This is a genomic window from Pseudomonas sp. 18173, assembly GCF_050432945.1.
Classification (GTDB): domain Bacteria; phylum Pseudomonadota; class Gammaproteobacteria; order Pseudomonadales; family Pseudomonadaceae; genus Aquipseudomonas.
Window position 1 is genome coordinate 56,153 of record NZ_JBKFTN010000003.1, and the last position, 230,686, is coordinate 286,838.

Here is a 230,686-nt window from a genome sequence, read left to right on the forward strand (position 1 = left end):
CTCGATTGCCGACCAGACCAACCTGCTGGCCTTGAACGCGGCCATCGAAGCGGCCCGGGCCGGAGAGATGGGCCGGGGCTTTGCCGTGGTGGCCGAAGAGGTGCGCTCACTGGCGCAACGCACCGCCGGGGCCACGGCAGAAATCCAGACGCTGATCGCCGGGCTGCAAACCGCCGCAAGGCAATCGGTGGAAGGCATGCGCGCCCAGGTCGAACACGCCGAAGCCACGGCCAGCCAGGCCCAGGCCGCCGATGGTGCGCTGGACAAGATAGTCGGGGCAATCCAGACCATTTCCGACACGGCAGTGCGCATCGCCGATGTCACCGCCCAGCAAAGCGGCGCTGTCAGCGAGATCCGTGACCACAGTGAGCGGATTCACCAGTTGGGCGGGGATAACCTGCTGCGTATCGGTGAAGGGCGTGAGCAGGGGGAAAACCTTTTGGTGCTCGGTGGGCGGCTGCATACAGCCGTTCAGGCTTTCCGCGTCTGATAGATTGCTTTCGCGAGCAAGCCCGCTCCCACATTTGATCTCTGGTGTTCACAAATGATGTGCACACAACAGAACCAATGTGGGAGCGGGCTTGCTCGCGAAGGCGTCAGAACAATCACCACAACACTCCCGCCCTGCACGCCCCGCAACTGTCCGCTATCATCCCCCCAATTCCGATACGCGAGACCGTCATGCGCCGTTTGCTCTGCCTGCTGTTTTTAGTGTTTTTCCTGCCAGCCAGCGCCACTGGCTTGCTGGAGAATCGCCCCAGTTCGACCCTGGGTTCGATCAACAACAGCGCCGACTTCCTGCCGGTGCGTGAAGCCTTCCGGCTGAGCCTGGTAGAAAGCACGCCGCAATCGATCAAGCTGCGCTTCGTCGCCACCGAAGGTTATTACCTTTACCGCCACCGCTTTCAGTTTCGCGCCGATCCGGCCGAAGTCGTCCTCGGTGCGGCGAAACTGCCAGACGGTCAAAAAAAGCACGATGAATACTTCGGCGATGTCGAGGTCTACCACGGCATTCTCGACGTGGAGTTACCGCGCACCGACCCGCGCGCCTTCACCCTGGCCGTGACCTATCAGGGTTGTGCCGACAAAGGCCTGTGCTATCCCCCGGAAACCGAGCGATTGAGCATCGACGGCAGCGGTGCTCCGGCGACGGCTTATCAATGGAGCTGGCGCGAACTGGCATTGTTTTTCCTCGCCGGCCTGGGCCTGACGTTCACGCCCTGCGTGCTGCCCATGCTGCCAATCCTGTCCGGCGTGGTACTGCGCGGCCAGGTCGGCGGCTGGCGCGGTTTCAATCTGTCACTGGCCTATGTGCTGCCGATGGCCGCCTGCTTTGCCCTGCTCGGTGCGCTGATGGGCCTGTTCGGCGCCCAGCTCAATCTGCAGGCGCGGCTGCAATCGGCCTGGGTGCTGGTGCCTTTCGCGATGTTTTTTGCGCTGTTCGCGCTGGCGATGTTCGGCGTCTTCGAACTGAAACTGCCGCACGCCATCAGCAGTCGCCTGGACCGCATCGCCGGTCGTACCGAGGGCGGTTCACTGTGGGGCGCCGCGGTGTTGGGCGTGGTCTCCAGCTTGCTGGTTTCACCCTGCGTTTCGGCGCCACTGGCCGGCGCGCTGCTGTACATCAGCGCCAGTGGCGATGCGCTGGGCGGTGGCTTGAAGTTGTTCATGCTCGGGCTCGGCATGGGCGCACCGCTGTTGCTGGTGGCCACTGGTGGCGCGGCCTGGTTGCCGAAAAGCGGCCCGTGGCTGGTCTATGTGAAAAACGCCATTGGTGTGTTGTTGCTCGGGTTGGCCGTCGGCCTGCTCAGCCGCGTCCTGCCGGGCCAGGTCACTTTGCTGCTGATCGGCTTGCTGGCGGGCGGCGTCGGTTTGTTCATGGGGGCGCTGGAGTTCGTCTACAAACCACCGCGCAAACGCCTGGGCCAATTGCTCGGCATGTTCCTGCTGTTTTACGCCTTGGCCTGCTGGTATGGCGCCTTCAGCGGCCAGACCGACCCGTTCAACCCGATTGGCCAACCCCGTATCGCTGACAATAGCGGAGCTGCGCAAAACACCAGCAGCTGGCAAACCGTCAGCACGCCGGCCGAACTGGATCGCGCGCTCGCCGACGCACGCTCGTCCGGCACACCGTTACTGCTCGACTGGTACGCCGATTGGTGCATCAGCTGCAAAGTCATCGAACATGAGGTGCTGAACGACCCGATCGTCGTCGAACGCCTCAAGGGTTACCGACTGATTCGCTTCGACATCACCGCCAGCAACGCCGAGCAACGTACCCTGCTCGATCGCTACCAGTTGTTCGGTCCCCCAGCCCTGATGTTTTTCGGCAAGGACGGCGTCGAACGCGCCGATGTGCGAGTGATCGGCGAGATCGACGCCAAAGCCTTCGCCGAACGAATTGCCAGGGCCAATGACCACATTTAATCAAGCAGTCATATATTTCGCGCAAACATCGGCCATCGTGCTGGCTATTGCATAGAACTGGACAGTCACAAAGGCTTTGCGGCATAGTCGCCGGGTTCTGACAATTGCACACCGATCACATAGGAACAGCCGATGGCGACGCTACTCGTATTGCACGGACCCAACCTGAACCTGCTTGGCACTCGTGAACCGGGCACCTACGGCGCCACGACGCTGGCGCAGATCAACCAGGACCTGGAACGCCGTGCCCGCGAAGCCGGTCACCATCTGCTGCACCTGCAAAGCAATGCCGAATACGAATTGATCGACCGTATTCACGCTGCCCGCAGCGAAGGCGTGGACTTCATTTTGATCAACCCGGCAGCTTTTACACATACAAGTGTCGCATTACGTGACGCGCTGCTGGCGGTGAGCATCCCATTCATCGAAGTGCATTTGTCTAACGTGCACAAACGCGAACCTTTCCGCCATCACTCTTACTTCTCCGACGTAGCGGTGGGAGTGATCTGCGGCCTTGGCGCCAGCGGTTATCGACTGGCCCTGGAGGCCGCCCTGGAACAGCTTGAACAACAAGTTAACCGCCCCTGACCGACCCTTGGGAGTTGATGATTCATGGATATCCGTAAAGTTAAGAAACTGATCGAATTGCTGGAAGAGTCCGGCATCGACGAGCTCGAGATCAAGGAAGGCGAAGAGTCCGTACGCATCAGCCGTCATAGCAAGACCCCGGCTCAGCAGTACTACGCACCGGCTCCAATGCCTGCTCCGGTTGCCGCGCCTGCCGCTGCCGCCGCTCCGGCTGCCGCTGCTGCACCTACTGCTGCCGCCGCTCCGGCACTGAACGGCACCGTTGCCCGTTCGCCGATGGTCGGTACTTTCTATCGCAAGTCTTCGCCAACCTCGCCGTCCTTCGTGGAAGTCGGCCAGACCGTGAAGAAAGGCGACACCCTGTGCATCGTTGAAGCCATGAAGATGATGAACCACATCGAAGCTGAAACCAGCGGTGTGATCGAATCCATCCTCGTCGAAGACGGCCAGCCGGTTGAGTACGACCAACCGCTGTTCACCATCGTTTGAACCGCGGAGAGCCTTTGATGACTGCGAAGTTGGAAAAAGTTCTGATCGCCAACCGCGGTGAGATCGCCCTGCGGATCCTGCGCGCCTGCAAAGAAATGGGCATCAAGACCGTCGCCGTTTACTCCAAGGCTGACAAGGAACTGATGCACTTGGGCCTGGCAGACGAATCCGTCTGCATCGGTCCGGCATCGGCCGCCCACTCCTACCTGCACATTCCGGCAATCATTGCCGCAGCCGAAGTGACAGGCGCCACCGCCATTCACCCGGGCTACGGCTTCCTTGCGGAAAACGCCGACTTCGCCGAGCAGGTCGAGAAATCCGGCTTCGCGTTCATTGGCCCGAAAGCCGAAACCATTCGCCTGATGGGCGACAAGGTATCGGCCAAGCACGCCATGATCGCCGCTGGCGTACCGACTGTTCCGGGCTCTGACGGCCCGCTGCCGGAAGACGAAGAAACCGCTCTGCGCATCGGTCGCGAAGTGGGTTACCCGGTGATCATCAAGGCCGCTGGCGGCGGCGGTGGTCGCGGCATGCGCGTTGTGCACAAGGAAGAGGACCTGATTTCCTCGGCCAAACTGACCCGCTCCGAAGCTGGCGCGGCGTTCGGCAACCCGATGGTCTATCTGGAAAAATTCCTGACCAACCCACGCCACGTGGAAGTCCAGGTGCTTTCCGATGGCCAGGGCCATGCCATCCATCTGGGTGACCGCGATTGCTCGCTGCAACGTCGCCACCAGAAGGTTCTCGAAGAAGCGCCGGCACCGGGCATCGACGAGAACGCGCGTGAGGAAGTCCTCGCCCGCTGCGTCAAGGCGTGCATCGACATCGGTTACCGTGGCGCAGGTACTTTCGAGTTCCTGTACGAGAACGGCCGCTTCTACTTCATCGAGATGAACACTCGCGTCCAGGTAGAGCATCCGGTATCGGAAATGGTCACCGGCATCGACATCGTCAAGGAGATGCTCAGCATCGCCGCCGGCAACAAGCTGTCGTTCACCCAGGATGACGTCGTCATCCGCGGTCACGCACTGGAATGCCGGATCAACGCCGAAGACCCGAAAACCTTCATGCCGAGCCCGGGCACGGTCAAGCATTTCCACGCTCCAGGCGGCAACGGCGTTCGCGTCGATTCGCACCTGTACAGCGGTTATGCCGTTCCGCCGAACTACGATTCGTTGATCGGCAAGCTGATCACCTACGGCGCAACCCGTGACGAAGCCATGGCGCGCATGCGCAATGCGCTGGACGAAATCGTGGTCGACGGGATCAAGACCAACATCCCGCTGCACCGCGACCTGACCCGCGATGAAGGCTTCTGCAAAGGGGGCGTGAACATTCACTACCTCGAGCACAAGCTCGCTGGCGAGAAGCACTAAGCTTCGAACCCATCAACAAAGCCGCCCTTGGGCGGCTTTGTTGTATCTGGACGTCCCCCCCTTGTGGGAGCGGGCTTGCTCGCGAAGAGGGTGTGTCAGGCAAGCATTTATTGACTGGCACACCGCTTTCGCGAGCAAGCCCGCTCCCACAGGTTATGGGTCATCCAACTCCCACAAAAGCCCCGCGCTCGCGTAAACTTGCGCGCTTCTCGCAGCCCGCTAGGCTGCAATCAACATTTTTCAAAGGTGCCCGCCATGCCTTGGCTGCAAGTACGTCTCGCCATCAGCCCAGAACAAGCCGAAACCTATGAAGACGCTTTCCTTGAAGTGGGCGCCGTTTCGGTGACCTTCATGGACGCCGAAGACCAGCCGATCTTCGAGCCGGAACTCAACACCACGCCACTGTGGTCGCACACGCACCTGCTGGCCCTGTTCGAAGGCGGTACCGAGCCCGGCCCGGTACTGGCCCATCTGGAACTGTTGACCGGCAGCCCGCTGCCTGAACACCACAGCGAAGTGATCGAAGACCAGGACTGGGAACGCAGCTGGATGGACAACTTCCAGCCGATGCGTTTCGGCCAGCGCCTGTGGATCGTGCCAAGCTGGCACGCCGCGCCGGAGCCTGATGCAGTGAATCTGCTGCTGGACCCGGGCCTGGCATTCGGCACCGGCACCCACCCGACCACCGCGCTGTGCCTGGAATGGCTCGACGGCCAGGACCTGAAGGGCTGCAACGTGCTGGACTTCGGCTGTGGCTCGGGGATCCTGGCGATTGCCGCCCTGTTGCTGGGCGCCAAACAGGCCGTGGGTACCGATATCGACGTGCAGGCACTGGAAGCCTCCCGCGACAACGCCGGACGCAACAACATTGCCGAAGAGCTGTTCCCGCTGTACCTGCCGCAAGACCTTCCACAGGTTCAAGCCGACGTGCTGGTGGCCAACATTCTCGCCGGCCCGCTGGTTTCCCTGGCGCCGCAGCTGTCCGGCCTGGTCAAGCCGGGTGGTCGCCTGGCGCTGTCGGGCATCCTCGCTGAACAAGGCGACGAAGTCGCTGCCGCCTACGCCAGGGACTTCGATCTGGATCCGATCGCCAATCGCGATGGCTGGGTGCGCATCACTGGCCGTCGGCGCTAGAATGACCGCCTGCATAATCCGGATCGCCGCATGACCGATAGCTTCGTCACCCAGTGCCCGCATTGCCAAACCAGCTTCCGCGTCAGCCATGCCCAGTTGAGCGTGGCGCGTGGCGTGGTTCGCTGCGGCTCTTGCCTGCAGGTGTTCAATGCCGCCAAGCAACTGCTCGAGCAGGCTGGCAAAGAAGCACCGGCAGCACCACCGAAGCCTGAAGAGACCGCCGAGCCATCGCAGCCTCGCACCATCAGCCAAAAGCAGTGGAGCGCTGCCGAACTGGATCTGGACAGCCTCGATCTGGACGAAGAACTGGCCCGGCTCGAACAACGGAAAATCCAGCCGATCACCGAATTCGGTCGTCATCGCGATGATTCACTGAGTGCCCGGCGCGACAGCCTCGAGCAGGACGAAGAACCGTGGCCCGACAGCCTGTTCAGTGAGCCGGCCGTCGATCGTGAGCAAGTCGACGAACCGCTCGACAGCCTTGAAACGCCAGAGCCGACGGTCGAACCGGGCAAAAACTCGCGCACCGAACCTTCGCTATCCCTGGAACCGGTTGATCTCGACGACGAAACACAGCCACCCCAGTTGAAATTGCACGACCCTCTCGATGCACCGCTGAATCACGAACGCCTGTCAGCCACCGACCAGAATGAAATCGACGACGACCTGCCCTCGATCGAACCGCTGCGCAAGCGACGCGAACGCAGTGAGCCGGGCGTGCGCGCCGAAGTGCTGCAAGACCTGACCGATGATCCGTTGCAACTGGACTGGCAAAAACGTCGCTCTCCGTGGGGGCGCCGGCTGCTCTGGCTACTGCTGATCCTGATTGCCGCTGGCGCCCTTGCCGGCCAGTACATCGCATACCATTTCGACGAACTGGCGCGACAGGATCAATATCGCCCGTGGTTCCAGCAATTTTGCCCGCAAATCGGCTGCACCGTGCCTTCCAAGGTCGACATTGCGAAAATCAAGAGCAGCAACCTGGTGGTACGCAGCCACCCCGAGTTCAACGGCGCCCTGGTGGTCGATGCGATCATCTATAACCGTGCGCCCTTCTCCCAGCCCTTCCCGTTGCTGGAACTGCGCTTCGCCGACCTCAATGGCCATCTGATAGCCAGTCGCCGCTTCAAACCCGGCGAATACCTCAATGGCGATCTCGAAGGCATGGCGGAGATGCCTCCGCAAACGCCAATTCACATCGCCCTGGACATTCTCGACCCCGGCGCCAAGGCCGTGAACTACAGTCTGAGCTTTCACTCTCCGGAGTGAAACGCTTCATCGCCCCCTGATTGGCGCCGGCATTTTGAGCCCACCCGGCATACCAAACCACGGGTAATAACAGAATAACTGTTCAGATTTTGTTCAATTCAGCCTTTATCCAGTCATCGAGAGCGGGTATCATGCCCACCCTTTTTCGAACTCTCATGATCCGGCCCCACAACAGGGAAGTCCTATGTCGGCGGTACGCATCGGTCCATACACGTTAAACAACAGCTTGATTCTCGCCCCTATGGCGGGCGTCACCGACCAGCCCTTTCGTCAGCTGTGCAAGCGCTTGGGCGCGGGGCTAGTAGTCTCGGAAATGGTCACCAGCGACATGAGCCTGTGGAACACCCGCAAGTCGCGCATGCGCATGATCCACGAAGGTGATCCCGAGCCACGCTCGGTACAGATCGCCGGTGGCGATGCGCAGATGCTGGCGGACGCCGCCCGGGCCAACGTTGAAATGGGTGCGCAGATTATTGATATCAACATGGGCTGTCCGGCAAAAAAAGTCTGCAACAAGGCTGCCGGGTCCGCACTGTTGAAAGATGAACCCCTGGTAACCGAGATCCTGCAGGCCGTCGTGGCCGCGGTTGATGTGCCGGTTACCCTGAAGATCCGGACCGGTTGGGACCGGGACAACAAGAACGGCCTGACGGTGGCGAAGATCGCCGAGCAGGCAGGCATTACGGCGCTGGCGGTACATGGCCGCACCCGTGCCGACCTGTACACCGGTGAAGCCGAGTACGACACCATTGCCGCGATCAAGCAGGCGGTGTCGATTCCGGTCTTTGCCAACGGCGATATCGACTCGCCGGAAAAAGCCCGGTACGTGCTCGACGCGACCGGTGCCGATGGCCTGCTGATTGGCCGGGCCGCCCAGGGGCGGCCGTGGATTTTTCGCGAGATCGAGCATTTCCTGCGTACCGGCGAGAAGCTCCCGGCGCTGGAACTGATCGAGGTGGAACGCATTCTGCTAGAGCATCTGGCCGCCCTCCACGCCTTCTATGGCGATGTCATGGGTGTGCGCATTGCTCGAAAGCATGTGGGCTGGTATCTCGCAACCCTGCCGGGCGCCAGGGAGTTTCGCGCCCACTTCAATCGTTTGGATGGTACGGATACACAATGCGCCAACGTTCAGGCGTTTTTCGCCGAACGTTACAAGAGCCTGACAGGGGACGGAGAGTGGGTGGCCGCATGACGATGATGACCGAGACTTTAGTGAGTGGAACAACACCCGTGAGCGACAACGTGAATTTGAAACAGCACCTCAATACTCCGAGCGAAGAGGGCCAGACCCTTCGCGGGAGTGTCGAGAAGGCGCTGCACAATTATTTCGCCCACCTTGAGGGCGCTGCCGTCACGGATGTGTACAACCTGGTGCTCTCCGAAGTCGAGGCCCCCCTGCTCGAGTGCGTGATGAATTACGTCAAGGGCAACCAGACCAAGGCCAGCGAGCTGCTCGGGCTGAACCGGGGCACGCTGCGCAAGAAACTCAAGCAGTACGATTTGCTGTAAGCATTCAATCAAACCAGAAAGGCGCCCGCGTAAAACCGGTCGCCTTTTTTGCTGACTTCCTTTGCTTTTGATGGAAATTGAGATGACCGACCAGACTACCCGCCTGCCGATCCGCCGCGCCTTGATCAGTGTTTCCGACAAGACCGGGATCCTCGAATTCGCCAAGGAGCTCGAAGCCCTGGGCGTCGAGATCCTCTCCACCGGCGGGACGTTCAAGCTGCTGCAGGACAACGGCGTTGCCGCAGTGGAAGTCGCTGATTACACCGGTTTTGCCGAGATGATGGACGGCCGGGTGAAGACCCTGCACCCGAAAATCCACGGCGGGATCCTCGGTCGTCGCGGTATCGACGACGCCATCATGAACGAGCACGGCATCAAGCCGATCGACCTGGTAGCGGTCAACCTGTACCCGTTCGAAGCCACCATCAACAAGCCTGGCTGCGACCTGCCGACCGCCATCGAGAACATCGACATCGGCGGCCCGACCATGGTCCGTTCCGCGGCCAAGAACCACAAGGACGTGGCCATCGTGGTCAATGCCAGCGATTACGCCAGCGTCCTGGAAAACCTCAAGGCCGGCGGCCTGACCTACGCTCAGCGTTTCGACCTGATGCTCAAGGCCTTCGAGCACACCGCCGCCTACGACGGCATGATCGCCAACTACATGGGCACTGTTAACCAGGCGGCTGAAACGCTCAGCACCGAAGGTCGCAGCGAATTCCCGCGCACCTTCAACAGCCAGTTCATCAAGGCCCAGGAAATGCGCTACGGCGAGAACCCGCACCAGAGCGCGGCGTTCTACGTTGAAGCCAAGCCTGCCGAAGTCGGCATCGCCACCGCGACCCAGCTGCAAGGCAAGGAACTGTCGTACAACAACGTGGCCGACACCGACGCCGCGCTGGAATGCGTGAAGAGCTTCGTCAAGCCGGCTTGCGTGATCGTCAAGCACGCCAACCCGTGCGGCGTGGCGGTCAGCCCGGACGCCGAAGGCGGCATCCGCAAGGCCTACGACCTGGCCTACGCCACCGACACCGAATCGGCCTTCGGCGGCATCATCGCCTTCAACCGTGAGCTGGATGCCGAGACCGCCAAGGCGATCGTCGAGCGTCAGTTCGTCGAGGTGATCATCGCCCCATCGGTCAGCGAAGAAGCCCGCGCCATTGTCGCCGCCAAAGCCAACGTACGCCTGCTGGCCTGCGGCGAGTGGTCGGCTGACCGCGCGGCAGCGTGGGACTACAAGCGCGTCAACGGTGGCCTGCTGGTACAAAGCCGCGACATCGGCATGATCGGCGCCGATGACCTCAAGGTCGTGACCAAACGCGCACCGAGCGAGCAGGAAATCAACGACCTGATCTTCGCCTGGAAAGTCGCCAAGTACGTGAAATCCAACGCCATCGTCTACGCCAAGAACCGCCAGACCATCGGTGTCGGCGCCGGCCAGATGAGCCGCGTGAACTCTGCGCGTATTGCTGCGATCAAGGCTGAACATGCTGGCTTGCAGGTAGCGGGCTCGGTGATGGCTTCCGATGCATTCTTCCCGTTCCGCGATGGCTTGGACAATGCGGCCAAGGCGGGCGTGACTGCTGTGATCCAGCCAGGCGGCTCGATGCGTGATGCTGAAGTGATTGCAGCCGCAGACGAAGCTGGTATCGCCATGGTGTTCACCGGCATGCGCCACTTCCGTCACTAACAAGACGACGGCCGCACTGAACCCGGCATCTGCTGCGTTGGATCCGACCTCGATGATGCTCATTGCCAGAAGGCAACTCCGCTCATCGAGGCCGACCCCGCCTTGCATCTACCGGTTTCATTGCGACCTCCTACAGCGTGAAGCGCTATAGGTTCTAAAACAGAATTTGCGTCATCCGAGGTTTTTGAAATGAATGTTTTGATCATTGGCAGCGGTGGCCGTGAACACGCCCTGGCCTGGAAAGTGGCTCAGGATCCGCGCGTGCAGAAGGTGTTCGTGGCGCCGGGCAATGCCGGTACCGCCATCGAAGCCAAGTGCGAGAACGTCGCCATCGACGTACTGGCGCTCGAGCAGCTGGCAGACTTTGCCGAGAAAAACGTTTCCCTGACCATCGTCGGCCCTGAAGTGCCGCTGGTTGCCGGTGTCGTGGATCTGTTCCGCAGCCGCGGCCTCGATTGCTTCGGCCCGACCGCTGGCGCTGCACAGCTGGAAGGTTCGAAAGCCTTCACCAAGGATTTCCTGGCTCGCCACAAGATCCCGACTGCCGACTACCAGAACTTCACCGAAATCGAACCGGCCCTCGCCTACTTGCGGGAAAAAGGCGCTCCGATCGTGATCAAGGCCGACGGCCTGGCCGCCGGTAAAGGCGTAATCGTCGCCATGACCCTGGCCGAAGCCGAAGACGCCGTGCGCGACATGCTGGCGGGCAATGCCTTTGGCGATGCAGGTTCGCGCGTGGTCATCGAAGAGTTCCTGGACGGCGAAGAAGCCAGCTTCATCGTCATGGTCGACGGCAAGAACGTGCTGCCGATGGCCACCAGCCAGGACCACAAACGCGTCGGCGACGGCGACACCGGCCCGAACACCGGCGGCATGGGCGCTTACTCCCCGGCGCCGGTGGTCACCGCCGACGTGCACAAGCGCGTCATGGACCTGGTGATCTGGCCGACGGTGCGCGGCATGGCCGAGGAAGGCAACGTCTATACTGGCTTCCTGTACGCCGGCCTGATGATCGACAAGGCTGGCAACCCGAAAGTCATCGAGTTCAACTGCCGTTTCGGCGACCCTGAGACCCAACCGGTGATGCTGCGTCTGCAGTCGAGCCTGGTACTGCTGGTCGAAGCCGCCCTGGCCCAGGCGCTGGATAAAGTTGAAGCGCAATGGGATCCACGCCCGAGTGTCGGCATCGTCCTGGCCGCTGGCGGCTATCCTGGTGACTACGCCAAGGGCGCTGCCATCAAGGGGCTGGAGGCAGCCGCCACACAGGAAGGCAAGGTTTTCCACGCCGGCACTGCGCTCAAGGATGGCCAGGTAGTGACCGCCGGTGGTCGTGTATTGTGCGCCACAGCCATGGGTGCCAGCGTCGATGCTGCACAACAGCAGGCCTACAAGCTGGCGGCAACGATTGACTGGGAAGGCTGTTTCTATCGCAAGGACATTGGCTACCGCGCCATTGCCCGCGAGCGTGGCGAGAGCCAGGAATAAGGTAAACACCACGCCAGGCAATGAACACGGTTCATTGCCTGGCTATTCCGGCGCCGCGCATCGTTATATTCTGGCATCAACCTAACGAAGGGATTTCGCCGTGCGCTGGCTCAGGATTGCCATAAGCTTGACCGTCACTTTGCTGACCTTGCTCTGCATGCTACCGGCCCAGGCCGCGCAAGGCAGTGGCTGGGCAGTATTGCTCGACGAACAGGGCGACCTGCAACTGAGCGACATCCGCTCCGCACGCTACACCAATCAATTCAGCCCTATCGAACTCGAGCGCATTACCGCGGCCGAACCCGATGGCGCGTTATGGTTGCGATTCAGGCTGGCACCGGGCAAACACGAACAGTTGCTGCGGGTGTTCGCGCCTGACCTGCGCCAGTTCAACATGTACGTCCTGGACGGCGACAAGCTGATCGATCAATCCAGCACAGGCAACGAACACCCCCAATCCGAGCGGCCATTGCCCAGCAGTGATTTCATGCTGGCCCTGCCGCAAAGCGACAACCCCCTCGATGTCTACCTGCGACTGGCCTCTGACCATCAGTTACGGCCTTATATCACCTTGCAATCGGCGATCATCGCCGCTGCCGACCAGAACCAGACGCTGATCTATGGCCTGCTGTTCGGTTGCATCGCCATGCTGATCCTGCACAATCTCATCCGGTACGCCTACACCCGCTCACACAGTGCCCTCTGGCTGGCGGCATGCGAAGGGCTGTTGATGCTCAGCCTGCTGCTGTTGCTGAACCTCGCCGGCCCCTGGCTACCGGACTGGCATGCCCTGCAAACGCCGGGGGCTTACCTGGCACTGCTACTGACTGCACCTTGCGGCCTGATGCTTGCCTATCGCTTTTTCGCCCCCCTGGGACCGCACCCGCTGAATCGGTTGCTGCTCGGCGAGGTCCTGCTCATCACCGCCTGCGGCCTGATGCTGCTGTTCGTCAATACCTTGCCGCTGAACTTCATCACCTACGGCCTGGTTGCCCTTGCAGGCCTGAGCATGCTGTTCATCAGCGCCTATTACTGGCAAAAAGGCTATCGCCCGGCTCGCCTCTTCGTGGCGGCCATGGTGGTGTTCAACCTTGGGACACTGGTCATCCTCCCGGCGCTGTTGGGGCTGACCCTGATCGAACCCCACGGCTTGATCACCACATTGCTGGTGTTCATCTGCATCAGCGGCCTGCTGATGAGCATCGCGTTGAGCGAGCGCCAGCGTCGCATCACCGAAGACCGTTTCAGCATCAGTCGCGACCTGGCGGCCAGCAATGCCGAGATCAATGCCAAGGCCGAGTTCCTGGCGAAGATCAGCCATGAAATCCGCACCCCGATGAACGGCGTCCTCGGCATGACCGAGCTGCTGCTGGGTACGCCGCTTTCGGTCAAGCAGCGCGACTATGTGCAGACAATCCACAGCGCCGGCAACGAACTGCTGACACTGATCAACGAAATTCTCGACATTTCCAAACTCGAGTCCGGGCAGATCGAACTGGACGATGTGCAGTTCGACCTCAACGCACTGATCGAAGATTGCCTGAGCATCTTCCGCGCCAAGGCCGAGCAGCAAAACGTCGAGTTGATCAGTTTCATCCAGCCGCAAGTGCCGCGGGTGATCAGCGGTGACCCGACACGCCTGCGCCAGACCCTGCTGAGCCTGCTGGAAAACGCCCTGAAAAAAACCGACGAAGGCGAAATCCTGATCGTCGTGGCGCTCGACGAGCGCAGCGCCAAACCGCGCCTGCGCATTGCCGTACAGGACAGCGGCGAGCCCATGGACGCCGAAGAGCGCGACGCCCTGATGCACGCCGAACTGCACAGCCGGCATTTCCTTTCGGCCACCCACCTGGGTGGCAACCTGGGCCTGGTGATTGCCCGGCAGCTGATTCGCCTGATGCACGGGGAGTTCGGGATCAAGAGTGGCAGCAACCAGGGCAGCACCCTGTGGCTGACCTTGCCGCTGGACCCGGATCGCCTCGAACATCCGACTTCCGACCTCGATGGCCCGCTGCAAGGCGCGCGGGTATTGGTGGTGGACGACAACGACACCTGTCGCAAGGTGCTGGTGCAGCAATGCAGCGCCTGGGGCCTGAACGTCAGCGCCGCACCTTCCGGCAAGGAAGCGCTGGCACTGTTGCGCACCAAGGCTCATTTGCGCGATTACTTCGATGTGGTCCTGCTGGACCAGAACATGCCCGGCATGACCGGCATGCAACTGGCGGCCAAGATCAAGGAAGACCCGAGCCTGAACCATGACATCCTGCTGATCATGCTCACCGGCATCAGCAATGCGCCGAGCAAGATCATTGCGCGCAACTCCGGGATCAAGCGCATCCTTGCCAAACCGGTGGCCGGCTACACCCTCAAGACCACCCTGGCCGACGAGTTGACCCAACGCAACAAAGGTCAGGTCGTCACGCAACCACCGCCAGGCGGCCCGGCCCTGCCGGTCAAGGTCCCCAGCGATTTCCGCATTCTGGTGGCCGAAGACAACAGCATCTCGACCAAGGTGATCCGCGGCATGCTGAGCAAGCTCAACCTGCAACCGGATACCGCCTGCAACGGTGAAGAAGCCTTGCAAGCGATGAAAGCCCAGCGTTACGACCTGGTCCTGATGGACTGTGAAATGCCGATCCTCGATGGCTTCTCCGCCACCCAGCAATTGCGTGCCTGGGAAGTCGGCAACCAGCGTGTCCGTACTCCCGTGGTGGCCTTGACCGCCCACATCCTGGCCGAACACAAGGAGCGTGCGCGCCAGGCCGGCATGGACGGCCACATGGCCAAACCGGTCGAACTGTCGCAGCTGCGCGAACTGATCGAACACTGGGTCGCCCAGCGTGATCAGCAAAATCGCGCAACGACCCAAACGTCCTGAGCCGACAGACTGCACAACCCCTGATAGACTCCCCCTCGACTTCCCTCGCCAGTGAGCCCGGCACCATGCTCCATGTGTTGTTCAGCGTTTACCTGAAGATGCTGGTGCTCTACAGCCCATTCTTCGTATTGTCCTGCTTCATCAGCCTGACCCGTGGTTATTCGCGCAAGGAGCAGCGTCGGCTGGCCTGGAAAGTGGCGGTCGCCACACTGGTCTCCAGCGTGTTGCTGTACTTGTTCGGTCGAGTGATTTTCAGTGTTTTCGGCATTACCGTGGATGCATTCCGCATCGGCGCCGGCAGCGTCCTGTTCATCTCGGCACTCGGGATGGCACAAGGCAAATCGGCGGTGCAGACCGACAACGTGCAGCAGGATGTGACCATCGTCCCGCTGACCATTCCGCTGACCGTCGGCCCCGGCACCATCGGTGCCTTGCTGGTGATGGGCGTGAGCCAGCCGCACTGGGACGACAAGCTCACCGCCATTGTCAGTATTGCGCTGGCCAGTTTCACCGTGGGGGTGGTGCTGTTTTTGTCCGGCCGTATCGAGCGCATTCTTGGCGACCAGGGGCTACAGATCGTCAGCCGCTTGATGGGGTTGTTCGTGTGCGCATTGGCGGCGCAGATCATCTTCACTGGTGTGAAGGGATACCTGGTGCCGTGACGGGCCGGCAAGTACACATCAATAAAGTCTTTCGACCTCCTTTTCACGCCGCCCACCGAGGGTGTCGAGTACCCACTTCCTTTTGTGCTCTGCATAGTCCTCGTCCAGTTGAGCGACAATGCATTGCGTTTCAACATCTCCGACAATCTCGCTCAACATGAATCTCTGATTGAAAAAAACCGGGGCAATGGATACACGAGTAGCCAGGTTGATAGTCAACAGTCTAAGGGTTGCAGACTCGTCCACCACGCCGGCATGGAACCTGATACGGTTGACAACCGGGGCGCTACCGCTCTCCGCTCCCAAGGCGTATCGCGTCAACAAATCGAGACCTGGGCTCTGCACTTCAAGACTCAAGCTGTGTTGCAGCAAAAGATCCAGCGACCTGCACTCATCTGGCGCCAACAAAGGCGCCAGCCGATTCCTGACAAGGCTCTCGAAGGTGACGAAATCATCCACAGAGGAGGAAAAGACCCCATCCCCGACCCGGCCCGGCACTTTATAGAGAAGAAACTTCAATGCCTCGATACACCTAGTGTTCCAAGCGTTGAAATTCTTGAACTCCGGGTAGCTCTTGATCGAGGTCAACTGAGCCAAGAGAAATGAAGAAAGGATGTCTTCGCGCACCGACGCCGACAGCGATGACGAAATAGCCAGCAAGCTACCCGCATTAACATAAGCACTACTACTCATATTGCACCCCCAAAAGGTCAGGTGCATTGCACCTGACCAGACCGGAAATCAGATACCAAAGTCCATTTCCAGAGACTTGTCGACAGCCTCATAGAACCTGTTGGCTGCGTCCTCTTTATTTTGGGTGTAGTCATCGGCATGGATGCTGAAAACACCCTTGGACTGAAACAACTCGCCAGTCGAAGTGGTTTTGTCAAAGAAAGCGATCTTGGTATTTCCAGAGACGGTGTAATAACTGATAGCGCTCAACACCAGACTGACTTCGCCATCGCTGTCCTGCGCACAGCTTGCGAGACCGAAGTTTGCACCATCGCCTTTCTTACCGTTACGCTCATAAACCTTCAAGGCTTCTTTATTGGCCTGCAGACCTTCGATCGCTTTTTCCACCCCTAGCTTCAGGACAGGTCCGAGACCGCCGGCAACACCGCCGATCATCGACTTGGCAATGTCCAGCACCAAATTGGACATTAGCAGGCCGCTTGATGACTCTTGATAATTGATAGTCGGATTGCCGAACATGCTCCAGCCCATGGCCTTCATCCCTTTGAGCATGTGTTCCCAGCGTTTATTTTGATCTTGCTCGCGAGGGAACCTGATCTGTGCAGTCAGGTCGGCAAACAAAAAGGTTCGCTTCACGATTGTTTTGTTGCGGCGACTCACGCCCTCGGGAAAGGAAATCATCGTGGAATTGAGAATCGCCGCGTTCAACTTATCGCGATCAATGGGTAGATCGGCAGCACGGCGAACTCGAGCACCCGCACCCTGTTGCTGAATAGCAGGCAAGACTTCTTTCAGACTTTCCTCGATAAATTCCAGGCACTGTGCTTCGTTCATCTCTACAGCAGCAATATCAGTCATTATTAATATCCATATAGTTTGTAAAAAGGGCAGATTCCAGCCCAGGAGCAAAAATTAATTTTTTAAACCACGCATTAATACTGGCCAGATCATGTAAACCACACACAACCAAGCAGTAAAACCATTACTTGCAAGACTATATTCAATACACTTTCAAAGCCTTAGCTCGATTTCAGCCATATCGCTCGCCTCGAGGATATCTTCCAGTTCCTGTTTCGTTTGAGCGTAAGCATTTCTGTCGAGATAAAAGCTTCTGTAATTATGTCGCAACTCAGCCTCCCCCGCCATCCAACTTACAAACAGGAAAGTCTCGGTTTCTTTCTTGGCATTCAACCGTGCGTGATTGAGTGCCACTGTCAGTATCCCTTTACTATCACGGCCTGCTGGTGCAATTTGAAAGGATTTTCCGTACAGCGTCGCACCAGCATATGTCGTCAGCCCACGAGAGTCAGACTCTAGCGCCTTGAAAGCCGCCATAGTGTTAGCCAGCATGGGCTCATTACCCAATTGCCGAACCGCTTCAATCATTTTCCCGGAAACCGTACCGGACAGATCCCTATAAACCTTTTCACCCGGATGTCGATCCGAATACCATCCAAAATGATTAAGCGTTCTTGCGTACAGATTCAGCCAAGCGTCAAGGCCAAGCGCTTCATCTTCGTATCTATCACACATCAAACTGGCAATCTTGATGCTGTTATTGATTTCTTTCTTTTCCTCCCTGCTCACGCCTGCCATACAGCCCAGCAGCGTCCCGCCAATCAGCATCGCACTTTGCGCACGGTCATCATATATCCTGACATCATCGCCAACAGCAAATCTCCTGACCCTACCTGAACGCTGGGCTCGAGGAAAGTCCATATTCCGGATAAACTCAAGGCGTTGTTCAAGCCTGGGGATAACTGAAAAATCAAAGTCCATTTTGAATACTCTCCATTAACACAAACCGCACACCCTATCGAAACAAAGAAACTCCAGAGTTACAAAGCATACACAACAAGGGACTGCTACCAACAGGTATATCACACAGTATCAAAACAGCTCACTACGTATACTTTAGATATTTAAACGTATATTTCCAGCACAAACCCCACAAACCAGAAACTTGCTTATGCCGGATATTTCACAAAAAAAAACGCCTCCAAAGAGGCGTCTTGATTCAGGAAGCGGGTTTGTCGCCGTACCAGCGCGGCGTGTAGACCCATAAGCCTCCCTCAGGACGAGGGAAGGAGCAGGTGGTGGACGAGCCGATCAGCACCATGGTGCGCATGTCGACCTGATCCGCGGTCAACTGCCCCAGAGTCGTGACGTGCAAGGTCTGGCCTGGACGACCAATGTCCCGCCCCAGGACCACTGGTGTTTCCGGCGCACGGTGCCCGGCGACTATCTCCAATGCCCTTCCCAACTGCCACGGCCGTGAACGGGAGATCGGATTGTAGAAGGCCAGTGCCAGATCAGCGTCGGCGGCCAGATCCAGACGTTTCTCGATGATCGACCAGGGCTTGAGGTTGTCGGACAGCGACATCACGCAGAAGTCATGCCCCAGCGGCGCACCGGCCTGGGCGGCGGTGGCCAGCGAAGCGGAGACCCCGGGGAGGACCTCCAGATCGACGTTGTGCCAGGCCGGGTCGCACGACTCGTGCAACGCTTCCAGCACGGCGGCGGCCATGGCGAACACACCCGGATCGCCAGAGGATACGACTATGACCGAACGGCCCTGGGCGGCGAGCTCAAAGGCATGACGCGCGCGCTGCATTTCTTCCCGGTTGTCTGTGCAATGTTGCACCTGGTCTTCACGAAACGGCCCGGCCATGCGTACGTAGGTCTCATAACCGAGCACATCGGTCGCCCGCGCCAACTCGGCTTTCACCGCCGGCACCATTAGTTCGGCGGCGCCCGGGCCGAGGCCGATCACTGCCAGGCGGCCGCGCGGACGACCGATCCGGGTCACATCCAATGGCTGTTCGGCCACGGCAATGGCGAGGCAACCAGCCGTCGTAATTACCGTCGCCTCCGGCACCGCGCTACGCGCCAGCGCCACCATGTCGGCGGCAGTCGCAACATAACGTAGAGGCACACCCAGTTCAAGCGCGGCTTCGCGCAATGCCGGACTGGCCATCTCGGTATCCGCCGCGACCAGACAGGCCAACGCCTGAACGGCGATTTTCGCTTGCTGCAGCGCCGCGCGAACGATGTCTGACAACCCCGCCACCCCGGCGTTCACCACCACCGCGACACTGCGCGGATAAATCAGCAGTTCGTTGGCGCTCACCTCACGCTCGGCAGTACCGACAAGGATCGAATGCCGCGCCTGCGGATCTTCGGGCAGTTGCGCCTGAACCAGCCATGGCGCGACGCCCTCGATGCGCACACTGTGGCCGGCGAGCAGGTCGGAGACAAACCGCTTGCCCGACTCCAGATCACCCAGCGTGTAGCCGCTGGGCGGATTGAGCAGGCAGGTGCCGAAGCGCAGTTCGCCGCTGGTGGTGATCGCTGCCGCGACTTCAAGCGCCGAGGCGATCTCCCGTGCCAGCACATTCACTCCACCCAGGCCGCCGAGCAACGGCACCACGGCACTGCCGTCCTCGGCCACGGCCAGCACTGGCGGCTCGGCGCCTTTTTCCAGTAGCAGTGGCGCCAGGGTGCGAATGACAATACCTGCGGCGCAAAGGGCAATGATCGGCACGGCCTGATGATATAGCTCACGCAGGTTCGTACCGAACTCCTGATACGTGCGGTCGGCACCTTCGACCCGTCCGGCCAGGCCATGGATCAGCGCGGCGGGATACACTTGCTGAATGCGGCGGGCAGTGGCCAGGCTACCCTGGCCAAGAATGACGATGGCTGGCGTTGATTGAGTCATCAGCCTTGCCACCTTTCACCGGGAACGATGATCAACGAGAAATACGGCGAGGACATCGGCTCGACCTGGTCCAGCGGCACGATCTTTTGGTTGGCCATGGTCGCGCGTTCGACGTAAAGCGCACGCTCGGCCAGGCCGAGTTCTTCCAGTACCTGGCGGACCTTGGGAAAGTTGCGTCCCAGCTTCATGATCACCGCGGCATCGGCATCGGCCAGGCGGCGCTTGAGTTCGTCGTGCGGCAACACACCGGACAACACCGACAGACTCTGATTGCGATACACCAGTGGTGCACCGAGCACCGAGGCACCGCCGAGCATCGAGCATACACCGGGCACGACTTCAGCCTGATAACGCTGGGCGAGCCGGTCGTGCAAGTACATGTAGGAGCCGTAGAAGAACGGATCACCCTCGCAGATCACCGCCACGTCACGACCCGCGTCGAGATGCGTGGCCAGTTCTGTGGCAGCGTCATCGTAGAAGTCACTGATCACTTGCTCGTAGGACAATGGCGCCGGCAAGGCTTCGGTGGTCACCGGGTACACCAGTGGCAACAGGTTCTGTGCGTCTTGCAGGTGTGCTTCGATGATGCCGAAGGCATTGCCCTTCTTGCCCTTGGCGACGAAGTACGCCACTACAGGCGACTCGCGCAGCAAACGCAGAGCCTTGACGGTAATCAGTTCCGGATCACCGGGACCGACGCCGAGGCCGATCAAACGTCCAGGTTGCTGCATCATTCGATCTCCGTGGCGAGGGCATTGACGGCGGCGGCGGCCATGGCGCTACCGCCCAGGCGACCCTGCATGATGACAAAAGGCACGCCACGGCTGTCGGCCGCCAGCGCTGCCTTGGATTCGGCGGCGCCGACAAAGCCTACTGGAAAACCGAGGATCAACGCCGGTTTCGGCGCACCGGCATCGAGCATTTCCAGCAAGTAAAACAGTGCCGTCGGCGCGTTGCCGATGACCACCACGCTGCCTTCGAGGTGCGGGCGCCACAGTTCCAGCGCAGCAGCTGAGCGGGTATTGCCCAATTCACGGGCCAGTTCCGGAACGCTCTCATCGCGCAAGGTGCAGATCACCGGATTGTTCGCCGGCAACCGTGCGCGGGTAACGCCCTCGGAGACCATTCGCGCATCGCACAAGATTGGCGCACCGGCTGCCAGTGCATCACGCCCGGCCTGGCCCGCCCCTTCGGAAAACTGCAAACCGTCGATGGCCTCGACCATGCCGCAGGCGTGAATCACACGGACCGCGAGTTTCTCCAGATCGGCCGGGATTCGGTCGAGGTTGGCCTCGGCGCGAATGATCGCGAAGGAGTTGCGATAGATCTCCTGACCGTCGCGGATGTAATCAAGCATCAAGGGGGCTCCGTGAGCGGGCGTCGAGCAGGGCCGCGACCGCTTCTATAGTAAGGTTGTGTGCGTGCAGTGCGCCGAAACCCGGCTGCACTGCATCGCGAAAATAGAGATCGTAGTGACCGGGGGCGACGGCCAGCAAGGTGACGGGCGCCGTATGCGCGGCGGCACAGGAACGCGCACACCCGCTCAAATGCACGCTCGGCGTTTGACCGTGACGCTGCAGCAAGGTGGCCAATTGCAGGGCATCGCCCTTGGTCTCGGCCAGGCCTTTACCGCAGCCATTTGAACCGGCGCAGGCGATCAACCGGGACAAGGGCTGATCGGCTTCGCACTGCAAGCCCAGACATTGCAATTGCCGAATGACCTCAGCGGCGTTTTCTGCGCGGACATTGGGCAGCAGCAGGCTTTGCCAGGGTGTGAAGCGCAGACTGGCATCACCGAATTCACGTGCCAGTTGTGCCACGCCCCGCAGCATCGCCGGATCAAGTCGCCCCAAGGGCGGGACAGCCCCCACATAGACAACACCGGGCTCGGACTGGGGATGGGCGCCGATGTGCAAATCACTGGCGCCCGAAACCCGCTGCCAGCCGAAAACGGCTTGCATCGGTACTCGCTCAGCCAGCCGAAGCAGTAAGGCCTCGACCGAATGCTCGGCCAGCAAATGGCGCATCCGCGTCTGCTCGGGCCGCGCCAGTTCAAGGAACAACTCAAGGACCGCGACCACCAGCGCATGCCCGTCATCGAGTGCAATCGAACCGGCAGGACTGTCCGTCGGGCATCCCGCCAGGCCGAACGCCAGCCGTTGCTCACCGTCTCGCGCAAACGCCGAGAGCCACAGGTCATGGGGATGTTCGAGCATCGCCAGGCCTTCACCGCCATCAAGCAGCACGGCGAACTTGGCACTGAGGTCGTGAAAAACCTCATGGCCCTGCAATGTGGCGAGGATCTGCCCGGCCAGCGGGCGAGTGTCGAACAGCCTATGCCGGTCGATCCCGGCACCCGGACTGAGCATCAGGTTGCGCACATCGTCGCCGGCCGCCGTGCGCGGTCCCAGATCGGCGGCCAGCAGGCTGTCGATCAACTCTGATTGCTCGTTACCGATGCCGCGGATCTGCAGGTTGGACCGGTTGGTCGCCTCGATCGCTCCGCTGGCGAAACGCTCGGCCGCAGCCGCCACGGCCTCGGCCTGGACGCTGCTGATCGAACCGCCGTTCAACTTGATCCGGCAGATTCCGCCATCCAGCGCGGGCACGATACGCAGCAACCCCGGACAAGCCGAGGGGCGTAAGGCAGCGGACAGCGGACGTTCGTTCAAGGCGGACCCGTTCAGGTGGCGAGGCGATTCACGGCGAAAGTGCGCGGTATTATGCCTGCTTTACTTCGCTGCATGAAAAGACTCCGGTCGGGAAGAGAAGGCAGTCAGCCCATGGAACCCGCGCTATCATGCCGCCCAACAACGTTGAACGCGTGATTGAGGAACAGCATGACACCCTGGCTGACGGTACTAGGCATCGGCGAAGACGGTTTCAAGGGCCTGGGCAAGAACGCCCGGCATGCGCTGTTGCGCGCCTCGAAAATCTTCGGGGGCCAGCGACACCTGGATTTGCTCCCGCCGTGCATACGCGGCGAGCGCCAGCCGTGGCCGAGTCCTTTCTCCCTTGAGTCACTGCTGTCGCACCGTGGCGAACCCGTGTGCGTCCTGGCCAGCGGCGATCCGATGTTCTTCGGTGTCGGCGCCAGCCTTGCCCGGCAACTTCCCGCAGCCGAGATGCTGACGCTTCCCGCGCCCTCCTCCTGCTCACTGGCCGCAGCGCGAATGGGTTGGCCGTTACAGGAGGTGGTGACACTTTCGGTGGTGGCCCGGCCTGTCGCCGCACTCAACGCCCACCTGTCCAGCGGCGTGCGCTTGCTGGTATTGAGCAACGACGGCCGTAGCCCCGCCGCCATCGCTGCACTGATGCGCGAACGCGGCTTCGGCCCCAGCCGTCTCACCGTGCTGGAACATCTGGGAGGCGACGCTGAACGACGCATCGAAGGTATCGCCAGCGACTGGAACCATTCGCCGATCGCCGACCTGAACCTGATCGCCATCGAGTGCGTCGCCGAGCCCAACACATTGCGGCTGTCGCGACTGGCCGGCCTGCCGGACGCGGCGTTCCGGCACGACGGCCAACTGACCAAGCGCGATGTGCGCGCCATCACCCTCGCGCGCCTGGCTCCGACTCCCGGCGAACTAATGTGGGACGTCGGCGCCGGCTGCGGCTCGATCGGCATCGAATGGATGCGCGCTCACCCCAGTTGTCGCGCACTGGCCATCGAGGCAGATGCGGGCCGACAAACGTTGATCGAACACAACCGCGATGCCCTCGGCGTCCCCGGCCTGCAACTGGTTCGCGGCAGCGCCCCCCAGGCCTTGGCCGGGCTGGAGCGGCCGGATGCGATTTTCATCGGCGGCGGCGTCACCCGCGAAGGCGTGCTTGATGCCTGCTGGGCCGGACTCAAACCCGGGGGCCGGTTGATTGCCAACGCGGTCACCCTGCAAAGTGAAATGACCCTGATGGCCTGGCGCGAGCAACACGGCGGGGAACTGACCCGCATTCATATCGCCCAGGCACAACCGCTGGGCGACTTCGACACCTGGCGCCAGGCCTTGCCCATTACCCTGCTGGACGTGACGAAGCCCTTCGATGCGTGATGAAACCGCCGAACAACCCGCCCCCCTGCGCAGCGGCCTGACCACCGGCAGTTGCGCCACGGCTACCAGCCTCGCCGCCGCGCGCCTGCTGCTGGATGGCACAGCGGCCGATGCCGTGGAAATCGTGTTGCCCAAGGGCAAACAGGTGCAGATGCGCCTTGAGTTCTGCCGGCTGATCGAGGACGGCGCCGAAGCGGGAACTATCAAGGATGCCGGTGACGATCCGGACGTGACCCACGGTGCCCTGCTCTATTCCCAGGTACGCCTGAGCGCCGAACCGGGGACTCGCTTCAAGGCCGGACGCGGCGTCGGCACCGTGACCCGGCCCGGACTGGTGCTGGGAGTCGGCGAGCCCGCGATCAATCCGGTGCCACGCAAAATGATCAGTGAGCACCTGGCCCGACTGGCCGACGAACTCGGCTACAGCGGTGGTTTCGACGTCACGGTCAATGTCGAGAACGGCGAGGCCCTGGCACTGAAAACCATGAACCCGCGCCTGGGCATTCTTGGTGGCCTGTCGATACTCGGTACCAGCGGCATCGTCCGGCCGTTTTCCTGCGCGGCCTACATCGCCTCGATCCACCAGGGCATCGACGTGGCGAAAACCAACGGTTACCTGCACATCGCCGCCTGCACCGGCAACGCCAGCGAAGACACCATGCGCCGGGTCTACAACCTGCCGGAAATCGCCCTGATCGAAATGGGCGACTTCGTTGGCGCCGTGCTCAAGCATCTGCGCAAAGTGCCTGTGGATAAACTCAGCCTGTGCGGTGGATTCGGCAAGATCAGCAAACTGGCGGCCGGGCATATGGACCTGCACAGTCGCCATTCGAGCATTGACCTGCCGCAACTGGCGTCATGGGCGGCGCAGATCGGCGCCGATGCGGCCTTGCAGCAGCGCATCCGCGAGGCCAACACCAGCCAGCAGGCACTGGCCATGGCCGCCGCAGCCGGGGTCGCCCTGGGTGATGCAGTCTGTCAGCACGCCCTGGATTTTGCCCGCAGCGTGGTGCCGGCGCAGGTACAGGTGGAAGTCTTTGCCATCGATCGCCAGGGTGGGATTGTTGGCCATGCGGGAGCCTTTCAATGAAGCGCATCCTGTTGCTCGGCGGCGTGACCGAAGCCATGGCCATTGCCCGCACACTGGGACCGCAGCATATCTACAGTCTGGCCGGCGTCGGTCGGATACCGACGGATCTGCAATGCCAGGTTCGCGTCGGTGGCTACGGCGGTGCCGAGGGGTTGGCGCAATTCATCCACGATGAAGGCATCGATCTGCTGCTCGATGCCACTCACCCCTACGCCGCCCAAATCAGCCAGAACGCCGCGACCGCCGCGCGCTTGAGCGGCATTCCCTGCTGGGCACTACGGCGTCCGGCCTGGCAAGCACAGGCGGGTGATGACTGGCGGGAAGTCCGCGATTGGGCCGAACTGATCGAAGCCCTGAAGCCCTTCCGCCGACCGCTGTTCACCCTCGGTCGCGAGCCCCTGCAACACCTTGATGAAATTCCTGCGCAACAATTCTGGACCCTGCGTGCGCTGGACGAGTATCCGGGCAACGAGCGCTGCGAAGTGATCGGAGCCCGTGGGCCATTCCTGATCGACGATGAACGTGAGTTGTTCGAGCGGCGAAACATCGACGTGCTGATCAGCAAGAACAGCGGCAGCACGGCAACCGAGCCGAAACTGGAAGTCGCGCGTGAGCTAGGGGTGCCTGTGATCGTCTTGAAGCGGCCGGTGTTGCCCGACATGGATCGGGAATTCCTGACGCCTGAGGAAACACTTGGCGCGTTGTCGGTCTTCGTTCATTAGGTCAGGATCATTGGCTTGCATGATAAGTAACCTATTTGTTACCGTCAGGGCCGCCTGTGATCACACTCGAAGAATACGTACAGGACAACGAAACCAGCCCCTTTGGTTGCTGGTTTTCCAACTTGAATGCACAGGCAGCGCTTAAGGTATCCACCGCGCTGCTGCGCCTTGAGTTAGGAAACACATCAAACATCAAGTGGTTCGATGGGCTCGGCGAGTACCGTATAAATTGGGGGCCGGGCTATAGGATCTATCTCGTTCAAGAAGGTAAACACCTGATCATCCTTTTTGGTGGTGGTGACAAGTCCACACAAAAAGCTGACATCAAACAAGCGAAAGTACTGATAGCCGAGTTTCGATCCCGAAAAAAGACTGAACGGCACCGGAGATAACGTCATGGCGCTCACCCGAAGCTACAAACACACCATCGCCGAGCGTGCCCAACGTGATCCCGAGTTCGCCCAGGCACTGTTGGATGAGGCTGCTACTCTGTTTCTTAACGGCGAACCCGAAATGGCCCGGATCATCCTGCGCGACCTCATCAATGCCACCGTTGGTTTTGAAGAACTGGCAAAGGAAACGGCAAAGCCCAGCAAAAGCCTCCATCGAATGTTGTCCGCCAAAGGCAACCCAAGCATGGACAACCTGGCTGCAATATTCGCCGTAATTCGCGCTACGCTTGGAGTAGAAATACAAGTACATGCGGTGCGTGCGCACTGAGCTAATGTATTTTGCTGCGACACCACACCGCACGCAGCCTTTTTACTTATCGGCCCTGATCAGGCTAAATAGCCCGCGCCTGATCGCCCACCCAAACGGATTTGTCCCATGTCCCGACAACGGCTCGCAATTGCCTGGATAGCCTGCTTCGCAGTGCTGTTCAACATGCTCGCCATGCCGATGTCCGCAGCGATGGCACAAACGGTGAAGTCACCGGCCGAACAGTTGTTGTGGGGCAGTTTCTGCAGCTCCGGCGGCACCAGGATGGTGGCGGTTTCCATCGGGGACCTGGAACAGAAAGCCCCGCAAAGCGACGATCACTCCAACATGCAGCATTGCTGGTGCTGCTCGGGCTCTGCGCCATTGGTGGCGTTGCCGGGGCATACGCCACAGCTGTATTTCGCGCACTTCGAGTCCAACCGAAGCCTGCCTGCGACCTTTCTCGAAAGCCCGTCACCGCGCCAGCAATGGCCGAGTCTCAACCCCCGCGCATCCCCTCTGGTGTGATTTTTTTCGCAATTGACTGCGTTTCAAATCATTCCGGAGAACTGCCATGTTGAACAAACTCATCGTTCTGGCCGCGTTGCTGCTGCCTGCCTGCTTTGCCAATGCCCACGAATACAAGGTCGGCGAGCTGGAAATCGCTCATCCGTGGTCCCAGGAGTTGCCGCCCAATGCGCCCACCGTTGCGGCGTATTTCGTGATCAACAATGAAGGCAAGACCGCCGACCGCCTGCTCAGCGTCGACACCCCCATTGCGGGCGAAGCGCAATTGCATGAACACCTGATGCAAGGCGACGTGATGAAAATGCAGCACGTGCCGAACGTGGATGTGCCCGCCGGTGGCGAGGTCACGTTCGCACCGATGGCCTATCACGTGATGTTGCTGGGCCTCAAGGACCGCAGCCTGCTGGTTGACGGCAAGCGCTTCCCGATGACGCTGCACTTCGAGAAGTCCGGTGACGTGACGGTCGAAGTCGCGGTGCAGAAGCAGGCGCCGGACAGCCTGCAAGCGCACGTGCACACGCCGTAATCGCCTGAGCTGACAACGCCCATGCGCTCGCTCAGCGCCAGGTCATCCAGGTCGCACAATCAGGCAATGAGCCTGACACGCGGCAGCTGGATCAGCCTGTTCGCCATGCTGATGATCTTTATCGGTCCGCTGATTTCTCAGTCGATGCCGATGGATTCGCGCGCCATGTCGATGAGCATGCCCGTGGGTATGAGCATGGGCATGAGCATGGGCATGTCGGCGATGGAGCATGCCGACCATGGCACGCAAGCCACCGCCGAGCACTGCCCGCCTGCCCCGGGGCATCATGTGCTGTGGGAAAAGTGCGGTTATTGCAGCCTGCTGTTCAATTGCCCGGCGCTGACCGGCGGCGTGTCCTTCGCCAACTTCGTCATTCCACCCGTCAACACCTTCACCACGCCCTCTGCGCGCCAGGGCCATGCCCGGCAAACCACCTTTCCCGGCGCCCGCACCCGCGCTCCTCCCGTCGTCGCGTAAACACTCACTTCTGATTTCACACGGTCCGCAAGACAGCCAAAGCAACCTGTGGGAGCAAGCTTGCTCCCACAGGGACAGCTTCAGGCTGCCGGCCGTGTCGTTTACGACTGTTCGATGGAAATTGTCATGTCCAGGTTTTCTGCTGTCCCGTGCTTGAGCCCTGCCCGAGCCTCTTTTGCCCTGAACGAATCGGCTGTTCGTTTCAGGCACGCCACCGCCCTTCTGTGCGGTGCCTTGCTGGCCCCTTCCGCGCTGGCCGATGAACATGCCGGTCACAGTGAAGAACTGAGCCCGACGGTGATTACCGCCATTGCGCCCAGTTCGCCATTGACCATCGTCACCAATCCCAAAGACCCGCGCCAACCGGTGCCGGCCAGTGACGGCGCCGATTACCTGAAAACCATCCCGGGCTTCGCCCAGGTGCGCAATGGCGGCACCAATGGCGACCCGGTGCTGCGTGGCATGTTCGGTTCGCGACTGAACATCCTCACCAACGGCAGCATGATGCTCGGTGCCTGCCCGGGCCGGATGGACGCCCCGACTTCCTACATCTCGCCGCAAACCTACGACAAGCTCACGGTGATCAAAGGCCCGCAAACCGTGCTGTGGGGGCCGGGTTCTTCGGCCGGGACCATCCTGTTCGACCGCGAACCGGAACACTTCGGCGAGCTCGGCACCCGGGTCAATGCCAGCGTGCTGGCCGGCTCCTGGGGCCGCTTCGACAAACTGGTGGACGCTGCAGCCGGTGGCCAGTCGGGTTACGTACGGGTCATCGGCAACACCGCGCACTCCGACGACTACCAGGACGGCAATAACGACACCGTGCCGTCGCGCTATGAGAAATGGAACGGCGATGTGGCAGTGGGCTGGACGCCAAACGCCGACACCTTGCTGGAGCTGACCGCCGGCCGTGGCGATGGTGAGGCCCGGTACGCCGGGCGCGGCATGGACGGTTCGCAGTTCCTGCGCGAAAGCCTCGGCCTGCGTTTCGAGCAGTCCAACATCGGCGACGTACTGGATAAGGTCGAAGCGCAGGTCTACTACAACTACGCCGATCACGTGATGGACAACTACACCCTGCGCACGCCCTCCGGCACCGGGATGATGGCCGGCCCCATGGCCTCCAACGTCGACCGTCGCACCCTCGGCGCACGGGTCAAGGCCACCTGGCGCTGGGCCGATGTTCAATTGATCAGCGGCATCGACGCACAGACCAACGAGCATCGCCAGCGCAGCGCCATGGGCATCGACACCTACAAGGACCTGCCGTACACCAAGGACGCCGACTTCCATAATTACGGCGTGTTCGGCGAATTGACCTGGTACGCCGCCGACCGTGATCGCCTGATCAGCGGCGCACGCCTGGACCGTGCCTCGGCCAAGGACTATCGGCAGACCACCGGCTCGGGAATGATGACCCGCCCGAATCCAACCGCCGACGACACCCGCGCCGATACCCTGCCGAGCGGTTTCATCCGCTACGAGCACGACCTGGCCGACAGCCCCACCACCCTGTATGCCGGCCTCGGTCACTCCCAGCGGTTCCCGGATTACTGGGAGCTGTTTTCACCCAAGTCCGGCCCCGCCGGCTCGGTGAATGCCTTCGATTCGATCAAACCGGAAAAAACCACCCAGCTCGATTTCGGCCTGCAATACAAGACCGAAGTACTTGAGGCCTGGGCCTCGGCTTACGTCGGGCAGGTGCGCGATTACATCCTGTTCAACTACACCCCGACAATGATGGGTACAACCTCGCAAGCCGAGAACATCGACGCGCGAATCATGGGCGGTGAACTGGGTGCCGCCTACAACTTCACCGACAACTGGAAAGCCGACGCGACCCTGGCCTACGCCTGGGGCAAGAACAGCAGCGATGGCACGGCGTTGCCGCAGATGCCGCCGCTGGATGCGCGTTTCAGCCTGACCTACAGCGAAGACAACTGGAGCGCCGGCGCACTGTGGAGAGTGGTTGCCGCGCAAAACCGCGTCGACCTGAACAAAGGCAACGTGGTCGGCAAGGACTTCGACAAGACGCCGGGTTTCGGCGTGTTTTCCCTCAACGGTGCCTATCGGATCAACAGCAACTGGAAGGTCAGCAGCGGCATCGACAACCTGTTCGGCAAGGCTTACGCCGAGCACTTGAACCTGGCCGGCAACGCCGGTTTCGGCTTCCCCGCCAATGACCCGCAAGCCATCAAGGAACCGGGGCGCACGCTCTGGACCAAGGTGGACATGAGTTTCTGACAACAACGCAGGCAGGCCGCTCTTTTGTGGGAGCGAGCCTGCTCGCGATCGGTTGCGCAGCAACCGCCAAACAAACAACTAAAAGATCCAGCCAAGCGGAGCACACGTGATGAAACAGCCTAAAGTGAATTTCTACAACCTGGCCTGGAGCTGGCATTTCTATGCCGGATTGTTCGTGGCGCCTTTCATGGTGATGCTGGCCCTGACCGGCACCATTTACCTGTTCAAACCGCAACTCGACTCGCTGATGTACAGCAGCCTGCTCAACGTTCCGGCCGGTCATCACACTGTCCCGGCCGACGATTTGCTCAACCGGGTGAAAGGCGCTTATCCACAAGGCACGATCAAGCAATACCTGCCACCGGTGAACGCCGAACGCAGTGCCCAGTTTGTCGTGCTCGACAGCGGTAAGGAGCTGAATGTTTTCGTCGACCCGTACCACGGCGACATCCTCGGCGAGCAAGACGCCAAGAAGAACCTGCAAGCCATCGCGCGGGCGATTCACGGCGAATTGATGATCGGCACCGTTGGCGATCGACTGATCGAACTGGCCGCCGGTTGGGGCGTGGTGCTGGTGGTGTCCGGCATTTTCCTGTGGTGGCCGCGCGGTCAGGCGGCGGGCATTTTGTGGCCGCGCCTGAACAGCCGTGGGCGCGTATTGTGGCGTGACCTGCACGCGGTCACCGGGTTCTGGGGCGCGTCCCTGTTGCTGGTGATGCTGCTCAGCGGCATGACCTGGACCGGCTTCTGGGGCAAGCAATACGCCGAAGTGTGGAACGTGTTCCCTGCCGCGATGTGGGATGACGTGCCGAAGTCCGACATCGAGGCACGCAGCCTCAACAGCGCCACGCGTCAGACCGTGCCATGGGCCATGGAAAACACGCCGATGCCAATGTCCGGTGACCACGCCGAGCACATGGCCCACGACGGTGCGCTCGCCGGCCCGGCAGCGCCAACCATCAGCCTGCAAGACGTGCAGAACATCGCCACTCAGAGCAAGGTCGAACCGGGTTACAGCATCACCCTGCCGACCACCGCGACCGGCGTGTTCACCATCGCCGTGTTCGCCGATGACCCGCGCAACGACGCCACCCTGCATGTCGATCAGTACAGCGGCAAGGTCCTGGCCGATGTGCGTTTCGAGCACTACGGCAGCGTTGCCCGCGCCACGGAAATCGGCGTGATGCTGCACGAAGGCAAAATGTTCGGTCTGTTCAACCAGATCATCGTGCTGCTGATCTGCCTGATGATTCTGCTCAGTGCCGTCAGCGGTGTGGTGATCTGGTGGAAGCGTCGCCCGCAAGGAAAACTCGGCGTGCCGCCGCTGCGTCACGACCTGCCGAAATGGAAAACCGCGATGGTGATCATGTTCGCCCTGGCAGTGGCCTTTCCGTTGGTGGGTGCTTCGCTGGTGGTCGTGTGGTTGCTTGATCGCCTGCTGCTGTCGCGTTTTACCCGGCAGACTGAAAGCGCTTCATCTTCATCATGAAACAGGCGAGATGCGCGGGGCTCAATGGGCTGTAAACTCCCCCGCGCGTCTCCCCCTAACATTCAGGGTGTCCTTTCGGGCCCCTTCGCGGGCAAGCCCGCTCCCACAGGAATTGCGTAAATCCTGTGGGAGCGGGCTTGCCCGCGAAGGGGCCATCAGCATCACCTCAAGAGTTACTGCATGACCTCGCTGAACCTCGCAAACATTTCCTGGACACCTCTGGGCCACGGCCATTGCCATCACCAGTTCCAGCTGCGCAATGCTTCCGTGCACGTAGCCGCCGGAGAGTTCGTCGGGCTGATCGGGCCCAACGGCAGCGGCAAGACCAGCCTGTTGCGTTGTGCCTGGCGCTTCAGCAAACCGGAGCACGGCGAAGTCAGGCTCGATCACCGGAATGTCTGGAAGCAATCCTCGCGCTGGTGCGCGCAACGCATCGCCGTGGTGTTGCAGGAGTTCCCCGATGCCTTCGGCCTGACCGTCTTTGAGGTGGTCGCCATGGGCCGCACACCGCACAAAGGCTTGTTCGATGGCGACACGCTGGAAGACTCGAACCTCATCAACCAGGCCTTGGCATCGGTCGGTCTCGAGGGCTTCGAAGACCACGGATTCGCCACCCTTTCCGGTGGCGAAAAACAGCGGGTCATCCTCGCCCGCGCCCTGGTCCAGCAACCACAGTTGCTGATCCTCGACGAACCGACCAACCACCTCGACCCGCGATATCAGCTTGAGCTCTTGCAGTTGGTCAAGCGCTTGAACATCGGCACCCTGGCGAGCATCCATGACCTCAATCTGGCTGCGGCTTTTTGTGATCGGCTGTACGTGATCAACCATGGTCGTATCGTCGCCAGCGGCACGCCCAAAGACGTCCTGACAGTTGCGCTGCTGCGCAATGTGTTTGGTGTCGAAGCGCTGCTCGATGAACATCCGCTGCACGGCTACCCACGAATCACCTGGATAACCCAACCATGACTTTGCGTTCCCTGCTGCGCTCCTGCCTCTCTCTCACGATGCTGCTGGGCAGCGCCCAGGCATTGGCCGAAGCCACCCATTACCCGCTGACGATCAAAAGCTGCAACCGCGAAGTGACCTTCAAGCAGGCGCCGCAACACGCCCTCAGCCACGACATCAACATGACCCAAATGATGCTCGCCCTCGACCTCAAGCCACGGATGGCCGGTTACAGCGGCATCAGTGGCTGGAAGGCCGTGACGCCCCGGATGCAGAGCATTCTCGAAGGTCTGCCGGAGCTGGCGGCCAAGTACCCGTCGGTGGAAACCCTGCTCGATGCCAACGTCGATTTCCTCTTCGCCGGTTGGGACTACGGCATGCGCGTCGGCGGCGATCTTACGCCGCAAACCCTGCAACCGCTGGGCATCAATGTGTATGAGCTGACCGAGTCCTGCGCCTTCGTGATGAAGCGTCCTGCCGCGACCCTGGAAGACACTTACAACGACCTGCGCAACCTCGGCAAGATCTTCGACGTGCAGGATCGCGCCAACGCGCTCATCGCCGACATGCAGAATCAGGTCGCCGAGATCGGCAAGGACCTGCCGGCGGAAAAGCCCCGGGTCTTCCTCTATGACAGCGGCGAAGACCGCGCCATGACGTCCGGTCGCCTTGGCATGCCGCAAGCGCTGATCGACGCCGCTGGCGGGCGCAACGTGCTTGATGACGTCGATGCGAGCTGGACCCGGGTCAACTGGGAGACCGTGGTCGAGCGCAATCCACAGGTCATCGTGATCGTCGACTACAGCGAAATCACCGCCGAGCAGAAGATCCGGTTCCTGCTCAATAACAAGGCGCTGCAATCGGTGGATGCGATCAGGAACCAGCGCTTCATCGTCATCCCTTACGTGCAGGCCACGCCGGGTATCGACAATGTGCTGGCAGTGGCAACCCTCGCCAAAGGTTTCCACGGCGAATGATCAATCGTCGTTTTGCGCTGCTGCTGATCGCCCTGGGCATCGTGCTGCTGGTGTCGTGCGTAGTATCGCTGGGCTTCGGTCCGGCCCGGGTGCCGGTGGACGTGGTTTGGCGGATCCTGCTGCACAAGCTGTTCGGCATCGGCGTGCAGGACTGGAGCGCCGGTCAGGAACACATCGTCTGGCTGATCCGCGTGCCGCGCATGTTACTGGGTGCGCTGGTGGGCGCCGGGCTGGCACTGATCGGTGCGGTGCTGCAAGCGGTGACACGCAACCCGTTGGCGGATCCGCACCTGCTCGGCGTCACCTCCGGCGCCACCCTCGGCGCGGTGATCGTGGTGTTGCATGTCGGCGAAATCGTCGGCCTGCTGACATTGCCGATCGCCGCGTTCATCGGTGCGCTGCTGAGCATGCTGGTGGTGCTGATGATCGCCAACCGTCATGGCCGCCTGGACAGTGACCGACTATTGCTCTGCGGCGTGGCAGTGTCCTTCGTGATGATGGCGATCGCCAATCTGCTGCTGTTCATGGGCGACCATCGCGCCAGTTCCGCCGTGATGTTCTGGATGCTCGGCGGCCTCGGCCTGGCGCGCTGGGAGTTGCTCGCGGTGCCGGCACTGAGTGTGTTGCTCGGCCTGGTTCTGTTGCTCGGCATGGCACGACCGCTGAACGCATTGATGGCCGGAGAACAGACCGCCGTCACCCTCGGCCTGAATCCCCGGTCGGTGCGCCTGCGCGTGTTCGTGATCGCTTCGCTGATGACCGGAGTGCTGGTGTCGATCAGCGGCTCCATCGGTTTTGTCGGGCTGATGGTGCCGCACATTGCGCGGCGTCTGGTCGGGGCCGAACACCGACGTCTGCTGCCAGTGTGCGTCCTGCTCGGCAGCGTGTTTCTGGTGTGGGTCGATGTCGCGGCGCGGACGCTGATCGCGCCTGAAGACTTGCCTATCGGTGTTGCCACAGCCGCACTTGGCGGATTGTTCTTCATCGGTCTGATGCGCCGCCGCTGATCCCACAGGAACACCACTGAACCCTGTGGGAGCGGGCTTGCTCGCGAAGACGGCGGCACATCCAGCATCAATGTGCCGGACATACCGCTTTCGCGAGCAAGCCCGCTCCCACATTTGATCTGCGGTACCGCCCTAATGTGGCGCACCTCCTCGCACCAACGCGCCTGGCGCGGTCCTTCATGGTGCATCACCCCAACCGCGCGACCGCTCTAATACGACATTTCCCTGCCTTTTTCCGACTGGGCACAGCCCTTGCAAAACACCCTTCAGTCGTCCGCATCTGCCAACCATAAAAACTCAATGTTCATGGAGATCGCACAATGAAGCGTCGCAGTTTGATCAAGGCTTTCACACTCTCGGCATCCATTGCCGCGATGGGCATGACCTGGACTGTCCAGGCCGCCGAGACCATCAAGGTCGGGATTCTGCATTCGTTGTCCGGGACCATGGCGATTTCTGAAACGTCGCTCAAAGACATGGCGTTGATGACCATCGACGAGATCAACGCCAAGGGTGGCGTGAACGGCAAGATGCTCGAGCCTGTGGTGGTCGACCCTGCTTCGAACTGGCCGCTGTTCGCCGAGAAGGGGCGCCAGCTGCTGACTCAGGACAAGGTCGCCGTGGTGTTCGGTTGCTGGACCTCGGTGTCGCGCAAATCGGTGCTGCCGGTGTTCGAAGAACTCAACGGCCTGTTGTTCTACCCGGTGCAATACGAAGGCGAAGAGATGTCGCCGAACGTGTTCTACACTGGCGCCGCGCCGAACCAGCAGGCGATCCCGGCGGTGGAATACCTGATGAGCGAAGAAGGCGGCAGCGCCAAGCGCTACTTCCTGCTCGGCACCGACTACGTCTACCCGCGCACCACCAACAAGATCCTGCGTTCGTTCCTGCACTCCAAAGGCGTGGCCGACAAGGACATCGAGGAGGTCTACACCCCGTTCGGTCACAGCGACTACCAGACCATCGTTGCCAACATCAAAAAGTTTTCGGCGGGTGGCAAGACGGCCGTTATCTCCACCGTCAACGGCGACTCCAACGTGCCGTTCTACAAAGAGCTGGCCAACCAGGGCCTGAAGGCCACCGACGTACCGGTGGTGGCGTTCTCGGTCGGTGAAGAGGAACTGCGCGGCATCGACACCAAGCCACTGGTAGGCAACCTCGCGGCGTGGAACTACTTCGAATCGGTCGAGAACCCTGTGAACAAGAAGTTCGTCGATGACTGGAAGGCCTACGCGAAGAAACACAACCTGCCAGGCGCCGACAAGGCCGTGACCAACGACCCGATGGAAGCCACTTATGTCGGCATCCACATGTGGGCGCAAGCGGCGGAAAAAGCCAAGTCCACCGACGTCGACAAAGTCCGCGAAGCCCTGGCCGGCCAGACCTTTGCCGCGCCGTCCGGTTACACGCTGACCATGGACAAGACCAATCACCACCTGCACAAGCCGGTGATGATCGGCGAGATCCAGTCTGACGGTCAGTTCAACGTGGTGTGGCAGACCGAAGGGCCGATCCGCGCCCAGCCGTGGAGCCCGTTCATCCCGGGCAACGACAAGAAGCCGGAGTATGCGGTGAAGAGCAACTGAGCCATTGGGCCTGACGACGATTCAGGCCCAACACCACTCCCTGTGGGAGCGGGCTTGCTCGTGAAGACGGCGGCACATCCAACATTTATGTGACTGACTCACCGCTTTCGCGAGCAAGCCCGCTCCCACATTTAGTCCGAGCAAGGCGACTCTTTATGCCCACTGCCATCTACCGATTGTTCCTCGCAATCGCCCTGCTGTTGCCGATGGCCGTCCACGCCGGCGACGCCGAAGACTTCTTCGCCGCCAATCCCGTGCAGCAAGCCAGGCTGCTGGAAACCTGGGCTGCGCAGCCCGATCCGGCGCGTATCGAGTTGATCAACGCCCTGCAACAAGGCGAGTTGACCATCGACGGGCAGCCGAAAACCCTGCGCCTGAACAACCGCCTGCGGGGTCTCATCGACACGGCCCTGGCCAGTCATCAGTTGCTCGCCGCCGACGCTAAAATCCGTCTGGCCGCCGCACAGCAATTGCAGAAAAGCGCCAAACCCGCGCAGCTTGCATTCCTCGACCAGCAACTGACGGGCGAGAAAGACGAGAGCGTTCATGCCGCTCTCAGCCTGGCCCTGGCCAATCTGCAACTGGTCGACGCCGATCCGGCCGTGCGCCTCGCCGCCGTGCGTCTGCTCGGCGAAACCGGTGACCCACTGGCCCATACCCGCCTCGAAAGCCTGCTCGAACCCGCTGTGGAAACCGATACGACTGTGCGAACTGCCGCCGAAACCAGCCTCGCGCAAGTCAAACGCAAACTGCTCATCGGCGAAGTGCTCGGCCAGGCCTTTAGCGGCATGTCCCTGGGTTCGATACTGCTGCTCGCCGCCCTCGGCCTGGCGATCACCTTCGGCCTGCTTGGCGTGATCAACATGGCCCACGGCGAGATGCTGATGCTCGGCGCCTACTCGACCTACGTGGTGCAGCTGATGCTCCAGCGCTTCGCCCCGCAGGCCATCGAGTTCTATCCGCTGATCGCGCTGCCCGTAGCGTTTTTCGTCACCGCGGCCATCGGCATGGCGCTGGAGCGCACGGTGATTCGCCACCTCTACGGCCGTCCGCTGGAAACCCTGCTCGCCACCTGGGGCATCAGCCTCATGCTGATTCAGCTGGTTCGCCTGGTGTTCGGCGCGCAGAACGTCGAAGTCGCCAACCCCGCGTGGCTGTCGGGCGGGATCCAGGTGCTGCCCAATCTCGTGCTGCCGTACAACCGCATCGTCATCATTGCCTTTGCGCTGTTCGTGGTGGTGCTCACATGGCTGCTGCTGAACAAGACACGCCTGGGTCTCAACGTGCGCGCCGTTACCCAGAACCGCAACATGGCCGCCTGTTGCGGCGTGCCCACCGGGCGCGTGGACATGCTCGCCTTCGGCCTCGGCTCGGGCATCGCCGGTCTCGGCGGCGTAGCCCTGAGCCAGATCGGCAATGTCGGCCCGGACCTCGGCCAGAGCTACATCATCGACTCGTTCCTGGTGGTGGTGCTCGGCGGTGTCGGGCAGTTGGCCGGCAGCGTGCTGGCCGCATTCGGCCTGGGGGTTGCCAACAAGATTCTCGAACCGCAGATCGGTGCCGTGCTCGGCAAGATCCTCATCCTCGCGCTGATCATTCTGTTCATCCAGAAACGTCCGCAAGGTCTCTTCGCACTCAAAGGACGGGTGATCGACTGATGAACCAGCCCCTGATGCTCAAGGCCACACAAAAGGCCGGCCCGAAAATCACGATTGCCGTCGGTGCGGTGATTCTCGTTCTGCTACTGGCGTTACCGCTGCTGTCGCTGTTATCGCCGGACAACACGCTGCACGTTTCGGCCTACACGCTGACGCTGGTGGGCAAGATTCTTTGCTACGCCATCGTCGCACTGGCACTCGATCTGGTGTGGGGTTATGCCGGCCTGCTGTCCCTCGGCCACGGCCTGTTCTTCGCCCTCGGCGGCTATGCCATGGGCATGTACCTGATGCGCCAGGCTTCGGGCGATGGATTGCCGGCGTTCATGACGTTCCTGTCGTGGACCGAAATGCCATGGTTCTGGACCGGCACCAGCAGCTTCCTCTGGACCTTGTGCCTGGTGGTAGTGGCGCCGGGGTTGCTGGCATTGGTGTTCGGTTTTTTCGCCTTCCGTTCACGGATCAAGGGCGTGTACTTCTCGATCATGACCCAGGCCCTGACATTCGCCGGCATGTTGCTGTTCTTTCGCAACGAAACCGGCTTTGGCGGCAACAACGGCTTCACCAACTTCCGCACGATTCTTGGCTTTGGCATCACGGAGCCGGGCACTCGCGCGGTGCTGTTTTTCGCCACGGTGCTGCTGCTGGTGGCGAGCCTGTACATCGGCTGGCGCCTGGCGCAGAGCAAGTTCGGTCGGGTGCTGACCGCGCTGCGCGATGCGGAGAACCGCCTGATGTTCTGCGGCTACGATCCACGTGGGTTCAAGTTGTTCGTCTGGGTGTTGAGTGCGGTGCTGTGTGGCCTGGCCGGTGCGCTGTATGTGCCGCAAGTGGGGATCATCAACCCGAGTGAAATGTCGCCGACCAACTCCATCGAAGCCGCGGTGTGGGTGGCTCTGGGCGGACGCGGCACGTTGATCGGTCCGTTGCTCGGCGCCGGCGTGGTCAACGGCATGAAGAGCTGGTTCACCGTGGCCTTCCCCGAATACTGGCTGTTCTTCCTTGGCGCGCTGTTCATCGTCGTGACCCTGTACCTGCCCAAGGGTGTGATCGGTCTGCTGAAAAAAAGAGGTGAATCATGAGGGTCACTGCAACGGCTGAATTCATGCTCGAACCGGCGTTTTTTCCGCCACTGGAACCCAACCGTGACGCCGGCAGCAGCCGCGATGCCATCGGTCTCGGCCAACGTGCCGGCAAAGGCCTGAATACGCGCCACGGCACCATCCTGACCCTGGAAGACATCAGCGTCAGCTTCGATGGCTTCAAGGCGCTGAACAATCTGAACCTGTACATCGGCGTTGGTGAACTGCGCTGCATCATCGGCCCCAACGGCGCGGGCAAGACCACGCTGATGGACGTGATCACCGGCAAGACCCGTCCCAGTCACGGCAAGGCCTGGTTCGGCGAAACCCTGGACCTTGCTTCGATGAGCGAAGTGCAGATCGCCCAGGCCGGTATCGGCCGCAAGTTCCAGAAGCCGACGGTGTTCGAAGCCTTGAGCGTGTTTGAAAACCTTGAGCTGGCGCAGAACACCGACAAGTCGGTGTGGGCCAGCCTGCGGGCGCGCTTGAGCGGCGAACAGAAAGACCGCATCGCCGACGTGCTGGAGACCATTCGCCTGACCAGCTCGGTCAATCGCCCGGCCGGCTTGTTGTCCCACGGCCAGAAGCAGTTCCTGGAAATCGGCATGTTGCTGATGCAGGACCCGCAATTGCTGCTGCTCGACGAACCGGTCGCGGGCATGACCGACGCCGAAACCGAATTCACCGCCGAGCTGTTCAAGCGCCTGGCCGGCAAGCACTCGCTGATGGTGGTGGAACACGACATGGGCTTCGTCGGCTCGATCGCCGACCACGTCACCGTGTTGCACCAGGGCAGCGTGCTGGCCGAAGGGTCGCTGGAGCAGGTGCAGGACAACGAGCGGGTGATCGAGGTGTATCTCGGTCGTTGAAGCTGCGAACACCGTCACTGTGGGAGCTGGCTTGCCAGCGATGACGGTGGGTCAATCAACATCAATGCTGGATGTGCCGGCCCTATCGCTGGCAAGCCAGCTCCCACAGGGATTTGTGTGGAACAGAAGGAATTTGAACATGCTGCAAGTCGACAAACTGCACCAGTACTACGGCGGGAGCCACATCCTGCGCGGCCTGACGTTTGACGTAAAGGTCGGTGAAGTCACCTGCCTGCTCGGGCGCAACGGTGTGGGCAAGACCACGCTGCTCAAATGCCTGATGGGCTTGCTGCCGGCCAAAGAAGGGGCGGTGAACTGGGAAGGCAAGCCGATTACCACTTTCAAGCCGCACCAGCGGGTGCATGCCGGTATCGCCTACGTGCCGCAGGGCCGGGAGATCTTCGGCCGCCTCACCGTGGAAGAAAACCTGCTGATGGGGCTGTCGCGGTTTCCCGGCAGCGAAGCCAGGGAAGTTCCGGCGTTTATCTACGAGCTATTCCCGGTGTTGCTGCAAATGAAGCAACGGCGCGGCGGTGACCTGTCCGGTGGTCAGCAACAGCAATTGGCCATTGGTCGTGCGCTGGCCAGCCGCCCTCGCCTGCTGATCCTCGACGAGCCCACTGAAGGCATCCAGCCGTCGGTGATCAAGGAGATCGGTGCCGTGATCAAAAAACTCGCGGCTCGGGGCGACATGGCGATATTGCTGGTGGAGCAGTTCTACGATTTCGCTGCTGAACTGGCCGATCAATACCTGGTGATGTCCCGGGGCGAAATCGTGCAACAGGGACGCGGAGAAAACATGGAAGCAGAAGGTGTACGCGGGCTCGTCACCATCTGAGCCGTAACGCTCCGCACTCGCCTGGCCGGAACCACCCGAAGCGGACCGCCTCGGGAGGCAAGGCACCAAATTGTCGCGCCGAAGCTCCGGTCGCGCACACTATTGGTGCGCCACAACATTCAATTGCCTCCTCCTGCCTGCAATATCTTGCGGCACAACCTTTGCAACATCCTGATGACCTCTCGATAAGCACTGACCATGACTCTTCCCGCTTCCGGTGCATTGTTTACCCCCAGTTGGCACGCCGAACTGGAACTGGGCTACGCCCGGTTCGGCAACACCACTCGCCCGATCCAGCGCCGACACAAAGGTCCGTTGCGGGTGCAAAAGCACCTGTATGCCGAAGGGCCGCAAGTCTGTCAGCACATCATCGTCCATCCCCCCGGCGGAATTGCCGGCGGTGATCGGCTGGACATCTCGGCCAGCGTCGAGGGCGATGCCTGGGCACAAATCACCAGCCCCGGCGCGGCCAAGTGGTATCGCGCCGCCAGCCCCGCTTATCAGCAGCTGAAATTGCAGGTGGCGGCCGGTGCGACACTGGAATGGCTGCCCCAGGAGACGATCATCTTCAGTGCCGCCCAGGCTGAACTCAGCACGTCCATCGACCTTCAAGGCGATGCGCGGCTGTTCTACTGGGACGTCGTGGCGCTGGGCCGCCCGGCCAGTGGCGAGCGCTTCGAACTTGGGCACTTCCAGGCACATCTGGATATCCGCCGCGACGGCCAGTTGCTCTGGCATGAACGCCAGCGCATTGTCGGCGCGGACGGTCTGCTGGATTCGCCCATCGGGCTGGATGGGCAACCGGTGTTTGCGACGTTGCTGGTAACGGGTGAGATTGATAGCGAGTTGCTGGAAAAGTGCCGTTCGCTGGCCAACGACGTGCGCGGGGATTTGACCCAATTGCCGGGGTTGCTGATTGCCCGGTGCCTGGCCAGTGAGGCGCTGTTGGCGCGGGGGTGGCTGATTGAGCTTTGGAAGTTGTTACGCCCCGCCCTGCTGGATCGCGAGGCCGTACCACCCAGAATATGGAACACCTGAATTGCATTTCTGTGGGAGCAGATCCCACTCTTTTTTATCTGCCCGGATGGATTCTCAACGATGGACCTGACCCCACGCGAAAAAGACAAGCTGCTGATCTTCACTGCCGGCCTGGTGGCCGAGCGGCGTTTGGCTCGCGGTGTGAAGCTCAATTACCCGGAGGCCATCGCCTACATTTGCGCCGCGCTGCTTGAAGGCGCCCGTGACGGCCAGACCGTGGCCGACCTGATGCACTTCGGCACCACCTTGTTGACCCGCGAGCAAGTGATGGAAGGCATCCCGGAAATGATCCCGGAAATCCAGGTCGAGGCCACGTTCCCCGACGGCACCAAACTGGTCACCGTCCACCAACCTATCGCCTGAGGCTGCGCCATGACTTACCACATCCGCGATGCCGTGCATGCCGATCTGCCGGCGATCCGCGACATTTACAACGACGCAGTGCTCAACACCACGGCAATCTGGAACGAGCAGGCAGTCGACCTCGAAAACCGCCAGGCCTGGTTCAGCACCCGGCAATCCCAGGCTTATCCGGTTCTGGTGATCGTCGATGCCGACAACACCGTGCTCGGGTACGCCTCGTTCGGCGACTGGCGCCCCTTCGACGGTTTCCGCCACACCGTCGAGCACTCGGTCTACGTGCGCAGCGACCAGCGCGGCAACGGCCTCGGCCCGCAACTGATGGAAGTGCTGATCGAGCGCGCCAAAGGCTGCGGCAAGCACGTGATGGTCGCAGCCATCGAAAGCGGCAATGCGGCCTCCATTCGCTTGCATGAACGCATCGGCTTTATCACCACCGGGCAAATGCCTCAGGTCGGCACCAAGTTCGGCCGCTGGCTGGACCTGACCTTCATGCAATTGACCCTCAACCCCGGCGCGCAGCCGCCAGGCATCGACCAGGAGTAATGCCCGATGAACGCCGCCCAACTGCGACGCGTCAACGTTGAAAGTTTTGCGCATTATCGCCAGGGCCTGATCGACCTGCTGCTCGATGCCGTCGGCTACGGCGCCAGTGTCGGCTTCATGGCTGGCCTCGACGCGACACAGGCCCACGACTATTTCGATGAGGTCCAGGACAACCTGAACAAGGGCAGTGTGTTGCTATGGGTGGTGGTCAAGGATGAGCAGGTGCAAGCCAGCGTACAACTGAGCCTGTGCCAGAAAGCCAACGGCCTGAACCGTGCCGAAGTGCAGAAGTTGCTGGTGCGCGAACATGCGCGGCGCCGCGGGCTGGGCCAGCAACTGATGAGCGCTCTGGAGGCCGCCGCCTTGCAGCATAAGCGCGGCATGCTTTACCTCGATACCGAGGCCGGTTCACCCGCCGAAGCCTTCTACCAATCGCTGGGCTATACCCGCGCCGGAGAGATTCCCGATTACGCCTGCGACCCGAGCGGCCGCTACAAGCCGACCGCCCTCTACTACAAGATTCTCCAGGGAGCCCACTGATGATTCCCGGTGAATACCAGATCCAGCCCGGCGAGATCGAGCTCAATGTTGGCCGGCGCACCCTCAGCCTGACGGTGGCCAACAGCGGCGACCGGCCGATCCAGGTCGGCTCGCATTACCATTTTTTCGAAGCCAACGACGCCCTGGCTTTCGACCGCGCCGCCAGTCGCGGCATGCGCTTGAACATCCCGGCCGGCACGGCGGTCCGTTTCGAGCCTGGGCAGAGTCGCGAGGTCGAGCTGGTGGACCTGGCCGGGCATCGTCGGGTGTTCGGGTTTGCCGGGCGGGTCATGGGTGACCTCTAAGTAATGCGATGTCCCCACTGACGCCTTCGCGAGCAAGCCCGCTCCCACAGGGGAACGCGATCGAATGTGGGAGCGGGCTTGCTCGCGAATCTGTGAGCGAAGCGAACAGTCTCAAACTCAATTGAATTCCAGGGCGAACGAATGAAGATTTCCCGTCAAGCCTACGCCGACATGTTCGGTCCCACCGTCGGCGACAAGGTGCGCCTGGCCGATACCGGGTTGTGGATCGAAGTGGAACAGGACTTCACCACCTACGGCGAAGAAGTGAAATTCGGTGGCGGTAAAGTCATCCGTGACGGCCAGGGTCAGAGCCAGTTGCTGGCCGCCGAGGTGGTCGACACCCTGATCACCAACGCACTGATCATCGATCACTGGGGCATCGTCAAGGCCGATGTCGGTCTCAAGGACGGGCGCATCGCGGCGATCGGCAAGGCCGGCAACCCGGACATCCAGCCCAACGTCAACATCGCCATTGGCGCCAGCACCGAAGTCATCGCTGGCGAAGGCATGATCCTCACCGCCGGCGGCATCGATACCCATATCCACTTCATCTGCCCGCAGCAGATCGAAGAGGCATTGATGAGCGGCGTCACCACCATGATCGGTGGCGGTACCGGACCGGCCACCGGCACCAATGCGACCACCTGTACCTCCGGGCCGTGGCACCTGGCGCGCATGCTCCAGGCCGCCGATGCGTTCCCGATGAACATCGGCCTGACCGGCAAGGGTAATGCCAGCCTGCCGGAACCATTGATCGAACAGGTCAAGGCCGGCGCCATCGGCCTCAAGTTGCATGAGGACTGGGGCACCACGCCTGCGAGTATCGACAACTGCCTGAGCGTGGCCGACCGGTTCGACGTGCAGGTGGCGATCCACACCGACACCCTCAACGAATCCGGTTTCGTCGAGACCACCATTGCCGCCTTCAAGGGCCGCACCATTCACACCTATCACACCGAAGGTGCCGGTGGCGGTCACGCGCCGGACATCATCAAGGCCTGCGGGCTTGCCAACGTGCTGCCGAGCTCCACCAACCCGACCCGTCCGTTCACCCGCAACACCATCGATGAACACCTCGACATGCTGATGGTCTGCCATCACCTTGACCCGAGCATTGCCGAGGATGTGGCCTTCGCCGAAAGCCGCATCCGCCGCGAGACGATTGCCGCCGAAGACATCCTCCACGACCTCGGTGCGTTCTCGATGATCAGTTCCGATAGCCAGGCCATGGGGCGAGTCGGTGAAGTCATCACCCGCACCTGGCAAACCGCCGACAAGATGAAAAAACAACGCGGGCCGCTACCCGGCGATGGTCAAGGCAACGACAACTTCCGCGCCAAACGCTACATCGCCAAGTACACCATCAACCCGGCGATCACCCACGGCATCAGCCATGAAGTGGGTTCGGTGGAAGTGGGGAAATGGGCGGACCTGGTGCTCTGGCGCCCGGCGTTCTTCGGCGTGAAACCGACGCTGATTCTCAAGGGCGGTGCCATCGCGGCCAGCCTGATGGGCGACGCCAATGCCTCGATCCCGACGCCGCAACCGGTGCATTACCGCCCGATGTTCGCCAGCTTCGGCGGTTCGCTGCACGCCACCAGCCTGACCTTCATCAGCCAGGCGGCGCAGGATGCAGGCTTGCCTGAGGCGTTGGGTTTGAAGAAGAAAATCGCCGTGGTCAAAGGCTGCCGCGATGTGCAGAAAACCGACCTGATCCACAACGACTACCTGCCGAACATCGACGTCGATCCGCAGACCTATCAGGTCAAGGCCGACGGCGTGTTGCTGTGGTGCGAACCGGCGCAAACCTTGCCGATGGCCCAGCGGTATTTCCTGTTCTGAGCCTGTCCGCTGCGAAGCGAAAAAGCCTCGACGCCAAGGCTCACTTCCTTGGCTCGAGGCTTCATGCGCACCTAAACCGAGTAGTTCGGATCAATCGTGAACGGGATATCCACCCGTTGCAGGCCCGCCCGATCTATCGCGTACTGGGTGAGCATGCGCATCTGTTCTTTCATTTGAGTGTCGATTTCATTCAAGGCTTGGGTGTACTGCACTTCGGTCATGACACGGCCATGAGCGAATTCGTTTTCCGATCTTCCGGCCTTTACCGCCAGCGCCTTGATTTTCACCTCCAGCTCAGCCTTCTGGGTTACTGAAAGGCCTGTCCCTTCAGCCCGTCTCTGCAAGGCATCGTATAAGTCTGTAATGGCGTCGATACGACGTTGGAACCAGTTCAGGATTTCCACGTTCTCGCTCTCCAGCCAGTTTCTCCAGAGCGGTTGATCGAGGATCCTGGCGCACAGTAGGTCGCCCTCCTCCAGGGCGGTGATTCGCTGGAATGCCGCCTCGATCATTTCCTTTGTCACCCCGGCAATATTGCGAAATTGCATGCCCCGTGCCTGCCACGGCAAATCCAGACGCTCGGCAAGTTCCGTCATGTACGCCAGGTGAACTTCGACTTCGTCGATGGTGCCACTGACGTTCCCTTGAGCGTCGAGTCGTGTGAAACGCTCGCCCGCCGCCAACCGTTCAGCCACTCGCTTGCGCGCGATAGCACCCAGCTCATCGAGCCGGGATTTGCCCCGCGCCAGTTCGAGCAGTCGAGGCTCGACCAGATCCGGGCGGATCAAGTCGCAGGCTTCTTTAACGAGAACCTCGACCCCCATGGCATTGAATAGCTGCGTACCGCCATCCACACACTGCGTGGGCGCAGTAGCCTCGCTGAAGAGCTTCGTTCTCAGCTCACTGTCCTCAGCCATCGCCTCCAGCATTCGCCAGACTTTAGCGGTCAGTTCCTGCCGATAAATCCCACCAGCCCTGAAGTCGGCGGATTGGGTGAGCCGGTTGATTTCGTTGAAAAAGGACTCCGAGTGAAACTCATCTTCAACCGCATTCCAGATCTGTTGATTGGCCCGCCACTGCGCCTCTGAAATCCCCTCTCCCCATTCGGAACTGTCCAACGTGCCCATCGGCGGATACGGCCGCTCAGGGTCCATGCCAACCGACTCGATATACAGCTTCAGTGTCTTCAGGTTTTCCTCGGAGAGCCATCGAGGTTCGCGGCTGATGAATGTGCGCGCCAGCAATTCGGCGCGGAAAGAACCCGGTGCGACTTCAGGTATTTGACTGATCGGATTACTGCGCAAATCCAGAAAAATACTGCGCGGACGTGGCTGGGAAAACAGGCCGACCGGCCAACTGTTCAACCCCGTTCCGTTGAGTCGCACTACATGCAGATGCGGCATCTGGCTAATGTCGGGGGCGAGCCTCAACGGGTTGCCTTGCAACGCCAGCCATCTGAGTTGAGTCATCTTTCTCAGGCGCGCTACCGCCAGCGCATCCAGTTCAATCATGTTGTCGTTGAGGAAGAGGTGAGTGAGATGGCGCATATCGCCTATTCCCTGCGGTAACCGGGTCAAGCGATTGCCTTCCAGGTTCAGTTGACGTACCTGGCGAAATGGCTGCAGGAAATGCTCCTCGCCCGGACCGATACCGGCATTGCGCAGGCTCAGGTCGGTGACGTGATCGAAATTGGCCTCCAGCCTCGGCATTGTCGCCAGATGGCGCCCCAAGGGCATGCCATCGAGCACCAGCGCTTGAGGCGCAATGATGCCCGGCACCTCCACCCCTCGGGGTCCGGTTCTCTGCCAGCATTGCCTGAGCGCCTTATAGATCTCATTGCGCGAGTTCCACTCTGCCACGCCTGCCGGGCTGAAACGAAAAAACTCGGTTGGCGCGTTCATCCAGCGTTGCATGGTTGCGTTGAAGCGGTTGAATTCGGTTTCCAGGGCTGTCAGTCGTTGTGTCGCGGATCCGCCATTCTGTTCGAATCGCTCCAGCAGCGTTTCGACCTGCTCGTCGTTCAAGCCTGGATAGAGCGATGTCGTGCGGCGCTGCAACAGTTCCCGCTCAGGCGACAGTCGCGCATACCCTGGCATGCCCCCGCGAAGACGCATGACCGCCGGGTCGTACGCCGGTTTGCGAATGGGGTTTGCCAGCAACATCGGCTCTAGCTTGCTGCGCGCCAATGGTCGCGCTCGCACCAGCCTTTCAAGCCTTGCGGATTCATGGATTTCGAAGCCCAAGGCCACGCGCTGGCTATCTGGTAGCGCATGCAACACCGCCGCAAACAAGTTGTCTGCGCCGTGCAAGTGTTGATCGAGTGCGTCCCGTGCCTCGTACTTGCCCTGCTCACCGGCGATCAGCACCTTGCGGATTGGCGCATCGACCGGTCCGATACTGTCGCTCAACGGACCGTCGAAGGAATGCTCCCGAATCTCCAGGCGCAGATCCTTCGGCCATCCCGGCAAGGCTTCCAGCGAGTGAAAAGCCAAACGCGCCGTGTCGGCGTTGTACAGTGCATCGAGGTAGAGCCCCTCATAGGCGCGAGCCAGGCGTACTTGCTGTTGTGCTTGCCGGGCCTGTTTTGCCAGGGTCAGGGGCAGGCGCTTTTTCTCGCTCAAGTGCCGCATATCTTCAGGCTCGGCGTGCCGCAGCAGTTCTTCGGCCATGCTGGTCGAGAGCTCGGGATAGTCACTTTTGAGCAGGAGCACCGCAGGATCCTGCGAACGCTCTTGAGCCGAATACAGCTTATCGAACAGACGGCCTCGCGATTTTTTCGCCTGCGCAGCCAGCAGTTCTCGCATGGTGTCGATACGCGCTTGTCCAGGCCCGATAAATTGGCCAAACATGTCTCTTAGCGCCTTCTCGTCGAGAAAGCCGACAACGCTCTGCGCTAACCTGCCGGCGATCACGTCCTGTCGGGTCAACGTCAACGTATCGTCGGGCAAGGCATCGGCATAGCCCTCCTTGATCGAGGCACCTGTCGATCCCGGCCCCTCGAAGATCTCGATCGCTTTATTGTCCGGCCAACCCTGCAACTCGGTCATGAACCGCGGAACCAGGTCGGCCCATTCACCACTGACACGCCCTGCCAGAATATGTTCGGCGCACGCCTCGGCATCGGCATGCGCCTTGAAGCGCTCAAGGGTGTCAGCCAGGATGGCGGGCGGGGTTTCATGTTCGACATGCAGCCTGCGCAACATATCCTCGCGCACGCCGCTGACGGTCAGAATCTGTTTGAGGGATTCATCGGGGACGGCATCCACAGAAGACCCCAATCGTCTGAGCAATTTAGTCTGGTCCCATTCAAGCGGTTGATCGAGTTCGGTTTTCCAGCCTCCGGCACCGTTGTGCTCCAGCAACGGCTGGTAAGCCTGTGCACGGCTCGAGTGCTGAAGGCGATGCCGTCCGGTGGCCGGGTCTTGTTTCACTGAATAGCATTTGTCGTCGAGGCGCAGCAGGTCCAGGTTCTGATGCCGGTATAAACCGATATCACTTGCCTCTGCATGTTGCGGTATGGCGAAGGGCTGTTCGTAGGGGCGCAGGTCCGGGTTCCACAACCGCTCCTTACCGGCGACCTCCACAGGCTTGAGACTCTCGACGAATGACGAAGGCTTGATCGCTGTTGGAGCGCCGCCGGGCAGTACATGCCCCGCGCCCATGGCCGCCAACTGTGCAAAATTGATCAACACGTCATTGAAGTATCTACCGGCCTCCTCTTTATCGCCCTTGCTCCAGTCCTCGATGCCCTCCGTCACCTCTGCAAGCATTTGCGCGACCATGACGCCGAGCATGGCCTCGCCCAGACCGGGCACCAGCATTGCGGTGAAATTGAAGATGTTCCAGCCAATCTCCAGGTAACTGGTCAGGCGTTTGAAGCGGGCTGCCGCATCCTCATCGCCGGTGGGCACCGCAATGACCCTGGCGTCGGCGATGACCTTGTTGCGACGTTCGATGAACAGCGTTACCCACAGATCACCATCGATCGCATTGGTGACAGGTTCGGCATTCGGGTTCTCGACCGCGGTTTCACGCCACCATGGCCCCATATCCAGCGGTTCGCGTTGATGCCAGGTGAAAGTCTTGAAGCGTTCGTTGGCGCGGGCAAAAAAACCTCCCTTGTCCTTTTGTGCCACGAACCGGCTGAAAAAGGCCTGGTAATCCGTACTCAGCAACTGACCGATCAGCGTCTTCATAAACTCGGTCAGCGACGAATACTCCTTCAAGGGATGCTCTGGATCATCCGGAATATAGGCAATCAACGGGCCGGACAATCGGCTCTGATGGTAGATATCTTCCTTGCGAGCCAACTCATCGGTCACGCCCTGGGGACCATTGGCAAAGAATGCCTGCAACAGCTTGTATTGCTCGTACGCCTGGTTGGGTAATACAGGGATTCGGTGCGACCACTCCGTCCAGAATTTCAGCTCGTCAGGGGTCAACGCATCGATGGTCTGCTTGATCAGCGACGGCTCGCTGACCGCACTGAACAGCACGATGCCGGTCATCCTGAATCCCATCAGCGACAAGCGATGAGGTCGTAAGGGGCGCTGATACAGGGTGACTCCCGGACGGCCTTCAGCCACCTGGCGAAGCTTGCCGTATGCGTGATCGCTGATGTCGCCCTTCAATCTTGCGATCAGTGCCGCCACTTCAAAGGCCGCTTTCTCACTGGCGACTGCACCTTGCTGCAAGGTCTGCCGCGCCACGGCGCTTTCGGGCAAGAGAATTGACTTGAGGTGTTGCTGGTACTGCCCGCCGATGTCCAGGCTCCGACATAGCGACGCAAACCCCGGCAACGTGATCGTCGGGTCGAGCGCAAGGCCGCCGTATTGGTCCTTGCGGTAGATGCCGGCCGTGTTTCGCCATGCGCCTTCTGTGGTTTCCGATTCCTCGAAGTTATGCAATGCAGCTTCGAGCAGCGTGGAACGCCGCACGCGACTGCCACCTGTATCGATTCCAAAAATGATAGTGATCGGCACATCAAGCTGCACAGTGAACTCATTGATGTTCACATCGGCCTTGAAGTTCGTCCGCAGCGCGGTTTTTATCAAGGGTGCGGCAAATGCATTGATGTCGTGCTGCAAGTTACCCAGGGTCTTGTCCAGAATGCCTTGCAAACGCCATCGTTCGTTAATCAACTCTTTCAGGTACTGGCGGTCAATGTGCCGCGCGGCGCTGTACCACTCGGGTATCTGCGGCTGTAAACCTTCCAGGGTTCTGAGCCTCGATATCGATGCATCTTTAACAGCGCTCGGTACAACACCCAACACACGACTGTAATGAACGCCCTTGTTTTCCGTGCGCAGACTTCCAGAAGTTCCCAGCGTATTGCTTCCATGCAATTCAGCCACTTTCAATTACCTTGATGACAGGATAAGAGCCAACAGCTTATTCAATGCAGCCTTGAATAAAAGACCAAATAACTGTTGAGCCGACACCCTTTAAAGCACCGCACAGTTCGAAAATCAGGACTGTTTCAATATATAAGTACCACCCTGCAGGCTCCCGCTCATGGCACCAGGCGCGCGCTCGTCTTTTTCGTGAAAGGCGCTAATATGCTTCTGGCTGTTTTCCAGCCAATGTTCAGGGGACCTGACATGCGCCTTTCCGAATTCATCGTGCAGCGCGTTGATCGCATCGTCGATGAGTGGGAGCAGTTCGCCAAAACCATCACCCCGGCCGCCGAATTCATGGACTGCGTCGCCCTGCGCGACCACGCGAAATCGATCCTGCTGGCAGCGGCGCGGGACATGAGCAAGCCCCAGACCCCCACTGAACAGGCAGCCAAGGCCCGTGGCGAAGGCCCGGAAATAACGCCAAGCCTGGACCAGGCCGGTTCAAGCCACGGCGAGCTGCGGTACACGGTGGGCTTCGACCTGGTGCAGATGACCAGCGAATTCCGTCACCTGCGCGCGTGTGTGATCCGCCTGTGGGTCAACAGCCTTGAATCTCCCGATATGGCCTATTTCCAGGACATGATCCGCTTCAATGAAGCCATCGACGAAGCCCTGGCCGAATCCACCGCGGCTTATGCCGAGCAGGTCAACCGCTCGCGGGACATCTTTCTGGCGATCCTCGGTCATGACCTGCGCGCGCCTCTGCAAGCGGTGAGCATGTCCGTCGAAATGCTCCTGCGCAAAACCACACTCGAGGGCGATGCCCTGACCTGTGCGACCCACATCCAGCGCGGCACCCGGCATATGGCGATGATGGTCAGCGATTTGCTGGAGCTGGTGCGCAGTCGCCTGGGCAAGAGCCTGCCAATCGATCCGGCGCCCATGGACCTGGCCGATGCGGTACACGCAGCCATCGCCGAGGCCTGCGCCGGCAATCCTGCATGCGATCCGTCCCTTGAAACCGAGGGCGATACCCGCGGCGTCTGGGATGCCGGTCGACTCCAGCAATTACTGCAAAACCTGATCGGCAACGCACTGCAACACGGCTCGAACAAACACGACGTGAGCGTGACCCTGACAGGCGAGCCGGAAACAGTTCGCCTGACCGTTCACAACTACGGCCCCCCCATTCCCGACGATGCCATCGGCACGATTTTCGATCCGCTGGTGCGCAGCGCCGACGAAGAATTGGGCCAGCCTTCTACCAGCCTTGGACTGGGCCTGTTTATCGTCAAGGAAGTGGTAAACGCCCATCAGGGCACGATTGAAGTCACCTCCAGCGAAACCGAAGGCACTTTGTTTACCGTGGTGTTGCCCAGGAAGGTGTAATACCGGGCGACCGCGTTATCGTTCTTCGCGAGCAAGCCCGCTCCCACAGGTGAAATACGATCAACTGTGGGAGCGAGCCTGCTCGCGAAAGGGCCATGCCAGCCGACCGGAAAACATCACTCCACCACCAGCCGCCCCAATCGCTGCTTGAGCATGCGGTTTTCCGCCCGCAGTTGCCGGACTTCTTCGAGCAGGTCCAGCGCCAGGGCGACGCCTTCCCATTCCAGGTCAAGGTCGCGCCGCAGCTTGGCGGCGCGCTTGGCCAGGGTCAGCTCGTAGTCGTTGAAAACCCAGTCCTTGGGCTGAGCACCCTGAGGTTCGAGGATGCCGTGTTCGACGATTTCGATCACGTAGACGTCCGACAGCTCGGTCGCCTCACAGAATTCTGCCATGTCCAGTTGAACGTTCAGGGGACTGCTCATTGTCAGTGTCTCCTTGGTTCCAAGGGATCAAAAATGCTCTCGCGGGTCGAACGCGGCTTTTTTCGCCAGCTCCTGCCACAGGGCCTTGATGTCATCATCGGATTTCTTAGGCATCACGGCCTTCAGCTGTACGAACAGGTAACCGCGCTCACCGGCCTTGTTCATCAGGCCATGCCCCTTCGCACGCATGCGCTGGCCATTCTGGCTGCCGGCCGGCACCTTGAGATTGATCTTGCCGGTCAGGGTCGGCACGGCGACTTCGGCACCCAGCGCCAGCTCCCACGGCGCCAGTGGCAAGGTGATGATCAGGTTCTCGCCTTCAACGTCGAATTTGGGGTGCGGCGCAAAACGGATCGTCAGGTACAGGTCGCCATTGGCCCCGCCACCCACACCCGGCGCGCCCTGCCCCTTGAGGCGAATACGTTCGCCGTCGCTCACGCCGGCGGGGATCTTCACGTTCAGGCTTTTGCTGGTGTTGCTCACATGCTGGCCGGCCGCGTTGTACTGCGGCACCTGGAAAGTGACCTTCTTCGACTCGGTCGACAGCGTTTCTTCGAGAAAAACCCCAAGTTCCATTTCCACGTCCTGCCCTCGACGTCCGGTGCTGCGACGTGACTGTCCACCACCAAAGCCTGGCCCACGGTTGCCGAAGATCGAACTGAAAAAGTCCGAGAAATCGCCCGTGTCCTGGCCGCCGCCACCGAAACCGCCACGACTCTGCCAGCCCGGAGGCCCCTGGAACGGCTGGCCGTGCTGGCCGTAGCGGCGCAAATCATCGTATTCGGCGCGTTTGTCGGCGCTTTTCAGTGCTTCATAGGCTTCCGAAGCGTCCTTGAACTTGGCCTCGGCATCCTTTTCCTTGCTGACGTCGGGGTGGTATTTGCGCGCCAGCTTGCGATAGGCGGCCTTGATCGCCTTATCGTCTGCGGTCGGTTCCACACCGAGAATCTTGTAATAGTCTTTGAAGTCCATCGCGGGAATCACCATCCGTTATCAAAATCGCGCCACAGGCCACAGCATGCGCTTGTTTGCAGCCATTGGTCTGACCGATCTCAACATTGTGACCGGGTGGCACAGCAGAAGTTTATCGGCAGCAGGCGGGGCTTCTTGCGAGCACTCCCGCGGCTGTCCGGTTGATGCAGGGTAGTTTGGGGGGGATGCCCCATCTTTCAAGGCATTGTTTGCGAAGAATTAGCAGATAACCGGCCTTCGAATCTGGCGCGCTCTGGCATACACTGCGCGGCCGTTTTTTAACCGGAACCTGAAAGACATGAACAACGCATCTCCAGCCCGTGCCGTGGGTATCGACTTTGGCACGTCCAACTCCACCGTCGGCTGGCTGCGCCCCGGCATGGAAACGCTGATCGCGCTGGAGGACGACAAGATCACCCTGCCGTCAGTGGTCTTCTTCAATATCGAAGAACGCCGCCCGGTGTACGGCCGGCTGGCGCTGCACGAGTACCTGGAAGGCTACGAAGGCCGCCTGATGCGCTCGCTCAAGAGCCTGCTGGGTTCCAAGCTGATCAAGCACGACACCAGCGTCCTGGGCACGGCGATGCCGTTCAAGGACCTGCTCGGGCTGTTCATCGGCCAGCTCAAGAGCCGTGCCGAAGCGGCCGCCGGTCGCGAGTTCGAAGAAGTGGTGCTGGGTCGGCCGGTGTTTTTTGTCGATGATGACCCGATGGCCGACAAGGAAGCCGAAGACACTCTGGTCGAAGTGGCGCGCAAGATCGGCTTCAAGGAAGTCTCGTTCCAGTTCGAACCGATTGCCGCGGCATTCGACTACGAGTCGACCATCGAGAAGGAAGAGTTGGTGCTGATCGTCGACATCGGCGGTGGTACGTCCGACTTCTCCCTGGTGCGTCTGTCGCCGCAGCGTCGCGCTGTGGATAACCGCCAGGACGACATCCTCGCCACCGGCGGCGTGCACATCGGCGGAACCGACTTCGACAAGCAACTTTCGCTGGCTGGCCTGATGCCCCTGTTCGGCTACGGCAGCCGGATGAAGAGCGGCGCCTACATGCCCACCAGCCACCACATGAACCTGGCGACCTGGCACACGATCAACTCGGTGTACTCGCAGAAGTCCCAGCTGGCCCTGGGCAGCATGCGCTACGACATCGAGGACACCGGTGGCATCGATCGCCTGTTCAAGCTGATCGAGCAGCGTGCCGGGCACTGGCTGGCGATGGAAGTGGAAGAAACCAAGATCCAGCTGACCCACGCCGACAACCGCCATGTGCCTCTGGACCGTATCGAAGCGGGTCTGAGCGTGGACTTGAGCCGTGCACTGTTCGAGTCGGCCATCGATAGCCTGCTGGAGCGGGTGCGCAACAGCGTCACCCAACTGCTGGCAAACGCCGACGTGCGGGTCGACCAGGTCGATACGGTGTTCTTCACCGGCGGTTCGAGCGGTATCCCGGCGCTGCGCAACAGCGTCTCGGCGATGCTGCCGAAGGCGCGGCATGTGGAAGGGAATATCTTTGGCAGTATCGGTAGCGGTCTGGCGATCGAGGCGGCAAAACGCTACGGTTCCATGGACTGATCCAAAATCTTTGGCGCGCCCTTCGCGAGCAAGCCCGCTCCCACATTCAACCGAGTTCCTTCAGATGGAATACGCTCAAATGTGGGAGCGGGCTTGCTCGCGAAGGCGCCAGATCAGGCAATGAAGATCCAGCGGATCAAACCATCCCCACCTGCTTCAACTCACTCTTCAGATACGCGTAATAGATCGGCCCCGCCACCACCCCCGGCAGACCGAACGCGGCCTCGAACACCAGCATCGCCAGCAGCAACTCCCACGACTTGGCACTGATCTGCCCGCCGACGATGCGCGCGTTGAGGAAGTATTCGAGTTTGTGGATAAAAATCAGGTAACCCAACGCCGCCACGGCGACCCAGATCGACAGCGACAGACCGACGATGGTGATCAGGGTGTTGGACATCAGGTTGCCGATCACCGGCAGCAGGCCGAGCAGGAACGTCAGCACGATCAGGGTTTTGGTCAGCGGCAGCTTGATGCCGAACAGTGGCAGGATCACCGCGAGGAAAATCCCGGTGAAGAAGGTATTGAGCAGGGAAATCTTGATCTGGGCGAACACGATGTTGCGAAATGCCTGGACCAGCAGGTGCAGGCGATCGAACAGCGCCGCAGCCAGCGGCTTGCGTTTGGTCAGGTCCGGCACACGCTGCAAGGCAATGATCGCCCCCAGCACCATGCCGATCAGCAAGGTCACGAACATGTGCGCCGCGTCCTTGCCCACCAGTTGCAAATCGCTGAGGTGCTTGCTGACCCATTCGCCAATCGCCACGCGAAACTCGGCGGCACTGGCCGGCAGATAGGCGTCGATGAACGGCGGCAGTTGCCCGCGTGCGCGGTCGACCACCCCCATGAACTTGTCGAGGGAAGCGCCGGGGTTTTCCGCTTCATGCAGCAGAAAACTGATGGCACCGGCAAAGATCAGCGACAGTACGCTGACAATCAGAGTCCCCAGCAACGCCACCGCCAGCCAACGCGCGCGTCGGCCTTCAATCAGTCGTTGCAGTTGCGGGGTGAGCATGTTGACCAGTTCGAACACCAGCAACCCGGCGAGCAGGCTGGGCAGCAGTCGCAGCGGCAGGACCAGCAGCAGCCCGCCAAAAATGATGACCCAGCTGATGACCAGCAAAACTTGGCGTTGAGAAAACGTTGGCATACAGCCTCAAAAACGTACGGCATGAAAAGGATTGGCAGTCTGCCAGCGATCCGGTGCGAGCACTAGGGATTGTGTGGGGCGACCTTGGTCGGGGAGGCAAATCAGGTTTTTCTGCGAACTTGCTGCCCTCTTCGCGAGCAGACTCGCACCTACAGTGGACCGATCGACATCGATCGAATGTGGGAGCGAGCCTGCTCGCGATAGCGTCCTCGATACTGTCACCTATCCCGGGCCTATGATCATTTCTTTTTCAGGCAATCACTCATGAACGCCTTGCGCTCGTCACCCTTGAGGGCTTTGGTGGCGGCGTCGGCATTGCAGGTCTTCATTTTCTCTTGCTGTGGCGTCAGGGCTTTACCGGCATCGTTTGCCGCCGGCGCGGCCTTCAGGCAGGTGCTCATGTAGGCTTTGCGCTCGTCGCCCTTGAGGCTTTTGGCCGTGGCGTCGGCGTTGCAGGTAGTCATTTTGTTCTGTTGGGCCGTGGCCGCGAAACCCTGGGAACAGAGCAGCAAACCGATCATCAGCAAAGGGACACGCAATATCTTCATGGAGTTTTCTCCTTGTCGCCGCATCGAGGGATGCGGCCTTGTACTGGAGTGTAGACAACCCCTGTTACACCTTCCTGTTCTGCAGATGGCTGCGTCGATACTGCTCCGGCGTGCACCCGGCCTGGCGCTGGAACATCGCGATAAATGCCGAGCCGGTGCTGTAGCCCATGTCGAAGGCGATCTCTTGAATGCTTCGCGGGTTCTCCAGCGCTTCGATCGCCGCCAGAAAGCGCAGGCGCTGGCGCCACTCGCCGAAACTCATGCCCAGTTCCCGCATGAACTGCCTTGCCAGCGTGCGCTCGCTGACATGGATGCGTGCGGCCCATTCCGACAGCGGCCGGTTATCCCCAGGCTCGGCCTGCAACGCTTCCAGGATGCCCAGCAAACCGGGACTGCTGGCGTAAGGCAGGTAACACTCATGCACCGGAGCTTGTTGCAGCTGATCCACCAACACCTGGGCCAGGCGCTGATCGGCAGCCTGTTCGGGAATTTTCACGTCCCGGGCAGCGAAGTCCTTGAGGATCGCCTTGAGGATGTCGCTGATGGCCAGAGTGCAGGCTCGCGACGGCAGATCGGTGCACACCTTGGGTGCCAGGCACACGGCGCGGTAGTTGACCGGTTGGTGGCTATAGAAACTGTGCTCGATCTGCGGCGGTACCCATACCGCGTATTGCGGTGGCGACATGAAGCGGCTGCCCTCGACGTCCATGTGCAGCACGCCGTGGGCTGCATATTCCAGCGTCCCCCAGGGATGTCGATGGGGGGCGGCGTATTCGTGGGCGTCGAAATCGGCGTAACGGAAGTACACCGCCGACGGCAGTTCGCTGAAATCCAGCAGGTCGATGTGTTTACTGCTCATGCTGTCCGTCATCAGGGGCGGGTTGTCTGTTTCGAAGTATAGGCTTGTATCCAGACAAGCGGATAATTGCCCCTCATTAACGTTCTGGTTTTTCCCGATGCAATACGCTTATCCCCTGCTGGCCATTTTTATCTGGGCCGGCAACACCGTGATCACCAAAATGTCGGCCGGGGCGATCTTCCCCGCCGAGATCGGTTTCTACCGCTGGCTGCTGGCCGGGTTGCTGTTCACGCCTTTCATGCTCAAGCCGGTGCTCGCCCATTGGCCGCTGATCCGCCCGAACCTGGGCAAGATCCTTGTCCTCGGTGTTCTCGGCATGGCGGTCTATCAAAGCCTGGCGTACTTCGCCGCGAGCCTGACCTCGGCCACCAACATGGGCATCATCCTGTCGCTGATGCCGCTGATGTCGCTCGCCATGGCAATCATCAGCCTCGGCCAGCGCCTGACCATGGGGGCCCTGGCCGGTGCAGTGCTGTCATTCACCGGAGTCCTGGTGGTGGTGTCGTCCGGCAGCCTTGGCGCATTGCTGGAACACGGGGTCAACCTGGGCGACGCGATGATGCTGATTGCCACCCTGGCCTATGCGGTCTACAGCACCCTGCTGAAAAAATGGCAGCTGAAACTGCCGCCGCTGGTGCTCCTGTATTTGCAGGTGCTGGTAGCCGTGGTGGTGCTGTTTCCGCTGTTCCTCGCCTCACCGAAAGTCGGCCCGACCCTGCAGAACATCCCGCTGGTGCTGTACGCCTGCCTGCTCGCTTCGATGGTCGCGCCACTGGCCTGGATGCAGGCCGTGGTGCGTCTGGGTCCGAGCCGGACCACGCAGTTTTTCAACTTGCTGCCGTTGATTACCGCATTGATTGCGGCGGTAGTGCTGCATGAACAACTGGCGATGTATCACCTGGTGGGCGGGGTGTTGACCTTGGGCGGGGTGATTGTTTCCGAGCGCTGGACGACGGTGTTGGGTCGTAAGGCCTGCGTTGCCTGATCCGGCGCCTTCGCGGGCAAGCCACGCTCCCACAGGTTTTGTGTCGAATCTGAAATCTGTGAGCAACCGGAAACCTGTGGGAGCGTGGCTTGCCCGCGATGAACGATAACGCGGTCTACAGCCCTACCGCGTTGAGCCGCGCCGCATGCTCGACAAACAACCGGATCGGCTCGGCCCCCTTGCCCACCAGCCCCAGTGACTGGTTGACGATATCGAAGTGATCCAGTGGATATTCATCGCCAATCACCGTCCCCAGGTGCGAGCTGTAGCGCCCGACCATGCCGTCGCAATGCCCGGCTTCGCGGACGAAGGTTTTGGCGAATAACCGGCAACTGCGGTTGGTGCCATCCAGCAGGTTGCGCCCGCGATCGGTAATGCCCGGTTGCAAGGTGCCGGACCAGGAGTAATAACGCACGCCGTTGACCTCTTCCGGCCCTTGACCGCCCCAGATGTCGGGCAGCCCTTGTGGATAACACTGGTTGAACAGCGCGACGCCAGCGGTGGTGAGGGAGTGGTGGGACGCATGGATATCCACCGGCAGCCTCGGCCCGCGGTAACCGGTATCCAGCCACCCCATCAGCGTGCTGATAATCCGCAGCAAAAAGCACAGCAGTCGGCCACGTACACTGTCATGGGGATTATGCTCGTGCAGGTAATCGGCGAGTTCCGAACCGTGATTCGGCCCCGCCACCGAGGTCACCGAAGCGATCAGGTCCGGACGTTTGGCCGCCGCATAACGGGCGGTCAGCGAGCCCTGGCTATGGCCGATCAGGTTGACCTTGCCGGCACCGGTTTCCCGCAGGATTTCGTCGATACGCGCCAGCAACTGTTCACCGCGAACCTCGTTCGAGTTGAGTGGCGAGACCTGCACCGCGAACACCACCGCACCACCACGGCGCAACGCCTCGACGATGCCGTACCAGTACGGATAAAACACCAGGCGGATGAACCCGAGCATTCCGGGTACCAACACCAACGGGTAGCGCGGGGCAGAACCTTGCGACATGGGTGGACATCCTTGTGATCGGGGGGTGACGCAAGGCGGGGTGCAAGACATCCGCCAAGCATCGCCAGCGAAGATGACAACTCGACGACAAGTCTATGTCATCCACCCTACTTCAACCCCGCCACGCCCGCCACGATCAGCCCGACCGAGACCAGTTTGATCGCGGTCAGGCTTTCACCCAGCAGCGCGAAACCGAGAAACACCGTGCCCAGCGAACCGATGGCGGTCCAGATCGGGTATGCAATGCTCACCGGCAATTCGCGCATGGCCAGGGTCAGGAAGTAGATCCCGCCCACGGCGGCGGCCACAGTGATCAGCGAGGGCCAGAGCCGGGTGAAGCCCTCGGCGTACTTCATGCCCATGGCGAAGGTGACTTCGAACCCGGCGGCGATCAGCAGAAACAGCCAGGCCATCTAGAACTCCCCGGCCAGCGCCAACAAGCGCCGCTCAGCCTCGGCGGCGGAGATTTCAAAGGTGCGCTCGGCGGACTCTTCACCCTCGGCAGCCACCACGGTGACGTCCGTGATGCCGATGAATCCGAGCACCGTGCGCAATAGCGTGTCGGCATGGTTCATGGCTTCCAGCTCGCCACCCGGGCCAAAACCGAAGCCGCCACGGCTGGTGATGATCAGCGCTTTTTTACCCTGCACCAACGGTTGGTACTGGGCCACGCCATTGTCCAGGGTGTGATCGAAGGTCAGCCCGACGCGCACGATCTGATCGATCCAGGCCTTGAGACCACTGGGCACACTGAAGTTGTGCATCGGCGTGGAAATCAGCAACACATCGTGGCCCAGCAGTTCGCCGACCAACTCGTCGCTGAACGCCAGGTCGGCCTGCATCGACAGTGGTCGAGTGTCAGGTTCCGGGTAAAACGCGGCGGCCACGAATGCCTCGTTGACCGGCGGTATCAGCGCCCGACCGACCTCGCGCCGGGTCAACTGTGAGTGTGGATGACGGGCCTGCCAGGCCGTCAGAAACACTTCGGCCAAACGGCGCGAGTGAGAGCGATCACCACGGGGACTGGCATGAACGGCAAGAATTCTACTCATCTGAATCTCCTCAAGGACTAAACTAAAACGGCTTGTGGATTGCAGCTTGAAGCTGTCAGCTGCGCCGCTTCAAATGAGCAAAAATCAGTCTGGATGAATTTATTTCACCTGTGGAGCTATACATGTTCGCCTCGCTGCCCTTGACCGCCCTGCGTGCCTTCGAATCCGCCTCACGCCTGTTGAGCTTCAAGGCTGCCGCCGAAGAACTGTCGGTCACCCCGACGGCGGTGTCCCATCAGATCCGCTCCCTGGAGAGTTGGCTCGGCGTGCCGTTGTTCGAGCGCCTGCCGCGCCAGGTGCGCCTGACCGAATGCGGCGAACGGCTGTTCCAGAGCCTGCACGGGGCTTTCCTCGAAGTGGCGCAAAGTGTCGACACCCTGCGCCCGCAACGCAGCAGCGCCAACCTGACGGTCTCCACCACCGCCGCCTTCGCTGCGCTATGGCTGGTGCCACGGCTGGGACGCTTTTACGCCCGGCACCCGAACATCAATGTGCGCCTCGATACCCATTGCGAAGTCATCGACCTGCATCAGGACGCCAGTGTCGATCTGGTTCTGCGCTACAGCCTCGACGATTACCCCAACCTGTATGGCCAGTGCCTGTTCGATGAATCCTTCGGTGTATACGGTTCACCCGAACAGGTAAGCCTGGCAGCCAGTCGTACCCCGACGCTGATCAGCGTGCGCTGGCACAACTCCAAACTTTATGCCCACGGCTGGGAGGCCTGGTGCGCTCGCTCCGGCGAAACCTGGCTGAGCGGCCAGCCCGCCGTTCGTGAATACGACGAAGAGCATTACGCCCTGCAAGCGGCGATTGCCGGGCAAGGTCTGGTGTTGGCAAGCAATATCCTGGTGTCGGAAAGCGTGGGCAGTGGTCTGTTGTTGCCGTACCGGGGAGAGGTTCAGGTCGATGGCGCCGGATACAGCGCTTTGTGTGTGCCAGGGCGCGAACGTCATCCGCCGGTTCGGGCGTTTTTTGCGTGGCTGCGGGACGAGGCATTGTTGGCCGGGCATGCGTTGCGTTGATCAAAGAACGATAACAGCTCAAACACATACAAGCTTTAATACAACTCAATGTTGCACCCGCATTAAACCCACCGTAAATAAAAATAATAAATACAACTAAAACCCAAAGTTACAAACCCCAACTAGACTATTAAAAATAGCCAACTTATTCTAACAACCACAGCCAACCAGCTGCCCCAACAAACAAGTAAAGGACTACTTTCATGCTACTTGAACAACGACTCGAATTCATTGATTCCCTGCCAGCCTTTCCAGTCATCACGCAGCGCTCGTTATTTTCACCGGATGAATTATCCGAAAAGCCTGTGCACGACACCAACAAACCAACCGCCAGTGTCATGCCTGACACTATCGATGCCTTTCTGCCCGGCGTTTCGCAAGACATCATCGACGATATCAATTTGTGCAAACTGGTTATGCAAAACGCGGCCACTAAATTCTTCCCCGAAGAAGCACAACTTTTCGAATGGTATCGCTACTATGTTGATGGTCTGAGCAGACTGGGTTGGGTGACTCAAAACAGGAACATCCAGGAAGTCACGATCAAGCGAGTTGGCCTGACGATGGATCAGGTGGCCCTGGAAGTGACCGCAGGATTGATTGGCGGCAATGCCGCTCAAGTGCTGGCCAATGTTGCGAAAAAGGCCGTTGAGACGGTGCAGAAAAATCCCGGCGCCATTCAGATTTTTGAACGCAACACTAAGCTGGGCACTCAGGCAAAATTCGATATCGCACCCGTTTGGCTTGATAACGGCGGGCAACCGAACATGGTCCTCAACTGCATCTCCCTGGATGCAAGGGAGAGCACCCGCGGCATTCTGTTCTGGAAGTCGACCCGGCAGTCCACCACGATAAAAACCGGTGCTGTTCGCACTTACCTGGACACCAGAGTCTTTTCCGGCCTGCGCGGCGATCTGTACAATAAGTTCAGCAACAGCGGCAAGAAATTCATTGTTGACCTACCTGACTTCTAACAGCCACTGACACGGTCAAATCGGCAATAACTTGCCACTTCAAAAACTTCCTGTGCACTAACTAGCGTAGGACAACACATGAAAAAGACAACAATCGACACTTGGTTGGTCAATGGCAATATCACAATTTTTTGCGGGCTGCACACTGACAGCTTTAAAAAAGATATTTTGTCGTCCAGCCTGCTGGGCGACCTGGTGGCCGCACAAAAAAGCAGTAACCGTGAAGTTTTCTGGCAATTTTATACCGATACCGTTCAAAAAATCGGCTGGACTGCTAATAGTCGAGGAAACCAGCGCCTTGACTTTGAAAACAGCAGTCTGTTGAGTCTCGTTGAACAATGCGCAGGGAGTGCCTTACCAAAAGATGAACGGAAAGCGCTCGCCAACGAATTGGCTCGACTGGCAAATCTCCAGTCTGACTCACCGGAGATAGGGGGCATCGTCGAGAAACTTCAAAGAAACGCTACCGTGAACAAATCCAGCACCAATACTGCAGTTTCAACGGCTGCATTGCTGACGATCATTCGCAACGATAAAACCGTGGTAACCCTGCAAGTGGCGTTCGAAACAACCCACGGGCTTGCAATCGATATTCTCGACCAGCCTGTATTGAGCGCCATCGACGACCGCCAGACCAACAGCTGGCTGTTGTGCAGTTTACTGGATGGGCGCCATTACAATCAGGTAAGAGATGACATCCTGAAGAAACTGGGGCGCAACATTGAAACAAAGCTACTGCAGATCCGTGCGCCCATCGACTTGAATTGAAAGATCAAGCCTCGCAAGACGTTCAAGCGTCCCCGGAATCGGGGCGCTTGAACACTGCTCACCCGCCACCCTCAGTTTTTGACGCTTTTCGGCGCCTTGCCCGCCTTCATCTGCTCGAGCAACGGCGCGCATTGATTCGGTTCGCCCCCACTCGGCGCCACCAGCGCCAGCAACCCTGCCGCCGGAGCGGCGATCACGCCCAGCGCGACCATCCCGGCGCCGCGCAGCATCAACGGTACGGCCTTGACCCCGGCATCGGGCTTGATGAACTTGCCGCGCACATACAGCGGCGAGCGCAATGAAAGCAGGCGCCAGCCCTTGGACTCCGGGGAGATAGTCAGGTCCAGTTGTTCGGTTGTCATGTTGGCGGTACCGTCGATGTAGATGATGGCGTTCTCGGTGTCGAACACAAACAAACGGGTACTGGCCAGGCCGGACTGGATACCGAAGTCGGCGGCCGCGCAGTTGATCTTCACTTCCTTGTCGCCAAAGATCTTGCCAACCACGTAGTTGCCGACGTTCAGGCCCGCCAGTTCCATGAGCTCGCGACTGATGGCGCCATCATTGATCAGCATTTTCAGGTTGCCATTGGCGCTGCCCAGCAGCTTGGCCACCGAATTGCCGCGCCCGCTGATATCGGCATCGCCGTTGAGTTCGCCAAAACTGGTTTTCATCGGCTCAAAGCCGGGGAACAACTGCTTGAGCTTGAACCCTCGCGCGGTCAGTTTTGCCTGGCCTTCCAGCGGCTCGGCGTGGCCGTTCAGGCGAATCTGCGCATCCAGCTTGCCGCCGGCCACGCCGAAGCGCAGCGGCTCGAGACTGAGCACGCCATCGGTAAGGACCAGATGGGTATAGAGGTCATTGAATGGCAGCTTTTCGCTGTGCACGATGCGCTTGCCGGTGAATTCGACATCAGCGTCCATATCGCGCCAGCGATCGGTCTTGAACTCTTCGACCGGCAGAACCTTGTCCGCCGGTTGTTTGCTGTCACCGCCACGGGCCTTCTGTTCGGCGTTGGAGTCGGCACCAATCAACGGCGCCAGGTCGGCGAACAGCAATTGATTGGACAACAGTGAGCCGCTGAGTTTTGGCCGTGGTTGGCTCGCTGCGTAAGTCAGGCTGCCATGGATGTCACTTTCGCCGATCTTGCCGTTGAACTCTTCATAGCGGAACACCGCGCCACCCGGCTCGTGCAATCTGGCGATCAAGTGGCCGTCGGTGGCATACGCGGATGTATCCGGCAGGATCACGCCAGTCAGTGCATAGAGGTTGCCCAGGCTGGTGCCGGCCAGTTTCAGGCGCAGGTCCAGGGCGCCGAGATTCATCGGATCGGTCAGGGTGCCGGCCAGTTCAACGCTGGAATCGGCGATCTTCACCTGCGCCTGAAGCGGAAACGGCCGTGCCGCGTCCTGCAACGCCAACAGCCCGCCGATCTTGCCCTGGCCCGCGAGTTTCTGGTCATGGTACTGGCCGCTGACCTTGAGGGCGAATGCATAATCCTGGGGCGACGAACCCTTTTCCTGTGCGGTTTTCGCCGCTTTTTCGCCGACGATATCGCTGAACGGAACCGGTTTGCCCAATGGATCGATCAGCACGTCGAGTTGGGTCTTCAGGCTCTGGTCGTCGAGGATGACATGGCCCTTGTCAAAGCCGATCGCGCCGATATCCACTCCCCAGCTGGAAGGCTCGGCATTCGGGTCCTTGGGGTCGAATTTGAACGTCCAGTTGGCACGCCCGTCAGCCAGGCGCTGCAGGTGGGCATTCGGCTCGGTGAGATCGATACGCGGGATCACCACCCGCTGCGCCAGCAATGCCAGGGGTGAAATTCGCAGTTCTACCCGCTTGAGGGAGACCATCTGCGGTTGCTTTGACCAGTCCGGATTGCCCAGGCTGAGGTCCTCGGCCACCACATGGGGCCACGGCACCCAGGCACGCCAGCCGCTTTCATCGGGTTCGGCCTGCCAGACCACCGACAGATTGCCGTTGATCGCAAAAGCCCGGTGCAGTTCTTCGGAAATTTTCGCGTTGAGTGGCGCTTTGATCCGGTTCCAGTCGAAGAACACGATGATCAGCACCAGCACTGCCAACAAGGTAAGAAAAGTGGAAAGGGTCCAGATCAACGTCTTTTGAGTGCGCGTCATTGCACAGGGCTCCTGATACGACCGGGCGCCCCGACTGCGACGCACATGTGAAACGGTGAGCCGCAAGCGGCTCGCCATGAAACTACGACTGATAAAAACCCGGCAGGTTTAATCGATAAACCGATTTCACCCAGTCAACTAATGACCAATCAGTCAACAGGCGTTACCGACCCCGCACTTTTGCCTGTCGCAGGTGAGTCGAAAATACCCACATCGGTGCAAAACGACTTGCCGGAAACGCCCGGCCTAGAGCCTCTGCAGCAAACAATCAATTCCGTTGATTATTACCATTGCGTTTATGAACTTTCATATCGACTTATCGAGAGTAGCATTGCTCTCGTACCCACTTTTTCGCCCCCCCCAAGGAGCACAACAATCATGAAACGCCAACTACTGCTCAGCCTTTCCCTCTCGATGCTGGCCAGCACCGCCTTCGCCCTGCCAGCTGCTGACCAGGCTACGCCACAAGTGAAACAGAACCACTCGGTGTTCAGCCAGACCGTCGCCGCCGATGGCTCTGAACGCACTCCCCAAGGCCAGACCCTTGCCGAAGGCGGTAATGATCGCCTGAAAGAAAAAGGCCTGATCACTCAGGATGGCTCGGACCGTACTCCACAAGGCCAAACCCTGGCTGCCGATGGTTCCGATCGCACCCCACAAGGCCAGACCCTTGCCGCAGACGGTTCGGAACGTACACCACAAGGCCAGACCCTTGCCGCGGATGGCTCCGATCGCACCCCACAAGGTCAAACCCTGGCTGCTGACGGTTCCGAGCGCACTCCACAAGGTCAAACCCTCGCTGAAGGCGGTTCGGATCGCACTCCACAAGGCCAAACCCTCGCCGAAGGCGGTGGTGACCGTGTGATCGAACGCAACAGCGCCCAGGCCTAAGCCCCATGGCCGCCCTGAAAAGAAGCCCAATCCCCGGATTGGGCTTTTGACTTTTCAGCGGTCCGCTTGATAGATGCCGCACTTCCCCGCTGGATCCCCCTACAGTCGTTCGACGCCGGTAAAGCCGATTTGCTAGAGTGCGCCGCGTCCCTGTCCAGAAAACACCCTTGCGATGCTGCCCCGCGCCGAACAGAAACAACAGACCCGTAACGCCCTGATGGACGCTGCCCGCCGCTTGATGGATGGCGGCCGAGGGTTCGGCAGCCTGAGCCTGCGTGAAGTCGCGAAAACCGCCGGTATCGTACCGACCGGTTTCTATCGCCATTTTGCCGATATGGATGAACTGGGCCTGGTGCTGGTCAGCGAAGTCGGCCAGACATTCCGCGAAACCATTCGCCTGGTACGCCACAACGAATTCGTGATGGGCGGCATCATCGATGCCTCGGTGCGAATCTTTCTCGACGTGGTCAGTGCCAACCGTTCGCAGTTCCTGTTTCTCGCCCGCGAGCAATACGGCGGTTCGCTACCGGTACGCAAGGCCATCGGCCGTTTGCGCGAAGACATCAGCTCGGACCTGGCGGCGGATTTGTCACTGATGCCAAAACTGCAGCATCTGGACATCGCCGACCTGAGCGTCATGGCGGATCTGATCGTCAAAAGCGTGTTCGCCACTCTGCCAGACATCATCGATCCGCCAGCCGAGGCCTTGCCCGAGCACCTGACACCCCAAGCGAAAATCACCCAACAACTACGTTTTATCTTTATCGGGCTAAAACATTGGCAAGGGCTAGGCAGCACCGAATAAACCTGCACGCCTTAACTTGGTGCGCCTTAAAAAATCTCGCACCAATTTCAGCCGGAAACCTTCTCGCTTAAACGCCAGTCCTACGCCCCCGTCAGGCATTTCCTACGCACTACGTCGATTGGCAAGCCCCTTGCTCTAGCCTGAGCATTGTTCATTGCTGGAAGCCTTCCGATGCTGGTGATTCACCGCAGAATCGACCCTCAACCCGTTTGGGCCGCCGAACTGCACCTGACGTTCGAAGCCCGCAGCAAAAGCCGTTTGCGTTGTTTCAGTGCCGAAGGCGAAGACGTCGGGCTGTTTTTGGAGCGCGGCCAGCCGCCGTTGCTTGACGGCGAATGCCTGCAAGCCGAAGACGGGCGCATCGTGCGTGTCTGCGCCCGCCCCGAACAATTGCTGCACGTTACCTGCGCCAATGCCTTCGAACTGACCCGCGCGGCCTATCACCTGGGCAACCGCCATGTCGCCCTGCAAGTCGGCGACGGCTGGTTGCGCCTGCTCGACGATTACGTGCTCAAGGCCATGCTCGAACAACTCGGCGCCATTGCCTCGAACATCGAAGCGCCGTTCCAGCCCGAACACGGTGCCTACGGCGGTGGCCACCATCATTCGCGTCACGGCGATGAAGACTTCAACTACGCGCCGAAACTGCACCAGTTCGGCGTACGCCCATGAATCCGGCCTGGGCACTGCTGCGTCTGGCCAGTCCGCAATTGCCGATTGGCGGCTACAGCTACTCCCAGGGGCTGGAAATGGCGGTGGATAACGGCCGCGTTCACGACTCCGACAGCGCCCGACGCTGGATCAGCGATCAGATGCTGCTGAACCTGGCCCGCTTCGAAGCACCGTTGCTGCTCGCCCATTGCGTGGCCGCCCGTGAGGACAACTGGGGCCAATTGCTGCAACGCTGCGAGGAACACCGCGCCAGTCGCGAAACCCGCGAGCTGTATCAGGAAAGCCGGCAGATGGGCTACTCGTTGCAGCAATTGCTCAACGGCTTGCCGGAACTCGACGCCCCCGCCCGCGCCTTTCTCGAACAACGTACCGAGCCACATCTGGCCCTGGGTTGGGCATTGGCCGCACGCGCCTGGCAGATCAAACCGCAGGACGCCCTGGCCGCGTGGCTGTGGAGCTGGCTGGAAAACCAATTGGCGGTGCTGATGAAGACCTTGCCATTGGGTCAGCAAGCCGCCCAGCGCCTGACCAGCGAACTGTTGCCGTTGCTTCAACAGGCTCAACAGAACGCCAGTCAAATCGATCCCGATCATTACGGCAGCGCCGCTTTCGGCCTGTCCCTGGCGTGTATGGCCCATGAGCGCCAATACAGCCGCCTGTTCCGTTCCTAGGGCCCCTTGTTTTGGAGAACCACATGAATACACAACCCCTGCGTGTCGGCATCGGCGGCCCGGTCGGCTCTGGCAAAACCGCCCTGACCCTGGCCCTGTGCCTGGCCCTGCGCGAGCGCTACAACCTGGCCGTCGTGACCAATGACATCTACACCCGTGAAGACGCCGACTTTCTGGTGCGCAACGAAGCCCTGGCGCCGGAACGCATCATTGGCGTGGAAACCGGTGGCTGCCCGCACACGGCCATCCGCGAAGACGCCTCGATCAACCTCGAAGCCGTGGATCAACTCAATCGCCGCTTTCCGGGGCTGGACCTGATCCTGGTGGAATCCGGTGGCGACAACCTCTCCGCGACCTTCAGCCCGGAACTGTCCGACCTGACCATCTACGTGATCGACGTATCCGCCGGCGACAAGCTGCCGCGCAAGGGTGGACCGGGGATCTGCAAATCCGACCTGCTGGTGATCAACAAGATCGACCTGGCGCCGCTGGTCGGCGCCTCGCTGGAGATGATGAACAGCGACACCCAGCGCATGCGTAACGGCAAGCCGTTCGTGTTCAGCAATCAGAAAACCGGCCTGGGCCTGGAAGAGATCATCGCCTTCATCGAACGCCAGGGTTTGCTGACCGCGGCCTGATCACGACTTATCAACAAGGAAGCTTATCCATGACACTCAAACGCATTCTGCCTGCCCTGGCCCTGCTGCTGACCCCGGCCCTCGCCTTCGCCCACCCGGGGCACGGCGACAACGGCCTGATCGCCGGTATCAGCCATCCGCTTGGTGGCCTCGATCACCTGCTGGCGATGCTCGCGGTGGGGTTGTGGGCGGCGCAGCAGAAAGGTGCCGCGCGCTGGGCGCTGCCGTGCACATTCGTGGGCACCCTGCTGATCGGCGGACTGTTGGGCTTTGAAGGGCTGAACCTGCCGGCACTGGAGAGCGGGATTGCCGCGTCGGTGTTCGCGTTGGGCCTGGCCGTGGCATTGGCGGTACGTCCACCGCTGGGCATGGCGGTGGCTGCGACGGCGTTGTTTGCGCTGTTCCACGGCGTGGCCCATGGTCTGGAGTTGCCGGAGATGTCGAGTCCCTGGACCTACGCCACAGGCTTCGTCGCGGCGACGGCGGTGTTGCACGCAGCAGGTTATGTGCTGGTGCGGGTGTTGCCGCAAGCGGCGGCGCCTTTGATACGCCTGGCGGGTGCAGCTTCGGCGGCGACTGGCGTGTGGTTGTTGGCGGGCTAGTTCTCTAGTGGCTGAACCGACCTCTTCGCGGGCAAGCCCGCTCCCACAAGGATTCGCGGTGTACATGCAATCGTAACCACACCACAAAAACCTGTGGGAGCGGGCTTGCCCGCGAAGGCGGCCTGACAGACACAGCCTCTCTCAGGCCAACCTCTCTGCTAACATGTCGCGCAATCGCCCCTGCCGTGACGACGCCAGCCAATGCCGCCTGTTTCCCGCTCCGCCTCCCAGCCTGAATTGACCGCCCTGTTCGCCTCGGTGCAACAGCATTTCCTGAACGTCATCGTGCCGCTCTGGCAGGGTCCGGGCTGGAATGCCGACATGGCGTTGCCCTACGAGGCGCTGGATGCCGAACACCGGCCGCTGCCCCCGCAACGCTACCGGGCCATGGCCTGTGCGCGGCAGTTGTATCTGTTTGCCAGCCTGATCGGTCAGGTTCCCGGCGCCGAAGAGCGCGCCGCGGCATTGTTCCGCTCATTGCAGCGCCACTTCCACGATGCCGAGCACGGTGGCTGGTTCTACAGCGTCGACGCACAAGGTACACCGCTGGATCAGCGCAAAGACCTCTACACCCACGCCTTCATCCTGTTCGCCTGCGCCCATTACTGGGACAAGGTCCGCGAGCCATTGGTCGAGTCGGTACTCAATGCCTCGCTGGAAGTGATTGCACAGCGTTTCGCCACGGACGACGGTCTGTACGAAGCCACGCTCGACCGCGACTGGGCATCGCTGGCCAGTGGTCCTTTGCAAAACCCGCTGATGCACCTGGCCGAAGCCTTCCTCGCCACCCTCTCGGTGCGTGAAGATCTCGACGTGCAGCACGCACTCGTCGAGTTATGCACAGCCATGCACGCGCGATTCATCGATCCGCAACGCAGCGTGTTGATGGAAAAGCCGCTTGGGTCTGTGGATAACTGGTTTGAACCCGGGCATCAATTCGAATGGTATTTCCTGCTGGAATCCTCGGCGCGGCTGCGCCATTCGACTCTGCATGCCGATCTGGAACGGGCATTCGCCTTAACCGAGCAACTGGGCGTCGATCAACAGACTGGTGCTGTGCGGGCGATGCTCGACTTCGCAGCGGATGGTGGTGTCCGGGACGCCACGCAGCGTATCTGGGCGCAGGCCGAGTACCTGCGTGCGTTGACGCTGCGACCGGACAGTGAAGCGGATGTACTGCGCCAGTTGCTGGCATTGCAGCAGCGCTCGCTGCATGCCGGCGGTTGGTACGAGTGCCGTGATGAACAGGGTGAGGTCAGCCGCCGCGACATGCCGTCGACCACGCCCTATCACCTGGCGACCTGCTATCGCGGGTTGGCAGAGTATCTCGGCTGACTTCCAGATCGCTTTCGCGAGCAGGCTCGCTCCCACAGTGGGTCTGTGTCAGCCCAGGGTTATGTAATCAACACAGAACCCTGTGGGAGCTAGCCTGCTCGCGATTGACCTCGCAGAGGTCTCCGCCCCTTCACTCAATCCACTTGCGATCCCCGGTAAAGCTGATGGTCAGCCATCGCGCGGCGTCCGGCTCGCCAAGCTTTGTGGAAATTTCCTCGCGCAGACTGTCCAGTTGTCCCACACCGTCCAGCCAGTAATCCTTCGGCAACACGATGTGTATTTCGATGAAACAGGCCCTGCCGTGTTTCTGCACGTAGGAAATGTAGTCGTCGAAACCATGCTCGACCTTCGCCACGTCCATCACCTGACGCACCTTGTCGTCCAGTTGATCCGGGACGATCCCCAGCACATCGCGCAAGGCCGGGCCGAGGATTTTGAAGGCCGGGGGGAGCATGCCCAAGGCCAGCAGAATCAGGATCATCGGGTCGACATACACCGCCCACTCGTCATAACCCTGGGTTTTGAGCAGCAGCGCGATCAGGAAACTCACCAGCAATCCCGCCGACAGCATCGCGTCCACCAGCCAACTGATGTTGTCGAACTGGATCAGCGATGAGTTGAGTGTGCGATTGCGATGGCGGACGTAGAAAAAATAAATGAGCTCGACGACGGTGAACACCGCTGCATAGACGATCACCAGCCCGAGTTCGACCTCGCGGCCACCGCTGATGATGCCGAACACACCGTTGAGAAAGGCATAAATGGCGACCAGGAAAATGAAGCTACCCTCGATCACCAGCACCATCGGCTCCAGATGCCAGGAACCGAACTGGAAGCGTTGATTGCTTTCCTTGGCGATCAGCCGGGCAGTGATCAGCATCAAGACCTTGATGAAGGCCGCGATTAACGAAAAGAAGCCATCGAACAGGATGGATTGGGCGCCTGAAACAAAACCGGTGATGATCCCGGCAAATGTCACCGCCAACATCAGGAAGGTCGATTGCTTGAGCAGCGACTGCTCGCCTCGATTACTCACTTGGTCTCCTCTGATACCTCTAGACCGCCGGGTGTGGCGGGTTGCTTGAGGGAGGAGTCTAGCTGAAGCTTTGTGTCGCCTGAGCCGGCCACTTCGCGAGCAGGCTCGCTCCCACAGGTTCAACGCGATCCCTGTGGGAGCGAGCCCGCTCGCGAATGGCCACGACTCGGTCTTAAGATTTACGGTCGATGGCAAACCCGGCCCAGGTCTGGCTCACCGGCATCAGCTCCAGGCTGTTGATGTTGATGTGCGCCGGGGCGTTGAGCACCCAGAAGATGGTTTCGGCGATGTCTTGCGGCTGAATCGCCTCGGCACCGGCGTAAGTGGCGTTGTAGCGCTCCTGGTCACCGGCAAAACGCACCAGCGAGAACTCGCTCTCGCACAGGCCTGGCTCGATGTTGCTGACCCGTACGCCGGTGCCTTGCAGGTCGCAGCGCAGGTTCAGGGAGAACTGTTTGACGAACGCCTTGGTCGCGCCATACACGTGACTGCCCGGGTACGGATAGTTGCCGGCGATGGAGCCCAGGTTGACGATGCCGGCACCACGGCCGTGGGCAATCAGGCGCGGCAACAGCAGGCGGGTGCTGTACATCAGGCCTTTGACGTTGGTATCGACCATGGTGTCCCAATCGTCCAGGTCGCACTTGGGCGCCGGGTCAACACCCAGGGCCAGCCCGGCGTTGTTGATCAACCCGCGCAGCTTGGCAAAGGATGGCGGCAGATTGGCGATCGCCTCCTCCATGGCCTTGCGATCACGCACATCGAGCACCAGGCCATGGACTTCCGTTTGCTTGGACAGCTCGGCGCACAGCGCATTGAGGCGCTCTTCACGACGGCCCGTCAGCACCAGTTTCCAGCCGGCCTCGGCAAAACGGCGGGCACAGGCTTCACCAAAACCGGAGGTCGCGCCGGTAATAAACAGGGTGTTGGACATCGTGTTCTCCTTGCTTCGGCTGATCGCCAGCCATTGGAATAGAAAATCAGCAGGCAGCATGCCCGGCCTTGTTCGCAGCGGCAACCACCGCTCAAGCTGTTCAAAAAACGCTCAACCCTGGCAAACCCTTGACCAGCGTGGCCTGCAGCCATGTACACGCACGTTATCCACAGGCCGGTCCACAGTCTCTGGGGGCAAGTGGAAAAGCTGCAAGCCGCTATCCACAAGGCTTTGCGCGGAGTTTTAAAACTTTTTCGCTTGACCCTCAAGCGCCAGCTGTGTAGCCCTTGGCCATTTTCATGACTGACGGGTCAATCCGGCGATGGCGCCAAGCCAGTAACCACGGCCTTCAGCCGAGTCTTTCCAGAGTTTAACCACAGACTTATCCACAGGCTTGCCCACGCCGATTCCGCACACTTTCATCACCAACAAAAAGGTTGACAAAGCGGCCTTGAAGTTGCGCAAAACCACCTGATCAAAAAACAACCACACCTCTGCAAGCCACGAATTCAAAGGCCTCCAGCCAGCTACTCCCACGTTATTCACAGCCGGCTCCACAGCAAACGGGGACAAGTCAAAACCGTGACAAAACAACTATTTGCAGCGGCTTTATGTCGCGCTTCGGGAGCTTTGGAATATTGTTTTCCACAATTTCCTGAAAGCCGCCGCAGCTCCCCTGTGGGAGCGGGCTTGCTCGCGAAAGCGGTGGATCTGTCCTGATCATGTTGAATGTGACGCCGTCTTCGCGAGCAAGCCCGCTCCCACAGGGTTTAGTGGTGTTTGGGAGATATAAAAAGCCCCGGCGATTGCGCGCCGGGGCTTGTGCATAACCGCTGAAACTCAGTGCCCGCCGAGGTAGGCGTTGCGCACATCCTCGTTGACCAGCAGCTCCTTGCCGGTACCGGTCATGCGGATTTCGCCGTTGACCATCACGTACGCCCGGTCCGACAGACGCAGCGCGTGGTTGGCGTTCTGCTCCACCAGGAAGATGGTCATGCCGGTCTTGGCCAGTTCCCGCAGGGTCGCGAAGATCTGCTTTACCACGATCGGCGCCAGCCCCAGGCTCGGCTCGTCCAGCAGCAGCAACTTGGGCCGGCTCATCAGGGCCCGGGCGATGGCGAGCATCTGCTGCTCGCCGCCGGACATGGTCATCGCCCGCTGGGTACGCCGCTCTTCGAGCCGCGGGAACAGTTCGAACATGCGCTGCATGTCTTCCTTGGCGTACTTGTCACCGATCGGGATAGTGCCCATCAGCAGGTTTTCTTCGACCGTCATGTCGGGGAACACCCGCCGCCCTTCCGGCGACTGCGCGATGCCGTTGGAGGCGATGTAGTGGGACGACTTGTGGGTAATGTCCACGCCCTGATAAAGGATCTGCCCGTCGGCTGCCCGTGGCTGGCCGAAGATCGACATCAGCAGGGTCGACTTGCCGGCACCGTTGGAGCCGATCAGGCTGACGGTTTCCCCTTCCTTGATGTGCAGCGAGACTTTCTTCAGGGCCTGGATCGGCCCGTAAAACACATCCAGTTCCTTGAGTTCGAGGATGGGTTGGCTCATAGCACCACTTCCTCTTCATCGGCGCCCAGGTAGGCCGCAATCACTTTCGGATCGTTACGAATCGCATCAGGTCCGCCCTCGGCGATGACGATGCCGTGGTCCAGCACCACGATGTGGTCGGAAATGCTCATTACCATGCCCATGTCGTGTTCGATCAGCACCACGGTCAGATCGTGCTCGTCGCGCAGCAGCCGGATCATCGCGCTCAGCGCTTCGGTTTCCTGAGGGTTGAGGCCAGCAGCCGGTTCGTCGAGGCAGATGATCTGCGGACGGGTGCACATGGCGCGGGCGATTTCCAGGCGGCGTTGCTGGCCGTAGGACAGTTCACCGGCCAGGCGGTTGGCGCAGTCCACCAGGTCCACCACTTCCAGCCAGTAGAACGCGTGGTCCAGCGCATCGCTTTCGGCCTTGCGATAGCCCTTGGTGTTGAGGATGCCGGCGAGCATGCTGCGGTTGACCCACATGTGTTGGGCCACCAGCAGGTTTTCCAGCACCGACATTTCCTTGAACAGACGAATGTTCTGGAACGTACGCGCCAGCCCGGCACGGTTCACCAGGTGGGTGCCGCCGAACGCCTTGTAGAACAGCCGACTGGCGAAGGATTTCGGCGAAACGAAATCCGTTGGCTTGAACGATTCGCCCAGCAATTTGATGACGTTGGTCTGCTGACCGCGCACATTGAGTTCGATTTTGCCGCCGGTGGCCTTGTAGAACCCGGTCAGACAGTTGAACACCGTGGTTTTGCCGGCGCCGTTGGGCCCGATCAGGGCGAAGATCGAATTGCGGTGGACTTTCAGGCTGACATCGTTCAACGCCTTGATGCCGCCGAAGTGCATCATCAGCTTTTCGACACTGAGTACGACTTCGCTCATGGCGCTACTCCTTTACGCGGGGTCACACCGGTACGGCTGATCCGAATCAGGCCGCGCGGTCGCCAGATCATCATCAATACCATCAGGATGCCGAACAGCAGCACGCGGTATTCGGCAAATCCACGCAGCAGTTCCGGAGCCACGGTCAGCACGAATGCCGCGATGACGACGCCGATGGTCGAACCCATGCCGCCGAGTACCACGATGGCGAGGATCAGCGCCGACTCGAAGAAGGTGAACGAGGTCGGATTGACGAAGCCTTGGTAAGTGGCGAAGAACACCCCGGCCAACCCGGCAGTCGAAGCGCCGATGGTGAACGCCGAGAGCTTGACCAGTACATGGTTCAGGCCCATGGAGCGGCAGGCGATTTCGTCTTCACGCAGCGCTTCCCAGGCACGGCCGACCGGCATGCGGGTCAGGCGATGCTTGATGTGCAGCACGGCCAGGACCACCAGGAACAACACGGCGTAGATGAAGTAGTACTTCACGTCAGGGTTGTAGGCGATACCGAAGAACTCGTGGAACGGCACCCCGCCATCCTTCGCCCGCTTGCCGAACTCGAGACCGAAGAAGGTCGGCAACGGTGCCGGCATGCCGTTCGGGCCGCCGGTCAGGGACAACCAGTTGTTGAGGATCAGGCGGATGATTTCACCAAAGCCCAGGGTCACGATCGCCAGGTAGTCACCGTGCAGACGCAACACCGGGAAACCGAGGATGCAACCGGCCAGGCCGGCCGTGATCGCCGCCAGTGGCAACACCGTCCAGAAACCCAGCCCCAGGTATTGGTAACCAAGCGCCAGGCCGTAGGCGCCGATGGCGTAGAACGCCACGTAACCCAGGTCAAGCAGGCCGGCCAGGCCGACCACGATGTTCAACCCCAGCCCCAGCAGTACATAGATCAGCCCGAGGATAACCACGCCCAGCAGATAGGAGTTGGAGAAAAACGGGAACACCACGGCAATCGCGATGACCAGCGGGATGACCCAGCGCAGCCGCGACTTGTAGTCCGGTGCCAGCACGTGTACGCCGGAACCGGTGACTTCAAAGCCTTCGAGGATTTTCAGGCCCTTGGGCGTTTGCAGGAACAGGCTCAAGGCAAACCGGCCGCCCATGACGATGGCAATGATCCAGGCGACCCGGGTCGGTTCCAGGTTGAAACCGTAGCCGTCGAGCACGACGCCGACGATCGGTCCGAACACGATCAGGGCAATGAGGCCGGAGAGAATCGCGTCAACCAGGCTTTTTTTGATATCGATTGTTTTATGAGTGGTTGTTGAAGACATCGCTTACACCTTCGACACAAGAGGACGGCCGAGCAGGCCTTGGGGCCGAAAGACCAGAACGAGGACCAGCAGCGAAAAGCTGAAAACGTCCTTGTAGTCCGAGTTGACCAGGCCCGAGAACAGCGATTCGGAGATGCCGAGGATGATCCCGCCGAGCATGGCGCCAGGCAGCGAGCCGATCCCGCCGAGTACCGCTGCGGTGAAGGCCTTGATACCTATCACGAAGCCTGCGTAAAAGTCGAAAGTGCCATAGTTCATGGTGATCAGCACGCCGGCCAGGGCCGCCATGGCTGCACCGATGATGAACACGTAGGAGATCACCCGGTCGGTGTTGATCCCCAGGATCGAGGCCATCTTGCGGTCTTGCTGGGTGGCACGGCACATGCGGCCGAGCTTGGTGTACTTGATGACGTAGGTCAGCAGGCCCATCCCGACAAAAGCGGCCACCAGAATGAAGATCTTGGTGTAGGTGAGCTGCACGAAGCCGCTCCCGACATCGATTCGCCATGCCCCGGTCAGCAGGGTCGGAACGCCTTGTTGGCGGGCACCCTGGGCGATCTGAGCATAGTTTTGCAGGATCAGCGAAATCCCGATGGCGCTGATCAGCGGTGCCAGCCGGGTGGAGTTACGCAGGGGTTTGTAGGCAACACGCTCGATGACCCAGCCATACACTGCCGTAACGACGATGGTGAAGACCAGTGTGCCGAGCATCAACAGGGGGAAGGATTCAATACCGAAGTATGCCAGCAGAGCCAGACTGATCGCCGCGAGGTAAGCGGAAATCATGTAAACCTCGCCGTGGGCGAAGTTGATCATGCCGATGATGCCATAGACCATTGTGTAGCCGATGGCGATCAGGCCATAGACCGACCCGAGGGTCAGGCCGTTGACCATTTGCTGCAGGAAAATACCATCCATAACGCAATCTCACGCAATGAGAACCTGCACAGGTGGCTGTGCGGTTCTTCTAAGAAAAATACAGATATACGTCGGAGCAGTCAGACAGGCCGCCATGGCCCCCTTGTGGGAGCTGGCTTGCCAGCGATAGCGGTAGAACAATCAACAAAGTTGTCGACTGTCAGGCCGTCATCGCGGGCAAGCCCGCTCCCACAGGGATGTGTGGCGTCCAGCCGATCAAGTCAGCCGTTATTTCTGTTTTTCCAGCTGGTGGTATTTGCCGTCCTTGTCCCACTGGTAAACCACGTAGTCGGAGATTTTCAGGTCGCCCTTGCTGTCCCAGGTCTTCTCGCCCATGACGGTCTTGACCGGGTTGGCTTTCAGCCACTTGGCAGCGTCTTCGCCCTTGTTGGACTTGGCGCCATTGAAGGCGGCAGCCAGGGCTTGAACCGACGCGTAGGCATACAGGGTGTAGCCTTCAGGCTCGTAGCCAGTCTTGCGGAACGTGTCCACCACGGCCTTGCTGTCCGGCAGCAGACGCGGGTCGGCGCCGAAGGTCATCAACACGCCGTCGACGTATTGCGGGCCACCAGCAGTGGTCACCAGTTCGTCGGTCACGATGCCGTCGTCGGACATGAATTTCACGTCCTTGAGGCCTTCGGTGCGCAGTTGTTTAACCAGCGGACCGGCTTCCGGGTGCAGACCACCGAAGTAGACCACGTCGGCACCGGCCGCACGGATCTTGGTCACGATGGCGCTGAAGTCTTTCTCGCCGCGGGTCAGGCCTTCATACAGCACCGGCGTGACGCCGCGCTTGATCAGTTGTGCCTTGGTGGCATCCGCCAGGCCCTGGCCGTAGGTGTCCTTGTCGTGCAGGACAGCCACTTTCTTGCCCTTGAGCACGTCGACAATGTAGTCGCCGGCCACGATGCCCTGCTGGTCGTCACGTCCGCACATGCGGAACATGGCACTCAGGCCACGCTCGGTGACCTGCGGGTTGGTGGAGCCCGGGGTGATCGCGATGATCCCGGCTTCGTCGTAGATTTCCGACGCGGGAATGGTGTTGGAAGAGCAGAAGTGACCGACGACGCCGGCAACCTTCTGGTTGGTCAGGTCCTTGGCCACTGTCACGGCCTGTTTCGGTTCGCAGGCGTCATCGCCCTTGACCAGTACGATTTTTTCCCCATTCACGCCGCCCGCTGCGTTCACCGCATCGGCTGCTGCCTGTGCACCCTTCATGTACTGCTCGCCGAATGCCGCGTTGGCGCCTGTCATCGGGCCCGCCACACCGATTTTCACGTCAGCTTGTGCAAATGCAGAAACACCCAGCGCAGTTGCCACTGCGAGAGCCAGAAAGCCTTTCTTGTAAAACGTATGGGACATGAGGTGGTGCTCCATGGTTTTTTTTTAATTGGCACTGCGACTTCACTGAATGCTCAGAGCAAGGGCCGTGCCATCGGTTTTTTATTCTGAAAAAAGTCGCTGCTTTCTTGTTATTTCGACTGTTTCGGGCCCATTTTCATTGGGCGTGCAACCGTCTAAACCGCGGAAGGTGAAACCATATTTTTTTTGAGGCGCAACCCGCCTGCGCCATCATTGCAACCGCGGCATTAAACGACGTGCAACCAGCCTGTAACAACGTGCGTCACCGAAGTGCACACTGCTGGTGCGGGGACTGCTACAACCCGCACCATTGACAGGCTAGCTGCAGATCGAAAAAGCGCCGCTTCCCACTGCAAAAATCAACCTTCAGATCACGATCCGCAGGCACTGGCCTGCGTGATACAGCGAGAACCCCGCCTCATACAGACAACTGCGCAAGCCCACCCCGGCCAGTGGCTGCATGGGGGCAAAGGGGATCGGCAGCGCTTGAGGATTTCCGTTACACAGGTAGTCGGCAAAGGCCTTGCCGACCACCGTCCCCGTGGTCACGCCCCGCCCGTTGTAACCGGTGACGGCCACCAGACCGGGTGCCGGTTCGAACAGGCGCATCAAATGATCGGGGGTGAAGGCGATGCGACCGGTCCAGGTGCACTCCCACTCCACCGGTTTGAGATACGGGAAATAGTGTTGCTGTACCCGATCGGCCCAGGCCTTGAGAAACCAGGCCGGTTTCTGATTGCCATTACCGAGGCTACCCAGCAGCAACCTTCCGTCTTTATCCCGACGGATGCTGCTCAGGACCTGGCGGGTGTCCCAGGAACCCTGGCCGCCGGGAAGAATCTGCCGGGCGGCCTCTTCGGTCAGCGGGACCGAGGCCACCTGGTAGTAATAACCGGGGAAGAAATTGCGCCGCAGTTCGGTCCAGTCGCCTTCGGTGTAGGCATTGGAGGCAATCACCACCTTCTCGGCCATGACCGAACCCTGGGCGGTTTGCACTGACCAGCGCTGGCCCTGGCGTTCGAGGCGGGTGACCGGAGAATGATCGAACAATTGACCGCCCAGACCGAGGGCCGCCTTGGCCAGCCCTGTGGTGTAGGCCATCGGATTGAGCGTACCGGCGCGGCGATCGAGCAGCGCGGCAGCGATCTTTTTGGTGCCTGTGGCTTGCTCGCAAGCCTGACCGGTCAACAATTCCACCGGTGCCCCACGGCGTTTCCATTGTTCCTCACGACTGCGCAAGTCGGCCTCGCCACGGGCGTTATGCGCCATGTGCAGCGTGCCTTCGCGGCGCAACTGGCAATCGATGTTGTATTTGTCCACCAGGCTGAACACCAGGGATGGCGCCGCGCCCAGCATGCGGTTGAGCTGGCTGCCAACTTCGGTGCCGAACCCGGCTTCGATCTCGTCCGGGGGAATCCACATCCCGGCATTGACCAGCCCGACGTTGCGCCCCGAACCACCGTGGCCGGCGCGATGGGCCTCCAGCACACAAACGGTCTTGCCTTGCTCCAGCAGATGCACCGCCGCCGACAAACCGGTAAAACCGGCGCCGATGACGCAGACATCCACCGAGACCTCACCCTTGAGGGCCGAATGGTCCGGCCTTTGCGGCGTCAGTTTTTCCCACAGACACTCTTCGCGTAACGGCATTGCCAGACTCCAACAGAAACCTAACCAACACACCATTCAACTGTAGGAGCAGCCGGTCGACGCTCGACTGCTCGCGATGGACGTCAACGATAACGCGTGCTTGCTGCATAAACGCGTTGTGCTGACGTTTTTCGCGAGCGAGCTCGCTCCTACAGGGGATCACCGATCAGTCAAAGGTAATGCCCTGCGCCAACGGCAACTCCAGCGAATAGTTCACGGTGTTGGTCTGGCGGCGCATGTAGCCGCGCCATGCATCGGAGCCGGACTCACGACCGCCGCCGGTTTCTTTCTCGCCACCGAATGCGCCACCGATTTCTGCGCCGCTCGGGCCGATGTTGACGTTGGCGATGCCGCAGTCGCTGCCCACCGCCGACATGAACTGCTCGGCTTCACGCACGTCGGTAGTAAAGATGCACGAGGACAGGCCTTGTGGCACGGCGTTGTTCTGGCGCAGGGCTTCCTGGAAGTCGCTGTAACCGACCACGTACAGGATCGGGGCGAAGGTTTCGTGGCAGACCACGTCGCTCTGCTCCGGCATTTCGACGATGGCCGGCGACACGTAGTAGGCGTTCGGGAATTTGTCTTCCAGCTGACGCTGGCCGCCGAATACCTTGCCGCCTTCGCTCAAGGCTTGCTCCAGAGCATCCTGCATATTGTCGAAGCTTTGCTTGTCGATCAGCGGACCGACCAGATTGCCTTCCAGCGGATGGCCGATGCGTACTTTCGAGTACGCGGCTTTGAGGCGGGTGACGATTTCTTCTTTCACCGATTCATGGGCGATCAGGCGACGCAGGGTGGTGCAGCGCTGGCCGGCGGTGCCGACGGCGCTGAACAGGATCGCGCGAACGGCCATGTCCAGGTCGGCGCTCGGGCCGAGGATCATCGCATTGTTGCCGCCCAGTTCCAGAATGCTGCGGGCGAAGCGTGCGGCGATTTTCGGCGCCACTTCTCGCCCCATGCGGGTGCTGCCGGTGGCACTGACCAGTGCGACGCGCGGGTCGTCGACCAGTGCTTCGCCAGCGTCGCGGCCGCCAATAATCACCTGGCTCAGGTGAGGTGGTGCATCGCTGAAGTTCTTCAGCACGCGATCGAACAGCGCCTGGCAGGCCAGTGCGGTCAGCGGGGTTTTTTCCGACGGCTTCCAGATCACCGGGTTGCCGCAGACCAGCGCCAGCGTGGCGTTCCAGGCCCAGACCGCCACCGGGAAGTTGAAGGCGCTGATGACGCCGACGACGCCCAGCGGATGCCAGGTTTCGCGCATGTGGTGGCCTGGACGCTCGGAGGCGATGGTCAAGCCGTACAACTGGCGGGACAGGCCGACGGCGAAGTCGCAGATGTCGATCATTTCCTGAACTTCACCCAGGCCTTCCTGAGTGATCTTGCCGGCTTCCCAGGACACCAGCTCGCCCAGATCGGCCTTGTATTCACGCAGGATATCGCCCAGTTGACGCACCAGTTCGCCACGGCGCGGTGCCGGAACCTTGCGCCACAGTTCGAACGCATGATCTGCGCGACTGATGTGTTGCTCGACTTCAGCGGCACCTTCCCAGTTCACAGCGGCGATGCGACTGCCGTCGATGGGCGAATGCACCGGCACTTTGCCGTTCTGGTACAGGGCCGGGTTCACACCAAGACGATCAAGCAATGCGGCAACCATGGGTCACTCCTCAAGCAAAAGACAGAACACGTGCAGCCGGAAAATCACGGCTGATCAGACCTGTAGTTTTAGCTGCCCGGAGGTTACTCAACAAACGACCTTTAAGAGAGATATCATTCCGTTTATTCATGCTGTGCATTGCTGGCAATAAGAAACAAGAACCAAGGACCGCCCATGCTGAATAAACGCTACTTGCCATCGATCGCTGCATTGCAGTGCTTCGAAGCCGTCACCCGGCACTTGAGCTTCACCCGGGCCGCCGAAGAGCTGAACCTGACCCAAAGCGCCGTGAGCAAACAGGTCGCGCAACTCGAAGAGCTGTTGCAGCACCTGCTGTTTCGCCGGGTACGCCGCCGCTTGCAGATGACGCCGGCCGGTGATCTGTACCTGGTCGAGGTGCGAAAAATCCTCACGCAGGTCGAGATGTCGACCCATTACCTGCGCTCCTACGGTGGCGAAACAGAAGTCCTGCGGGTATCAACGCCTCCTACCTTCGGTGCGCGCTGGCTGGTACCGCGCCTGAAAGGCTGGCGCCTGCGGCACCCGTCGATCCACCTGGACCTGTGCAGCGAGCAGGAAGCCGACGATCTGCTGCAAGGTCGCAGCGACCTGGCGTTCTACTTTGGCCAGGGTTCGCGGCCCGGCACCGAATGCCTGAAGCTATTCGGTGAAGAGCTGGTGCCGGTGTGTGCCCCCGGCAGCCTGCCGGACACGCCGTTCACCGATCCGACGCAACTGACTGACCTGGTCCTGCTGCAAAACGCTTCCCGCCCCCAGGCCTGGCATGACTGGTTCGACCACCAGGGCTACCACACCGAGCACAGCTACCACGGTCCGCGTTTCGAAACCTTCTATATGTGCATCCGCGCCGCCCAGGTTGGCTGCGGCGTGGCGCTGCTGCCACGGTTTCTGGTGGAAGAGGAACTGGCCGACGGCAAGCTGGTCATTCCCTGGCAGCATGCAATGCCCAGCAGCGATGCCTATTACCTCGCGTATCCGGAGCATTCGGCGGAAGTGCCGAAGGTGCGGGACTTCGTGAAGTGGATGCTGGAGCAGATAGATAGCCCGGAAATGTCAAAAATCTAGGGATGTACTCAACACCTGTGGGAGCGGGCTTGCTCGCGAAAGCTCCAGTCCAGACAACATGGATGCTGAATGTGCCGACCTCTTCGCGAGCAAGCCCGCTCCCACAGGGATTTACGGTGGCCTGAAAAATTGCTGGCAATCCTTGGCACCGATATGCGCCACTAGCGCCATTGATCAATACCGCTGCAGCGCTGGAGATTCCCGTTATGAGCGAGAGTGTGTTTGCCGATCGCATCGTGCAGAACCTGCTCGACACCGACTTCTACAAACTGACGATGATGCAGGCGGTGCTGCACAACTACCCGAACGTCGAAGTCGAATGGGAGTTTCGTTGCCGCAACAGCGAGGACTTGCGCCCTTACCTCGCGGAAATCCGTTTCCAGATCGAGCGCCTGGCCGAACTGAGCCTGAGCGCCGATCAATTGAGCTTTCTGGAGCGCATCAGCTTCCTGAAGCCGGATTTCCTGCGCTTTCTCGGGTTGTTTCGCTTCAATCTGCGCTACATCCACACCGGCATCGAAAACGGCGAACTGTTCATCCGCCTGCGGGGTCCCTGGCTGCATGTGATCCTGTTCGAAGTGCCGCTACTGGCGATTGTCAGCGAAGTGCGCAACCGCTACCGCTACCGCGAAGTCGTGCTGGAACGGGCCCGCGAGCAGCTCTACCGCAAGTTCGACTGGCTGAGTGCCAACGCCAGCAGTGATGAATTGTCCGAATTGCAGGTGGCCGACTTCGGTACCCGCCGTCGCTTCTCGTATCGCGTGCAGGAAGAAGTGGTGAATGTGCTCAAGCACGATTTCCCCGGACGCTTCGTCGGCACCAGCAACGTGCACCTGTCCCGGGAGCTGGACATGAAACCGCTGGGCACCATGGCCCACGAATGGATCATGGCGCACCAGCAACTCGGCCCACGGCTGATTGACAGCCAGATCGCCGCACTCGATTGCTGGGTCCGCGAATACCGTGGCCTGCTGGGGATTGCCCTGACCGATTGCATCACCATGGACGCCTTCCTCGGCGACTTCGATCTGTTTTTCGCCAAGCTTTTCGACGGATTGCGCCACGACTCGGGCGATCCGGTGGTCTGGGCGGAAAAAGCCATCGCCCACTATCACAAGCTCGGCATCGACCCGATGAGCAAGACGCTGACCTTCTCCGACAGCCTGACCTTGCCCAGGGCCCTGGAGATATTCCGGGCGCTGCGTGGTCGGATCAATGTCAGCTTCGGCATCGGCACCAACCTGACCTGCGATATTCCGGGTGTCGAACCGATGAGCATCGTGCTTAAAATGACCGCCTGCAACGACCAGCCGGTGGCGAAGATTTCCGACGAGCCCGGCAAGACGCACTGCAAAGACCCGAATTTCGTCGCTTACTTGCGACACGTTTTCCAGGTTCCTGCCGCCCTTTCAAGTACATCAAGCAAGGAGTGAATTCATGCAAGCCGTACAGCGTGAGATTGCTGAACAGCTCAAGGTCCAGCCGCCATTCGCCGACGAAGCCGCCCTTGAGGCCGAAGTCGCCCGGCGGGTGACCTTCATACAGGACTGCCTGGTCAACTCCGGGCTCAAGACCCTGGTATTGGGCATCAGTGGCGGTGTCGACTCCCTGACAGCTGGCCTGCTGGCCCAGCGAGCCGTGCGTGAGCTGCGCCAGCGCAGCGGTGATGCCGCCTATAAATTCATCGCCGTGCGCCTGCCCTACGAAACCCAGTTCGATGAGCACGACGCCCAGGCTTCGGTGGACTTCATCAAGCCGGACGAGCGCCACACCGTGAACATCGGCCCGGCGGTCAAATCCCTGGCCAATGAAGTGGCGGCCTTTGAAGGCAAACATGCGGTGTCGGTGGATTTCGTGCTCGGCAACACCAAGGCGCGCATGCGCATGGTCGCCCAGTACACCATCGCCGGCGCAACCCATGGCCTGGTGATCGGCACCGATCACGCGGCGGAGGCGGTAATGGGGTTCTTCACCAAGTTCGGTGACGGCGCCTGCGACCTGGCGCCACTGAGTGGCCTGGTGAAAAACCAGGTCCGCGCCATCGCCCGCAGCTTCGGCGCGCCGGAGTCGCTGGTGGAGAAAGTCCCGACCGCCGACCTTGAAGACCTGTCGCCCGGCAAACCGGACGAAGCCTCCCACGGCGTGACCTACGCCGAGATCGATGCATTCCTGCACGGCAACCCGGTGCGCGAGGAAGCATTCAGGATCATTTGCGACACCTACAACAAGACTCATCACAAGCGTGTGATGCCGTTTGCGCCTTGAGGTGTGAGTGAATGAAAAAGCCCGCTGAAGTGTTGAGCTTCAGCGGGTTTTTCTTTGGCCAAAACATGCGTTGATGCTTCTGGCCCCTTCGCGAGCAAGCCCGCTCCCACAGGTACGGAGTTGTCCATGTGGGAGCGGGCTTGCTCGCGAAGAACGATGACGCGGTGTGCCTGATTACTTCAGGGTCACGGTGCCTTTCATCATCGAGATGTGGCCCGGGAACGAGCAGAAGAAACCGTATTTTTCAGCGGCGTCCAGCTTCGACACATCGAAGGTCACCGAGTCGGTTTCATTGGCGCCGATGATCTTGGTGTGGGCGATCACGCGGGCGTCGCCTTCCTTCAGGTAGTTCTTGTCGATGCCGGCGCTCAGGCCGTCGGTGGCGATCGGCTGCATGTCGGCTTCTTTACTCAGCACCCAGTTATGGCCCATGACGTTTTTCGGCAGGCTGCCGGAGTGCTTGAGTTCCACGGTAAACGTCTTGCAGCTCTTGTCGATTTCAATGGCCTTCGTATCGAAAGACATCTGGTCGGTTGAGTCGATGGTGGCTTTGCACTCTGCAGCCATCAATTGGCTGCTGGCCAGTGTCAACAGGGATACCGCAACAAGTTTGGCAAACATGGTGAATCTCCAAGGCAGGGTTAGCAGAAATGCGAATGGACAGAAGACTGCCTGAAAACTTCGCAAGTTCATATGACTTGAATCAAAAATTGTATACAACTTTCGAGCTATAGGCACGATGCAAACAATCTACCGGCCAGGCGTCTGGTCCGGCCCTATCATCAGGCCGTCCCCTCCTCTCTCCTCCAAAAAAGCCGGAGCACCGATCATGTCCATCAACAGTCTGTTGTGCAGTTTGCTCGCCGCCTACGCCTGCGGTGCCAGCGGTACGTACGAAACGCCGAAACACGAAGTCTAGCCCTTGGAGTGCCGTGCGCCTGCCTTTACTCTGTGGCCCTGATCGACCAAGGAGCAAGGCATGTCGTTAACATCCGTTTGTGTATTTTGTGGTGCCAGCACCGGCACCAACCCGGCTTACCGCGAAGCAGCCGTAGCTCTTGGCCGGGCTTTGGCCGAACGCAAGCTGACCCTGGTGTACGGCGGTGGTGCCGTAGGCCTGATGGGCATTGTCGCCGATGCGGCCCTGGCGGCCGGCGGTGAAGTGATCGGCATCATCCCGCAAAGCCTCAAGGACAAGGAAATCGGCCACAGCGGCCTGACTCGCCTGGAAGTCGTCGATGGCATGCACGCGCGCAAGGCCCGGATGGCCGAACTCAGCGATGCCTTTATCGCGCTGCCCGGCGGCCTTGGCACCCTGGAAGAGCTGTTCGAAGTCTGGACCTGGGGCCAGCTCGGCTACCACGGCAAACCGCTGGGTTTGCTGGAAGTGAACGGTTTCTACAGCAAATTGACGTCTTTTCTCGATCACATCGTCGGCGAAGGCTTCGTTCGCGGGCAGCACCGTGACATGCTGCAAGTGAGCGAATCGCCGCAAACCCTGCTCGATGCCCTGGATACCTGGCAACCGTCCATAGCGCCAAAATGGGCCGAGCAAAAACCCAGCTAACGGCTCGGCACCGATACAGGGCAGAATATGCGCCGCTCAACCTCACCTTCGACCCCAGAGGATCGCCCATGGCCAAACCTAATTATTCCTTCGCCAAACGTCAGAGAGACTTGGCCAAGGAGCAGAAGAAAGAGGAAAAGCTTCAGCGCAAGAAAGCTTCAGCTGAAGAAGCTGCCCTGAACCCAGAGGGTGAAGTGGCGGCAGAAGATGATGTTGATGCACCGAAAGACTCGGCGCCCGACGCCTGAGAACCTCCGGGCCGGCTGATCTGATCCGGCCCAACGGATCTGTGTCCCTTGTAGGAGCGAGCTTGCTCGCGAAGATATCGAAGACAACGCGTTTTTCCAGACAGGACGCGTCATCGTTGACGTCCATCGCGAGCAAGCTCGCTCCTACAGGGTGGATCGTTGATATTCCAGCGGCATCACCGTTACCCGAACTTCCGGGTCGTGGTTTCCTCCTCCCAGTATGACCCCCCGCAACGGCGACACATCGGAAAAATCCCGGCCCCAGGCCAGGGTGATGTGCTCCAGCGCCGGTTGCACATTGTTGGTCGGGTCGAAATCCACCCACCCCAGCACCGGGCAAAACACCGATACCCAGGCGTGGGACGCATCAGCACCGATCAGCCGTGGCTGGCCCGGCGGTGGCTGGGTCAGCAAGTAGCCGCTGATGTACCGCGCCGCCAAGCCACGTGAGCGCACGCAAGCGAGCATCAGGTGAGCAAAGTCCTGACAGACCCCGCGTCGGCGCTCCAGCACCTCTACCAGAGGTGTCGCCACCTGGGTCGCTTCGGCATCGAAGGTGAACTCGCTGAAGATTTTCTCCATCAACGCCTGCACGCCGAGCAGCAGCGGTCGGCCCGCCGGGAAGCAACTTTCGGAAAACTCGACGAAGTTGCTCTTCAGATGCACATACGGCGACTCAAACCGGTATCGGCAGGCTTCCAGCAATGGAGGTGACAGCGGCTGGCTGCTGTAGGTCAGCGCGCTTCGTGTGCTTTCCCACGGAGCAGACCGGTTGAAGTCCGGCACAGGTCGGGGCAACACTTCGATCGTGAGGCTGGCGTTGACCAGCAGTTCATCGTGGGGACGCTCGAATGCCAACCGGGTCAGCGGGTTGCCGAATACATCCAGTTCATCGCGACGGGAGGTCGGCTGCGGACTGATCTGCAACTGCCGGCCGCTGCAGCGCTGCCAGTCACAAGCTCGCGGCCACAAATGCGCCAGTTGCTGGGCCAGGGACACCGGGCTGTCGTAGTGATAATGGGTGTCGTGGAAAATCTGATAGTGAGCGCTCATCAGACGGACACCGTGCGCTGGCTGACATCGTCGACATGGGCGAAATGCCGCAGCGCCAGGCGATCGGAAACCTGCCCGCTGGCGTCGGCGATCTCTTGCAGCAGCGTGGCCAGCCCCTCGATGGCGGCGCGAACACTCGCGTCGCCGAACAGCGAATTCTCCAGGCAGCCCAGATCGAATCGCGCCAGACGCTCGACCATTTGCGGCAGCACTGCTTCACGTGGCGCCCCGAAGTCATCATTGAGGCGCTTGAGGGTGCGGGTCACCAGTTTCAGCTGGAACAACACGGCGTGAGGGTTCTGCTCGTCGAGCAACAACAGGTCGAGCACCGGGATCAACTGCGCCACCGCCAGGTAGCGGGAACGGTAGGTGATACTGCTGTTGCCCAGTTCCAGCAACCACTCCAGCCCGGCCTGATCGAAAGCCCCGGCGCCCCGCAGGAACGCTGCCAGGCTGCCGCTGAGAAATTGCAGGCGCTCGAGCCGCCGGCCAATCATCAAAAAGCGCCAGCCTTCGTCCCGGGTCATGTCGTCCAGGGCAAAGCCCGACAGCGCCGCCAGGGACATCACCAGACGGTTGAGAAAATCCAGCAACTCGCCGAAATCCGGTTCTTCGGTTTCCAGCTCCATGGCTTCACGCTGCAACTCCACCAGCGCCTGCCAGTTTTCCCGTGAGAGCTTGCCGCGCACCTGCGAAGCCGCCCACTGCAAGCGTTGCAGGTTGGAACGCAGGCTGAACGGCCAGTCATCGCCGAGCAGCGCCGCCAACAGGCGTTCCGGCAACTCGCCCTCGTCGGGCAACAGCATCAGCCGCTCGCCGAGATCCACCGCCGCCTGCAGGGCTTGCGGGTCGTCGCCATCGACATAGCGCGCCAGCACGATGCGCAGCAAACGGGCACTGTCGTCGCAACGTTCGCAGTAACGACCGAACCAGAACAGGTTTTCAACCACTCGCGACGGCAAGTACGGATCGCGCCGCACCAGGTCATGCACACCGATGTTGCGTTGGGCCGTCCATTGTTCGCCGCTGGGCGCACGATCGCCCAGCACCCAGGTGTCCTTGCTCGCGCCGCCGCGCTGCATCGATACCACCTCGGCATCCGCCTGCGCGGCGACCCGGGTCAAGCCACCGGGCAGCACCCGATATCCCTCGCGGCTGGCGACGGCATACACGCGCATGCCGATGGCACGGGGTTGCAGCTGACCGTCTTCGGCTTGCCAGACCGGCGCCTGGGACAATTGCGCAAGTTCTTGCGCCACATAAGCGTATGGCCGTGCCTGCATGCGCTCGGCGAGCTCCTGGCGCTGCTTTTCACTCAAGTCACGGCCAAATACCGGTGCAAAGCTCTGGGACGGAAACGCCGGTTTGATCAGCAGCTCCGGCAGTTTTTCCAGGGCCTGGGCCAGTACCGGCGCTTCGCCGCACCACCAGGTGGCGATGGACGGCAGGATCAGTTCTTCGCCGAACAGGAATTGATTGATCTTCGGCAGGAAACCCAACAGACCTGGCGACTCCAGCACTCCACTGCCCAGAGCGTTGGCCACCAGCACCCGCCCCTGGCGCACAGCCTCAAGCAGCCCCGGCACACCCAGGGCCGAGTCGGTACGCAGCTCCAGCGGGTCGCAGAAGTCATCGTCGAGCCGGCGCATGATCGCGTGGACCCGACGCAGGCCGCTGAGGGTCTTCAGGTAGACCGTGGCGTCGCGCACCGTCAGGTCACCGCCCTCCACCAGTGGGTAGCCGAGCTGACGAGCGAGGTACAGATGTTCAAAATAGCTTTCGTTGAAACGCCCCGGCGTCAACAACACGACCAGTGGCGCGTCCCCATCGCTCGGGGCCTGACGAGCCAATGTTTCCTGCAAGGTGCGGAAGAACCCGGCCAGGTGCTGCACTTTCAGATCGCGGTACAACTCGGGAAAGGCCCGGGACACAATCGTGCGGTTTTCCAGCGCATACCCGGCCCCCGAAGGCGCCTGGGTACGATCCGCCGTGACCCACCAGCGGCCATCGGGTGTGCGCGCCAGATCCACGGCATACAGATGCAGAAAGACGGCGTCAGGCGGGCTGATGCCCTGGCAGGGCCAAAGGAAATTGTTGTGACCGAACACCAGTTCCGCCGGCAGCAACCCCTCGGCAACCAGGCGCTGCGGGCCGTACAGGTCAGCCAGCACGGCATTGAGCAACCTGGCCCGTTGCGCGATGCCGGCCGCCAGGCGCCCCCACTCATCGGCTGCAATGATATGCGGCAGCAGGTCCAGTTCCCATGGCCGGTCAGCGCCCTTGGGATCGGCATAAACGTTATAGGTAACGCCGTTTTCCTGAATCTGCCGGGTCAGCAGGGCCTGACGCTGCACCAATTGCGCCGGCGTGCTGCGTTGCAGCTGCTCGAACAGCCGACGCCAGTGCGGGCGCACGGCGCCACTGTCGTCGAGCAGTTCATGATAGGTGCCCGCCGTCAGCGGGTAGCGGTCTAGCAGGTCAGGCATGGAAAGCTCGGCAGACAGCATTGAACGGTCAGACTAGCGCAGGCTCGTGACGTCCGGACATACGAAAAATCCGAGCGTCGCGCACGGTTCAGAAACGTCGCAAATCGAGTGTCATCGGCAGCTCGTCGTTGATTTCCGGATTCGGTACGGGAAGTTTTCCCGGCGTGTGTCCGATGCGGAAGAAACGCGCCATGCGCCGGCTCTCGGCCTCGTTGGCATTGACCGGCAAGCTGTCGTAATTGCGCCCGCCCGGATGAGCGACGTGGTACTGGCAGCCGCCCAGCGATCGCTGCATCCAGGTATCGAGCAGGTCAAACACCAGCGGCGCATGGACCGGGATGGTCGGTTGCAGGCAGTTGGCCGGTTGCCAGGCTCGGAAACGCACGCCGGCCACGAACTCGCCGACCCGCCCCGTGGGCTGCAGTGGCACCGGGACGCCATTACAGGTCAGCAGATAGCGCTGGGGCGGCAAGCCGCTGAGCTTGACCTGCAAACGCTCCAGCGACGAATCCACGTAACGCACCGTACCGCCCATGGCGCCCTCTTCGCCCAGCACGTGCCAGGGTTCGAGCGCCTGGCGTAGTTCCAGCGCAATACCACCGACGGCGTAATCGCCAACCTTGGGAAAACGGAACTGCAGATGTGCGGCGAACCATTCGGCCCGCAGCGGATAACCGACGGCGTTGAGGTCGACGATGACATCGGCGAAGTCTTGCTCGATAAAGTGCGGCAACAGGAAGCGATCGTGCAGCTCCGTGCCCCAGCGCGCCAGTTTCTGCGGTGCATAGGGCTCGCGCCAGAACCGCGCCACCAGCGCCCGCAGCAACAATTGTTGCGCCAGGCTCATGCGCGCATGGGGCGGCATCTCGAACGCACGCAACTCCAGCAACCCGAGGCGTCCGGTGGCACCGTCCGGCGAATAGAGTTTGTCGATGCAGAACTCGGCACGGTGGGTGTTGCCGGTCACATCGATCAGCAGGTTGCGCAGCAGTCGGTCCACTAGCCACGGCGGGCATTCCTCACCCGCTTCAGGCATTTGTGCAAAGGCTATTTCCAGTTCGTACAAGGCATCGTTGCGCGCTTCGTCGACCCGCGGCGCCTGGGAAGTTGGACCGATGAACAATCCGGAAAACAGGTAGGACAGCGACGGATGGTTGTGCCAGTAGCTGATCAGGCTGCGCAGCAGATCCGGGCGGCGCAGAAACGGTGAATCCCCCGGGGTCGCGCCACCCAGCACGAAATGGTTACCGCCACCGGTGCCGGTGTGCCGGCCGTCGATCATGAATTTCTCGGTGGTCAGCCGGGTCTGGCGCGCTTCTTCGTAGAGGAATTCAGTGCGCTCGACCAATTCATCCCAGGTTGCGGACGGTTGTACGTTGACTTCGATCACCCCCGGATCTGGAGTGATACGGAAGTTGCTCAGGCGTGGATCACTCGGCGGCTCATAACCCTCCAGCAATACCGGGCACATCAGCTCTTCAGCGGTGGCTTCGATGGCCGTGACCAGTTCGAGGTAATCCTCGACCCGCTCCAGCGGCGGCATGAACAGGTACAAACGGCCTTCCCGCGCCTCTGCACAGATCGCCGTGCGGGTCAGCCAGTCGGCGGATTCATCGATCTTCGGTATGCGCTCCTGCACCTCGGCAGTCTCGCCCTGCCTTTGCAGTTGCGCGGTGTCGGGCAGCGGCGGGAAATCCTGATTCGGGTCTTGCGGATGAATGAACGGGTACTCCGCCGCTTTTACCCAGGGCTGTGAACCCAGCGGCAAGCGATAACCCAGAGGCGAGTCCCCCGGCACCAGTCGGCAGTGCTCGTCGCGCAGATACCAGCGGCCGCTCTGCCACTGATCGCCCTTGGCGGTGCGCGCCAGCGGCAGGACATGGCCAATGACCTTGTCCAGGCCTTGACTGAAGACCTTGCGCAGACGCGCACGCTCCAAAGGCTCTTCCAGGCGCGAATCTTCGGCGCTGACGTTTTGCGGCAGCATCCCCTCGCGCCAGAGGTAATAGAAATTGTCTTCGTAGGCTGGAAACACAAAGCGTGTCGGAATGTTCAAGCGCTCGGCCACGCTGGCCAGAAAACGCCCGGCCAGTGCACCATCGGCACCGTAGTCTTCCTGCTCATCGGCGATCAGCGCGCTGTTGTGCCAGATCGGAACGCCGTCACGGCGCCAATAGCAATTGAGCGACCAGCGCGGCAGTTGCTCGCCGGGGTACCACTTGCCCTGCCCGAAATGCACCAGCCCCTTGGGCGCATAATGTTTACGCAGGCGCTGGAACAGCTCGGCGGACAACCGCCGTTTATCCGGCCCCAGTGCCGCGGTGTTCCACTCGGCGCCGTCCGGGTCATCAATGGACACGAAGGTCGGCTCGCCGCCCATGGTCAGGCGCACATCGCCTTCCAGCAGATCGGCATCGATCTGTCGGCCCAGGGCCTGGATCGCCTGCCACTGTTCGTCGGTGTACGGCTTGGTGACCCGTGGCGCTTCCCAAACCCGCTCCACGGACATTTCGTGGCTGAATTGGCACTCGCACGGTTCCACCAGGCCACTGATCGGCGCCGCAGAGGACGGATCGGGACTACAGGCCAACGGAATATGTCCTTCACCGGCAAACAGCCCGGAGGTCGCATCCAGGCCGATCCAGCCGGCACCGGGCAAGTACACCTCGCACCAGGCGTGCAGATCGGTGAAATCCACGTCGGTGCCGGACGGACCGTCGAGACTTTTGACGTCGGCGGTCAACTGGATCAGGTAGCCCGACACGAAACGCGCCGCCAGTCCCAGGTTGCGCAACAGTTGCACCAGCAACCAGGCGGAATCGCGGCACGAACCTGAGGCCTGGTCGAGGGTGTGTTCCGGTGTTTGTACGCCGGGCTCCATGCGGATCAGGTAGTCGATGTCTTCGCTCAGGCGCTGGTTGAGCGCGACGAGAAAATCCACGGCGGGCAACGGCGTGCGGTCGATGCCGTCCAGATAAGCCTTGAACTTCGGCGTCAGGGGCAGGGTTTCCAGGTACGGTGCCAGCTCTTTGCGTTCGTCAGTGGCATAGGTAAACGGGATTTTTTCCGCGTAGGGCTCAAGGAAGAAATCGAACGGATTGAAGATCGCCATTTCCGCCAGCAGGTCGACTTCGATCCGCAGTTCCTCGGTTTTCTCCGGGAACACCAGCCGCGCCAGGTAGTTGCCTTGAGGGTCCTGTTGCCAGTTGATGAAGTGCTGCTCGGGCGAGACTTTCAGCGCATAGGACAGAATCCGCGTGCGGCTGTGAGCGGCAGGACGCAGGCGAACAATCTGCGGGCCGAGCTCGACAGCACGGTCATAGCGGTAATGCGTGACATGGTGCAATGCGACATGAATCGACACGGCGTGCCTCCTGCGAGCCTTGAGCGTATGGGAAAGCGCGCAAGACTTATGCCATCCAGCAACGCTGGCGCTTTCCTTGGTTGCCTGAGGCAGTACAGCACCAAAATCGGACGAAGTAGGAAAATGGTTTGGCGCAGGCGCACGTAAATGTGGCAACCAGCCAGAAATTGGTTGGCAGTTCCGGCCTCTTCGCGGGCAAGCCCGCTCCCACAGTTTTCGGGATGCCCGCAGTTTTGTGTTCACCGCAAACCCTGTGGGAGCGGGCTTGCCCGCGATGAGGCCAGTGACTTCAGCACAAATGGTTGAACCCTGAAATGCAAAACGCCAACCCGAAGGTTGGCGTTCTGTTCAGTTCAAGCGCGGCTTAGCGTGGCACGACCGGCTTGCGAGCCGGCTTCGGTCCCTTGCCCTTGGCCGCGTCCTTGCGCTCCTTGGCCGCCTGCTGGTTGCGGGCGAACGCCGCCGCCTTGGCCTGTTCGCGCTTGTCCCACGGGTTGCCGCCATCGCTGGCACGCGGTGGCAGGCCCGTGTGCTGGGTGAGGATCTTGGTGGTCTTTTCCTTGGCCACCTTATGGCTGCCGGCTGGCGTCGAGTTCTTGCGACGGGCGCTCTGGTAGCTGTCGGTCGACGGCTGGTGCAAAGGAATCAACTGGTTCTTGCCCGGCCCGATCAGGTCGGCGCGGCCCATGCGGGTCAGTGCCTCACGCAGCATCGGCCAGCCTTTCGGGTCGTGATAACGCAAGAACGCCTTGTGCAGACGACGCTGCTCTTCGCTCTTGACGATGGTCACCGCGTCACTCTTGTAGGTGACCTTGCGCAGCGGGTTCTTGCCCGAGTGGTACATCGCGGTGGCGGTGGCCATCGGCGACGGGTAGAACGCCTGCACCTGGTCGGCACGGAAACCGTTGCCCTTGAGCCACAGGGCCAGGTTCATCATGTCTTCGTCGGTGGTGCCCGGGTGGGCGGCGATGAAGTACGGAATCAGGTACTGCTCTTTCCCCGCTTCCTTGGAATACTTCTCGAACATGCGCTTGAACTTGTCATAGCTGCCGATGCCCGGTTTCATCATCTGGTTGAGCGGACCTTCCTCGGTGTGTTCCGGGGCGATCTTCAGGTAGCCACCGACGTGGTGGGTCACCAGTTCCTTGACGTACTCCGGCGACTCGACCGCCAGGTCATAGCGCAGGCCGGAAGCGATCAGGATCTTCTTCACACCCGGCAACTCACGGGCACTGCGATACAGCTGGATCAGCGCCGAGTGGTCGGTGTTCAGGTTCGGGCAGATGCCAGGGAACACGCACGATGGCTTGCGGCACGCGGATTCGATTTCCGGGCTCTTGCAGGCGATGCGGTACATGTTCGCGGTCGGGCCGCCGAGGTCGGAGATCACACCGGTAAAACCCGGGACCTTGTCGCGAATTTCTTCGATTTCGCGAATGATCGACTCGTGGGAACGGTTCTGGATGATCCGGCCTTCGTGCTCGGTGATCGAGCAGAAGGTGCAGCCGCCGAAGCAGCCACGCATGATGTTCACCGAGAAGCGGATCATGTCGTAGGCCGGGATCTTCTCCTTGCCGTACGCCGGGTGCGGAATGCGCGCATAAGGCATGCCGAACACGTAGTCCATTTCTTCGGTGGTCATCGGAATCGGTGGCGGGTTAAACCAGACGTCCACTTCGCCGTGCTTCTGCACCAGCGCGCGGGCGTTGCCCGGGTTGGTCTCCAGGTGCAACACGCGGTTGGCGTGGGCGTAGAGCACCGCGTCGTTGCGGACCTTTTCCACCGACGGCAAACGGATAACGGTCTTGTCGCGGGTCATGCGCGGGCTGGCCAGGATCTGCACGACCTTGGCTTCCTGCGGATCGTCAACCGGGCCCTTCTCCTGCTCGATGGCACAGGCAGCGGTGTCCTGGGTGTTGACGTACGGGTTGATGATCTTGTCGATCTTGCCCGGACGGTCGATACGCGTGGAATCGACTTCGTACCAGCCTTGCGGCGTGTCACGACGGATGAACGCGGTGCCGCGCACGTCGGTGATGTCTTCGATCTTGTGACCGTAGGACAGGCGCTGGGCGACCTCGACGATGGCCCGCTCGGCGTTGCCGTAGAGCAGGATGTCGGCGCTGGCGTCGATCAGGATCGAGTTGCGCACACGGTCCTGCCAGTAATCGTAATGCGCGATGCGACGCAGGGACGCTTCGATGCCGCCGAGCACGATCGGCACGTGCTTGTAGGCTTCCTTGCAACGCTGGCTGTACACCAGACTGGCGCGGTCCGGGCGCTTGCCGGCCAGGCCACCCGGCGTGTAGGCATCGTCGGAACGGATTTTCTTGTCGGCGGTGTAGCGGTTGATCATCGAGTCCATGTTGCCGGCCGCGACACCGAAGAACAGGTTCGGCTCGCCGAGCTTCATGAAGTCGTCTTTGGACTGCCAGTTTGGCTGGGCAATGATCCCGACGCGGAAGCCCTGGGACTCCAGCAGCCGGCCGATGATCGCCATGCCGAACGACGGGTGGTCGACATAGGCATCACCGGTGACGATGATGATGTCGCAGGAATCCCAGCCGAGCTGATCCATCTCCTCCCTGCTCATGGGCAGGAACGGCGCTGGCCCGAAACATTCGGCCCAGTACTTGGGATAGTCAAATAACGGCTTGGCTGCTTGCATGTCGATAACCGGTGTTGGCTTTCATTGAATTTCGCGGGCGCGGAATATAGCACAAATTTTGACCAATTCCGACGGCTATGGTCGGAAATTGCGTACACCCATGTGGGAGCGGGCTTGCTCGCGAAGGCGATGTGTCAGCCTACATTGATGTTGTCTGATACACCGCCTTCGCGAGCAAGCCCGCTCCCACAGGTTATTCGTCATCGTCGAAGTTGTAGCTGCCCGGCGCCAGGTTCTCGAATCGGGTGTATTTACCGATGAAGGCCAGGCGGATAAAGCCGATCGGGCCGTTCCGCTGCTTGCCGATGATGATCTCGGCAATGCCCTTGTGCTCGGTTTCCGGGTGATACACCTCGTCGCGATAAACGAACATGATCACGTCGGCGTCCTGCTCGATCGCTCCGGATTCCCGCAAGTCGGAGTTCACCGGGCGCTTGTTCGGCCGCTGTTCCAGGGAACGGTTGAGCTGCGAGAGCGCGACCACCGGGCAGTTGAATTCCTTGGCCAGGGCTTTCAGGGATCGGGAGATCTCGGAAATCTCGTTGGTCCGGTTGTCACCGCTGGAACCCGGGATCTGCATCAGTTGCAGGTAGTCGATCATGATCAGGCCGACTTCGCCGTGCTCACGCACCAGACGGCGGGTGCGAGCACGCATTTCCGATGGGCTGATGCCGGCGGTATCGTCGATGAACAGCTTGCGGTCGTTGAGCAGGTTGACCGCCGAGGTCAGGCGCGGCCAGTCGTCGTCTTCCAGCTGACCGGAACGGACCTTGGTCTGGTCGATGCGCCCCAGGGACGACAACATACGCATGATCAGCGATTCGCCTGGCATCTCGAGGGAGTAAACCAGGACGGCCTTCTCGCTGCGCAACACGGCGTTTTCCACGAGGTTCATCGCAAAGGTGGTTTTACCCATGGACGGACGGCCGGCGACGATGATCAGGTCGGCCGGTTGCAGGCCGCTGGTCTTCTCGTCGAGGTCGGTATAACCGGTGGACAGGCCTGTAATGGCGTTGTCGGTGTTGAACAGGGTGTCGATGCGGTCGATGGCCTTGGTCAGCAGGTCGTTGACGCCCACCGGGCCACCGGTCTTTGGCCGGGCCTCGGCGATCTGGAAGATCTGGCGCTCGGCTTCGTCGAGAATCTCGGCAGCGGTGCGGCCTTCCGGGTTGAAAGCGCTGTCGGCGATTTCAGTGCTGATGCCGATCAACTGGCGCAATGTCGCCCGCTCACGAACGATCTGCGCATAGGCCTTGATGTTGGCGACGGACGGGGTGTTTTTCGCCAGCTCACCGAGGTAACCGAGGCCGCCGACCTGCGAGGTCTGACCTTCCTTATCCAGTTGTTCGGACAGGGTCACGACGTCGATCGGCATGTTCTGATCGGCCAGCTTGGCGATCGCACGGAAGATCAGGCGGTGGTCATGTCGATAGAAATCGCCGTCGGAGACTTGATCGAGCACGCGTTCCCAGGCGTTGTTGTCCAGCATCAGACCACCGAGCACGGCCTGTTCGGCCTCGATGGAGTGCGGCGGCACCTTCAGGGCGGCGGTTTGCAGATCGTATTGCTCGGGAGCGGAGATATCGTTCATGGCCACTTGTGTTTTGGGTGATGAAAAGCAGGGGGTTCAGAAAGACAAAGGGCACGACCTGTAAACAGGATCGTGCCCGATGTTACCGGCAAGCACCCGAGGGTGCCAGCCGACAAGTGCTGCTTAAGCTGCTACCACGACAACGCGTACGGTGGCTTCAACTTCGGCGTGCAGGTGCACGGCTACGTCGAATTCGCCTACGTTGCGGATGGTGCCGTTCGGCAGACGAACTTCGCTCTTCTGCACTTCAACGCCGGAGGCGGTCAGTGCGTCAGCGATGTCGTGAGTACCGATCGAACCGAACAGCTTGCCTTCGTCGCCAGCGGTGGCAGTGATGGTCACTTCCAGCTCGGCCAGTTGGGCAGCGCGGCTTTCAGCCGATGCTTTGCGATCTGCTGCAGCTTTTTCCAGCTCGGCACGACGCTCTTCGAACGCAGCCAGGTTGGCTGGGGTCGCAGCGGTAGCTTTGCCGTAAGGCAGCAGGTAGTTACGACCGTAACCAGCCTTAACGTTCACTTTGTCACCCAGGTTGCCCAGGTTGGTGACTTTTTCCAGAAGGATCAGTTGCATGTGAAAATCCTCTTAACTTTTAACCTTCACCGTTCGCGTTATCGGCATCTTTCGGTGCCGAACGACCGCGAAAATCAATCAGGCTGTCGACGATGGCCAGGACCACCAGCAACGGATAGATCAGTTGCATGAACAGCAACAGCGTTACGTACAACCCCACCAGCCAGAACCTGGCCAGTCGCTTCTGCGCCACCAGCCCGTGAATCAGGGCCAGCCCGGCGAACACCAGCGGTACGCTGCACAACGGCGTCAACATGGCCATCTGCGGACCGATGTTCGGCCCCAGAAGCATGCACGCCAGCAGCAACATCGCCGGCAACAGCGGGAAGCGGATGGCGCGAAACTCGCGACCAAAACCGCCTGGGTTATACAACAACGCCTGCCAGTAGCGCCCGACAAGCAGGCTCAGCAAGCTGACGACTTGCAACAACGCCGCAATCAGGCCGGTCAGGACCGGTGCAATCAGGGACGCGAAACGCGCTTGTTCGTCTACCGACATCTTCTGGTAGACATCACCGAGTAGCGACGGCATGACTTTGATCAAAGCCTGCGCCAGCATCTCGATCTGGGGAGCAAAAGCTGTCCCCAACACCACTGAAAACACCACTCCCATCGCTATGCTGACCAGCAGCACGCGGTTCCAGGACTCGCTTGCGCGCAAAACCAACGCAAGGCTCGCAGACCCCAGCAGCACCAGAAGTGCCCGTGGGTCGTCGGAGTACAGCCACCAGACCAATGCCGGCAGCAGTCCCAGAGCAAGAACGCCCAGGGCGTCCCTCAATCCGCGCCGCAGGAGCACAAGGCATCCGGCGGCAGCACCCAACCAATACAACAACGGCATTGCCGCGCATCCAGCCACTACGAGAGTGGCCTGCATACGGCCGCGCATGATGAACTCAGCTATGGCCCGCATGCATTCAATCCTTTGCTACGAGTCGACTGCCCGGTCTCAGCGGCCGTGGCTGTCGGTGTAGGCCAGCAGGGCCAGGAAGCGGGCGCGCTTGATAGCGGTGGCCAGCTGACGCTGATAACGAGCTTTGGTACCGGTGATGCGGCTTGGAACGATTTTGCCGGTCTCGGATACGTAGGCTTTCAGAGTGTTGAGATCTTTGTAATCGATCTCTTTCACGTCTTCAGCGGTGAAGCGGCAGAATTTACGACGACGGAAGAAACGTGCCATTTGATAGGCTCCTTAAAAGGTCCGTGGATTACTCGTCAGCGTTATCGCTGTTGTCGCTGTCATCACTGTCAACGCTTTCAGCGCCTTCGTGCTCAGGACGGTCGCGACGCTCACGGCGCTCACTGCGGTTTTCTTCAGCCTTGAGCATCTCGGACTGGCCGGTAACGGCTTCGTCGCGACGGATGACCAGGTTACGGATCACTGCATCGTTGTAGCGGAAGTTGTCTTCCAGCTCGGCCAGGGCCTTGCCAGTGCACTCAACGTTCAGCATCACGTAGTGAGCCTTGTGAACATTGTTGATTGCGTAGGCCAGTTGACGACGGCCCCAATCTTCCAGACGGTGGATTTTGCCGCCGTCTTCTTCGATCAGCTTGGTGTAACGCTCAACCATGCCGCCGACTTGCTCGCTTTGATCCGGGTGGACCAAAAAGATGATTTCGTAATGACGCATGAATGCTCCTTACGGGTTGTAGCCTGCCGCTCAAAAGCGGTCAGACAAGGAGTGAATGACACTTATGGACTTGCGTGGGTAAGGCACATGAATGCCTGCCGTCACAGCAAGGGGCGCAATTGTAGAGAAGGGGCGAGGGAGGCGCAAGGTAATTGGTGATTATTTGAACAGCCACCGACACCAAAAAACACTGTAGGAGCGAGCTTGCTCGCGAAGGTCGTCAACGATAACGCGGGGAAGCTGATGCCCCGCGGTGATCTTGAGCCCTTCGCGAGCAAGCTCGCTCCTACAGTGGGTCGTGCGCTAATCAGGCTTTCTTGGCGGCCGCCGCAGCTTTCGCGCCGCGCTGACGCTGCGCCTCGAACAGGCACACGCCAGTCGCTACCGACACGTTGAGGCTGCTGACGCTACCGGCCATCGGCAGGTGCACCAGGTAGTCGCAATGCTCGCGGGTCAGGCGGCGCATGCCCTTGCCTTCGGCCCCCATGATCAGGATGGTCGGGCCGGTGAGATCCTGGTCATACAGGCTGATCTCAGCCTCCCCCGCCGTACCGACAACCCACAAGCCACGCTGCTGGAGCTTTTCCAGGGTGCGCGCCAGGTTGGTCACGGCGACCAGCGGAATCACTTCCGCCGCACCGCAGGCGATTTTTCGCACAACCGGCGTCAAGGTAGCCGACTTGTCTTTCGGCACAATCACGGCCAGAGCGCCCGCCGCATCGGCGGAGCGCAGGCAGGCACCGAGGTTGTGCGGATCGGTCACACCGTCGAGCACCAGCAACAACGGCGCGCCATCGGTGCGATCGAGCAGCTCGTCGAGCATCGCCTCGCCCCAGACCTGGCTCGGACTGACGTCCGCCACCACGCCCTGGTGCACGCCTTCAACCCAGGCGTCCATTTCACGACGCTCGGCCTGACCGACCTGGACACGGTTTTCGTTGGCCAGCTCAATCAGCGTCTGGACCCGAGGATCATTGCGGCCTTCGGCCAGCCAGATCTGCTTCACGCGTTTCGGGTGATGACGCAACAACGCTTCTACAGCGTGTACGCCGTAGATCTTTTCCAACTGACTCATGGCTTGGCCTTAGGTTTACGCGCCCCGCCAGTCTTGGCTGGAGCCGAGCCCGCCTTTGGCGGACCTTTACGATGTTTGCTCGGTTTGGCTGGTTTGCCGCCGACAGCCTTGTCAGGCGCCGACCGGCTGGTCTTTCCCCCAGACGCCGCTTTACCGCCGCTTTTCGCACCGGCCAGCAACGCCTGTTTCATTTCACGACTCTTGCGCACTTCGGCGTTTTTCGCCGCCGCATCGCTCGGACGATAGGCCTCGACAGCCTTTTCCTTGGCAGGACGACGACCGGTTTTCGCCGGGGCCGGTTCTGCCTCGGCTTTAGCCGCAGGTGCTGCCGCTTCGGTGCCACGTTTTTTGCGGCCGATCGGCGCGCTGATGGTTTTTTCTGCCATCTCGAAGTCGATCTTGCGCTCGTCGAGGTCGACGCGCATGACCCGCACTTCCACGGTGTCGCCAAGGCGGAAGCTGCGACCGGTACGCTCACCGGCCAGGCGGTGGTGCACGGGATCGAAGTGGTAGTAGTCGCCCGGCAGCGCGGTGACGTGCACCAGGCCTTCGACATAAATATCTGTAAGCTCGACGAACAGACCAAAACCGGTCACTGCAGTAATTACGCCCGGGAACGATTCGCCTACGCGATCCTTCATGAACTCGCACTTGAGCCAGTTCACCACGTCACGGGTCGCTTCGTCGGCACGGCGCTCGCTCATCGAGCACTGCTCGCCGAGTTGCTCCAGGGCCGCTTCATCGTACGGATAGATGCGCGCCTTCGGAATGGTCATCGCACCGGCACGACGAACGTGCGGGGTGTCCTGCTTCGAATGGATCACGCTGCGAATCGCCCGGTGCGTGAGCAAGTCCGGGTAGCGGCGGATCGGCGAAGTGAAGTGCGTGTAGGCCTCATAATTCAAGCCGAAGTGGCCTTGGTTATCGGCGCTGTAGACCGCCTGGCTCAACGAACGCAGCATGACGGTCTGGATCAGGTGGAAATCCGGACGATCCTTGATACCGGCCAGCAGTGCCTGGTAATCCTTCGGCGACGGACCATCCTTGCCTTTGTGCAGGGACAGGCCGAGCTCGCCGAGGAAGGCGCGCAGCTTTTCCAGGCGCTCCGGCGGCGGACCGTCGTGAACGCGATACAGCGCAGGGATTTCGTGCTTTTTCAGGAACTCGGCGGTGGCCACGTTGGCCGCCAGCATGCATTCCTCGATCAGCTTGTGCGCATCGTTGCGCACGGTCGGCCGGATTTCGGCGATCTTGCGCTCGGAACCGAAGATGATCCGGGTTTCCTGGGTTTCGAAATCAATCGCGCCACGCACATGGCGAGCGGCCAGCAACACCTTGTACAGCGAGTAGAGCTGCTTGAGGTGCGGCACCACGTCGGTGTACTCACCGCGAAGCTTGCGCCCCTCGGTGGCCTTCGGCGTTTCCAGCATCGCGCTGACCTTGTTGTAGGTCAGGCGGGCATGGGAGTGGATCACCGCTTCGTAGAAGCAGTAGTCGGTCATCTCGCCGGATTTGGAGATGGTCATCTCGCAAACCATGGCCAGGCGGTCGACTTGCGGGTTCAGCGAGCACAAACCGTTGGACAGCTGCTCAGGCAGCATCGGAATCACGCGCTCGGGGAAGTACACCGAGTTACCGCGAACCTGCGCTTCGGCATCCAGTGCCGAACCGAGCTTCACGTAGCTGGATACGTCGGCAATCGCCACGTACAGCTTCCAGCCGCCGGAGAACAGGCGCAGCTTGCCCGGACGGGCTTCGCAGTAGACCGCGTCATCGAAGTCGCGGGCATCTTCGCCGTCGATGGTGACGAACGGCAGATGACGCAGGTCGATGCGCTTCTCTTTGTCTTTCTCTTCGACTTCCGGCTTGAGTTTGCCGGCTTCCTTGAGCACGGCTTCAGGCCAGACGTGAGGAATGTCATAGGTCCGCAGGGCAACGTCGATCTCCATGCCCGGCGCCATGTAGTTGCCCACGACTTCAACCACGTCGCCTTGCGGCTGGAAGCGTGGCGTCGGCCAGTGAGTGATCTTCACTTCGACGAACTGACCGATCTGCGCGTTGGCGTTACGGCCCGGCGTGACCAGCACTTCCTGCTGGATCTTCGGGTTGTCGGCAACGACGAAGCCGATACCGCCCTCTTCGAAGTAGCGACCGACGATGGTTTCGTGAGCGCGGGACACCACTTCGACGATCATGCCTTCGCGGCGACCACGACGGTCCAGGCCGGAAACACGGGCCAGGGCACGGTCACCGTCGAACACCAGACGCATCTGCGCCGGGCTCATGAACAGGTCGTCACTGCCGTCGTCCGGCACCAGGAAGCCGAAGCCGTCGCGGTGACCGCTGATGCGGCCCAGGATCAGGTCGAGCTTGTCCACCGGCGCGTAAGTGCCACGACGGGTATAGATGAGTTGAGCATCGCGCTCCATGGCGCGCAGGCGGCGGCGCAGGGCTTCGATCTGGTCTTCTGTGGTCAGACCAAACTCTTCGACCAGTTGCTCGCGGTTAGCAGGCGAACCTCGATCAGCAAGGTGCTGAAGGATCAGTTCGCGGCTAGGAATGGGGTTTTCATATTTTTCCGCTTCACGAGCGGCCTCGGGATCGAGGGACTGCCAATCGGCCATTAGAGAGTTTTCACCTTGTCTATATGCGGGTTAGTTTGGCATAGGCGTAATGAAACGGGAAATTTCAAGCTAAGACGACCCATCTAAAGCCCTGTATCGACACCTCAAAGCTGAATTGCAGACCGCTGGTGAATTTTTTCAGGTTTTTTTGAGGCTGGGGGTTTACAGTTAAAAAGACGCTCCGTATAGTGCGCGCCATCGACGACGGAGACGTTGCCGATACTGCCCAGATGGTGAAATTGGTAGACACGCCAGCTTCAGGTGCTGGTGACCTTACGGTCGTGGAAGTTCGAGTCTTCTTCTGGGCACCAATTTCGAGCTTGAGATTAGATCAATTTCAAGGCTCACACAAAAACCCGCGAAAGCGGGTTTTTTGCATTCTGGGCCCCTGATTTATTAATTTTAAAATCAGGGGTTTACAGATCAAAATGCTCTCCGTATAGTGCGCCACATCAACAGCGGCAACGCTGAAGATGAATGCCCAGATGGTGAAATTGGTAGACACGCCAGCTTCAGGTGCTGGTGGCCTTACGGCCGTGGAAGTTCGAGTCTTCTTCTGGGCACCAATTTCGAGCTTGAGATTAGATCAATTTCAAGGCTCACACAAAAACCCGCGAAAGCGGGTTTTTTGCATTCTGGGCCCCTGATTTATTAATTTTAAAATCAGGGGTTTACAGATCAAAATGCTCTCCGTATAGTGCGCCACATCAACAGCGGCAACGCTGAAGATGAATGCCCAGATGGTGAAATTGGTAGACACGCCAGCTTCAGGTGCTGGTGGCCTTACGGCCGTGGAAGTTCGAGTCTTCTTCTGGGCACCAATTCAAATTCAAGGTTACGGCCTTGAGTTTCACAAAAACCCGCGAAAGCGGGTTTTTGCGTTTCTGGCGTTTGAAAAAGCACTCCACCCTGCTCGCGATGAATGTGCAGGCAACGCATTTCTCCAGACGACCCTCGTTTTCGTTCGCGCCCATCGCGAGTAAGCTCGCTCCTACAAGGGGGGGCGAGCCCAATAGCGAACATATGCCAGCCAACACAAGGCGCATTTGAGAAACAATATCGTTTATCATTGTTGCAAGTTTTTGCAATGCGACAGTGAGGAACCCTGCGAATGATGTTTCGAAATACCCTGCGCCGCGGCCTGACCATTACCCTGCTCGGCCTGGCACTGGCCACGCCCCTCACCCAAGCCGCCGATCCGGTTTCCCTGACGCTCTACAACGGCCAGCACAAGGAAGTCGGCGACGCGGTCGCCAAAGCCTTCGAAGCCAAGACCGGCATCCACGTCAATGTGCGCAAAGGCAGCAGCAATCAGCTCGCCAGCCAGATCGTCGAAGAAGGCGATCGCTCCCCTGCCGACGTCATCTACACCGAAGAGTCGCCGCCACTGAACAAACTCGGCGAACAGGGCCTGCTGGCCAAGACGGATGACGCCACGCTGGCCGTTCTGCCCAAGGAATACGTGGCCGGCAACGGCACCTGGATTGGCGTGACTGCCCGGGTGCGCGTCGTCGCCTTCAACCCGAAACTGATCGATGAAAAAGACTTGCCCGCCTCGGTAATGGAATTCTCCAACCCCAAATGGCAAGGCAAAGTCGGCTTCGTGCCCACCAGTGGCGCCTTCCAGGAACAAGCCGTTGCGATCATCAAGGTGCACGGCATGGACGCCGCCGAAGAATGGCTGACCGGGCTGCGCGCATTCGGCAAGACCTACAGCAACAACATGGTTGCACTGAAAGCCGTGGAAAATGGCGAAGTGGCCACCGTGCTGGTCAATAACTACTACTGGTTCGCCCTCCAGCGTGAAAAAGGCCAGCTCGACTCGAAGCTGCATTACTTCAGCGGCGGCGATGTCGGCGGGCTCATCACCGTTTCCAGCGCAGCGGTGCTCAAATCCAGCAAACACCCCCAGCAAGCACAGCAATTGCTCGCCTACATGGCCAGCGAGGAAGGCCAGCGCGTAATCACCCAGACCACCGCCGAATACCCTCTGCACAAAGGCATGGAATCTGATCGCGGGCTCAAGCCATTCAGCGAACTGCAGGCGCCGAACGTGACACCCGCCGACCTCGGCAATGCCGAAGAAGCCCTGGACCTGGAACGTGACGTTGGCTTGAACTGATGAGCGCATCGCTATCTGTCATCAGCCTGCGCCGCAAGCGTCCTCCCATAGGATTGGTGTTGCCGGTGTTGCTGCTGGTCGTACTCAGCTTCCTGCCGCTGGCCTATGTCGGACTCAAAACCTGGCAAGCAGGCTGGGCCGAAGCCTTGCATCTGCTATGGCGGCCCTACGTATTCGGCCTGCTGCGCAACACACTTGCGCTGATGCTGGGCGTCACCCTCGCCTGCGGCGTGATCGGCCTGTCACTGGCGTGGCTGCTCGAACGCAGCAATCTGGCGGGACGCAGGATCTGGGGTGTGATCCTGTGCCTGCCGTTTGCCGTACCGGCCTTTGTCAGCAGCTTCACCTGGGTTTCACTGAGCGCTCACTTTGAAGGGCTCGGCGGGGCGATCCTGGTGATGAGCCTGTCCAAATACCCGCTGATTTTTCTGCCCGTGGCGGCCACCCTGCGCAACCTCGACCCGTCCCTTGAAGAGTCGGCCCGCACCCTGGGCCAGAATCGTTGGGGTGTGTTTTTCCGTGTCACCCTACCCCTGCTCTGGCCTTCGCTGCTGGCGGGCTCTTTGCTGATTGCGCTGCACATGCTGGTGGAGTTCGGCGCCTTGTCGATCATCGGCCTGCAAACCTTCACCACGGCGATCTATCAACAGTTCGAGCTGGAGTTCAGCAATGCCAACGCGGCGATGCTCTCCGCCGTACTGCTGATGCTGTGCCTGGCGCTGCTGTGGCTGGAGCTACGCGTGCGCGGCAAGGGTCGACACGTGCGCACCGGCCAGGGCGCGGCAAGGCACGCGGAACAGGTTCAACTGGGGCCGTGGGCAGTGGCGGGACAGCTTTACTGCCTGCTGCTGACAATCATTGGCAGCGGGATTCCGCTGGGCATGCTGGCCTACTGGCTTGCGGTGGGATCATCGGCAGCCTTTCCCATGGCGGCGATCGGCGAAGCATTGCTTTCATCCCTCGCACTGTCGCTGGGAGGCGCCGGGTTTTGCCTGGTGCTGGCGGTGCCGGTCGGCCTGCTGGTCGTACGCTACAAAGGTCAACTGGCGATCTGGGCCGAGCGTTTGCCGTATCTGCTGCACGCCCTGCCGGGACTGGTCATTGCCCTGACCCTGGTGTATTTCGCCCTGCACTACGTGCCGATGCTCTACCAGACTTCGGCATTGCTGCTGATCGCCTACGCCCTGCTGTTTCTGCCACTGGCCCAGGCACCGATCCGCACTGCCCTGAACAAGGCGGCACCGCAACTCGAGGAGGCCGCCCGCACACTCGGCGCCTCGTCATTCAGTGCGTTCTGTCGAGTGACACTGCCGATTATCTTTCCGGCGCTGGGCGCGGCTTTTGCGCTGGTGTTCCTGGATGCGATGAAGGAACTGACGGCGACACTGCTGCTGAGCCCGACCGGACTCAATACCCTGGCGACGGAGGTGTGGGCGCATACCGCGAATGTGGAGTTTGCTGCTGCGGCGCCTTATGCGGCGTTGTTGATCCTGGTGTCGGGGTTGCCGGTTTATCTGCTAACGACGCGGATGTACCTGAGTCGCTGATACCGCCTTCGCGAGCAGGCTCGCTCCCACAGGAAGACGCATTCCAATGTGGGAGCGAGCCTGCTCGCGAAGGGGCCGGCACAGACAATAGACTAAGCCCTGAACTGCCCCAGGCTCGCCTTCAGCTGCGCCGCCAGGCCATCGAGCACTTTGCCGCTCGCCGTGGTCTCCACGACAGCCTGCGCGGCTTTCTCGGCCTGGGCGTGAATGGTCTGGACCCGCCCGCGCACGGCCTGTGCGCCTTGCGCCTGATGCGCCGCAGCCTGGGTAGCCAAACCGATCGCCGCATGGACCTGCTCGACAGATGCCTGCACCGACTGCTGCAACCGGGCACTGTCGCGCAGCACCAGTAAACCTTCACTGGCCTGGCGCCCGGCCTGACCAATCGCCGCCACCGCCTCACGCGCACCTTGCTGCAATGCAACGATGTGCGCCTGAATATCGCCAGTGGAGCTCTGCGTCTTGCTCGCCAGCGCCCGCACCTCATCCGCCACCACCGCAAACCCGCGCCCGGTCTCGCCGGCACGTGCCGCTTCAATAGCCGCGTTCAGCGCCAGCAGGTTGGTCTGCTCGGCGATGCCGTGAATCACCGTCAACACCACTTCAATCTGTTCGCTTTGCTGTGCCAGGCGCTCGATCACTTGCGCACCGGTGTTGACCTGCCCCGCCAGCTCCTCGATCAGGCTGCCGACTTTCGCCGAGGTCCGGGTGTTTTCGTCGGTAGCCTGACGAATGTCCACGACTTGTTTCAGCGCCGCCTGCATGGCGTGGCTTTCCGACTGCGCCTCATCAGCCATTTGCGACAAGGCACGCAAACTCTCCGCCACCTCGTCGCGCTGCATGCCAGCCGCCGCATCCGCACCGGCGTTGCGCAAGGTCATGGCGCCAATTTCCACACCGGTACGCTGAGCCACATCGCCCGCCTCGCGCACGATCGGCTGCAACTTGTCCACAAAGCGATTGACCGCCGAGGCCATGTCGCCGATCTCATCCTTGCTGTTGATCTGCACACGCTTGGTCAGGTCGCCCTCGCCCGCCGCCAGGTCATCCATGGCAACGATCAGCATTTTCAGGCGATTGACCACTCGGCGACCGAGCACCACCGCCAACAGCAGCAGGACACCGAAACCCACCACCGCCAGACATACACCGATGCGCCAGCGCAAGGTCGCGGCGGCTTCCTGTACGGTGCCGGTGGTGTTGGCTTTCATTTCAGCCGCCGTGGACTGCGCCGACTGCAGACGCGCGCGCATGGCCGCCGCGCTGTCGGCGGCCGCGCCCTTGAGGCTGTCGCCCACCAGCTGATCGCTGCTGGCGATCAAGGCCGAGAAGCGCTTGTCGAGGGCCGCCAGATCAGTCTCCACCGAGGCCGTCGAGACCCCCATCAGGACCTTGCCGATTTCCACGCCATTGGGGTTGATCGAAGCCTCGATGTAGAAGACCGAAGGATCGTTCTTCGCCGCATCCAGCACCTTGTCGAGCGCCCGCTCGCCCTGGCCTTTTTCCAGCAGCGCCTTGTTGATCGGGTTTTCCCGGTTGAGGTAGCGCGTCAGGTGCTGGCCGGTGGCGTCGTCATACACCACGAACAGCACATTGGGATTGCGCTGGGCCCGGCGGGCGAACTCGGACAGTGTCGGAACGTCGTTGTCCCACATGGCGCGAGGCGCAACGGAAGCCAGAAGCTGAGCCATATCGCTGGCGGAGTCCTTCAGGTCCTTTTCCAGGGTCTTACGCAATTGCGCCTGTTCTTCCTCGAGACGCGAGGACAAACCGGCCGTGAGGCGTTGACGTGTACTGGTAGAGAGACCGTCCAGACTGGACGTGACTTCGCGCCCTGCCTGCTCGAGCTCGGCGGAGAGCTTTTGACTGTCCGCGCCCAGGCGCATGCCCAGATCGGCTTCCAGCGCGGTCACCGTGCTCCGGGTCAGGGCAACAGCCACCAGCACCTGCACCAAAAGGGCGATACCAAGGGTAACGAACACAGGCCGTAATAAACGGCTCTGTAACAATGAGAGAACGGCCGACATCTGAAATCCCTCTGCTTTGGCGCCATTAAATTGATAGCACGCCGGAAGCAATGCTTTTTTTAATGTTCACAGCAAAGGTCATGCCGTTCGACCGGCATAAACGACAAAGGCCCCGATTAAGGGGCCTTTGTGTTTTACATCAACGACTTATCAAGCGAACGGATGACGCAGAACGATGGTTTCGTTGCGGTCAGGCCCCGTCGAAATAATGTCGATCGGCGCGCCGATCAGCTCTTCAACGCGCTTGATGTAAGCACGGGCGTTAGCTGGCAGCTCTTCCAGGGTTTTGGCACCCACGGTCGACTCGGTCCAACCCGGCACTTCTTCGTACACAGGCTGCAGGCCTACGTAGCTGTCGGCGTCAGTCGGGGCAACGGTGTTGCCTTGCGCATCCTTGTAGCCGACACAGATGTTGATGGTTTCCAGGCCGTCGAGTACGTCCAGCTTGGTCAGGCAGATGCCCGAAATGCTGTTCACATCGATAGCGCGACGCAGGATAACAGCGTCGAACCAGCCACAACGACGGGCACGGCCGGTAGTCGCGCCGAACTCGTGACCTTGTTTGGCCAGGTGCGCACCGACTTCGTCGAACAGCTCGGTCGGGAATGGACCCGAACCTACGCGCGTGGTGTAAGCCTTGGTGATGCCCAGGATGTAGTCCAGGAACATAGGGCCAACACCCGAACCGGTAGCAACGCCGCCAGCGGTGGTGTTAGAGCTGGTCACGTACGGGTAGGTACCGTGGTCGATGTCCAGCAGGGAGCCTTGGGCGCCTTCGAACATGATGTCCTTTCCAGCGCGACGCAGGTCGTGCAGCTCGGCAGTCACGTCCAGCATCAGCGGCTTGAGCAGCTCAGCGTATTCCTTGCACTCGGCCAGGGTCTTTTCGAACTCGATGGCAGGCTCTTTGTAGTAACCCACCAGCATGAAGTTGTGGTAATCCACCAGCTCACGCAGCTTGTCTTCAAAGCGCGGCATGTTGAGCAGGTCGCCCACACGCAGGCCACGACGTGCAACCTTGTCTTCGTAGGCCGGACCGATGCCGCGACCGGTGGTACCGATCTTCAGCTCGCCACGAGCCTTTTCACGAGCCTGGTCCAGCGCAACGTGGAAGGACAGGATCAGCGGGCAGGAAGGGCTGATACGCAGGCGCTCGCGCACCGGTACGCCTTTCTCTTCCAGCTTGACGATTTCACGCATCAGGGCGTCAGGTGCAACCACCACGCCGTTGCCGATCAGGCACTGCACGCCTTCGCGCAGTACGCCCGACGGAATCAGGTGCAAGACGGTCTTTTCACCGTCGATCACCAGGGTGTGTCCAGCGTTGTGGCCACCCTGGTAGCGCACTACGGCGGCAGCATGTTCGGTCAGCAGATCAACGATCTTGCCTTTGCCCTCATCACCCCATTGGGTGCCCAGGACTACGACATTCTTACCCATAACACTTGTCCTCATTCGCGCAAACTTGGTGCCGGCGGCAGCCGGCGGGAAACCTCAAGAAGCCAGTGGCGATACTTGCCAAAGCCCGTTCTGCTGAATCAATTGCCGGTCGCAGTCCGCTTCACGGGCGGCGGCCAAAGGTTGTCCAGGCAAGGCCTGGACGACACGCTGACCCTCACTGCGCAACTGGCAAACCTGCTGCCAGAGTGCTGCATCCGTACTGTCAGGCATCCAGATACCGCCAGACGGTAGCTCGATCTCAGCACGCCCCAGGGTCACCAGGGTTTTCAAATCGGTAGAGAAGCCGGTTGCCGGACGGGCGCGACCGAAGTCGGCGCCGATGTCGTCGTAACGACCACCCTGGGCAATGGACTGACCAACACCCGGTACGAACACGGCGAACACTACGCCGGTGTGGTAGTGGTAACCACGCAATTCGCCCAGGTCGAAATACAGCGGCAGCTCCGGGAAACGCACGGACAGCCGCTCAGCGATCGCCAGCAGGTCGTCCAGTGCCGCCGTCACCTGCGCCGGAGCCTTGGCCAGACGCTCGCGGGCCGCAGCCAGCACTTCACGGCCGCCACACAGGTCGACCAACGCCCGCAACATGCCCGACAGATCGGCCGGCAAGCCTTCGGTCAAGGTAATGACCTCGTCGATGGCCTTGCGTTGCAATGCGTCGAACAACTGTTGTTCGACTTCGCCGGACAGACCGGCGGCGCGGGCCAGGCCGCGATAGATGCCGACATGGCCGAGGTCCATGTGCACATCCGGCACATCGGCCAGTTGCAGCATGGCCAGCATCAGGCTGATGACTTCGACGTCGCTGCTCGGGCTACCGTCGCCGTACAACTCGGCACCCAGCTGAATCGGGCTGCGCGAGGACGACAAGGCACGCGGCTGGGCATGCAGCACGCTACCGGCATAGCACAGGCGGCTCGGACCTTCGCGGCGCAGGGTGTGCGCATCGATGCGCGCCACTTGCGGCGTGATGTCGGCACGGAAACCCATTTGCCGGCCCGATTGCGGGTCGATGACCTTGAAGGTCCGCAGATCCAGGTCCTGGCCCGCGCCAGTCAGCAGGGATTCCAGGTACTCGATATGGGGAGTCACGACAAACTCGTAACCCCAGCTCTGGAACAGATCCAACACCTGACGACGCGCGACTTCAATACGCGCCGCTTCCGGTGGCAGTACTTCTTCGATGCCATCTGGCAGAAGCCAGCGGTCTACCGTTGCCATTACGCCTTCCCCTATATCCGGGCGACCAGCCTGTCGGCGAGCCTTGAGTGAAGCAGAAAATGATCAGCTCATGTGCAATCCACGCGCATGGGCGACGGAGCGAAAAGCCCTTCTACCGGCTTCGCCAACCACTTTCCTCGAAAAACTGTCGAGCCAATCGGCCCGGCATCTGCTTGAAAACAGCAATCAAACATGCAGACGCAAAAAAGCCGGGAATTTCCCGGCTGCCGCATCATACACACGTTTTCCCAAAGGATCACCCCGCCAGAGGTTTTAGCCGCCCGGCGGGAGGATTCAGGTCAACGCCGTATCAAGGCTTGGCTTTTTCCAGGTAGTGGAAGAAGTCGCTGCTTGGGTCGAGAACCATGACGTCGGATTTGTTCGCGAAGCTTTCACGGTAGGCGCGCAGGCTACGGTAGAACGCGTAGAACTCCTGATCCTGACCGTATGCCTTGGAGTAGATCGCAGCAGCCTGGGCATCGCCGTCACCGCGAACCTCTTCGGATTCACGATAGGCTTCAGCCAGCAGCACGCGGCGTTGACGATCGGCGTCGGCACGGATGCCTTCAGCCAGCTCGTTACCCTTGGCGCGGTGCTCGCGAGCTTCACGCTCACGCTCGGTGCTCATACGTTCGAACACGCTGCGGTTCACTTCTTTGGGCAGGTCGATGGTCTTGACCCGAACATCGACAACTTCGATGCCCAGTTCTTTTTCAGCCATCTTGTTCAGCGAAGCAGTGATGTCCGCCATCAGCGCATCGCGCTCACCGGAGACCACTTCGTGCAAGGTGCGCTTGCCGAACTGGTCACGCAGGCCCGACTCCAGACGACGGGACAGACGCTCGTCAGCGATCTGCTTGAGGCCGGAAGTCGCGGTGTAGAAACGCTCTGCGTCCTTCACGCGCCACTTGGCGTAGGCATCGACCATCACGGCTTTCTTTTCCAGCGTCAGGAAGCGCTGCGTCGGTGCATCCAGCGTCATCAGGCGTGCGTCGAATTTACGCACCTGGTTAACGTAAGGCACTTTCACGTGCAACCCTGGCTGAACATCGGTCTGGACCACGCGACCGAACTGCAGCAACACCGCGCGCTCGGTCTGAGCGACGATGTAGAAGCAGTTCCAGGCAGCGATCGCCACGACGACGCCGACAATAAGGGCGATCAGCGATTTATTGCTCATCAGCGACTCTCCCTGGTACGTGCCTGCTGCTGCAGATCTGCTGCCGCACGCGTATTCGCTTCATTGCTGGTGGCTGCCGCACCGCTGCTCATCGGAGTGCTGGTGCTGCGACCACTTTCAACCATCTTGTCCAGCGGCAGGTACAGCAGGTTGCTCTGGCCGTTCTTGTTGCCGGTCACGAGAACCTTGCTGGTGTTGCTGAAGACTTCCTGCATGGTGTCCAGGTACAGACGCTGGCGGGTGACTTCCGGCGCCTTGCGGTACTCGGCGACCAGCTTGGTGAAGCGATCGGCCTCACCCTTGGCGCGCGAAACGGTTTCGTCACGGTAGCCATTGGCATCCTCGAGGATGCGCTGGGCCTGGCCACGAGCTTCCGGCACGACGCCGTTGGCATAGGTTTCGGCCTGGTTGCGCGAACGCTGCTCGTCTTCCCGGGCACGGATCACGTCATCGAAGGCTTCCTGGACTTCACGCGGTGCCGCTGCGCTCTGAACGTTGACCTGGGTCACGGTGATACCGGTGCGATAGGTATCCATGAAGCGTTGCAGACGCTCCTTGATTTCGCTGGCCATCAATTCACGACCTTCGGTCAGCACCTGGTCCATTGCGGTGGAACCCACCACATGGCGCAAGGCGCTGTCGGTCGCGTGCTGCAGGCTGATTTCCGGCTGATCGACGCTCAGCACGAAGTCCTGCAGATTGCTGATCCTGTACTGCACGGTCAGTGGCACTTCGACGATGTTCTCGTCTTCGGTGAGCATCTGGCCCTGCTTGGTGTAGGCACGCTCACGCGTGACGTTTTCCATGTACTTCCTGTCGATCGGCGGGAAGTAGATATTCAGGCCCGGACCCACGGTTTCGTAGTACTTGCCGAAGCGCAGCACCACGGCTTGCTCCTGCTCGTCGACGACATAAACCGCGCTGTACAGCCAAACGGCGGCCAACACGACCAGCCCGATGCCGAGCAGGCCGCCAAAGCCGCCACTCTTGCCCGGACCACCGCCGTCGTCGCCACCACGTTTCTTACCACCACCGAACAAACCGTTCAGGCTTTCCTGCAGCTTTCGGAAGGCCTCGTCGAGATCCGGTGGTCCCTTGCGGTCGCCGTTGTTACGACGCTTGCCACCCCAAGGATCCTGATTATTCGAGTTGCCACCCGGCTCATTCCAAGCCATAGCGCTCTCCATCTGATAAAGCAAAGACGCACCCACGGCGCGCCGGCCAATGCTACAGAATGCCTGTCACCACGACACAACCGCTTTCTCAGGCTTTTATTGCAAAGTGTGTTGCTCGATGAATTCCATCGGCTGCAATCCTTCGCGGCTTACCAGTCGATTCAACTCGGCCCGGGGCAAACGAACGGCCAGCAAACTGATGCCTTCTTCGTCGTGTTCTTCTTTCTGCACCGCACCGAGTTCGAAGAACTGCGCACGCAGTCGAGCGAATCGTTGCGGCAAGCGCAAGGTACCCACAAACAAATCACTGCCCAGCAACTCGGCAATGGCTTGCTCAAGCAACTCCAAACCAGTGCCATCACGCGCCGACAGCCAGACCCGCTGGGGTTTTCCGTTTTCGTCGCGCTGGATTTGTGGCTCAACGCCTTCAAGCAAATCGAGTTTGTTATAGACCTCGAGGATCGGCAAGTCCTGGGCACCAATCTCACCCAGCACCACCATCACCTGTTCGATCTGCAACATGCGATCCGGCTCGGCCGCATCGATCACGTGCAACAACAGGTCGGAGTTGCTCGACTCTTCGAGGGTAGACCGAAATGCCTCGACCAGCTTGTGCGGCAAGTGACGAATAAAACCCACAGTGTCCGCCAGAACGATCGGCCCCAGATCGTCTATGTCCATACGACGCAGGGTCGGGTCCAGCGTGGCGAACAATTGGTCAGCGGCGTAGACGTCGGATTTCGTCACGTTGTTGAAGAGCGTGGATTTACCGGCGTTGGTGTAACCCACCAAAGACACGGTAGGAATATCCGCACGGGATCGGCCGCGTCGCGACTGTTCGCGCTGGCTGCGCACTTTTTCCAGCCGGCCCTTGATCTGTCGCAGGCGAACCCGCAGCAAACGACGGTCGGTTTCCAGTTGGGTTTCACCCGGGCCACGCATGCCGATACCGCCACCCTGACGTTCAAGGTGAGTCCAGCCACGAACCAGACGGGTGCTCATGTGGTCAAGCTGGGCCAGTTCTACCTGGAGCTTGCCCTCATGGGTACGGGCGCGTTGGGCGAAAATATCGAGAATCAGGCCGGTGCGATCGATCACGCGACACTCGAAAACACGTTCGAGGTTACGTTCCTGACTGGGCGTGAGGATGTGATTGAAAATCACCAGATCGGCCTCTTCGGCCTTGACCAGGTCGCGTAGCTCCTCGACCTTACCGCTGCCAATCAGGAATTTGGCGGTTGGCCGATGACGCGGCACGTTAAAAAACGCAACGGTCTCGGCGCCGGCCGAATTAGCCAACTCCTGAAACTCCTGCGGATCTTCGCGCGCCTCAGGGTCCTGTCCATCCAAGTGAACGAGGATGACTCGCTCACCACCACCGTGGCGCTCAAAGAACAAAGGAGACTCCTATCAGGCGTTACCTGGCTCAGTGTCACCCGCCTCGGATTCGGTTGCGCTAGGCAGACGAATTGGACGAACCGGCACCACTGTCGAGATAGCGTGTTTGTAAACCATCTGGCTGACGGTGTTTTTCAGCAGGATAACGAACTGGTCGAAGGACTCGATCGTGCCTTGCAGCTTGATACCGTTGACCAGGTAGATGGACACCCCAACTTTCTCTTTACGTAAAGTATTCAAGTAAGGGTCTTGTAGCGAATGCCCTTTTGACATGTGCCGCACTCCTTTAAGGATTCAATATAAAAAATAGGTAAACAGATGGCTTTAGCCGCCACACCCCCAAGGATAGACGGCAATTGCAAGGACTCAGCTCAATATGGAGATGGTCCCAAGGTATTTCAAGGCGCGTGGCAGATTGTCGCAATCGAGACTGTCCAGCCAATGCAGGTCAGTCCAGCTGCGCAGCCAGGTGAACTGGCGTTTCGCCAATTGGCGCGTGGCAATGATTCCACGCTCCTGCATCTCGGCTGACGTCAGCTTGCCATCCAGGTAGTCCCAGACCTGGCGGTAGCCTACTGCACGTATAGACGGCAACCCGGCATGCAGGTCACTTCTATTACGCAGGGCTACGACCTCGTCAATGAATCCCTGTTCCAACATTAAAGTGAATCTTTGTTTAATTCGCTCGTGCAGTACCTGGCGATTTGCCGGGGCAATGGCCAAGTTCGCGACAGTATAGGGCAATTGTTGCTGTCCCGAAGCGGCTGCTTCGGTACTTTGCACAGATTGTCGCAAACGCAGGGCGGTCATGCTTTGACCGCTGACACGATAAACTTCCAGCGCTCGACTCAACCGTTGGGGATCGTTCGGATGTATTCGCGCCGCAGACTCCGGATCAATCACCGCCAATTGTTCGTGCAAGGCTTGCCAACCAAGGCGTGCAGCCTCTTCTTCGATTTGCGCACGGACCTCGGGGTCGGCGGCCGGCATATCCGCCAGGCCTTCAACCAAAGCCTTGTAATAGAGCATTGTGCCGCCCACCAGCAACGGAATTTTTCCGCGCGCAGTGATATCGGCCATGGCCTCCAGGGCGTCACGACGGAAATCCGCAGCCGAATAGCTCTCGGCCGGATCGAGAATATCGATCAGGCGATGCGGATATTGCGCCAACAGTTCTTTTGAAGGCTTGGCCGTACCGATGTCCATGCCACGGTAGACCAGCGCCGAATCGACGCTGATCAACTCGCAGGGCAGGACTTTGGTGAGGTCGATGGCCAGGTCGGTCTTGCCGGCGGCGGTCGGGCCCATCAGGAAAATCGCAGGTGGGAGCTGGCTCATCAACGACCGCGCAAGAACAGTTTGTCCAGATCGTCCAGGCCCAGTTGGGTCCAGGTCGGTCGGCCATGGTTGCATTGACCGCTGCGCTCGGTGTTTTCCATGTCACGCAGCAGACCGTTCATTTCCGGCAGGGCCAAACGCCGATTCGCCCGAACCGCACCATGGCAGGCCATGGTTCCGAGCAATTCGTTCAGGTGCGCCTGAATGCGGTCGCTGGTGCCGAACTCCATCAGGTCGGCCAGGACGTCGGCGACCAGCCGGTTGGCTTCGGCCTGCTTGAGCAGTGCCGGAATCTGCCGGATCGCCAGGGTTTCCGGGCCCAGGCGCTGCAATTCAAAGCCCAGGCGCTGGAACCAGGCGACGTGTTCCTCGGCGCAATCGGCTTCACGCTGGCTGACGGCCAGGGACTCCGGCACCAGCAACGGCTGGCCGCTCAGGCCCTCGCTGGCCATCGCCACCTTCAGACGCTCATACATGATCCGCTCGTGGGCGGCATGCATGTCCACCAGCACCAGGCCTTGAGCGTTTTCCGCAAGAATGTAGATGCCCTTGAGCTGTGCCAGCGCATAACCCAGCGGCGGGATGTCGTCTTGTCCGGCCGGGAGCGCGACGGCATTGGCCTCGGGCAGCGGCGCAAAAAACTCGCGGTAGGCGGCCTGCGCCTCGGCGACAGGCACACCGGACTGCGGACGCGGCGTGTATTGATACTGATAACCCGCGCCAGAACCCGAACCCGCCGGCGCATTGAACGACGGCTGGGCCTGAGGCTGCTCCAGCAGCGCATTGGCGGCCAGGCGCATTTCGCCCTGGGGCCCGAACTCACCGGCTTCAAGGCCCGTAGGCCGGACGACGGCCGTGGCAACCGGCGCCGCCAGATGATCATCGGGCCGCACATCGCCCAAGGCGCGGTGCAAGGTGCCATAGAGGAAGTCGTGGACCATGCGTCCTTCACGGAAGCGCACTTCGTGCTTGGTCGGGTGCACGTTGACGTCGACGCCCGTCGGATCGACCTCGAAAAACAGCACAAAGGTCGGGTGCCGACCGTTGAACAGCACATCGCGATAGGCCTGGCGCACGGCATGAGCCACCAGTTTGTCGCGTACGGCACGGCCATTGACGAAGAAATACTGCAAATCGGCCTGGCTGCGGTTGAAGGTCGGCAAGCCGACCCAGCCCCATAGATGCAGGCCGTTGCGTTCGATTTCGATCGGCAGCGCCTGTTCCAGGAAGCCCGGCCCGCAGATCGCCGCCACACGCCGGGCACGGGCCGCATCATCATGGGCCTCGTGCAGGCTGAGGATGGTCTTGCCGTTATGGCGCAGATGGAACGCCACATCGAAGCGCGCCAGGGCCAGACGCCTGATCACTTCCTGCAGGTGATCGAATTCGGTTTTTTCGGTCTTGAGAAACTTGCGCCGTGCCGGCGTATTGAAGAACAGGTCGCGCACTTCGACCGAGGTGCCCACCGGGTGGGCTGCCGGCTGCACGCGGGGCGCCATGTCACGCCCCTCGGTCTCGACCTGCCAGGCCTGGTCGGCGTCGCGGGTGCGGGAAGTCAGGGTCAGGCGCGCCACGGAGCTGATCGAAGCCAGGGCCTCGCCACGGAACCCCAGGCTCATGACCTGTTCGAGGTCTTCCAGGTTGCGGATCTTGCTGGTGGCGTGCCGGGCCAGCGCCAGCGGCAGGTCATCGGCGGAAATGCCGCTGCCATCGTCGCGCACCCGCAGCAGCTTGACGCCGCCCTGCTCCACATCGACATCGATACGCCGGGCGCCGGAGTCGAGGCTGTTTTCCAGCAGCTCCTTGATCACCGAAGCCGGGCGTTCGACCACCTCACCCGCCGCAATCTGGTTCGCCAGTCGCGGGCTGAGCAGCTCGATTCGAGCGCCACCGTTCACGACCTGATTCATTCTTTGGCCGCCAGTTCAGTGCCCGGAATAGTCAGGTGCTGACCGATCTTGAGCTCATCGCTCGACAGGTTGTTGGCGCTGCGCAGGGTCGCGGGCGACACCTGATAGCGCACGGCGATCATCGCCAGGGTCTCGCCCGGGTTGACGCGGTGGTCACGTGGGCCTTGCACAATCTTGCCGGAATCGCGCAGCCAGGCAATGTAGGTGCCCGGTGGCGGGTTCTGCTGGAAGAACTGGCGCACACCGCTGCTGATCGAGCGCGCCAGCGCCTGCTGGTGATTCGATGCGGCAAGCTTCGACGCTTCGTTGGCGTTGGAGATAAACCCGGTTTCCACCAGGATCGACGGAATATCCGGCGACTTCAGCACCATGAACCCGGCCTGTTCGACCCGCTGCTTGTGCAGAGGCGTCACCCGGCCAATGTTGCTCAACACCTTCTGGCCAACGTTCAGGCTGGACGTCAGGGATGCCGTCATCGACAGGTCAAGCAGCACGCCGGCGAGCATGCGGTCCTTGTCATCGAGGCTGACGTTGCCGGCACCACCAATCAGGTCGGAACGGTTTTCGCTGTCGGCCAGCCAGCGGGCCGTCTCCGAAGTGGCACCGCGGTCAGACAGGGCAAATACCGAGGCACCGAAAGCAGCGGCAGAAGGCGCGGCGTCGGCGTGGATCGAAACGAACAGGTCCGCGCCTTTCTTGCGGGCAATTTCGGTACGGCCGCGCAACGGAATGAAGTAGTCGCCGGTACGGGTCAGTTCGGCGCGGAAACCTTTCATGCCGTTGATCTGGCGCTGCAATTCGCGGGCGATCTGCAACACCACGTCTTTCTCGCGCTGACCGCGAGAACCCGATGCACCCGGGTCTTCACCACCGTGTCCGGCGTCGATCACCACAATGATGTCGCGCTTGCCGGCCGGGGCTGGCGGCAGCTTGATCGCCGGCTCGGCAGGCGTGACCGGCACGGCGGGGACCGTGGCGACCGAAGGCGTTGGTGCTGGAGCAGGTGCGGCATCCGCGGCGTTATCGAACAGATCGACCACCAATCGGTTGCCGTACTGGGCGTTCGGCGCCAGGGAGAAGCTTTTCGGTGTCACGGCCTTTTTCAGGTCGATGACCACCCGCAGGTCGGTCGGCGTGCGTTGGGCCGAGCGCATGGCGGTAATCGGGGTGTTCGAGGTATTGACGTTGAGTGGCGCACCGAGGGTCGCGCCATTGATGTCGATGACCAGGCGATCCGGAGCCGTCAGGGTAAAGACGCTGTGTTGCACCGGGCCGGTCAGGTCAAACACCAGTCGTGTGTTGTCCGGTGCCCGCCACAGACGAACACTGTTGACCTTCGAATCGGCCACAGCGTCGACGGTTACCGCCAAAAACAACACCCCTACGGCAGCCACCAACGCGCGAAAGCGCATACCTAACCCCATCATCTATTTGGATTCCAATGCCAAAGCGGCACACCAGGCCTCGCCACGCGAGCCCTGGGATAAAATTTTCAGCGAACGCCCGCTGTCTTGCGGGCTAATGGTAATGGTCAGGTCCGGCTTTGGCAAAAAGCCTGCACCTTTGTCGGGCCACTCGATCAGACACAGGGCATCGTCTTCGAAGTAGTCGCGGATACCGAGGAACTCCAGCTCCTCCGGATCGACCAGACGGTACAAATCGAAATGGAAGGCGCGAATGTCGCCGATTTCGTAGGGTTCTACCAAGGTGAAGGTCGGGCTTTTTACCGCCCCGACATGCCCCAGACCGCGGATGATGCCTCGGGACAATGTGGTTTTACCCATCCCCAGGTTGCCCTCGAGGAAAATCAGGCCATGGCCTTGGGTGATTCGGGCAATGCATGCGCCAAAGTCGCTCATGGCCTGTTCATCGGCCAGGTACAGGGTTACTTCAGACACGGTGCTTGCTCCTCCAACAACTGACGAATGGCTGGAATCAGATCACTGGCCGCCAGCCCACGGCCGAATTTTCCTTGTTGCTCACCGGCATTGGCGTGCAGCCAGACCGCCAGGCAGGCCGCGTCGAATGGCTCCATGCCCTGGGCCAGCAATGCGCCGAGCACGCCGGCCAGTACATCACCCAAACCGGCAGTGGCCATCGCCGGATGCCCCTGGTGACACAGCGCCAGACGTCCGTCGGGATGGGCGATCAGGCTGCCGGCACCTTTGAGCACCACCACTGCCGAGTATTTTTTGCTCAATGCCAGCGCTGCGGCCAGGCGATCAGCCTGCACCTGGGCAGTGCTGATCCCCAGCAAGCGTGCCGCTTCGCCCGGATGCGGAGTGATCACGCAATCCTTGGGCAAACGGGCGAAATCGCCTGCCAGCAGGTTCAACGCGTCGGCATCCCACACTTGTGGCAATGGCGCGTTGGCGGCGGCCGACAACAATGAACGCCCCCAGCCGGCCTGCCCGAGGCCCGGCCCGACTACCAGCACCGAGACTTTCTGCAGCAGCCCCATCAACTGATTGGCCGACGAAGTGCCCAGCACCATGGCTTCCGGCACTCGGCTCAACGCCGCCGGCACATGCTCGGGACGGGTTGCCAGCGAAACCATTCCAGCGCCGCTGCGCAATGCGCTTTCGGTGCCGAGCAGGATCGCTCCGCCAAGGCCGTGATCGCCACCGATCAGCAGCACATGCCCGAAACGCCCCTTGTGCGACGTCGGTGGGCGAGCCGCCGGCCGCGGAAGATTATCCGTGTTGAGACGTCGCGCGCGAACGGGAATATCACTGTATGTTTCAGCCGTGGCTTGCAGATCGTTGAACACCAGCTCGCCGACATGATCCGCTGCGTCCCCCGTGAACAGACCTGCTTTAAGCCCGATGAAAGTCACCGTAAGGTCGGCGCGCACCGCGACACCCAATTCTCGCCCGGTGTCGGCACACAGACCGGAAGGAATATCGACCGCCGTCACCGACAGGCCGCTGGCATTGATCGCTTTGATGGCAGCCGAGTAAGGCTCACGCACATCGCCGCTCAGGCCGGTGCCGAGCAAGGCATCGAGGACAACACCACGCAACTCGCTCTGGTCGCTCCAGCCCTGCACCGCGACACCTTCAGCCAGCGCCTCGGCATGGGCCAGCGCGGCATCGCCCTGCAAGCGCTGCGGATCACCGACCGCCAACACGCGCACCTGCCACCCGGCACGCCGTGCCAGCACGGCCACCAGATAACCGTCGCCAGCGTTGTTTCCATGCCCGGCCAGCACGGTCAATTCATTCGCCGAAGGCCATTGCCGCACCAGCGCACGCCACGTTGCGCGGGCTGCGCGCTGCATCAGTTCGAAGCCCGGCGTGCCCGCGGCAATCAGCCGTGCGTCGAGCGCACGCACCTGTGCGGCACCATACAGCGCGTCGGGTAATTCATCTTTAGTGTGCGGCATGCGTCTTCGGGCTCCGATGTCTGGCAGAATTATACGCACCTCAGCTCCGGTTTCTCTCGCCTCATGCCCGCAATTACCACAGACCTGCCTGCCCTCGCCCAATCCATCAAGGACTGGGGCCGCGAGCTGGGCTTTCAGCAAGTCGGCATCAGCGGCCTCGACCTGGGTGAGCATGAGCAGCATCTGGAGCGCTGGCTCGCCGCCGGCTACCACGGCGAAATGGACTACATGGGCGCCCATGGCAGCAAACGCTCGCACCCCGAAGAACTGGTGCCCGGCACTATGCGCGTGGTATCGCTGCGCATGGACTACCTGGCGGGCGACACCCACATGGCAAAAATGCTCGCCCAGCCAGAAAAAGCCTACGTCTCGCGTTATGCCCTGGGTCGCGATTACCACAAGCTGATCCGAAAACGCGTGCAACAACTGGCGGAAAAGATTCAGGCGGTCATCGGGCCATTCGGCTATCGCGCTTTCGTCGACAGTGCCCCGGTACTGGAAAAAGCCATCGCCGAACAGGCCGGCCTGGGCTGGATCGGCAAAAACACACTGGTGCTGAATCGCAAGGCAGGCAGTTATTTCTTCCTCGCCGAACTGTTCGTTGACTTGCCGCTGCCAGTTGACCCGCCCCACGCCACCGAACACTGCGGACGCTGCAGCGCCTGCCTCGACATCTGCCCTACCAATGCCTTCGTCGGCCCCTATGTGCTGGATGCCCGACGCTGTATTTCCTACCTGACCATCGAACTCAAAGGCGCGATCCCGGAAGACCTGCGACCGCTGATCGGCAATCGGGTGTTCGGTTGCGACGATTGCCAGATCGTCTGCCCGTGGAACCGCTTCGCCCGCCCATCCGGTGAGAGCGACTTCAAGCCGCGGCACAACCTGGACAACGCACAACTGGCCGAGCTGTTCATGTGGGATGAAGAGAAATTCCTCAGCAGCACCGAAGGCTCGCCGCTGCGCCGGACCGGCTACGAAAACTGGTTGCGCAACCTGGCGGTGGGGCTGGGGAATGCGCCTTCAACGATTCCGGTGCTGGAGGCGCTGAAGGCGCGACGGGACTACCCGTCGGAGCTGGTGAGGGAGCATGTGGAGTGGGCGTTGCGCCGGCACTCCGAAAGGGGCGGCACCACTGCCGATCAGGTATGACCACCAACTTGCAGAATCTCTACGAGTTTGCGCTGGTCATCGATTGTAAAAGTTACCCGGTCTGCCCCGCCGAGCCGGATTTGCCATTGCTGCGTACCAGCAAATCGCTTGAACTGTGAGTCGCCCATTCGCTGCGCGGCAATCTTGGGGTGTAGCCCTGCATCCAGCCCGGACTTGAATTTCTCCCACTCTTGCATCTGAGCAGGCCGCAACTCGCTGACATTTCTCGGCTTCGGCCCTTTCACCGTCCACTTTGTTGACGCCTCCGATGCGATACTTGCCCGTCCGTCACGCATGTGCCTGGCAGCCCTGGTAGCCGTTTGCCGATTGTGGGTAAGCCCGGACTTGAACGCGCCGGCCATTTTGTTACCCGCCTTCACCGCAGCCTTGCCCACGCCAGCCAGACCGGCACCGACCGATGCCAGCCCGGTTGCCAGGCTCGCCCAACCCAGAACCTCGCCTGCAACGGAGCCAGGTGCGACTTCATCAACGATGGCCCCGGCGATTCCCAGTACGGCCGAAGTGCCGGCCAGCATCAGGCCGGCAATGGCCAGCGGTGTCGCTGCCCCCATTGTCACGACACTCAGGGCAAACCCGGCAATGGACAGACCGATACCGAGCAGGGCCTGCCAGAAATGTCCGGTTGGGTCCACGCGATTGATGGGATCCCCCCCACAATAGGCGTAAGGATTCAGTCCACCAGCACCAAATGGGCTCATCGAATCCGGGCTGAGAAAACGCATGAGGGTGGGGCTGTAGGCCCGATAACCACTGCCCGGCAGGTATAAGCCCGTGGCCGGATCAAGCTGCTCGCCACAAAAACCCAGTACGCTGAATAACCCGCCTTCAGCTGGACGATAGCCATAGGGGCTATAGACAAACCCCACATGCTGGCCATTGGAAGTCTCACCGAGAACATTCTGCTGACTATCGGTGCTGTACACAGTCATGGATTGCGCGGACGACCGGCGTCCAAGCAGTTGGTCATTTTGGCGCAGACAGGTGGTGCGGACTTCGCCGCTTCGCTCATTGACCACACAGCGGCCGCGGTAATAGTGATGCGTGGATAGCCCCGGCGACCCTGTCCATTCGACAAGCCGGTCCCTCGCATCATATTGGTAGCCCCGTATGAGACTTCCATCTGCATTCGCAACCTTGACCAGCCTTCCCAGTTCGTCGTACCCCAAGGTCCGTGCCTGATCATCAAGGATCACGCGCCCGTCCGCGTCATATTGGAGCACCGCCGGTTTCGGGTAATCAGGGTGCGTATGGTGCACGCCCGTCAACCGGGTCGGATCTACACTGCTGTAGGTGTAAGTCATCCGGTTGCTGCCACCGGGAAATTCGGTTTCCAGGCCAAGAATGTTATCCATTGCATCGAATGCGAACTTCTGGCGGATGATTTCCTTGCCGAAAGGATCCTGGGGGCGCAGCCTTCCCCGACAGTGGTAATCACTCAGCCTTCCGCGACGGTCATATTCGAAGGTTTCCTCGCGCAGCACCTCGCTGGCACTGGATAACGTTTTCTTCGCCAACTTGCCGGCCGGGGTATAGCTCGATGTTAGCGTCTGCGAGGCTTGCCCCTCGATTTCAAATCGTCGCGAACTCTCGCGCCCGATGTCGTCGTAAGTCAGATGAGTCGTTAGCGCCCGCCCGGTGTCGCCCTGAACGCGGGTACTGACCAACTGTCCCAAAAGGTTGTAGACAAAATCGGACTTGAAAGCGCCACATTCGAAAGATTGGGGTCGGCCGAGCTTGTCGTAACGGGTCTTGTGCTCGTTACCGAAGACATCGACATAGACCAACGGCCGACCTGCCATGGAGTAAATGTAACTGGAAGTTTGATCGCCTTGTTCCGAGAACAGCCTCTCAGTCTTCACATGCCCGGAGGGATAATATTCACACTCGCGGGTTTTCCTGCCCTGCTCAAGGCTGGTGGTGGGCAAGCCAAGTTTAGCGTCGAACGCATATTCGTGACTGATCGAACCTGCGCGGCGCTCGATCATTGCGCGGTTCAAATCGGACTCGTACTTGAAATCAGTCCGCTGCCCGCTGGCGCTCAGCTCCCACGCAGGCCACTTGAGCCCATCTGTGTAGCCCCACGTTGTTTGTCGGCCGCCTACTTGCGAACTCGTCAAGCGCCCAAGCCCATCGAACGTCTGTTGCCCTACGCTTACGCCAGCAATGCTCACCTGGACAGGCAGCGCCTCGATACTGTGGCTTGCATATTCGGTCTCAAGTGAATGACCGTCAGGTAGAACGCTACGTAACAGGCGACCGAACACATCGTATTGATACGTTGTGCTGTTACCCACAGGATCCACCTGGTTGACGGTTCTGCCGAGGCCGTCATAAGCATAAGCAGTCTTGCCCAGACTTTGCCCTGCGGTATCAAACGTCTCTGTACTGTCCGGCTTGCCGAATGCGTTGAAGAGCGTGACCGTTTTTCCCAACCCCTGCTGCCAGGATTCCTCACGCCGGGTTATCGGATCGAACGTGCGGCGCTCCTCACGGCCGTCGCTGTAAACCGTCGAGGTGATAGCCCCCCAGCGATCAAACACGAATTGGCTATGCAACTCGCGAGGCTGGCCCTCTAACCAATCGGTCGTGGTCTGGCTCGCCAATTGCCCCTGTGCATTGTGGAGGGCGGAAAAAACCGTGCGCCAGGGTTTGTCGGGGTCATGATCTCCATCCTGCTCATCTATGCGAATCGTACGTCCAAGGCCGTCCAGTATGGTGGTTTGCTGGATGCCGTTTACGTCGGTAGAGACAATGGTTGCCGGTTGGCGGGTAACCGCATCATATAAGTGATACGTCGTGATACGAGACGCTTGCCAAGGGGTATTCGATGCCGAAGTCTCGCGGATCACTCTATCGAGTCGGTCATACTCGAAGACAACGGTCCCCTCGTTCTCGTCATAGCTTGAAAGCTTGTTGCCGGTAAGTGTCGAAATTGTCTGCGAGCTGGTTTGACGGGTGTCATCGAAGCCAACCAGCGTCTTTTTTTGCGTCAGCGTCGTGCCTTCAATGGAGTATTCCATGAGGGTCCGGGTGGCTTTTGTGCCACAGGTCACGGTTTTTTCTTTCAACAGCCCATGGCGCAGTGCGTCTTCAGGGTAATCGCAATACGCAAGATCGGTCTGGACATGCAAGATCCCGGTAGGCGCTTCATGTTCGTAGAGGCATTCACGGGTCGCAACGACATTCGGTACATTGAACCCCTCGAGGCCCGGCAGCAGGGCATACTCGAAGCGAGTGATTGTGATAGCGGCGCCTGAATCCCTGCCCGGCGTGACGACGCGCTGTTTCTCGAATCGCACGAACCCCAGCGGATCGGCCGGACAACCCTGCGCCCCAGAGGCAGGGTAGTACTCACTTTCGATGACAATGCCATCAGGGGTCTCGCTCCGGAGCAGGTTACCCGTCCCATCGTATTCAGTGTGCGTGACCTCTTCACGAAATTCCTGGGTGGAAAGCACCTCATAACGCACCGTCTGTGTTCGCGGCATGCGAAATTGCGCAGGTTGGTCACGAAAGCTCTTGCGTGGATCCAGATGGTATTGAGTCGAGCGATCAACAAGCGCGCCTTGGCAAAGCGTTTGCTCGCGAACCAGCAGGTGGTACTTGTTGTAATTCCTGGTCGTGGTTGTATGCACCTGCTCGCCGGACATCAATGTTTCCGTCGAGCTGTATTCGTAGCCGGCATCACTGCGATAAAGGACATCGCCATCCTGCGACCAGCGCGTATTTGGGTCGTCATGGCCAAGAAAATTCTTGCTGCTAAACGCGTAGTTGCGGGTGATGGGCGCCTGTCCCTGACGAGGAAACAGGGTATGGGATGTTACATAAGGGACATATTCGAGAGGCGCGCCATTCGCCAACCGATGACCATTCTGCCGATAGTTGATGATCTCGAACGCGCCCTGAGGTGACTCCACCCGTACCAGGCATCTGAAACCGCCAATCGTTTCGTATTTCAAATCCCATTTTCCGCCCTCTGGCAACACTACGCTTTGCACCACATTATTGGTCAGGTGCAGCACGAACCGTGCTTCGCTGGCCGTCCCGGGAAATTTGGTCAGTGTCACGGCCCCTGCCGTGCGGGTAATGCTCAAGAGCGTGCGCTGTCCATCCTTGATCGTTTTCAACACGGGCCGCTGGTTGATTGCGGCGTATTCAAACGTGACGGCCACACCGTTGGCCGCGATCAGCCGCATCGGTACAGCGAGGTCACTGCCTGGGAAAATCTCCAGTTCTTCGCGTAGCCCCGACTTGTGGATAACATCGTATCGCGTTGGTGCCAAATCCCGCCGCAGGACCTTGACCGTTTCAAGCTTCAGCTCATCGAATACCAGATGTGTGCCTCGCTCCTGCGCCTTGAATGACTCGCCGCCCGAAAGAGTCAGCGTTTTATCGACAACTTCATAACAGGTCCTGGCCATTGACCAACCAGCCCCAAACCCATTGTCGGCGTCACTCAGCGGGTTGAAAAAGAAATTCACCGCAATCGTGGGGCCATTAAGCCCCGCCGACTCGATATCTCCGAGACTCAGCGAACAGGTATACAAACCTGTCCTTGGATCAACTCCCCCTTTTAAAAAATCGGTAAAATTTAAAGCATTCGAATATATTGGATTACCTGCCATTTTGATTCTACCTGATAGGTTCATTTGAACGCGACCTGCAATGAAGTCGCGCACTTGCAAATTAATCCACAAGCAACGTCAACCGTTGCGCAGAACTATATCGTTCTTGTCCCCCACCATCTGCAGTGACAATGGATGAACGCAGCCGTATTCATCCACCACATCAAAAAAGAAGACACCCCGCTTTAGCTGTTCAGGTGGCAAATGACCCCATGAGTCGCCATACAGCATCATTAACTCGCCATCGCGTTCATTGACAGCAATGGTGATATTCCCCCAACCAGCACCTAGAGTAACCGTGCGATGATGTGTCGGAACCATGTCTGCAAACAGCCATTGGTTTTCGGTTTGATTCTCCCTGAAAATATCAAGCGGATAATTAACGACAATGGCGCTACCTCGGGGCATCCATTTGATGAGGCGGACTCGCCTTCCGCCCAATATCAACCCGAAATAACGTCGAGCCAGTGCACCATGCTCCACGACTTTCTCATCGTGCTGGGAGAACAGTTCGGCGGTATAACGCGGACTCGGAACCGCCCGGACAGTAACGCTGCTATCAAAAATACTGCCGTTTGCTCCCACGACGTTGTTACTGCGGTAAACCTTGCCTTGTACCATTATCTCTGCGGCTATCTGCATTGTTCCAATGACCGACGAGGATACCCAGAACTCTATCTTCTGTTTGGGGGCGCTCCGCGCCAGCCGATACGGCATTGAGCCCGTAGCCAGCTCATGCTGATAGGGGTTCTCACCTATCGATACCGCCCAGCCCGAAAGAGGGATACCGTGATAAACATCCGAACGCAAAGGCTTGCCTTCGTCGTACTCAATCAACCTGGCATTTAGAAGATCCGGAAAATAATCCAACGGTACGACATCGCCATTGATATCGATGGCTTGCACAACGACCAGGACTTTCACCTGCATACGACCGTTGGCATATATTTCTTTCGAGCTCATGCCAGGCGCCTCGAACCTGACCTCTAACCATGTGAGCCTTTCAATTTTATTGACCGCACTCAACTGACCACCTGAATTATTCATTGCACTGCCTCTTTATTGACTATTGAACTCATGCAAAGTTGCGCTACACGTTATCGAATGGCACAACCCAAACAAAGCAATAACAACAAACAGCATCTTTAACAACAATAACCAAACCCTGAAAAAACCCCACACCAAACAATCCAGCCCTTATGAATAGGCATCTTTTTTAAAAAGATTTTCTCACCTCAAAAAAAACAACAAGCGCATATTACAGACACCCAACCCCAGAACTCATAAAAACTCCACACCCCACTTCACTCAAAGCAACCCAACTGCCGGTTTCAACTTTAAATTCAATAGCCCACACTCACTCAATAATGTATCTCGAGTTATCTATCGAGGCGCAGCCTCTCGTCATATTCGGAAATACGCTGGACACCTTGCGCACCCAGTTGATTGTCACAGAAGTTGTAAAACATCTTGCGAGTATCTGGCGCATCGAACAATTCACCAGGCAACCCAACTATAAAATGTTCGAGAAGTCCGCCACACTCAAATCCTCGAGATCAAATACGCCATCAGGTACCGACGTCAGATGTGTTTCGCTCAAGTCCAGCGTGAGCCGGGGTCTTCATCCGCCACAGGCACGGCTTTGATGCGAGCGTCATTGAGAATTTTGTTGAGGGTTACCTGATACAACCATCGCCACGGCTCGCCCAGAACCCTATGCACGCCAAAGTACCGGTTGGGCTTGACGACGAGCGCGCGACACCATGCTGGTCGTGGATGATGTGGATGCCATTGAACGACATTCAGATGTTTCAAACAGATAAATAGCCTATAAGCCTGAGTTAAACACCAGCTTACAAAGACGCTAATTAATTACCGAACATTATCTCGCAATCAGTATCACGCGACACTTACTGTTCGTCATTGTAAATAAACTTTGGCATCTCCCAGTGGAAGCGGATCGCCAGTAACCTCAACAGAAAGCCGCCAAACAGTGTGATCAATATCGCCTGCTCTCCCGGCAAATTCAGATAAAGGCAAAGCATGTAACACCACGCCGCCGCAAACGAGACGCTGGCATAGAGTTCACGCCGGAAGATCAGCGGAATATCGTTGCAGAAGATGTCCCGCAGGATGCCGCCGAAGACGCCGGTGATCACGCCGCTGACCGAAGCCACCAGCATGCCGTGGCCCATTTCCAGCGCGGTCATGCAGCCGATCAGGGTGAACGCCACCAGACCGACGGCGTCGAGCACCAGAAACAGCGAACGCAGGTGACGCATCCAGCGCGCCGTGAACACGGTGATCATCGCGGCAGCCGTGGTCAGCACCAGGTATTCCGGGTGCTTGACCCACGTCAGCGGGTAATGCCCGAGCAGCACATCGCGCACCGACCCGCCACCCAGCGCCGTGACACAAGCGATCAGCACCACACCGAACCAGTCCATGCCACGACGCCCGGCAGACAGGGCACCGGTCATGGCTTCGGCGGTGATGGCGATCAGGTAGAGCATCAGCAGCATAGTGGCGGTCCTTGCAGAAAGGCGCGCAGTCTACTGGCTTCGCTGGAGCACCAAAAGAGGGCAGACATAACCTGTGGCGATAGGGTTTGTCGGATCGCCATGCAAGCCCGCGCTACCGCTCGCTCAGGCTTTGATGAAGTGCTTGCGGTAGTGCTGCAACTCGGCGATGGATTCGCGAATGTCGTCCAGCGCCAGGTGGGTGCTGCCCTTCTTGAAGCTGTCACGCACGTCCGGCGCCCAGCGCGCGGCCAGCTCCTTGAGCGTGGACACGTCGAGGTTGCGGTAGTGGAAATAGCTTTCCAGGGATTTCATGTGCGTATAAAGGAAGCGACGATCCTGGCAGATGCTGTTGCCGCAGATCGGCGATTTGCCCTTCGGCACCCACTTTTCCAGGAATGCGATGGTTTCGGCCTCGGCTTCGGCCATGCTGATGCGGCTGTCGCGAACGCGCTGGGTCAGCCCGGAACCGCCGTGCTGACGGGTGTTCCACTCGTCCATGCCAGCGAGAACTTCGTCGCTGTGGTGAATGGCGATCACCGGGCCTTCGGCCAGGGTGTTCAGGTCGCTGTCGGTGACAATGGTGGCCATTTCGATAATGACGTCGGTATCAGGGTTCAGACCGGTCATTTCCAGGTCGATCCAGATAAGGTTCTGTGGATTTTGCATGTGTCGGCTCCTAGGCAATGCTGCGCAGTTTAGCCTAGGCCGGTAGCCGGGCGTGCTAAACTCGCGGCCGTTTTACCTAATCGCTGCATTCTTTATACGGAACACCCATGGCCAAACGCCAACTCAATCGCCGCCAAAACTGGCGCATCGAAAAGATTCAGGGCGAACGCGCTGCCCGCGCCGCCAAACGCGAGTCCTCGGCTGTCGAGGCACTTGAGGGTGGCGATCTGGGCCCGGAACAGCACGGCCTGGTGATCGCGCACTTCGGTGTGCAGGTCGAGGTCGAAGCCCGCGACGGCGAACTGGCCGGCCAGGTGTTCCGTTGCCACCTGCGCGCCAACCTGCCGGCGCTGGTGACCGGCGACCAGGTGGTGTGGCGTGCCGGCAACCAGGGCATCGGCGTGATCGTGGCGCAACTGCCGCGCAACACCGAGCTGTGTCGCCCGGACAGCCGAGGCCAGCTCAAGCCGGTGGCGGCCAACGTCGACATGATCGTCATCGTGTTCGCACCGCTGCCCGAACCCCACGCCAACCTGATCGACCGCTATCTGGTGGCAGCCGAGCATGCGGGCATCAAGCCGCTGTTGCTGCTGAACAAGTTCGACCTGATCGACGAAAACAACGCCCCGGCGCTCAATGCCCTGCTTGCGGTGTACCGCACCCTCGGCTATCCGGTGCTGGAAGTGTCGGCACACCATGGCAACGGCATGGAGCAACTTCAAAAACAATTGGACGGGCGCATCAGCGTGTTCGTCGGCCAGTCCGGTGTCGGCAAGTCGTCCTTGGTCAACAGCTTGCTGCCGGATGTCGAAACCCGCGTCGGCCCGCTGTCCGAGCTGTCCGGCCAGGGCACTCACACCACCACCACCGCGCGGTTGTTCCACTTCCCCGGCGGCGGTGAATTGATCGACTCCCCGGGTATCCGCGAATTCGGTCTGGGCCACGTCAGCCGTGCCGACGTCGAAGCCGGCTTCATTGAGTTCAACGACCTGCTCGGCACCTGCCGCTTCCGTGACTGCAAGCATGACCGCGAACCCGGTTGCGCCCTGCTCAAGGCCCTTGAAGACGGCCGCGTGCAGCAGCAACGGATGAACAGCTACCGCTCGATCATCGCCAGCCTGCCGGAAAACGGCTACTAAACAGCCGCGCCGACCGTCCTGCTTTCAGCGGGGCGGTCGGTGGCCGGATCTTCCCCCCAGTTAAACGTCAGACCTTTCCGTAAGGCGTCCGCGCGCGCACTCGTAGGACATTTCTCTTTCCGCGCCCACCCCTTGTGGCCACCCTGCAATCGCCTAAGTTCAAACCCTCTTCGCACTCCAGCGACACCGAGGGACACCCATGCAAACCTACCATCTGTTCATCAGCCACTCGTGGAACTACTCCGACGCCCACGACAATCTCGTGCGCCTGCTCAACGCCAAGCCGGGTTTCACCTACAAGAATTTTTCGGTGCCACCGGACAACCCGATTGTCGGCGCGAAAACCGACAAGCAACTTGAGGAAGCCATCGAAAACAAGATCCGTCCATGTTCGGCGGTGCTGATCATGGCCGGGATGTATTCCACCTACAGCAAGTGGATCAACAAGGAAATCGAGATCGCCAAGCGCATGGGCAAGGTGATCATTGCGATCAAACCGTTCGGCGCCGAACGCATTTCCACGGTAGTCCGTGACGCGGCACACGCCGAATGCGCGTGGAACACCAACAGCATCATCAATGCGATTCGCGAGCATACGGCGGTGTAACCATGCGCAAGGGACTGTTTATCGGCATCAACGACTACACCCACGTTTCGCGGCTGAGCGGCTGCAGCAATGACGCCATGGCGATGGCTTCCGTGCTGAAGACCGACGCCAACGGCGATCCGAACTTCAAGAACATCGTACTGACCTCCGCCGAGGACTACCTGAGCCGGGAAAAACTCGAAGACCAGATCCGCGAGTTGTTTTCCGGGGACTGCAATGTCGCGCTGCTGTATTTCGCCGGCCACGGCAGCTTCGACCTCGACACCGACGAAGGCATGTTGATCCCACAGGACTACAGGAGCGCCAAGGACGGGATTCGCCTCAGCGACATTCTCAACTGGGCGAGCAAAGCCACGAAGATCAAAAACAAAGTGATCATTCTCGATTGCTGCCAGAGTGGCTCGGCCGGCGAGCTGCGCGCCTTGCGCAGTGAGGGCAGCGTTGTCGGTGAAGGCATGACCATTCTGACCGCCTGCAAAAAGGAAGAACCGGCGATGGAGGGCGCACAACACGGCGTGTTCACCGGATTGTTGCTCCAGGCCCTGCACGGGGGAGCTGCAAACATCCTGGGCAAGATCACGCCCGGCAGCCTCTATTCGTTTGTCGACAACGCCCTCGACGCCTGGGAACAGCGCCCGGTGTTCAAGACCAACGTGTCGCAGTTCATTTCCCTGCGCGAAGTGTCGCCACTGATCCCCAAGGACATCCTGCGCAAACTCCCCGAATGGTTTGCCGAAGCGGAGTCGATCTACCCTCTCGCCCCCAGCTTTGAGCCCACCGAGCCTGAATTCAACCCGGAACAGGGCGAGGTCTTCGCCCAGCTGCAAAAGTGCAATCGCCACAGCCTCATCGAACCGGTGGACGCCGAGCACATGTACTACGCCGCCATCCACGCCACCGGCTGCCGCCTCACCGCCCTCGGCGCCTACTACCGCGAGCTCGCGATCAAGGGACACTTCTGATGCCAGTGTTTATCAGCTACCGCCACATGGACCGCGCCCACGCGGTCAAAATCAACACGCGCCTGATGCAGGCCAATATCAAGACCTACCTCGACGTACTGGATGCCGAATCCCAGACCACCGACGACATCACCGGGGTGATTACGCGCAACATCAGCGAATGCACACACCTGCTGGCCGTGGTGTCGGAGAAAACCGCACTGTCCTGGTGGGTGCCGTTCGAAATCGGCGAGGCGACCATCACCAACCGGCGCATCTGCTCGTTCAAGACCGGCCCGGCTGAGCTGCCGCTGTACCTGGACAAGTGGCCGAAGCTGACCAGCGACCGGGACATCGAATTCTTTATCGATGCCTATCGCAACGAAGCGACGCTCAAGCGTTCAATGTCACTGGATTCCGTGACCGGCAGCGAGTCGGTGCGCAGCGTCAACAGGGGTAACGCAGAACGATTCCACACTGACTTGAAGTCCAGAATTACTCGGGGTTTCTGACGTCAATTCGCTCCCGGATCCATCCTCTTGACCGGTCATTAGACCGCCTCGCTTTGGCTTTGGCTTTGGCTGTTGCTTTGGCTTTCGATCTGCTTGCCCCCTCGAGAGGCCGAGCGCAGGTTCTGCGCAGTGGGCAACCCGGCATGGATGCCGGGTTAGCCGCGTACGGCCATGGATGGCCGATCGCGGCGGGCCCACGGAGCAGGACCGGAGCGAGGGCATGCCGAGCCTTGGCGAGGCACCGAACGTCAGGGGCAAGAGCCCTTGGTTACTTGGGGCTCTTCCAAGTAACTCGCCGTAAGGGCGAAACCATAAGTGGCCGTTACCGCAGAAACGGATATGTACACCACCAAAAAAATCACGCCAACCATGAGGCCGCTATCGCCAGCAAGCCGGCTCCTACAAAGGGTCGTGCTCCTACTGAAAATGAAGCAGCCTCCAAACCAGTGAAACCACAAAAAAGCCGACATCACTGTCGGCTTTTTTGTCGGTCACTGCTTGGGCGGTTCAGCCGGTTTGGCTGGCTCACCCGGTTTCGGTGCCGGGTCATCGAACAGATTCAGTCGCTCGCGCAGTTCATGAGCCGGCAGCGGCTCCTTGTCCGCCGGCAACGCATTCGGGTCGACCGGGGCAGCTGGCGTGGCTCCCGGAGCTGCCGAACCTTGCGGCGCATCAGGAGCAGCCTCCGCCCCTTGAGAACCTTCAATCGCACGCTGGGCCTTCTTGGTCAACACCACGATGTCGATACGACGGTTGACCGGGTTAAACGGATGCTCACGATCGAACAGCGCCGACGAGGCATAACCGACCACACGCGCCACCTGCGCATCCGGATAACTGCCCGCCACCAGGGCACGCCGTGCGGCGTTGGCACGGTTGGCCGAGAGCTCCCAGTTACCGAAATCACCGGTACCGGTGTAGGGCTTGGCATCGGTGTGACCGCTGATGCTGATCTTGTTCGGCACCGCCTTGATGGTGTCGGCCATGGCCAGCAGGATGTCTTCGAAATACGGCTTCAGACGGGCCGAACCCGAATCGAACATCGGGCGGTTTTCCGCATCCATGATCTGGATACGCAGGCCATCCGGGGTGATTTCGAACAGGATCTGATCCTTGAATTTCTGCAGCTGCGGGTTCTCGTCAACCTTGTTCTGCAGTTCTTGCAGCAACAGTTCGAGACGTTCCTTTTCAACCTGCTCGGCCATGCCTTCGACCTGGTCGGTATCGACGGTAACCTTGTCCGGCTGCGGCTGGGACTTCACCTCGGGGTTGAGGGTGTTTTCCGGCGCCAGGGTCGGCGTGCCGCCCAGATCAATGATGTACGGCGTACCGCTTTCGGAAAAGCCGATCGGGTCCTTGAAGTAACCGGCGATGGCAATCTTCTGTTCCGGTGTGGCGGTGGACAGCAGCCACAACACCAGGAAGAACGCCATCATCGCCGTGGCGAAGTCGGCGAAGGCGATTTTCCAGGCGCCTCCGTGATGCCCGCCGGCGTAGCGCTTGACGCGCTTGATGATTATCGGCTGATTGTTCTCCATGGCTTAGCGACCGCGAACCGCTTGTTCCAGCTCGGCGAAGCTAGGACGGTGCGCCGGGTACAGGACCTTGCGCCCGAACTCCACGGCCAGCGATGGCGGCATGCCGGAAGCCGAAGCCACCAGCGAGGCCTTGATGGCTTCGTAGACATTCAGCTCTTCCTTGGCATCGTGGGCCAGGGAGTGAGCCAGCGGGCCGAAGAAACCGTAGGCGGCGAGAATACCGAAGAAGGTACCGACCAGTGCTGCACCCACGTGCAGGCCGATGGACTTCTGGTCACCTTCACCCAGCGAAGCCATGGTCACCACGATACCCAGTACCGCCGCGACGATACCGAAACCGGGCATGGCGTCGGCGATGCCGTTGACCGCGTGGGATGGGTGTTCCAGGTCTTCCTTGAGGCTGAACAGCTCCATGTCGAACAGGCCTTCCAGCTCGTGCGGAGCCATGTTGCCGGAGGACATGATGCGCAGGTAATCGCAGATGAACGCGGTCATGCGCTCGTCCTTGAGCACCGCCGGGTACTTGGCGAAGATCGGGCTCGCAGCGGCATCTTCGATGTCGCCTTCGATGGCCATCATGCCTTCACGGCGGCTCTTGTTGAGGATCTCGTAGATCAGGCCCAGCACTTCAAGATAGAAGCCGTGGTTGAAACGTGAACTGAACATGCCCAGGGACTTCTTGAGCACGTGCATCGTCATGTGGCCGGGGTTGGCCTGCAAGAATGCGCCGAGGGCCGCACCACCGATAATCATGACCTCGAAAGGCTGGATCAGGGCGGCAATCTTGCCGTGGGAAAGCACGTATCCGCCGAGCACGCTCGCGAATACGACGATGATGCCGATAATTTTAGCCATAGGTAGGAGAGTACTTACTGAGTCGGGTTCAAGGTCATATTCGGAAGTTAAAAAATCTCTTCTTCTACTTATCGGCAAAACTGCGCCAGACTATAGCCAGTTCAGGCGAAAAGCCAATTTGACCCACTCCGGGCCTGGGTAATGCTGACGATGATCGCCTCCAACCATGGTTAACGAAACGAACGTTCCAACGCCAAAACCGACGACGCTCGAAGGCTGGGTCAAGCTGCTCGATGGCGTACGCCTTCCCGTCCCGCAAGCCAGCCACGACCTTGTCTGCAAGGCCATCCGCGACAATCGCAGCTCGCTGCGCGACATCGCCGACCTCATGCAAGGCAGCCCGGCCCTGGCCTTGAGCGTGATTCGCGAAGCCAACCGGCACACCCACGGCAGCATGACCGAGCCTGCGGAAAACCTCGAGATCGCGATCAATCGCCTTGGCCTCAAGCGCACCGAAGAACTGCTCGCGCGCTTGCCCGCCGAACCCCAGTCCGAGATTCCCAAAGCCTTGCGTCAGCTGCAGATGATCAGCCAGCACGCCACGCAACAGGCCAACGGTTTTTTTGCCAGTCGCCTGGCGCGCCTGTGGCAGGACATCCACTGGGGTAGCCTGCTGTTCCTTTCGCCCCTGTGGCCGTTGGCGCTGACCCATCCAGAACTGCTCGAAGACTGGGAGCTGCGGGTCATCCATAAAGGCGAGTCGGCACGCAAAGTCGAACAGCAACTGTTTGGCGTCCGCCTGCTGGACATCGGCCAGGCACTGGTGGAAATCTGGCGCCTGCCGATCTGGGTGCAGCAAGGCTATCGACTGCTGCTCACTGAACAGCGGGAACTGGTGAAAGTCCTGCGCATTGCCCGTGACAGCGAGCATCCTCTGCGCCAGCAGAACCGCCTCGATGACGATCCGACGCTGCGCCGCTGGCTCAATCAGCCGGCCAATACGGTGCTGCTGGCCAACGGGCTGGCACTGTCGGCACAGCACGCCTGGGACAGCCCGCACAGTGAGCGCTGGCAGTACCTGACCAGCCTTTACCTGCAAATGCCCATGGACGAGGTGCAGCAGCAACTGCACCAGCAAGCCGCCAACAGCGCTCGCCAGCATGCCATGCCCGATCTCTGGCACCCCGCCGAAGCGCTGATCTGGCCGTGGGGCATGAACCGCATCCACGCCGGACTGCTGCCGGCCGCGGCACCCACCGCCGAAGACCTGGCGAAATGGCGCAAGCAATGCGCCGAACTGCTGGTCGAGCCGAGTCGCTTTACCAACGCCATGCACCTGACCATCGCCGCCCGGGACGCCCTCGCAGCCTGTGGCATGCGTCGGGTGATGATCCTGATGGCCGACCGCACCCACGCCAACCTGCGCGTGCACCAGACGACTGGCCTGCCGAAAGAGGCGGCCGGGCTGAACTTCGTGGTCAGCCAGAGCAAACTGTTGCAACGCCTGCTCGCACAACAGGCCCAGGTCCGCCTGACACCCGCCAACAACGTACAATTCTCGGCCCTGTTGCCCAACGGCCTGCGCTCGCAGTTCAGCGGCGAACACCTGTTGCTGCGCTCGCTGGTCAATAATGGCCGGGTGATCATGATCGTTGTGGCGGATCAGGGCGGTGGGCCGTTTTCGGAAATTTCCGTGCAGGCCTTCGGCAAAACCGCACAATGCATCGAAAAAGCCCTGCACAGCTTTAGCAACCGAGGCCAATAAGCTGCGCTACAATCCTCCCTTTTGTGCTCTGGAGACCTCACATGTCTGACTTCTCTGGCTTGCCGCTGGTGATCGAGCCGAGCGACTTGCTCCCTCGCCTCGACGCCCGCGAACTGATTCTGGTGGACTTGACCAGTGCCGCCCGCTACGCCGAAGGGCACATTCCCGGCGCACGATTTGTCGACCCCAAACGCACCCAACTGGGTCAGGCGCCCGCCCCCGGGCTGATGCCCCCGCAGGCAGCACTCGAAGCGTTGTTCGGTGAGCTGGGACACAACCCCGATGCGGTCTACGTGGTGTATGACGACGAAGGCGGCGGTTGGGCCGGACGCTTTATCTGGCTGCTGGATGTCATCGGCCACAGCAAGTACCACTACCTCAACGGCGGCCTGCCGGCCTGGCTGGCAGAGGGTTCGCCCATGTCGATCCAGATCCCGCCTGCCGTGGGTGGCCCGGTTGCATTGACCTTGCACGACGAACCCACCGCCACCCGTGAATATCTGCAAAGCCGTCTGGGCGCCGCCGACCTGGCCATCTGGGATGCACGTGGGCCGCTGGAGTATTCCGGCGAGAAAGTCCTGGCAGCCAAGGGCGGCCACATTCCCGGCGCGGTCAATTTCGAATGGACCGCCGGTATGGATCAGGCGCGCCAGTTGCGCATCCGCACCGACATGCAGCAGATCCTCGAACAACTCGGGATCAGCAAAGACAAAGAAGTGATTACCCACTGCCAGACCCATCATCGGTCCGGCTTCACCTATCTGGTGGCCAAGGCTCTCGGTTATCCGCGAGTCAAAGGCTACGCCGGCTCCTGGGGCGAATGGGGCAACCATCCCGATACGCCCGTAGAGATTTAAGTTTTTCAAGGACAGTTAATGAACAAGCGTCTGTTTATCGTCAGCCAGTACCTGCTGCCCCACAACCTGCTCTCGCGACTGGCCGGCTGCATCGCCGAATGCCGCGTGCGCTGGTTCAAGAACGCCTTTACCGCCTGGTTCGCCAAGCGTTACCAGGTGGACATGTCCCAGGCACTGGTCGAAGACCTGACCGCCTACGAGCACTTCAATGCGTTCTTCACCCGCGCACTGAAAGACGGTGCCCGCCCGCTGGACGAGACCCCGGGCGCGATCCTCAGCCCGGCCGACGGTGCGATCAGCCAGCTCGGCCCGATCGAGCACGGTCGCGTGTTCCAGGCCAAGGGCCACAGCTTCAGCGTGCTCGAACTGCTCGGCGGCGATGCGGCAAATGCAGCGCCGTTCATGGGCGGCGACTTCGCGACCATCTACCTGTCGCCGAAGGACTACCACCGCGTGCACATGCCACTGGCTGGCACCCTGCGCGAGATGATCTACATCCCGGGTCGCCTGTTCTCGGTCAACCAGACCACCGCTGAAAACGTTCCGGAACTGTTTGCCCGCAACGAACGCGTGGCGTGCATTTTCGACACCGAACGCGGCCCGATGGCCGTGGTACTGGTGGGCGCGATGATCGTGGCCTCGATCGAAACCGTCTGGGCCGGCCTGGTGACGCCGCCGAAGCGCGAACTGAAAACCTTCCGTTACGACGAAGCCGCCCGCGCACCGATCCACCTGGAAAAAGGTGCGGAACTGGGTCGCTTCAAGCTGGGTTCAACCGCTGTCGTGCTGTTCGGGCCGGATCAAGTGAAGTGGGCTGAAGAAATGACCGCCGGTACAGCGGTGCAGATGGGTCAGGGCATGGGTTCACCAAAAGCCTGATCGTCGTACATAACTGTAGGAGCGAGCCTGCTCGCGATGGGCGTTAACGATGACGCGGGCATTCTGATTGCCCGCGTCGCCTCGCCGTTCATCGCGAGCGAGCTCGCTCCTACAGTCTTTTTGCGGTGTTACAGCTGGCCGTCGCGATCTCGGAAGCCCAGCAGGTACAGGACGCCATCCAGCCCAAGGGTGGAGATCGCCTGTTTGGCCGACTGCTTGACCAGCGGCTTGGCACGGAACGCCACGCCCAGCCCGGCAATCGCCAGCATTGGCAGATCGTTGGCACCGTCGCCGACCGCAATGGTCTGCTCCAGACGCAAGCCTTCCTTGTGTGCCAATTCCTTCAACAAGTCCGCCTTGCGCTGCGCATCGACAATCGGCTCGACCGCCACGCCGGTGACTTTGCCGTCGACCACTTCCAGTTCGTTGGCGAACACGTAGTCGATACCCAGCTTGGCCTGCAATTGCTTGGCGAAGTAGGTGAAGCCGCCCGACAGAATCGCAGTCTTGTAGCCCAGGCGCTTGAGTTCGGCGAACAGGGTTTCAGCACCTTCAGTCAGGCGCAGCGAGGCGCCGATGGAATCCAGCACATTGACGTCCAGGCCTTTGAGCAAGGCCAGACGCTCCTTGAAGCTGGCACGGAAATCCAGCTCACCGGCCATTGCCCGCTCGGTGATTTCCGAAACCTTGTCACCCACACCGGCCGCCTTGGCCAGTTCATCGATCACTTCGGCTTCGATCAGCGTCGAGTCCATGTCGAACACCGCCAGTCGACGGTTGCGACGGAACAGCGAATCTTCCTGGAAGGCGATGTCGACATTCAGTTCCTGGGCAACGCTGAGGAACTCGGCCCGCAGTGCCTGCGGATCAGCCGCCTCGCCACGCACGGAAAATTCGATGCAGCCCTTGCCCTTGTCGGCCGGGGTGTCCAGCGGCATGCGCCCGGAAAGACGGTCGATGTGGTCAATGTTCAGGCCATATTTGGCGGTGATCGAGCTCACGGCCTGCAACTGCCCGGCTGTCACCTTGCGGGTCAACAGGGTCACGATGTGGCGTTTTTTGCCCTGGTTGCCGACCCACTGCTGGTAATCCTGTTCGGATACCGGCGTGAAACGCACCTGTTGATCAAGTTCATAGCCCTTGAACAGGATGTCCTTGAGCACGGACTTGCCTTGTTCGGTGTCAGGAATTTCAACCAGGATGCCGAACGACAAGGTGTCGTGGATCACCGCCTGACCGATGTCGAGAATGTTCACACCACCCTGGGCCAGAACGCCGGTAATGGCCGCAGTCAGACCCGGACGGTCCTCACCAGTGATGTTTATCAGGACGATTTCGCGCAAGGCGCACCCCCGCAGGTGGAAAAAAACCGCATTCTACCCACTTTCAGTGACCATCGGGCACCGTGAGCGCTTTGACGGTCTAGGGCCTGTCGCTATACTGCGCGTCAACTTCACGGACAAAAGAGCCGAGCGCAAGTGAACCGGCCCACGCCAGTAAAAACCGACAACTTCTTCCTGCTGATCTTCCGGGCACTGCGTCACCGCCGTGTACCGATTGCATTGCGCATCGCCAGCCATAACGTGATCCTGGTCGCCCTGGCCCTGGTCATCTATGCCGGTGTGATGGGCCTGCAGTTCAAGCAGGCCATGCATGAGCAGGCGGATGCGCTGGGCGAAAGCCTGACCACGCAGACGGCCACCTCGGCCACCGAGCTGTTGGTGTCCAACGACATTCTCAGCCTCAACGTGCTGCTCAACAACCTGACCAAGAACAAGCTGGTGGCCCACGCTGCCATCTACAGCCCGGACAACCGCATCCTCGCCGAATCCGGCCAGCGCCCCAAACATGGCCTGCTGGGCGAAGCCGAGGGCATGTACCAGAGCAAGATCACCTTCCAGGACGTGACCGCCGGGCAATTGCGCATCAGCCTGGACATGGACCAGTTCCAGCAGCCGATGACCATCAGCCTGCAAAGCATGGGCATCCTGAGCGGTATCCTGCTGGCCCTGTCTTTGGCCTTGAGCCTGCGCATGGGGCGTTATCTCTCCACGCCGCTGCTGCAATTGCGGGTGTGGCTGCGCAATATCGATGAATTCACCCCGGCCACCGACCGCCAGGACGAAATCGGTGACCTGGCGCGCCAGCTGCACGCCAACTTCGCCCCGGAACCCGCCCCTGTGCCAGAACCGGAACCGCAGTTCGACGACGTCGAAGACGAGGCCGATCCGGCCTTCGAAGTGCGCAACCTGCGCGATCCGAGTTTTGACGAGAGCCGCCCGGTAGCGGCGCTCAAGCCGGCGCCACGGCAGATCGTCAGCACCGTCGAAGACGACGATGATGAAGACCCGTTCGCCGATCTGCGCGACGAATCACTGGGCAGCAACCCGCAACCGGCCATTCGCCGGGCCACTCCGAGCGTGCCGCAACACAGCGCGGTGCTGGCAGTGCAACTGGGCTCCCAGGAACAACTGCGACGCCTGCCGCGCGCACGCCTGGAAGAACTGCTCGAACGCTATCGCGATTGCCTCGATCAGGCCGCGTCGCTGTATCAAGGCGAAGTGGAGACCTTGAACGATGGCAGCACCTTGATGCTGTTCCACACCGAAGACAGCGGCGACGACTACCTGACCAACGCCGTTTGCTGTGGCGAGCTGCTGCGGGCCTTGGGCCACCAGTTGCAGATCGAAGTCGCGGACAGCGGTATCACCCTGCAATTGCAGCTGGGCCTGACCCTCGGCGAGGAATTGTTCGGCCTGAGCCAGATCGACCTGCTGCTGACTGACCCCGCCCAGGACGCCCTGGCCCTGTCGCAACACAGCCGCAACCTGCTGCTGGTGGAACGCAAGATCAGCGACGACGCACTGATCCGCCAGCGCGCGCGGATCCGCCCGATTGCCAGCCCTGAAGGCGCATGCTGTGTCGAACGCTTGATGGAGCCGTATCCGTCGATGCTTGAACGGCAATTGGCGCGAATGCACGAGCGCCGCGCTTAAGCCTCAGGCCCCGATGTGAAGAAGCCCGCAGATGAGTGATCGTCTGCGGGCTTTTTTGTTGCCTGTACCGGCGCCTTCGCGGGCAAGCCCGCTCCCACAGGGGGCGTGGTCGTACACAAGATCTGTGTTCACAGAGATAATTGTGGGAGCGGGCTTGCCCGCGAAGAGGCCGGAACTGACACCAGATATCTCCAACCTGCAGAAACAACAAAGCCCGCATCAATGCGGGCTTTGTTTCAAATCCATCCAGGCTCAGAAGCGGAACACTTCCATATCCGTACGAATAGGTGCGGCCATCGGGATCTTCGGCTGCTTTTCCTGTTCTACCGCAGGTGCTGCCGCCTTGGCAGTCGCCTGCTTGCGCGGGGCATCGGCGATCGGCGGCTGGTTGGCCAGTGGCTTGAGCGCCACCGACAGTTGCTCGGCCAGGCGTTGCAACAACACGCCCTGCGCCTGAACCTGCGCCGCCGTAGTGCCGGCATGCTGTTCCTGCAAATGGATGATGCGGTTGTCGCGGACCTGCCCGCGACGGTCGATCAGGCGCCATTGTGCGTCGAGGATCGCCGGTTGTTTTTCACCCGAATCCAGGCGCGTGATGGTCAGCAGCACCTGAACGTCCGGGGTAAAGCCCACTGTTGCCGGGGCCAGCACTACGCGCTGGCTGTCCAGGCGACCTGCGACCTGGCGCAGCAGCAACTGATCGATATCCGACGAAAGGCTGCCAGCCCAACGACCATCGGTCGAGGCTTGCAGGCTGCCATCGGGCTGGCGCTGCAACAGGGTTTCGCGTTGCAGGTAGTCGGCCACGGTGACCGGGCCCAACAATACCGCCATGCCCGCGTTCTGCGCAGGCTGAACCGGACTTCCAGCGTCCAGCTGGTACAACGATACCGGCTGGTGAACGCTGCAGCCCGCCAGGCCAAGAACGCTGGCGAGCATGAGAATAAAAGGAAGGCGCAGAGCAGTCATCGTCCCATCCAGGTGATCGCCAAAAAGCTGACCACAGTGAAAATACTCAACAAATATTAAAAATGCGCGGCTACGCCGACGCTTGAAAGGCCATATCATCCGTGAATATGCGTTCCGACTCCAGCGCAAAGCGCCGAACTACGGGTTAAATCGTAGTTCGGCGCTTCTAGGTCGCCTAATTCAGGTTTTCGACGAGCAGCGCATCTACCCGCTGGAAGCCACGCGGCAACTTGTTGCCCCGACGACCACGTTCACCCTTGTAGTGTTCGAGATCGTCCGCTTTCAGTGACAAGGTACGTTTCCCGGCCTGCAAAACCAGTGTTGCACCGTCCGGCAATACGGCGATGTCCGTCACATACTCTTCGCGACTGGCCACTCGTTCACCAGGAATCCCGATGATCTTGTTGCCTTTGCCTTTACCTAATTGTGGCAGGTCGCTGATCTTGAAGATCAGCAGGCGACCTTCGGTCGTCACCGACGCCAGCCAGTTCTGCTCACGATCCGCCACAGGGCGCGGCAACATGACCTTGGCATTGTTCGGCAGGCTCAACAAGGCCTTGCCCGCCTTGTTCTTGGCCTGCAGGTCTTCACCCTTGACCACGAAACCGTAACCGGCGTCGGAGGCGATCACGTACAGCGCATCGTCTTCGGGCATCAGCACGCATTCGAAACTCGCCCCTGGCGGCGGCGTCAGGCGACCGGTCAGCGGCTCGCCCTGGCCACGGGCCGACGGCAAGGTGTGGGCGGCCACCGAATAACTGCGCCCGGTGGAGTCGATAAACACGGCAAACTGGTTGGAGCGCCCGGCTGCCAGCGCCTTGAAACCGTCCCCGGCCTTGTAGGAAAGCCCGGTGGCATCGATCTCGTGGCCTTTGGCGGAGCGAATCCAGCCTTTTTCCGACAACACGACCGTCACTTTCTCGTTCGGCAGCAGATCGTGCTCGGTCAGGGCCTTGGCCTCGGCGCGCTCGACAATCGGCGACCGGCGGTCATCACCGTAGGTTTCAGCGTCCTTGATCAGCTCGCTGCGCACCAGCTTTTTCAACTTGGTTTCGCTGCTCAGCAGGGCTTGCAGCTTGGCTTGTTCCTTGAGCAGCTCATCCTGCTCGGCACGCAGCTTCATCTCTTCCAGTCGCGCCAACTGACGCAGACGGGTGTCGAGGATGTAGTCGGCCTGGATTTCGCTCAGGGCGAAGCGTTCGATCAGCCTGGCCCGTGGCTGCTCCTCGGTACGGATGATGTGGATCACCTCATCCAGGTTGAGGTAGGCAATCAGCAAGCCGTCCAACAGGTGCAGGCGACGCTCGACCTTGTCGAGGCGGAATTGCAGGCGACGACGCACGGTCTGCACCCGGAACTCCAGCCACTCGACCAGCAGCGCGCGCAGGTTTTTCAACTGCGGCTTGCCATCCAGGCCAATGATGTTGATGTTGACCCGGTAGCTCGACTCCAGCTCGGTGCTGGCGAACAGGTGCTGCATCAGCGCATCGTGGTCGAAGTTTTTCCGGGCACCCGGGATGATCACGATCCGGCACGGGTTTTCGTGGTCGGACTCGTCACGCAGGTCGGCAATTTGCGGCGCCTTGGACGGCTTGGCCTGCATCATCGCGGCGATCTGTTCCAGCACCTTGGCACCCGAAACCTGATGCGGCAGCGCGGTGACGATGATGTCGCCGTCTTCGATGTGATACACGGCGCGCATGCGTACGGAACCGCGACCGGTTTCGTAGATTTTCAGCAGGTCGGCGCGCGGGGTGATGATTTCCGCTTCGGTCGGGTAGTCCGGGCCCTGGATGTGTTCACAGAGCTGTTCGACCGTGGCCTTGGGCTCGTCGAGCAGGCGCACGCAGGCGGTGGCGACTTCGCGCAGGTTGTGCGGCGGAACGTCGGTTGCCATGCCCACGGCGATGCCGGTGGTGCCGTTGAGCAGAATGTTTGGCAGACGGGCAGGCAAGACCAGCGGCTCGTCCAGCGTGCCGTCGAAGTTCGGCCCCCAGTCCGCCGTGCCCTGGCCCAGCTCGCTGAGCAGCACTTCGGAATAACGCGACAACCGCGCTTCGGTGTAACGCATGGCGGCGAACGACTTGGGATCATCCGGCGCACCCCAGTTGCCCTGGCCGTCGACCAGCGTGTAGCGATAGCTGAACGGCTGGGCCATCAACACCATGGCTTCGTAGCAGGCCGAGTCGCCGTGGGGGTGGAATTTACCGAGCACGTCACCGACGGTACGCGCCGACTTCTTGTGCTTGGAGTCGGCGTCCAGCCCCAGCTCGCTCATGGCGTAGACGATACGCCGCTGTACCGGTTTCAGGCCGTCGCCGATATGCGGCAAGGCACGGTCCATGATCACGTACATGGAGTAGTTGAGGTAGGCATTTTCGGTGAAGTCAGCCAGTGACCGGCGTTCTACACCGTCCAGGCTGAGATCAAGGGAGTCGCTCATGCGGGCCTCATCGGTTCGTTGTCTGGCGCAGCAGCATGGTGCCACCGCGCTGGGTAAATTCAAGTTTGTTCAGTGCGCTCATGCCGAGCAACACCTGATCGCCATGCAGCCCCGGGGCCACCAGTGCGCGTACATCCCGCAGCACGATGTCGCCCAGTTGCAGGCGTTCGATACGCGTGCGATAGCCCTGGCTCAGGCCATTGGCCGTGCTCAGGGTCACGCCGAATCCTTCTTCGAGCTTCAAGCGTTTGGCCAGGTCCGCCGGGATCGACACGTCGGTCGCCCCGGTGTCGAGCATGAAGTCCACCGGCTGGCCGTTGATCTGGCCGCTGGCGACGAAATGCCCTTGCACATTGCTGACCAGTTTCACCTCTATGAAACCTTCGCCTTCCTCCGAACTGACCACCACGTTCGGATTTTGCTGACGCGCTTCCCACTGGCCGAAAAACCGCGTGGCCAGAAACAGCGCCGCACACCAGGCCAGCACCATGAACACCCGGCCGATGCGCTGCCCCGGCGTTTGCTGCCTCACGGCGTGGCACTCCAGCCGCCTTCCGGCGCAGCGAAACGCCAGACCACCGGACGCACCTCACCATCGGCACGCGGGCCGAAGTTATTGTCGACACCGATCCAGGCGCCCTCGGCATCCACGATCAACGCCTCTTCCAGCCCGTAGTTCTGTGAATAACGTCGGTTGTCCTGCAACAACTCGGCGGCGTACGACCAGCAGCGCTCGACCCTGGCCGTCTGCGGATCCCGGCGGCAGATCTGGTAGGCGTTGCGTTCAAGGGTGAACAGCTTGCCGTTGAACAGCGACAGGTCAGAGAAGTCCCGCGGGACAGCTTTGGCGTGGGCAAACTGCTCCGGCTGCATTTCCATGCCCGCCTCGCTCAGCAGTACGCAGCCACCATCGCAATCCCACACCGTCTGTTTGCGCTTGATCGTCAGCAGCCCGCGACCTTGACGCTCGGCGGCAAGCCACATCTGATCGCCCGCCGGATTGATCGCCAGCCCTTCGAACAGCGCGTTGAATTGCAACAACAGGCCACGGGCCCGTGCCTCGCGAACCAGCATCGGCGAAATTTTCAGCCAGGCGGCTGGCCCCGTTGGCGGCACTTGCAAGACAGCGGCATGGCCTTCACTGACCACGTAACGATTACCGGCGCTGTCGCAGGTGATGCCCTCGAAGTCCAGGTCGCCGCCACGCACGAACGAAGCCCCCCAGACACGAGACTTAAGCCCCCAGGGCAAACCGCTGTCAGGCACCGGCGGTACGTCGATGTGCACCGTTTCGGCCTGCCAGGCGGATTCGCTGGTATCCAGGCGATAGATCTGATCATCGTCGCGGTCGGACACCGCCCACAAATCATTGCCGCACTGCGCCAGCCCGGACAGGTTGCCGCCACGCATGCCGTCCACGACATGCCCGGACAACAGGCGCAACTGCGGCACCGGCTCGGCGAATACCGTGATCGATGTCAGCAGCAACCCACAGGCCAGGGCAAAGCCCAGACGCATCAGCCCAGAACCTCGGCCAGGTTGCCCTTCGACTCCAGCCAGGTCTTGCGGTCGCCGGCGCGTTTCTTCGCCAGCAGCATGTCCATCATTTCCGAGGTGGCCTCGAAATCTTCCAGGGTCAGTTGCACCAGGCGCCGGGTGTTCGGGTCCATGGTGGTCTCGCGCAACTGCGGCGGGTTCATTTCGCCCAGACCTTTGAATCGCGTGACCTGCGGCTTGCCGCGTTTCTTCTCGGCCACCAGGCGATCAAGAATACCGTCGCGTTCGGCTTCATCCAGGGCGTAGTAGATTTCCTTGCCCAGGTCGATGCGATACAGCGGCGGCATGGCCACATAAACGTGACCGGCATCCACCAGCGGGCGGAAATGCTGGACGAACAAGGCGCACAGCAAGGTGGCGATGTGCAGACCGTCGGAGTCGGCGTCGGCGAGGATGCAGATCTTGCCGTAGCGCAACTGGCTCATGTCGGCCGCGCCCGGATCGACACCGATCGCCACGGCGATGTTGTGCACTTCCTGGCTGGCCAGCACTTCACTGCCGTCGACTTCCCAGGTGTTGAGGATCTTGCCGCGCAACGGCAGGATCGCCTGGAACTCTTTGTCCCGCGCCTGCTTGGCCGAGCCGCCGGCGGAGTCACCTTCCACCAGGAACAGCTCGGAACGCATCGGGTCCTGCCCGGCACAGTCGGCCAGTTTGCCCGGCAGCGCCGGGCCCTGGGTAATGCGTTTACGCTCGACCTTCTTGCTGGCCTTGAGGCGACGGCCGGCGTTGTTGATCGCCAGTTCCGCCAGCAGCATGCCGGTTTCCGGGTTGGCGTTGAGCCACAGGCTGAATGCATCCTTGACCACACCGGAGACAAACGCCGCCGCTTCACGGGACGACAGGCGCTCCTTGGTCTGGCCGGAGAATTGCGGTTCCTGCATCTTCATCGACAAAACGAAGGCAATGCGCTCCCAGACGTCCTCCGGCGCCAGCTTCACGCCGCGCGGCAACAGGCTGCGGAATTCGCAGAATTCGCGCATGGCGTCGAGCAAGCCCTGACGCAAACCATTGACGTGAGTGCCGCCCTGGGCCGTAGGGATCAGGTTGACGTAGCTTTCCTGGACCGCGTCGCCACCTTCGGGCAGCCACAGCAGCGCCCAATCCACCGCTTCCTTGTTACCGGCCAGGCTGCCGCAGAACGGCTCGTCCGGCAGGCGTTCGAATTCGCTGACTGCATCCACCAGATAGGAACGCAGGCCGTCTTCGTAATGCCATTCGACTTTCTCGCCGGTGGCCTTGTCTTCAAAGCTGACCAGCAGCCCCGGGCACAACACGGCCTTGGCCTTGAGCACGTGCTTGAGGCGGCTGATGGAGAATTTAGGGGAGTCGAAGTATTTCGGATCCGGCGAGAAGAACACGCTGGTACCGGTGTTGCGCTTGCCGACAGTGCCGACGATTTCCAGCTCGGTGGCCTTGTAGCCATCCTTGAAGGTCATCTGGTATTCGTTGCCGTCACGCTTGACCCGCACCCGCACTTCGGTCGACAAGGCGTTGACCACGGAAATACCCACCCCGTGCAAACCGCCGGAGAACTGGTAGTTCTTGTTGGAAAACTTGCCACCGGCATGAAGCTTGGTGAGGATCAACTCGACGCCCGACACACCTTCCTCGGGGTGAATGTCCACCGGCATGCCACGGCCGTCATCGCTGACTTCCAGGGAATGGTCGGCATGCAGGATCACCTGCACCGAACTGGCATGCCCGGCCAGGGCTTCGTCGACACTGTTGTCGATGACTTCCTGGGCAAGGTGGTTCGGCCGACTGGTGTCGGTGTACATGCCGGGGCGTTTGCGCACCGGGTCGAGGCCCGAGAGGACTTCGATGGCGTCTGCGTTATAAGAGCTAGCGCTGGGAGTGGCCATGGGGTCTCGTCGTCAGTGTTGCGTGAAAAAAGAAATCCATGAAAACAGGCATCGCATCAAAGCGATGTGAAATCAATTGCCTGATACAAATCGGCGCCGATGCCGGCAAAACCCAGCATGGCCGGCAGTCGCGCGGCAAAACCCTGGAAACCGTGGTCACCGCCGGCCTGGATGCGCAAGGCGCATGCCCGGTAATACTGCTGTGCGAGGCGATAGTCCAGCGTTTCGTCAGCTGTCTGCAACCATACCTGATAACGCTGCGGATCCTGGGGCGCCGGCACTTCCAGCCCGGCCAGGGCCGTCACGTGGTCGTGGGTCAATTCCCAGGTCTCTTCGGTATACAGGTTTTTCTGCGTCCCCAGATGGCCGTCGAACATCCGGTGCGGGCTGACGGCAGGGTTGATCAACAGGGCCTTCAAGCCAAGGCGTTCGGCCAGGTGAGTGGCATAGTAGCCGCCGAGCGAGCTGCCGACCAGCAGTGGCCGCCCCAGCTCGGCAATCGCCCGCTCCAGTTGCGCAATCGCCTGGCGCGGGTGATGGTGCAACGCCGGAACACGCAAGTTTTCGCTCAGGCCCAGGCGCTCCATCACGTCGATCAACTGGCAAGCCTTCTTCGACAACGGCGAGCTGTTGAAGCCGTGGATATAAAGGATCGAACCGGACATTTGATCTTCCTGTGCGTCGGCTAAAGAGGCGGAGTTTACTGTAGGAGCGAGCTTGCTCGCGATGGTCGTCAACGATAACGGTGAAAACCTGGCACCCCGCGGCGCTCTCGGGCTTTTCGCGAGCAAGCTCGCTCCTACAGGGGGGTCAGTAACCGTTGGAGCCGTAATCCATTGTAAATTCGAAGTCAGTGACCCGCTCCACCCCGGTCTCCAGCCGTCCATCGGGCAGCAGTCGCAACCAGCGATACCCCGGCGCTTGCTCGCCGACCTTGAAATCCTCGCTGCCTGGCTCGAACTGGATGCAGGTCGAAGGCGATGCGATCAGACGCACGCCGTTTCGCAATTGGTCGATTTCCTGATGCACATGCCCCCATAGCACGGCGCGCACCTGCGGGAAGCGATCCAGCACCGCAAACAGTGCCTCGGGATTGCGCAAACCGATCGGTTCCATCCAGGCGCAACCGATGGACACCGGATGATGATGGAAACACACCAGATGATGGCGCTCCGGCGCTTCGCTCAACGAGCGGGCGAGCGATTGCAACTGTTCGTCCTGCAAATACCCTGGCACCGAGCCGGGCACCGCCGAGTCGAGTAACGTCACCCGCCAGTTGCCGATATCCACCACCGGTTCCAGCAAAGCACTCTGCACCGCCGCTTCGGCCATGATCTGCGGTTCATCGTGATTACCGGGAATCCAGCGTGCCGGCGCATCGAGCTGGCGCGTCATCTCGCGAAACTGTTGATAAGACTCCAGCGTCCCGTCCTGGGACAGATCGCCCGTGGCCAGGATCAGGTCAATCCGCGGCTGTTGCGCGCGCACCAGTTCGATGACCTTTTGCAGGCTGTCGCGGGTGTTCATGCCCAGCAACGCGCTGTCCGCTTCGGCAAACAGATGGCTGTCGGAGAGTTGCACCAGTAACGCCGGATCGGCGGTGGTCAATGTGGATACGCTCGGCAAGGCGTTCTCCCAGGGCGTGATCACGGGGATGGGTAGTGCCGCAATTATGCTGGGGGATGACCGAAAGGGGAAACGGTTGAACCTGACACAGTTCACATCTGCGCTGCTCGTTTAACGAACAACCTCGTACTCATGCCCCAGCGCCAGGCAATGGCTCAGCCATTCGCCCAGAAACATGTTCAGTTGGGCTTTTTCATCCGGCTGGTGCATCGAGGCGTTCGGGTAAGGATAGATGCCGCGAAAGCGTCGCGCATGTTCGGCGCTGACCACTTCGGCCATGCGCGCGTCGTGATAGACCTGTACTTCCAGTTGCGGCACCGGCAGCCACGGCAGGCTGTGTTCCTGGCGCACTTGCAGGGTCGTGGTGTAAGGACAGGTCAGCAACACTTCCAGCGCCAGCACGCCCAGCATCTGGTCGCCATGGGTCACGGCGATGCGCCGCGCGGCAGGCTCGCTGCGCATGTCCGGCAGCAGTCGCATCAAGCGCGCGTAGTTCGCCTCGCAGGACGCTTGCAGCCCCACCAGGTCCACCCGATAGCGATCGCGCAGCTTGTTTACGACCATAACCCCCTCACTTCAACGCGGTTCAAAGCCAGCCATTGCAAGGCAATGATGCTCGCCGCGTTGGCAATACGCCCGTCGCGCACGGCTTGCAAGGCATCATCGAAAGCCCAGACCGTGACGCGGATGTCTTCTGCCTCTTCTTCCAGCCCATGCAGGCCGCCCACCCCGGTAGCGTCACAGCGCCCCAGGTACAAATGTACGAATTCGTTGCTGCCGCCCGGCGATGGAAAGTATTTGAGCATCGGCCAGAGCGCCCCGATCACAAGCCCAGCTTCCTCCTGCGCCTCGCGGTGAGCAACTTCTTCCGGCACTTCATCCTTGTCGATCAGACCAGCGACCAGTTCGATCAGCCAGGGATTGTCGGTCTTGCCCATGGCGCCTACGCGAAACTGCTCGATCAGCACCACTTCATCGCGCTGCGGGTCGTAAGGCAGCATGCAGACCGCGTCATGGCGAACGAACACTTCACGATTGATTTCGCGGCTCATGCCCCCGGCGAACAATTCGTGGCGCAAGTGCACACGTTCGAGTTTGTAAAAGCCCTCGTAGCACTTTTCGCGCCGCACGATATCAACGGCGGTCGGAATGGCGTTGGCAAAATCCGTCATGACAATCCTCTTTTACTGCAAATCCTGTTCGAGGCTGCTTTTTTCCTGGGCCTCGACTTCGCGCCATCCTAACGCGCCCGTGACATTTGATGCAGCCCCTTTCCCGTCAGCGGGATGGACGGTGAGGGCGAAACCCACTCTAATTAGCTTAGTGGCGAACTGATTGCTTTGTTGAGAGTCGAAGCCGGTATCTTTTTGCCTTCCCCAGTTTCAGAAAGGACGCACATGTCGCTTTTCAAAATCGCCTCCGTGGCCGCTATCGCCCTGACCCTGGGCGCTTGCGCGAGCCTGTTCCAGCCCAACTACCGCACGCCCCTGGAAACCACCCGCGACGCCTCCGAGCAACTCAAGCCCGGTTGCAGCAGCCCGGATTGCCCACTGGTCAACATCGACACCCTGCACTTTCCGGACGAGCCGGCACTGGACAGCATCATCGAAAAACGCCTGCTGCAGATGACCCGCACCTCGCCCGACGCGCCAGTCGCCCCGACCCTGGCGGCCTATCGCGAAGAGTTTTTGCGCACCGCCGGCCCACGCAACAGCAGCTATCTGCAAGCGAAGGTACGCGAGCAGCATGACGGCTTGGTGATCGTCGAATTATCCAGCTACCTGGACACCGGCGGTGCCCATGGCACGCCAGGCCGGGGTTTTATCAACTATTCGCGTCAGCAGCATAAAGTACTGACGCTGTCGGACATGCTGGTGCCGGGGCAGGAAGAGGCGTTCTGGAAAGCGGCGCAGGTGGCGCACAACAGCTGGTTGATCAGCACCAAGCTCGATCAGGAACCGGAGTTCGTGAAGAGCTGGCCGTTCCAGAAGACCCAGAACGTGGCGCTGACCTACGGCGCGGTGATCCTCAAGTACGAAACCAGCAGCATTGCGCCTTACGCGCTGGGCCATGTCGAACTGAAGATCCCCTACCCTCGCCTGAACGGTATCATCAAGCCCGAGCTGTTTCCCGGCCGTAACTGAAGGCCCGGCCCAGCACCAGCTGCAGCAACCCTGCCAGGACCAGCGCCGGCAGGGTGGCGCCGACATCCGGGTACAGGTTGGCCAGCAAATGATAGGTGCTGATCCCGCCCAGCCAGGCAAGCAGCGCCGGCCAGCGCAGTGCAGTCGAGGCAACCTGGCCACGGCGCTTGCGCAGGAGGAAATGATCCACCAGCACCACGCCGAACAATGGCGCAAACACCGAGCCGATCAGCAGCAGGAAGTTCTGGTACTGGGCCAACGGCGCCAGCAGGGCAATCAGCGTGCAGATAACGCCGATAGCCAGGGCCAGGTGCTCGACTTTGGCGCGCAACAGAATGCCGCTGGACACCGCCGCCGAGTGAATATCGGCAAAGGCGTTTTCCGATTCATCCAGAAGAATCAGCAGCAGCGGAATCCCCAGGCCGGCACCGGCCAGCGCCAGCAGCAAGGCATTGACTTCACCGCTCGGTGCGAACGCCAGTGTGTAGGCCACGCCCAGGCTCATCAGCCAGAAATTGCCAATGAAGAAACCGATGGCGGTGCCACCGAAGACGCTTTTCGCCCGCTTGCCGAAACGCGAGTAGTCGGCAATCAGCGGCAACCACGACAGCGGCATGGCAATGGCGATGTCAAAACCCACGGCAAACGGCATCGAACCGTCACCGGCCTGGGCCCACAACGCAGCCAGGTCGGCCTTGGCGAACAGGTTCCAGGTCAGCCAGGTGCACGCGGCCAGCAGCAGCCAGATGCCCCATTTGCGCAGGATCTGCCGGACGAACGTCAGCGGACCGCTGACCGCCAGCAAGGTCGCCAGCGCGCCGAAGAACAGTGTCCACAACAGCGGATTGGACAGCAGGCTGCCTTCGCTGAACGCCTTGGCGCCCAACAGGCTGGCGGCATCGCGCATGACGATGATTTCGAACGAACCCCAGCCGATCAGTTGCAGCAGGTTCAGCACCGCCGGCAGGCTCGCGCCCCTGGTACCGAGGCTGAGCTTGAGTGCAGCCATCGACGACAGGCCGGTGTCGCTGCCGATCACGCCAACCGCCGCCAGCAGCAGGACGCCCACCAGGGTGCCGAGGAAAATCGCCAGCAACGAGCCGGACAGGCCCAGGCCTGGCGCGAGCAAGGCACCGGTCTGCAACACCATCAGGCCGATGCCGAGGGAGAACCACAGGGAAAACAGATCACGGCCGCCGAACACACGCTTGTCGGTCGGCACCGCGATGTCAGGTGAATAAGTACTCGGTTGAATGCTCAAGGGTGTTATCTCAGAGGAATATGTTTTGTCATTGAGAGTTTCGCTGTCTGATCTGGCGCTTTCGCGAGCAAGCCCGCTCCCACATTTGGCCTCTGTCATACACAAAATCTGTGTTCACAGGAGATCAAATGTGGGAGCGGGCTTGCTCGCGAAGGCGGCGCCACAGGCACCGCCAATCCCGGATCAGATCAAACTTTCTGGTACAGCTGACTGCCTTCCTGCTTGAAGCGCTCGGCCTGTTCGGCCATGCCCTGGGCGACGTCCACGTCGACCGCTTCGATCCGTTGGTTGGCCGCATACTCTCGGACTTCCTGGGTGATTTTCATCGAGCAGAACTTCGGCCCGCACATCGAGCAGAAATGCGCGACCTTGGCCGAATCCTTCGGCAGGGTTTCATCGTGATACGAGCGGGCGGTGTCCGGATCGAGGCCCAGGTTGAACTGGTCTTCCCAACGGAATTCGAAGCGCGCCTTGCTCAAGGCATTGTCGCGGATCTGCGCCCCCGGATGCCCCTTGGCCAGATCGGCGGCATGCGCGGCGATCTTGTAGGTGATGATCCCGGTCTTCACGTCATCCTTGTTCGGCAGGCCCAGGTGTTCCTTCGGCGTCACGTAGCAAAGCATGGCGCAGCCGAACCAGCCGATCATCGCCGCACCGATGCCGGAAGTGATGTGGTCGTAGCCCGGCGCGATGTCGGTGGTCAATGGGCCGAGGGTGTAGAACGGCGCCTCGTCGCAGCACTCGAGCTGCTTGTCCATGTTCTCTTTGATCAACTGCATCGGCACGTGGCCCGGGCCTTCGATCATGCATTGCACGTCGTGCTTCCAGGCGATCTTGGTCAGCTCACCGAGGGTTTCCAGCTCGCCGAACTGCGCCTCGTCGTTGGCGTCGGCAATCGAGCCCGGACGCAGGCCATCGCCCAGCGAGAAGCTGACGTCGTAGGCCTTCATGATTTCGCAGATGTCTTCGAAATGGGTGTAGAGGAAGTTCTCCTTGTGGTGCGCCAGGCACCACTTGGCCATGATCGAACCACCACGGGAGACGATGCCGGTGACGCGCTTGGCGGTCATCGGTACGTAACGCAACAGCACGCCGGCGTGGATGGTGAAGTAGTCGACGCCCTGCTCGGCCTGTTCGATCAGCGTGTCGCGGAACAGCTCCCAGGTCAGGTCTTCGGCCACGCCGCCGACTTTTTCCAGGGCCTGGTAGATCGGCACGGTACCGATCGGCACCGGCGAGTTGCGGATGATCCACTCGCGGGTTTCGTGAATGTGCTTACCGGTCGACAGATCCATGACCGTGTCCGAACCCCAGCGAATGCCCCAGGTCAGTTTCGCCACTTCTTCTTCGATGGACGAACCCAGGGCGCTGTTGCCGATGTTGCCGTTGATCTTCACCAGGAAGTTACGGCCGATGATCATCGGTTCCAGTTCGGTGTGGTTGATGTTGGCCGGAATGATCGCGCGGCCGCGGGCGATTTCGTCACGGACGAATTCCGGGGTGATGATTTTCGGCACGCTGGCGCCGAAGCTGTGGCCGGCGTGTTGCTGGTCCAGCAGGCCGGCGGCGCGGGCCACTTCCAGCTTCATGTTTTCGCGGATGGCGACGTATTCCATCTCGGCGGTGATGATGCCTTTGCGCGCGTAGTGCATCTGGCTGACGTTGGCCCCCGGCTTGGCGCGGCGCGGGTTGTTGACGTGAGCGAAGCGCAGTTTTGTCAGCTCCGGATCGGCAAGGCGCTCCTGGCCGAAATTCGAGCTCAAGCCACTCAGGCGCTCGGTATCGCCTCGGGCTTCGATCCACGGCGAACGCACGTCGGCCAGGCCTTTGCGCACATCGATGATGACATTGGGGTCGGTGTACGGGCCCGAGGTGTCGTAAACCACCACCGGCGCGTTGACCTCGCCACCGAAGTCGGTCGGCGTCACGTCCAGGCTGATTTCGCGCATCGGCACGAGGATGTCCGGGCGGGTACCCTGGACATAGATTTTTTGCGAACGGGTAAACGGCTGAACTGATTGCTGATCGACCTTGGCCGAGTCACTCAGGTTGGTGGCGATTTTTGCTTTTGTGGTCATCACGGGCTCTCCAGACAGCATCCAGGCAGTGGATTTTTGTCGGAGCGAACCTGTAAACGAATGGACGCACGGGCGCTGGGAAAACCAGCTGTGCTGTGCTCAGTGCTCGAGGGGTGTTCGATTGTCGAACAACATCCCGGACGAAGCACAAGAGGACTCGCCGGGTGACGAGAAATCTTGTTCCCTACGCAGGCGCTAACCTGATCAGGTTCAACGGGATCCGAAATTATTCGATCTCAGCCTCATAGCAAGGCACCCCGACAAGAACCCGACCAGTCTAGACACAACTGACAAAGAACGCCAACCCCACTGCAAACACCGTGATGAATGGCGTAATTACACGCAGTATCAGGATTGTTGCCGCCTGAATGCACAACTACACTCGCTACGCTGAGTCGCGCATTGACGCTGTCAAGGCAGCGCCTTAGCCTTGGCGCTCAAATTACCTGTGTAATATCAATTCTAGGGAACGTCTATGCTGCGCAAACTCTCACTGGCCCTTGCCGTGTCTTGTGCGTCCAATGGAATGGCCTGGGCAGCAGATGCGCCCTTATCGAACAAGACGGACCTGGTCAGCGTTTATCAGGAAGCGGTCAACAACAACGCCGACCTGGCGGCAGCGATCGCCCAATACGGCGCGCAGAAGGAAGTCGTACCCCAGGCCCGTGCCGGGCTGCTGCCGAACCTCTCGGGCGGCGCGAATATTTCCGAGGTGCGTACGTCGCTCGATCAGCCGTCCGCCACCACCAACCGCGATGCTCACTCGTACCAGGCCACCCTGGCGCAACCCTTGTTCCGCGCCGATCGCTGGTTCCAGTTCCAGGCCGCCAAGGAAGTCAACGAACAGGCCGCCCTGCAGCTCTCGGCGACCGAGCAGAACCTGATCCTGCAAACCGCCCAAAGCTATTTCAACGTGCTGCGCAGCCAGGACAACCTGGCCTCGACCAAGGCCGAAGAAGCGGCATTCAAACGCCAGCTCGACCAGTCCAACGAGCGTTTCGATGTCGGCCTCTCGGACAAGACCGACGTATTGAACTCGCAAGCCAGCTATGACACCGCACGCGCCAACCGCATCGTTGCCCAGCGCCAGGTGGACGACGCCTTTGAAGCCTTGATCACCCTGACCAACCGCCAGTACAACTCGATCTGGGGCATCAGCCATAACTTGCCGATCCTGCCGCCAGTACCGAACGATGCCAAGGCCTGGGTCGAAACGGCGGGCAGGCAGAACCTCAATCTGTTGGCCAGCAACTATGCCGTCAGCGCCGCCGAACAAACCCTCAAGCAGCGCAAGTCCGGGCACTTGCCAACGGTTGACGCGATCGCCAAGTACGAGAAAGGCGACAACGACGCATTGGGCTTCAGCAACCCGAACAACCAGCCAATACCCTACGGTGGCGATGTCTCGCAAACGACCGTTGGCCTGCAACTGAACATCCCGATCTACAGCGGTGGCCTGATCAACTCCCAGGTGCGTCAATCGTATGCGCAACTGGACCAGACCGAGCAGCAGCGCGAGTCCCTGCGCCGGCAGATCGTGGAAAACACCCGCGACCTGCACCGTGCGGTCAACACCGATGTCGAGCAGGTGCAGGCGCGCAAGCAATCGATCATCTCCAACCAGAGCGCGGTGGAAGCGACCGAAGTCGGCTATCAGGTGGGTACGCGAAACATCGTCGACGTGCTGGATGCGCAGCGTCAGCTGTACACCTCGGTACGCGACTACAACAACACCCGCTACGACTACATCCTCGACAACCTGCGCCTGAAGCAACAGGCCGGCACGTTGAATCCGGGGGATCTGCAAACCCTGGCACGCTGGCTCAACCCCAACTACAACCCGGACAAGGACTTCCTGCCGCCGGATCTTGCCAAGGCTGCAGCCGAGCAGTTGAAAGCGAAACCGGTGCAGTAACAGCAAAAGCTTCGCGAGCAAGCTCGCTCCTACAGTGTTTCGAGTGTGGGAGCGAGCCTGCTCGCGAATGAATACAACCAGGTCTAGCGGTCGATCAACCGCCCCAACCCGTCCAGCAAGCGCTGCAACGCCCCCTGATTGGTGCGCATCACCTTCAACCCGGCCTCTGCCATGCGCTGCGCATCACGCGGCAGTTCGAACAGCCGCTGCACCGCCACCGCCAACCCTTCGGCATCCTCCACTTCCTGCAACGCCCCGGCACTGCGCAACTGCGTGGCGATTTCGAGGAAGTTGAAAAGATGCGGCCCGCTCAGCACTGGCTTGGCGAGGGCCGCCGGCTCCAGCAGGTTATGTCCGCCATTGGGCACCAGGCTGCCGCCGACGAATGCACTGTCAGCCAGGGCGTAGAGAAACAGCAACTCGCCCATGGTGTCGCCCAGCAACACTGAAGTCTGCGCATTGACCGCATCGCCGCTGGAACGCCGGACCGTGGCAAAACCTTGTTGCTGGCACAACCCGTACACCGAATTGAAGCGCTCCGGATGACGCGGTACCAGAATCAGCAAGGCATCGGGGTGATTGGCCAACAACTGACGATGGGCCGCCAGCACCACCTCGTCTTCGCCCTCATGGGTGCTGGCCGCGATCCACACCGGTCGTTCCAGCGCCTGCCATTGCCCGCGCAATTGGCTGGCGCGCTCAAGCAGTTGCGGATCGATGGTCAGGTCGAACTTGATCGAACCGGTCACTTCGACGGTTTGCGCCCGCGCGCCCAGGTCGCGAAAGCGTTGGGCTTCGGCTTCGGTCTGCACCGCGAACAGGCTCATCTCGGCCAGCATCGGCTGGGTCAGCTTGCGGAACCGACCGTAGCCCCTGGCCGAACGTTCGGACAGCCGTGCGTTGGCCAGCGCCACCGGAATCCCGCGTTTGGCACATTGATGGATATGGTTGGGCCACAGTTCGGTTTCCATGATCACCGCCAGTTTCGGCTGGACCCGATCGAGCAGGCGCCGGGCGGCGCAAGGCAGGTCGTAAGGCAGATAGCAGTGCTGGATGCGCGGCTCATTGGCGAACAGGGCCAGGATCCGTTCCGAACCGGTCGGCGTCATGCAGGTCACGGTGATCGACAGATCCGGATAACGCGCCAGCAAGGCGCGGATCATCGGTGCGGCAGCAATGCTTTCGCCCACCGACACGGCGTGCACCCAGATGCCGCCCGGTTTCATCGCCGGCATCCCAAAGGAGAAGCGCTCGCCGATGCGTCTGGCATACGCCGGCGCCTTGCGCGCGCGCAGCCAAAGCCGAATCGCTACCAATGGCAGCCCCAGATAAAACAGCGCGGTGTAGAGAGTTCTATTCATGGCGGCGGAGTTTATCGGCTTTTTTCGCCAATCGCCTGCAAGTGCACGGCAAAACGTTCGGCGAGCCAGCGCGCGGCCGGACCGAGCGGTTCATCCCGGCGCCATACCAGTTCCACCACCAGGGCCGGCGGGGTCCATTCGCTGGCCAGTTCGACCATCTGATTCTGATAGGTCGGGTACTGCACCACGTGGCGTGGCAACCAGGCCCAGCCGAGGCCGCGCACCAGCCATTCGGCCATCACATAGAAACTGTCGGCACGCCAGACTTGCGGGCTGGCCGGATCACTGCCGGGATAAATGCTCGACTCCGTGGACATCAGCAACTGCCGGTGCTGCGCCAGTTGCTGGCCGTCCACCGAGCCTTTGCACGCCAACGGATGATCCTTGCCGCACACCGTGACCATTTCCACGCTGCCCAGTACCCGCCGCTCGAGCGCCTCGGGAATCTGGTCGTGAAAGAACAGCAGCCCCAGATCGGCGCGCCGCTCCACCAGCTTGCGCGCGACATCGCCCTGGGCGGCGCTGGTCAGTTGCACTTCAAGGCTGGGGAATTTTTCCGCCAGGGCCTCGAAGCTTTCGATGATCGGCTGATACGGCATCGCTTCATCCTGCGCCACACGCAGTCGTGCCTCCTGCCCGCGCATCATCGCCAATGCACGGCCGTTGAGTCGTTCGCACTGGCGCAAGACTTCCCGCGCCTCGTCCAGCAACGCCGTGCCGGCTTCGGTGAGTTTCGGCTGACGGCCGCTGCTGCGGTCGAACAGGCTGACGCCCAGGTCTTCTTCCAGCATCGCAATCGAACTGCTGACCGCCGATTGCGCCTTGCGCTGGTCCCGCGCCACGGCAGAAAACGAACGCTGCTCCGCGACGCTGACAAACAACCGCAGCTGCTCCAGATTCCATTGCATGCTCATGGTTCAACCCATCTCAAATACAGATAGGTAATGACTTTACCGCATCTGGCAACGCACTAGAATGCCGACCTCAGAGAGCAACACTTCACACGAGGATTGACCCATGACCGCTTACTACTACCTGGCCATAGCCATCTGCGCCGAAGTGATTGCCACTGTTTCGATGAAGGCCGTCAAGGGCCTCAGCACCCCGCTGCCCCTGGTGCTGGTCATCCTCGGCTACGGGATTGCCTTCTGGATGCTGACCCTGGTGGTGCGCAGCGTTCCGGTGGGCGTGGCCTATGCCGTGTGGGCCGGCATGGGGATCGTGATGGTCAGCGTCGCGGCGCTGTTTATCTACGGGCAGAAGCTGGACGTGCCGGCGATGCTGGGGATGGCGCTGATCGTGCTGGGCGTGGTGGTCATCCAGCTCTTCTCCAAAACTGCCGGGCATTAAGTCCGCAACACCCTTCATTGTGGGAGCGAGCCTGCTCGCGAAAGCGGAGTGTCAGCAACATTGATTTCAACTGACACGCCCCCTTCGCGAGCAGGCTCGCTCCCACAGGTGCAGCAGCCCTCCAATCTTTGAGTCTGTATACTGCGCCCTCGTCTTGAACACAGAGGTCGCCGCATGCCATCCGTTATTTCCACCGACGTTCTGATTGTCGGCGCTGGTGTCGCCGGCCTCTGGCTGAATGCGCGTCTGCGCCGCCAGGGTTTCTCGACCGTACTGGTGGAAAGCGCCAGCCTCGGCGGCGGGCAAAGTGTGAAGTCCCAGGGCATCATCCACGGCGGCGCCAAATACGCGCTGCACGGTGCCCTGACCGGTGCCTCGGAAGCCATCGCCGACATGCCGCGCCGTTGGCGTGAAGCCCTGGCGGGCAATGGTGAGCTGGATCTGTCCGGCGTGCGTTTGTTGTCCGAGGCCCATTACCTCTGGTCCCCCGGCACCCTCGCCGGCAACCTCACCAGTTTCTTTGCCAGCAAAGCCGTGCGCGGTCGCGTCGATCAGGTCAAGGGCGAGCAATTGCCGCCAGCCCTGCAAGACAAGCGCTTCAAGGGCAAGGTCTATCGCCTGGCGGAACTGGTGGTCGATGTACCGAGCCTGATCCAGCGCCTGGCCGATCTGGCGGGAGATGGCTTGCTCGCCGGGCAGAACATCGAGCCGCTGCTGGAAGGTGGCGTGCTGGTCGGCCTGAAGGTGGATGAGCGCGAAATCCGCGCCCAACGCATCGTCCTGAGCGCCGGTGCCGGGACGGCGGCATTGCTTGAAGCGCTGGGCCTGAGCCAGCCCGCCATGCAGCGCCGCCCGTTGCACATGATCATCGCCAAGGGTCCGGGCCTCAAACCGCTGTACGCCCACTGCCTGGGTGGCGGCACCAAGCCGCGTATCACCGTGACCACCCACCCGGCGGCGGATGGCCAATGGGTCTGGTACATGGGCGGCGATATCGCGGAATCCGATGGTGTGGCCCGAGAGCCCGCCGAGCAAATCGCCACCGCACAGAAAGAGCTCGGCCAATTGCTGCCATGGATTGACCTGAGCACGGCGCAATGGGCGACCTTGCGCGTGGACCGCGCCGAACCGCTGCAATCAGGCCTGACGCGCCCCGACAACGCCTTTGTTGCCGAGGAAGGCCGGCTGCTGGTGGGCTGGCCGACCAAACTCGCCCTGGCGCCGGACTTCGCCGACCGGGTCATCGCCAGCCTGACCCGCGACGGTATCCAGCCAGGCCACCCGGCAGCGCTGCCTGAACTGCCGAAGCCACCGATGGGCGTACCAGCCTGGGAGCAACTGCTGCCATGAGCCAAGCGACCCTGCACGACCTGCATCGCCCGCTGGGCAGTACCGGCCTGCTGGTTTCACCCCTGGGCCTGGGCACGGTGAAACTGGGCCGCGATCAAGGTGTGAAGTACCCCAACGGCTTCCGGATACCCGATGACGATGAAGCGCGCATGCTGCTCAAGCTCGCCCGCGACCTTGGCATCAACCTGATCGACACCGCCCCGGCCTATGGCCGTAGCGAGGAGCGCCTCGGCCCGTTGCTGCGCGGCCAGCGTCAGGACTGGGTGATCGTCAGCAAGGTGGGGGAAGAGTTCACCGACGGCCAGTCCCGTCACGATTTCAGCGCCGCACACACGCGAATGTCGGTGGAACGCAGCCTGCAACGCCTGGAAACGGACTTCATCGATCTGGTGCTGGTGCACTCCGATGGCAACGACCTGGCGATCCTCAATGACAGTGAAGTCTACGAGACCCTCGCCGAGCTCAAGGCCGAAGGCAAGATTCGCGGTTTCGGGTTTTCCGGAAAAACCGTCGACGGCGGCCTGAAGGCTCTGGAGCAAGGCGACTGCGCGATGGTCACCTACAATCTGAACGAACAAAACGAGAAGCCCGTCATTGACTATGCTGCTGCACACGGCAAAGCCATTCTGGTCAAGAAAGCCCTCGCCAGTGGTCATGTATGCCTGAGTCCAGGCGTGGATCCTGTGCGCGCCAGTTTCGAGCTGTTGTTTGAACATCCGGGTGTTGCCAGTGCTATTGTCGGGACCATCAATCCGCTGCACCTCGCCCACAATGTCGCGACCGTTGCCCAGGTCCTACGTAGCCACTGATGCCGCCCACGCGGCCTTAAGCAGGAGCCGACATGCCGCGCACGCTCATAAGAAAGAACCCGAGCAACTTCAAGACCCTGCCGTTATTCGTCGAAGCGACTCCCGAGGGCCTGGCTTATCAGAGCGTCGGCAGACCGCTGAATTTCTCCCAGACCCTGCAACGTCGTCGGCCGGTGACGGTCGGCGACAGCGAGCGGTTTGCCCTGGAACTGGCCAATCTCGGGGTTTCGGTGCGCCTGACCCTGCATTGGCAGAATCGTGACTATTGGGTGCTGGTACGCCAGCGTCGCCAGGACCGTGGCGATGTGGTGCTCAAGCTGATCTCCGGATACGTGCCGGCCCATGAACTGAACCTGCCCTTGCACACCGCGATCCAGGAAATTGCCGAAGAGTGTCTGCTGGAAACCCCCGAAGGCTGGCTCGGCGGACGGTTCAATGACACCTGGCTGCCGGCGCCCTACTCGGCCGCCCTGCATTACCGTGAAGCCCTGCCGTTTCGCCTGTCGCCACTGTCCGGCTCGGCGCGGCCGGTTCGTTGCGCCAACCTGATGCTGATGGAGCGTCCGCGGGCTTACGTGCATTTGCCAACGGCGTCACTGCAACTGATTTACGACTTGCGCCTGGAGGTTCCCAAGGAAGCCAAATCCCTGAGCCTGTTCCATGTCGATGAAAGACTCGAAGGCGATCAACTCGTCGCCCGTCTCGACCGCAAACGACCCGACCTGTACCTGATGCCCTTGCAGGACGGCCACCCGATGGCTGAGCTCTACACCTTGAAAAAGGATCAGCTGTACCCGGCCAGCACGCGTGGCCTGTACCTGGCCGAGAGTTTTGCCCGACAGGAAGGCTGGCTGGTGCGCGATGAACGCATTCGCTGGAAGGACTGGGTGAGGCAACAAGGCTTGACCCCGCCGGGGAAGGATTCGGGGTTGGCGCGATTGCGCGGAAGGGCCAAATTGCTGCTGAAGAAGATCGTGCCGCGTAAAAAAGTCAGTTCCTGAAAGCAAACTGCTGCTCCGACTGATGTACGCATAACCTTGTAGGAGCTGGCTTGCCAGCGATGGTCGTTAACGATGACGCGTATCTACTGATTGAACGCGCGCGCCCTGACTCCATCGCGAGCAAGCTCGCTCCTACAAAAAGCCGCGTTATTCAGACTTGCGGATCTTCTCGACAATCGCGGTGGTCGAGCTGTTTTCAACCAGCCCCAGCACTTTCACGGTGCCGCCGTAGGCTTTGACGATGTCCGCGCCGACCACCTGGTCGATCCCGTAGTCGCCACCCTTGACCAGCACGTCCGGCTTGACCGCGCTCAACAGGTTTTCCGGTGTGCCTTCCGGGAAGCTGATCACCCAGTCCACCGCGCCCAGACCGGCCAGTACCGCCATGCGTCGATCGACGCTGTTGATCGGGCGACCCGGCCCTTTCAGGCGGCTGACCGATGCATCGTCGTTGATCGCAACGATCAGGCGATCGCCCTGGGCCCGCGCCTGTTCCAGATAGGTCACGTGCCCGGCGTGCAGGATGTCGAAGCAACCGTTGGTGAACACGATCCGCTCGTTGTGCGCGCGGGCATCATCGACCGCCAGCAACAGCTGCTCGAGACCCAGCACACCACGCTCGGAACCCTCCTCGCGCTGAATCGCACGACGCAGTTCCGGCGCACTGATGGCCGCCGTACCGAGCTTGCCGACCACGATGCCGGCCGCGAGATTGGCCAGGGCCACCGCGTGGGGCAGTTCTTCACCCGCGGCAATCGCAGCCGCCAGGGTCGAAATCACCGTATCGCCGGCACCGGTCACGTCGAACACTTCGCGGGCACGGGCCGGCAAGTGCAGCGCCGGATGATCCGGACGCAGCAGGGTCATGCCGTGCTCGCCACGGGTCACCAGCAAGGCGCCGAGGTCCAGGTCGTGCATCAGTTGCGCGCCCTTGTTGACCAGCTCGTGCTCATCGGCGCAACCACCGACGATGGTTTCGAATTCGCTGAGATTCGGCGTGATCAGGCTCGCACCGCGGTAGATCGAGAAATCCTTGCCCTTGGGATCAGCCAGCACCGGAATGCCCCGGGCACGGGCGGCCTGGATCAGCGCCTGATGGTTTTTCAGCGCGCCTTTGCCGTAGTCGGACAACACCAGCACCTTGATGCCTTCGAGCAACTCATCGACCTGCGCGGCCAGCGCCAGCGCGTCGGTGGCGAAGGGTTCTTCGAAGTCGATACGCAGCAACTGCTGGTGACGACTCATGACCCGCAGCTTGACGATGGTCGGCTGATGCGCAATGCGCTGGAAGATCGCCCGCACGCCAGCGCCCTTGAGGCTGTTGACCAGGCTGTTGGCGGCTTCATCGTCGCCCGTTACACCGACCAGCGAGGCCGGAGCCCCCAGGGCGGCAATGTTCAAGGCAACGTTGGCAGCGCCGCCCGGACGGTCCTCGATGTGATCGACCTTGACCACCGGCACCGGCGCCTCAGGGGAAATCCGTGAGGTACCACCATGCCAGTAACGGTCGAGCATGACATCGCCAACCACCAAGACAGGGGCTTGATCGAATCGCGGCATGGACAACTTCATGGTGCAACCCACATACAGAATGAACAGGGGCGCGATATTAACACAGGGTTGGTGTCGGCTTGTGCGGTGGCTGCAACGGGATGATTCGCCAGCATTTATTGCTCATTTTTTGAGCAAGATTCCCGCCAGGCGACGGCGTGTTTCGGCTTCATTCATACCCGAGCATCTCGTAGTCACGCTGATAGACCCGCCGCACCAGCCTGCGGGTGCGCACCGTGCAAAACTCGCTCGCCGGCCTCGGACGTCGCTGCTGCGACCTGTTCACGTGGGGCAGTTCCACCGGATAGTCCAACTGTTCGCAAACCAAACTGAAATCCCGCTCCAGATGCTCCTGGTAGCCGACAAAATCCAGCGCCAGATGGCCCATGGAGTCCGTCAGGAAATCCGTTTGCGCGGCAAAGTGCAGCTGTCGCTGGATTGTCTCCGGGTGCAGCCAGCGGCCGACGAAGTCGTCAAAGTCACGGTAGTGGCTGACCAGTTCCTGCGCCGCGTGATCCCGTTTCCCCAAGGTGTTGCCCCGCAGGAATGCATAAGCCGAGTAAGCCCTTTCCAGGGGATCGCGAACGAAGGCGAACTTGAAACTGGCGGCAAACTGTTCGGGAAATTGCTGCTCGTACCAGTACAACGGCAAGTGGCCCGGGCTCCAGTCGCCAAACATCGCCGCACAGACACTGCTGCCGGCACATTTAGGGACGTGGATGAACAGGCAGGAACGCTGCTCGAAGGGCTTGGGGAATCGGACATTGGCCGACATCGACTTGTTCACCACTTGACGGTCCACAACCGACAGGCGCCCCAGCAGAAAAGCCCGTTGCGACTTGGGCAACAGCTTCCAGAGATAACGTTGCAGCATCCAGATACCCGCGCGAAAGGGATGGCCCTCTCGATTCAAGTCAAAGTTCGTTCAGGAACCTTAACAAGCACGTTGCCGAGATTTATTCCGGTTTGGTCAAGAAACGTAAAGGTCTGGATACAAATCACCGCACGTGTTGCACGTCGGGAGTGCGAAGGGGCGAGCCTGGCTCACCCCTTCGAAGTCAGGCGATGTCTTCGGCCGGGGCGTCCAGGCCCATCGCGTTGAGGCGCGAGTAGTAGCCGTTTTGCGCCAGCAATTGATCATGGGTGCCGCGCTCGACGATTTTCCCCTGATCCATGACCAGGATCAGGTCAGCCTTCTCGATGGTCGACAAGCGGTGAGCGATCACCAGCGTGGTGCGACCTTTCATGACCTGATCCAGGGCTGCCTGGATATGCCGCTCGGATTCGGTATCGAGTGCCGAAGTCGCCTCATCGAGAATCAGCAGCGGAGCATTTTTCAACAGCGCCCGGGCAATCGCCAGGCGTTGACGCTGGCCGCCAGACAGCAGCACGCCGTTTTCCCCGACCTGGGTGTCCAGACCTTCGGGCAATTGGGCAATGAAGTCCATCGCGTAGGCATCCCGGGCTGCCTTTTCAATGTCTTCACGGGGTGCGCCAGCCAGGTCGCCATAGGCGATGTTGTTGGCCACGGTGTCGCTGAACAGGGTCACGTGCTGGGTCACCTGGGCGATATGCTGACGCAGGTTCAACAGCTTGTACTGCTCCACTTCGACGCCATCGATGAGGATTTCGCCCTTGTCGTGGTGATAGAAACGCGGAATCAGGTTGGCCAGGGTCGACTTGCCGCTGCCCGAACGCCCTACCAGCGCCACCATTTGCCCGGGATCGACCGAGAAACTGATGTCATTGAGCACCTGACGCTCGGTGTCAGGGTAGGTAAAGCTGAGATTGCGCACTTCCAGGCGACCACTGACGGCATCACGCTCGATAGTGCCGGTATCGACTTCCGGCTCGACATCCAGTTGCTCGAAGATACTTTCAGCACCGGCCACACCCTTCTGGATGGTCGAGCTGACTTCGGACAGCTGGCGAATCGGCTTGGGTAGCAGGCCCGCCAGGGTGATGTAGGCCACCATGTCGCCAGCGGACGCATCGCCCCGCAGGAACAGCACCAGGAACATCAGCACGGCCATGGCGGTGTAGATCACCAATTGCAGCAGCGGCGTATAGATGGCGCCGGTGCGGGTCATGCGCAATTGCTTGTCGGTATTGCCCTGGCTGGCGTCGAAGAAGCGTTTCTCTTCGTACTTTTCACCGCCGAAGCTGCGCACCACCCGATAGCCCTGGATCGTTTCGGACGCCACATGCGTCACGTCGCCCATGGCCAGCTGGATTTTCTTGCTCTGCTTGCGGAATTTCTTGCTGGCCGTGCGCACCATGATGGCGATCAGCGGCAGGATGGCGACCATGACCAGCGTCAGGCGCCAGTTCATGAACAACAGCGAGGCAAACAGGAAGATCACTGTCATGCCTTCTCGAATTACGACCTTGATCGCATCTGTTGCCGCCCCTGTGACCATGGTCACGTTGAAGGTGATACGTGAAATCAGGTGTCCCGAGTTATGCTTGTCGAAATACCGGTTTGGCAACACCAGCAGGTTGTTGAACAACTGCACCCGCAAGTCATGGACCAGGCCCAGGGAGACCTTGGCCAGGAAGTAGTTGCCCAGGTACGACCCCAATCCCTGCCACGCGGCGATCAGGATGATCAACAACGGCACCGCCTGCAGCAGCTGCAGGTCCCTGAGGTAGGGCACCGTTGGAAACAGCGCCGCTTCAGGGTTGGACAGACCGTCGACGAAGTACTTGAGGATGTAGCCCAGCATTGGCTGCGTCGAAGCGAAAATCAGGAAACCGACGATGCTGATCAGGAACAGGCTGATATACGGCCGGACATAGCCGAGCAGGCGGAAGTAGATTTTCAAGCTCGATGGGCTTGCGGAGAGACTGGAGTCGGTCATATCACGCGAATGTCGATGAAAAGGACGCTGACTTTAGCACAGCTTCCCCAGGGTTCTGGCAATCGCATACAGTCTGTGTATTGTGACGCGTCAAATAGCCACCAGATGCCCCTGCCTTGGTTCGGTCGCTCAATTCAGGAATAAGTTACTCAGCATGCAATTAAACGCTTTGAACAGCTCGTCCAAAAGAATCTTCGATTTCATTTGTTTGTGGATCCTACCGCTCGGTTACTTGTTACTGCTTTGTGCACTGTTTTTCCTGCCGGGGCGCAATGTGCTTCACAAGCTTTATTATGGCCTGTTCAGCATTCCGGCACTGATTGCACTGTGCCTGCGTCCGCGGCTCGGTAAAGAACTGCTGCACGAGCCGATCGTCATTGCCGTCCTGCTGTTTGTGGCCTGGGCGCTGCTCAGTCTTGGCTGGGGACCGGGCGATGACATCGACTTTGGCCAGTTCAAACCACCCTTGCATACCCTGATGCTGTTCGTCGGCTGCTACCTGCTGGTGCGCTATCGCAGCGAAATCATTCAGCCCCTGCTGTTCTGCGCGGCAATCGTGGCGCTGGTCGCCTCTGTCTACAACCTGTACAGGTTCGGCCTGATCTACGAACCGGAAATGCGCCTGATCGGAGTAGGCGCGTTCGACAACCCACTGCTCAGCTCCCACGTTTTCGGCTTTTTCTGCACCTACTGGCTGAGCGTGAGCATGACCTGCAAGCGACACCAGATACTGTGGTTGAGCATGCCGGCGATGGTGATCATGTTCGCCGCGGTGCTGGCCACCGGTTCCAGGACGCCACTGGTTGCACTGACGATCGCCGCGCTGTGGCTGTGTTTCATCTGCTGGAATCGACGCTCGGTCCTCATGCTTGGCGCAATGTTCATTGCCGGAGCGGGAACTTTCGCGCTGTTTGCGGACAAGATCCTTGAAAGAGGCAGTTCCTTCCGTATCGAGCTCTGGCAATTGGCCTTGGACAGGATCGCTGAGCATCCATGGATCGGGCACGGCTACAACGCCGAACTGAGCCTGGACCCAGGCGTCGGCTACCCCCTTTCGGAACCCCATAGCTTCGCCCTTGGTGTGCTCTTCTACGTCGGCATTATCGGTTTTCTGCCATGGCTGTTCTTCCTCGCGTGGAGCTTCATCAGTAGCCGGCGCCATCGCGTGCAACCGCTGTTCATCATTGCCTCGGCCTGGCTGGCCTTTGGCATCGGTGCGGGCCTGACCGAAGGTGGCGGGATCATCTCTCGTCCCAAGGAGCACTGGTTCCTGCTGTGGATCCCCTTGGCACTGATCGCCGCGTTGAGCATCAATCAACGGGCCAGGCGCCTGCTGGACAAGCCGGTCAAGAGCGCGACGCCAAGCGCCCTGCAGCAGCTGACGGCCGACGCCCGGATCATCGAAGAAGACGGTTTGGGCCCCAAGGTCCTGCGCCTGACCGATGGCAGCTTTCTCAAGCTGTTCCGCCGCCGCCGCTGGTTTACCTCCGGCGGTTACATGCCCTACTCCGATCGATTTGCCGTCAACAGTGTGCAATTGCGCAACATGGGCATCCCGACACCGCACATTCTCGACCTTTACCGGTTCGAAGACGGTAGCACCGCCGTGCACTACTCACCCTTGACGGGCAATACGCTGCGCCAGATCCTGCAAGGCATCACCGCTCCGGCGGTGCGTCAGGCACTGGTGGAGCGTTTCGGCAAATTCATGGCTCAGTTGCATCAGCAAGGGGTCTACTTCCGCTCCCTGCACCTGGGCAATGTGCTGGTGCTGGAGGACGGCGAGTTCGGCCTGATCGACCTGGCCGACCTGCGCATTTACCCGTCATCACTGAGCCCTTCACTGCGTCGACGCAATCTGCGCCATATGCAGCGCTACACGGAAGATCGGCATTGGCTGTTCGAGGACCACTTCGAAGCGCTACTGCAGGGATACGGTGCGGCGGCCTCGAAAGCCGATGTGGATAATTTGCACCGGCAAGTGCTGGCCGGAAGTTCACCGGCCCAGGCTCACTGATAACCGAAACCAGCCTGCTTATCGCGATGGCGGCCTGCTTGCTCGCCATCGCGACCGCTGCGCTACTGTGCCCACCGTGCAATAACTGGAGGGTCCAGCCTTTGGCTCAGTCTTTTTCCAGCCGCGAGAAATACATCCGCCCCAACCCGCGCCAGGTTTTCCTGTTCCAGGCTTTGAGCGGAATCTGCGCCAGCAACTCACGCGCCAGCTTGCGATCGCGGTTGGCGGTCTTGAGGAACATGGAATTTAGAAACTTGTAGCGCACCTCGTCATACAGCGGGTGATCGCTGAAGAGCGCGTAGGTGCGCAGGATGCTGTCGATCATGAAGCGGTGGTTCTTGTAGGAGTTGGTGGCGTGCTTGCGATAGCGCGCCATCAATACATTCAGACCATCGATGAAGTAGCCGGCATGGGTCACCTTCAACTCGATCAGCAAGTCTTCCAGGCGAATGGTCGGATCGAAACCGCCCACCTTCTCCAGCGCTTCGCGACGGATCATCAGGGTCGGAGCCGGTGGATAGGGCTTGCGCTCCAGGAACATGTCATCGAAGTCCAGGCGGCGGAACGGGACATCCCGGCGCTGGCGTTTCTCCGGGTAGAGATTGCCGTCGGCATCGATCAGCTCGATGTTACCGGCGCAAATACCGACCTCGGGCTTGCCGTCCATATGAGCGACCTGCGTGGCAATTCGCTCCGGCAACATGATGTCGTCCGAACCGAACGGCACGATCAGGCTGCCCTTTGCCCGGGCAATCGCCGCATTGAGGGTGTTGGTAAGCCCCTGGTTTTCCTGAACCCGAAAGTCGAAACCATGGATGGCCTGCAACGCCTTGATCCGCTCGACGCTGTCATCCTTCGAGCCATCATCGACCACCAGCAACTCAATGTTCCGATAGGTCTGGTTGAGGACGCTGAGAATGCTTTCCTCGATGTAAGGGGCGTGGTTGTACGACGCGATAATGACCGTGACGATGGGTTGCGCGTCGTTCATGGCTGTTCCTTGCGGGCCTGTTCCAGGCCGGAGTCGATCAGATCGAGGTATTCGCGACGGAACTCCTCGATGTCATGGTGCTGTTGCAGATAACGGAAGGACTGCTCGCCCTTGGCCCTGAGTTCGTCATCCGACAGCCCCAGGTAAGTGTCCAGCGCAGCCTGCAGCGTCGGCACATCCTTCGGCGTAATCGCCAGGCCACCAGCCCCCTCGATGAGCGGCAACATGGCCGGCACGTTCGAGGCAATCACCGGCAAATGCCCGCTCATGCCTTCAAGCAGCGCCAGCCCGAGGCCTTCGGCCAGCGAAGGCATGGTCCAGATGTCGAAAGCGCGAATGTACTGCAGGGCAATTTCCTTGAACCCCAGCAAATGGGCACGACCGCTGAGGCCGAGGCGGTCGATTTCCGCCGCCAGGCGTGACTCTTCACGACCGGCGCCAATGATCGCCAGTTGGGTGTTCGGGTATTTGTCCTTCAGCGCGGCAAAGGCCTGCAACAAATAGATGTGGCCCTTGACCGGCACCAGTCGCCCCAATGCACCGATCAACCGCACCGACGGATCGATGCCCAGCATTTCACGGGCCTTTTCACGACTGTGTTGCAGACCTTCGGCCTGCTCGATGTCGATGGCATTGGTGATGGCGTAGGTATTCTGGTCGGTGAAGCCACAGTCACAGTCCAGCAGATACTGCTTCACCGCTGGCGACACGCCAACGAAGCGCCAGTGACGATCGATCAGGCGTTGGGTCTGGCGGCGCCGGTAAAAACGGTCGTACTCGCCAAAACCGTGGGAAATGCCGATGCACAGCGGCACTTTCAACCAGCGATTGAGCGCCAGCATCATGTTCACCGGCTTGAAGCGGTTGCAGATCACCACATCGAACTTTTCCCGACGGCAGAACTTGTACAGCTGCCACATCGCCCGCAGGCGCATGCCCTTGAGGGACTTGTCGGAAAACTCGAAGTACACCGAACGGTCGGCCCGGCTCACCGCTTCGCCCGGCCCGGGCTTGCCGCGCAAGAAAGCGGCGGTCACTTCATAGCGATCACCGGGCAGGGCCTTGACGATCTGCTCCGCGAGGTCGGCGAAATCATGGGCTTTGACGTTGTAGTCAGGCTGCAGTTGCAGGACCTTTGACCGCTGACTCATAACTCTCCCCGCTGAGTAACATTGCCTGGTGTGTGCTTGATGGACCACAAAAGCTCGTGGCGCCGGACTGCCTTGCGAAAGAATTCGTTCTCGCCATAGGTTGGCGGCAACCGGCCGGCCAACAGCCGCTGTATCAACCGACGCAAGCGACGCTTGAACGGCATCGCCGGTTGCAGGTCGTGCATCATGCCCAACGCCATGGCTTTGTCGCGCTGTTGCTCAATCGGCATCGGCAGGCAATAAGGCTGCATCGGTTGGGCCGAATCGAAGGCCGGCGGCAGGGCGATGCCGTCACCGCTATCGCCCATCGGCCAGCGATCGTTGTCGTGCAAGTGGTTGGCGTAGCCCAATAGCGTGGTCGGCTGCCAGTCCAGGCCCTGCAAGGCTTCAAGGACTGCCGCCTGGGCGCAGATATGATCGGGATGCGGATCCAGGGCCGGATGCGGCAGGACGATGACCTCGGGTTGGGCGCGTAGCAGCAACTCGCGCAGATCCGCCAGCAGATTGTTCCAGGTCGGCGCGCCATCGGCATCGCCGGGCAGTGCGAAAGGATTCAACTGACGGAACAGCCGGGTATCGCTCAGGTCCGCTTCCCGCGATCCCGCCGCCACGGCAGGTGCGGCCTGCATGTTCGCCAATTGCAGGCAGAAGTAGCCCAGTTGTACGCAGTGAGCCTCGGGGACACCGGCCCAACGTGGCACGGCAATGCTGTCCCAGGTGCGCAGACGGCCTTTCAAACGAGCCGCATCAACCTTGTTCAGGCCCATCTGCCGATAGTGTTCGGCTTCGATTTCACCCGCTGTCAGCGTAACGATCCAGGTTTCGTCGGCCTGGCTGTACAAACCGTAGGCCGCCAGCTCGGCGTCATCGGCGTGGGGGGCGATGACCATCACTCGCTGGCGCCGGTAATCCGGATGCTCGAATGCCCACAGCACGGGCTCGCCGAACACGCGACAGAAACGTCCGCGCAAGCGCAGGTCACCACGCGACAGCGCCTGAGCCTGGCCACTGAGATTGAGGTAACGCAGGCCGTTTACGCCGCGCTCGAAGGTTTGTCGGTCAGGGTTCTCCCCCCCGAGCAACTCGACCACCGGATCGATAAAACGCCCCAGCCAGGTGCTTTTCACCCGCAGGGCAAGCACCAGCGTCGCGTCGTCGACCAGCATCACGCCCTCGTCCAGGCGCAAATGTTCACCGCTCAGGTGCACCTTGGGCTGTGGCGTGTACGGGGGAAAGCTGTACTGGTAATCGTCCTTCGGTGAGTAGAACAGATGGTCGGCAAACCAGGCTTCGTGGGCAATCCAGCCCACAACCGCCAGCACCAGCGGCAACCACCAGGCCACCAGCACACCCATGACGATCAACAGCACTAGCGCTATCAACAGGCCGATACGTTTATTGCGCCGATGGCGCTTGAGCAGTTGCTGTTTGCGGCTCATGGCTTGGCTCATACGGTGAAGACCGGCACAGGGTTGCACCAGCGATCCTTGTATTCACGGTCGGCGCGACCGAAAGAAAAGCGCAATGGCTTGTCTTGTGCCCGCGCATGCTCCCAGGCGCTCTGCGTATTGAGAAAACTCAGCACGCTGCCGGGGCTGAACTCACGGGTTTGCGGATCGACCCCACCGTTGATGTACTCGACACTGATCCATTGCGGGGTTTCGACGCGGTACACCAATTGAATCGCAATCGGCGCATCGTTGAGGAAAATCACCGATCCGATCAGCAACTCACGCAGCAACTCGATGACGTCGGCCATGCGTTCGGCACCCGTCGCCGGGAAGCCCCAGCGGCGCTGGAACAGGTCGCAATAAATCGCCGCCAGCTCCGCGCTGGAAAACTCCGATACCGGCCGCACCACACCACCAGCCTCTTCCAGCAAACGCAATTCACGGCGCTGGTTATAGCGAAACTTTTTCGACAGTTCTTCGGGTGTGCGGGCCATGGCCAGTTGCTCGGTTTGCAACCTGATGCCGGTGAAACGGCCTTCGTTCAGCGCCGACAGATAGCGCGCGCGATGACGCAAAGGCGCCGTGGCATCGGCAGCGGCCGGCAGGATGATTTCGGCGTTGCCCAGATCGAACAGGCCTTTTTTGCCGCGACGCTTGAGCACGTCCTTGGACAAGGCCAGGTCGCGTCCCCAGGTCGGGATCGCCGCCTTGACCTCACCACCCTGTAACCAGGCCAGGTAGCGCACCGGAATGTCGGCCAGGTTCGCCAGACGCTCGACCACCATGGGATGGGTCGCGACGCTGCCGCCATATCGCTGCCAGGTTTCGGCGTAAGTCGAGGCGTCGACTACCGCCCAGCCACGCTCGCGCCAGCCTTGAAATCGGTTGAGCATCAGCCCCTCTGTGCCAGTTCGGTAACGTGTGGCAAGTGCCAGAAAGCATCGCGCACCGCTCGGTCGGAAAAGCGTTCGCGCAAGCGCTCGAGCATCAGTTCGGCACACTGTCGACGTTGCTGGTCATCCATGCCGGCCAGATGTTGCAGCCCCTGGGCCAGATGTCCGGCATCGCCCAACGGGAACAGGATGCCCACGCCTTCGACCACTTCCTTAGCTCCGCCGCAGGCCGTGGCCAGCAGGGGTACGCCGGCGGCCATGGCCTCCAGCAGTACCATGCCGAACGGTTCGTGATCGGAACTCAGGGCGAACACATCGAAGGCCCGGAAGTAGTTGCGCGCATCCGGCACCTGACCGAGGAACAACACCCGGTCACCAATGCCAAGCTCACGGGCCTGAGCCTTGAGCTTTTCCTCCAGACGCCCTTTACCGAGAATGACCAGCTGGCTGTTGGCCGGCAACCTCGGCAACGCCTCGGCGAAACCCTGCAGCAACGTGGCCTGGTCTTTATCCGGATGCAGCCGCCCGACGTTGCCGACGATCCAGGCATCCGCCGCCAGCCCGAGGGTTTCCCGGGCCTCGCGAGCCGACACCTGCGTGGCTTGCAGGGCATCCACGTCGATGCGGTTGTACAAGGTCTGAATGCGCGAAGCCGGCCACTTCGGCAGGCAGCTGCGCATGTCGTCGCGCACCGCGTCGGACACGCCGAGCAGACTCAAACGCTTGCGGAAAATATGCGCAAACAGTTTGCGGCTGCCGCGCTTGTAGTCTTCAAACCCGTGGTGCACGCCAATGACCGGCAACGACGTACCGAGCAAGGCGATATAGATGGGCTTGAAGCGGTGAGCGATGCAGAAACTGAAGTTGCGCGACGCGGCGATCTTGCGCAGATCGCCGATGGCTCCCAGCTTCAGGCCGCGAATGGCCTTGGAGCTGTACTCCATGAACAGCACTTCGTCGGAGGCGCAGCCCGCGGCGACTTCGGCATCGGCGGCCCCGGTGAGAAACACCGTGGTCACCCGATAACCGGTCCCCGCGAACAGGCTGGCGTACTGCCGCGCGCAGTCCAGGAACGGCCCGTCATAGCCGTGGCAGAACTGCAGCACATGGCGTTCAGCCGAACGTGTCATAGGCGTTCGCGCCCTCTTTGACCACCAGGATGTCTTCCATGATCAGATACTGCAGATCCGAACCGAAGAACATATTCAACGCATCGGTCGGCGAGCAGATCATCGGCTCGCCGCGACGGTTGAGCGAAGTGTTGAGCGACACGCCGTTGCCGGTGAGCACTTCCAGCGCTTTCATCATGTCGTAGTAGCGCGGGTTGTATTCGCGCTTGAGCACCTGGGCGCGGGAGGTGCCGTCTTCGTGGACGACTTCCGGCACGCGGGTTTTCCACTCTTCAGCCACTTCGAAGGTGAAGGTCATGAACGGAGCCGGGTGATCGATCTTGATCATCTGCGGCGCCACGGTGTCGAGCATCGACGGGCAGAAAGGCCTCCAGCGCTCGCGGAACTTGATCTGGTGGTTGATGCGGTCGGCCACGCCCGGCACGCTCGGGCAACCAATGATCGAGCGCCCGCCCAGTGCACGCGGACCGAACTCCATGCGGCCCTGGAACCAGGCCACCGGGTTGCCATCGACCATGATTTTGGCGATCTGCTCCGGCATGTTGTCGAGCTTGCGCCACGTTGGCTTGTTCTCGTGACGGGCGCAGGCCGCGATCACATCTTCGTTGCTGTACGACGGGCCGAGGTAGACGTGTTCCATCTTCTCGACCGGTACGCCACGGGCGTGGGACACATAGGCCGCAGCGCCGACCGCGGTGCCGGCATCGCCGGACGCCGGCTGTACGAACAGCTCCTTGACGTCATCGCGAGCGATGATTTTCTGGTTGAGCTTGACGTTCAACGCACAGCCACCGGCATAGGCCAGCTTGCCGGTTTGCTTGAGCACGTCGCCCAGGTAGTAGTCGATCATCTGCAGCGCAATTTTTTCGAACAGCGCCTGAATGCTCGCGGCGTAGTGGATGTAAGGCTCGTCGGCGATGTCGCCTTCGCGCTTGGGACCCAGCCACTCGATCAGCTTCGGCGAGAAGTAGTAACCCTTGCCCTTCTCTTTGTAACGGCGCAGGCCGATGACGTTGGCGTAGTCGGTGTTGATCACCAGCTCGCCGTTTTCGAACGAAGCCAGGCGCGAGAAATCGTATTTGCTGGCGTCGCCGTACGGCGCCATGCCCATGACCTTGAACTCACCGTCGAGCATGTCGAAACCGAGGAACTCGGTGATCGCGCCGTACAGGCCGCCAAGGGAGTCCGGATCGAAGAATTCCTTGATCTTGTGGATCTTGCCGTTTTCGCCATAACCGAAGAAGGTCGTGGCGTACTCGCCCTTGCCGTCGATACCGAGGATCGCGGTTTTCTCTTTGAAACCGGAGCAGTGATAAGCACTGGAGGCGTGGGCCAGGTGGTGCTCGACCGGCTCGATCTTGATCTTCTTCGGGTCAAAACCCAGTTGCTCCAGGCACCAGACGATCTTGTTGCGATAGCGTTTGTAGCGACGATTGCCCATCAGGATCGCGTCGAGTGCACGGTCCGGGGCGTACCAGTAACGCTTGGCGTACTGCCAGCGGGCCTTGCCGAACAGGCTGATCGGGGCGAACGGGATCGCTACCACGTCGACATCGGACGGCTTGATGCCGGCCTGTTCCAGGCAGAACTTCGCCGATTCGTAGGGCATGCGGTTCTTTGCATGTTTATCGCGTACGAAGCGTTCCTCTTCAGCCGCCGCGACCAGCTTGCCGTCGATATACAAGGCTGCGGAAGGATCATGGCTAAGGGCGCCGGACAGGCCAAGAATCGTCAATGCCACAGGGGTCTAGCCTCTTTAGTCTGCATGCAGGCGCAAGCGCCTCAAAAATTAATGTGCCCTCGCAATGGGCGAGAGACAGCTAAAGGGCGGGATTATAGCGTAAAAGCAGCGGCAAGCCTCTAGCCGCAAGTGGCAAGCAACCAGGGCGGGCACCTCGCGGCATTTTCAACCGCGCGCAGGTCGCCAGTAGACCAGGATATTGCCGCCCACGCATTGCCGGTAAATCGTGTACGGCAGGACAACGGTGTCCAGCGCGCCAGACACGGCCAGGTCCACCAAAACGAACGGCACAAGAATACCCGTAGGGTCTGGCGGTGCATTCAATACACAGAAGTCGTACGCCAGGCCGCTGTAGACCCGGGGAATGGACTGGCAATAGGTCTTTTGCCTGCGCAGCCCCTGAGCGGCTTCGGCTTCATCCTGCAGGACGGTGGCGGCGGTGCCGCAGCCCATTAACGACACGGATAAAACACCCGATGAAACTGCCATTCTGATCGTCACAGCTTGCCCTCCGAGAACGTCAGGCAAACTAGCATCGGGGCGATTTGGGCCACAGTTCATGGCTTCCCAAGATCGCGTAGGACGGTTCACAGGAACTTGTCTGCTTTCTCGGTTGGCAGTTCAGGCCTCATCGCGGGCAAGCCCGCTCCCACAGGGATTTCTGAACGGTCGGAACTACTGTGGGAGCGGAGGTGCGGCGATCCGACTTGCCCGCGATAGGACCGAAGGTCCTGATTCAGTCAGCGCTGGAGATGTCTTTGGGTAGTCGCTGATCGATGACCTGATAAAGCGCGCTGCTTTCCGGCCAGTTGCGCATGAACCGCGCCCGATCCCGGGCATAGGCCGGGGCGAAGCTGCCCACCGAGCCATGCTGACGCATCGCGTCCAGATCGATCAACGCCCAGCGGTCCTGCTGCCAGAACAGGTTGTGCCCCTTGAAGTCGCCATGGCTGATGCGCTCGCGAATCAATTCGGCAAACAGATGGTCCAGCGCCGCCAGCTCCGCTTCCGGTGCATCGCCCCGCTCCACATAAGGCGCAAAACGCTCGATGATGTCCGGCCCCGGCAGATACTCGGTGATCAGGTAAGCCCGGCTGCGCAACCACAGGAAACGCTTTTCCAGCAATGCCAGCGGCTTGGGCGTGGCAATCCCGAGGAACGCCAGGCGATTGCCTTCGCGCCATGAATGCCAGGCCCGGCTCGGGCGCCAGAAGCGCTTGAGCCAGTGGGCAACCCCCTTGATGTTGTAGCGCTTGATCACCAGCGTACGGCCATCCACCTCGACCTTGCCGACGCTCGCCGCACCGCCTGTCTTGTACAGATGCCCCTGGTCGAGCAAGGCATCGGCCTGCTCCAGCACCGGCAGCATCGACGACGTTTCCTCGCGGCGAATCGCCCGCAACCCGAAGGCCCCGCGCTGGACGCTGAACAGCGTGCACTCGCGGCCGGCCTTGATCAGGAAGTCCTTGAGGCGCCAGCTGCGGACCTTGTCGATCTGCTTCTGCAACGCTTCCATGGGCAAGGCGTGTTCGCCGTTGCTGAGCAGGTAATACACCAGCAGCTCTTCAATGAAAGGCTCGATCGACTTCGGCAGCTGGGCGAAGAACACCCCGAGGTTTTCCAGGACTTTCTGCCGCGACAACGGCTGGCCAGGCGTCTCGCAACAGATACCCGCGCCATCGATCAGGTACAGGCGACCGCCCTGGCGCAACAAATTGTCCAGGTGCAGGTCTTCCTGCCACAGGCCCTTGCGATGCATCTGGCCGATCGCACCCAACGCTTCCGCCAGCACTGCCCCTTGCCCATCGGACAGCACGGGTTGCTGCTCAACCTGCTTCCAGGTGTCGCCCAGGCTTTCGGCTTGCTCAAGGAAATCAAACAGCAGCCAGCCACCCTCGCCATCCTTCAGGCCGTCGGCCAATAGCTGCGGCGTGGTCAACCCCTGGGCAGAGAGCAGGCGCACGCCGTCCAGTTCACGCTGAAAATGCCGTGCGGCCTTGCTGCCGACCAGCAATTTGGCCAACACCGGCCGGCCACGCCAGACGCCGGCACCGACATAACGCTGCCCCGGCAAGACCCGCAACAGACTCAACAGCTGCAGTTCGGCGGGACCGGCGGCGTCGGCCAGCGATACGCTTAGCGGCAATACAGGGTTGCGGCCAGCGGCCTTCAATTCTGACAAACGCATCAGCGCGGCCTCTTTTGACTGCGTCGCACGGTCAAACGCTGCAGCCAGCTGTTGACCAGCGAGCTGTCCTGCGATTGATCCAGATAGGCGGCCAGTAATTGCCGCAGTTGCGACTCGCCCCACTCGGGCGCGCGACGCGCCAGTGGCTCCAGGTCCTTGATCCGGTCACGCCGCCCGTACAGCAGCGGTCGGGTTTTTTCCAGATCGATCAATTGCGCCCGAAAGCCGTTGCCGGTGGCGCGCATGAAAATATGCTTGGGATAGAAGCACCCGTGCACCTGGCGTGCAGCGTGCAGTTGCCTGGCCAGTTCGCCACTGGCCTTGAGGATTGCCGAGTGCTGCTCAGGACTCAATTCATCCCATCGTTCCAGCAGCGATTCAAGGTCGTCCCAACCGTCCAGGGCGCGGGTCAGCAGGATTGCGCGCACTTCACCATCAACCTTGCGCTTACCGTAGAACACCGCTTCCAGCGCCGGGACTCCCATCGTCCGGTAACGGGAGATGTTGCGAAACTCGCGAGCGAAACTCGGCTCGCCGAAGGGAGCGCGCAATGTACGGGTCAGGTAGTTGCTTTGACGCTTGAGGTAGAAGCCATGACCTTCCAGATCCAGCCGAAACACGCTGCTCCAGCCGCCGCGATCGGTGTTGGGTTCGTCCACCGCATCGAGCTGCCTGGCCCAGAGTGCGTCGAACGTGCCGAGACCATGGCGCTCAAGCAGCGCACGGTCTTCAGCAGCCAGAAAATCAGTCATTCGCGTCCCTCGAAAAATCTCAACACGTGCCGGATGCGTTTCTTGTCCGCAGCGCTGAGCCGGGTCCGGTTACGGTATTGCAGGTAAAAACGCAGCCGCTGGGTCGCCGACAGTTGGTACTTGGCGACCTTGTCCAGGCACGCCAGATCCTTGGTGATGCGGTACTTGAGCCAGAAACCGCGCCAGAAATCACCGTTGGGGCAATCGATCAAAAACAGTCGGGCCTCATCGTCGATCAGCAGGTTGCGCCACTTCAAATCGTTATGGGTGAAACGGTGGTCGTGCATGGTTCGGGTGTGCTGCGCCAACTGACGACTGACAGTATCGACCCACGCGCGATCCAATAGTTTCGGATCGCGTCGCTCCGCCAGTGCCGACAAGTCTTCGGTACGCGGCAGTTCCCGGGTAATCATCGCGCCGCGAGCGTAGGCCACGCCCCGCCGCTCCAGACCCCAGGCCACCACGTCGGCAGTGGGGATACCCCACTTGGCAAAGCGCTTGAGGTTCTGCCATTCCATCTTCACCCGAGGCTTGCCCAGGTAACGCCGCAAGCCTCTGCCGGCGCCCACGTAGCGCTTGACGTAATAGTTGACGCCATTGCGCTGGACACGGATGACCTCCGAGAGCAGGTCACTGGTGATTTGCTCGCCCTGCAACGCAAACACAGCCTCGAGGCTGCCAAAGTCATCGGCCAGGTCGCTGTAGGCCGGCTCAAGTCTCCAGCCAGGCATCAGAGCGCATCCCCGTATCGCTGTTTACGCTCGTAGAGCTTGTTGGCCTTGCCGTCGAGCCACGCCAGCAAAGCGGCCTCTTCACTCAGGATCTGACGTAGCGGCTGCTGGAAATAACCTTTGAGGAAACGCAGCTTGTCGCGGCGGGTCAGGCCGATGTCCAGCGCGGAAAAGTACAGCGCCGCCAGATCCTTGTTGCGCCAGCGCGAAGTGATCGCCGGGCGGGTCTGGGCGCGGTGCAGGTCGATCACCGAGAGCTTGAAGTCGTCTGCGGTCACCGGTTTGTCGGTATGCAGCAGGAAATGGCAGATGTAGCAGTCGCGGTGGTTGACCCCGGCGCGGTGCATCATGCCGGTCATGCGCGCCACTTCGGCGATCAGCGCGCGCTTGAGCCTTGGCTCGGGCGGCTGCTTGATCCAGTGAATGCTGAAATCTTCGAGACTGACCGTGGGCGCCAGCTCTTCGGTGACGATGAACGAGTGCTGGTCGGCCGGGTTGCGGCCCTTCTCGCCATATGCGACAGCAGTCATGGTCGGCACGCCGGCTTCCTGCAGGCGCTGAATGGCCTGCCACTCCTGGCCGGCACCCAGTACGGGAAGCTTGGCAGTGAGCAGGTTCTTGAAGATTTCGCCCCAGCCGATGCCACGATGGATTTTCACGAAAAACCCGTTGCCGTCGACTTCCGTGCGCAACGTCCGGCGTGCTTCCAGCTCGCGGTACACCTCGCCCTTGAGCCCCTCGACTTCGGCGAACGGGTCGCGCCCGGCCCAGAGGCTCTTGAACGGTTCAGCCAGCATCAACTTCATTTAAGCGTGCTCCGCCAGAATCACATCGGCCGCGTGCTGCGGCATGCTGTAGAGGTCGGCCGTCTCGGCGTAGGCCAGACCATTGCGGCTCCAGGCCGCCCTTGCTTGAGCGTCGTTCAACATGCCGGTCAGGTACTGCGTCAGCTGTGCCTGATCGAACGGTTCGTCCAGCACCAGGCCGGCATCGGCCTCGGCGATGTAATGGGCGTAGCCGCACACCGCGCTCACCAGCACCGGCAAGCCGGCCACCAGCGCTTCGAGCAGCACGGTGCCGGTATTTTCGTTGTACGCCGGATGGATCAACAGATCGGCACCCAACAGGAAACGCGGGATATCACTGCGCCCCTTGAGGAACGTGACGTTGTCGCCCAGCCCCAATGTCGCACTCTGCATCTGGAATAATTTGGGGTCATCCTGGCCAATTACAAACAGCCGGGTGCGCTTCCTCAATTCGGCAGGCAATGCCGCCAGCGCCTTGAGGCTGCGATCCACACCCTTGGTCTTGAACCCGGAGCCGATCTGCACCAGCAGCAGCTCGTCGTCCTTGAGATTGAACTCCGCGCGGAACCCTGCACGAATGTCATCGGCATCCGCCGGCCGGCGACGGTCCTGGGCGATACCCGGTGGCAGCAGGTGGAAACGCTCCAGCGGCGTATCGTAATGCTTGATGAACAGTGGCTGCTGGACCTCGGAAATCATCAACACTTCGGTCTTGGCGTCCCTGGCGAACACCGCCCGCTCGTATTCGGCGAAGTGGCGATAGCGGCCCCAGCGGCGATACAGCGAATTGCGCAGGTTCTGCGCCTTGTCTTCGAAGCAGCCGTCGGCGGCGTAGTAGACGTCCAGGCCCGGCATCTTGTTGAAGCCGATCAGGCGGTCGACCGGGCGCCTGGCCAGGTCCGCCTCCATCCACGCACTGAGCTTTTCGTTGCGTCGATGGTTGAAGAACGCCTTGACCGGCGCCACCAGCACTTCGAAACCCGGCGGCACGTCGCCTTCCCAGATCAGCGTGTAGACGCGAATCTGATGGCCGCGCTTCTGGCACTCCAGGGCGATGCGCATGAAATCGCGCTGCAAGCCGCCAAACGGAAAATATTTGTACAAGACAAATGCCAATTGCATCAGCGCAGCTCCTCAGCCATTAACAACGTGCTCAGTCGGCTGGCGACACGCTCGGGGTTCAGACGCGTGAAGCACAACGGCCACTCGCGCTTCAGGTCAAATTGACGGCCATCGTCGGCCGTCGGTTGATAGGTGCATTTTTTTTGCAGGCATGGCGCACACGGGAAGTCGCTGGCCATGTGAATCTGTACTTTGCCGTAGGCGCCGGTCAGGCCCGGATTGGTCGGGCCGAACAGCGACAGCGTCGGTACATCCAGCGCAGCGGCCAGATGGCCGAGGCCGGTGTCCACCGCCACGCAGGCTTGCGCGCCGGCCAACACCTTGCCGACACCCGCCAGGTTCAATTTAGGCAACACTTCGGCATGCTTGAAACCCGCAGCGATACGCTCGGCCCGGGCTTTCTCCAGGGCATTGCCCCAAGGCAGCTTCACCCCGACGCCAAGGTAGCCGACCCGTTCGGTCAGCTCGCGCCAATAGGCTTCGGGCCAGTGCTTGGTGTCCCAGGTGGTGCCATGCAGAAATACCACGTAAGGGTTCTTGCGCGGCAACTCCACCAGGCGCTCGACATTCAGCCCGTAGTCGCCCAGCCCCTTGGGCAAGTCATAGCCCAACGCGATGGCGAACAACTGGCGCACTCGCTCCACCGCGTGCTGCCCGCGAGCAACGGCAAGGCGTCGATCGTAAAAGCGCGAAGCGATGGGCTCACGTGCCGAACTTTTATCGAGACCGGCCACCGGCGCCTTGACGTAACGGGTCAGCCAGGCGCTTTTCAGCAAGCCCTGGGCGTCGATCACCAGGTCATATTTGGTGGCGCGAACGCTTTGCTTGAAGCGTTTCCACTCGCCGCTCTTGATGGTCTGCCAGATGTTTTTGCGCCAGCGACGGATCGCCACCGGAATCACCTTGCCCACTGCCGGGTGCCAGGTCGGGATCTCGGCAAAGCCTTCTTCCACCACCCAGTCGAATTTGATGCCGGGAATCGCCCGCGCCGCGTCAGTCAACGCCGGCAGCGCGTGAATGACGTCGCCCAGCGAAGAAGTCTTGATCAACAGAACCCGCAAGCTATTTGACCTCGACCACAGTGCCCTGCAAACGCTGCAAGGCTTCGTTCACCGCTTGCGGCATGAGCTGGCGCAGGCAGTTGTAATGGCCGAACCGGCATGTGCGATCAAAGCATGGGCTGCATTCAATGCCCAGGCGCACGATCTCGACGTGCTCGGCCAGCGGCGGCGTGAAGCCCGGCGACGTCGAGCCGTAGACTGCCACCAGCGGGCGGTTCAGCGCGGCGGCAACGTGCATCAGGCCGGAGTCGTTGGACACCACTGCATCGGCACAGGACAGCAGGTCGATGGCTTCGGCCAGCGAGGTGCCGCCGCTGAGGTTGACCGATTCTTCCCGCAGGCCGGGAATCAGCCGCGCGCGGATGTCTTCGCCCACGGCGTGATCGTTTTTCGAACCGAACAGCCAGACTTGCCAGCCTTCGCGGATCTTCGCTTCGGCGACCCTGGCGTAATGCTCGGATGGCCAGCGCTTGGACTCGCCGAACTCGGCACCGGGGCACAGGGCCAGCACCGGACGGTCGAGGGTCAGACCGAACTTGGCCAGAGCCGCCTCGCGGGTGACCGGGTCGATCTGCAGCGCCGGGCGTGGATAGGGTTTTGGCAGCTCGACGCCCGGCTCGTAAGCCAGGGCCATGAAACGCTCGATCATCAGCGGATAACGATCTTTATCCAGCGTGCGCACGTCATTGAGCAAACCGTAGCGCAACTCACCGCGCCAGCCCGTGCGTTTCGGGATGCCGGCAAAGAACGGCACCAGCGCCGATTTCAGGGAGTTGGGCAACAGGATCGCCTGGTCGTACTGTCCGGCCAGGGATTTGCCGATACGCCGACGCGTCGCCAGCTCCAGGACGCCGTGACCGAGCGGAAAGCTCAAGGCCTGGCGAACTTCGGGCATGCGCTCAAGAATCGGCCGGCTCCACTCGGGGGCCAGCACGTCGATTTCGCATTGAGGGTGGCGCTGTCTCAGGCACTGGAAAAGTGTCTGCGCCATCACCATGTCACCGACCCAACTGGGCCCAACGATCAGAATTTTCATGTGGTTTCCATAAACGAACCGGGGAGGCCTACGCCTCCCCGCCTCGAAAATTCTACAGAACAACGCAAATCTACTACTGTAGGAGCGAGCTTGCTCGCGATGAGCCTGAAAACTCCGCGGGGTGTCAGGCTCACCGCGTTATCGTTAACGACCATCGCGAGCAGGCTCGCTCCTACAGGGAATATTGGCGTATCAAATATCCCGTTTCAGCCTAGACCCAACTCACACCAGATCCGCATGACCTGCTGCCGTTCGTCCACGAACTGGTCAGCCGGTATCACCCCCGGGTTCTTCTGCAGAGCCTGCCGGTGGGCGGCGGAACGGTACGCTTTATACACTTCACGTAACAGGCCGGCATCTTCGGCGGGCATCAACCCTTCATGCTCCAGCTCTTCCAGAATGCGGATATTATCCGTCCAGCGCAGCAATGGCGGGTGTGTTTCGGACCACGCCAGGGCCGCGTATTGCACCATAAATTCAATATCGACGATACCTCCGGCGTCCTGCTTGATATCGAACGGCGCCGTCGCGTCGAAGGCATTTGCCCCGGTGCCGGCCGCCGTGCTCTTGCTGCCGAGGTTATCGCGCATCTTGGCGCGCATCTCGCTGACCTCCTGGCGCAGGGTCGGTAAATCGCGTGTTTTGCCCAGTATCGAGGCACGGACTTTCTCGAATGCCTGGCCGACATCCTGGCTGCCCACCAGCACTCGCGCCCGCACCAGCGCCTGGTGCTCCCAGGTCCAGGCTTCGTTTTCCTGATAACGGGCAAACGCGCCCAGGGAACTCACCAGCAACCCCGACGCACCGGACGGCCGCAGACGCATGTCCACTTCATACAGCTGCCCGGAGTTGGTCTGCGCCGTCAGCAAGTGAATGATCCGCTGCCCCAGACGGGTGAAAAATTGCGCGCCATCGATGGGTTTGGGCCCATCGGTTTCGGCCTGCGGATCGCCATCGTGGATGAACACCAGATCCAGGTCCGAACCGTGCCCGAGCTCCAGGCCGCCGACTTTCCCATAACCGACAATGATGAAGCCCGGATCGCACAAGGTGCCATCGGTGCGCAGCGGGGTGCCGTACTTGGCCACGGTCTGGCGCCAGGCCAGTGCCAGTACTTGCTCCAGGATCGCTTCGGCGAGCCAGGTCAGGTAATCGCTGACTTTCATCAGTGGCAGGCTGCCGGCGATTTCCGAAGCGGCCACCCGCAAGCGGTGCGCCAGCTTGAAGTGGCGCAGGGCTTCCATCTGCTGCTCGAGGTCGTCCTCGGGAATCCGTGTCAGGCGCTCGCGCAACTCGGCCGCCAGCTCTGGGGCCAGTGGCGGCTTGAACAGCCGGCCTTCGTTGAGCAATTCGTCGAGCAGCAACGGGAAGCGGGTGATTTGCTCGGCGATCCACGGGCTCGCCGCACACAGCGTCAGCAAACGCCGCAGTGCGCCGGGGTTTTCGGTCAGCAGCACCAGGTACGCGGAACGACGGGCCACGGCTTCAACCAGCGGCAGTACCCGTTCCAGTACCAGGTCCGGATTGTCGTGTTCCACTGCCTGCGCCAGCAAACGCGGAATAAAAGCATCGAGACGTTCGCGCCCCAGACGCTGCATCGCCCTCAATTGCGGGCTGCTACGCAAGCCGGCCAGGGCTTTCAAGGCCTTGGGGGCATCCTTGAAACCGCCCTCCTCCAGCTGGCGGCAAGCGGCCTCGTCGTCCTGAGCCTCTTCCCACAGCGGCAACCATTCACCGCCGACCACCACTTCGCTTTCGGCGCCCTGATCTTCGTCAGGATCGGCGATCACCTGCCCGAAGTGCCAGGCCACGCGGCCGCGCCAATACATCAGTTGTTCGTGGAAAGCCGTCCAGTTGGCGAAACCCAGCATAAAGGCAATACGCGCCTGATCCTGCTCGCCATCGGGCAACATTTGCGTCTGGCGATCGGCAATCGCCTGAATCGCGTGTTCGGTGTAACGCAGGAATTCATAACCTTCACGCAGCTCGCTGACCACGGCAGGCGGCAGGTAACCCTGGCCTTCCAGTGTGCCGAGCACCTTTAACAGTGGGCGCTGCTGCAAGCTCAAATCACGGCCGCCGTGAATCAACTGGAACGCCTGGGCAATGAACTCGACTTCACGAATACCGCCGGAACCCAGCTTTATATTGTCAGCCATGCCCTTGCGCCGCACTTCCTGCTGGATCAGCTGCTTCATGGTGCGCAGCGCTTCGATGGCGGAAAAGTCCAGGTAACGCCGGTAAACGAATGGCCGCAGCATGTCTTGCAGTTGCGCCCCGGCCACCTGGTCGCCAGCCACCACCCGCGACTTGATCATGGCGTAGCGCTCCCAGTCGCGTCCCTGATCCTGGTAATACTGCTCCAGCGCATTGAAGCTCAGCACCAGTGCGCCTGACGAACCGTAGGGACGCAAGCGCATGTCGACGCGGAACACAAAGCCGTCGACGGTCATCGGATCCAGGGCCTTAATCAGCCGCTGGCCCAGACGGATGAAGAATTCCTGGTTATCCAGCGGGCGCTTCACGCCGACGGTTTCGCCGCCCTCGGGGTAGGCGAAAATCAGGTCGATGTCCGAGGACAGGTTCAGCTCCACCGCACCGAGCTTGCCCATGCCGAGAATGACCATCTGCTGCGGCTCGCCGCTGCGCCGGCCGGTCGGCACGCCGAACTGCTGGCAATGGCGCACGTACAACCATTGATAGGCCTGATCGATGCTGGCATCGGCCATGTCCGAGAGGTCACGACAGGTCTGGATCAGATCGGCCTGTCGGGTCAGGTCGCGCCAGATGATCCGCACCTGGTGGCGTGCACGCTGACGACGCAAGGCGCGGCCAAGCTGATCTTCGCTCTCGGCCACACTCACGGCGGCGGCAATCTGCGCGCACAACTCACCGGGAGCGAAACTGCGGTCCAGTTCGCCGGACTGCACCAGCCCCAGCAACATCAAAGGGTCACGAACACACTGTTCTATCACGAAATCGCTGGCGGCGGTGACGCGGGCAAATTGCGCCCAGCGCTCTGGCGTCCAGGCAGACAGCCCGTGATCATCGTCCAGGGCGGCGACGGCAGCCCGCAAAGACTGCTCGGCGCGGGAGACAAACGGCAGGAGAATGGCGGGCAGTTCAGCAAACGAAGGGAGGCTCATGGTCTATCCTTGATCGGCGTGCAACGGACTGCATGTAGTGGTTTTCGAAAACCCACTACCTGAGGGACTGTCGAACAAAAGTTAGAAATAGCTGAAAATTCTTTTATTTTGGCAGCCAGCATCAAGCTTTTACCTTTTGTAGTTGGAAAAAGACCAACCTTAACGATTATTCTCACAACGCAGCCGGGGGCCACAAGCCGCTCATCTGTAGTTTTACTACTCGTATATACATTAGACGGGCTGAAATGCCGGAAGATTTGTAGTAAAACTACACGCCGCCGGAACAACCTGTCGGCAATCCAAGAATTCATAACGTCTGCCCACAAGGCCAGTCGCTAACTCAGGCAACCGATTCTGGTAGCCTTTCCGCCCTGGAGCAAGCCATGCAAGACCTCGATCCCGTCGAAACCCAGGAATGGCTGGACGCCCTGGAATCGGTTCTCGACAAAGAAGGCGAAGACCGTGCTCACTATCTGATGACCCGTATGGGCGAGCTCGCGACCCGCAGCGGTTCGCAGTTGCCTTACGCCATCACCACGCCTTACCGCAACACGATCCCCGTTACCCACGAAGCACGCATGCCTGGCGACCTGTTCATGGAACGCCGCATTCGCTCGCTGGTACGCTGGAACGCGATGGCCATGGTAATGCGTACGAACCTGAAAGATTCTGACCTGGGTGGTCACATCTCCAGCTTCGCTTCCAGTGCGACCCTGTATGACATCGGCTTCAACTACTTCTTCCAGGCCCCGACCGACGAACACGGCGGCGACCTGATCTACTTCCAGGGCCACACCTCGCCAGGCGTTTACGCCCGCGCATTCATGGAAGGCCGCATCACCGAAGACCAGATGAACAACTTCCGCCAGGAAGTCGACGGTCAGGGCCTGTCGTCCTACCCGCACCCTTGGCTGATGCCTGACTTCTGGCAGTTCCCGACCGTATCCATGGGTCTGGGCCCGATCCAGGCGATCTACCAGGCTCGCTTCATGAAGTACCTGGAACACCGTGGCTTCATCCAGCCAGGCAAACAGAAAGTCTGGTGCTTCCTGGGCGACGGCGAGTGCGACGAGCCGGAATCCCTGGGCGCGATCTCCCTGGCCGGCCGCGAGAAGCTGGACAACCTGATCTTCGTCATCAACTGCAACCTGCAGCGCCTCGACGGCCCGGTTCGCGGCAACGGCAAGATCATCCAGGAACTCGAAGGCGTGTTCCGCGGTGCTCAGTGGAACGTGACCAAAGTCATCTGGGGCCGTTTCTGGGACCCACTGCTGGCCAAGGACGTCGACGGCATCCTGCAACGCCGCATGGACGAAGTCATCGACGGCGAGTACCAGAACTACAAAGCCAAAGACGGCGCGTTCGTCCGTGAACACTTCTTCAACACGCCTGAACTCAAGGCGATGGTTGCCGACCTGTCCGACGACGAGATCTGGAAGCTCAACCGTGGCGGCCACGACCCGTACAAGGTCTACGCGGCGTACCACGAAGCGGTCAACCACAAAGAACAACCGACCGTCATCCTGGCCAAGACCATCAAGGGTTATGGCACCGGTGCCGGCGAAGCGAAAAACACTGCGCACAACACCAAGAAAGTCGACGTCGACAGCCTGAAGTTGTTCCGCGATCGTTTCGACATCCCGGTCAAGGACGAAGAACTGGAAAACCTGCCGTTCTTCAAACCGGAAGCAGGCAGCGCCGAAGCCCGTTACCTGGCCGAGCGCCGCAATGCACTGGGCGGTTTCGTGCCACAGCGTCGCGCACACAGTTTCAACATTCCGACGCCACCGCTGGACACCCTCAAGGCGATCCTCGACGGCTCGGGCGACCGTGAAATCTCCACCACCATGGCTTTCGTGCGGATCCTCGCGCAACTGGTCAAGGACAAGGAAATCGGCCCGCGCATCGTGCCGATCATCCCGGACGAAGCCCGTACCTTCGGTATGGAAGGCATGTTCCGTCAACTGGGCATCTACTCCTCCGTCGGCCAGCTCTACGAGCCAGTCGATAAAGACCAGGTGATGTTCTACAAGGAAGACCAGAAGGGCCAGATCCTCGAAGAAGGCATCAACGAAGCGGGCGCCATGAGCTCCTTCATCGCTGCCGGTACTTCGTACTCCAGCCACAACCAGCCGATGCTGCCGTTCTACATCTTCTACTCGATGTTCGGCTTCCAGCGGATCGGCGACCTGGCCTGGGCCGCTGGCGACAGCCGCACCCGTGGTTTCCTGATCGGCGGCACCGCCGGCCGTACCACCCTGAACGGTGAAGGCCTGCAACACGAAGACGGTCACAGCCACCTGCTGGCTGCCACCATCCCGAACTGCCGCACCTACGATCCAACCTACGGCTACGAGCTGGCGGTGATCATTCAGGACGGCATGAAGAAGATGACCGAAGAGCAACAGGACGTCTTCTACTACATCACTGTGATGAACGAGTCGTACCAGCAGCCAGCCATGCCGGCCGGTGCCGAAGAAGGCATCAAGAAAGGCATGTACCTGCTCGAAGAAGACACCCGCGAAGCGGCGCACCACGTCCAGCTGATGGGCTCCGGCACCATCCTGCGTGAAGTCCGTGAAGCAGCGAAGATCCTGCGCGAAGAGTTCAACGTCGGCGCCGACGTGTGGAGCGTTACCAGCTTCAACGAACTGCGTCGCGACGGCCTGGCCGTTGAGCGCAGCAACCGTCTGCACCCGGGCCAGAAGCCCAAGCTGAGCTACGTCGAAGAGTGCCTGAACGGCCGCAAGGGTCCGGTCATCGCGTCTACCGACTACATGAAACTGTTCGCCGAGCAGATCCGTCAGTGGGTACCGTCCAAGGAATTCAAAGTCCTGGGCACCGATGGTTTCGGCCGCAGCGACAGCCGCAAGAAACTGCGTCATTTCTTCGAAGTTGACCGTCATTTCGTGGTGTTGGCAGCCCTGGAAGCACTGGCTGACCGTGGTGACATCGAACCCAAGGTGGTGGCCGAGGCCATCGTCAAGTTCGGTATCAACCCGGAAAAACGCAACCCACTGGACTGCTGAGGAGAGATTCTGTGAGCGAACTCATTCGCGTACCTGACATCGGCAGCGGTGAAGGTGAAGTAATTGAACTGTTTGTGAAGGTCGGCGACCGCATCGAAGCCGACCAGAGCATCCTGACACTGGAATCGGACAAGGCGAGCATGGAAGTGCCCGCGCCGAAGGCCGGTATCATCAAGAGCCTGAAAGTGAAGCTGGGCGATCGCCTGAAAGAAGGCGACGAACTGCTGGAGCTGGAAGTCGAAGGTGCCGCTGCCCCCGCTTCTGCACAGTCTCCTGCGACTGCCGCAGCGCCAGCAGCAAAAGCCGCAGAGAAACCGGCTGCTGCAGCGCCGGCCGCTCCTGCTGCTGCACCGGCTGCCGCTTCGGTCCAGCAAGTGCACGTGCCGGACATCGGCTCGTCGGGCAAGGCCCAGATCATCGAGATCCAGGTCAAGGTCGGCGACACCGTTGCAGCTGATCAGTCGCTGATCACCCTGGAATCCGACAAGGCCAGCATGGAAATCCCGTCGCCTGCCGCTGGCGTGGTCAAGGCCATCAGCGTCAAGCTCAACGACGAAGTCGGCACCGGCGACCTGATCCTGGATCTGGAAGTGGCGGGCGCTGCTGCGCCAGCTGCGGCTCCGGCCCAGGCAGCCGCTCCGGCAGCCGCCGCTGCACCTGCACCTGCGGCCGCCCCGGCGGCTCCAGTGGCCGACAGCGTTCAGGACATCCACGTTCCGGACATCGGTTCGGCGGGCAAGGCCAAGATCATCGAAGTCCTGGTCAAGGCCGGCGACACCGTTGTCGCCGACCAGTCGCTGATCACCCTGGAATCCGACAAGGCGAGCATGGAAATCCCGTCGCCTGCCGCTGGCGTGGTGGAAAGCGTTTCCATCAAGCTCGATGACGAAGTCGGTACCGGCGACCTGATCCTCAAGCTGAAAGTCAAAGGCGCCGCGCCTGCTGCACCTGTTGCCGCGACCGCACCTGCCGCTGCTGCTCCGAGCGCTCCGGCGCCAGCCGCTGCTGCTCCGGCTGCCGCTGCTCCTGCTGCTGCCCCGGTTGCTGCTCCCGCCAAGCCGGGTGCCAAGGTTCACGCCGGCCCTGCCGTGCGTCAACTGGCCCGCGAGTTCGGCGTCGAGCTGAGCGCCGTAGGCGCCAGCGGTCCGCACGGTCGCATCCTGAAGGAAGACGTGCAGGTCTACGTCAAGGCCATGATGCAGAAGGCCAAGGAAGCACCGGCCGCTGCAGCTGGCGCAACCGGTGGCGCGGGCATCCCGCCGATTCCGGTCGTGGACTTCAGCCGCTTCGGTGAAATCGAAGAAGTGCCGATGACCCGCCTGATGCAGGTCGGCGCTGCCAACCTGCACCGCAGCTGGCTGAACGTGCCGCACGTGACACAATTCGACTCGGCGGATATCACCGAACTCGAAGCGTTCCGTGTTGCCCAGAAAGCCGTTGCAGAGAAGGCTGGCGTCAAGCTGACCGTCCTGCCGTTGCTGCTCAAGTCCTGCGCACACCTGCTCAAGGAACTGCCGGACTTCAACAGCTCGCTGGCACCAAGCGGCAAAGCGATCATCCGCAAGAAGTACGTGAACATCGGCTTCGCCGTCGACACCCCGGAAGGCCTGCTGGTACCGGTCATCAAGAACGTCGACCAGAAGAGCCTGCTGCAACTGGCGGCCGAAGCGGCTTCCCTGGCTGAAAAAGCCCGGACCAAGAAGCTTTCGTCGGACGAGATGCAAGGCGCCTGCTTCACCATTTCCAGCCTCGGCCACATTGGCGGCACCGGCTTCACGCCGATCGTCAACGCGCCGGAAGTGGCGATCCTCGGTGTCTCCAAGGCAACCATCCAGCCAGTCTGGGACGGCAAAGCCTTCCAGCCGAAACTGATGCTGCCACTGTCGCTGTCCTACGATCACCGTGTGATCAACGGCGCCGCCGCTGCACGCTTCACCAAGCGCCTGAGCGATCTGCTGGGCGACATCCGCACCATGCTCCTGTAATACCGGGCGGCCCTCCTTCACCGGAGGGCCGCTCGCGTTCCACGTTTCCGAGCCACGCTCGTACCTCAACCCCGCCAATTTGGCGGGGCTTTTTTTTGCCTGCGTTTTTATCCGAAGCTTTCACTTCAAGAGCAGTCCTTCCTACATTTGTGGCTGATACAGCCCACAACTTCAGTCCATTTCATCTCGATATTTTTCGGGGTCAAATAATTAGCCTCAGTGATACGACTGCCAAGCCAAGTCGCAACTAACACATCATTGATCGATAGATAAAAACTGAATGGACTCGAATATGTTCAAGCCTACTGTCGGCCCGATTATTGGCCATACAACAACTAATCAGACCCGTATTTTCTTACGTGGCAAACCGCATAAAGACACCTTGGTTTTCGCCGGCATTCGTTATCGCCAGTCAGGAGACTTGCACTGGAACAAAGGCCTGTTCACACAACTGGCAGATTCGCGCGACCTCTCGGATGTCATCGTTCTTAACAATCTGGCGGCCGATACCGAGTATGAATACCAGGCTGGCTGGTTCACCTCCATGAACCCGGCGCATACCGAAGCGACCTTTGCGCAATTGCCTTTGCAATGGCCTGCAGAGGTCTATCGCCTGCGCACTCAGTCCGACAAAAACACGGCACCACGAGCCTATATCGTCGGCTCATGCCGCTACCTGCGCATGACCGCCGGCGTGCCATCGGCGCCACATCTGGGCGACCGGATTTTTGCCTCGATCAACCGTCTGGCGCAGCATGCCGAGCCACCGATCAGCGCGATGCTGATGACCGGCGACCAGGTCTATGTCGATGACTTGAACTTCATTGCCCCCGACCGGGAATACAACGAAATACTCAGCAAGTACCGCACGGCGTTCTCCCAGGCCCATATTGGAAAGTTAATGGCTGGCGTGCCGACTTATATGATTCTTGACGACCATGAGATCGAAGATAATTGGCCGGCCAACAAGACCACAGCCGACGAGCACTTATTCAACAACGCCATGAGGGCTTATCAGCTGTATCAAGCCAGCCATAGCCCGGCTCACGAACTCAATAGTGCCGGAACAATCAGCCACCCTCTGAAGCACTATTGGTATCAATTCACCAATGGCGATATCGAATGGTTTGTCACCGATACTCGCACCCGGCGCACGCTGGCGGGCGAGCGCCGCATCCTCGATACCGAACAGGAACAGGCCTTGTGCGACTGGCTGATCCACAGTCCGGCCCGGGTCAAATTCGTGGTGACCAGCGTCATGTTCTACCCCGATCGCCAGCGTCTGGGTGATGACGCCTGGAAAGCCTTTCCCGAACAACGGCTGAGGTTGCTGGAGATCATCCGTACCCATGGCATCAAAAATGTCATCTTCGTTTCCGGCGATGTCCACGGCTCGCTGACCAGTTGCCTGAGCCACAGCGAGGACACGGACTTCGAAGTCCACACCATCGTCTCGTCACCGCTGTGCAACAGCAAATGGCTGCCCTATGCCAAGGCATCCACCTTCATCCTGGATCAACCGCTGGCACAGACAGCAGCAGGTGATTATCGACATGAACTGCTCGGGAACGTGATCAGCCAGGACAATTTCGCGCACCTGATCGTCGATACGGAGCAGATTCAGGTGCGATACCACGACCGGGAAGGCAGGCTGTTGCAATCAACACGTATCCACTTGCGTTAGAGTGCATCCTTTCGGTCAATAGCATTACTTTTGCCCCTGACTGCAGAAATCTTCGCGCCTGCCGACACATTCTTATAGCACTTGGCCTTCATCTCTCTTGTCAGTCGGTGTCGCAATGATGCAACCTTGCCGCAGGCAACAGTAAAGAGGGCGAGAGCCCAGCGCGTTCAGCATATTCGAAGCGAGTTTCCCTCCATATGAAAAGCCAACCCGATGCCGCCAGCCGTATGGTGGCCGAGGTAGTGACGCAGTTGCCTGTGCCCTCGCGGCTCGGCATGCTGCGTTTCGAACGGCTTAATGAACCCAGCTGGGCGCTGCTGTTTCTCGATCCCAATTGCGAACGCCAGTTCGGCCTGCCCGCCGTGGAGCTGTGTGCGCTGGTGGGCTCACCCTACGCAAGCCTGATGGAGCCGGAAGCGCGCTATCAACTGCACGACGCGGTCCAGCAGCAGCTGACCGAAAGCACGCATTACCTGATTCGCTACACCCTGCACACCGCCTCGGGTTCCCTGAATCTGCTGGAACTGGGCGAAGCCTACAAGCAACACAATCGCCACCTGTTGCGCGGCTACCTGCTGGTCATCGACGGCCTGTTCGAGGATGACCCGCTGCTACCGGCCCTGGATCTGGAAACCCAGAACTCGCGCCTGCAAATCGCCCTGGAACTCAATCAGCGCGCCCAGCAGGAGCAACTGCTGCATCTGGACCGGGTGCGCGCCCAGCAGGACCTGATCCTGCTGCTCACCCGCCAACGCTACAGCAGCAATGACTCCTTGCGCGAAGCCGCCGAACTGATCACCCGCAGCGCCTGCGACATTTACCAAATCGACTGCGCCAGCCTGTGGCACCTCGAAGGGTCGATGCTGGTGCCGATCTCGGCCTATCACCGCACGCAACAGGAATACCTGCTGCCACAGCCGATCGACGTCAGCGTTTTCCCCGATTACCTCGACGCCCTGCACACCGGTCGCGCCATCGACGCCCATAACGCCATGCGCGACCCGCGCACCCGGGAGATGGCCGAAAGCCTGCGTCCGCGCGACGTCAACGCAATGCTCGACGCCAGTATCCGTGTCGATGGCCAGGTGGTCGGCGTGTTGTGCCTGGAGCAAACCGGTGCGACCCGTGCCTGGCAATCGGACGAAATCGCCTTCGCCGGAGAACTGGCGGACCAGTTTGCCCAGGTCATCAACAACCACAATCGACGAACCGCCACCAGCGCCCTGCACCTGTTCCAGCGTGCGGTCGAACAGAGTGCCAACGCCTTTTTGCTGGTCAATTGCGATGGCGTGGTGGAATACGTCAACCCGAGCTTCACCGCAATCACCCAGTACTCCACCGAAGAAGTGCACGGTCAGCGCCTGTCGGAACTGCCGGCCCTGGAGAACCTCAGCGAATTGCTGTTCGACGCGCCGTCGGCGCTGGCCAAGAGCAACAGTTGGCAGGGCGAATTCAAGAGCCGGCGCAAAAACCTCGAACCCTACTGGGGCCAGCTGTCGATCTCCAAGGTTTACGGCGACAACCGCGAGCTGACCCACTACATCGGCATCTACGAAGACATCACCCAGACCAAACTGGCCCAGCAACGCATCGAGCGCCTGGCCTACACCGACAACCTGACCAATCTCGGCAACCGTCCGTCATTCATCCGCAACCTCGACGAACGTTTCGCCCGGGACAGCGATGCACCGATCAGCCTGTTGCTGGTGGACATCGACAACTTCAAGCGGATCAACGACAGCCTCGGCCACCAGACCGGCGACAAACTGCTGATCAGCCTGGCCCGGCGCCTGCGCAACAGCTTGATCCCCAGCGGTAGCCTGGCGCGATTTGCCAGTAACGAATTCGCCGTGTTGCTGGACAACAGCGACCTCAGGGTGGGCCAGCAGGTGGCCAACCAGTTGCTGGCGACCCTCGACAAACCGATGTTCGTCGACAACCAGTTGATCAGCGTCACAGGCTCCGTGGGCCTGGCCTGCGCGCCGCTGCACGGGCGCGACCCGCAAACCCTGATGCGCAACGCCGGGCTGGCACTGCACAAGGCCAAGGCCAACGGCAAACACCAGGTGCAAGTGTTCACCGAAGCGCTGAACGCCGAGGCCAGCTACAAGCTGTTCGTCGAAAACAACCTGCGCCGCGCCCTGACCCAGAACGAACTCGACGTGTTCTACCAGCCCAAGCTGTGCCTGCGCAGCGGGCGCCTGCTGGGGATGGAAGCGCTGCTGCGCTGGGATCATCCGGAAAAGGGCATGATCCGCCCGGATCAGTTCATCAGCGTCGCCGAAGAAACCGGGCTGATCATTCCGATCGGCAAGTGGATCGCCCGCCAGGCCTGCCGCATGAGCAAGGCGCTGTCCGCCGCTGGCCTGGGCAACCTGCAGGTGGCGATCAACCTGTCGCCCAAGCAGTTCTCCGACCCGGACCTGGTGGCCTCCATCGCCAACATTCTCAAGGAAGAAGCCCTGCCCGCTCATTTGCTGGAGCTGGAGCTGACCGAAGGCCTGCTGCTGGAAGCCACCGAAGACACCCACTTGCAACTCGACCAACTCAAGCGCCTGGGCCTGACCCTGGCCATGGACGACTTCGGCACCGGTTACTCGTCACTCAGTTACTTGAAAAAATTCCCCATCGACATCATCAAGATCGATCGAAGCTTCATCCACGAAATCCCGGACAACCAGGACGACATGGAAATCACCTCCGCGGTGATCGCCATGGCGCACAACCTGAAACTCAAGGTCGTGGCTGAAGGCATCGAAACTGCCGACCAGTTGTCGTTCCTGCGCCGTCACCGCTGCGACGTCGGCCAGGGCTACCTGTTCGACCGTCCGATCCCGGGCAACGAGCTGATCGAAAAGCTCAAGCGCTATCCGCGTGGCCCAATCGCCTGACAGACTTCGAACCTGTGGGAGCGAGCCTGCTCGCGAAAGCGGTGGGTCAGCCAGCGACAATGTTGCTGTTTTGACGCCTTCGCGAGCAGGCTCGCTCCCACATAGATTTCGCTTAACTGGATGGCATTTGGCACACTGGCGGTCTGTGTATCGACAACCCAACCTGACTGAGAGGACTGATCATGGTTCTGCGCTCGGAAATTCTGGTGAACAAAAACGTGCTCCCTACAAAAGAACAAGCTCTGCCCGGCCGCGAAACCGCGATGACCCTGCCTGAAAAGCACTTTGTGTTCAAAGACACCCCCTTGCTCGGCCCGTTCTTCGAAGACGTCGACTTCGCGATCTTCGGCCTGGGCTGTTTCTGGGGTGCGGAACGCCGCTTCTGGCAGCGCGAAGGCGTGGTCAGCACGGTGGTGGGTTACGCCGGTGGCTTCACGCCAAACCCGACCTACGAAGAAGTCTGCTCCGGCCTGACCGGCCATGCCGAAGTGGTGCTGGTGGTGTACGACAAGGCGAAGGTCAGCTACCAGCAGCTGCTGGCGATGTTCTGGGAACTGCACAACCCGACTCAGGGCATGCGCCAGGGCAACGACATCGGCACCCAGTACCGTTCGGTGATCTACGCCACGTCGCCTGAACAACTGGACGCCGCGCTCAAGAGCAAAGCCGCGTACCAGGCTGAACTGTCCAAGGCCGGCATCGGTGAAATCAGCACCGAAATCGACCAGGCCCCGACCGTCTATTTTGCCGAGACGTATCACCAGCAGTATCTGGCGAAGAATCCGGAAGGCTACTGCGGGATCGGCGGCACAGGCGTGACCTGCCCTATCTGACGACTGACTGTAGGAGCGAGCTCGCTCGCGAAAAACCAAAGGGCGCCGTGGGCATCCGGTTTTACGCGTTATCGTTCACGACCTTCGCGAGCAAGCTCGCTCCTACACAGTGATGGCGTCCAATCAGTCGCTACAAATGCAACAGATCAACTTTCAGCAATCAACCAATCCATCCGCCACCCACCCTGGGTCTGCCCAAGCTTCTCGGACAACCACGGCAGCAGCTCACGCAACTCTTCCTCCAGCCCCCACGGCGGGTTGGCAATCGCCAGGCCGGAGCCGTTCAGGCTGTTCGGCGTATCCAATGGATGCACCAGCAACTCCACCCGCAACAACTTCGGCGCCCCGGTGCCAGCCAGGTCCTGATAGAAACGCCGCAGCGCGCGCTGATCCTTCACCGGGTACCAGATCGCCGCCACGGTCTGGCGCATCCGGCCAATCGCTTCCTTCAACGACGCGGCACAACGCTGCATCTCGTCGAGCTTCTCGAACGGCGGATCGATCAACATCACCGCACGCTTCTCCGGCACCGGCAGCAAGGCCCGCGACACATGCCAGCCCTCGCCCAAATGAACCTTGACCCGGCGATCACCGGCCATGTTGTCCTTGAGCAACACGCCGTCTTCCGGGTGCTTCTCGTTGAGCAGCACACGGTCTTGCGGGCGGGTCAAACGCCGCGCCAGCTCCGGCGACCCCGGGTAATAGCGCAACTGGCCATCCGGGTTCATCTCATGCAGCACCTGCATGTAATCGGCAGTCAGGAGCGGCAGGTCCGGCTGATCCCACAAACGCGCAATGCCTTCCAGGTACTCGCCGGTGCGACTCGCCTGATCGCCCTGCAGGTCATACAGACCAATGCCGGCGTGGGTGTCGAGATAGGCAAACGGCTGCTCCTTGCGCGACATCAGGGCGATGAGGCGGGTCAAGGTCAGGTGTTTGAACACATCGGCGTGATTGCCGGCGTGGAAGGCGTGACGATAATTCATGGCTGCTCCTGCGAAGGCCGGGAAGTTTACCTTTTACCGGCCGGCAAGTCAGGGGTTGGTGGCTGAGCGGATGGCCCGGGAAGAAAACTGCAGTGAAAACGCAAAAAAATGGCCCGCCTCCAAAAGGAAGCGGGCCATTTTCATTCAAGGTATCGGGTCAGCGCATGCGCTCATCCCGGTTACTTGTTCAGACGATAATCACTCTCTGCAGCAGCAAACCGCTGGAACATACCGGCAGTCGGCGTGCCCATCTTGCTGACGAGGTAGATCGCCAGGCTGGCGAAGATGAAACCAGGGATGATTTCGTACAGGCCCAGCAGCTCGAAGTGTTTCCACACGATCACGGTGATCGCGCCGACCAGGATGCCGGCCAGCGCGCCGTTGCGGGTCATGTCTTTCCAGATCACGGAGATCAGCACCACCGGACCGAACGCGGCGCCGAAACCGGCCCAGGCGTAGCTGACCAGACCCAGTACGCGGTTTTCCGGGTTGGCGGCCAGCGCGATGGCGATCAGGGCCACCAGCAGCACCATGGCGCGACCGACCCAGACCAGTTCCAGCTGGGAAGCCGATTTACGCAGGAAGGTTTTGTAGAAGTCTTCGGTCAGTGCGCTCGAGCACACCAGCAGCTGGCAGCTCAGGGTGCTCATGACGGCAGCCAGGATGGCCGACAGCAGGACACCGGCAATCCACGGGTTGAACAGGATCTTCGCCAGCTCGATGAACACGCGTTCGTGGTTCTCGCTCACTGGCATGGCCACGGCCGGGTTGGCCGAGAAGTAGGCGATGCCGAAGAAACCTACAGCCACGGTGCCGCCCAGGCACAGGATCATCCAGGTCATGGAGATGCGACGGGCCTTGGCAATCGACTTGACCGAATCCGCCGCCATGAAACGCGCCAGGATGTGCGGTTGACCGAAGTAGCCCAGGCCCCAGCCCATCAGCGAGATGATGCCGACGAAGGTGGTGCCCTTGAGCATGTCGAAGTTGGCCGGATCTTGCGCTTCGATCGCCAGGAACGTGGTATCGACACCGCCGGTGGCCAGCAGCACGATGATCGGCGTCAGGATCAGGGCGAAGATCATCAGGGTGGCTTGTACGGTGTCAGTCCAGCTCACGGCCAGGAAACCGCCGACGAAGGTGTAGGCAATCGTCGCCGCAGCACCGGCCCACAGCGCTGTCTCGTAGGACATGCCGAAGGTGCTTTCGAACAGACGGGCACCGGCCACGATGCCGGAGGCGCAGTAGATGGTGAAGAACACCAGGATCACGACGGCGGAGATGATCCGCAGCAGGCCGCTTTTGTCTTCGAAACGGCTGGAAAAGTAATCCGGCAGCGTCAGGGCATCACCGTTGTGCTCGGTCTGCACGCGCAGACGGCCGGCGACGAACAGCCAGTTCAGGTAGGCACCGACGATCAGGCCGATGGCGATCCAGCTTTCGGAAAGACCGGACATGTAGATGGCACCCGGCAGGCCCATCAACAACCAGCCGCTCATGTCGGACGCACCGGCAGACAGCGCGGTAACGACGCTCCCCAGGCTACGACCGCCCAGAATGTAGTCGGAAAGGTTGTTGGTGGAGCGATAGGCCATGAAACCGATCAGCACCATTGCCGCGATGTAGATCACAAATGTGATCAGGGTTGGATTCGTTACGCTCATTAAGTGACGCCCTGGCTTTGTTTTTATGTAGCAGCGGCTGTTGAACCGCTCGCAAACACTGGTGTTCGACAGACGGTTCGGGACGCCGCGCATTTATGACTGATGTTTCCCCAGGAAAGCCATCAGCCGGCTCAACCTCGCTCTAGACGGGTTGCACCTTGGGGTGCGGATGCTATTCAACAAAGCAAACAAGGTGCAACCCATTTTTTGAGAATCAGTTGCACCTGGCAGACATTGACGCAGAACCCATTGTTCTTGCGCCCTTTTTGCGCAGTAACAAAAGATTTCTAGAAGTAAAAGCACCAAGCAGGGGCGGCACATTCGTACCAGAATTCTTTTCCCGACGAGGCGCCGATTTTTCCTGCAAAAAAAGGGTTGCACCCGGTTGCACCTCGGCAGTTGCACGGCTAATCTTGCCGCCAGCTGATGCCACGCAGTCGTGGCAAACATGAGGATAAAAACATGGCTACCACCACCCTTGGGGTCAAACTCGACGACCCGACCCGCGAACGCCTCAAGGCCGCCGCGACCTCGATTGATCGCACGCCGCACTGGCTGATCAAGCAGGCAATCTTCAATTACCTGGAAAAACTCGAGGGTGGTGCAACCCTGACCGAGCTGAGCGGCTTGACCAAGGATTCCGACGACGCCGTCGACGCGCCTCTGGATCACGCCCACCAGTGCTTCCTCGAATTCGCCGAAAGCATCCTGCCGCAATCGGTGCTGCGCGCCTCGATCACCGCCGCCTACCGTCGCCCGGAACCGGAAGTGGTGCCGATGCTGATCGAGCAGGCGCGCCTGCCGGCTCCAATGGCTGAAGCCACCAACAAGCTCGCCGCTTCGATTGCCGAAAAACTGCGTAACCAGAAGAGCGCTGGCGGTCGTGCCGGCATCGTTCAGGGCCTGCTGCAGGAATTCTCCCTGTCGTCCCAGGAAGGCGTGGCACTGATGTGCCTGGCCGAAGCGCTGCTGCGCATCCCGGACAAAGGCACCCGCGACGCGCTGATCCGCGACAAGATCAGCACCGGCAACTGGCAGCCGCACCTGGGCAACAGCCCGTCGCTATTCGTCAACGCGGCCACGTGGGGTCTGCTGCTTACCGGCAAGCTTGTGTCTACGCACAATGAAGCCGGCCTGACCTCGTCCCTGAGCCGCATCATCGGCAAGAGCGGCGAGCCGATGATCCGCAAGGGCGTCGACATGGCCATGCGCCTGATGGGCGAGCAGTTCGTCACCGGCGAAACCATCGCCGAAGCCCTGGCCAACGCCAGCAAATTCGAAGCCAAGGGCTTCCGCTATTCCTACGACATGCTGGGTGAAGCGGCACTCACCGAGCATGATGCGCAGAAGTACCTGGCCTCGTACGAACAAGCCATCCACTCGATCGGCAAAGCGTCCCACGGTCGCGGGATTTATGAAGGCCCGGGCATTTCGATCAAGCTGTCCGCCCTGCACCCGCGCTACAGCCGCGCCCAGTACGAGCGCGTGATGGATGAGCTGTACCCGCGCCTGCTGTCGCTGACCCTGCTGGCCAAGCAATACGACATCGGCCTGAACATCGACGCCGAAGAAGCCGACCGCCTCGAGCTGTCGCTGGATCTGCTCGAGCGTCTGTGCTTCGAGCCGCAACTGACCGGCTGGAACGGTATCGGTTTCGTCATCCAGGCTTACCAGAAGCGTTGCCCGTACGTGATCGACTACGTGATCGACCTGGCTCGCCGCAGCCGTCATCGCCTGATGATCCGCCTGGTGAAAGGCGCGTACTGGGACAGCGAAATCAAGCGCGCCCAGGTCGAAGGCCTGGAAGGCTATCCGGTCTACACCCGCAAGGTGTACACCGACGTGTCCTACATCGCTTGCGCGCGCAAACTGCTGTCGGTGCCGGAAGTCATCTACCCGCAGTTCGCCACGCACAACGCCCACACCCTGTCGGCGATTTACCACATCGCCGGTCAGAACTATTACCCGGGCCAGTACGAGTTCCAGTGCCTGCACGGCATGGGTGAGCCACTGTACGAACAAGTTGTAGGCAAGGTCTCCGAAGGCAAGCTGAACCGTCCGTGCCGCGTGTATGCGCCAGTCGGCACCCACGAAACCCTGCTGGCGTACCTGGTACGTCGCCTGCTGGAAAACGGCGCGAACACCTCGTTCGTCAACCGTATCGCCGACCAGTCGATTTCGATTCAGGAACTGGTGGCCGACCCGGTGGCGAGCATCGAGCAGATGGCAACCGTGGAAGGTGGTTTCGGCCTGCCGCACCCGCGCATTCCGCTGCCGCGTGACCTGTATGGTGCCGAGCGCGCCAACTCCAGCGGCATCGACATGGCCAACGAACATCGTCTGGCTTCGCTGTCTTGCGCACTTCTCGCTACCGCACACAACCACTGGAAAGCGGCGCCGATTCTTGGCTGCGCGTCCAGCAACGAAGCGCCGGCGCCAGTGTTGAACCCGTCCGACCTGCGTGACGTGGTCGGCCATGTACAGGAAGCGACCGTCGAAGACGTCGACAACGCGATCCAGTGCGCCCTGAACGCTGCCCCGATCTGGCAGGCCACGCCGCCCGCCGAGCGCGCCGCGATCCTGGAACGTGCCGCCGACCTGATGGAAGCCGAGATCCAGCCGCTGATGGGCCTGCTGGCTCGCGAAGCCGGCAAGACCTTCACCAACGCCATCGCTGAAGTGCGCGAGGCCGTGGACTTCCTGCGTTACTACGCAGTGCAGGCACGCAACGATTTCACCAATGACGCCCACCGCCCGCTGGGCCCGGTGGTGTGCATCAGCCCATGGAACTTCCCGCTGGCGATCTTCAGTGGCCAGGTGGCTGCCGCACTGGCTGCCGGTAACCCGGTATTGGCCAAGCCTGCGGAACAAACCCCGCTGGTGGCCGCTCAAGCCGTACGCCTGCTGCTCGAAGCCGGGATTCCGCAAGGCGTGCTGCAATTGCTGCCGGGCCGTGGCGAAACCGTCGGTGCCGGCCTGGTCGGCGACGAGCGCGTCAAAGGCGTGATGTTCACCGGTTCCACCGAAGTTGCGCGCCTGTTGCAACGCAACATCGCCGGTCGTCTCGACAACCAGGGCCGTCCAATCCCGCTGATCGCCGAAACCGGCGGCCAGAACGCGATGATCGTCGACTCTTCGGCACTCACCGAACAGGTGGTGATCGACGTGGTGTCCTCGGCATTCGACAGCGCCGGCCAGCGTTGCTCGGCCCTGCGCGTCCTGTGCCTGCAGGAAGACTCCGCCGACCGCGTCATCGAAATGCTCAAGGGCGCCATGGCCGAAAGCCGCCTCGGCAACCCGGAGCGCCTGTCCGTGGACATCGGCCCGGTGATCGACGCTGAAGCGAAAGCCGGCATCGAGAAACACATCCAGGCCATGCGCGACAAAGGTCGCAGCGTGTACCAGGTGGCCATCGCCGATGCCGAAGAAGTCAAACGCGGCACCTTCGTGATGCCGACGCTGATCGAACTGGAAAGCTTCGACGAGTTGCAGCGGGAGATCTTCGGCCCGGTGCTGCACGTGGTTCGCTACAAGCGCAAAGACATCGACCAACTGATCGGCCAGATCAACGCTTCCGGCTACGGCCTGACCCTGGGCGTGCACACCCGCATCGACGAGACCATCGCCAAGGTGATCGACACCGTCAACGCCGGTAACGTCTACGTCAACCGCAACATCGTCGGTGCCGTGGTCGGCGTGCAGCCATTCGGCGGCGAAGGCCTGTCGGGGACCGGCCCGAAAGCTGGTGGCCCGCTGTACCTGTACCGCCTGCTGTCGACGCGCCCTGCGGATGCGATCGAACAATCCTTCGCTCGCGGCGATGCTGGCGCAGCACCGGATGTTCGTCTGCGCGACGCCATGAGCAAGCCATTGACCGCCCTGAAAGCCTGGGCCGACAGCAACAAGTTCGCCGACCTGAGCACCCTGTGCGCACAGTTCGCCGCACAATCGCAAAGCGGCATCACCCGCGTTCTGGCGGGCCCGACCGGCGAGCGCAACAGCTACGCGATCCTGCCGCGGGAACACGTGCTGTGCCTGGCGGAAGTCGAAGGCGATCTGCTGACCCAACTGGCGGCAGTACTGGCGGTTGGTGGTTCGGCGGTATGGCCGGAAACCGACCTGGGCAAGGCGCTGTTCGCACGCCTGCCGAAGGATATTCAGGCACGCATCAAGCTGGTTTCCGACTGGAACAAGGACGAAGTGGTGTTTGATGCGGTTGTGCATCACGGCCACTCCGACCAGTTGCGTGCGGTGTGCCAGCAGGTTGCCAAACGCGCTGGTGCGATCGTTGGCGTGCAGGGTCTGTCGCAAGGCGAAACCAACATTGCGCTGGAACGCCTGGTGATCGAGCGTGCGTTGAGCGTCAACACGGCGGCAGCGGGTGGTAATGCCAGCTTGATGACGATCGGTTAAAACCGATAAGCCGGGCAGCCGCAATAGCCGCCTGGCAATCAAATCCCTGTGGGAGCGGGCTTGCTCGCGAAGAGGCCGTCACATTCAGCATTTATGTTGACTGACATACCGCCTTCGCGAGCAAGCCCGCTCCCACATTTGTTTTGTGGTGCCTGCCAAGTCGTCGCGCTGGTCCGCCATCACGCTCATCAATCATCCTGTTCAGCCTTTATTTCCCCACCTAGACTCGGCCCATTCCAATAAAAGGTAGGCCGCCATGTCCGAGACGTTGCTCAGTTCCCGTAATCTGGCTTTCGAGCTGTATGAAGTCCTTGATGCCGAGGGCCTGACCCAGCGTGAGCGTTTCGCCGAGCACAACCGCGAAACCTTCGATGCGGCCATCGGTACCGCCCGCAGCATCGCCGAAAAGTTCTTCGCCCCGCACAACCGCAAGGGTGACGAGAATGAACCGCGCTATGAAAACGGTCAGGCGATTCTGATTCCGGAAGTGAAACCGGCAGTGGATGCCTTCCTCGAAGCCGGGTTCCTCAATGCCGCGCGCAGTTTCGACGCCGGCGGCATGCAACTTCCTACACTGCTGTCCCAGGCCTGCTTTGCCCACTTTCAATCGGCCAACGCCGCCTCGACGTCCTATCCGTTCCTGACCATGGGCGCGGCGAACCTGATCGAAAGCTTCGGCACCGATGAGCAGAAGCGCCGCTTCCTGCAACCGATGATCGACGGCCGTTTCTTCGGCACCATGGCCCTGACCGAACCGCACGCGGGCTCGTCACTGTCGGATATTCGTACCCGCGCAGAGCCGTCGCCTGACGGTACCTATCGCCTCAAGGGCAACAAGATCTTCATTTCCGGCGGCGACCATCCGCTGTCGGAAAACATCGTGCACATGGTGCTGGCCAAGCTGCCGGACGCGCCGGCCGGGGTGAAGGGCATTTCACTGTTCATCGTGCCCAAGTTCCTGGTCAACGACGACGGCAGCCTGGGCAAGCGCAATGACGTGCTGCTGGCCGGGCTGTTCCACAAGATGGGCTGGCGTGGCACCACGTCCACCGCGCTGAATTTCGGCGATAACGGCGAGTGTGTCGGCTATCTGGTGGGCAAGCCACACCATGGCCTGAGCTACATGTTCCAGATGATGAACGAGGCACGAATCGGTGTCGGCATGGGCGCGGTGATGCTCGGTTACGCCGGCTACCTGTACTCGCTGGAATACGCCCGCGAGCGACCGCAGGGGCGCGTACCCGACAGCAAGGACCCGAACACCGCACCGGTTGCGATCATTCAGCACGCCGACGTCAAACGCATGCTGCTGACGCAAAAAGCCTACGTCGAAGGTTCGTTCGACCTTGGCCTGTACGCGGCGCGGCTGTTCGATGACACCACGACGCTTGCGACCGAAGCCGAACGCAAACAGGCCCACGAACTGCTGGACCTGCTGACGCCGATCGTCAAATCCTGGCCGTCGGAGTTCTGCCTGAAGGCCAACGAACTGGCGATCCAGATCCTCGGCGGCCACGGCTACACCCGCGAATACCCGGTAGAGCAGTACTACCGCGACAACCGCCTGAACCCGATCCACGAAGGCACCCACGGCATTCAGTCGCTGGACCTGCTGGGGCGCAAACTGGCGCAGAACGGGGGCGCGGGGCTCAAGCAACTGATCCGCCTGATCGCCGACACCGCCGAACGCGCCCACGCATTCGAGTCGCTGACGCCACTGCGCGAACCACTGGAGAAACTGGTGGCGCGCCTGCAAACCGTGACCATCGGCCTGCTGACTGACCTGGCCCAGGGCAAGGTCAACAGCAGCCTGGCGAACTCGGCGCTGTATTTGAAAGTGTTCGGGCACACCGTCATAGGCTGGCGCTGGCTGGAACAGGCGATTCGGGCCGAGGAAGGCCTGGCCAAGGACAATGCAGCGGATGTGAGCTTCTATAAAGGCAAGTTGCAGGCGGCGCGCTACTTCCTGACGTGGGAAGTGCCGGGTTGCCACCATGAGCTGGCGATTCTTGAAGCGCGGGATGATGTGTGCCTGGACATGCAGGATGAGTGGTTCTGATCCCGAATCTGTGGCGTAGCTGAAATTCGCGAGCAAGCCCGCTCCCACATTTGATCGCTGGAGCTCACAAATTATGTGTTCGCAGCAGGTCGAGTGTGGGAGCGGGCTTGCTCGCGAAGAGGCCCGCACAGACAACACATCAGCTCAGCTTGAACCCACCCATCTGCCGCGCCAGATCATCCGCCAACCGCTGCAACGTGTGGCAATCATCCCGACAAGCCCTGACCTCCCCCGCCGTCGCCCGCGCCAGATCGGAAATGCCCTGCACGTTGCGGTTGATCTCCTCGGTCACCGCCGATTGCTCTTCGGTCGCCGTCGCGACCTGATGATTCATGTCGCTGATGCGTTCCACCTGGTCGGTAATCGCAGTTAATGACACACCGGTACGCTGGCTCGACTCGACACCGGTCCCGGTGGCGGCTTGCCCGCTGTGCATCGACGAAACGGCGTTTTCCGCACCCTGCTTGAGGCTGCCGATCATCTGCTGGATTTCATCGGTGGACGATTGCGTACGCCGCGCCAGGGTGCGCACTTCATCGGCAACCACGGCAAACCCGCGCCCCATGTCGCCGGCTCGCGCTGCTTCGATAGCAGCGTTGAGCGCCAGCAGGTTGGTCTGCTCGGAAATCCCGCGAATCACCGCCAGCACCTGATCGATGGACGCCACTTGATGGGCCAGGTCTCCCACCGCCGTGGCCGCCACGCCGATTTCCCGGGACATGCTTTCAATGTGGCGAATCGAACCGCCCACCACCTCCCGCGCCTGCAGCGCTTCGTCACGGGCGGTTTGTGAAGCGAACGCCGCGTTGCCGGCGTTCTGGGCGATGTCCTGCACGGTCAGGCCCATTTCGTGAACAGCAGTGGCGACCATGTCGGTCATTTCCTGTTGCCGTCCGGAACGTTCGGCGGTGTTGTCCACCACCCGCGCCACTTGCCCGACAGCAGTGCGCAGGTGTTCGCTGGTGGTCAGCACTTCACCGATCATGTCGCGCTGGCTGTCGAGAAACCGATTGAAGCCACGCGCCAGATCGCCCAGTTCATCGGCGCGACTGGAATCTAACCGGTGGGTCAAATCTCCACCACCGCTACCGATGGCAACCAGCGCCGCTGTTACCTGACGAATCGGCCGCACCAACCCACGGGCCAGCAGCACCACCAGCAACAGGCACACCATCGCCACCGCCAGGCCGATACCGCTGCTCATCCACATGGCGCGGCGGGCTTCGGCGTAGATCTGCGATTGCGGCACTTCGGCCACCAGGGTCCAGCCGAGATCGCGCAATGGCAGGCTCAACGCGAGGAAGTCTTCGCCGTCACGCTGGAAGCCGCTGCTGGTGGCAACTTTTTGACTCATCACCGCTTGTGCCGCCGTAGCGCCAATCTGCTCGGTCAGGGTGCGCTTGCCGCTGAATTGCGCCTCGGGGTGAACCTGGATCAAACCGTCGGAACGCACGAGATAGACCTTGCCGCGCTCACCGAAGCTGAAGTTGTGGATCAGCTCCGACAGCTCTTTCATGCTCAGGCCCAGCCCGGCAACGCCCACGACTTTACCGGCCTGCTCGACCTTGAGGTCGATGAACAGCGCCAATTCTCCGGTGGCCGTGTCGTTGTCGATATTGAGGGTGCGCGGCTGGTTGCTGTCGAGGAAGGTGTAGAACCAGGCGTCTTTGGGATTGGAACGGCTGAGGGTGCGGTCCAGGCCTTTTTCGGTGATGTAGTGGTTTGATGCAGTGCCGATAATCAGTGCGGTAAAGGCTTTGTGTTCGGCGCGGATGCCTTCCAGATAGGTGGCGTAGGTACTGGTCTGCGCACTGTCTTCGCCTGCGGCCAGCCAGTCGCGGACCATGCTGTTGCTGGCAATGTCCTTGGCGGCGGTGAGGGGCTGCACGAGAATGCGCTCGATATCGTTGCGCATCGCCTCGATGCTCGACGGCAACGCCTGCTCGACCAGGTAGCTTTGGGCGAGGCGGTTGACCACGAGGGTATAAATGCCAACCACGATCAGGATACTGACGAGCAGGGCGGTGCCCATGCTCAGGATCAACTGCCACTGAATACTGCGTCGCCAGAACTGCATGGAGCACCCCCAAAGAATAAGAGGCTGAAACACTGCAACAGCCGTGCCGATTGTATACAAGCCAACCGACAATCTATTCTTTGGTTGTGCGCAAAGCCGATCAGGCCTGATTGATCGTCTTGGAAATCACTTCAACCGTGGCGCTGACTTGCTCTTGGTAACGGTCGAGTTCGAGCTTGTGCTGCTTCTGCATTTCGATCTGTTGAGAACACAGATTCATCGCGGCCAGCACCAGCAGGCGGTCACCGATCAGCGTCGGGTACTTCCTCTTGGTGTCGGCCAGGGCTGCCTTCAACATCATCGCGGCGTCCAACAGGGTCTGTTCTTCCCCGGCCGGTGCCTTGATCGAATAGTCCTCTCCCAGGATCGAGACGACTTTTACCCCTGCGGCGTTGTAACTCATGCGCTGACAGGACCTGCGCTGACACGCTCAACCAGGGCCTGAATGCGAGCCGCCGTGGCGCCTTGCTTCTCTTCCTGCTCCATCAGGCTCAGTTGCAGGCTTTCGTTTTCATCCTTGGCCTGGGCCAGTTCTGCAGTCAGGGTCTGGTTGGTACCGAGCAACGTCTGGTTCTGTTGCACCAGGTCACTGACCAGTTGTTCCAATTGGCTTAGGGATGCTTCCAACATTTTGATTTTCCGGGCTTTTTCAAAGGGCGCGTACGATAAAGAAAAGTCACCGTGGATGCCAGGGTTATACAGGCGCAAAGCCTTGATTGCGCTGACGGGCGACCTTCCTCGCGAGTTTTAAAGACTGCGGCTGGCCAATCTGGTTCCTGCACTTCGTCGCCACAAGGTGCAACCGGCTGAAACACACCGGGCTCAAGACTTCAGTCCGGCGACCGATAAGCCATCCATACAAAAGTCTCAGCCCCGCACGGATGCGCTCTCTCCCGGTAAACGCCATGTCCCTTCGTAATATGAATATCGCCCCTCGGGCATTTCTCAGCTTTGCGCTGATCGGTGGCTTGATGATGATTCTGGGAGTGTTTGCCCTGAATCAGATGAGCAAGATCCGCGGTGCGGCCGAGAACATCACCAACAATAGCGTGCCGAGCATCAAGAGCCTGGACGACTTCACCCAGCTCACCTTGCGCCTGCGCGTGTTGTCCTATCGCTTGCTGGTGAACCGCGAGCCTGACGTGCAGCAGAAAACCATGGAACTGCTGGAGATGCGCAACCAGCAGATTCGCACAGCCCAGGCGACCTATGAAAAGCTGATCGCCAGCCCGCAGGAACGTGCGACCTACGATCAATATGTGCAGTTGCTGGGCCAGTACCGCCAGATCGAAGACCGGATGAAAACCTTGTCGCGCAACAATCAGGTCGATGAACTGCGCAGCCTGCTCAACAGCGATTTGCTCAACAACTCCGAAGCGGTCAACGCGGTGTTGAACAAACTGCTGGAGATCAACACCCAGCAGAGCCACGACGCCAACCAGCAGGCCGCGGATCAATACGATTCGGCATTCAACCTGGTGATCACCCTGCTGGTGATCGCCACCGCCCTGACGCTGCTGTTCGCCTGGTTGCTGACCAACAGCATCACCCAACCGATCGCCAATGCCCTGAGCGCCGCCGAACAAATCGCCGAAGGCAACCTGACGCGCCCAATCACGGTCGACGGCCAGGACGAGGCCGGCCGCTTGCTGCTGGCGATGTCGAAGATGCAGGACAAACTGCGTGACACGCTACAGCGCATTTCCGGCTCCGCCACGCAGCTTGCGTCCGCTGCGGAAGAACTCAACAGCGTCACCGACGAAAGCGCCCGCGGCCTGACCCGGCAGAACAACGAAATCGAACAGGCCGCCACTGCGGTCAACGAAATGACCAGTGCCGTGGAAGAAGTCGCGCGCAACGCGGTGAGCACGTCCGAGGCGTCGAAGAACGCCACCAGTTCCGCCGGCGACGGCCGTGATCTGGTGCAGGAAACCGTGAGCGCCATCGAGCGCATGAGTGCTGACGTGCAGAGCACCGCAACCCTGATCGGCGATCTGGCCAACGAGTCCCGCGACATCGGCAAGGTGCTGGATGTGATCCGTGGCCTGGCCGACCAGACCAACCTGCTGGCCCTGAACGCCGCCATCGAGGCCGCACGCGCCGGTGAGGCCGGCCGTGGTTTCGCGGTAGTGGCCGACGAAGTTCGCGCCCTGGCCCATCGCACCCAGCAGTCGACCAACGAAATCGAGCGAATGATCGGCAGCATCCAGAGCGGTACCGAGCACGCGGTGGATTCGATGCGCAACAGCACCGAACGCGCCGAATCGACCCTGAACATCGCTCGCGGTGCCGGGATGTCGCTGGACACCATCAACAGCGCCATCGTCGAAATCAACGAACGCAACCTGGTGATCGCCAGTGCCGCCGAAGAACAGGCGCAGGTAGCCCGCGAAGTGGATCGCAACCTGGTGAACATTCGCGACCTGTCGGTGCAGTCGGCCACCGGGGCGAATCAGACAAGCGCGGCGAGCAACGAACTGTCGCGCCTGGCGGTGGACCTGAACACCCTGGTTGGGCGGTTCAGCCTGTAATCGCCAACACAATACCTGTGGCGAGGGGGCTTGCCCCCGTTGGGCCGCGTAGCGGCCCCCATCCCGATCAGCGCGTTTACACCGTTGAAAAGCATCGCCACATTTACGACTGCTTCGCAGCCGAACGGGGGCAAGCCCCCTCGCCACAATGATTTCACCCGGCGTGAAGAATCGCCCGCCAAAAGCTTTTTGACAGCATCACATTTCAACAGGTTAGAATCGCTGGCACGCGGACTGCATGGTCAGTTTGTGCCCGCCTTTCAGCTTTCTGGAGTACTGCCTTTGAATGCGACGACCATCAACAGCCTGTTCTTGATCGGCGCGTTGCTGGTAGGTGCGAGCATTCTGGTGAGCTCACTGTCATCGCGCCTCGGCATCCCGATTCTGGTGATCATCCTGGCCGTCGGCATGGCGGCCGGCGTCGATGGCGGCGGCATCATTTTCGACAACTACCCCACGGCTTATCTGGTCGGCAACCTCGCGCTGGCAGTCATTCTGCTCGACGGCGGCTTGCGCACCCGGGTGTCGAGTTTCCGCGTGGCGTTATGGCCGGCATTGTCTCTCGCCACCGTCGGGGTGCTGATTACCACCGGACTGACCGGCATGGCGGCCGCATGGCTGTTCAACCTGAACCTGATCCAGGGCCTGCTGATCGGCGCCATCGTCGGTTCCACCGACGCTGCGGCGGTGTTCTCGCTGTTGGGCGGCAAAGGCCTGAACGAACGGGTGACCGCCAGCCTTGAAATCGAATCCGGCAGCAACGACCCGATGGCGGTATTCCTGACCGTCACCCTGATCGACATGCTCGCCAGCGGCCAGACCGGCCTGCACTGGAGCCTGCTGACCCACCTGATCCGCGAGTTCGGCATCGGCAGTGTCATCGGCCTGGGTGGCGGCTGGCTGATGCTGCAACTGGTCAACCGCATCAACCTGGCCACAGGCCTGTATCCGATTCTGGTCATCGCCGGAGGCCTGGTGGTGTTTGCCCTGACCAACGCCCTGCACGGCAGCGGCTTCCTCGCCGTGTACCTTTGCGGCCTGGTGATCGGCAACCGTCCGGTGCGCAGCCGCCACGGCATTCTGCACATGCTTGACGGCATGGCCTGGCTGGCGCAGATCGGCATGTTCCTGGTGCTGGGGCTGCTGGTGACGCCTCACGACCTGCTGCCTATTGCCTTGCCGGCACTGGCATTGGCGCTGTGGATGATTCTGTTCGCCCGGCCACTGTCGGTACTGGTTGGCCTGCTGCCGTTCAAGGCGTTCCATGGTCGCGAGAAAGCGTTCATCTCCTGGGTCGGTTTGCGCGGCGCGGTCCCGATCATTCTGGCGGTGTTCCCGCTGATGGCCGGCCTGCCCAACGCCCAGCTGTACTTCAACCTCGCGTTCTTTATCGTGCTGGTGTCGCTGCTGGTTCAGGGCACGAGCCTGCCGTGGGTCGCCAAGCTGTTGAAGGTGACGGTGCCCCCGGAGCCTGCCCCCATCTCCCGCTCAGCCCTGGAAGTGCATGTCACCAGCGAATGGGAGCTGTTCGTTTATCGCCTCGGCGCGGAAAAATGGTGCATCGGTTCGCACCTTCGTGAGCTGAAAATGCCCGAAGGCACCCGTATCGCTGCCCTGTTTCGTGGCGAGCAACTGCTCCATCCGTCGGGTAGTACGGTGCTGGAAGTCGATGATTTGCTCTGTGTCATCGGCCATGAACACAACCTGCCAGCCCTTGGAAAACTGTTCAGCCAGGCGCCGCAACGAGGTCTGGATCTGCGCTTCTTCGGCGACTTCGTACTGGAAGGAGACGCCCAGCTGGCCGCGGTTGCGGCCCTGTATGGCCTGAAGGTCGAAGGCATCGATCCGGACATGTCCCTGGCCCGCTTCATTGCCCAGAAAGTCGGCGGTGCACCGGTGGTGGGTGACCAGGTGGAATGGAACAACACCATCTGGACCGTGGCGGTCATGGACGGGAACAAGATCGGCAAAGTGGGCGTCAGATTCCCCGAAGGAAGTCGCCCGAGCCCCGGCCTCTTCCTCTAAACTGCTTCCACTATCACTTGCTTGACCGGTCTTTATGCCTAACCTGCGCTCCATTTTCGCCATTGCCCTGCTGGGCTTGAGTCTCTCTGTCGGCCCCCTTGGTTTACCTCAAGCGGCGCAAGCGGCCGAACCGCCCTCCAGCGAAGCCGTGCAGGCGAGCCTGGACAAGATCGCCGACCGCAAATTGCCGGAAGCCGACCAGAAGGCCCTGCAAACCGTCCTGCAAAGCACGCTGACCCAGCTCAACAACAAGCGTGACTACGAGCAGAAGCTGGCCGATCTCAAGCAAACGCTGAGTTCCGCGCCCAAGCAGACACTCGAGAACCAGCGTGAACTGACCCGCCTCAAGGCCAGCACCGTGGTGCCGGCGGCGCAGCGTTTCGCCAAGGAACCGATCCAGCAGCTGGAGCAAATGCTGACCGAGCGCTCCACCCAGCAAAGCGACCTGCAAAAAGCCCTGGGCGATGCCAACAGCCTGATCATCACCGCCCAGACCCGCCCCGAGCGCGCCCAGGCGGAGATATCCAGCAGCCAGACGCGCATTCAGCAGATCAACAACATCCTCAAGAACGGCAAGGACGCCGGCAAGGCCTTGAGCGCCGAGCAGCGCGACCAGCTCAATGCCGAGCTGGCAGCGCTGAACGCCCTGATCCCGCTGCGCCGCCAGGAACTGGCCGGCAATACCCAATTGCAAGACCTCGGCAACAGCCAGCATGACCTGCTCTCGGAGCGTTCCGACCGCCTGGATCGGGAAATCCAGGAACTGCAAACCCTGATCAACCAGAAACGTCTGGCGCTGTCCCAGGAAACGGTCACCCAGCAATCCATCGAAGCGCAGAAGGCTGGCGGCAGCAGCTTGCTGGCCACCGAAAGCGCGGCCAACCTGAAGCTCTCGGACTACCTGCTCAAAAGCACCGACCGCCTCAACGAAGTCACCCAGCAAAACCTGCAGACCAAGCAACAGCTCGACAGCCTGACCCAGAGCGACTCAGCCCTGGACGAGCAAATCAATGTGCTCAAAGGCAGCCTGCTGCTCTCGAAGATTCTCTACAAACAGAAGCAGGCGTTGCCGCGCCTGCGGCTCGACCGCAACCTGGCCGACCAGATCGCCGACATTCGCCTGTATCAGTTCGAAGTCAGCCAGCAACGGGAGTTGCTGAGCAATCCGACTACCTACGTCGATAACCTGTTGTCGACCCAGCCGCCCGAGCAAGTCACGCCGCCGCTGCGCAAAAGCCTGATGGAACTGGCCACCACCCGCGCCGACCTGTTGGAGCGGCTCAATCGCGAACTGAGCGCGGTGCTCAATGAATCCATCACCCTGCAACTGAACCAGAAGCAACTGCTCAGCACGGCACAAAGCCTGCGGGCGACGCTCGATGAGCAGATGTTCTGGATTCCCAGCAACAAGCCGCTGGACCCGGAGTGGTTTCGCAGCGCGCCGGATCGCCTGCAGCGTCAGCTCGACTCACTGCCGGTACTTTCAAGCCTGAGCGAACTGGCTGATGGCCTGACCCAGCGCCCGCTGCTGTTCCTGCCACTGGCACTGCTGATCGGTGCGTTGCTGTGGCGCCGCAAAAGCCTGTACGCGCGCCTGAACAAGGTTCACCAGGACATCGGCCATTTCAAGCGCGACAGCCAGTGGCACACGCCGCAGGCGATTCTGATCAACATCCTTTTGGCGATGCCGGTCTCCCTGGGCCTGGCACTGTGCGGGCTGGCCTTGCAGATCGACGCCCGTGGGCAGAACGCCAATATGGGCGCGGCGCTACTGCAAATGGCCGGGGCCTGGCTGGTGTTCTACACCGCCTACCGGATCCTCGCGCCGGGTGGGGTGGCGGAACTGCATTTCCGTTGGGAAAAGCCCCAGGTGGAATTCCTGCGCAGGTGGATCCGTCGCCTGGGCATGGTGGTCATGGCGCTGGTGACCGTGGTAGCGGTTGCCGAACTGCAACCGGCGGCGCTGGCCGATGACGTGATCGGCATGCCGGTGGTGCTCACCTGCTACGCCTTGATGACCCTGCTGCTCAGCCGTTTGCTCATCAGCAGCCCGACCCACGAAAACGCGCCACTGTTCCGCAAGCTCGTGGGGATCCTGTTTACCGCCCTGCCCGTCGCGCTGTTCGTGGCGGTGTGTTTCGGCTACTACTACACCGCGCTGAAGCTCAGCGACCGCTTGATCAACACGCTGTACCTGCTGATGTTCTGGCTGGTGATCGAAGCCACGTTCGTGCGTGGCCTCAGCGTGGCGGCCCGCCGCCTGGCTTACCAGCGCGCCCTGAGCAAGCGGCTGGCCGCCAAGGAGGCCGGCGACGGCGAAGCGGTGATCGAAGAGCCGACCATGGACATCGAGAAGGTCAACGAACAGTCCCTGCGCCTGATCCGCCTGGCACTGCTCGGCGGCTTCATGGCAGCGCTGTATTGGGTCTGGGCCGACCTGATCACGGTGTTCTCGTACCTGGACAACATCACCCTCTACGAATACACCAGCGGTACCGGCGCCAACATGAGCATGGTGCCGATCAGCATCGGCGACATGCTCGGCGCGCTGATCATCATCGGCATCACCTTCGCCCTGGCGCGCAACCTGCCCGGCCTGCTCGAAGTGTTCGTGCTGTCGAAACTCAACCTGGCCCAGGGCAGCGCCTACGCAACCACCACGTTGCTCTCGTACGTGATTGCCGGCGTCGGCTTCGTCTCGACGCTGTCGACCCTCGGCGTCAGCTGGGACAAGTTGCAGTGGCTGGTGGCGGCGCTGTCGGTCGGTCTCGGTTTCGGTATGCAGGAGATTTTCGCGAATTTCATCTCCGGCATCATGATCCTGTTCGAACGCCCGGTGCGAATCGGCGACACCATCACCATCGGCAACCTGTCGGGCACCGTGAGCAAGATTCGCATCCGCGCCACGACCATCACCGACTTCGACCGCAAGGACATCATCGTCCCGAACAAGACGTTCATTACCGGGCAACTGATCAACTGGTCGCTGACCGACACCATCACCCGGGTGACCCTCAAGCTCGGCGTCGACTACGGCTCGGACCTGGACCTGGTGAAGGAGCTGCTGCTCAAGGCAGCCCGCGACAACCCGCGCGTGCTGAAAGACCCGGAGCCGCATGTGTACTTCCTGAATTTCGGCGAAAGCACCCTGGACCACGAGTTGCGCATGCACGTGCGCGATCTCGGTGACCGCAACCCGGTGCTCGACGAGGTCAACCGCTTCATCAACCGCGAGTTCAAGAAGCAGCACATCAATATCTCGTTCCGGCAGATGGAGGTTTACCTCAAGAACCTGCACGGCCAGGAATACAAGATGGTGCCAATCGAGCCAGAAACGAAAACCATCGTGCCACTGGCCGATGGCAAGCAACCGCCGCAAATGCCGCCCGCCGCCAAACTCGACTAACCGGCCTTTCCCCAGCAGAATGCTCGGACATTCTGCTGGAGCCGGCCCTTGAAAGCCCTCGACGAACTGACCTTCGATAACCGCTACGATCGCCTGGGCGACGCGTTTTCCGCCCATGTGTTGCCCGAGCCCATCGACAATCCGCGCCTGGTGGCGGCCAGCCCCGCCGCCATGGCGCTGCTGGACCTCGATCCGGCCGTGGCCGAAACCCAGGAGTTCGCCGAACTGTTCAGCGGCCACAAGCTCTGGGCCGATGCGATCCCCAGGGCGATGGTCTATTCCGGGCATCAGTTCGGTTCCTACAACCCGCAACTGGGCGACGGTCGCGGCCTGCTGCTGGGCGAGGTGTACAACGAAGCCGGCGAGCACTGGGACCTGCACCTCAAGGGCGCCGGCCAGACACCGTTTTCACGCATGGGCGATGGCCGGGCGGTGCTGCGTTCATCGATCCGCGAATTCCTCGCGTCCGAAGCCCTGAACGCCCTGAACATCCCGACCACTCGCGCCCTCTGCGTGATCGGCTCGGACACTCCGGTGTGGCGCGAAAAACAGGAACGCGCCGCCATGGTCCTGCGCCTGGCACCGAGCCATGTGCGCTTCGGCCACTTCGAATACTTCTACTACACCAAGCGCCCCGAGCAGCAGAAAATACTGGGTGATCACGTACTGGCCATGCACTTCCCGGAGTGTCTGGAGCAGCCGGAACCCTATCTGGCGATGTTCCGCGAAGTGGTCGAGCGCAACGCCGAACTGATTGCCAAGTGGCAGGCCTATGGCTTCTGCCACGGGGTGATGAACACCGACAACATGTCGATCCTCGGCATCACCTTCGACTTCGGCCCGTTCGCTTTCCTCGACGACTTCGACGCCAACTTCATCTGCAATCACTCCGACGACCAGGGCCGTTACTCCTTCAGCAACCAGGTGCCGATTGGCCAGTGGAACCTCAGCGCGTTGGCGCAGGCCCTGACGCCGTTCATCAGCGTCGAAGCCTTGCGCGAAACCCTCGGCCTGTACCTGCCACTGTTCCAGGCCCATTACCTGGACCTGATGCGCCGCCGCCTCGGCCTGACCACTGCCGAAGACGACGACCAGAATTTGCTGGAGCGCCTGCTGCAACTGATGCAAAACAGTGGCGTCGACTACAGCCTGTTTTTCCGTCGCCTGGGTGATGAAGCACCGGAACAGGCCATCACCCGCTTGCGTGATGACTTCGTCGACCTCAAGGGCTTTGATGCCTGGGGCGAGCGCTATGTCGCCCGGGTAGCCCGTGAAGGCGCGCTTGATCAAGAGCAGCGCCGCCAACGAATGCACGCGGTCAATCCGCTGTATATCCTGCGCAATTACCTGGCACAAAAGGCCATCACGGCGGCGGAAAGCGGCGACTACTCGCAAGTCCGCCGACTGCACGCAGTGCTGAGCAATCCGTTCGAGGAACAACCGGGGATGGAAAGCTACGCAGAGAGGCCGCCGGAATGGGGCAAGCACCTGGAGATCAGTTGTTCGTCGTGAGGCACTGCACAATTGAAAATCTGGAGACATGTCTCCAGATAAGGATCATTCGCTTTCGACTGGACGATTTGTCATGACCGAACCACTCCACATCCCCTGCCCCCACTGCAACGGCCTCAACCGCATTCCCGCCGAGCGCCTCAACGATCATCCCAAATGCGGTCGCTGCAAGGCCGAAGTCCTGCTGAACAAGCCGTTTGAATTGAAGCAGGGCGACTACGCCAGCCAGATCAAGGGTGATCTGCCATTGCTGGTGGACGTATGGGCGGACTGGTGCGGGCCGTGCAAGTCGTTTGCACCGGTGTTCGAGCAGGCAGCCGGGCAACTGGCGGGCAAGTGCCGCCTGGCCAAACTGGATAGCGAGGCGAACCAGCAGTTGTCGGCGCAGCTGGGGATTCGCTCGATTCCGAGCCTGATCCTGTTCAAGAACGGCCGGGAAATTGCCCGGCAGAGCGGGGCCTTCCCGTTACCACAACTGATGAGCTGGTTGCGTAGCCAGGGGATCTGAAACACCACACCCCCTGTAGGAGCGAGCTTGCTCGCGATAGCGGTGTATCAGTCAACAGAGATGTTGAATGTGACTCCCTCATCGCGAGCAAGCTCGCTCCTACAGAGTTCTATGCAGTCAGCCAGAATCAGGCGTTTTCCAGCAGGTTGTGCAACTCGACAAACTGCTGGGTCAGCTTGTGCCGCGGGTCGAGATGGATCAGCGGCGTATTGGCCTGATGGGATTCGCGCATGCGTACCGAGCTGGCCAGGTACACCGGCAACACCGGCAGGCCTTCGGCGATCAGTTCGTCGAGAATCTGCTGGGGCAGGCTGGCCCGGGCCTGGAACTGGTTGACGACGATGCCTTCGACTTCCAGGCCTTCGTTATGGTCATCCTTCAACTCTTCGATTTCCGCCATCAGGCCGTACAGTGCCTGGCGCGAAAAACTGTCGCAATCAAAGGGAATCAACACCCGATCGGCGGCGATCAACGCAGAAACCGCATAGAAATTCAACGCCGGCGGGGTATCGAGGTAAATCCGGTCGTAGTCTTCGCTCAGCTCCTCAAGCAACTTACGCAGCTTGTTGATCTTGTGCTTGGCTTCAAGCTTTGGCTGCAAGTCCGCCAGTTCGGCAGTGGCGGTAATGACGTGGAGGTTATCGAACGGGGTTTCGTAGATGTCGACCTGATTCTTCTTGGAGAACGGCCCGGAAGACAGCGTCTGCTTGAAGAAATCGGCGATACCCATCGGGATATCGCTACCGGTGAGCCCCGTCAGGTACTGGGTGGAGTTGGCCTGGGCATCGAGATCCACCAGCAAGGTGCGAAAACCCTCGCTGGCACTGACCGCCGCCAGATTGCAGGCGATGCTGGATTTGCCAACGCCACCTTTCTGATTGAACACCACGCGCCGCATGTCAAAACCCCCGTGTATCAAAGAATGACCGAGTGTAGTGGTCCGCCGCGTTGCTTAGCTACCTTCTCTGTAAAGGGACTACACAGTCAGTTGCTTTCTCCTGCTTGAAAAGCCCTGAACGGCCAGTCGGCCCGACGCAGGAACTGACAGACGGAGTAATGATTTTGTGAATAATTACCAATCGTTCAATTTTTTCAAGCCCGCCGCTTCATCTTGCCGAGCAAAATGTAACCAGCATTTGCTACAGGTTCCCGGCACCGGGATAATGCGCGCCACTCGGCGCCAAACGCCACGCAGAGTGAGTCTCGGCTCTTGGCCACTCCCCGCGTCAAGTAAGCCCGTGAGGGTGGGATGAATGTCTGTGATCAACTTCAACATCGCCCAATGGCGCGCCTGGGCCCCGGGACTTGATAGCGTGGACGACTGGCAGGCCTGGTGCCGACAACCGGTCGTGCTGCCGCACAGCGATGCCGTTCCCGACGTTTCCTTTCTGCCGGCCATGCAGCGCCGTCGGCTCAGCCGCCTGGCGCGGATGGCCTTCCATGTCGGCTGGCCATTGGCCGAAGGCCGGCAGGATCTGCCGTTGGTCTTTGTTTCCCGTCACGGCGAAACGCCCCGTACCGTCGACATTCTCAGTGATCTGGCCGCCGACCAGCCGCTGTCGCCAACCCAGTTCAGCTTGTCGGTGCATAACGCGATTATTGGCCTGTGGTCGATCATGCGCGGTGAAACCAGTGAAATGACGGCCCTGGCCGCCGCAGGCGATGGCCTGGAACACGGCATGCTGGAAGCTGCCGCGCTATTGGCAGAAGGCGCTGGCGCGGTACTGCTGGTGGTCACCGAAGAGCAGCCGCCCGAGGCTTACTCGACCTGGATCGACGACGTGCCGTTCCCTTATGCCGTCGGCCTGCTGATCACTCCGGGTACCGACTGGCAGTTGTCCTTGAACAGCCCCCCGGATGCGTTGTCCAACCCCCGCTGGCCACACGCACTGAACCTGTTGCGCATGCTGCTCGGCCAGCAAACCACCTGCCAACATGCCTGGAAAAATCGTGTATGGACCTGGCAACGCAACCTGTGACCGAGAAAAACCGCGACGCCTATTACTGGCGCTTGCTGGCCACCGCCGCGAGCTTTGCCCTGTTCGGGTTGGGCGGGCTATGCCTGCGCCTGCTGATTTTCCCGTTGCTGAACTGCCTGCCGGGCGATGCCCGGACCCATCGGCTGCGCGCCCGGAACACAGTCAGCCGCTGTTTCTGGATTTTTGTGCGGTTCATGGCCCGTACCGGGGTGCTGACCTACAGCATTGAAGGCGCGGAAAAGCTCGGTCGTCCCGGGCAAATGATCGTTGCCAACCACCCATCGCTGATCGATGTGGTGTTTCTCATCGGCCTGGTGCGTCACGCCAACTGCGTGGTCAAGCAAAGCCTCTGGGAAAACCCTTTCACCCGCGGACCGCTACGCTGCACCGAATACATCAGCAACGACGGCAGCATGGACATGCTCGACGCGGCTGCCGACGCGCTGAAAGACGGCCAGACCCTGATAATCTTCCCCGAAGGGACGCGCACCCGCCCCGGCCAGGCACCGGCCTTTCATCGGGGCGGCGCGGCAATCGCCGTGCGTGGTGCGAAAATCCTCACCCCGGTCATCATCAAGGTCAACCCGACCACATTGACCAAGGCCGAACCCTGGTATCGCATCCCCAAGCGGCGCGTGCACTTCAGTTTTCGGGTCGGGGCCGATATAGACCCACAGGCTTTCGCCAAGCAGGGGCCGCCTCCGCAAGCCTCGCGCAAGCTCAACGATCATTTGCATTCTTACTTCATCAAGGAGCTCGCCGAAGATGAGCGATCTGAACACCCCTAGCCTGGTGCTGGAAATCAAAGAGCTGATCATCGAAGCCTTGGGCCTCGAAGACATCAGCGCCCAAGACATCGGCAACGAACAGACGCTATTCGGCGAAGGCCTGGGCCTGGACTCGGTGGACGCCCTCGAACTGGGCCTGGCCATCCAGAAAAAGTACGGCATCAAGATCGACGCCGATGCCAAAGACACACGTAACCACTTCAGCAACGTGGCGAGCCTTGCGGCGTTCGTCACCGCAAAACAGGCAGCTTGAGACCGGACCATGCAAACTCGTGACGACATTTTCAACACCCTGCGCGATACCCTGGTCGAGCTGTTCGAACTGGACCCCGAGCGTGTGAGCCTGGATTCCAACCTGTATCAGGACCTGGAAATCGACAGCATCGACGCGGTCGACCTGATTGATCACATCAAACGTCAGACCGGCAAGAAAATCGCCGCCGAAGAATTCAAATCGGTGCGTACCGTCAGTGACGTGGTCGAGGCGGTCTATCGTCTGGTTCAACCGGCCGCATGAGTCGACTGATTGGCCTTGGCCTGCTGCTGGCAGGCCTCTTGTATCCCTTTGCGGTGTATTTCGGCATGGAGCATTTCGCCCCCTGGCAGTTCGGCCTGCTGCTGGGCGGACTGTGGCTGGCCCGGGCGCTGACCGGCAAACGACGGCCCGGCAGCCTGTGGATGGCAGTGGTGGCCATGGTGTTCTGCCTGTTGCTGGCACTGTTCGACAGCCCGGCGCTGCTGCGCTGGTATCCGGTACTGATCAGCGTATTCATGTTGGTGCTGTTCGGCTCGAGCCTGACATTCGGCCCACCGATCGTTGAACGCCTGGCCCGGGTACGCGAACCACAATTGCCGGCCGAGGGCATTCGCTATACCCGCCAGGTGACCATCGCCTGGAGTGTTTTTTTTCTATGCAACGGTTTGTGTGCCGCCGCCCTGACCCTTTGGGCGCCGCTGAGCTGGTGGACGTTGTACACCGGTCTGATTTCCTACGGATTGATAGGCCTGATGTTTGCCATTGAATGGCTCATACGAATAAGGGTACGAGGCCACCCATGAATTGGATAAAACTTGAGCACCTGCTGCTCAAGGCCCAACCGGACCGTGCCGTAACAACCGGTCCGGCACTGGATCACGCCCGCCTGTGCGAACAGGCGCTGCGCCTGGCTGCCGGCCTGCAAGCCCGGGGCGCGCGGCAGATAGCCGTGCACCTTGAGGATGCGGCCGACCTGGCGGTCGCGTTGCTTGGCGCCTGGCGTGCCGGGGTCAGCGTGCTGCTGCCGTCCGACCTGCAACCGCAGACCCGTCAGCGCTGGTCAGGCGAAGTCGATCTGTGGCTGAGCGATCAGCCCGACGATGCGCACCTGAGTGATTTTCGTCATCCGCCACTGGATGCGGCGGCGCTGGACCTCGATCTGTGCCAACTCAGCCTGTGCACATCGGGCTCCAGTGGCGAACCCAAGCGTATCGAAAAACACCTGCGCCAACTGGCCAACGAAGTCGAAGCCCTGGAACAGCTGTGGGGCCCGGGCCTGGGCCCGGCGTGCATCATTGGCAGCGTCGCCACCCAGCACATCTACGGTCTGTTGTTCCGGGTGCTGTGGCCGCTGTGCGCCGGGCGCCCGTTCGTACGTCGGCAATTGGCCTTTCCGGAAGACCTGCAACGCGCCAGCCGCGAGTACCCGGCCTTCGCCTGGGTGGCCAGCCCGGCGCTGCTCAAGCGCATGGGCGACAACCTCGACTGGCCGGCCTTGAGCGCCGTGCGCCGGGTGTTTTCCTCCGGCGGCGCATTGCCGGTCGAGGCCGCAAAGGGCCTGCATGAGCGCCTGGGGCAATGGCCAACGGAAATTTTCGGCAGTTCGGAAACCGGTGGCATCGCCTGGCGTCAGGGCGAAGAACTCTGGCAGCCGTTTGCCGATGTCTCGCTGACTCAAGACAGCGATGGTGCGCTGTTGATCGCGTCACCCTACTTGCCTGACGGCCATGTCGAACAGACTGCCGATTCGGCGCGCATCGCCGCCGATGGTCGCTTCGAATTGCTCGGGCGACTGGACCGGATCGTCAAGCTGGAAGAAAAACGCATCTCGCTGCCGATGCTGGAACAGGCGCTGATGAGCCATGAATGGGTCGTCGAAGCGCGGCTCGGCGTCGTTCAGGAAAACCGCGCGTCCCTGGGCGCGTTGCTGGTGCTGAGCGAGGCCGGTTTGCATGTGCTGCGCAATCAGGGTCGACGCAGCCTCACCGAGTCACTGCGCCAACACCTGAGCCAACACTGCGAAGCCCTGGCCCTGCCAAGACGCTGGCGCCTGCTACGACAACTGCCGCTGAACGCCCAGGGCAAACTGCCCCAGGCCGACGTCAACGCCCTGCTGTTGGCGCCTCGCCCTAAAGCCCCGGAGGTGCTGGAGCAAGTCGAAAGCGATGGCGAGTGGAGCCTGCAACTGGCCGTACCACCGGACCTGGCCTATTTCAGCGGCCACTTTCCCAAGGTACCGGTATTGCCAGGCGTGGTGCAGGTGGAATGGGCGATGAGCCTGGGCCAGCAATTGATGAACCTGCCGAAAAAATTCGCCGGCATGGAAGTCTTGAAGTTCCAGCAACTGGTGCGCCCTGGAGATGAAATCCAGCTGCACCTGCGCTTCGACCCGGCGCGCGGCAAATTGTATTTTGCCTACCGCAACGAAACCGCCACCTGCTCAAGTGGGCGGATCTTGCTGGAGGCGGCCAATGCATAAGCTGAGTGAGTGCTGCGCACTCAATCGCGAGCAGGCTCGCTCCCACATGGGGTCTGCGGTGCTCGCTAATCCAGTGTGGGAGCGAACCTGCTCGCGAAGCAGACGCCTCGGTCTTTCAGGTGCACACCAACATGCATAGCCCCTGCGCCATCGTCCCGGTGTACAACCACGAGAGCGCCATCACCACGGTGGTCGACGCCCTGATCGCCAGCAACCTGCCGTGCATTCTGGTGGACGATGCCAGTAGCCCGCGCTGCGCCCGGGTACTGGATCGCCTGGCCCAGCGTGAAATGGTCTACCTGATCCGACTCGCCGAAAACCAGGGCAAGGGTGGCGCAGTCATGACCGGCATGCGCGAAGCGTCGCGCCTGGGTTTCAGCCATGCCTTGCAGGTGGACGCCGATGGCCAGCACGATTTGCAGGACATCACACGCTTCATCGAACAATCTCGCCGCCACCCGCAGGCGGTGATTTGCGGTTATCCGCAATATGACGCCAGCGTGCCGAAAGGCCGTCTGTATGCGCGCTACCTGACTCACGTCATGGTCTGGATCAACACCCTGTCGTTGCAGATTCGCGACTCCATGTGCGGTTTCCGGGTTTACCCGTTGCCACCGGTTCTGGCGCTGATCGATTCAGCGAAAATCGGCAAGCGCATGGACTTCGACTCGGACATCCTGGTGCGCCTGGCCTGGCGCAATCAGCCGATGCAATGGCTGCAAACCAAGGTCCATTACCCGCTGGACGGCGTTTCACATTTTCGGATGTTCCACGACAACGTGCTGATTTCCAGCATGCATACGCGGCTGTTCTTCGGCATGTTGCTGCGTGCGCCGGTGATCCTCTGGCGACGGTGGCGGGCATGAGTGCAGACAGGCAACACTGGGCCGACCGCAAGGAGCGCGGCAGTTTCTGGCTGATGAAGCTCACCGCATTCGGCGCCAAGGTGCTGGGCCGGCGGCTGCTGAGCCCGCTGCTGTATGGCATCGTCCTGTATTTTTTCCTGTTCGGCCGCAGCGCCCGCAAAAGTGCCTGGCAATACCAGCAACGCCTGGCCGACTGGAGCGGTCGCAGCGAACTGCGCCCGAACCACTGGCGCGTGTTCGGCCAGTTCATGGCCTTCGCCGACTCCATGCTCGACAAACTCGATGTCTGGAACGGCAGGCTGAGCATCGAACAGATCGAAATCGTCGACCCGGCGCTGCTGCGCGATCAGTTGCGCGGTGCCCGCGGGCAGATGCTGGTGGGCGCGCACCTGGGCAATCTGGAAGTCTGCCGCGCATTGGCGGAGCTCGGCGAGAAAGTCACGATGAACGTGCTGGTGCACACCAAGCACGCCGAACAGTTCAACCGTTTGCTGGGTGAAGCCGGGGCAACCAATTTGCGCCTGATTCAGGTCAGCGAACTGGATCCAGGGATCATGCTACAACTGAGTGAACGCCTGGAGCGTGGCGAGTGGCTGGCGATTGCCGGCGATCGCGTGCCGCTGCATGGCGGGCGCAGCGTGACCGTGGATTTCCTCGGTCATCCGGCCAGGTTCCCCCAGGGCCCCTGGCTGCTGGCCGGCCTGCTGAAATGCCCGATCAACCTGCTGCTGTGCCTGAAAAAGCCCGACGGCGACTATCGACTGACCATTGAACCGTTCGCTGACGCAATCACCTGGAAGCGCAGCGACCGCGAGCAGGTCATTCATCAGTGGGCCACCCGCTATGCCGGGCGCCTGAGTCACTATTGCCTCGAAGCGCCCCGACAATGGTTCAACTTTTACCCTTTCTGGAAGACCGATGACGACGCCAACGCTTGAGCCGGTAACCTTCGGCGAACTCCCTTTGCGCATCGAAGACGTGCTGGCCCTGGCCAACCGCCAGGCGCCGACGCAGTTGCAGAGCGACCCTGAGTACCGTGAACGCATCGCCAAGGGCGCGCGCTTCCTGGACTCCCTGCTGGACAAGGAAGGCGTGATCTATGGCGTGACCACCGGTTATGGCGACTCCTGCGTGGTCGCGGTACCGCTGCATCACGTCGAAGCACTGCCCCGTCATCTGTTTACCTTCCACGGCTGCGGGCTGGGCAAACTGCTCGACGCCCAGGCCACCCGTGCGGTATTGGCCGCGCGCTTGCAGTCGTTGTGCCACGGTGTTTCCGGGGTGCGCGTGGAGCTCTTGGAGCGCCTGCAGGCGTTCCTTGAACACGACATCCTGCCGCTGATCCCGGAGGAAGGTTCGGTGGGCGCCAGCGGTGACCTGACGCCGCTTTCGTACGTTGCCGCCACGCTGTCCGGCGAACGCGAAGTGATGTTCCGCGGCGAACGCCGGCAAGCTGCCGACGTGCACCGCGAACTCGGCTGGCAGCCACTGGTGCTGCGTCCGAAAGAAGCCCTGGCATTGATGAACGGCACCGCCGTGATGACCGGTCTGGCGTGCCTGGCCTACGCCCGCGCCGATTACCTGCTGCAACTGGCCACGCGCATCACCGCGCTCAATGTCGTCGCCCTGCAAGGCAATCCGGAGCACTTCGACGAGCGCCTGTTCGCCGCCAAGCCACATCCGGGGCAGATGCAGGTCGCCGCGTGGTTGCGCAAGGATCTGGCCATCGACGCACCGACCGCCCCCCTGCATCGCCTGCAAGACCGTTATTCCCTGCGCTGCGCACCCCACGTGCTGGGCGTGCTGGCCGACAGCCTGAACTGGCTGCGCTCGTTCATCGAGATCGAGCTCAACAGCGCCAACGACAACCCGATCATCGACGCCGAAGCCGAGCGCGTGCTGCACGGCGGGCACTTCTACG

Annotated in this window: 188 protein-coding genes, 3 tRNA genes, 3 pseudogenes and 1 riboswitch (2 of these 195 cut by a window edge); of the genes and pseudogenes, 98 read left to right on the forward strand and 96 right to left on the reverse strand. The window is 60.7% G+C overall.

The features are described from left to right. From ACLD1X_RS04175 to ACLD1X_RS04235, 13 genes are all read left to right on the forward strand, one after another. On the forward strand, positions 1–490 hold the end of the coding sequence (locus tag ACLD1X_RS04175; protein ID WP_429366460.1) for a methyl-accepting chemotaxis protein. Its footprint begins 554 nt before the window's first position; only the last 490 of its 1,044 coding nucleotides appear in the window; its start codon lies beyond the left edge, outside the window; the stop codon is at positions 488–490. A gap of 191 nt (positions 491–681) precedes the next feature. Beyond that, positions 682–2,427 carry a protein-disulfide reductase DsbD gene (locus tag ACLD1X_RS04180; protein ID WP_429366253.1) on the forward strand — a complete coding sequence of 582 codons (1,746 nt, stop codon included), beginning with the start codon at positions 682–684 and terminating at the stop codon, positions 2,425–2,427. 132 nt (positions 2,428–2,559) lie between these two features. Continuing rightward, positions 2,560–3,015, forward strand: a complete 456-nt coding sequence (gene aroQ / locus ACLD1X_RS04185; protein ID WP_007971361.1) for a type II 3-dehydroquinate dehydratase — start codon at positions 2,560–2,562, stop codon at positions 3,013–3,015. 24 nt (positions 3,016–3,039) lie between these two features. After that, on the forward strand, positions 3,040–3,504 hold the full coding sequence (gene accB, locus ACLD1X_RS04190) for an acetyl-CoA carboxylase biotin carboxyl carrier protein (RefSeq protein WP_429366254.1): 465 nt from the start codon (positions 3,040–3,042) through the stop codon (positions 3,502–3,504). A gap of 17 nt (positions 3,505–3,521) precedes the next feature. Next, positions 3,522–4,880 carry an acetyl-CoA carboxylase biotin carboxylase subunit gene (gene accC / locus ACLD1X_RS04195; RefSeq protein ID WP_429366255.1) on the forward strand — a complete coding sequence of 453 codons (1,359 nt, stop codon included), beginning with the start codon at positions 3,522–3,524 and terminating at the stop codon, positions 4,878–4,880. A 255-nt stretch (positions 4,881–5,135) separates the two neighbouring features. Beyond that, a complete protein-coding gene (gene prmA, locus ACLD1X_RS04200; RefSeq protein WP_429366256.1) occupies positions 5,136–6,014 on the forward strand; it encodes a 50S ribosomal protein L11 methyltransferase in 879 nt (292 codons plus the stop codon). A gap of 30 nt (positions 6,015–6,044) precedes the next feature. Beyond that, positions 6,045–7,283 (forward strand): DUF3426 domain-containing protein, encoded by a 1,239-nt coding sequence (locus tag ACLD1X_RS04205; RefSeq protein ID WP_429366257.1) that lies wholly within the window; start codon positions 6,045–6,047, stop codon positions 7,281–7,283. Positions 7,284–7,467: 184 nt separating this feature from the next. Beyond that, positions 7,468–8,478, forward strand: coding sequence for a tRNA dihydrouridine synthase DusB (gene dusB / locus ACLD1X_RS04210; protein WP_429366258.1), 1,011 nt, complete (start codon positions 7,468–7,470; stop codon positions 8,476–8,478). Continuing rightward, the gene (gene fis / locus ACLD1X_RS04215) at positions 8,475–8,795 is read left to right on the forward strand and encodes a DNA-binding transcriptional regulator Fis (protein ID WP_007907419.1); all 321 of its coding nucleotides are present in this window, start codon (positions 8,475–8,477) and stop codon (positions 8,793–8,795) included. The genes dusB and fis overlap by 4 nt, the downstream gene beginning before the upstream one ends. 82 nt (positions 8,796–8,877) lie before the next feature. Continuing rightward, positions 8,878–10,485 (forward strand): bifunctional phosphoribosylaminoimidazolecarboxamide formyltransferase/IMP cyclohydrolase, encoded by a 1,608-nt coding sequence (gene purH / locus ACLD1X_RS04220; protein ID WP_429366259.1) that lies wholly within the window; start codon positions 8,878–8,880, stop codon positions 10,483–10,485. A gap of 189 nt (positions 10,486–10,674) precedes the next feature. Beyond that, positions 10,675–11,970, forward strand: coding sequence for a phosphoribosylamine--glycine ligase (gene purD / locus ACLD1X_RS04225; protein WP_429366260.1), 1,296 nt, complete (start codon positions 10,675–10,677; stop codon positions 11,968–11,970). Between the two features lie 100 nt (positions 11,971–12,070). Then, complete coding sequence (locus ACLD1X_RS04230; RefSeq protein ID WP_429366261.1) at positions 12,071–14,848, forward strand: response regulator; 2,778 nt, start codon at positions 12,071–12,073, stop codon at positions 14,846–14,848. A 65-nt stretch (positions 14,849–14,913) separates the two neighbouring features. Then, complete coding sequence (locus ACLD1X_RS04235; RefSeq protein ID WP_008053960.1) at positions 14,914–15,510, forward strand: MarC family protein; 597 nt, start codon at positions 14,914–14,916, stop codon at positions 15,508–15,510. An 18-nt stretch (positions 15,511–15,528) separates the two neighbouring features. Here ACLD1X_RS04235 and ACLD1X_RS04240 read toward each other — a convergent pair whose 3' ends face one another. From ACLD1X_RS04240 to cobG, 7 genes are all read right to left on the reverse strand, one after another. Further along, positions 15,529–16,230 carry a hypothetical protein gene (locus ACLD1X_RS04240; protein ID WP_429366262.1) on the reverse strand — a complete coding sequence of 234 codons (702 nt, stop codon included), beginning with the start codon at positions 16,228–16,230 and terminating at the stop codon, positions 15,529–15,531. Positions 16,231–16,251: 21 nt separating this feature from the next. Next, positions 16,252–17,061 carry a hypothetical protein gene (locus tag ACLD1X_RS04245; RefSeq protein WP_429366263.1) on the reverse strand — a complete coding sequence of 270 codons (810 nt, stop codon included), beginning with the start codon at positions 17,059–17,061 and terminating at the stop codon, positions 16,252–16,254. 153 nt (positions 17,062–17,214) lie between these two features. Beyond that, a complete protein-coding gene (locus ACLD1X_RS04250; RefSeq protein WP_429366264.1) occupies positions 17,215–17,982 on the reverse strand; it encodes a hypothetical protein in 768 nt (255 codons plus the stop codon). Between the two features lie 238 nt (positions 17,983–18,220). After that, positions 18,221–19,924, reverse strand: a complete 1,704-nt coding sequence (gene cobJ, locus ACLD1X_RS04255) for a precorrin-3B C(17)-methyltransferase (RefSeq protein ID WP_429366265.1) — start codon at positions 19,922–19,924, stop codon at positions 18,221–18,223. Next, positions 19,924–20,655, reverse strand: coding sequence for a precorrin-2 C(20)-methyltransferase (locus ACLD1X_RS04260; RefSeq protein WP_253563583.1), 732 nt, complete (start codon positions 20,653–20,655; stop codon positions 19,924–19,926). The genes cobJ and ACLD1X_RS04260 overlap by 1 nt, the downstream gene beginning before the upstream one ends. Beyond that, a complete protein-coding gene (locus ACLD1X_RS04265) occupies positions 20,655–21,281 on the reverse strand; it encodes a precorrin-8X methylmutase (protein ID WP_429366266.1) in 627 nt (208 codons plus the stop codon). The genes ACLD1X_RS04260 and ACLD1X_RS04265 overlap by 1 nt, the downstream gene beginning before the upstream one ends. Then, complete coding sequence (gene cobG / locus ACLD1X_RS04270; RefSeq protein ID WP_429366267.1) at positions 21,274–22,596, reverse strand: precorrin-3B synthase; 1,323 nt, start codon at positions 22,594–22,596, stop codon at positions 21,274–21,276. The genes ACLD1X_RS04265 and cobG overlap by 8 nt, the downstream gene beginning before the upstream one ends. A 168-nt stretch (positions 22,597–22,764) precedes the next feature. On the opposite strand from cobG, the gene cbiE reads away from it, so the two are divergent. The 24 genes from cbiE to ureC all read left to right on the forward strand — a co-directional run bounded on the left by cbiE (position 22,765) and on the right by ureC (position 45,344). After that, complete coding sequence (cbiE, locus tag ACLD1X_RS04275) at positions 22,765–23,976, forward strand: precorrin-6y C5,15-methyltransferase (decarboxylating) subunit CbiE (protein WP_429366268.1); 1,212 nt, start codon at positions 22,765–22,767, stop codon at positions 23,974–23,976. After that, on the forward strand, positions 23,969–25,066 hold the full coding sequence (locus tag ACLD1X_RS04280; RefSeq protein WP_429366269.1) for a cobalt-precorrin-5B (C(1))-methyltransferase: 1,098 nt from the start codon (positions 23,969–23,971) through the stop codon (positions 25,064–25,066). The genes cbiE and ACLD1X_RS04280 overlap by 8 nt, the downstream gene beginning before the upstream one ends. Further along, entirely contained in the window at positions 25,063–25,788 is a 726-nt protein-coding gene (locus ACLD1X_RS04285; RefSeq protein ID WP_429366270.1) for a cobalt-precorrin-6A reductase, read from the forward strand. The genes ACLD1X_RS04280 and ACLD1X_RS04285 overlap by 4 nt, the downstream gene beginning before the upstream one ends. Positions 25,789–25,844: 56 nt before the next feature. Further along, positions 25,845–26,180 (forward strand): type II toxin-antitoxin system RelE/ParE family toxin, encoded by a 336-nt coding sequence (locus ACLD1X_RS04290; RefSeq protein ID WP_429366271.1) that lies wholly within the window; start codon positions 25,845–25,847, stop codon positions 26,178–26,180. Between the two features lie 4 nt (positions 26,181–26,184). Next, the gene (locus ACLD1X_RS04295; RefSeq protein ID WP_008016808.1) at positions 26,185–26,508 is read left to right on the forward strand and encodes a DNA-binding protein; all 324 of its coding nucleotides are present in this window, start codon (positions 26,185–26,187) and stop codon (positions 26,506–26,508) included. Between the two features lie 108 nt (positions 26,509–26,616). Beyond that, the gene (locus ACLD1X_RS04300; protein ID WP_429366272.1) at positions 26,617–27,015 is read left to right on the forward strand and encodes a DUF2946 domain-containing protein; all 399 of its coding nucleotides are present in this window, start codon (positions 26,617–26,619) and stop codon (positions 27,013–27,015) included. A 46-nt stretch (positions 27,016–27,061) separates the two neighbouring features. Further along, the gene (locus ACLD1X_RS04305) at positions 27,062–27,541 is read left to right on the forward strand and encodes a copper chaperone PCu(A)C (RefSeq protein WP_429366273.1); all 480 of its coding nucleotides are present in this window, start codon (positions 27,062–27,064) and stop codon (positions 27,539–27,541) included. A gap of 21 nt (positions 27,542–27,562) precedes the next feature. Continuing rightward, positions 27,563–28,018, forward strand: coding sequence for a DUF2946 domain-containing protein (locus tag ACLD1X_RS04310; protein ID WP_429366274.1), 456 nt, complete (start codon positions 27,563–27,565; stop codon positions 28,016–28,018). A 126-nt stretch (positions 28,019–28,144) separates the two neighbouring features. Continuing rightward, positions 28,145–30,262, forward strand: coding sequence for a TonB-dependent copper receptor (locus tag ACLD1X_RS04315; protein ID WP_429366275.1), 2,118 nt, complete (start codon positions 28,145–28,147; stop codon positions 30,260–30,262). Between the two features lie 109 nt (positions 30,263–30,371). Next, positions 30,372–31,751 (forward strand): PepSY-associated TM helix domain-containing protein, encoded by a 1,380-nt coding sequence (locus tag ACLD1X_RS04320; RefSeq protein WP_429366276.1) that lies wholly within the window; start codon positions 30,372–30,374, stop codon positions 31,749–31,751. Positions 31,752–31,931: 180 nt separating this feature from the next. After that, positions 31,932–32,720, forward strand: a complete 789-nt coding sequence (locus tag ACLD1X_RS04325) for an ABC transporter ATP-binding protein (protein WP_429366277.1) — start codon at positions 31,932–31,934, stop codon at positions 32,718–32,720. Continuing rightward, the gene (locus ACLD1X_RS04330) at positions 32,717–33,676 is read left to right on the forward strand and encodes an ABC transporter substrate-binding protein (RefSeq protein WP_429366278.1); all 960 of its coding nucleotides are present in this window, start codon (positions 32,717–32,719) and stop codon (positions 33,674–33,676) included. Before ACLD1X_RS04325 ends, ACLD1X_RS04330 begins: the two co-directional genes overlap by 4 nt. Continuing rightward, positions 33,673–34,683 (forward strand): FecCD family ABC transporter permease, encoded by a 1,011-nt coding sequence (locus ACLD1X_RS04335; protein WP_429366279.1) that lies wholly within the window; start codon positions 33,673–33,675, stop codon positions 34,681–34,683. The genes ACLD1X_RS04330 and ACLD1X_RS04335 overlap by 4 nt, the downstream gene beginning before the upstream one ends. Before the next feature lie 320 nt (positions 34,684–35,003). After that, the gene (gene urtA, locus ACLD1X_RS04340) at positions 35,004–36,269 is read left to right on the forward strand and encodes an urea ABC transporter substrate-binding protein (protein WP_007996683.1); all 1,266 of its coding nucleotides are present in this window, start codon (positions 35,004–35,006) and stop codon (positions 36,267–36,269) included. Positions 36,270–36,424: 155 nt separating this feature from the next. Beyond that, positions 36,425–37,927 carry an urea ABC transporter permease subunit UrtB gene (gene urtB, locus ACLD1X_RS04345; protein ID WP_429366280.1) on the forward strand — a complete coding sequence of 501 codons (1,503 nt, stop codon included), beginning with the start codon at positions 36,425–36,427 and terminating at the stop codon, positions 37,925–37,927. Then, positions 37,927–39,006 carry an urea ABC transporter permease subunit UrtC gene (gene urtC / locus ACLD1X_RS04350; RefSeq protein ID WP_429366281.1) on the forward strand — a complete coding sequence of 360 codons (1,080 nt, stop codon included), beginning with the start codon at positions 37,927–37,929 and terminating at the stop codon, positions 39,004–39,006. The genes urtB and urtC overlap by 1 nt, the downstream gene beginning before the upstream one ends. Beyond that, on the forward strand, positions 39,003–39,875 hold the full coding sequence (urtD, locus tag ACLD1X_RS04355) for an urea ABC transporter ATP-binding protein UrtD (protein ID WP_429366282.1): 873 nt from the start codon (positions 39,003–39,005) through the stop codon (positions 39,873–39,875). The genes urtC and urtD overlap by 4 nt, the downstream gene beginning before the upstream one ends. 139 nt (positions 39,876–40,014) lie before the next feature. Continuing rightward, a complete protein-coding gene (urtE, locus tag ACLD1X_RS04360; protein WP_060542795.1) occupies positions 40,015–40,713 on the forward strand; it encodes an urea ABC transporter ATP-binding subunit UrtE in 699 nt (232 codons plus the stop codon). Between the two features lie 198 nt (positions 40,714–40,911). Next, complete coding sequence (locus tag ACLD1X_RS04365) at positions 40,912–41,751, forward strand: urease accessory protein UreD (protein ID WP_429366283.1); 840 nt, start codon at positions 40,912–40,914, stop codon at positions 41,749–41,751. Between the two features lie 60 nt (positions 41,752–41,811). Then, complete coding sequence (locus tag ACLD1X_RS04370; RefSeq protein WP_429366284.1) at positions 41,812–42,114, forward strand: urease subunit gamma; 303 nt, start codon at positions 41,812–41,814, stop codon at positions 42,112–42,114. 9 nt (positions 42,115–42,123) lie between these two features. Beyond that, complete coding sequence (locus ACLD1X_RS04375; protein WP_429366285.1) at positions 42,124–42,657, forward strand: N-acetyltransferase family protein; 534 nt, start codon at positions 42,124–42,126, stop codon at positions 42,655–42,657. Positions 42,658–42,663: 6 nt separating this feature from the next. Next, positions 42,664–43,197: a GNAT family N-acetyltransferase gene (locus ACLD1X_RS04380; protein WP_429366286.1), complete on the forward strand. Its 534-nt coding sequence runs from the start codon at positions 42,664–42,666 to the stop codon at positions 43,195–43,197. Beyond that, complete coding sequence (locus tag ACLD1X_RS04385) at positions 43,197–43,502, forward strand: urease subunit beta (RefSeq protein WP_429366287.1); 306 nt, start codon at positions 43,197–43,199, stop codon at positions 43,500–43,502. Before ACLD1X_RS04380 ends, ACLD1X_RS04385 begins: the two co-directional genes overlap by 1 nt. Positions 43,503–43,643: 141 nt before the next feature. Then, on the forward strand, positions 43,644–45,344 hold the full coding sequence (ureC, locus tag ACLD1X_RS04390) for an urease subunit alpha (protein ID WP_429366288.1): 1,701 nt from the start codon (positions 43,644–43,646) through the stop codon (positions 45,342–45,344). Positions 45,345–45,415: 71 nt separating this feature from the next. Here ureC and ACLD1X_RS04395 read toward each other — a convergent pair whose 3' ends face one another. Next, entirely contained in the window at positions 45,416–50,698 is a 5,283-nt protein-coding gene (locus tag ACLD1X_RS04395; protein ID WP_429366289.1) for a dermonecrotic toxin domain-containing protein, read from the reverse strand. A gap of 246 nt (positions 50,699–50,944) precedes the next feature. On the opposite strand from ACLD1X_RS04395, the gene ACLD1X_RS04400 reads away from it, so the two are divergent. Continuing rightward, complete coding sequence (locus ACLD1X_RS04400) at positions 50,945–52,072, forward strand: sensor histidine kinase (protein WP_429366290.1); 1,128 nt, start codon at positions 50,945–50,947, stop codon at positions 52,070–52,072. Positions 52,073–52,188: 116 nt separating this feature from the next. On the opposite strand, the gene ACLD1X_RS04405 is transcribed toward ACLD1X_RS04400, so the two are convergent. Both ACLD1X_RS04405 and ACLD1X_RS04410 read right to left on the reverse strand, forming a co-directional pair. Beyond that, on the reverse strand, positions 52,189–52,494 hold the full coding sequence (locus ACLD1X_RS04405) for a chaperone modulator CbpM (RefSeq protein WP_429366291.1): 306 nt from the start codon (positions 52,492–52,494) through the stop codon (positions 52,189–52,191). Positions 52,495–52,521: 27 nt separating this feature from the next. Then, positions 52,522–53,466, reverse strand: coding sequence for a DnaJ C-terminal domain-containing protein (locus ACLD1X_RS04410; RefSeq protein ID WP_057397837.1), 945 nt, complete (start codon positions 53,464–53,466; stop codon positions 52,522–52,524). Between the two features lie 298 nt (positions 53,467–53,764). Between ACLD1X_RS04410 and ACLD1X_RS04415 the strand changes: the two genes are divergently transcribed. Continuing rightward, positions 53,765–55,039, forward strand: a complete 1,275-nt coding sequence (locus ACLD1X_RS04415; RefSeq protein WP_429366292.1) for an Hsp70 family protein — start codon at positions 53,765–53,767, stop codon at positions 55,037–55,039. A 136-nt stretch (positions 55,040–55,175) separates the two neighbouring features. On the opposite strand, the gene ACLD1X_RS04420 is transcribed toward ACLD1X_RS04415, so the two are convergent. From ACLD1X_RS04420 to ACLD1X_RS04430, 3 genes are all read right to left on the reverse strand, one after another. Beyond that, positions 55,176–56,189, reverse strand: a complete 1,014-nt coding sequence (locus ACLD1X_RS04420) for an AI-2E family transporter (RefSeq protein WP_008016836.1) — start codon at positions 56,187–56,189, stop codon at positions 55,176–55,178. 239 nt (positions 56,190–56,428) lie between these two features. Next, the gene (locus ACLD1X_RS04425) at positions 56,429–56,737 is read right to left on the reverse strand and encodes a PsiF family protein (protein WP_429366293.1); all 309 of its coding nucleotides are present in this window, start codon (positions 56,735–56,737) and stop codon (positions 56,429–56,431) included. Between the two features lie 64 nt (positions 56,738–56,801). Beyond that, entirely contained in the window at positions 56,802–57,596 is a 795-nt protein-coding gene (locus ACLD1X_RS04430) for an AraC family transcriptional regulator (protein ID WP_429366294.1), read from the reverse strand. A gap of 97 nt (positions 57,597–57,693) precedes the next feature. On the opposite strand from ACLD1X_RS04430, the gene ACLD1X_RS04435 reads away from it, so the two are divergent. Beyond that, positions 57,694–58,581: a DMT family transporter gene (locus ACLD1X_RS04435; RefSeq protein ID WP_429366295.1), complete on the forward strand. Its 888-nt coding sequence runs from the start codon at positions 57,694–57,696 to the stop codon at positions 58,579–58,581. A 115-nt stretch (positions 58,582–58,696) separates the two neighbouring features. Here ACLD1X_RS04435 and ACLD1X_RS04440 read toward each other — a convergent pair whose 3' ends face one another. From ACLD1X_RS04440 to ACLD1X_RS04450, 3 genes are all read right to left on the reverse strand, one after another. After that, positions 58,697–59,587: an alpha/beta fold hydrolase gene (locus tag ACLD1X_RS04440; protein ID WP_429366296.1), complete on the reverse strand. Its 891-nt coding sequence runs from the start codon at positions 59,585–59,587 to the stop codon at positions 58,697–58,699. A 107-nt stretch (positions 59,588–59,694) separates the two neighbouring features. Then, positions 59,695–60,000, reverse strand: a complete 306-nt coding sequence (locus ACLD1X_RS04445) for a DMT family transporter (RefSeq protein ID WP_429366297.1) — start codon at positions 59,998–60,000, stop codon at positions 59,695–59,697. After that, positions 60,001–60,639, reverse strand: a complete 639-nt coding sequence (locus ACLD1X_RS04450) for an FMN-dependent NADH-azoreductase (RefSeq protein ID WP_429366298.1) — start codon at positions 60,637–60,639, stop codon at positions 60,001–60,003. Between the two features lie 110 nt (positions 60,640–60,749). Here ACLD1X_RS04450 and ACLD1X_RS04455 point away from each other — a divergent pair, with 110 nt between their 5' ends. The 3 genes from ACLD1X_RS04455 (at position 60,750) to ACLD1X_RS04465 (ending at position 63,406) form a co-directional block, all read left to right on the forward strand. After that, a complete protein-coding gene (locus tag ACLD1X_RS04455) occupies positions 60,750–61,664 on the forward strand; it encodes a LysR substrate-binding domain-containing protein (protein ID WP_429366299.1) in 915 nt (304 codons plus the stop codon). Positions 61,665–61,867: 203 nt separating this feature from the next. Continuing rightward, a complete protein-coding gene (locus tag ACLD1X_RS04460) occupies positions 61,868–62,638 on the forward strand; it encodes a hypothetical protein (protein ID WP_429366300.1) in 771 nt (256 codons plus the stop codon). A gap of 78 nt (positions 62,639–62,716) precedes the next feature. Then, positions 62,717–63,406 (forward strand): hypothetical protein, encoded by a 690-nt coding sequence (locus ACLD1X_RS04465; protein ID WP_429366301.1) that lies wholly within the window; start codon positions 62,717–62,719, stop codon positions 63,404–63,406. Positions 63,407–63,477: 71 nt separating this feature from the next. Here the strand turns inward: ACLD1X_RS04465 and ACLD1X_RS04470 are convergent, their stop codons facing one another. Further along, the gene (locus ACLD1X_RS04470) at positions 63,478–65,547 is read right to left on the reverse strand and encodes an AsmA family protein (protein WP_429366302.1); all 2,070 of its coding nucleotides are present in this window, start codon (positions 65,545–65,547) and stop codon (positions 63,478–63,480) included. 378 nt (positions 65,548–65,925) lie between these two features. Between ACLD1X_RS04470 and ACLD1X_RS04475 the strand changes: the two genes are divergently transcribed. From ACLD1X_RS04475 to ACLD1X_RS04505, 7 genes are all read left to right on the forward strand, one after another. Continuing rightward, complete coding sequence (locus tag ACLD1X_RS04475) at positions 65,926–66,438, forward strand: hypothetical protein (RefSeq protein ID WP_429366303.1); 513 nt, start codon at positions 65,926–65,928, stop codon at positions 66,436–66,438. Positions 66,439–66,610: 172 nt separating this feature from the next. Then, complete coding sequence (locus ACLD1X_RS04480; protein WP_007991209.1) at positions 66,611–67,243, forward strand: TetR family transcriptional regulator; 633 nt, start codon at positions 66,611–66,613, stop codon at positions 67,241–67,243. Between the two features lie 171 nt (positions 67,244–67,414). Beyond that, the gene (gene ureE, locus ACLD1X_RS04485; RefSeq protein WP_429366304.1) at positions 67,415–67,915 is read left to right on the forward strand and encodes an urease accessory protein UreE; all 501 of its coding nucleotides are present in this window, start codon (positions 67,415–67,417) and stop codon (positions 67,913–67,915) included. Further along, complete coding sequence (locus tag ACLD1X_RS04490; protein WP_429366305.1) at positions 67,912–68,586, forward strand: urease accessory protein UreF; 675 nt, start codon at positions 67,912–67,914, stop codon at positions 68,584–68,586. Before ureE ends, ACLD1X_RS04490 begins: the two co-directional genes overlap by 4 nt. Positions 68,587–68,609: 23 nt before the next feature. After that, positions 68,610–69,224 carry an urease accessory protein UreG gene (gene ureG, locus ACLD1X_RS04495; protein WP_046039876.1) on the forward strand — a complete coding sequence of 205 codons (615 nt, stop codon included), beginning with the start codon at positions 68,610–68,612 and terminating at the stop codon, positions 69,222–69,224. A 29-nt stretch (positions 69,225–69,253) separates the two neighbouring features. Continuing rightward, the gene (locus ACLD1X_RS04500; RefSeq protein ID WP_429366306.1) at positions 69,254–69,826 is read left to right on the forward strand and encodes a HupE/UreJ family protein; all 573 of its coding nucleotides are present in this window, start codon (positions 69,254–69,256) and stop codon (positions 69,824–69,826) included. Positions 69,827–70,027: 201 nt separating this feature from the next. Next, the gene (locus ACLD1X_RS04505; protein WP_429366307.1) at positions 70,028–71,161 is read left to right on the forward strand and encodes an AGE family epimerase/isomerase; all 1,134 of its coding nucleotides are present in this window, start codon (positions 70,028–70,030) and stop codon (positions 71,159–71,161) included. Between the two features lie 130 nt (positions 71,162–71,291). Here ACLD1X_RS04505 and ACLD1X_RS04510 read toward each other — a convergent pair whose 3' ends face one another. From ACLD1X_RS04510 to amaB, 10 genes are all read right to left on the reverse strand, one after another. Beyond that, a complete protein-coding gene (locus ACLD1X_RS04510) occupies positions 71,292–72,197 on the reverse strand; it encodes a cation diffusion facilitator family transporter (RefSeq protein ID WP_429366308.1) in 906 nt (301 codons plus the stop codon). A gap of 172 nt (positions 72,198–72,369) precedes the next feature. Next, the gene (locus tag ACLD1X_RS04515; protein ID WP_085717444.1) at positions 72,370–73,131 is read right to left on the reverse strand and encodes an SDR family oxidoreductase; all 762 of its coding nucleotides are present in this window, start codon (positions 73,129–73,131) and stop codon (positions 72,370–72,372) included. A 297-nt stretch (positions 73,132–73,428) separates the two neighbouring features. Then, a complete protein-coding gene (locus tag ACLD1X_RS04520) occupies positions 73,429–73,677 on the reverse strand; it encodes a hypothetical protein (RefSeq protein ID WP_429366309.1) in 249 nt (82 codons plus the stop codon). Positions 73,678–73,971: 294 nt separating this feature from the next. Next, the gene (locus tag ACLD1X_RS04525) at positions 73,972–74,688 is read right to left on the reverse strand and encodes an ABC transporter ATP-binding protein (protein WP_008016858.1); all 717 of its coding nucleotides are present in this window, start codon (positions 74,686–74,688) and stop codon (positions 73,972–73,974) included. Further along, positions 74,685–75,560: an ABC transporter ATP-binding protein gene (locus ACLD1X_RS04530; RefSeq protein ID WP_008016859.1), complete on the reverse strand. Its 876-nt coding sequence runs from the start codon at positions 75,558–75,560 to the stop codon at positions 74,685–74,687. Before ACLD1X_RS04530 ends, ACLD1X_RS04525 begins: the two co-directional genes overlap by 4 nt. Next, positions 75,557–76,843 (reverse strand): high-affinity branched-chain amino acid ABC transporter permease LivM, encoded by a 1,287-nt coding sequence (livM, locus tag ACLD1X_RS04535; RefSeq protein ID WP_429366310.1) that lies wholly within the window; start codon positions 76,841–76,843, stop codon positions 75,557–75,559. Before livM ends, ACLD1X_RS04530 begins: the two co-directional genes overlap by 4 nt. Before the next feature lie 3 nt (positions 76,844–76,846). Beyond that, positions 76,847–77,761: an ABC transporter permease subunit gene (locus ACLD1X_RS04540; RefSeq protein WP_429366311.1), complete on the reverse strand. Its 915-nt coding sequence runs from the start codon at positions 77,759–77,761 to the stop codon at positions 76,847–76,849. Positions 77,762–77,989: 228 nt separating this feature from the next. Then, positions 77,990–79,123, reverse strand: coding sequence for an ABC transporter substrate-binding protein (locus ACLD1X_RS04545; RefSeq protein WP_008016864.1), 1,134 nt, complete (start codon positions 79,121–79,123; stop codon positions 77,990–77,992). A 366-nt stretch (positions 79,124–79,489) separates the two neighbouring features. Then, on the reverse strand, positions 79,490–80,773 hold the full coding sequence (gene amaA, locus ACLD1X_RS04550) for an L-pipecolate oxidase (RefSeq protein ID WP_429366312.1): 1,284 nt from the start codon (positions 80,771–80,773) through the stop codon (positions 79,490–79,492). Between the two features lie 166 nt (positions 80,774–80,939). Then, the gene (amaB, locus tag ACLD1X_RS04555) at positions 80,940–82,430 is read right to left on the reverse strand and encodes an L-piperidine-6-carboxylate dehydrogenase (RefSeq protein ID WP_429366313.1); all 1,491 of its coding nucleotides are present in this window, start codon (positions 82,428–82,430) and stop codon (positions 80,940–80,942) included. A gap of 174 nt (positions 82,431–82,604) precedes the next feature. Here amaB and ACLD1X_RS04560 point away from each other — a divergent pair, with 174 nt between their 5' ends. The 3 genes from ACLD1X_RS04560 (at position 82,605) to nadE (ending at position 85,781) form a co-directional block, all read left to right on the forward strand. Then, positions 82,605–83,516, forward strand: coding sequence for a LysR family transcriptional regulator (locus ACLD1X_RS04560; protein ID WP_429366314.1), 912 nt, complete (start codon positions 82,605–82,607; stop codon positions 83,514–83,516). A gap of 206 nt (positions 83,517–83,722) precedes the next feature. Then, positions 83,723–84,949, forward strand: coding sequence for a nicotinate phosphoribosyltransferase (pncB, locus tag ACLD1X_RS04565; RefSeq protein ID WP_429366315.1), 1,227 nt, complete (start codon positions 83,723–83,725; stop codon positions 84,947–84,949). Positions 84,950–84,953: 4 nt separating this feature from the next. After that, positions 84,954–85,781, forward strand: coding sequence for an ammonia-dependent NAD(+) synthetase (gene nadE / locus ACLD1X_RS04570; protein ID WP_057397747.1), 828 nt, complete (start codon positions 84,954–84,956; stop codon positions 85,779–85,781). A gap of 174 nt (positions 85,782–85,955) precedes the next feature. On the opposite strand, the gene azu is transcribed toward nadE, so the two are convergent. Then, positions 85,956–86,402, reverse strand: coding sequence for an azurin (gene azu, locus ACLD1X_RS04575; protein ID WP_429366316.1), 447 nt, complete (start codon positions 86,400–86,402; stop codon positions 85,956–85,958). A gap of 358 nt (positions 86,403–86,760) precedes the next feature. On the opposite strand from azu, the gene ACLD1X_RS04580 reads away from it, so the two are divergent. Beyond that, positions 86,761–87,348, forward strand: coding sequence for a TIGR00730 family Rossman fold protein (locus ACLD1X_RS04580; RefSeq protein ID WP_429366317.1), 588 nt, complete (start codon positions 86,761–86,763; stop codon positions 87,346–87,348). A gap of 68 nt (positions 87,349–87,416) precedes the next feature. Then, a complete protein-coding gene (locus tag ACLD1X_RS04585; RefSeq protein WP_008003055.1) occupies positions 87,417–87,596 on the forward strand; it encodes a hypothetical protein in 180 nt (59 codons plus the stop codon). Positions 87,597–87,740: 144 nt separating this feature from the next. Here the strand turns inward: ACLD1X_RS04585 and ACLD1X_RS04590 are convergent, their stop codons facing one another. From ACLD1X_RS04590 to rnr, 11 genes are all read right to left on the reverse strand, one after another. Then, positions 87,741–88,649, reverse strand: a complete 909-nt coding sequence (locus tag ACLD1X_RS04590) for a transglutaminase family protein (protein WP_429366318.1) — start codon at positions 88,647–88,649, stop codon at positions 87,741–87,743. Then, entirely contained in the window at positions 88,649–91,135 is a 2,487-nt protein-coding gene (locus tag ACLD1X_RS04595; RefSeq protein WP_429366319.1) for a circularly permuted type 2 ATP-grasp protein, read from the reverse strand. Before ACLD1X_RS04595 ends, ACLD1X_RS04590 begins: the two co-directional genes overlap by 1 nt. Before the next feature lie 88 nt (positions 91,136–91,223). Then, a complete protein-coding gene (locus ACLD1X_RS04600; protein WP_429366320.1) occupies positions 91,224–94,499 on the reverse strand; it encodes a DUF2126 domain-containing protein in 3,276 nt (1,091 codons plus the stop codon). Positions 94,500–94,863: 364 nt separating this feature from the next. Next, a complete protein-coding gene (locus ACLD1X_RS04605) occupies positions 94,864–97,167 on the reverse strand; it encodes a YgiQ family radical SAM protein (RefSeq protein ID WP_429366321.1) in 2,304 nt (767 codons plus the stop codon). 193 nt (positions 97,168–97,360) lie between these two features. After that, entirely contained in the window at positions 97,361–98,758 is a 1,398-nt protein-coding gene (gene dnaB, locus ACLD1X_RS04610; protein ID WP_429366322.1) for a replicative DNA helicase, read from the reverse strand. A 123-nt stretch (positions 98,759–98,881) separates the two neighbouring features. Beyond that, a complete protein-coding gene (gene rplI, locus ACLD1X_RS04615; RefSeq protein WP_007973276.1) occupies positions 98,882–99,328 on the reverse strand; it encodes a 50S ribosomal protein L9 in 447 nt (148 codons plus the stop codon). A gap of 19 nt (positions 99,329–99,347) precedes the next feature. Next, positions 99,348–100,241, reverse strand: coding sequence for a hypothetical protein (locus ACLD1X_RS04620; protein WP_429366323.1), 894 nt, complete (start codon positions 100,239–100,241; stop codon positions 99,348–99,350). A 36-nt stretch (positions 100,242–100,277) separates the two neighbouring features. Further along, positions 100,278–100,508: a 30S ribosomal protein S18 gene (rpsR, locus tag ACLD1X_RS04625; protein WP_002551829.1), complete on the reverse strand. Its 231-nt coding sequence runs from the start codon at positions 100,506–100,508 to the stop codon at positions 100,278–100,280. A 28-nt stretch (positions 100,509–100,536) separates the two neighbouring features. Continuing rightward, positions 100,537–100,959, reverse strand: coding sequence for a 30S ribosomal protein S6 (rpsF, locus tag ACLD1X_RS04630; protein WP_007982042.1), 423 nt, complete (start codon positions 100,957–100,959; stop codon positions 100,537–100,539). A 307-nt stretch (positions 100,960–101,266) separates the two neighbouring features. After that, positions 101,267–102,034 carry a 23S rRNA (guanosine(2251)-2'-O)-methyltransferase RlmB gene (gene rlmB, locus ACLD1X_RS04635; RefSeq protein WP_429366324.1) on the reverse strand — a complete coding sequence of 256 codons (768 nt, stop codon included), beginning with the start codon at positions 102,032–102,034 and terminating at the stop codon, positions 101,267–101,269. After that, positions 102,031–104,658 carry a ribonuclease R gene (rnr, locus tag ACLD1X_RS04640; RefSeq protein ID WP_429366325.1) on the reverse strand — a complete coding sequence of 876 codons (2,628 nt, stop codon included), beginning with the start codon at positions 104,656–104,658 and terminating at the stop codon, positions 102,031–102,033. Before rnr ends, rlmB begins: the two co-directional genes overlap by 4 nt. A gap of 224 nt (positions 104,659–104,882) precedes the next feature. Here rnr and ACLD1X_RS04645 point away from each other — a divergent pair. The 5 genes from ACLD1X_RS04645 to ACLD1X_RS04665 all read left to right on the forward strand — a co-directional run bounded on the left by ACLD1X_RS04645 (position 104,883) and on the right by ACLD1X_RS04665 (position 108,327). Beyond that, positions 104,883–104,969: transfer RNA gene (locus ACLD1X_RS04645), tRNA-Leu, on the forward strand. 168 nt (positions 104,970–105,137) lie between these two features. Continuing rightward, positions 105,138–105,224: transfer RNA gene (locus ACLD1X_RS04650), tRNA-Leu, on the forward strand. A gap of 168 nt (positions 105,225–105,392) precedes the next feature. Continuing rightward, positions 105,393–105,479: transfer RNA gene (locus tag ACLD1X_RS04655), tRNA-Leu, on the forward strand. 290 nt (positions 105,480–105,769) lie between these two features. Continuing rightward, on the forward strand, positions 105,770–106,780 hold the full coding sequence (locus tag ACLD1X_RS04660; protein ID WP_429366326.1) for an extracellular solute-binding protein: 1,011 nt from the start codon (positions 105,770–105,772) through the stop codon (positions 106,778–106,780). After that, positions 106,780–108,327, forward strand: a complete 1,548-nt coding sequence (locus ACLD1X_RS04665; RefSeq protein WP_429366327.1) for an ABC transporter permease — start codon at positions 106,780–106,782, stop codon at positions 108,325–108,327. Before ACLD1X_RS04660 ends, ACLD1X_RS04665 begins: the two co-directional genes overlap by 1 nt. A gap of 92 nt (positions 108,328–108,419) precedes the next feature. On the opposite strand, the gene ACLD1X_RS04670 is transcribed toward ACLD1X_RS04665, so the two are convergent. From ACLD1X_RS04670 to ACLD1X_RS04725, 12 genes are all read right to left on the reverse strand, one after another. Continuing rightward, positions 108,420–110,354: a methyl-accepting chemotaxis protein gene (locus ACLD1X_RS04670; RefSeq protein ID WP_429366328.1), complete on the reverse strand. Its 1,935-nt coding sequence runs from the start codon at positions 110,352–110,354 to the stop codon at positions 108,420–108,422. A 150-nt stretch (positions 110,355–110,504) separates the two neighbouring features. Next, entirely contained in the window at positions 110,505–111,794 is a 1,290-nt protein-coding gene (locus ACLD1X_RS04675) for an adenylosuccinate synthase (RefSeq protein WP_429366329.1), read from the reverse strand. 54 nt (positions 111,795–111,848) lie between these two features. Then, the gene (locus ACLD1X_RS04680; RefSeq protein WP_007983998.1) at positions 111,849–113,036 is read right to left on the reverse strand and encodes an ATP phosphoribosyltransferase regulatory subunit; all 1,188 of its coding nucleotides are present in this window, start codon (positions 113,034–113,036) and stop codon (positions 111,849–111,851) included. Positions 113,037–113,346: 310 nt separating this feature from the next. Further along, positions 113,347–114,216, reverse strand: coding sequence for a protease modulator HflC (gene hflC / locus ACLD1X_RS04685; protein ID WP_046039827.1), 870 nt, complete (start codon positions 114,214–114,216; stop codon positions 113,347–113,349). Then, on the reverse strand, positions 114,216–115,391 hold the full coding sequence (hflK, locus tag ACLD1X_RS04690; RefSeq protein ID WP_429366330.1) for an FtsH protease activity modulator HflK: 1,176 nt from the start codon (positions 115,389–115,391) through the stop codon (positions 114,216–114,218). Before hflK ends, hflC begins: the two co-directional genes overlap by 1 nt. Before the next feature lie 96 nt (positions 115,392–115,487). After that, the gene (hflX, locus tag ACLD1X_RS04695; protein ID WP_429366331.1) at positions 115,488–116,789 is read right to left on the reverse strand and encodes a ribosome rescue GTPase HflX; all 1,302 of its coding nucleotides are present in this window, start codon (positions 116,787–116,789) and stop codon (positions 115,488–115,490) included. Between the two features lie 12 nt (positions 116,790–116,801). Then, a complete protein-coding gene (hfq, locus tag ACLD1X_RS04700; protein WP_057397732.1) occupies positions 116,802–117,062 on the reverse strand; it encodes an RNA chaperone Hfq in 261 nt (86 codons plus the stop codon). A gap of 93 nt (positions 117,063–117,155) precedes the next feature. Beyond that, positions 117,156–118,127: a tRNA (adenosine(37)-N6)-dimethylallyltransferase MiaA gene (miaA, locus tag ACLD1X_RS04705; RefSeq protein ID WP_429366332.1), complete on the reverse strand. Its 972-nt coding sequence runs from the start codon at positions 118,125–118,127 to the stop codon at positions 117,156–117,158. After that, positions 118,127–120,037, reverse strand: coding sequence for a DNA mismatch repair endonuclease MutL (mutL, locus tag ACLD1X_RS04710; protein ID WP_429366333.1), 1,911 nt, complete (start codon positions 120,035–120,037; stop codon positions 118,127–118,129). Before mutL ends, miaA begins: the two co-directional genes overlap by 1 nt. Next, positions 120,034–121,464 carry an N-acetylmuramoyl-L-alanine amidase gene (locus ACLD1X_RS04715; protein ID WP_429366334.1) on the reverse strand — a complete coding sequence of 477 codons (1,431 nt, stop codon included), beginning with the start codon at positions 121,462–121,464 and terminating at the stop codon, positions 120,034–120,036. The genes mutL and ACLD1X_RS04715 overlap by 4 nt, the downstream gene beginning before the upstream one ends. Further along, positions 121,465–121,935, reverse strand: coding sequence for a tRNA (adenosine(37)-N6)-threonylcarbamoyltransferase complex ATPase subunit type 1 TsaE (tsaE, locus tag ACLD1X_RS04720; protein WP_102669277.1), 471 nt, complete (start codon positions 121,933–121,935; stop codon positions 121,465–121,467). It lies immediately after the preceding gene. After that, positions 121,923–123,422, reverse strand: coding sequence for an NAD(P)H-hydrate dehydratase (locus tag ACLD1X_RS04725; protein WP_429366335.1), 1,500 nt, complete (start codon positions 123,420–123,422; stop codon positions 121,923–121,925). Before ACLD1X_RS04725 ends, tsaE begins: the two co-directional genes overlap by 13 nt. A gap of 63 nt (positions 123,423–123,485) precedes the next feature. On the opposite strand from ACLD1X_RS04725, the gene queG reads away from it, so the two are divergent. Then, positions 123,486–124,574, forward strand: a complete 1,089-nt coding sequence (queG, locus tag ACLD1X_RS04730) for a tRNA epoxyqueuosine(34) reductase QueG (protein ID WP_429366336.1) — start codon at positions 123,486–123,488, stop codon at positions 124,572–124,574. On the opposite strand, the gene ACLD1X_RS04735 is transcribed toward queG, so the two are convergent. The 4 genes from ACLD1X_RS04735 to orn form a co-directional block, all read right to left on the reverse strand. Continuing rightward, a complete protein-coding gene (locus tag ACLD1X_RS04735; RefSeq protein ID WP_429366337.1) occupies positions 124,565–129,274 on the reverse strand; it encodes an RHS repeat-associated core domain-containing protein in 4,710 nt (1,569 codons plus the stop codon). The two genes, queG and ACLD1X_RS04735, sit on opposite strands and share 10 nt — an antisense overlap. Before the next feature lie 24 nt (positions 129,275–129,298). After that, positions 129,299–130,267 carry a hypothetical protein gene (locus tag ACLD1X_RS04740; RefSeq protein ID WP_429366338.1) on the reverse strand — a complete coding sequence of 323 codons (969 nt, stop codon included), beginning with the start codon at positions 130,265–130,267 and terminating at the stop codon, positions 129,299–129,301. 863 nt (positions 130,268–131,130) lie between these two features. After that, complete coding sequence (locus ACLD1X_RS04745) at positions 131,131–131,742, reverse strand: trimeric intracellular cation channel family protein (RefSeq protein WP_429366339.1); 612 nt, start codon at positions 131,740–131,742, stop codon at positions 131,131–131,133. Positions 131,743–131,865: 123 nt separating this feature from the next. After that, the gene (gene orn / locus ACLD1X_RS04750; protein WP_429366340.1) at positions 131,866–132,408 is read right to left on the reverse strand and encodes an oligoribonuclease; all 543 of its coding nucleotides are present in this window, start codon (positions 132,406–132,408) and stop codon (positions 131,866–131,868) included. A 107-nt stretch (positions 132,409–132,515) separates the two neighbouring features. Here orn and rsgA point away from each other — a divergent pair, with 107 nt between their 5' ends. The 4 genes from rsgA to ACLD1X_RS04770 all read left to right on the forward strand — a co-directional run bounded on the left by rsgA (position 132,516) and on the right by ACLD1X_RS04770 (position 135,607). After that, on the forward strand, positions 132,516–133,547 hold the full coding sequence (rsgA, locus tag ACLD1X_RS04755) for a small ribosomal subunit biogenesis GTPase RsgA (RefSeq protein WP_150673213.1): 1,032 nt from the start codon (positions 132,516–132,518) through the stop codon (positions 133,545–133,547). Between the two features lie 199 nt (positions 133,548–133,746). Continuing rightward, positions 133,747–134,154: a TIR domain-containing protein gene (locus tag ACLD1X_RS04760; RefSeq protein ID WP_057397723.1), complete on the forward strand. Its 408-nt coding sequence runs from the start codon at positions 133,747–133,749 to the stop codon at positions 134,152–134,154. A 2-nt stretch (positions 134,155–134,156) separates the two neighbouring features. Further along, positions 134,157–135,116 (forward strand): caspase family protein, encoded by a 960-nt coding sequence (locus tag ACLD1X_RS04765; protein WP_429366341.1) that lies wholly within the window; start codon positions 134,157–134,159, stop codon positions 135,114–135,116. Further along, on the forward strand, positions 135,116–135,607 hold the full coding sequence (locus ACLD1X_RS04770) for a toll/interleukin-1 receptor domain-containing protein (protein WP_429366342.1): 492 nt from the start codon (positions 135,116–135,118) through the stop codon (positions 135,605–135,607). Before ACLD1X_RS04765 ends, ACLD1X_RS04770 begins: the two co-directional genes overlap by 1 nt. Positions 135,608–136,098: 491 nt before the next feature. Here ACLD1X_RS04770 and motB read toward each other — a convergent pair whose 3' ends face one another. Both motB and motA read right to left on the reverse strand, forming a co-directional pair. Continuing rightward, positions 136,099–137,145 carry a flagellar motor protein MotB gene (gene motB / locus ACLD1X_RS04775; protein ID WP_429366343.1) on the reverse strand — a complete coding sequence of 349 codons (1,047 nt, stop codon included), beginning with the start codon at positions 137,143–137,145 and terminating at the stop codon, positions 136,099–136,101. A gap of 3 nt (positions 137,146–137,148) precedes the next feature. Next, positions 137,149–138,000 (reverse strand): flagellar motor stator protein MotA, encoded by an 852-nt coding sequence (gene motA / locus ACLD1X_RS04780; protein ID WP_429366344.1) that lies wholly within the window; start codon positions 137,998–138,000, stop codon positions 137,149–137,151. Positions 138,001–138,166: 166 nt separating this feature from the next. Between motA and ACLD1X_RS04785 the strand changes: the two genes are divergently transcribed. The 3 genes from ACLD1X_RS04785 to asd are packed head-to-tail and all read left to right on the forward strand — an operon-like array spanning position 138,167 to position 141,441. Beyond that, the gene (locus ACLD1X_RS04785) at positions 138,167–139,705 is read left to right on the forward strand and encodes an HDOD domain-containing protein (protein ID WP_429366345.1); all 1,539 of its coding nucleotides are present in this window, start codon (positions 138,167–138,169) and stop codon (positions 139,703–139,705) included. Between the two features lie 41 nt (positions 139,706–139,746). Next, entirely contained in the window at positions 139,747–140,562 is an 816-nt protein-coding gene (gene rhdA / locus ACLD1X_RS04790; RefSeq protein WP_429366346.1) for a thiosulfate sulfurtransferase, read from the forward strand. An 18-nt stretch (positions 140,563–140,580) separates the two neighbouring features. Further along, positions 140,581–141,441, forward strand: coding sequence for an archaetidylserine decarboxylase (asd, locus tag ACLD1X_RS04795; protein ID WP_429366347.1), 861 nt, complete (start codon positions 140,581–140,583; stop codon positions 141,439–141,441). 128 nt (positions 141,442–141,569) lie between these two features. On the opposite strand, the gene serB is transcribed toward asd, so the two are convergent. Further along, positions 141,570–142,784: a phosphoserine phosphatase SerB gene (gene serB / locus ACLD1X_RS04800; protein ID WP_429366348.1), complete on the reverse strand. Its 1,215-nt coding sequence runs from the start codon at positions 142,782–142,784 to the stop codon at positions 141,570–141,572. Between the two features lie 135 nt (positions 142,785–142,919). Between serB and ACLD1X_RS04805 the strand changes: the two genes are divergently transcribed. Further along, positions 142,920–144,437, forward strand: coding sequence for an AhpA/YtjB family protein (locus tag ACLD1X_RS04805; protein ID WP_429366349.1), 1,518 nt, complete (start codon positions 142,920–142,922; stop codon positions 144,435–144,437). 252 nt (positions 144,438–144,689) lie between these two features. Here ACLD1X_RS04805 and ACLD1X_RS04810 read toward each other — a convergent pair whose 3' ends face one another. The 9 genes from ACLD1X_RS04810 to ACLD1X_RS04850 all read right to left on the reverse strand — a co-directional run bounded on the left by ACLD1X_RS04810 (position 144,690) and on the right by ACLD1X_RS04850 (position 154,069). Next, entirely contained in the window at positions 144,690–145,406 is a 717-nt protein-coding gene (locus tag ACLD1X_RS04810) for a PqiC family protein (RefSeq protein ID WP_429366350.1), read from the reverse strand. Between the two features lie 175 nt (positions 145,407–145,581). Further along, positions 145,582–147,849: a DNA topoisomerase IV subunit A gene (gene parC, locus ACLD1X_RS04815; RefSeq protein WP_429366351.1), complete on the reverse strand. Its 2,268-nt coding sequence runs from the start codon at positions 147,847–147,849 to the stop codon at positions 145,582–145,584. A 7-nt stretch (positions 147,850–147,856) separates the two neighbouring features. Further along, positions 147,857–148,381, reverse strand: a complete 525-nt coding sequence (locus ACLD1X_RS04820) for a retropepsin-like aspartic protease family protein (protein WP_429366352.1) — start codon at positions 148,379–148,381, stop codon at positions 147,857–147,859. After that, positions 148,378–149,367, reverse strand: coding sequence for an esterase-like activity of phytase family protein (locus tag ACLD1X_RS04825; RefSeq protein WP_429366353.1), 990 nt, complete (start codon positions 149,365–149,367; stop codon positions 148,378–148,380). Before ACLD1X_RS04825 ends, ACLD1X_RS04820 begins: the two co-directional genes overlap by 4 nt. Beyond that, entirely contained in the window at positions 149,367–151,271 is a 1,905-nt protein-coding gene (gene parE, locus ACLD1X_RS04830) for a DNA topoisomerase IV subunit B (protein WP_429366354.1), read from the reverse strand. The genes ACLD1X_RS04825 and parE overlap by 1 nt, the downstream gene beginning before the upstream one ends. A 56-nt stretch (positions 151,272–151,327) precedes the next feature. After that, a complete protein-coding gene (locus ACLD1X_RS04835) occupies positions 151,328–151,936 on the reverse strand; it encodes a YqiA/YcfP family alpha/beta fold hydrolase (protein ID WP_429366355.1) in 609 nt (202 codons plus the stop codon). A 145-nt stretch (positions 151,937–152,081) separates the two neighbouring features. Next, complete coding sequence (cpdA, locus tag ACLD1X_RS04840) at positions 152,082–152,897, reverse strand: 3',5'-cyclic-AMP phosphodiesterase (RefSeq protein WP_429366356.1); 816 nt, start codon at positions 152,895–152,897, stop codon at positions 152,082–152,084. A gap of 111 nt (positions 152,898–153,008) precedes the next feature. Beyond that, entirely contained in the window at positions 153,009–153,461 is a 453-nt protein-coding gene (locus ACLD1X_RS04845) for a DUF1249 domain-containing protein (RefSeq protein WP_007977461.1), read from the reverse strand. Beyond that, the gene (locus ACLD1X_RS04850) at positions 153,452–154,069 is read right to left on the reverse strand and encodes an NUDIX domain-containing protein (RefSeq protein WP_429366357.1); all 618 of its coding nucleotides are present in this window, start codon (positions 154,067–154,069) and stop codon (positions 153,452–153,454) included. Before ACLD1X_RS04850 ends, ACLD1X_RS04845 begins: the two co-directional genes overlap by 10 nt. A 225-nt stretch (positions 154,070–154,294) precedes the next feature. Here ACLD1X_RS04850 and ACLD1X_RS04855 point away from each other — a divergent pair, with 225 nt between their 5' ends. Further along, on the forward strand, positions 154,295–155,041 hold the full coding sequence (locus tag ACLD1X_RS04855; RefSeq protein ID WP_429366358.1) for an RsiV family protein: 747 nt from the start codon (positions 154,295–154,297) through the stop codon (positions 155,039–155,041). Here the strand turns inward: ACLD1X_RS04855 and cytX are convergent. Continuing rightward, a complete protein-coding gene (cytX, locus tag ACLD1X_RS04860; protein ID WP_429366359.1) occupies positions 155,010–156,302 on the reverse strand; it encodes a putative hydroxymethylpyrimidine transporter CytX in 1,293 nt (430 codons plus the stop codon). The two genes, ACLD1X_RS04855 and cytX, sit on opposite strands and share 32 nt — an antisense overlap. A gap of 188 nt (positions 156,303–156,490) precedes the next feature. Beyond that, on the reverse strand, positions 156,491–158,380 hold the full coding sequence (gene thiC, locus ACLD1X_RS04865) for a phosphomethylpyrimidine synthase ThiC (protein ID WP_429366360.1): 1,890 nt from the start codon (positions 158,378–158,380) through the stop codon (positions 156,491–156,493). Positions 158,381–158,544: 164 nt separating this feature from the next. After that, positions 158,545–158,650, reverse strand: a riboswitch (TPP riboswitch). 205 nt (positions 158,651–158,855) lie between these two features. On the opposite strand from thiC, the gene ACLD1X_RS04870 reads away from it, so the two are divergent. After that, complete coding sequence (locus ACLD1X_RS04870) at positions 158,856–160,295, forward strand: TolC family outer membrane protein (RefSeq protein WP_429366361.1); 1,440 nt, start codon at positions 158,856–158,858, stop codon at positions 160,293–160,295. Positions 160,296–160,378: 83 nt separating this feature from the next. On the opposite strand, the gene waaA is transcribed toward ACLD1X_RS04870, so the two are convergent. Next, positions 160,379–161,656 (reverse strand): lipid IV(A) 3-deoxy-D-manno-octulosonic acid transferase, encoded by a 1,278-nt coding sequence (gene waaA, locus ACLD1X_RS04875; protein WP_429366362.1) that lies wholly within the window; start codon positions 161,654–161,656, stop codon positions 160,379–160,381. A gap of 11 nt (positions 161,657–161,667) precedes the next feature. Next, complete coding sequence (locus tag ACLD1X_RS04880) at positions 161,668–162,570, reverse strand: LysR family transcriptional regulator (RefSeq protein WP_429366363.1); 903 nt, start codon at positions 162,568–162,570, stop codon at positions 161,668–161,670. 103 nt (positions 162,571–162,673) lie between these two features. On the opposite strand from ACLD1X_RS04880, the gene ACLD1X_RS04885 reads away from it, so the two are divergent. The 4 genes from ACLD1X_RS04885 to ACLD1X_RS04900 all read left to right on the forward strand — a co-directional run bounded on the left by ACLD1X_RS04885 (position 162,674) and on the right by ACLD1X_RS04900 (position 166,166). Further along, positions 162,674–163,006, forward strand: a complete 333-nt coding sequence (locus ACLD1X_RS04885) for a DMT family transporter (RefSeq protein WP_007977444.1) — start codon at positions 162,674–162,676, stop codon at positions 163,004–163,006. 174 nt (positions 163,007–163,180) lie between these two features. Continuing rightward, entirely contained in the window at positions 163,181–164,356 is a 1,176-nt protein-coding gene (locus ACLD1X_RS04890; protein WP_429366364.1) for an NAD(P)/FAD-dependent oxidoreductase, read from the forward strand. Continuing rightward, positions 164,353–165,165 carry an aldo/keto reductase gene (locus ACLD1X_RS04895; RefSeq protein WP_429366365.1) on the forward strand — a complete coding sequence of 271 codons (813 nt, stop codon included), beginning with the start codon at positions 164,353–164,355 and terminating at the stop codon, positions 165,163–165,165. The genes ACLD1X_RS04890 and ACLD1X_RS04895 overlap by 4 nt, the downstream gene beginning before the upstream one ends. 32 nt (positions 165,166–165,197) lie before the next feature. After that, positions 165,198–166,166 carry a metal ABC transporter ATPase gene (locus tag ACLD1X_RS04900; protein ID WP_429366366.1) on the forward strand — a complete coding sequence of 323 codons (969 nt, stop codon included), beginning with the start codon at positions 165,198–165,200 and terminating at the stop codon, positions 166,164–166,166. 147 nt (positions 166,167–166,313) lie between these two features. On the opposite strand, the gene hldE is transcribed toward ACLD1X_RS04900, so the two are convergent. The 3 genes from hldE to msbA all read right to left on the reverse strand — a co-directional run bounded on the left by hldE (position 166,314) and on the right by msbA (position 170,578). Beyond that, positions 166,314–167,738, reverse strand: a complete 1,425-nt coding sequence (gene hldE, locus ACLD1X_RS04905) for a bifunctional D-glycero-beta-D-manno-heptose-7-phosphate kinase/D-glycero-beta-D-manno-heptose 1-phosphate adenylyltransferase HldE (RefSeq protein WP_008016936.1) — start codon at positions 167,736–167,738, stop codon at positions 166,314–166,316. 148 nt (positions 167,739–167,886) lie between these two features. Then, positions 167,887–168,591: a sulfotransferase family 2 domain-containing protein gene (locus tag ACLD1X_RS04910; protein WP_429366367.1), complete on the reverse strand. Its 705-nt coding sequence runs from the start codon at positions 168,589–168,591 to the stop codon at positions 167,887–167,889. Positions 168,592–168,775: 184 nt separating this feature from the next. Further along, positions 168,776–170,578 carry a lipid A export permease/ATP-binding protein MsbA gene (gene msbA, locus ACLD1X_RS04915; RefSeq protein ID WP_429366368.1) on the reverse strand — a complete coding sequence of 601 codons (1,803 nt, stop codon included), beginning with the start codon at positions 170,576–170,578 and terminating at the stop codon, positions 168,776–168,778. 154 nt (positions 170,579–170,732) lie between these two features. On the opposite strand from msbA, the gene ACLD1X_RS04920 reads away from it, so the two are divergent. Further along, entirely contained in the window at positions 170,733–172,595 is a 1,863-nt protein-coding gene (locus ACLD1X_RS04920) for an O-antigen ligase family protein (protein WP_429366369.1), read from the forward strand. 106 nt (positions 172,596–172,701) lie between these two features. On the opposite strand, the gene ACLD1X_RS04925 is transcribed toward ACLD1X_RS04920, so the two are convergent. The 15 genes from ACLD1X_RS04925 to glnE all read right to left on the reverse strand — a co-directional run bounded on the left by ACLD1X_RS04925 (position 172,702) and on the right by glnE (position 190,794). Then, the gene (locus tag ACLD1X_RS04925) at positions 172,702–173,586 is read right to left on the reverse strand and encodes a glycosyltransferase (protein ID WP_429366370.1); all 885 of its coding nucleotides are present in this window, start codon (positions 173,584–173,586) and stop codon (positions 172,702–172,704) included. Beyond that, complete coding sequence (locus ACLD1X_RS04930) at positions 173,583–174,737, reverse strand: glycosyltransferase family 4 protein (protein ID WP_429366371.1); 1,155 nt, start codon at positions 174,735–174,737, stop codon at positions 173,583–173,585. Before ACLD1X_RS04930 ends, ACLD1X_RS04925 begins: the two co-directional genes overlap by 4 nt. Further along, positions 174,734–176,176: a PIG-L deacetylase family protein gene (locus tag ACLD1X_RS04935; protein ID WP_429366372.1), complete on the reverse strand. Its 1,443-nt coding sequence runs from the start codon at positions 176,174–176,176 to the stop codon at positions 174,734–174,736. The genes ACLD1X_RS04930 and ACLD1X_RS04935 overlap by 4 nt, the downstream gene beginning before the upstream one ends. An 8-nt stretch (positions 176,177–176,184) precedes the next feature. Then, positions 176,185–177,081 carry an antimicrobial resistance protein Mig-14 gene (locus ACLD1X_RS04940; RefSeq protein ID WP_429366373.1) on the reverse strand — a complete coding sequence of 299 codons (897 nt, stop codon included), beginning with the start codon at positions 177,079–177,081 and terminating at the stop codon, positions 176,185–176,187. Further along, entirely contained in the window at positions 177,081–178,211 is a 1,131-nt protein-coding gene (locus ACLD1X_RS04945) for a glycosyltransferase (protein ID WP_429366374.1), read from the reverse strand. The genes ACLD1X_RS04940 and ACLD1X_RS04945 overlap by 1 nt, the downstream gene beginning before the upstream one ends. Next, positions 178,195–179,952 (reverse strand): carbamoyltransferase family protein, encoded by a 1,758-nt coding sequence (locus tag ACLD1X_RS04950; RefSeq protein WP_429366375.1) that lies wholly within the window; start codon positions 179,950–179,952, stop codon positions 178,195–178,197. The genes ACLD1X_RS04945 and ACLD1X_RS04950 overlap by 17 nt, the downstream gene beginning before the upstream one ends. Before the next feature lie 165 nt (positions 179,953–180,117). Further along, on the reverse strand, positions 180,118–180,453 hold the full coding sequence (locus ACLD1X_RS04955) for a YceK/YidQ family lipoprotein (protein ID WP_429366376.1): 336 nt from the start codon (positions 180,451–180,453) through the stop codon (positions 180,118–180,120). Between the two features lie 235 nt (positions 180,454–180,688). Continuing rightward, positions 180,689–182,140 carry a lipopolysaccharide kinase InaA family protein gene (locus tag ACLD1X_RS04960; RefSeq protein ID WP_429366377.1) on the reverse strand — a complete coding sequence of 484 codons (1,452 nt, stop codon included), beginning with the start codon at positions 182,138–182,140 and terminating at the stop codon, positions 180,689–180,691. Then, positions 182,140–182,892 (reverse strand): lipopolysaccharide kinase InaA family protein, encoded by a 753-nt coding sequence (locus ACLD1X_RS04965; RefSeq protein ID WP_429366378.1) that lies wholly within the window; start codon positions 182,890–182,892, stop codon positions 182,140–182,142. The genes ACLD1X_RS04960 and ACLD1X_RS04965 overlap by 1 nt, the downstream gene beginning before the upstream one ends. Next, entirely contained in the window at positions 182,889–183,623 is a 735-nt protein-coding gene (locus ACLD1X_RS04970; protein WP_429366379.1) for a lipopolysaccharide kinase InaA family protein, read from the reverse strand. Before ACLD1X_RS04970 ends, ACLD1X_RS04965 begins: the two co-directional genes overlap by 4 nt. Then, positions 183,623–184,429, reverse strand: coding sequence for a lipopolysaccharide core heptose(I) kinase RfaP (rfaP, locus tag ACLD1X_RS04975; protein ID WP_429366380.1), 807 nt, complete (start codon positions 184,427–184,429; stop codon positions 183,623–183,625). Before rfaP ends, ACLD1X_RS04970 begins: the two co-directional genes overlap by 1 nt. Then, positions 184,430–185,551, reverse strand: a complete 1,122-nt coding sequence (locus ACLD1X_RS04980) for a glycosyltransferase family 4 protein (RefSeq protein WP_429366381.1) — start codon at positions 185,549–185,551, stop codon at positions 184,430–184,432. Continuing rightward, positions 185,551–186,612, reverse strand: coding sequence for a lipopolysaccharide heptosyltransferase I (gene waaC / locus ACLD1X_RS04985; RefSeq protein ID WP_429366382.1), 1,062 nt, complete (start codon positions 186,610–186,612; stop codon positions 185,551–185,553). Before waaC ends, ACLD1X_RS04980 begins: the two co-directional genes overlap by 1 nt. Position 186,613: 1 nt before the next feature. Further along, positions 186,614–187,648 carry a lipopolysaccharide heptosyltransferase II gene (gene waaF, locus ACLD1X_RS04990; RefSeq protein ID WP_429366383.1) on the reverse strand — a complete coding sequence of 345 codons (1,035 nt, stop codon included), beginning with the start codon at positions 187,646–187,648 and terminating at the stop codon, positions 186,614–186,616. A 206-nt stretch (positions 187,649–187,854) separates the two neighbouring features. Next, positions 187,855–190,794 (reverse strand): bifunctional [glutamate--ammonia ligase]-adenylyl-L-tyrosine phosphorylase/[glutamate--ammonia-ligase] adenylyltransferase, encoded by a 2,940-nt coding sequence (gene glnE / locus ACLD1X_RS04995; RefSeq protein WP_429366384.1) that lies wholly within the window; start codon positions 190,792–190,794, stop codon positions 187,855–187,857. A gap of 383 nt (positions 190,795–191,177) precedes the next feature. Here glnE and aceE point away from each other — a divergent pair, with 383 nt between their 5' ends. The 5 genes from aceE (at position 191,178) to msrA (ending at position 201,216) form a co-directional block, all read left to right on the forward strand. Next, a complete protein-coding gene (aceE, locus tag ACLD1X_RS05000) occupies positions 191,178–193,823 on the forward strand; it encodes a pyruvate dehydrogenase (acetyl-transferring), homodimeric type (protein ID WP_429366385.1) in 2,646 nt (881 codons plus the stop codon). Between the two features lie 11 nt (positions 193,824–193,834). Next, the gene (aceF, locus tag ACLD1X_RS05005) at positions 193,835–195,808 is read left to right on the forward strand and encodes a dihydrolipoyllysine-residue acetyltransferase (RefSeq protein ID WP_429366386.1); all 1,974 of its coding nucleotides are present in this window, start codon (positions 193,835–193,837) and stop codon (positions 195,806–195,808) included. A gap of 292 nt (positions 195,809–196,100) precedes the next feature. Next, positions 196,101–197,492, forward strand: a complete 1,392-nt coding sequence (locus ACLD1X_RS05010; protein ID WP_429366387.1) for an alkaline phosphatase D family protein — start codon at positions 196,101–196,103, stop codon at positions 197,490–197,492. Positions 197,493–197,689: 197 nt separating this feature from the next. Further along, positions 197,690–200,383, forward strand: a complete 2,694-nt coding sequence (locus tag ACLD1X_RS05015) for a putative bifunctional diguanylate cyclase/phosphodiesterase (RefSeq protein WP_429366388.1) — start codon at positions 197,690–197,692, stop codon at positions 200,381–200,383. Positions 200,384–200,565: 182 nt separating this feature from the next. After that, complete coding sequence (gene msrA, locus ACLD1X_RS05020; protein WP_429366389.1) at positions 200,566–201,216, forward strand: peptide-methionine (S)-S-oxide reductase MsrA; 651 nt, start codon at positions 200,566–200,568, stop codon at positions 201,214–201,216. Positions 201,217–201,362: 146 nt separating this feature from the next. Here msrA and ACLD1X_RS05025 read toward each other — a convergent pair whose 3' ends face one another. After that, positions 201,363–202,202, reverse strand: coding sequence for a 23S rRNA (adenine(2030)-N(6))-methyltransferase RlmJ (locus ACLD1X_RS05025; protein ID WP_413703685.1), 840 nt, complete (start codon positions 202,200–202,202; stop codon positions 201,363–201,365). 179 nt (positions 202,203–202,381) lie between these two features. Further along, positions 202,382–203,866 carry a sodium/proline symporter PutP gene (putP, locus tag ACLD1X_RS05030; RefSeq protein ID WP_429366390.1) on the reverse strand — a complete coding sequence of 495 codons (1,485 nt, stop codon included), beginning with the start codon at positions 203,864–203,866 and terminating at the stop codon, positions 202,382–202,384. 462 nt (positions 203,867–204,328) lie between these two features. Between putP and putA the strand changes: the two genes are divergently transcribed. Together putA and ACLD1X_RS05040 are read left to right on the forward strand one after the other, a co-directional pair. Then, complete coding sequence (gene putA, locus ACLD1X_RS05035; RefSeq protein WP_429366391.1) at positions 204,329–208,279, forward strand: trifunctional transcriptional regulator/proline dehydrogenase/L-glutamate gamma-semialdehyde dehydrogenase; 3,951 nt, start codon at positions 204,329–204,331, stop codon at positions 208,277–208,279. Positions 208,280–208,535: 256 nt separating this feature from the next. Next, positions 208,536–210,338, forward strand: coding sequence for an acyl-CoA dehydrogenase (locus ACLD1X_RS05040; protein WP_429366392.1), 1,803 nt, complete (start codon positions 208,536–208,538; stop codon positions 210,336–210,338). 139 nt (positions 210,339–210,477) lie between these two features. Here the strand turns inward: ACLD1X_RS05040 and ACLD1X_RS05045 are convergent, their stop codons facing one another. The 4 genes and pseudogenes from ACLD1X_RS05045 to ACLD1X_RS05060 all read right to left on the reverse strand — a co-directional run bounded on the left by ACLD1X_RS05045 (position 210,478) and on the right by ACLD1X_RS05060 (position 213,045). Then, positions 210,478–211,323: a methyl-accepting chemotaxis protein gene (locus tag ACLD1X_RS05045; RefSeq protein ID WP_429366461.1), complete on the reverse strand. Its 846-nt coding sequence runs from the start codon at positions 211,321–211,323 to the stop codon at positions 210,478–210,480. A gap of 18 nt (positions 211,324–211,341) precedes the next feature. Further along, a pseudogene (locus tag ACLD1X_RS05050) lies at positions 211,342–212,415 on the reverse strand (HAMP domain-containing protein); the annotation flags it as partial. 100 nt (positions 212,416–212,515) lie between these two features. Continuing rightward, complete coding sequence (locus ACLD1X_RS05055; RefSeq protein ID WP_102698611.1) at positions 212,516–212,818, reverse strand: cell division protein ZapA; 303 nt, start codon at positions 212,816–212,818, stop codon at positions 212,516–212,518. Next, positions 212,815–213,045, reverse strand: coding sequence for a hypothetical protein (locus ACLD1X_RS05060; RefSeq protein WP_007971835.1), 231 nt, complete (start codon positions 213,043–213,045; stop codon positions 212,815–212,817). Before ACLD1X_RS05060 ends, ACLD1X_RS05055 begins: the two co-directional genes overlap by 4 nt. 341 nt (positions 213,046–213,386) lie before the next feature. Between ACLD1X_RS05060 and ACLD1X_RS05065 the strand changes: the two are divergent. The 6 genes and pseudogenes from ACLD1X_RS05065 to trxC all read left to right on the forward strand — a co-directional run. Then, positions 213,387–214,043, forward strand: a pseudogene (locus ACLD1X_RS05065) (MCP four helix bundle domain-containing protein); the annotation flags it as partial. A 303-nt stretch (positions 214,044–214,346) separates the two neighbouring features. Next, a pseudogene (locus ACLD1X_RS05070) lies at positions 214,347–214,946 on the forward strand (methyl-accepting chemotaxis protein); the annotation flags it as partial. A gap of 282 nt (positions 214,947–215,228) precedes the next feature. Further along, the gene (locus ACLD1X_RS05075; protein WP_429366393.1) at positions 215,229–216,971 is read left to right on the forward strand and encodes a potassium/proton antiporter; all 1,743 of its coding nucleotides are present in this window, start codon (positions 215,229–215,231) and stop codon (positions 216,969–216,971) included. A 34-nt stretch (positions 216,972–217,005) separates the two neighbouring features. Further along, on the forward strand, positions 217,006–220,377 hold the full coding sequence (gene mscK, locus ACLD1X_RS05080; RefSeq protein WP_429366394.1) for a mechanosensitive channel MscK: 3,372 nt from the start codon (positions 217,006–217,008) through the stop codon (positions 220,375–220,377). A gap of 48 nt (positions 220,378–220,425) precedes the next feature. Further along, on the forward strand, positions 220,426–221,889 hold the full coding sequence (gene selO, locus ACLD1X_RS05085) for a protein adenylyltransferase SelO (protein ID WP_429366395.1): 1,464 nt from the start codon (positions 220,426–220,428) through the stop codon (positions 221,887–221,889). A 73-nt stretch (positions 221,890–221,962) separates the two neighbouring features. Continuing rightward, positions 221,963–222,397, forward strand: coding sequence for a thioredoxin TrxC (trxC, locus tag ACLD1X_RS05090; protein ID WP_429366396.1), 435 nt, complete (start codon positions 221,963–221,965; stop codon positions 222,395–222,397). A gap of 127 nt (positions 222,398–222,524) precedes the next feature. On the opposite strand, the gene ACLD1X_RS05095 is transcribed toward trxC, so the two are convergent. Beyond that, positions 222,525–223,295: a ParA family protein gene (locus ACLD1X_RS05095; protein ID WP_015093167.1), complete on the reverse strand. Its 771-nt coding sequence runs from the start codon at positions 223,293–223,295 to the stop codon at positions 222,525–222,527. 355 nt (positions 223,296–223,650) lie between these two features. On the opposite strand from ACLD1X_RS05095, the gene ACLD1X_RS05100 reads away from it, so the two are divergent. The 9 genes from ACLD1X_RS05100 to ACLD1X_RS05140 form a co-directional block, all read left to right on the forward strand. Continuing rightward, entirely contained in the window at positions 223,651–224,376 is a 726-nt protein-coding gene (locus ACLD1X_RS05100) for a beta-ketoacyl synthase chain length factor (protein ID WP_429366397.1), read from the forward strand. After that, complete coding sequence (locus tag ACLD1X_RS05105) at positions 224,352–225,164, forward strand: lysophospholipid acyltransferase family protein (protein ID WP_429366398.1); 813 nt, start codon at positions 224,352–224,354, stop codon at positions 225,162–225,164. The genes ACLD1X_RS05100 and ACLD1X_RS05105 overlap by 25 nt, the downstream gene beginning before the upstream one ends. After that, complete coding sequence (locus tag ACLD1X_RS05110) at positions 225,142–225,417, forward strand: phosphopantetheine-binding protein (RefSeq protein WP_429366399.1); 276 nt, start codon at positions 225,142–225,144, stop codon at positions 225,415–225,417. The genes ACLD1X_RS05105 and ACLD1X_RS05110 overlap by 23 nt, the downstream gene beginning before the upstream one ends. 9 nt (positions 225,418–225,426) lie before the next feature. Then, entirely contained in the window at positions 225,427–225,681 is a 255-nt protein-coding gene (locus ACLD1X_RS05115; RefSeq protein WP_429366400.1) for an acyl carrier protein, read from the forward strand. Then, entirely contained in the window at positions 225,678–226,223 is a 546-nt protein-coding gene (locus ACLD1X_RS05120; protein WP_429366401.1) for a hypothetical protein, read from the forward strand. Before ACLD1X_RS05115 ends, ACLD1X_RS05120 begins: the two co-directional genes overlap by 4 nt. Continuing rightward, a complete protein-coding gene (locus ACLD1X_RS05125) occupies positions 226,220–227,899 on the forward strand; it encodes an AMP-binding protein (RefSeq protein WP_429366402.1) in 1,680 nt (559 codons plus the stop codon). The genes ACLD1X_RS05120 and ACLD1X_RS05125 overlap by 4 nt, the downstream gene beginning before the upstream one ends. Positions 227,900–228,030: 131 nt before the next feature. After that, positions 228,031–228,765, forward strand: a complete 735-nt coding sequence (locus tag ACLD1X_RS05130; RefSeq protein ID WP_429366403.1) for a glycosyltransferase family 2 protein — start codon at positions 228,031–228,033, stop codon at positions 228,763–228,765. Next, the gene (locus tag ACLD1X_RS05135) at positions 228,762–229,703 is read left to right on the forward strand and encodes a glycosyl transferase (protein WP_429366404.1); all 942 of its coding nucleotides are present in this window, start codon (positions 228,762–228,764) and stop codon (positions 229,701–229,703) included. Before ACLD1X_RS05130 ends, ACLD1X_RS05135 begins: the two co-directional genes overlap by 4 nt. Next, a protein-coding gene (locus ACLD1X_RS05140; protein ID WP_429366405.1) for an HAL/PAL/TAL family ammonia-lyase crosses the window boundary here: on the forward strand, positions 229,684–230,686 show its 5' portion. It continues 542 nt past the right edge of the window; the window shows 1,003 of its 1,545 coding nt (coding positions 1–1,003); it begins with the start codon at positions 229,684–229,686; the stop codon falls past the right edge of the window. The genes ACLD1X_RS05135 and ACLD1X_RS05140 overlap by 20 nt, the downstream gene beginning before the upstream one ends.

Coding starts and splice junctions, on each gene's coding strand:
- ACLD1X_RS04590 (WP_429366318.1), bottom strand. CDS start 88,649: ATGAGCGCTCACTATCAGATTTTCCACGACACCCATTATCACTACGAC.
- ACLD1X_RS04300 (WP_429366272.1), top strand. CDS start 26,617: ATGTCCCGACAACGGCTCGCAATTGCCTGGATAGCCTGCTTCGCAGTG.
- parC (WP_429366351.1), bottom strand. CDS start 147,849: ATGAGCGACTCCCTTGATCTCAGCCTGGACGGTGTAGAACGCCGGTCA.
- ACLD1X_RS04620 (WP_429366323.1), bottom strand. CDS start 100,241: ATGCGGGCCATAGCTGAGTTCATCATGCGCGGCCGTATGCAGGCCACT.
- ACLD1X_RS05025 (WP_413703685.1), bottom strand. CDS start 202,202: ATGAATTATCGTCACGCCTTCCACGCCGGCAATCACGCCGATGTGTTC.
- urtC (WP_429366281.1), top strand. CDS start 37,927: ATGAACCAGCCCCTGATGCTCAAGGCCACACAAAAGGCCGGCCCGAAA.
- amaA (WP_429366312.1), bottom strand. CDS start 80,773: ATGCCGTTACGCGAAGAGTGTCTGTGGGAAAAACTGACGCCGCAAAGG.
- parE (WP_429366354.1), bottom strand. CDS start 151,271: ATGGCCACTCCCAGCGCTAGCTCTTATAACGCAGACGCCATCGAAGTC.
- ACLD1X_RS05015 (WP_429366388.1), top strand. CDS start 197,690: ATGAAAAGCCAACCCGATGCCGCCAGCCGTATGGTGGCCGAGGTAGTG.
- ACLD1X_RS04525 (WP_008016858.1), bottom strand. CDS start 74,688: ATGAGCCAACCCATCCTCGAACTCAAGGAACTGGATGTGTTTTACGGG.
- ACLD1X_RS04670 (WP_429366328.1), bottom strand. CDS start 110,354: ATGTCGGCCGTTCTCTCATTGTTACAGAGCCGTTTATTACGGCCTGTG.
- ACLD1X_RS05105 (WP_429366398.1), top strand. CDS start 224,352: ATGGACCTGGCAACGCAACCTGTGACCGAGAAAAACCGCGACGCCTAT.
- ACLD1X_RS04890 (WP_429366364.1), top strand. CDS start 163,181: ATGCCATCCGTTATTTCCACCGACGTTCTGATTGTCGGCGCTGGTGTC.
- ACLD1X_RS05110 (WP_429366399.1), top strand. CDS start 225,142: ATGAGCGATCTGAACACCCCTAGCCTGGTGCTGGAAATCAAAGAGCTG.
- purH (WP_429366259.1), top strand. CDS start 8,878: ATGACCGACCAGACTACCCGCCTGCCGATCCGCCGCGCCTTGATCAGT.
- ureG (WP_046039876.1), top strand. CDS start 68,610: ATGAATACACAACCCCTGCGTGTCGGCATCGGCGGCCCGGTCGGCTCT.
- ACLD1X_RS04335 (WP_429366279.1), top strand. CDS start 33,673: ATGATCAATCGTCGTTTTGCGCTGCTGCTGATCGCCCTGGGCATCGTG.
- ACLD1X_RS04980 (WP_429366381.1), bottom strand. CDS start 185,551: ATGCAATTGGCATTTGTCTTGTACAAATATTTTCCGTTTGGCGGCTTG.
- mscK (WP_429366394.1), top strand. CDS start 217,006: ATGCCTAACCTGCGCTCCATTTTCGCCATTGCCCTGCTGGGCTTGAGT.
- ACLD1X_RS04490 (WP_429366305.1), top strand. CDS start 67,912: ATGAATCCGGCCTGGGCACTGCTGCGTCTGGCCAGTCCGCAATTGCCG.
- ACLD1X_RS04435 (WP_429366295.1), top strand. CDS start 57,694: ATGCAATACGCTTATCCCCTGCTGGCCATTTTTATCTGGGCCGGCAAC.
- rpsR (WP_002551829.1), bottom strand. CDS start 100,508: ATGGCACGTTTCTTCCGTCGTCGTAAATTCTGCCGCTTCACCGCTGAA.
- ACLD1X_RS04375 (WP_429366285.1), top strand. CDS start 42,124: ATGACTTACCACATCCGCGATGCCGTGCATGCCGATCTGCCGGCGATC.
- dnaB (WP_429366322.1), bottom strand. CDS start 98,758: ATGAACGATATCTCCGCTCCCGAGCAATACGATCTGCAAACCGCCGCC.
- ACLD1X_RS04855 (WP_429366358.1), top strand. CDS start 154,295: ATGTCGCTTTTCAAAATCGCCTCCGTGGCCGCTATCGCCCTGACCCTG.
- ACLD1X_RS05125 (WP_429366402.1), top strand. CDS start 226,220: ATGAATTGGATAAAACTTGAGCACCTGCTGCTCAAGGCCCAACCGGAC.
- ACLD1X_RS04940 (WP_429366373.1), bottom strand. CDS start 177,081: ATGCTCAACCGATTTCAAGGCTGGCGCGAGCGTGGCTGGGCGGTAGTC.
- ACLD1X_RS04445 (WP_429366297.1), bottom strand. CDS start 60,000: ATGGCCTGGCTGTTTCTGCTGATCGCCGCCGGGTTCGAAGTCACCTTC.
- urtB (WP_429366280.1), top strand. CDS start 36,425: ATGCCCACTGCCATCTACCGATTGTTCCTCGCAATCGCCCTGCTGTTG.
- rplI (WP_007973276.1), bottom strand. CDS start 99,328: ATGCAACTGATCCTTCTGGAAAAAGTCACCAACCTGGGCAACCTGGGT.
- rhdA (WP_429366346.1), top strand. CDS start 139,747: ATGTCTGACTTCTCTGGCTTGCCGCTGGTGATCGAGCCGAGCGACTTG.
- ACLD1X_RS04585 (WP_008003055.1), top strand. CDS start 87,417: ATGGCCAAACCTAATTATTCCTTCGCCAAACGTCAGAGAGACTTGGCC.
- ACLD1X_RS04205 (WP_429366257.1), top strand. CDS start 6,045: ATGACCGATAGCTTCGTCACCCAGTGCCCGCATTGCCAAACCAGCTTC.
- ACLD1X_RS04880 (WP_429366363.1), bottom strand. CDS start 162,570: ATGAGCATGCAATGGAATCTGGAGCAGCTGCGGTTGTTTGTCAGCGTC.
- hflC (WP_046039827.1), bottom strand. CDS start 114,216: ATGAGCAATAAATCGCTGATCGCCCTTATTGTCGGCGTCGTCGTGGCG.
- ACLD1X_RS05010 (WP_429366387.1), top strand. CDS start 196,101: ATGTTCAAGCCTACTGTCGGCCCGATTATTGGCCATACAACAACTAAT.
- ACLD1X_RS04965 (WP_429366378.1), bottom strand. CDS start 182,892: ATGACTGATTTTCTGGCTGCTGAAGACCGTGCGCTGCTTGAGCGCCAT.
- ACLD1X_RS04180 (WP_429366253.1), top strand. CDS start 682: ATGCGCCGTTTGCTCTGCCTGCTGTTTTTAGTGTTTTTCCTGCCAGCC.
- ACLD1X_RS04370 (WP_429366284.1), top strand. CDS start 41,812: ATGGACCTGACCCCACGCGAAAAAGACAAGCTGCTGATCTTCACTGCC.
- orn (WP_429366340.1), bottom strand. CDS start 132,408: ATGCAAAATCCACAGAACCTTATCTGGATCGACCTGGAAATGACCGGT.
- ACLD1X_RS04900 (WP_429366366.1), top strand. CDS start 165,198: ATGCCGCGCACGCTCATAAGAAAGAACCCGAGCAACTTCAAGACCCTG.
- ACLD1X_RS04295 (WP_008016808.1), top strand. CDS start 26,185: ATGGCGCTCACCCGAAGCTACAAACACACCATCGCCGAGCGTGCCCAA.
- ACLD1X_RS04475 (WP_429366303.1), top strand. CDS start 65,926: ATGAAACGCCAACTACTGCTCAGCCTTTCCCTCTCGATGCTGGCCAGC.
- ACLD1X_RS04960 (WP_429366377.1), bottom strand. CDS start 182,140: ATGCGTTTGTCAGAATTGAAGGCCGCTGGCCGCAACCCTGTATTGCCG.
- ACLD1X_RS04745 (WP_429366339.1), bottom strand. CDS start 131,742: ATGCTGCTGATGCTCTACCTGATCGCCATCACCGCCGAAGCCATGACC.
- ACLD1X_RS05040 (WP_429366392.1), top strand. CDS start 208,536: ATGTCCGAGACGTTGCTCAGTTCCCGTAATCTGGCTTTCGAGCTGTAT.
- ACLD1X_RS04595 (WP_429366319.1), bottom strand. CDS start 91,135: ATGCCTGACCTGCTAGACCGCTACCCGCTGACGGCGGGCACCTATCAT.
- aceE (WP_429366385.1), top strand. CDS start 191,178: ATGCAAGACCTCGATCCCGTCGAAACCCAGGAATGGCTGGACGCCCTG.
- ACLD1X_RS05045 (WP_429366461.1), bottom strand. CDS start 211,323: ATGATCGGTGAAGTGCTGACCACCAGCGAACACCTGCGCACTGCTGTC.
- prmA (WP_429366256.1), top strand. CDS start 5,136: ATGCCTTGGCTGCAAGTACGTCTCGCCATCAGCCCAGAACAAGCCGAA.
- hfq (WP_057397732.1), bottom strand. CDS start 117,062: ATGTCAAAAGGGCATTCGCTACAAGACCCTTACTTGAATACTTTACGT.
- ACLD1X_RS04410 (WP_057397837.1), bottom strand. CDS start 53,466: ATGGACTTCAAAGACTATTACAAGATTCTCGGTGTGGAACCGACCGCA.
- ACLD1X_RS05095 (WP_015093167.1), bottom strand. CDS start 223,295: ATGCGGCGCGTGGTGTTCAATCAGAAAGGTGGCGTTGGCAAATCCAGC.
- ACLD1X_RS05130 (WP_429366403.1), top strand. CDS start 228,031: ATGCATAGCCCCTGCGCCATCGTCCCGGTGTACAACCACGAGAGCGCC.
- ACLD1X_RS04425 (WP_429366293.1), bottom strand. CDS start 56,737: ATGAAGATATTGCGTGTCCCTTTGCTGATGATCGGTTTGCTGCTCTGT.
- ACLD1X_RS04785 (WP_429366345.1), top strand. CDS start 138,167: ATGGTTAACGAAACGAACGTTCCAACGCCAAAACCGACGACGCTCGAA.
- ACLD1X_RS04580 (WP_429366317.1), top strand. CDS start 86,761: ATGTCGTTAACATCCGTTTGTGTATTTTGTGGTGCCAGCACCGGCACC.
- accC (WP_429366255.1), top strand. CDS start 3,522: ATGACTGCGAAGTTGGAAAAAGTTCTGATCGCCAACCGCGGTGAGATC.
- ACLD1X_RS05120 (WP_429366401.1), top strand. CDS start 225,678: ATGAGTCGACTGATTGGCCTTGGCCTGCTGCTGGCAGGCCTCTTGTAT.
- ACLD1X_RS04470 (WP_429366302.1), bottom strand. CDS start 65,547: ATGACGCGCACTCAAAAGACGTTGATCTGGACCCTTTCCACTTTTCTT.
- dusB (WP_429366258.1), top strand. CDS start 7,468: ATGTCGGCGGTACGCATCGGTCCATACACGTTAAACAACAGCTTGATT.
- ACLD1X_RS04380 (WP_429366286.1), top strand. CDS start 42,664: ATGAACGCCGCCCAACTGCGACGCGTCAACGTTGAAAGTTTTGCGCAT.
- hflK (WP_429366330.1), bottom strand. CDS start 115,391: ATGGCTTGGAATGAGCCGGGTGGCAACTCGAATAATCAGGATCCTTGG.
- ureE (WP_429366304.1), top strand. CDS start 67,415: ATGCTGGTGATTCACCGCAGAATCGACCCTCAACCCGTTTGGGCCGCC.
- ACLD1X_RS04680 (WP_007983998.1), bottom strand. CDS start 113,036: ATGGCAACGGTAGACCGCTGGCTTCTGCCAGATGGCATCGAAGAAGTA.
- livM (WP_429366310.1), bottom strand. CDS start 76,843: ATGTCTTCAACAACCACTCATAAAACAATCGATATCAAAAAAAGCCTG.
- ACLD1X_RS04560 (WP_429366314.1), top strand. CDS start 82,605: ATGCTGAATAAACGCTACTTGCCATCGATCGCTGCATTGCAGTGCTTC.
- azu (WP_429366316.1), bottom strand. CDS start 86,402: ATGTTTGCCAAACTTGTTGCGGTATCCCTGTTGACACTGGCCAGCAGC.
- ACLD1X_RS04540 (WP_429366311.1), bottom strand. CDS start 77,761: ATGGATGGTATTTTCCTGCAGCAAATGGTCAACGGCCTGACCCTCGGG.
- purD (WP_429366260.1), top strand. CDS start 10,675: ATGAATGTTTTGATCATTGGCAGCGGTGGCCGTGAACACGCCCTGGCC.
- ACLD1X_RS05115 (WP_429366400.1), top strand. CDS start 225,427: ATGCAAACTCGTGACGACATTTTCAACACCCTGCGCGATACCCTGGTC.
- pncB (WP_429366315.1), top strand. CDS start 83,723: ATGAGCGAGAGTGTGTTTGCCGATCGCATCGTGCAGAACCTGCTCGAC.
- ACLD1X_RS04945 (WP_429366374.1), bottom strand. CDS start 178,211: ATGACACGTTCGGCTGAACGCCATGTGCTGCAGTTCTGCCACGGCTAT.
- ACLD1X_RS04265 (WP_429366266.1), bottom strand. CDS start 21,281: ATGCTTGATTACATCCGCGACGGTCAGGAGATCTATCGCAACTCCTTC.
- ACLD1X_RS04835 (WP_429366355.1), bottom strand. CDS start 151,936: ATGTCCGGTTCGATCCTTTATATCCACGGCTTCAACAGCTCGCCGTTG.
- amaB (WP_429366313.1), bottom strand. CDS start 82,430: ATGGTTGCCGCATTGCTTGATCGTCTTGGTGTGAACCCGGCCCTGTAC.
- ACLD1X_RS04675 (WP_429366329.1), bottom strand. CDS start 111,794: ATGGGTAAGAATGTCGTAGTCCTGGGCACCCAATGGGGTGATGAGGGC.
- ACLD1X_RS04715 (WP_429366334.1), bottom strand. CDS start 121,464: ATGATGGGGTTAGGTATGCGCTTTCGCGCGTTGGTGGCTGCCGTAGGG.
- ACLD1X_RS04770 (WP_429366342.1), top strand. CDS start 135,116: ATGCCAGTGTTTATCAGCTACCGCCACATGGACCGCGCCCACGCGGTC.
- ACLD1X_RS04740 (WP_429366338.1), bottom strand. CDS start 130,267: ATGAATAATTCAGGTGGTCAGTTGAGTGCGGTCAATAAAATTGAAAGG.
- ACLD1X_RS04765 (WP_429366341.1), top strand. CDS start 134,157: ATGCGCAAGGGACTGTTTATCGGCATCAACGACTACACCCACGTTTCG.
- ACLD1X_RS04250 (WP_429366264.1), bottom strand. CDS start 17,982: ATGGACTTTGATTTTTCAGTTATCCCCAGGCTTGAACAACGCCTTGAG.
- ACLD1X_RS04530 (WP_008016859.1), bottom strand. CDS start 75,560: ATGAGCGAAGTCGTACTCAGTGTCGAAAAGCTGATGATGCACTTCGGC.
- nadE (WP_057397747.1), top strand. CDS start 84,954: ATGCAAGCCGTACAGCGTGAGATTGCTGAACAGCTCAAGGTCCAGCCG.
- ACLD1X_RS04400 (WP_429366290.1), top strand. CDS start 50,945: ATGCGCCTTTCCGAATTCATCGTGCAGCGCGTTGATCGCATCGTCGAT.
- ACLD1X_RS04260 (WP_253563583.1), bottom strand. CDS start 20,655: ATGCAGCAACCTGGACGTTTGATCGGCCTCGGCGTCGGTCCCGGTGAT.
- putA (WP_429366391.1), top strand. CDS start 204,329: ATGGCTACCACCACCCTTGGGGTCAAACTCGACGACCCGACCCGCGAA.
- rnr (WP_429366325.1), bottom strand. CDS start 104,658: ATGGCCGATTGGCAGTCCCTCGATCCCGAGGCCGCTCGTGAAGCGGAA.
- ACLD1X_RS04505 (WP_429366307.1), top strand. CDS start 70,028: ATGCCGCCTGTTTCCCGCTCCGCCTCCCAGCCTGAATTGACCGCCCTG.
- ACLD1X_RS04415 (WP_429366292.1), top strand. CDS start 53,765: ATGAACAACGCATCTCCAGCCCGTGCCGTGGGTATCGACTTTGGCACG.
- putP (WP_429366390.1), bottom strand. CDS start 203,866: ATGAGCGTAACGAATCCAACCCTGATCACATTTGTGATCTACATCGCG.
- hldE (WP_008016936.1), bottom strand. CDS start 167,738: ATGAAGTTGTCCATGCCGCGATTCGATCAAGCCCCTGTCTTGGTGGTT.
- urtA (WP_007996683.1), top strand. CDS start 35,004: ATGAAGCGTCGCAGTTTGATCAAGGCTTTCACACTCTCGGCATCCATT.
- ACLD1X_RS04405 (WP_429366291.1), bottom strand. CDS start 52,494: ATGAGCAGTCCCCTGAACGTTCAACTGGACATGGCAGAATTCTGTGAG.
- ACLD1X_RS04420 (WP_008016836.1), bottom strand. CDS start 56,189: ATGCCAACGTTTTCTCAACGCCAAGTTTTGCTGGTCATCAGCTGGGTC.
- rsgA (WP_150673213.1), top strand. CDS start 132,516: ATGGCCAAACGCCAACTCAATCGCCGCCAAAACTGGCGCATCGAAAAG.
- ACLD1X_RS04970 (WP_429366379.1), bottom strand. CDS start 183,623: ATGCCTGGCTGGAGACTTGAGCCGGCCTACAGCGACCTGGCCGATGAC.
- ACLD1X_RS05060 (WP_007971835.1), bottom strand. CDS start 213,045: ATGTTGGAAGCATCCCTAAGCCAATTGGAACAACTGGTCAGTGACCTG.
- ACLD1X_RS05055 (WP_102698611.1), bottom strand. CDS start 212,818: ATGAGTTACAACGCCGCAGGGGTAAAAGTCGTCTCGATCCTGGGAGAG.
- ACLD1X_RS04310 (WP_429366274.1), top strand. CDS start 27,563: ATGCGCTCGCTCAGCGCCAGGTCATCCAGGTCGCACAATCAGGCAATG.
- ACLD1X_RS04500 (WP_429366306.1), top strand. CDS start 69,254: ATGACACTCAAACGCATTCTGCCTGCCCTGGCCCTGCTGCTGACCCCG.
- ACLD1X_RS04660 (WP_429366326.1), top strand. CDS start 105,770: ATGATGTTTCGAAATACCCTGCGCCGCGGCCTGACCATTACCCTGCTC.
- ureC (WP_429366288.1), top strand. CDS start 43,644: ATGAAGATTTCCCGTCAAGCCTACGCCGACATGTTCGGTCCCACCGTC.
- ACLD1X_RS04320 (WP_429366276.1), top strand. CDS start 30,372: ATGAAACAGCCTAAAGTGAATTTCTACAACCTGGCCTGGAGCTGGCAT.
- ACLD1X_RS04760 (WP_057397723.1), top strand. CDS start 133,747: ATGCAAACCTACCATCTGTTCATCAGCCACTCGTGGAACTACTCCGAC.
- ACLD1X_RS04605 (WP_429366321.1), bottom strand. CDS start 97,167: ATGCAAGCAGCCAAGCCGTTATTTGACTATCCCAAGTACTGGGCCGAA.
- motA (WP_429366344.1), bottom strand. CDS start 138,000: ATGGCTAAAATTATCGGCATCATCGTCGTATTCGCGAGCGTGCTCGGC.
- ACLD1X_RS04910 (WP_429366367.1), bottom strand. CDS start 168,591: ATGCTGCAACGTTATCTCTGGAAGCTGTTGCCCAAGTCGCAACGGGCT.
- ACLD1X_RS05135 (WP_429366404.1), top strand. CDS start 228,762: ATGAGTGCAGACAGGCAACACTGGGCCGACCGCAAGGAGCGCGGCAGT.
- mutL (WP_429366333.1), bottom strand. CDS start 120,037: ATGAATCAGGTCGTGAACGGTGGCGCTCGAATCGAGCTGCTCAGCCCG.
- asd (WP_429366347.1), top strand. CDS start 140,581: ATGAACAAGCGTCTGTTTATCGTCAGCCAGTACCTGCTGCCCCACAAC.
- ACLD1X_RS04850 (WP_429366357.1), bottom strand. CDS start 154,069: ATGACGGATTTTGCCAACGCCATTCCGACCGCCGTTGATATCGTGCGG.
- ACLD1X_RS04935 (WP_429366372.1), bottom strand. CDS start 176,176: ATGAGCCGCAAACAGCAACTGCTCAAGCGCCATCGGCGCAATAAACGT.
- cbiE (WP_429366268.1), top strand. CDS start 22,765: ATGACACCCTGGCTGACGGTACTAGGCATCGGCGAAGACGGTTTCAAG.
- motB (WP_429366343.1), bottom strand. CDS start 137,145: ATGGAGAACAATCAGCCGATAATCATCAAGCGCGTCAAGCGCTACGCC.
- urtE (WP_060542795.1), top strand. CDS start 40,015: ATGCTGCAAGTCGACAAACTGCACCAGTACTACGGCGGGAGCCACATC.
- ACLD1X_RS04870 (WP_429366361.1), top strand. CDS start 158,856: ATGCTGCGCAAACTCTCACTGGCCCTTGCCGTGTCTTGTGCGTCCAAT.
- fis (WP_007907419.1), top strand. CDS start 8,475: ATGACGATGATGACCGAGACTTTAGTGAGTGGAACAACACCCGTGAGC.
- msbA (WP_429366368.1), bottom strand. CDS start 170,578: ATGACCGACTCCAGTCTCTCCGCAAGCCCATCGAGCTTGAAAATCTAC.
- ACLD1X_RS04330 (WP_429366278.1), top strand. CDS start 32,717: ATGACTTTGCGTTCCCTGCTGCGCTCCTGCCTCTCTCTCACGATGCTG.
- ACLD1X_RS04810 (WP_429366350.1), bottom strand. CDS start 145,406: ATGACTGCTCTGCGCCTTCCTTTTATTCTCATGCTCGCCAGCGTTCTT.
- rpsF (WP_007982042.1), bottom strand. CDS start 100,959: ATGCGTCATTACGAAATCATCTTTTTGGTCCACCCGGATCAAAGCGAG.
- ACLD1X_RS04725 (WP_429366335.1), bottom strand. CDS start 123,422: ATGCCGCACACTAAAGATGAATTACCCGACGCGCTGTATGGTGCCGCA.
- glnE (WP_429366384.1), bottom strand. CDS start 190,794: ATGAGCCTCCCTTCGTTTGCTGAACTGCCCGCCATTCTCCTGCCGTTT.
- ACLD1X_RS04460 (WP_429366300.1), top strand. CDS start 61,868: ATGCTACTTGAACAACGACTCGAATTCATTGATTCCCTGCCAGCCTTT.
- ACLD1X_RS04240 (WP_429366262.1), bottom strand. CDS start 16,230: ATGCACCTGACCTTTTGGGGGTGCAATATGAGTAGTAGTGCTTATGTT.
- miaA (WP_429366332.1), bottom strand. CDS start 118,127: ATGAGCCAGCTCCCACCTGCGATTTTCCTGATGGGCCCGACCGCCGCC.
- ACLD1X_RS04430 (WP_429366294.1), bottom strand. CDS start 57,596: ATGAGCAGTAAACACATCGACCTGCTGGATTTCAGCGAACTGCCGTCG.
- trxC (WP_429366396.1), top strand. CDS start 221,963: ATGACCGAACCACTCCACATCCCCTGCCCCCACTGCAACGGCCTCAAC.
- waaA (WP_429366362.1), bottom strand. CDS start 161,656: ATGAATAGAACTCTCTACACCGCGCTGTTTTATCTGGGGCTGCCATTG.
- ACLD1X_RS04315 (WP_429366275.1), top strand. CDS start 28,145: ATGTCCAGGTTTTCTGCTGTCCCGTGCTTGAGCCCTGCCCGAGCCTCT.
- cobJ (WP_429366265.1), bottom strand. CDS start 19,924: ATGACTCAATCAACGCCAGCCATCGTCATTCTTGGCCAGGGTAGCCTG.
- ACLD1X_RS04825 (WP_429366353.1), bottom strand. CDS start 149,367: ATGCGTCTGGGCTTTGCCCTGGCCTGTGGGTTGCTGCTGACATCGATC.
- ACLD1X_RS04440 (WP_429366296.1), bottom strand. CDS start 59,587: ATGTCGCAAGGTTCTGCCCCGCGCTACCCGTTGGTGTTGGTACCCGGA.
- urtD (WP_429366282.1), top strand. CDS start 39,003: ATGAGGGTCACTGCAACGGCTGAATTCATGCTCGAACCGGCGTTTTTT.
- ACLD1X_RS04930 (WP_429366371.1), bottom strand. CDS start 174,737: ATGAGTCAGCGGTCAAAGGTCCTGCAACTGCAGCCTGACTACAACGTC.
- ACLD1X_RS04920 (WP_429366369.1), top strand. CDS start 170,733: ATGCAATTAAACGCTTTGAACAGCTCGTCCAAAAGAATCTTCGATTTC.
- ACLD1X_RS04285 (WP_429366270.1), top strand. CDS start 25,063: ATGAAGCGCATCCTGTTGCTCGGCGGCGTGACCGAAGCCATGGCCATT.
- rlmB (WP_429366324.1), bottom strand. CDS start 102,034: ATGAGTCAGTTGGAAAAGATCTACGGCGTACACGCTGTAGAAGCGTTG.
- ACLD1X_RS04480 (WP_007991209.1), top strand. CDS start 66,611: ATGCTGCCCCGCGCCGAACAGAAACAACAGACCCGTAACGCCCTGATG.
- queG (WP_429366336.1), top strand. CDS start 123,486: ATGCCCGCAATTACCACAGACCTGCCTGCCCTCGCCCAATCCATCAAG.
- ACLD1X_RS04465 (WP_429366301.1), top strand. CDS start 62,717: ATGAAAAAGACAACAATCGACACTTGGTTGGTCAATGGCAATATCACA.
- rfaP (WP_429366380.1), bottom strand. CDS start 184,429: ATGAAGTTGATGCTGGCTGAACCGTTCAAGAGCCTCTGGGCCGGGCGC.
- ACLD1X_RS04925 (WP_429366370.1), bottom strand. CDS start 173,586: ATGAACGACGCGCAACCCATCGTCACGGTCATTATCGCGTCGTACAAC.
- ACLD1X_RS04845 (WP_007977461.1), bottom strand. CDS start 153,461: ATGGTCGTAAACAAGCTGCGCGATCGCTATCGGGTGGACCTGGTGGGG.
- ACLD1X_RS04325 (WP_429366277.1), top strand. CDS start 31,932: ATGACCTCGCTGAACCTCGCAAACATTTCCTGGACACCTCTGGGCCAC.
- ACLD1X_RS04280 (WP_429366269.1), top strand. CDS start 23,969: ATGCGTGATGAAACCGCCGAACAACCCGCCCCCCTGCGCAGCGGCCTG.
- ACLD1X_RS04885 (WP_007977444.1), top strand. CDS start 162,674: ATGACCGCTTACTACTACCTGGCCATAGCCATCTGCGCCGAAGTGATT.
- ACLD1X_RS04245 (WP_429366263.1), bottom strand. CDS start 17,061: ATGACTGATATTGCTGCTGTAGAGATGAACGAAGCACAGTGCCTGGAA.
- ACLD1X_RS04235 (WP_008053960.1), top strand. CDS start 14,914: ATGCTCCATGTGTTGTTCAGCGTTTACCTGAAGATGCTGGTGCTCTAC.
- ACLD1X_RS04515 (WP_085717444.1), bottom strand. CDS start 73,131: ATGTCCAACACCCTGTTTATTACCGGCGCGACCTCCGGTTTTGGTGAA.
- waaF (WP_429366383.1), bottom strand. CDS start 187,648: ATGAAAATTCTGATCGTTGGGCCCAGTTGGGTCGGTGACATGGTGATG.
- aroQ (WP_007971361.1), top strand. CDS start 2,560: ATGGCGACGCTACTCGTATTGCACGGACCCAACCTGAACCTGCTTGGC.
- thiC (WP_429366360.1), bottom strand. CDS start 158,380: ATGACCACAAAAGCAAAAATCGCCACCAACCTGAGTGACTCGGCCAAG.
- ACLD1X_RS04545 (WP_008016864.1), bottom strand. CDS start 79,123: ATGTCCCATACGTTTTACAAGAAAGGCTTTCTGGCTCTCGCAGTGGCA.
- ACLD1X_RS04365 (WP_429366283.1), top strand. CDS start 40,912: ATGACTCTTCCCGCTTCCGGTGCATTGTTTACCCCCAGTTGGCACGCC.
- msrA (WP_429366389.1), top strand. CDS start 200,566: ATGGTTCTGCGCTCGGAAATTCTGGTGAACAAAAACGTGCTCCCTACA.
- ACLD1X_RS05100 (WP_429366397.1), top strand. CDS start 223,651: ATGTCTGTGATCAACTTCAACATCGCCCAATGGCGCGCCTGGGCCCCG.
- ACLD1X_RS04895 (WP_429366365.1), top strand. CDS start 164,353: ATGAGCCAAGCGACCCTGCACGACCTGCATCGCCCGCTGGGCAGTACC.
- ACLD1X_RS04385 (WP_429366287.1), top strand. CDS start 43,197: ATGATTCCCGGTGAATACCAGATCCAGCCCGGCGAGATCGAGCTCAAT.
- ACLD1X_RS04450 (WP_429366298.1), bottom strand. CDS start 60,639: ATGAGTAGAATTCTTGCCGTTCATGCCAGTCCCCGTGGTGATCGCTCT.
- ACLD1X_RS04305 (WP_429366273.1), top strand. CDS start 27,062: ATGTTGAACAAACTCATCGTTCTGGCCGCGTTGCTGCTGCCTGCCTGC.
- accB (WP_429366254.1), top strand. CDS start 3,040: ATGGATATCCGTAAAGTTAAGAAACTGATCGAATTGCTGGAAGAGTCC.
- ACLD1X_RS04665 (WP_429366327.1), top strand. CDS start 106,780: ATGAGCGCATCGCTATCTGTCATCAGCCTGCGCCGCAAGCGTCCTCCC.